The following is a 219,718-nucleotide window of genomic DNA, read 5'->3' as shown; positions in this document are numbered from 1 at the left end:
CGAAGCGGAACGAGAGGCGGTGAGCCTCGGGGAGATGCCGGTGGATGCCAAGGCCAGCGGTGGGCTGCGCGGCGTAAGCTTTTACGCCGACCCCACCAGGCATTCCTTCTCCTTCGTGGTGCCCCCACGGAACGAGCCGACGGGCCGAGGAGAGGAAGCACCATGAAGCTGCCGGAGCCCCGAGGTGAGGTGTCTGCCGCCCTGATCGGAGCGCTCGGCCGGAAACCGGGTCGGCGCAGGCTGCCGGACACGTCCCTGGTAGCGGGGGCCGACCCGTACAGCGACGACCTCCAGCTCGCCCTGTACCTCTGCTACGAGTTGCATTACCGCGGCTTCGACGGGGTGGACGGCGCCTGGGAGTGGGATCCGGAACTGCTCAGGGTGCGTGCCGCGCTGGAGCGCGGGTTCCTGGCCGCTCTGCGCGCTGACGTGCCGGTGGCCGACGATGTCGGCAGCGCGCTGGAGGAAGCCGTTCTGGAACCGGTGGACGCCGAAGGCGTCTCGTACTTTCTGCGGGACGAGGGCGAGCTGTGGCATCTGCGCGAGTACGCCGCCCACCGCTCGCTTTACCACCTCAAGGAGGCCGATCCGCACCTGTGGGTGATTCCACGCCTGACGGGCCGGGCCAAGGCTGGAATGGCCACAGTGGAGTACGACGAATTCGGAGCAGGACGCGCGGAACAGGTCCACTCGAAGCTGTTCGCCGATCTGATGGCGGACCTCCACCTGGACCCCTCGTATGGGCGCTACCTCGACGCCGGATCGCGGCAGATGCTCGCGACCGTCAACCTCATGTCGCTCTTCGGACTCCACCGCTCACACCGTGGTGCGTTGGTCGGTCACTTCGCCTCAGTGGAGATCACCTCATCACCAGGGTCCAGGCGCCTAGCTGAGGCATTGGAGCGAGCCGGTGCCGGGCCTGCAGCGGTCCATTTCTATGCGGAGCATGTGGAGGCCGACGCCGTGCATGAGCAACTCATGCGGCATGAGGTCGTCGCCGGTCTGCTCCAGGAGGAGCCGGATCTGGCATCGGACGTCGCCTTCGGCATCGCGGCCACCGGATGGGTGGAAGACCGGCTCGGGGAGCAGTTGCTCGGCGCCTGGCGGCACGGCGAGTCCTCACTCCGTGTGCCGCTCTGAGGCCGGCAATGGGGCTTTCGGCTTCTTACGGCCGCGGTGGCTGGTGTCGCACCAAGGCAAGATGCGGCTCCGTCGGCAGGTACACAGTGCAACAACAGGACGGTTCGAGCGAGCAATGGTGCCGTCCTCCTGGACCACTTCGACGGGCCCTTCCACGAGCATGGGTCCGCCCGGCTCCTGCATGACGCGCCGTGCAGCTGCCCGAGGTGTGGTCTCCGGTTCAGGATGGCTGTGCTGCACGGATCACCACCAGTTCCTCTTTCTCCTGGCCGGGCTCAATCAGGCCCTGCATCTCCAGCCAGTCGGCCCGTTCACGCAGGACAGGCCCGAAGGGGACGAACCGGCGGTCAATCACGGTGACGTCCAGTCCGGCTTCAGCCAGCCGCGCTACGGTCATCACTGGGCCGCTCAGCGCGGAGTGGACCGCCAGCAGCACACCCCCAGGGCGCAGCAGAGCGGGGACCTCGGCACAGAGTCGGTCGATCACCACCCGGCCGTCGATCCCCGCTTCCCAGGCGCGAGCAGTGCTGCGACGAGGCAATCGGACGTTCGCGGATGGTACGTACGGCGGGTTCGCCAGCACCAGGTCGAATCTCAGGCCGGTCACGGGCTCCGTCAGGTCACCGCGGCTGGCCCGGACAGCCCGCGCGTACCCGGACAGCAGTGCGTTCAGTCGTGTCGTGAGCACCGCCGCGGCCGACGTGTCGATGGCGATGACGTGGGCAGCGCCGTGGCGGGCGGCGGCGATCGCCACCGCGCCGGTACCGGTACCCACGTCGAGCACCTCCGCTCCGGGGGACAGACGTTCGCGCCGCAGAGCGGATATCAACATGGCTGTGTCTTCCTGTGGCGCGTAGACACCTGGAGGCTGGAGGAGCTTCAATGTCGCAACACCGGCTCTCAGAGATCACGTAGGGCGGGCAGCAGGGCCTTCTCCGCCCAGTCGAGGAAGGGCTGCTGACGGTCACCACCGACTTGAACCAGGGCGATCTCCGTGAAGCCCGCCTCGGCGTAGGGACGCACTGCCTCGACGAAGGTGCCGACGTCGTCACCGCACGGGATGGAATCCGCGATGTCGTCCGGGCGCACGAACTGGGAGGCTCCGACGAATCCGGCCGGCCCGGGCAGCTCTGCGTTGACCTTCCAAGTGCCGACCGACCAGCGGAACTGATCGTGCGCCCGTGCGACCGCCGCACCCCGGTCGGTGTCGTAGCAGATGGGCAGCTGGCCGACCCGCGGCTTGCCCGTACCGCCGTGCCGGTCGAAAGCGTCCAGCAGGTCACTCTTGGGCTCGGTGGCAATGACGAGATCGGCGAGCCGGCCGGCGATCTCGCACGACTGCTCCCCCGATACCGCGATCCCGATCGCAGGCAGCTCGTCGGGCAGGTCCCAGAGCTTGGCGTTCTCCACGTCGAAATGTGTGCCGTGATGGCTCACGTCAAGGCCGCCGAAGAGCGCGCGAATGATTTCCACGGCCTCTTCCAGCATCTCCATGCGAACGTGGGCGGCGGGCCAGCCCGCGCCTACCACATGCTCGTTCAGGTTCTCGCCGGAGCCCAGACCGAGCCGGAACCGCCCCTGGGAGAGCAGCTGCATCGTCGCAGCCTTCTGAGCAACCACCGCAGGGTGGTATCGCACGGTCGGGCACGTCACGTACGTCATCAACGGGATCCGCGACGTGGCCTGTGCGGCCGCGCCGAGCACGCTCCATGCGTAGGGGGCATGCCCCTGGGAGTCCAGCCGCGGAAAGAAGTGGTCCGAAGTGACGGAGAAGTCGAATCCGGCGCGCTCGGCGCCCACCACATGCTCAACAAGCTCACGCGGACCGGCCTGCTCGGTCATCGTCGTGTATCCGACCAGCACCATGGAACACTCCTTGCCGAGCCTTCCGCTCCGAACACGAAACTGTCCGACTCCGGGGCACCCGGGTCATGTGACGAGTCCGCTCGCCTCGGGCCCGAGGACTCACGAGACTGATTTCCGCCGTCCCCGCGACATCACATCGGCAGCTGGCATCACCGATCGGGTCCACCCGCATCGCGGCTCCTCAGGCTGGGTGGCGGCCCACGCGCGTGAGGTCGGCGACACCACTCGTAACCCCGAGTCGATACGGCGGCGCTTTCCTCAATGGGAGACATGAGGAACACAGGGTGGGGCAATCAGCCTCGGCGCCCCAGCGTTGCAATCGCCGGGGACCGCCGAACGTCAGCAAGCTTTCACCGAACGAAAGCCGGACGCTTGGTGCTGGCCGCGCGGCCAGCACCAAGCCGCGCCCCGGCGGCCGTGAAACCCGGATGCGATCGCCCCGGGTGCGCGGCCCACGATGCAGGTCCTACTGTCCGGACTTCTTCAGCCGCTCAGCCGCCTTTGCCGCGTCCTCCTGGGCCTTGCCTGCCAATTGCTCGCCACGACCCTCTGCCTGCATGTCCTTGTCGTCCATGGCATCGCCGACGGTTTCCTTCAGCTTGCCCTTGACCTGCTTGGCCTTCGCCTTTGCCTTACCCATGACGATCCTGTCCTTCACTGTGGGGGTGACGTATCCACCTTGCGTCGATCACCTTGAGGCCGCAATCGGTGAGGTGTCGCGCTCACGAGTAACCGGAAAGAGGGGCCGCGGGAGCCGTACTCTCCGGTCAGTCGGGCGGCTCGGGGACCGGGCGGGAACCGGGAACCGGCGCCGGGGGCGGCTCCGGGTTTGGCTGGGGCTCAGGTTCGCTGGGACCTGGTTCGGACGGCGGCTGCGGGTCGCGTGGCACCGGATCCGGCCGACTGGGGACTGGCCCGGGACCCTCGGGGGAAGGTTCTGTGGTCATTACTCTCGTCCTCTCTCGCATCGCTGCTTCGCACCCTCACAGCCGACCAACCGCAAGTTGAGTGAGGTCGCCTCGGAAATGGTCCTTGGCAACGGGGGCACGATCCTGCGCCGCAGTCGGCATCCCACACGGGGACAGAGACCGCACAAAGGAATTGTGCTATCTGCAAATCGGACGTGAGGCCCTCACATGGCCACGGTGCATCCCTCGCCCGCAGCGCGGCCGGGGGATGCACCGTGGCGAGGAACACCGGTGATGCCCCTGGGTGCTCGCCCCTTCGTCCTGCGCGGTGGCGGGGATGTCCCAGTGCGGCAGCGAGAGCAGGGCGCCGCGGTATTGCGTCACTTTGAAGGAGCTGCGCATCAACGACTGCATCCGTCGGTCTTCGTGACAGGCGTCGAACGCGCCCTCCCCCCGCCATGCTTCCACCGTGCCCCGAAGTTCGCCCGGCGCGCGTGGCTGTGGCCACTCATCAAGCTGCCGTCGGCAACCGCTACGGCGAACGCGTTACTGGCAGTGTCGTCACCGTTGGTCGCGGTCACCACTCCGTACCGAGCGGCGGGTTCGCCTCCCACCCCGCATTCGGGTCGGTGACCCCAGCGGGCAGGAGATCGCCCAGGGCGGCCGACGCCTCCACCGGTGACCAACAATGGGCTTGTCGCGCCGCACGCGTCGCGGACGAACCTCCGGACCGGATCGTCGGTGAACGCCCCCCATCGGACAGCACCACCGCGTCGTAGAGGACAGCGACGACCGTAGCAGCGCGTGGTCGACCTGAATGCTGTCTCCCTGACTGGTGCTGACCGTGCCGTCCTGCGGAGCGATCCGTCTCCCCGGTTGCTCTCGAAGCTCGAGGCGGGAGCGGCGTCGGAGTGGGAGTGTCGGCCGTGCCCGGCCTCGGTACGTGGTACGGGCAGCGTTCTCTCCGAAGCCTCTTATGCCTGCTCAGCGCGTGGGCGGAGGAAGAACCCAGTGGCTTCCCGCTTCGGCCGCCCGCTGTACGCTCGCCGCCGAAGGCGCTGAACATGCATGCTGGCAAAAAGGTCGTGTCCACCTCGAAGGCAACGCCATGGTTTCCACGCCCAGCTCGCCCCGGCCAAACAGACCACCGGCAGAGGTCACGGAACTGGCCAGCTGCACTGTCGGTGCCCCTTGCTGGGCGAACCTCGCCACGCCGGACCCCCGAGCCCCCGAGGACCTCTACGGCGCCGTAATCGGGTTGCAGGTGGCCCTGGACTGGACGCCCTACTTCTGTGTCACAAACACCGACGAAGCCACGGCCCGCATCGTGGAACGCACCGGCACCATCGCGGTGGGTCCGGTCCGCCTTCGCCTCGGTCGCGGGGTCTGCTTCCCCGCACCGAATGCCGACATAGCAGCGGAGACAGCCTCCCGGCACGGTGACGGAACCATCGGCCGGGCCGTAGCAGTTGATCACCGCAAGGCCCCGCACGGCGCGGTCTTCGGTGTCAGGTCTCCACGCAACTCCGTGATCATTGCCGCGGCGGTGGGCTCCGGCCTGGCGCAGCTCCCAATTGGTCCCCGCGGGCCGGTAGGCCTGGCGAGGTCGCACAGGCGCAAAAAATTCGGGGAACCCGCGACAGCAACCCGGGGACCGTTCCAACCCGAAAGGACCTGGGAATGTCTGATAACGACGTGAGTATACGGAAGGTGCTAGCAATCGTCACGAACTACGGCGTCGAGCAGGACGAACTCCTGGTGCCCCTCGAACACCTACGGGGCTGGGGCGCCGATGTGGACGTCGCTGCCGTGTCGGCGGACGACATTCAGACCCTGGTCGGCGACAAGGCTCCCGGAAAAACCATCCGCCCCGAACTTACTTTGAGCGACGTTGACCCGGCCGATTACGACCTACTGCTCGTGCCGGGCGGCACATTGAACTCCGATGCGCTGCGCCAGCAGGGTTCGACGACGGAGATCGTCCGCTCCTTCGCATCGTCCGGGCGCCCCATAGCGGCCATCTGCCACGGTCCCTGGGCCCTGGTCGAGGCGGGTGTCATCGACGGCAAGAGGCTCACCTCCTACCCCTCGTTGAGGACAGACCTCGGCAATGCCGGTGGTGAATGGGCCGACGAGCCGGTCATCAAGGATGACTCCCGCGGCTGGACCCTCATCACCTCGCGCAGTCCAGGTGATCTGGAGCCGTTCCTCCACGAGATCGATGCGGCGCTCGCCGTAAACTCTTACTGAAAGCGACCGGTCCATTACGTGGCTTCCGCCACGGCACAGCACTCCGTAGCTACTGAGGAGGTTTTCAGGGTGGGGTCGGTGTTGTGAGTGTCTGTCCAGCCCCGGCCAGGCATCCGTCGATGAGTTGGTGCTGGAGTTGGATGTGTCTGAGGCCTCGGCGGAGCGTTCGGGTGAGGTGGTCTGGGTCCTCGAAGGCGGTGTTCGCCGTCGGGCCGCGCCGAAGAAGTGACCAGACGCCCTCGACGGGGTTGAGGTCCGCAGCATACGAGGGCAGCTGGAAGACGGTGAGCCAGTCGTGTTCGGCCGCGTACCTCTTCATGTCGGCCGTGCGATGAGTTGAGGTTGTCCCAGACCACCACGATCGGGCCGCCGAGCCGGATGTGCGCGCGGACCAGCAGGTCGCGGTAGTCGGTTCAGGCAAAACTTTTGCGGGCTCCTTTGAACGGCAGGTGGAATCGGGGCCGGTCGATCAGGCGGCTCTTCTCGCCCGACTTGCCAAAAGCGACAAGCCCGCCGGTCTGCACTGGCTCGGCGATCAGTTCCGCGAGACCGGCGTGACGCTCAACCAGATCCGGATGGACCGCCAGCTCGAAGAAGCCCTCACCCGCGGACCAGACGCCCTCCACCTGGTCGCCGTCTTCGGCATCAGCGAGCGCGCCGCGATGCGCTACGCCAACGCCGCGAAGGCATTCCTCGAGTCCATACTCGAACAGAACCAGTAACCCCCGGGACCACGGCCGGGTCCCAGCATTCGGTACACGCCCACCCCCTTCACTCCGATCGACAGGTCACCGTCATGCACCCCCCTGCCCTCAGGAACTGATGGAGGGGCAGCGGGCGTGAGCGGCGGATCGCCGGCGAGGCCGGCGCGGGCACGGACACCCTATGGTCGCGGTCTCACGCAGCGGCCTTCCGGCGATGGATGCCACTCGCGACCTCCTGGGATCCGGAAGACGGGTTGTAATCGAGGACGCTGTACGCGATTACCATCGGCGCATGAGCGATCCGAATCCGATCATCTGGTTGCGGCGGGAAAGAGGGGCGCGCGGACCAGCTCCGACGTACAGCCGTGAGCGCATCGCCGAGGTGGCGATCGCGCTGGCGGACGGCGAGGGCATCGAGGCGGTGACGATGCGGCGCATCGCCAAGGAACTGGGTACCGGCGCGATGACGCTCTACCGGTACCTGCCGAACAAGGAAGACCTGTACGCCGTGGCGATCGACCAGGCCCTCGGCTTTGAACCGCAGGAGCCGACCGGGGACGCCCGTGCGGATCTGACCACGTTCGCCCGCCGGTACCGGGAGACGCTGCGCCGGCACCCCTGGCTTGCGCACGCCATGGCCGGCAGGCCGATCATGGGCCCCAACATGCTCCGCGCCAACGAGCGCGACCTCGCCCTCCTCGACGGCCGCGGACTGAGCATCGACGACATGATCCACGTCGTGAACCTGATCCGGCACTGGGTCACCGGTGCCAACCAGGCCGAGACGGCGGAACGGGAAGCGGACTCCCGTTCCGGGTCGGAACGCACGGCCTGGCAGGAGCGGATGGGGCCGTATGTGACCGAGCTGCTGGCCACCGGCCATTTTCCGTACCTGGAGCGGGTGGTCCGCGAGGCGCGGCACGGCGGCCGCGACGAGCAGTTCGAGACCGGCCTGGCCATGTTGCTGGACGGTGTCGAGGCCCGTTTCCCGGCCCTGTCCGGCGCCCCGGGGAACGAGCCGCCGGAGCGCCGCTGAGACCGGACGCCGCCGCGCCCGCGCTGCGCGCGAACGACGGGAGCTCCTCTTCGGCGACACCGTGCCGTGGTCGACGGCCGGGAGGGCCGCGGGTTCACAGTCCGGCGTGGGCGAAGCGTCGTACCGAAAGCGGGACGAAGACCGCCAGGAGCACCGCGGCCCACAGCAGGGTCGCGGTCAGCGGGTGGGTGAGCGGCCAGGACCCGTCCGCGGCGGGCACCCCGGGATTGCCGAACAGCTTCCGGGACGCGGCGACCGCGGCGCTGATCGGATTCCACTCGCAGATCGCCCGCAGCCAGGCCGGCATGCCGTCCGTCGGCACGAACGCGTTGGACAGCATGCTGAGGGGCAGGGTGAGGGGCGACAGCGAGTCGGCCGTCTGCTCCGACGGCATGAGCAGCCCCAGGTACGTACCGACCCAGGACATGGTGTACCGGAAGAGGAGCAGGACACCGATCGCGGCCAGGGCGCGGCCGAGGCCGTCGTGCACGCGCCAGCCGAAGGCCAGCCCGCAGGCCAGCAGAATGACCAGTCCGAACAGTCCCGTGACGGCGTCCGCGCCGGTCTGGCCGAAAGGCACCGCCATGCGGGAGGTGGGCATCGAGCGCAGCCGATCGGCCACCCCGCGGCTCTGGTCGGCGGCGACGTCCACCATCGCCGAGGACAGCGCGAACATCCCCGTCATCACGAACAGGCCGGGCATGAGGTACTCGCGGTAGTTGCCGCCGCCCGGCACCTGGATCGCGCTGCCGAAGACAAAGCCGAAGAGGACGACCATGACCACGGGCACCACCAGCATCGCGACGAGGGTGCCGGGCTGGTGCCGCAGTTGGAGAAGCTTGCGCTCGACCAGGGTGAGACTGTCCGCCAGGACGATCATGCTGCCGCCTCCTGCTTCTTCCGCTGCTCGCGCTGTTCGTCGCCCTGCTTCTCCGCGGACTCCGCCGCGGGGCGGCCGGTGAGAGTGAGGAATACGTCATCGAGGCTGGGCCTGCGGACTCCGACGTCCTGAATGGCCACCCCCGCCGCGTCGAGTTCGCGCACGATCTGCGGCACCGACGGTGCCCTGCCGTGTACGCCCGTGACGATGCGCAGGTCCTCGGCCCGCGGCTGCCCTCCGGTCATCCGCTCGAGGACGGCGATGGCCTCCGCGAGGTCGTCCTCGCTGCCCACCTCGACATCGATGTGACTGCCGGTCCGGGTCTTGAGCTGTGCCGGGGTGCCTTCGGCGATCACCTGCCCGCGGTCGATCACGGCCACGGCCGAGGCGAGTTGGTCGGCCTCCTCGAGGTACTGGGTGGTGAGCAGCACGGTCGCGCCGTCCGCGACCAGCTCGCGCACGATGGCCCAGATCTCCAGGCGGCTGCGCGGGTCGAGACCGGTGGTGGGCTCGTCCAGGAAGAGCACGGACGGCGCGCGCAGCAGGCTGGCGATCAGGTCGATGCGCCGCCGCATGCCGCCGGAGTACGTGCTGACCTGCCGGTCGGCGGCCTCGGTGAGCTCGAACCGCTCCAGCAGCTCGTCGGCGCGCCGCCGGGCGCCACGCCGGCCCAGTCGGGCCAGTTTGCCGAAGACCCGCAGGTTCTCACGGCCCGTCAGCTTCTCGTCGACGGCGGCGTGCTGCCCGGCGAGCCCAATGGCTTCGCGGACCTTGCCGGGATGTTCGGTCACGTCGAAGCCGGCGACGGTTGCCCGGCCGGCTGTGGGGCGGGTCAGCGTGCTGAGAATCCGGACGATGGTGCTCTTGCCCGCGCCGTTCGGCCCGAGCAATCCGTAGACGGTTCCGGGCGGCACGGCCAGGTCGAGGCCGGCCAGCGCTTCGAAGTCACCGAAGCGCTTCCGCAGGCCCTGGGCCGAAACGATGGGTGAGTCCACGTCTCCTCCACTTCGCCAAGTTAAGTGAGTACCTCGTACGCGGTATTACTGTACGTAAGCGAGTACGTTGTACGCAACTGGTTGTCGCGCAGCGGGCACCGCACGCCATCACCGTCCCCGCCGATGCGCCCGTGCCTCTGCCGCTGTCAACCACCGGGTGCTGACCCGCTACCACGACGCGCTGTATCAGATACGCCTCGGCTTCAGTGCGATGACGATCGCCGGCGCCGAACGGGCACTGCAGCAGTGGGATGCGATCTCCGACGGCCTCGCGGACGCACAGTTATCTGCACCATCTTCAGCTCGTTGATCACGGCGATGTTCGTCGCGATCAAGGAGTGGGAGATGAACCTTCGGCAGGAACTGATGGAGGAGCAGCGGGCTATCCCGCGCGTCGGGGAGGTCGTACAGACCGGACGGGCGCATCCGCCGTACGCAGTGGTGGATCCACTGGGGCGGGAAAACGAGCCGGTCAGCGCCTATCTGCGAGAGCTGGCGCTGGGCGACAGCAGTCCGCTGACGTGCCGAAGCTATGGGTACGGCCTGCCGCGGTGGTTCCGACCTGTTAACTGCACCATGTCTTGATCGTGAACCAGGCATATCGCTTGGTCTCTTCAGGAGCGTGGTGTTGATGGAAGACGTGAGCGAGTTGAGACTTCGAACACCTCACTCAACGGCCCGGGAGCCTCGTGCGTTGCGCGCACCGACACCGTCACCCGATCAGTGGCCACGCTGAAAAAGGCTCAATCACTGGGCCAGTTGTAGGGCAGAGACTTCCGGTCGAAGGTAATGACGCCCGAGGGGTTCGGGCCGCGAGCGGACCGGCCCGGCTGCCGGGGGCGGCTTCCTGGCCGGTCACTGTCTGCGACTCGTCGTTCAGGCGAGCGCCGGTGTGGCAGCGGGCAAGTAGGGGGTGATGTTGTGCCGGGCGCGCTCGATGTATTCCTCCTTCTCGCCGACCGGGGCGACATAGTGCAGCGCGCTTTCGGCGGCGTCATTGTCCTCGAGGCGGGCGATGATCCAGGCGGCGAGGTAGTGCGAGGCCAGGCAGCCGCCGGCGGTCGCAATGTTGTCCTTGGCGTAGAAGGGCTGGTTGAGTACCTCGACGCCAGCGGCGACGACCCAGGGCTTGGTGATCAAGTCGGTGCAAGCGGGGATGTCGTTGAGCAGGCCGAGCTTGGCCAGCACGAGCGCGCCGGAGCACTGTGCCGCGATGAGTTGGCGCGAGGGGTCCAGGCGACGCAGGACGCTCATGATCGCCGGGTCTTCGACGACCTCGCGGGTGGCGATGCCACTGCCGACGATGACGGCGTCAGCGGTGCACGCCTCCTCAAGAGTGGACATCTGCTCGATGACCACTCCGTTCATCGACGTCACCTTGGGGCTTGGGGTGGCGATGGTGACGCGCCAGTCGTCGGTCTTGATGCGGTTGAGCACACCGAGCGCGATCAGAGAGTCGAGCTCGTTGTAGCCCTCGAAGGTGAGGATGGCGATGTGCACGGCGGCTGTCCTTCCCGGTAGGTGGGTCTTGACCGTAAAGACCCACGAACAGGACAGTCGAAAAATTGTCATGCGTACAATCCGGTGCATGGCAGCTTCGCGGTACAAAACGCTGGTCGACGCGTTCGCATGCGACATCCGGACCGGGCGGCTCGCCGCGGGCGTGCGGCTGCCGACACACCGCGGGCTCGCCGCTCGTGAGGGCATCGCCGTGGTGACCGCGACCCGGGTGTACGCCGAGCTGGAATCGATGGGCCTGGTGAGCCGGGAACAGGGCCGCGGTACGTTCGTGCGTGACATCGCGGTTCCCGCCGGTCACGGCATCGATCAACAGGTCGTCGCCACGGATGTGGTCGACCTCAACTTCAACTATCCGTCGCTGCCTGGGCAAGCCGATCTCCTCCGGCAGGCACTGCGAGAGGTGGCCACCTCTGGTGATCTCGACTCGCTGCTGCGCTACCAGCCACATCGAGGGCGTCCCCAGGACAGAGCCTCGATCGCGCGGCACCTGAGGCGTCGAGGAATCACCACTGACGCGGATCGGATCCTCATCGCCAACGGTGCGCAGCACGGCCTGGCCATCACTGTCATGGCCGCGCTCAACGTCGGCGACGTCGTCGCGGTCGACGCACTCACCTACCCGGGTTTCAAGGTGCTCGCGCATGCCTTTCATCTCGACCTGGAACCCATACCCGTAACCGCCGACGGGCCGAATCTCGATGCCCTCGAGAAGCTGTGCGCAACGCGCCCTGTGCGCGCGATCTACACCATGCCCACCTTGCACAACCCTCTGGGCTGGGTCATGCCGCCACCTGACCGAACCCGCCTCATTGAGATCGCTCGACAGTACGGTCCGCTCCTCATCGAAGACGCCTCCTACGCTTACCTGGTGGAGGACTCGCCACCGCCCCTGGCTGCAATCGCGCCGGACATCACCGTCTACGTCTCGGGACTGTCCAAGAGCGTCGCCACCGGTCTCCGGGTCGGTTTCGTCGTTGCCCCGCCCTCTGCGGTGCCCTCGCTCGAACGCGCGATTCGGGCGACCACCTGGAACACCCCGGCCCTCACCACGGCGATCGTCTGCCGCTGGCTCGAGGACGGCACGGTGGACCACCTGGAAGCGCTGAAACGAGACGACGCCAGGACCCGCCAAGCGCTCGCCAGACAAGAGCTGGCTGGCCTACCCCTCATCAGCCACCCCTCGTCCTACTTCACATGGCTGCCGCTGCCCGACGACGCACGCGCCGACCGCCTGACCGCCACCCTCGCGCGTCAGCACATCTCGGTATCCACGGCCGAGCCGTTCACCACCTCGATGCACACACCGCAAGCGATCCGCCTCGCTCTAGGCTCGACCGATCTGGACAGTCTCCAGTCGACACTGCGTACAGTGCGACGAGTAGCCGTCGAGGACGCCTACGCTTGAACTCCCCTCGATCAGCCGATTCCTGCCCACCAGCGTCAGCGTGCGAAAGATCGTCGGCGCTGGAAGCCAGGGGAAAACCGGTAGGCATGCGACCCGAGACTGATGGGGAAATCACGGTTCTCAGACTGGTGACCGCTCGAGACGTTCACGAGCCGTACACCGCGGTGCCGCTCTTTTGGTGCGGACGAAGGTCAGGGCCAGGCCGATGCCCTCGCTCCAACCCACGAGCAGCCCGAGGTTCGCAACCGCTTCCCCGGATACGCCTTCGACGCGGTCAGCAGCGGCCAGATCTGGGAGAACGCCACACCAGACGTGCTGGCCGCCACACACCAGACCTGGCTACGCGATCCAGCCACCGGTAACTACCTACTCGATGTGTTCCGCGAACCCCACGACGGCAAGACCTGGATCTGCCGACACGACGAGACGATCCGGCTTCCCTACAGCGAGATCATCCACCACACCCCAGACGGCATCCCATACCTGGCGCCTGAACTGGTCCTGCTGTTCAAGGCCAAGCACGCACGCCCCAAGGATCAGGCAGACTTCGACGCAACCATCCAGCGCATGACTTCATCTCAGCGCACGACACTGGCCGAGCTCCTCGCCCGCGCGCACCCAGGACATCGCTGGCTCGAAAACCTGTAATCCCACCTCAGACAGCTTCCGGCTGCCGCGTACAAGTTCGAAGAGCCGGGAAACGTCGACGCCTCGCGCGTTCCACCTGATTCGTTGACGGCAGCCGCGACCGCCTGACTTGACTTGGTGCAGAGAAGGATGCTGTGGCTGCTGGACGTTGAGTGGGAGCGCGCGACGGAGGCCGAAGTGGCCGTGCTCGCCGGGTGGATGTGTACGGCGACGAACCCGCAGCGTGGCCGCCGCGCCGAGGCAACAGCGCCAGGGGCGGTGAATCTGCGCACAGGGAAGCCGTCGCTGCTCGCGGGATATGCGCCGCGGACCATCGTTCGCCTCGCCCGATTTCGGGGTGGTCGCCGAGATCGCGATCCGGCCCAGCGAAGGCGCGGACAGCTACGGGCGGCTGATGAACCTCGCCACACCGCACCAAGTACTCGTCTCCACGGCCGACTTCGAGGCCCGCATCGACCAGCGGGTCCGAGGCACCCAACCAGAACTCCCGCGCGGTCGGGTCCGGCCTCAGGTGCGTTTGAAGAACTCGACCTCCCCGACCGCGATCGGCCGCCCCTCGCCCTGGCCGGCGGCGGCCCTCAGCACCAGCCGGACGGAGACGACATCGCTGATGCCGGTCCGTACCGTCTGCTTGCCCGGTTTGTCGGTGAGCGTCACCGCCTTCTCGTGGACCTCTCCGTCCGCCGAGGTGACGATCAGGTCGGCCCGGGTGGGCCTGGCCCCCTGCCGGAATTCCTCGGGCTCCTTCGACACACCGGTGTGCACCACGATGCCGACCAGCCGGAACGGCTTGTCGAAGCCACATGTCAGTGACGCGCCGAGCGTGGGCGCTCCCCAGTACTTGTCGGTCAGTCCGTCGATGGCGTCGGACGCCGGATGGCCGGGAGCGTGGGCGCTCGCGGTGACCTCGGTCGGGCTGATCTCGGCCGTTCCGCCGAGCTTGTCCCGTACGTCCTCGAAGACGTATCGCCCGGCGGGCAGGAGCAGGAAGCCCGCGAACAGCAGCCCGACGACCGCCAGCACCAGCACGGTCCGCCGCAGCGCCCGGCCCGATCCGCTCCTCACCCGGCGGCGGAACGGCCACACCGTGCGCCACCACGGCAGCGGCGCCGGCTGCTCCCGGGTCTGCAACGGTGCCGCGCAGCGGCGGCAGAACCGGCGTCCCGGCAGGTTCGGGGTGCCGCATGCCGGGCACGGAGGCCCGTCCGGCTCCTCGTCCGCCGTCACGGGCCTCACGACGGGCCGCCGCGCGATCGGCCTGGCCGGCTGCACCGCGCCCACGGGCGCCTCCGGTTCCGGTGGTTCCGGCCTCACCGGGGCAGGCTGAGCCGGTGCTTCCGGCCGTACGGGGGCGGGTTGCGCCGGTCGCGGGGGCGGCTCCGGTGCCGGTGCGGGCTCTGCGGGCGGCGGCGCGGCAAGCTCCGGCGCACGCGACCGCGCCGGTTCGGTCGGCGGCTCGGGGCGCGGGGCGGGTGGGGCCCCGGCCGAGGGAGCCCCGGTCTCCGGGACGGTACCGGTCGCGGGCTCGGCCGGCGGGTCCGCCGGTTCCGCGGGGCCGACGGGTTCCGCGGTGGCGGGAGGGTTCCGCGGCGCCCGGGAGGACCAGCCCAGATAGGAACCGCAGTTCCCGCAGAATTCGTCGTCCTCGCGGTTGGCCGTACCGCACGCCGGACACGAGCGCATCGCGTCAGCCTCCTGTCTCGTCTGGCGGGCCCGGCAGGATCTCCACCCGGCACGTGAGGTGTACGGGGCACGAGGCGGCGACGACGTCCAGGACGCGGCTCGCGTCCACCGGTCCGCCGTGCAACGCCCAGACGCGCACCAGCAGTTCGCCGGTCGGCGGCGGAGGCAGCTCCGCGTTCGGTACGGACGACCACGCGGCGCCGCCGCCGTCCTGGATGTCGGCGTGCACGCCGAAGCAGAGCCGGAGGTGGTCGATCAGGCCGCGGCGGGTGCCGCGCCACCGGTGCAGCTCGACGGCGCGGGCGACGACGGCCCGCCGCAGCCCCTCGGGCCACGCCGGATCGACATCGGCCGCCACCCAGGACGACAGCCAGGGCAGGAAGTCGGCCGGGGCCAGCGCCGGGTCGAAGTAGGCGGGGAGGTTGTCCAGGGTGGACAGGACGGGCGCCAGTACGGTGTCGAGGCCCGCCGTGAACCGCTGGGCCAGGTCGTCGTCCGCGTACAGCGCGGGGAGCAGCCCGCCGATCGGGTAGCGGCTGGCGAGCCCGGGTACCGCGGCCCTGGTCATGAGCCGTCACCGGCCTCGCTCGCGATGACCTCGACCTGGTGCTGGTGCGAGAAGACCAGGGCGCCCGGGGCGACATCGATCCGCTCCACCGCCGCCCCGCGCCGGCCGGTGATCGGGTCCGCGGGGAACAGCCGCACCCCCTCCACCAGGCCCACCCCCGGCACGCCCTGGAGCACGGCGAAGATCTCGCCGTACTGCACCGGCCTGCCGAACGGCCAGCCGGTCCCCTCCGCGCCGCCCCGCAGCGGGTCGATGTGGCGGAACAGCGCCGCGACCGCGTCCGCACGGACCCGGTCCACGTCACCGCCACCGGCCGTCACCAGCCTGGCGACCACGGTGACGCCCTGGTACGCGGGCGGTTCCACCACCAGCCGGGTGCCGACCAGGCGTCGTTCGTCGAGCCGCGCCGCGACCGTCGAGAGCACGGAGTCCGACGGGATCAGCTGCTCGAAGCGCAGTTGGCCCCCCTCGTCGGCGACCGCGTCGGGCACCACCAGGACCCGTACCGCACCGGCCTCGCCCGCGACGGCCGGCAGGCACCGGACCCGGCGCAGGGAAGGTGCGGCCTCGCGGGCGACGGCCTCGTAGTCCCCGGCCGTGACCGCCCGTTCCTGCACCCGGAGGATGTTGGGCGCCCGGACCTTCGCGTTCTCCACGGTCTCGCCGTCGACCCCGCCCCGGGCCGCCTCGCGGTTGTCGACGCCCGCCACGTATGGCACCGAGCTGCGCAGCACGCAGATGGCGCCCCGGGCGACGTTCCCGGCCGCGCCGCCGCCCGTACGGTAGCGGGGGACCCGCAGCTGTGCGCCCTTCTCGGGCACCGCGCCGTAGGCGCGCATCGTCCCGTCCGGCTCGCGTACCTCCGGCGGGAACGCGAACTCGCCGGAGACGGCGTCGATCCGCACATGCCGGTCGTGCGGGGAGGAGGCGCCGAAGTGCTCCACGGCGGTCCAGACCTGCCAGCCCTCCGCGGAGGACACCTGGACGACCGGCGGCTCCCCGTCCAGCAGCAGCGGCGCCCTGCTCACGGAGAACCTCTGCCCGGCGACGCCTTCGGAGATGCCGAGCGGAACGTCGAGTACGGTCTCCGCGTGTTCGACGCCGGCGGTGCCGCCGACGGTGAACACCTCGGCCTCCCGGATCGTCGGCGACTCGGAGTAGAACGGCTGGCCCGGCTCTGGCGCGGTGACCCGGCAGCGCAGCCATCCCGCCCGGGTCCCCGCGGTCACCGACGCGGTGTGTCCGGCGGGGACGAACACGATCACCTCACCGGGCCTGTTCAGCCCGCCGGTGCTGTCGCTGCCGGTCTGGCAGGTGACCCAGCGGGCACCGTCCCACGCCTCCCACACCAGCGGCGGCTGCCGCGGGTCGACGCCCACGCCCTCCACCCGGCTGTCCAGGCGTACGGCGATGATGCACCGGGGCACGGCTGTGGGCAGCCCGAACAGCAGGGCGTCACCGGGCTCCGGCCGGGGCTGGAAGCACGGGATGTCCTTGCCCGCGCCGAGCGGTGCGGTGCGGTCGGTCTGGTCGCCCGACTCCGGCGCGGTGACCAGCCGGACCAGTGAACTCGGCACGATCGGCAGTTCGTCGGAGGTGGAGAACACCACTGCCTCCTCGGCCTCGCCGCGCGAGGTGGCGACCTCCGTGCCCGCCGGGAGCCGCACGGTCTCCGGCTGTGGCGCGGACAGCCAGAAGTCGACCTCCGCCCGCGCCACCGACGGCGGGAACAGCGTGACGCCCAGCAGGTCGAGGAAGGCCGAGTAGTTCTTGTCCGGTACCCGGTTCAGCCGGTACAGCAGCTGGTCGACCATGTACGCGAACGTCTCGATGAGTGTGACCCCGGGGTCCGACACGTTGTGGTCGGTCCACTCGGGAGAGCGCTGCTGGACGTACCGCTTGGCCTCGTCCACGAGTTGCTGGAAGCGCCGGTCGTCCAGGTTGGGTGCGGGCAGGGCCATCAGCGCACTCCCGATTCTTCGGAGCCCTCGGAGGACGGGATGGTGTAGAAGGGGAAGACGAGGTTGCGCAGGTCGTTCGTGGCCCGCACGGTGTAGTGCACGTCGATGTACAAGGTGCCCTCCTCGATGGCGTCGAACGCGATCACCACGTCGGTCACCTCGATGCGCGGCTCCCACCGCTCCAGCGAGGTGCGGACCTCGTGCGCGATGCGCCCGGCGGTGGCGCCGTCACCGGGTGCGAAGACATAGTCGTGAATACCGCAGCCGAACTCCGGGCGCATCGGCCGCTCGCCCGGCGCCGTGCCGAGCACCAGCCCGATCGCCTCCTCGATCTCCCGGTCCCGCTCGACCATGCCGATGCCGCCTGTGGCACCGACCCGCAGCGGGAAGCCCCAGCCGCGTCCGATGAATCCGCCGCCGCTCACATCGGGCCCCCGATCAGTACGTTCAGCGCACCACTGATGATGGGCGCGCCGCAGGTGGTGTTGTCCCGCATCCGGGCGGCGGGCAGCCCGCCGATCAGGACCTGACCGGTGACCGCGCCGGCCGGATTGGGCATGATCACGTTCCCCGGCCCGAGCGCGGCGTGCGGAGGGACGACGCACACGTGCAGGCTCCCGGTGACGGCCGCGGGCCGGCCGCCGATCAGCACGGTGGCGACGGCCACCGCACCCGGGGGCGGGGTGCCGATGAGGCCGCCGTGGGCGGTGCTGTCGCCCGTGCGGGCTGCGGGGGGCATGGTCGGGGTTCTCCTTGCTGGGAAAGGGACTTCTGGGGCATCGGTCGGGTGGCGGGGGCGTCAGTTGATCCTGATGAGCTTGGCCTTGAGCACGGCGAGCAGTCCGCCGTCGATCGTGACCCCTGTCTTGCCGTTGACGGTCACCGAGCTGCCCTTGATGTTCACGTCGCCCGTACCCGCGTCGAGGGTGATGCCCGACGCGGAGAGCGTCACGGAGCTCAGTGCCCGGGTGCCGCCGCGGGCGTACACCGTCAGCGCGATCTCGCCCCGCCGTTCGTCCAGCCTGACGTCGAGCCGCTTGTCGCCGGTGGCGATCCGTACGCCGGAGGGTCCGCGCGGAGCGTCCAGGAGCTCCAGCCGGTTGCCCGAACGGGACACCAGGGAACGGCGGTTGACCTTTCCGCTGGTCGGATCGACCAGCGGGACGTCGTGCGGCGACGGCTTGTCGACCCCGTTGTAGAGACCGCCGAGCACATACGGGCTGTCCAGCAGCCCCTGTTCGAACCCGACCAGCACCTCGTCGTTGACCTCGGGGCTGAACACCCCACCGCCGCCCTGGCCGCCCCACTGCACCGTACGGACCCAGTCGGTCACATAGGTGTCGTCGAGCCAGGGGAACTTCAGCCGGACCCAGCCCCGTTCGGTCTTGCCCTCGCGGATGTCGGTGACCACACCGATCGCGAGACCCGGCATGCGCGGGCCGCGCGAGGGCGCGTTGGAGCCGCTGGTCAGTCCCGCCAGCGAGCGGTCGGGGGCCGCGCTCACCATCACGGTCGTGCGGTAGCCGCCGTTCGGTTCGAGTACGTGGTGCGCGGCGGTCGCCGTGTAACGCCCGGCGAACGCGGGCCCGACGTTGCCGAGGGCCACCGGCTCGCCCGCCCGCAGCCGGGGATTGCCCTCGGCGACCGCCTCGATCTCGCCGAATCCGGAACTCACCGAGGCGGCCACCGAACCGGCCACGGCCCTGGCCTCGGCCTGGGTCCGGTACGGGGTGTCGGTGACCGTTATCCGGGCCTTCGGGCCGAACGCCCCGGCCGCCAGCGACGGGCTCATCCCGGGGGTCACCGTGTCGCTGCGGATGGACTGCTCGCGGGCCACCAGCCGGGTCTTGGTGTCGACGTTCCAGCCGCGCACCTCCACGCTGTCCGCCCCGTCCGCACCGGTCAGCACGGCCCGCAGGGCCAGCAGGTTGCGCCCGTACTCCAGGACCATCGGGTGGCGGGTGGCGGAGGTGGCGGGCGAGGGGGCGGAGGCGGCGGGCTTCGGCTTCACGAACTGCAACAGGCCCTTGTCGTCCACCCGTACGTGCGCACCGCTCTCCCCCGCGAGGTACTGAAGGAACTCCCAGTCCGAGACATTGGGCTGGGTCAGCTGCTTGTACGTGATCGGCGCGGCCTCGATCTTCCCGCACGACAGTCCGGCGCCCGCGGCGACCTTGCGGACGATGTCCGCGGTCTTCATGTTGCGGAACGCCACCACCTTCCGTCCGCGCTGGAGCCGGTGGGCCTTGGAGAAGGCGCGCACCACGGTGAACGAACCGGTGGTGTCGCTGTCCAGCTCGACCGCTGTCACCTCACCGGTGAAAAGCCGCTCGCGCACCCGCTCCTGCACGGTGACCACGGAGATCTTCAGCGGGGTGCCGATGGTGAGTCCGGTGGCGGTGAGCAGCTTGTGATCGGGGTCCCGGTACGTCAGTACGGCGGTGTCCGGCAGGCCGACGTTCTCGTCCACCACGCAGCTCACGAGCTGGGCCACCCAGGCCGGTGGCAGCTCACCGGGGGCCTCGACGATCGGATCCGCGGCGAAGGAGCGGCCGGGGGCGGTCATCGGTGGCCCTCCGGAGCGTGATCTTCCAGTCCGGGCACGACGAGCTCCCTGCCGGGGATCAACTGCATCGGGTCGTCCACGTCGTTGGCCTCCGCGATCGTGCGCCACGCGGTGGCATCGCCGTACTCCCGCCAGGCGAGGAGCGGCAGGCTGTCTCCGGCGACCACCCGGTGCGTGCGACGTGCCTCCCGCGAGCCCGAGGTGGGGTTCTGGCCGGCCGGATCCACGCTCGCCTCCTCGATCGACAGCGAGCAGGTGGCGCGCAACGGCTTCCCATCGACATCGAACAGGGTGTACGAGACGGAGAGGTTGGACATCACGCCGTCGAACGAGGTCGTCCTCGACGTGCCCCAGTCGAAGCGGACCCAGGGGCTGGCGGGTGTCTTACGGGCCAGGCTGCTCGGGGTGGGCACACAGGCCAGCATGAGCTGTTCCACCGCCTTCTCCACCGAGTTGTCATGGGTGGCGGTGGAGTCCAGGAAGACCTCCAGGGACAACGACCGGGGCCCGCTGCCCACGAATTCGGGCAGCGCGGACTGCCCGGCCATCCGGGACGGCGTACGCCGCCACTCGGTGCTCTTGCTCAGCGACAGCTTCGCGGGGTTGAACTGCAACGTGAGCCGGGCGAGGTTCCCGCCCGGTTTGGCACCGACGGTCGACGGCGGTTCCATGATGGTCAGCTGGGCGCGAGCACGGCTCGTACGGACAGCGGGTGACATTGCGCTCCTCCTTCCCGATCTTCTCTGCTACCTGTACCTGCTAAGGAATGTGACGGTCCATCAGGACGGCTCCAGGCCCTCGTGCGCAATCTCCAGCGTCTCGATCGCCGCCTGGGAGTTGGCGGGGTCGAAGGACGGTCCCTGCCAGCGGACCGGCACGATGCCGTGCACCTGCCAGCTGATGATGCGGCCGAGGTCCGGACGGAGCGCGACGATCTCGCCGTCCTTGGGCTCGACCCGCTGGATCGTCTCGTTCAGCCACCGTGCGATCTTCAGGGTGTCGGCGGTGACGGGGCGGGTCAGTGTGATGTTGGTCCAGGTGATCCGCCCCGGCAGCTGCCAGGTGAAACCGTTGTTGCCGCCCTCGGCGTACTGCTCCATCTCCACCTCGGCGCCCAGACCCGAGCAGGTGTGGAAGGCCCCCAGGTCGCTGCCTCCGATGACGAGCTTGAAGAACACACTCGTCGCGAAGATGTTGTCCGTCATGTGCTTCTCTTCTTCTCTGCTGTTTCCCAAGTACCGTGCTGTGTCCGGCCGTTCTGGCCATTCAGGCCGTTGTCAGCGGCGGCCGTCGTACAACCGTCCGGTACGCTCCCGCCCTCTGCGCATGTCCGCGCGGATCAGCCGGCTCACCGGGTCGAGCAGCCGACGGGCCAGCTCCTCGATGTCCGCCCCGGTGACCCGGTTCGCGGCCGGAGGGTCCGCGGTGTCCGAGGCGGCGGGTCCGGTCGATCCGGTCCTTCCCGATGGCGCGGCGGGCTTCACCGGGGCCGCCCGCACCGGGACACCGGTGATTCCGGCGTCGGCCGCCGCGCGCTGAAGTACCTCGGCCGTGGCCGCGGAGACGCCGGCTCCGGCGGCCGGAGCGGGTGCGCGTTGCGGAACCCGTACCGCAAGACTCGGTGGTCCGGCGGGAGGAGCGCCAAGTCCGGCCGTCGGTCCGGTGGTCGCTGGGGCGGCGGATTCGGGCACCACCGGCAACGCCGTCCGCTGTACGGGCACGGCGGCCGCTCCCGACAGGTCGGATGCGGGCGGATGCGGGCGCACGACCGGGACCGGGTGAGCGGCCGACGGCACGGACGGGACAGAAGGTGTGGTTCGTGGTGCCGGGGAGGGCGGTCCGGGACGGCGGTCGGGGCGTGGCGCCACGGGGCCCTGCTCCGGCGGGTGCGCGTCGGGCCGGGACGGCGATGTTGTCGCACCGCCGCGCAGCGAACGCTGCACGAGCCGCACGAGAGAGCCGCCGACCGCCGGCCCGCGACCCGCCCGATCGCCCCCGGCTCCCGCCCCAGCTCCGGCTCTCGCAACGCGACCGGGATCGCCGACGGGCGTCCGGCCCGAGGGCGTCCCGCTCCGGACGGTGCCCGGCGGCGGGCTCCCGGGCACGGGGCGTCGGACGGTGCCGCCGGGCGCAGGCCCCTCGGGCGCCGTCCCACTGGATGCCGGCCCACTGGACTCCGTCCTCTTGCGCACCGGCCCCGGGCCGGTCGCACGGGGCCGGTGCGGGGAAGCGGGTTCGGCGGGACGAGTGCGCGGCTGGGGAGTTGCCCGCCGGGGCGCGACATCCGTCGGCGTCCGGTGCTCCCCGGTCCGCGTGCTCCCGCGCTCCGGTGACGGGGCTTCAGACCCAGGCTGCTGTACATCACGACGCCAGGTGGCTGCCACGACCGGCCGAGCCGTGCTGCCCACCGTCGGCGCCGAAAAGCCTTCGCCGGCACCGGTGTTCACGTGCAGATCTCGGCCCGCGAGCAGGGCGCGCGACCGCTGGACGGCGGGCATCGGCCCCCCGGCGTCGACGGCAGGCGCTGATGCCCGTCCCTTCTCCCGCTCCGGGGTGATCCTCCGGACACGTACCGGCGCAGTGGGAGCAGAAGGGGAAGGGGAAGGCGTGGTGGGTGTGCTCGTACGCGTGGTGTCCGCCGGGCGCTGGACAGCCGCTGGTTCCGGTGCGGACGCATCGGGCCGAGCAGGTGCGGGGGACGAGCGCACCGGCAACTCGGAGGGCGCGTTCAGGGGCTTCGACGTCGGCGCGGCCGGTACGGAGGGCAGGGACGCCCCGGGCTCTCCCGCCGATGCCGTGGCCGGCCGAGCTCCCGTGTTTCCCGGCTGTGCCCGACCGCGGTCACCGAGCAGCGGTGCGTCGTTCCGGAGCCTGGCTGTCGACGGAAGCGAGGTGAGGGGGGCACCGATCCCGCCACGGGCACGTGCCTGCGAGCCGGTCCCGTCGGGCTGCGACGGCTGCGGGGACCGCCCCTCCGGGGAACCGGCTTCCCGGAACCGAGCCTCCGTGAACGGCGGCTGACGCACCGACGGTTTCGTCGCCTCCGGCGAAGGCGTGGTCACCGCAGGGGGTGCCGCGTCCGATGCCTGGCGTTGAAGCACGGGCATGCCCGCTGTCTGTTGCTCTGCCGGGGCGGACGGTACGACCCCGCTCCGCGCTGCCGGGCCGGAGGGCACGGCCCCGGTGGGCAGTTCCCGCAGGGGCTTGCCCAGGGCGGGGCGCACCGTCGCGGCGGCGGGACGGTCGGTGGTGCTGTCCGGTGTCGTTGCGGCGCCCGGCGGGGCGGGCACAGTTTGCGGCGCCGCGCCCTGCTGCAAGACGGTGGTGGCAGCGGTGGTGGTGACCGGAGTGGCCGGTGCGGAGGACGTGGCCGGCGGGATCCCGGCGATGTGCCGCAGCGCCATCGCCGGACGGCGGGCCACGATCAGGGGCGGGGCGGTCCGCCGCGGACGTACGGCGGCGGGCCGGGCCCGCTGGAGCGAAACCGGTGCCGGTGCGGTGTTCGCGGAATGCTGCGACGCCGACGCGGCGGCCGGTCCCGAAGCTGTGGTCGGCGCAGTGCTCTTCGCCGGGGCCGCCCCCGCCGTGGTGTCCGGAGCGGTTGCGCTGCCCCCGCCGGTCTGCCGCCCCGGTGCCCCGCTCCCGGAGGAGCGTGGGGACGAGGAGCGAGGTGACGTCGTACGGCTCGACCGCTGGACGGTCGCAGGGGCCGGCTTCCCGCCGGCCCTGGCACTGCCGGTCGCATTGCCCGCCGTGGCAGGTGCCGGGCCCGCCGCAGGTTCCGCTTCCCCGTCCGTACCGCTCCGGGCGGCACGCAGCAGCAGTGGTCCACCGGGAGCCGCGGATCGCGCGCCGCCCGGACGGGCGACGCCGTGGATGAGGCCCACCGGCGCGGACGGCAGTACGGCATGGCCGAGTTCGCCCGCGAACGCAAGGTTCTGCCACGAGGCGAGGCCGGACCTGAACCGCAGTCCGTCGCTCACCCCGATCGAGGACCGGGCGACGGTCACCGTCGGCGGCGCGACCTGCCGCCAGCCGCCGTCCCAACCGCCGTCGCGGCCGTCCCGCTGATCGGCCGCGCTGTCGCTCCGGTCGGCCTCCTGTTCCGGACTGCGCCCGGTGCCGGCTCCGGCCCCGCCCCCGGAAGGCGTTCCGGGCTGCTGCCGGTCCCCTCGGCGGAACCAGTTTCCGAAACCCACACGATCACCCGCCTTCGTTGACGCGGGTGTTGATCCGCGCTATCTCCCGCACCCACTCCTGACGCTCGCCATGGGTGAGGTCGAGAATGTCCTCTCGCTGCCAATGGAAGTGGTAGGCGACGTACGCGATCTCCTCCCGCAGTCGGGGAAGCGCGTACGTCACGATTCCCCCAGGCGCCCACCCGAGAGGTCCACCTCGAACGATCCGTGGCACAGCGGGCAGGTCACCGCGGCGTGCGTGTGGCCCTCGCTGTTGATCCGGCGGTAGAAGTCCTGGAGGAACGCCACGTCCGTGGCGTACATCCGCTCGACGACCCCGGCATGCACATCGGTGATGGTGCCGAGCTGGGTGATCACCTGGCTCAGCAGCACCACGGACAGGTACGCCGGGTTCTCCTTCACCCGCAGGTCGATCTGCGGGCGCAGCTCGTCCCGGGCAGTCGCGAGCCGCATCGAGCCGCGCCGGTGGACCTGGCCCTCGTCGTCGACGTAACCGCGCGGGAGCTCGAAGTCGAACTCCGTACGCAGATCCTGCTGGTCATGGTCCCGGTCCCGCGCCGGAGCCGGCGCGGGAGCCTCCTCGCGTGCGGCGGGCGGGTTGGACGCGAGGCTGTCGAGGACTTCGTCGAGCCCGCCCGACGTAACGGTCCTGCGCCTCATTCGACCACGATCTCCTCGAAGGTGATGGTCACCGTCTCGGTGGCGGCGCTGGATTCGCCGGCCTTCAGCGAGGGGCCCTCCCACTTGCTGGCCCAGCCCTGCATCAACTGGATGCGCCGGACCGTCTCACCCTTCGAGTCCTTGATCTCGATGGTCAGGTTCTGGCGCGCGGTGTCGACAGCCCCGTTGTTGAGCGTCTCCTTGATCCATTTGGTGAACTCACTGCTCTTGTCGAGTCCGCGGGTGATCGTCACCTCGCCCGCCTGACGTGCGCCGGGCTGCTTGCGGATGATCTGCTTGCCCTCGGCCGTCACCTGACGGACCTCGACGACTTCCTCCTCGACGGTCAGGCCGCTGATCTCTTGGATCGACTCGACGAGATAGCCGCCGAGCTGCACGCCGAAGACGTGGGTGGAAAGAGCGTCGCCCTCTGCCATGACTCTGTGTCACCTGTTCCGTTTGGGGACCCTGTCGGGTCACTCGTTGACGAGGCTCGTACTGTCGGAGAACTGCGCGAGGCGGAAGATCACGAACTCCGCGGGCTTCACCGGAGCCACGCCGATCTCGCACACGACCTGGCCGAGGTCGATCGACTCCTGCGGATTGTTGTCGCGGTCACACTTCACGTAGAACGCTTCCTCGGCCGTGCGGCCGAAGAGGGCGCCCCGGCGCCACTCCTCGGTGAGGAAGGCGGTGACGTTCCGCCGGATACTCGACCACAGGCGGTCGTCGTTCGGCTCGAACACCACCCACTGGGTGCCCAGGAGGATCGACTCCTCCAGGTAGTTGAAGAGGCGGCGTACGTTGAGGTAGCGCCAGGCCGGGTCGGACGAGAGAGTGCGCGCGCCCCAGATCCGGATGCCGCGCCCGGGGAAGGCGCGCACGCAGTTGACACCGATCGGGTTGAGCAGGTCCTGCTCGCCCTTGCTGAGGCGGATCTCCAGGTCCAGCGCACCGCGGATGACCTCGTTGGCGGGGGCCTTGTGCACCCCGCGCTCACCGTCGCTGCGCGCCCAGACACCGGCGACATGACCGCTCGGCGGCACCAGGGAGTTCTGGCCCGTCGCCGGGTCGAAGACCTTGACCCACGGGTAGTACAGGGTCGCGTAGCGCGAGTCGTATCCGGCGTCGTCGTTGCGCCAGGTACGGACGCGCTGGGCGTTCATGCCCGGCGGAGTGTCCAGGACGGCGACCCGGTCGCCCATCTGCTCGCAGTGCGAAATCACCGCCAGCTGGACGGCCTTGACGCCCTCGGCGTCGATGTCCCCGCGCTGGTAGGCGCTCATCAGGTCCGGAACGGCGACCATGGTGATCTCGTCGATCGCTTCGAGGCCCGCGAACCCCGTGCGGGCGGCGGCGTCGCCGACGTACTCGGCCGGGTCGATCCGTGCGACGCCGGCTCCGGGGGCGGCAGCGGTGGGCGCGAGGGAGAGGCTCTGGTTCTCGGGGCGGGTCTGCGTCGCGCCGGGCTGCTCGGTGACCTCGATGAGCTTGGACTGGCGGGCCTGGGTGACGAGGTAGCCCTTGACGTTCTTCCGGGTGGAGACGTCGTGGGTCTCCACCACCTTGCCGGCCTGCCGCACCAGCAGCCGGAACCGGTCCTCCGGAGGGTTCTCGCCCTCGGCGTCGGTGACCTCGACGGAGAGGTCTCCGCTCGTACCGGACCGCGCGGAGACCAGGAACCCTCCGATGGCGGCGGACGGGGCCGCCCCGGACGCGGACTTCTGTGCCGGGTCCTGCGCGGGGCCGCCGATGCGCACGATGTAGGCCGCGCCGCCGCCGTTGGCGAAGTAGCCGTAGACCGCGGGGGTCAGGTACGTGTCGGCGGTGAAGGTGCCGAAGGTCTGGACGTACTGGTCCCAGTTCGTCACCAGCGTCGGCTGGTGGAAGGGGCCGGACTCCGCGAAACCGACGAAGGCTGCGACCGCGGTGCCGACTCCCTCGATGGGCCGCGCTCCGGACTGCACCTCCTCCACGTAAACACCCGGGGTGAGGTACGACGGCATGCTCGCTCCTTCGCGTGGTCATTCGTTCGCCGCCGAGTCTTCCTCGGCGGCCGTGGCGGACAGTAGGTCTCAAAGTCCTGGACACGGGGCAAGGGTGCTGCCTTCCCAGGCACCCGTGGGGCAGGAAATGCTTCCCTTTGCGGACGGGGCTCGGTGGTCGCCGCATTTCCCGGTCCGGTCGCGTGACAGTGCTGTGAACTCCGGATTTCCGGAAGGCGTCCGCCGGCCGGAGGCTCGACGGGAATCAGCCAGAATTCGCAGGCACCGACTATCCGATCGGGATCCGGTGACCGAATCCGGCCTTGACCTGCCCACCCAGACCTTCCGGCGTTCCCCGAGAGGCCTGTGACCGGAAACTCCTCATCCACTGCCGGTGTCACGGGAACCCGGCCGACCTGGTCCACCTCTTGTGTGCACAGGAAAGAGAAACTGCCAGGGACCGGCGGGCCGGGTTTCCCTCGATCGGGATTTCTGCTGTTGTCTTCCCCGCGGGGGAAGCAGGAGGACGGACGCTTTGTTTCTACGGTGCGAGATCGCTCAGCACGCCGCTGACATTGAGTACCTGGTGGCATTCGGAAGCCTGGGTTCCGGTCGCCGGCGTGCCAGGTTTGGCGCAGGTGACGGACGCGGTGACCGTGTCGTTCTCCTGAATCTGGATGGGGGTGACCCAGTGGTAGTCCTGGTTGCGGAAGGTCTCCAGAGCGATGGTGGTGATCTTCCGCTTCCCGAACGAGATGGTCAGCACTCCTTCGTCGCCCTGGAAGTTCGCCACCACGATGTCCGTGATACCGAATACCTTCCCCTTCTCGACCCGGTACGTCCCCTTCTTCTCGGCCCCGGCCCCGGTCTGCACATCGATCGTCGCCGAGCTCTGCTGGGTGCCGCCGGTTCCCCCGCCCGTTCCCGAGCTGGAACCGCCCGAACCGGAGCCTCCGGACGCGTTCGGCTTGTCCTCACCGTCGCCCTGCCCCTTGTCGTCACCCTGGCCACCGGTCGGGTCGCCCGTGCCGCCCGTCGAATCCTTTTGCCCGCCGGGCCTCTTTTCCTGCGCGGCCTCGTGCGCCGCCTGCTTCGCGGTGCTCCGCACCGCGGGCCGGACCAGCGCGAACCATGCGAGCAGCAGGGCGAGCAGCGCGGCCAGGACGATCAGCAACCACCTGGGCAGCACCGGCAGTTGAGCGAACTCGCCGGGCAGCGGCTCGGACCGGCCGGACTGCTCACCGTCGGTGTCCCGTTCGGTGCTTTCGGCGGCCTCGACCTCGAACGGCCAGGTGACCGGCGTGCCGAACCAGATCAGTTTCCGGGCCCGTACCCGCAGGCCCACCTCGGCGGACTCGCCCGGTTCCAGACGCCGTTGGTCCGGGGTGAAGGCCAGCCGGAGTTCCTCCCCGGCCTGCTTGCCGGTGAGGGCGACATCGACCGCGGTGTTCCCCCTGTTCTGCACCGAGGTCCGGAAGCGGGCGCCCAGCCAGCCGGAGCGTCGCCGCGGGTCGAGCTCCGCCCGGAGCTCGTGAAAGGGCGCGACGACCACCGTGGCCTCGGGGACCGCCACCGACTCGGGGTGCTCCGTGGGCAGAACGCGGACACCCAGGGGTATCTCACCGGCCCGGACCTCGTGGGAGCGGGGCGGCGCGAGCCGTACGGTCACCACCTCGGAGGTGCCCGGGTAGAGGGACACGCGCGCCGGCTCGACGGTGCTCCAGGCGGCGCAGTCGCCGACCACTTCGAGCGTGTACGCCTCGACGATGTCGCCGTCGTTGCGCACGGTCAGGGTCGTCGTCGCTTCGGCACCGGGCGAAACCGTCACCGTGGGCGTTTCGAGTTCGGCAGATGTGGTCACGATGCGACGTTAGGCCGCCCCTGCGGCCGCGCGGCAGAGACGCGAGGGCAACGCTCGGGCACGGGTGGTGCCCCGGCGGCACAACGGCACGATGTCCCGACGAGCCCTCCCCGGGCCCGGTCACCCTGCCCGAGGCCGACGCGGTCGCGAGCGGAAACCGGCGTATCGGAACGGAAGCACCTGAGGAAGACGGGCACGCAGACGAATGACGACGACAGCAGACACGACGACCAGAGCAGCGGAGCGCGGCCAGTACCGCGGGCCCGCCGCATCGGAGCACTCCGCCGGGGACGTCGCCCATGAGACTCCCGGGGGCAGGATCTCCGTAGCGGTGTACGCGGAGGACCTGATCCTGCGGACCGGCGTGGTCCACCAATTACGCCCACGGCCCGAGATAGAGCTGATAGCGGAGTCCGAGGCAGACCGGGCCCAAGTCTCCTTGGTGGTGGTGGACATGGTGGGCGAGCCCACCGTCCAGCTCCTGCAACGTCTCCAGCGCAACACCGCGACCCGCACCGGACTCGTCGTCGGTTTCTTCGAGTCGGGCGCGCTCCAGACCATGATCGAGTGCGGCGTCGCCGCCGTGCTGAGGCGCGGTGAGGCCGACCAGGACAGTCTTCTCCACCTGGTGACGGCGATGGCGAACGGTGAAGGAGTGCTGCCGGGCGACCTGCTCGGAAAGCTCCTCACCCATGTCAGTAGCCTCCAGCGCACGGTCCTCGACCCCCGGGGACTCTCGCTCTCCACTCTCACCGCGCGGGAGGCGGAGATGATCAGGCTGGTGTCGGAGGGCTACGGCACCGCGGAGATCGCACAGAAGACCTCGTACTCCGAACGCACCGTCAAGAACGTCCTGCACGAGGTGTCGACACGGCTCGAACTGCGCAACCGGGCCCACGCCGTCGGTTACGCCATGCGGCACGGGCTCATCTGAGTCCTGCCACGGGCTCCCGTGCGGACGGCGTGCGGACGCCGCCGCGCGGGGGCCCGCCGGTGGTTCGGGGCAGGAACGGACGGGCGGGGGCCGGGAGGGCGCCGCAAAGGGCAACAGCCCCTTCCCCCGCTCCGGGTACTCCGGACCTGTCTTCGGACCCGCGCGGGCACGATGCTTGTCGTGGAGAGTCATCAACAGGACTGTGAGGTGGGCCGTGACCGGCACTGCTGGCCCGGTGAGGCGTACCCGGCTGGGCCGACTGACGGGCGCCGTACTGCTGTTGGCGCCATTACTGGTGGCGGGCTCCGCGTCCGCCCCTCACGGTGCGCCGAGGATCGCCGCGGTGGCGGACGACGACGGCCCGGCGGATGCCGGACGCATCACCTACGCCGGTACCGAACACCGCAGCCTCGGCCGGGTCTCCGACCCGGCCGCCACTGCCCCGCTGTTCGGCACCGGACCGGCCCACTACGACCAGGACCCGTTCGCACGCGGTGAGGTGCTGGTCTTCACCAGCCTGCGCGACGCGGTGCGACCGCAGGTGTACGTACGTGACGCGAACGGCGCGGTGCGCAAGCTCACCACCGGCCTGGACGCCGCACACCCCGAACTCTCCCCGGACGGACGGACCGTGGTGTTCGACTCCGCGGTGCGGGGGCCGGGCGATGTGGTCCAGCGTGAACTGTGGACCGTCGGCATCGACGGCTCCGGCCTGCGGCGGCTGACGGACACCCCCAACAACGAGACCTCCCCGACGTTCTCCCCGGACGGCTCGCGGATCGCGTACTCCTGTGACTCGGGTCCGGGGCGGACCGGGCTGATATACGAACGGGCCGTGGCCGGCGGCGCGGCGAGGGTGATCAGTGACGGCCCGGCCGGCGACGCGACCGAGCCGGAGTGGAACCCGGTGGACGACGACTCCCACCGCGCTCGCGTCGCGTACACCCTCACCACGGACAAGGAGACGGGGCCCCGGCTCCGGGTGACCGAGGGTGTCGGAACCGACCGTCCCCTGCTGGCCGGTGTCCAGGCCAACTGGCGCACCCGCTCGGCCGCCTGGCTGCCGGACGGAAACGGCCTGCTCTTCCTCAGTCCCGACACGACCTGCGGGTGCAAGGACTACGACCACGTCTACCGGACGACCGCCTTCGACGGGACCACCGAGCCGAGCCTGGAACTCGGTGAGGACCGCGCGGTCGAATCGCCCACCTGGCTCAAGTCCCCGGACTCCGGGGCCGTCGTCGTGACACGACGGACCCCCCGCGAGGCGAACGACGTGACGCTCCAGGACGTCAGACAGGACGGTTCGGACCCGCGGGACCTCGGGCTCCCCATCCTCAAGGAGGACCCGGAGGCCGATACGAACACCGATCCTGCCAAGGACCCGCTGTTCAACCCGGCGGCGGAGTACGACCCGTGGACCGAGCGGCAGAACTACACACCGGACGGCAGGCGCATCGTCCTGACCCGCTTCGAGGGCAAGGAGAAGGAGCGCGTCGAACAGATCTGGCTGGCCGACGCCGACGGAACCCACGAGGCAGCGATGCCGCTCGCCGGGCGCGGTCCCCGCGACTGGGACACCGACCCCACGTTCTCGCCCGACGGCACCAAGCTGGCGTTCACCAGGTCTTCGCCCGGCAGGGTCGACGGGCAGCCGGGGCCGAGCAGCATCCTCATCGCGGACGTCGCCACGGGAGAGATCGTCGGCAGAATCGTCCCGCCGGAAGGGCAGTTGGCAGGAGGTGACGCACAGCCCACCTGGTCGTCGGACGGAACCACCCTCGCCTTCACCCGCAACCACGTGATCCGGGGCCTGGGCGGCATCAAGCACGTCTGGACCGTGCCGGTGGCGGCGCTCGACCAGCAGCGGGACCTCAGCGTCACCATCTGCCCCGGTGAATGCAAGAAGATCGACGACAGTCCCGCCTTCTCCCCCGACGGCAGCAAGCTCGCCTTCAACCGCAAGGACGGCGGCGGCCGGGTCAACGAGCGCTCCGGCGTCGTCGTGACCTCGCTGACCGGCGACGAGTGCCAGGTCGTGCTTCCGTCCGTCCAGCGGGACAACCCCGATGCGTGCCATCAGAACATCCCCGACACCTCGCGGACCGGGCCGTTCCAGCCCCGCGACGTGGCCTGGTCGCCGGACTCCGGGCGGCTGGTGCTGAGTTCACGCAGAGCGCTCGCGCCGAACTCCCCGGAGCAGCTGTCCATGCTCGACCTCTCCTCCGGCACGCTGACGCCGTTCGGCGAAAGCCTCGCCGGGCGGCAGAAGGAGCCCGCCTTCCAGCAGTCGGTCGACCTGTCCCTGACCGCGCCGCCCACCGGACCCGCGGTGGAGGCCGGTTCCTCGGTATCGGTGACGGTCACCATCACCAACCGGGGCCCCGCGCCCTCGCCCGGCACCGTGTTCACCGCCGACGCCCCGCCCGGCGTGCGCCTGGAGGAGCTCACCACCCCGGCCGGACCCTGTGCCGCCGGGTCGCCCCAGTGCGACCTGGGCGTGCTCCCGCCAGGGACCAGTGTGGAGGTCACCGCCCGGCTGACCGGCGTGACGAAGGGGGACCAGCGGATCGGCTGGTCGGTCACCGGGGCCGTGGTCGACCCGAACCCCACGGACAACGCCACCGGGACGAGCGTCCCGGTCCAGGACGTGCCCGAGAAACCGACGCCCACCCCGACGCCCCGTCCCCCGGCCCCCCAGCCGCCCGAACCCGAGGCGGGGCCCGCGGTCTCCGTGCGGGCACAGCCCAGCCCCGGCTACGTCGGCGGCCGGGTGGTGGTGACATACACCGTGCGCAACGGCCGGAACGCGCTCGCCACCGGACTGCGGCTGAAGCTCGGACTGCCCGCGCGGATCCCGGCGGGTCCGCTTCCGGCGGGCTGCGCCGCCGGGGTGTGCACGCTGCCCGACCTGGCACCGGGCGCCTCCACGGTCGTCCGTGTCGTGCTCAAGCCGGACCGGGCTCTGACGACGAGCATCACCGGAAGGCTGACCACGACCGGTACGGACGCCGACCCCGGTGACAACGTGTCCAGGAAGCCGCTGCGCATCCTCCAGCCCCGGATCATCGCGGTGCCCGCCGTGGGCAAACCGGGGTTCGTCACCTCCGTACGGGGCAAGGACTTCCCGCCCGGAGCACCGGTGAAGCTCACCTGGAAGCCCGGGATCACCGCAGCCGCGGCGCCCACCTTCCCGCGCCGGGACCGTACGTTCATCGCGCAGTTGCTGATCCTGGCGAAGGACCGGACGGGACCGCGCACGATCACCGCCAAGGGGCCCGGGTTCAGACCGGTCACCACATCCTTCCTGGTGGTCGGCGGCACCATCGTCCCGCCGGACGAGGTGGGGCGACGGTGATCCACGAAGTGGACGAGGGGCTGCGGCTGTTGCTGGTCGACGCCGGCCTCCAGGAGAGCGGCGTGGACCTGGTCTTCGACGCACCGACGAAGGACTGGTCCGCCCGGCGCAACGCCCCCACGATCAGCGTCTTCCTCCACCGCATCCGTGAGGACGCGAGCCGCCGCCGTACCGGCGCGGCCGAGGAACACGACGACGAAGGAGTGGTCATCGGCCGGCGGACCCCGCCGCGCTGGTTCGAGCTGACCTATCTGGTGACTGCCTGGACCAATCGCCCGCAGGACGAACACCGCCTGCTCTCCGAGGTGTTGCGCTGCCTCGTACGGTCGGACGTCCTGCCCGCCCGTATGCACACCGGCAGCCTCGCCGAGCTCGGGCTGGCCGTGGAGATCGAGGCGGCTGGTCCGGGCACCGACGGGCCGTCCGCCTCGGACGTCTGGTCCGCGCTCGGCGGTGAGCTCAAGGCCGCGATCGACCTGCGGGTGTGGGCACCGCTGGCCGGTGAACGGACGTCCGCCGGCCCGCCGGTCACCGAAGGGCTGGTGGTGAGGACCGCGGCCGCACGGGACGGCGACCGTACGGAACCGGGGCGCCGGCTGCGCTACGACGGGGCGTCCGACCCCGGCGGGCAGGGCTTCGCCGCCGAGCGGCAACGGCAGTTGCCGCCCGGCCGGCGCAGGCGCGGGGGCGCGGCTCGATGACCACGACACCGGACACCCGTGCCGTCCACGAACCGGCCGGCGCCCCGACCGCGGTCATCGAGGACCTCTGGGAGCAGCTGATCCACGTCGAGCAGCGGGTCAGGAACGCGGTGGCGCTCCGGCGGGCCGCCGACCCGCAACCGGACGATCCGTACCGGGGGCAGTACCTCACCCCCGAGGCGGCTGGGCGGATCGTGGAGTCCCGCGACGCGTTCGCGCCCGTACCGGCGTACGGCTCCGAGCCTTCGCCGCAGTCCCCGCCCGGGAGCCGGGTCCGGCAGCTCGCCGAGAACTTCGGCCTGGTACCGCTGGACATGGACCTGCTGCTGGTCGTGATGGCCCCGGACATCGACAGCCGGTTCGAGCGGCTCTACGGCTACCTCAACGACGACCTCACCCGGCGAAGGCCGACCATCGGTCTGGCGCTCGAACTCTGCGGGCTGCCCGCCGCGGGCTCCGGCCGCTTCCGGTTCTCACCGTCCGCCCCGCTGGTCGCGGGCGGACTGCTGGAGGTACTGGAGGCCGACCGTCCGCTGCTCTCGCGGGTGCTGCGAGTGCCGGACCGGATCACCGCGTACCTGCTCGGCAACGACGAGATCGACGGGCGGCTGCGCGGCCTCGTCCGTGCGGTCGCGCCCGAGGCGGAGCCGGACACCCGACCGGAGGTCCTGCGGGTCGCGGCGGCACTGGGCACGGGCAGCGGTCTGGTGCATCTGCTCGACCGGGGAGGCGACCCCGGCGGACTGGCGGTCGAGGCGCTGCTCGCCGCGGGGCGCCGTCCGCTGGTGGTCGACATCGCGGATCTCGCCACCCTTCCCGAACCGGCGGAAGTCGTACGGACCCTGGCGGCCGAGGTCCGGCTGAGCGGCGGCGGGGTCGTCCTCGGTCCGCTCGAAGCGCTCGCCCCCGAGCGGCCCGCGGGGGCCCGGTTGCTCGGGAGCCTCTGCGCGGCGGTCAGCGGTGCTCCGCTGGTCGCGTACGGGAAGAAGAACTGGGATCCCCTGTGGACCGCGGAGAGTCCGGTTCCGGTCCACGTCCTGTCCCCCGGCCCCGCGGGCATGGCTCGGCAGTGGCGTCGGGCGCTCGCCGAGGCAGGCAGTTCTCTCGGGCTGCCTGCCGGGAGCGCGTCGGCCGGCGAGGAACTCATCGAGGCCACCGCCTCCTACCGGCTCGACTCCGAGCAGGTGCGCAAGGCCGCCGCTGTCGCCTCCCGGCTGGCCGTCCTGGCGGAGCGTCCGGTGGACGCGCAGGACCTGCGCACGGCGGTCCGGGCTCAGAACGGAGCGGGGCTCGAACGGCTCGCCCGTCGTATCGAGCCGGCGGTCGGCTGGGACGACCTCGTGCTGCCCGCCGCGACCCGCCGCGAGCTGTCCGAACTCGCCCTGCGCGCACGCCACCGCGAGCAGGTGCTCGGTCAGTGGCGGATGCGGCCGGGCGGCGGCCGGGGTCGCGGGATCATCGCGTTGTTCGCGGGTGAGTCCGGCACCGGCAAGACCATGTCCGCCGAGGTGGTGGCGTCGGAGCTCGGCATGGAGCTGTATGTCGTGGATCTGTCCACCGTGGTGGACAAGTACGTCGGTGAGACCGAGAAGAACCTCGAAAGGATCTTCGTCGAGGCGTCCGACGTCAACGGCATCCTGCTGTTCGACGAGGCGGACGCCATTTTCGGGAAGCGCTCGCAGGTCAAGGACGCGCACGACCGCCACGCCAACGTGGAGTCGGCCTATCTGCTGCAGCGGATGGAGTCCTTCGACGGGATCGCGGTGCTCACCACCAATCTGCGGGGCAATCTCGACGAGGCGTTCACCCGGCGCCTCGATGTGATCGCGGAGTTCCCCATGCCGGACGCCCGGCAGCGACTGGCCCTGTGGGACCGCTGCCTCGGGACGGCGATCCCCCGCGAGGCCGGACTCGATCTGGAATTCTGCGCGGGACGCTTCGAGCTGGCGGGAGGATCGATCCGTGCCTGCGCGGTGACCGCCGCCTATCTGGCAGCGGAATCGGGGCGACCGCTCGGTATGGAGCAGATCGTCACGGCCGTGATCCAGGAGTACCGCAAACTCGGCCGACTGGTCCGGGAGAGCGAGTTCGGCTCCTGGCTGGACCGTACCCAGGGAGGCGGCAGGGGGTAGCTGCTCCGGAAACCCCGGCCGCACTCCCCCGGGGCGGCCCGCTCAGCCGAGGATCAGCTCGGGCTCGTACAGGTCCAGCCACATGGCGAGGTCCAGGGCGCGTTCCAGGCTGCGGCGGGACGCCGAGGTGACCTGGGGCGCGTCGTGGTCGGCGGCCCTGCGGAGCCGTTCGCGGTCGACGAGGTCGAACACGCGGTGGTCGGGGCGGGCGAGCAGTTCACGGGCATGCGCCTGCAGGGCCATCGCGTACTTGGGGTCCTGGGTCGACGGATAGGGGCTCTTGGTCCTGTCGTACACCGACCGGGGCAGCACATCGGCGGTGGCCTCGCGCAGCAGGCTCTTCTCCCTGCCGTCGAAGGACTTGAGGGCCCAGGGCGTGTTGTAGACGTACTCGACGAGCCGGTGGTCGCAGAACGGCACCCTGACCTCCAGGCCGACCGCCATGCTCGCCCGGTCCTTGCGGTCGAGCAGGACGCGCACGAACCGGGTCAGGTGGAGATGGCAGATCCTGCGCATGCGGTACTCGAAGTCGCTCTCGCCGGTGAGCCGTTCGATGCCGGCGACCGCGGCTTCGTAACTGTCGCGGACGTATGCGTCCAGGTCGAGGGCCCGGACGAGGTCGTCGCGGAGCACGCCCGAGTCCTCGCCGAAGTGCTCGGCGAACCGCACCAGCCAGGGGAAGGTGTCGGCGCTGCGGGCCTGTTCGTCGAAGAACTGGAGGTAGCCGCCGAAGACCTCGTCGGCGGACTCTCCGGACAGCGCGACGGTCGAGTGTTCGCGGATGGCGCGGAAGAGCAGATAGAGCGAGGCGTCCATGTCACCGAGGCCCATGGGGATGTCCCGGGCCCGGATCATCCGGGCCCGTACCTCCGGGTCGGCGAGGGTGTCGGGGTCGAGCACGATGTCCCGGTGGAGGGTGCCCGCCCGCTGGGCCACGTCGTGCACGAACGGGGTGTCGGGGGTGGTGCGCAGCTCGTCGGCGACGAAGTTCTCGGTGCGTCCCACGAAGTCGACGGCGAAGGTGCGGACCTTCTCGCCGCTCTCGGCGAGCTGCCGGGCGGCGAGCGCGGTGACCGCCGATGAGTCGAGTCCACCGGAGAGCAGGATGCAGCGGGGTACGTCGGAGACCAGCTGGCGGCGCACGATGTCGTCGAGCAGCGACCGTACGGTGGCAATCGAGGTGTCCCGGTCGTCGGCGTGCGGGCGGGTCTCCAGCCGCCAGTAGACGTGTCGGCGCAGGCCGCCGCGGTCCACGGTGACGACCGTGCCGGGCTCCACCTCGTACATGCCGTCCCATACGGCGTGGCCCGGGGTCTTGACGACGGTGAAGAGCTCCCTCAGCCCGTCGAGGGTCACCCGGGGCCGGGCCAGCGGGTTGGCGAGGATGGCCTTGGGTTCCGAACCGAAGAGCACACCGTCGGGCGTCGGCCAGTAGTAGAAGGGCTTGACGCCCATCCGGTCGCGGATCATGACGAGCCGGTCGTGGCGGCCGTCCCAGAGCGCGAAGGCGTACATGCCGTTCAGCCGCTCGGCGAGGGCCTCGCCCCACTCCAGATAGCCGCGCAGTACGACCTCGGTGTCCGAGTCGGTGGTGAACCGGTGCCCGCGGGCGGTCAGTTCGCCGCGGAGTTCGGTGAAGTTGTACGCCTCACCGGAGTAGACGAGGGCGACCGGGCCTTCGGGTGTGCCGACGGTCATGGGCTGGCGCCCGCCGGGCAGGTCGATGATCGCGAGCCGCCGGTGTCCGAGCGAGGCGTGACCGTCGGTCCAGGTCCCCCGGTCGTCGGGGCCCCGGCAGGACATGGTCTCCGTCATCGCGTCCAGTTTCGCGACCTCCTCGGCTGCCCGTAGATCGCGGTCGAAGGAGACCCAGCCGGCGATGCCACACATATGCGCCCTCCAGAACCAGTTGCATCTAGCATCTATATGAGGAGCGTCTGCCTGCGATTGCGTACGGTCAACACGGTCGTCACCTGGACGGAGGCGTGCCCCTCATACTTTCGGCCGCGCTTTTCCGCTTCCTGTACGGAGTGCCGTCCGCCGGAGCCCCTGGGGGAACGGCCGGTGTGTCCGGCGGGGATACCGAATCGGCCATCGGCAAAGACTTGCCCAACATGCGTGGTGTCCGCGGCGGTGGGCGGGGCCCGGCCCGTGCCCAAGGCTTCCTAGGACTTCTCGCCGGTCATCTCGGCCGTGATGGCCCACCGCTCGTGGTCGCGCCAGGCCCCGTCGATGAAGAGGAAGTCCGGCGAGAACCCTTCGAGACGGAATCCGGCCCGTCGGACGAGGGCGAGCGAACTCCCATTGCCGGGCTGGACGTTGGCTTCGAGGCGGTGCAGACCGAGCGGCCCGAAGGCGTACCGCAGGACCAGGTCCAGCCCTTCGCCCATCAGGCCGCGTCCCGCCGCGTGGGCGAAGGCCCCGTATCCGAGTGCGCCGCAGCGGAACGCGCCGGTGACGATGTTGTTGATGTTGATGAACCCCGCGATCCCGTCGGCGGGCCCGCTCCCGCCGCGTTCGCAGACGAGGAAGCCCGCCCTCGCGGGGTCGTCGATCAGCCGGCCCGCGTAGGCGGCGTACGCGCGGGCGTCGCCGGGCGGGAAGAGCCAGGGGGCGTGCAGGTCCCGGCTCTCCCGCGCCCGGGCGGTGAACTCTTCGGCATCCGCCTGTGTGATGGGGCGGATCGCCGTGCGCCGTCCCTCGGCCAGATAGTCGCTTTCAGGCATCCGGCCAGCCTAAGGGCTGTCCCGTTTGGATCAGGCAGGACCGGGACCGGGCACCGGGACCCGGGCCACCGCGACCTCGCCGGTCGACGGATCGCCGTGGTTGTGGAGGACGGCGGTGCCGTCCGGCGTGAAGACCGGGTGGGGGTGGCGGGGGCGCCGGGCCCGGATCCGGTCCGGGATCTCCCGGGAAAGGCCCCTCGCGGGACCGGCGCCCTGCCGCGTCACTTCAGCCGGCCGCCGACCACCGGAAGCTCCAGCACACCGGTGTCCTCCGGGGCGCTGACCACCGTGACCGGCTTGATTCCACGGTTGCCCGAGTACGCGCTGTCACTCGCCGCGATCACGAATTCGAGCTGGTGGCCCGCCTCGTACCGGTGGACGATGCCCGGGAGCTGCACGGTGAACGAGCGGGTGACGTCCGGCACCCGCACCGGGGAGACCAGCCGGTTCACCAGCGTCTTGCTGCCGTCGGGGGCCACGTCGTAGACCTTGGCGAACAGGACGAGCTTGTCGGCGGCGTCGCCGCTGTTCTGGACCCGCTCCGTCTTCGGCGAGACGACCTTCAGGGTGGCCTTCGGCGCGCCGACGACATCGACAGGGGACGTCAGCGGGGCGCTGGTCCAGCCGAGGTAGGTGCCCTTGGTGTCATAGGGCTTGGGGTCGGGCAACCCGATGAGGCCGGCGAGCGAGTTCTCCGAATGGCTGGTGGGAACGAGCCAGTTGGCGTACTGGCGGCTGCCCCGGGTGACCTCGGACCGGTTGTCGACGAGCTTGCCGTCGCCGGACAGGTACACCTTCTGCGAGAGGGCCGGTACGGAGGCCGCGGTGCCGTAGCCGCTCTTCCAGTCACGGTAGTAGGCGAATTCGGGCCCGGTGTCGGTGTTCTTCCGGTGCTGGAGGTAGCGGTCGAACCAGGCGAGGACGCGCTGTCCGACGTAGCTGGTCTCCAGGTTGCCCTTGCCCAGGTCGAGTTCACCGGGCGCCTGTCCGCCGCTGTGCCCCCAGGCCTGCCAGATCATCTTTGCCGTGGTGCCCTGCGCCTTGAGGGTGTCGTACGTGGCGGTGGCCTCGTTCAGGTTGAACAGGCTGTCGGCCTGGCCCTGGACGAGCAGGGTGGGCGCCTTGACCTTGCCGAGGTAGTCGACGGGCGACACGCTGCGCGCGTAGTCGAGCATCGCGGCGGTCCGGGCGGCCGGGTAGCGGCCGGAGTTGAGCAGCCGGATGGTGTCGCAGGCCTGTGACGCGAAGTGGAGGCAGGTGAGGTTGTTGAACCGGGACGGGTCGAGGCTCGCGTTGAGGACCGTCTGCCCCTCCCCCATCAGATAGAAGCCGTTGGTCCACTGCCACTTGAAGACCCCGGCGGTGTCGGACGAAACGCCCTTTCGCGTACCGGCGTTGTTCGGGGCGAGCGCGTACGCCAGGTCGTTCCAGGTGATCAGCGGTACGAGGGCGTCGACGCGTCGGTCGACGGCCGCGGTGGCCATCTGGACGGCACCGCCGTACGAGCCGCCGATCATGCCGACCCTGGGGTCGCCCTTGCCGTCCCTGGTGACGTAGTCGGCCTTCGCGCCGTTGTCGGCGGCGCGGGTCCCGGCGAGGAAGTCGATGAGCCCGGCCGCCGCCCTGCCGTCGATGGCCGGGTCGTCGAGGGTGATGAGGCAGCCCGACTTGCCGAAGCCGAGGCCGGAGTAGACGAGGCCGACATAGCCGCGGGAGGCGAAGGCCTTGCCGATGGCGTCGGTCGAGCCGTCCGACTTGCTGCCGCCGAAGCCGTTGGTGGCGAGCACCGCGGGGACCGGGTGCTGTGCGTCGACCCCGGCGGGGCGGTACAGATCCGCGTCGACGGTGCAGGAGCGACCGCCCGCCTCAATGGTGAACTTCAGCGGGGTGACGGTGTATTGGGACGGTTCGGCGGCGGTCGCCCGCGTTGCACCGGTGAGGACCAGCGGTGCGGCGAGCGCGGCTCCGGCCACATACGCGACCGACTTCCGGGAGAGCGTCCGGTACCCGGACCGGGGGCGGGAAACAGCACGCGACACGAAGACCTCCACACCGAGGGCGACTTACCGACCGGTAAGTAATGAACCGCGCTCATGCTGTGACACGTGTCATAGTGATGTCAACGACCGGGACAGCGTTTCCTGAATGACGCTCAACTTCTTTGCGATTCGCCGCCGTTCAGCGCAGCGCCGGCACCTCGACGGTGAGCGTGGCGGGGCCGCCGTCGGCCGGGGCGTCCAGCACGGCGGGCACGCCGAGCGGAATCGTGAGCGCCGTCGGTCCGTGCCCGAAGCCCAGCTCCTCGACGACCGGTACGCCCAACGGGCCGAGCCGGTCGGCGAGCACGGCCCGCACCTGCTCGTACGGACCGCAGCCCGCCCAGGAACCGCAGGCAACCCCGGATATCCCGTCGAGCGCCCCGGCCCGCAGCAGTTGGGTGAGGATGCGGTCGATGCTGTACGGGTCCTCGGTGGTGTCCTCGATCACCAGCAGCCCGCCCCGGGCCGACGTCCGGGCGTGCGGGGTGCCGAGGTCGGCGGCGAGCAGGCTCACACAGCCGCCGTAGGTGATCCCGCGGGCCCGGCCGGGGACCAGCACCCGTGCCGTGGGCAGGCCGAGAGTCCGTACCGAATCGGGCTCGAACAGGGTGGCCCGCAGGGACTCCTGGGTGTCCGGGTCCTTGAGGAAGGTCTCGGTGCCGGCCATCGGGCCGTGCAGGGTGGCGAGCCCCATGCGCTGCGCGAACGCCTCATGGAGCACGGTGATGTCGCTGTAGCCGATGAACACCTTGGGCCCGGCCGCGCGCATCGCCGCCCAGTCGACCAGGTCGACCATCCGGTGCACGCCGTATCCGCCGCGGGCGCAGATCACCGCGTCCACGGCCGGATCGCACCAGGCCTCCTGGAGATCCCTGGCCCGCGCCTCGTCCGTGCCGCCGAGGTAGTCCAGCTCCGGGTGGACCTCGCGCACATGGGGTGCCTCGACGGGCTCCAGGCCCCAGCCGCGCAGTACGTCCAGGCCCGCCTCCAGCCGGTCGGCGGGCACCGGCCCGCTCGGTGACACGACGGCGACCCTGGCCCCCGGGCGCAGCCGGGCCGGGCGGGTCAGCGGTGCGAGAGTCACTTCTTCAGCTCCAGCCGCGGTACGTCGGTGCGGTCGATCCCGAAGGTCTGTGCGTACAGGGAGAGTTCGGCCTCCAGTGCGCGGATCATGGTGTCGGCGCGCCGGAACCCGTGTCCCTCGCCCTCGAAGGTGAGATACGCGTGCGGGATGCCCCGTCCGTCGAGCGCGGTGAGGAACCGCTCGCACTGGACGGGCGGGCAGATCGGGTCGTCCAGCCCCTGGAGCAGCAGGAAGGGGGTGGCCAGCCGGTCGGTGCGGCTGATCGGCGAGCGTTCGCGGTAGCGGTCCGGGACTTCGGCGAGCGGTCCCACCAGGGATTCCAGGTACCGCGACTCGAAGTCATGGGTCTCGTCGGTTCCCCAGCCGGTCAGGTCGAGGATGGGGTAGATGATCGTCCCGCAGGCGTAGACATCGGTGCCGGTCAGTGAGGCCGCGGTGGTCCAGCCGCCGGCGCTGCCGCCCCGGATGGCGAGCCGCCGCCGGTCGGCCGTGCCCTCGTCGGCCAGCGCCGCGGCGACGGCCGCGCAGTCCTCGACGTCGACGACGCCCCACTGTTCGCGCAGCCGGTTGCGGTAGGTCCGGCCGTAGCCGGTGGAGCCGCCGTAGTTCACCTCGGCGACGCCGATGCCGCGCGAGGTGAAGTAGGCGATCTCCAGGTCGAGCACGAGTGCGGCGTGGCCGGTGGGGCCGCCGTGCGCCCAGACCACGTAGGGCGGCCGTTCGTCCTCGGGGCCGGCCCGGTCGGGGCTGCGCGGCGGGTAGATGTGTGCGTGGATCTCGCGTCCTTCGGGCCCGGTGAAGGTGCGCTCCTCGGGCCGCGGGTAGTACGCGGGGTCGACGGGGTCCTTGTGCGGTGACCCGATGACGCGGGTGCGGCCGGTCGCGGTGTCCAGCTCCACCACTTCGTACGCGCTGTACGGGCTCGCCGCGACGCCGATGACCCGGCTGCCGTGCACGGCGAGCGTCTCGGCCCATTCGGTCCAGGGCCCGGCGACGTCGACCAGTTCGCCGGTCTGCGGGTCGAGGATGCCGAGCGTGGTGGTGCCCTTGCCGTGGATGGTGGCGATCAGGCCGTTGTCCAGCGGCCGGAACCAGCTGAGGCCGATCTTCCAGAGCGGTCCGGCGAACTCCTGCTGGCGGGGGCAGAGCGCGACCGCGCCCCGGTCCGGATCGGCCCGGTAGAGGTTCCACCAGCCGCTGTGGTCACTGGCGAAGAGGAGCTGCCCGTCGGTCCCCCACTCGATCTGCGGCACCGATTCCTCGGGGCCGCCGGCGAAGGACCGGGGTCGGTGGAAGGTGCCGTCCTCGGCGACATCCGCGAGCATCACCTCGGTGCCGTCCCACGGCATCCGGGGATGGTCCCAGGCGATCCAGGCCGCCTTCCGCCCGTCGGGCGAGAGCTTCGGTCCGGTGACGAACCGGCTGCTGTCGTCGGTGAGTTCACGTACCGCGGCGCGGTCGTCGGCGGCCGAGCCGTCCAGGGGCACCGCCGCGATCACCCGGCGCAGATCGGTGGGGCCCTCGCCGGTGAACTCCTCCAGGACGCACCACACTTCGCCCCGGTCGGGGTGGAGCTGCGGGTCGGCCCAGCGCAGCCCGCCGCCGACGGCCGAGACCGGGGTGAGCGGCCAGGGTTCGCCGGGCCCGTCGGGGGCGTATGCGTAGAGCCGCTGGTCGGCGAAGTGGACGAAGACGATCAGCGGGCCGCCCTCGGCGCGCCCGGTCCCGGCCCAGGGCCGTCCGCCGTACTCGATGACCCGGCTCCGTACGTTCCACGGGGCGGGCAGCACGCTGTCGGCGCTCCCATCCGCCCGGCGGCGGATCAGGGCGCGGCGGCCCGCCTCGGCGGGGCGGGGCTCCGTCCACCACACCTCGTCGCCGACGGTGCCGACGTACTCCGGTCGCCCGTCGTGGGAGGCGGCGAGCGCGGCGTCGATCGGCGAAGGCCAGGTTCCGTGAGCCCCGGTGGGCAGCATGTTCGATTCCCCCTGTTGCGGTCAGGCAGTACGCAGATAGTGGTCGAGGACGCGGACGCCGAAGTGCAGGGCCTCGACGGGGACGCGTTCGTCGACGCCGTGGAACAGCGCCTGGTAGTCGAAGCCGACGGGCAGTTTCAGCGGTGAGAAGCCGTAGCCGGTGATACCGAGCCGGGAGAACTGCTTGGCGTCCGTGCCGCCCGACATGCAGTACGGCACGACATGGCCGGCCGGGTCGAAGGCTTCGATCGCGGCGCGCAGCTTCGCGAACGTCGGCGAGTCGACCGGGGCCTGGAGCGGGACCTCGCGGTGGTGGAACTCCCAGTCGACTTCGGGGCCGGTCAGCCGGTCCAGGGTGGCGTGGAACTCGCCCTCGCCACCGGGCACCATCCGGCCGTCGATGAAGGCGGTGGCGTGGCCCGGGATCACATTGACCTTGTACCCGGCCTCCAGCATGGTCGGGTTGGAGCTGTTGCGGACGGTCGGCGCGACCAGGTCGGCGGCGGGGCCGAGCTTGCCGAGCAGTTCGTCGACGTCGAAGCCGGGGGCGTCCAGGTCGGGGTGGATGCCGTGCAGCGCGGCGATCTCGGTGAGCGCGGCGCGGACCGTCGGGGTGAGCCGGACGGGCCATTCGTGCCGGCCGATCCGGGCGACGGCCTCGGCGAGCGTGCTGACCGCGTTGTTCTTGTTGACCTTGGAACCGTGCCCGGCCTTGCCGTGTGCGGTGAGCTTCAGCCAGGCGGTGCCGCGCTCGCCCGCGGCGATGGGGTAGAGCGGCAGGTCCGGTCCGGCGTGGAAGGTGAAGGCACCGGATTCGCTGATGCCTTCCGTACAGCCTTCGAAGAGCTCGGCGTGCCGGTCGGCGAGGAAGCCGGAGCCGTCGTCGGCGCTGGCCTCCTCGTCGGCCGTGTACGCGATCACGATGTCGCGGCGGGGCCGGACCCCGGCCCGCGCCCAGGCGCGTACGACGGCCAGGACCATCGCGTCCATGTTCTTCATGTCGATGGCGCCGCGCCCCCAGACGACACCGTCGCGGACCTCGCCGGAGAAGGGGTGCACGGTCCAGTCGGCCGCCTCGGCCGGGACCACGTCGAGGTGGCCGTGGACGAGCAGGGCGTCGGCGGACGGGTCGGTGCCGGGAATCCGGGCGACCACATTGGTGCGTCCGGGGGTGCGTTCCAGCAGGGTGGGTTCCAGTCCGGCGGCGGCCAGCCGTTCGGCGACGTACTCGGCGGCAGGGCGCTCGCGGCAGTCGCCGCCGCCGCGGTTGGTGGTGTCGATCCGGATCAGTTCGGAGGTGAACGTCACCGATTCGTCCAGCGCCTGCTGGTCGATGCCCTCCTGGGGACCGGTCGCCTCAGCCATACTGCTCCTCCACGGCGGACGACACGATCGTCGTCACCGCCTTGAACGTGCGGATTCCTTCGTACATCGTCGCGCTGGTGTAGGCGACGCGTCGTTCGCCGCTGGGCGCCACGCCGGGGACGACGGTGGCCGCCTGGGCCAGGTGCTCGGCGTCGAACTCCAGCTCCACGGTGAAGGGTCCGCCCTCCACCGGTGTGTGCCGCACAGCGAGCGCGGTGGCGTCCTTCGCCGCTGCGCGGATGTCCGCCGCGGTACGGGCCGGGGTGCGGCACACCGCCGCGTACCGCGACACGTAGTCCTTGACGGCGACCTTGTGGGCCCGGGGGGCGTACCCCTCCGCGTCCACGCAGGTCAGGTCGTCGCCGGTGACAAGGACGACGGGCACCCCGTACTCGGCCACGACATGCGCGTTGAGCAGTCCCTCGCTCGCGCGGGCGCCGTTGAGCCAGACCCCGGTGATGGAGTTGGCGAGGTAGGTGTGGGCGAGGACCCCCTCCGCGCCGGCGCCCGTGTGGTAGCCGACGAAGGCGATGGCATCGACGTCGCCGTGCTGGATGCCCTCGACCATGGAGAGGGACTTGTGCCGGCCGGTAAGCATCTGGACCCGGTCGTCGAGCTGCTCCAGCAGGAGGTTGCGCATGGACCAGTGGGCCTCGTTGATGAGCACCTCGTCGGCGCCGCCGTCGTAGAAACCGAGCGCCGCCGCGTTCACGTCGGAGGTGAACATGGAACGGCACCGCTCCCACTGGGGGGTGCCCGGCAGCACATCGGCCGGCCAGGTCACACCGGTGGCGCCTTCCATGTCCGCGCTGATGAGGATCTTCATGCCGGGTCACGCTACGCGCCCGGGAACCGCCAGGCCAGAGCCACGGATACGTTCAATGGTCCAGTCCTCCGAAGAGAGTGCGACGCACACCCCGATCAGGTGCATCACGGACGTCCTCCCGGGGAGGCCACCCGGCGCGCCTTGACACATTCCATTACCCCAGACCATGATTCCATTAATTGACTAATGGATTTGAGGCGAAGTGCATGGCAGACGCATTCACTCCGGACGGCGCGTCCGGCGCATGGGCGCTGGAGGCCCGCGGCCTGGGTAAGCGCTACCGTCGCGGCTGGGCGCTGCAGGACATCTCGTTCCGGCTGCCGGCCGGCCGGATCTGCGGTCTCGTCGGCCCCAACGGGGCCGGGAAGAGCACCCTGTTGGGGATCGCGACCCGGCAGGTGCAGCCCACGGGAGGTGACCTCCGCGTCTTCGGTGTACCCGTGGACGACCCCGAGGTGATGCCCAAGTTCGCGTTCCTCGGGCAGGACAAGCCGCTGTTCAAGCGGTTCACCGTGGCGGAGACGCTGCGCATGGGCAGCGAGCTCAACCCCGGCTGGGACGCGGCCGCGGCGGAGCGGATCGTCCGGTCGGGACAGGTGCCGTTGGACGCCCGCGTCGGCGCGCTCTCCGGTGGTCAGCGCACCCGCGTCGCGTTCGCGCTGGCCTTCGGCAAGCGGCCCGACCTGCTGCTGCTCGACGAGCCGATGTCCGACCTCGACCCGCTGGCCCGCCATGACATGAGCACCCTGCTGATGTCGGAGGCCGTCGAGCGCGGGACCACGGTGGTGATGTCCTCCCACATGCTCACCGAGTTGGAGGACATGTGCGACTACCTGCTCGTACTCGCCGACGGCAGGGTCCGGATGGCGGGTGACGCGGACGCGCTCGTCCCGGCCCACGCACTGGTGACCGGGCTCGCCCAGGACGGGAACCCGGCCGCCGCGCTGGCACCCCACACCGTGATCGAGTGCCGCGTCCAGGGCCGGCAGTTCCACGCGCTGGTGCGGACGAACGGCCCCCTGTCGAGCGACTGGGTGGTCGCCGAACCGAGCCTGGAGGAGGTACTGCTGGCACATCTCCGCTCGCCGGACGCGCCCCCGTTGTTCACACCCGGTGCCCGTATCGAGGCCGAAGGGAGCCACACCTCATGAGCACCACCCTGACCGACTCCCCCCGGACCGGGCGCACCCCCGGGCCCCGCATGCTGCGCGGGCTGAGCTGGCTCGTCGTGCGCCAGCACCGGGCCACCCTGCTCAGTCTGCTCGCCGTGACGGTCCTCGGCTCGATCTGGCTCGTCTACGAGCGCACCCACATGAAGGACCTCCTGGACGCCGCGGGCTGGCCGGGGAAGGAACTGGCGCAGCCGACGATCGATTCGGACGGTGTGGGTCTCGTCATCGCCGCGCTGGGCGGGCTGCCGCTGATCCTCGCCGTCTTCGTCGGCGCCCCGCTGATCGCGGGAGACCAGGAACAGGGCACCGCACAGCTGGTCACCACCCAGTCGGTGTCCCGCCGCCGCTGGGTGGCGACGAAGTTCGCCTGGATCTACGCGGCGGTGCTCGTGACCACTGCGGTGCTCTCGGCGCTGTTCACCTGGTGGTGGAAGCCCTACCGTTCGGTGTTCTCCAGCCAGTGGTCGGACGGGTCGGTGTTCGACAGCACCGGTCCGGTGCTCCCCGCGCTCTGTCTCTTCATGACCGCCGCCGGCATCACCATCGGTGTGCTGGTCCGCCGCGTCCTCGCCGCCATGGCGATCACATTCGTCTTCGCCGCGGCCGTCGGGGTCTTCTGGGACGTGATGCTCGTCCACCTCGCCCCGACCCGCACGCTCGTCTATCCGCTCGACGCGGACATGCCCGCGCGGTTGAACGAGTCGCTCGAGGTGGACCGCTGGATCGGTTCCGCCGACGGCCATCTCTACGGCTGGGGCCTGTGCGCCAAGGAGACCGAGGCGGCCTCCGACGCGTGCGTCAAGGAGCACGGCATCGTCAACAATGTCTACGAGTACCTCGGCTTCGACCAGATGCCGGCCATGCAGTGGACCGGGGCGGGCATCCTGCTCGCGGGTACCGCCGTACTGACCGCGTTCGTCCTGTGGCGGGTGTCCCGTCGCCCCCTCTAGGACCTGCCGCCGCAGGTACGCAGGGTTTCGGCAGTCGAAGGGGAGGTGAAGGCAGTGGTCGTGTTCCGCATCGACCGGCGCAGCGGAGTGGCGACATACCTCCAGATCGTGCGACAGGTCGAACAGGCGCTGCGCATGGGCGCCCTGGAGGAGGGTGACCGGCTGCCCACGGCCGCTCAGGTCGCGGCCGATACCAAGGTCAACCCGAACACCACCCTCAAGGCGTACCGCGAGCTGGAGCGCGCGGGCCTCGCCGAGGTCCGGCAGGGGGCGGGCACCTTCATCACCCGCTCCCTCGTCCCGCCCCAGGCGGGCGCCGACTCCCCTTTGCGCACGTCGCTCGCCGAGTGGCTGAACGAGGCACGGTCGCAGGGACTCAGCGGCCAGGAGGTCGACGCCCTCTTCCGGTCGGCCTACGCGGCCGTGTATCCGGCTGAGGCGGATGCCGGCTGAGGCGCGGCACCGTCCGCCTCGTGGACGAGGAGTGCCCGGTCCCCCGGTGGGGGGCCGGGCACCGTCATTCCCGCGCGGGGTAGTCGCCCGTGGCGCCGTCGGTCCGCTCGCGCAACAGGTCCGCGTGACCGTTGTGGCGGGCGTACTCCTGGATCATCACCAGATACACCCAGCGGAGGCTGACGATCCGGCCGCGGGTTGCCGACACGAAGGTCTCGTCGAGCCCGCACCCCGCCACGGCGGCGTCGCACACCTCGATCTCGGCGCGGAAGGCGGCGAAGTCGCGCTCGGCGTGAGCGGCGTCGACGCCTTCGATCCCTTCGTCGCCGTCACCCGGCTCGGTGAAGACATCACCGATCGGCTCACCCGCGAAACTCCGGCGGAACCACCAGCGTTCGATCTCCGCCATGTGCCGCACCAGGCCGAGGAGGGTGAGGTCCGACGGCTCGACAGCGGTGCGCGCAAGCTGTGCCGGAGCGAGCCCGGCGCACTTGGTGAGCAGCGTCTCGCGGTGCCACTGGAGCCAGCCTTCCAGCATGGCCCGCTCGTCCGCGGTGCTCGGGACGTTCAGCTGGTCGCCGTCAGCTGTCGTACGTTCGATGCGAGGTGCCGTCCATGTCATGACGGCCATCCTCACACCGCCGCGCACACCACTCAGGTCAGTTCCCGCAGGAGCGGCTCCGGGTCCGCGAGCAGAAACAGGTGACCGCCGTCGGGGACGGTGCGCAGCTCGGCGCCCGGGATCTGCGCGTGCGCCCAGCGCGCCACCTCGATGGGGACGTTGCCGTCCGCCTCGCCGTGGAGGAAGAGGGTCGGCACGGAGACCGAGCCCAGCGGGTCCGGCAGCGGGCGGGAGTACCCGGCGAGGTCGGTGATGGCCGCGTCCACTCCCTGGCGCTGACCCTCGGACGTGTCCACGTCGGACAGCGCCCGGAAGGCGGGGGTGCTCATGATCAGCCGGTCGGAGCGGGGCCAGGCATCGAGGTTCGGCTCGTTCCTCGTCTTCTTGAAGATGCCCTTCCCCGCGAGCATCGGCCGGGCGATCGCCGGAGCCCGGACGACGATCCGGTTCAGCCACTTGACCAGCGGGATCCGGCGCGCGTACGCCTCGCGGGGAGCTCCGGGAACGGCGGCGCACGCGAGGATCAGTTTCGTCACCCGCCCGGGGTGCTTCTGGGCCGCCGAGAGCGCGTACCCGCCGCCGCCCGAGATCGCCACGAGCGCGGCCCGCTCGTGGCCGAGGTGGTCGAGCAGGGCCACGAAATCGTCGTTCCAGCGGTGGAAGCCGCGACCGGGTACGGGGTCGGTCTCGCCGTACCCCGGACGGTCCGGGAAGACCAGACGCAGGCCCGCGTCCGTCGCCGCCTGCCGCAGAGCGAGGCCCTCGTAGCGGCTGCCGGGGGTGCCGTGGAGCACGATCACGGGCGGGGCGGCGGGGTCGCCGTACGAGCAGTACGCGATACGGCGCCCGCTCGGGGCCGTCAGGCGGTGTGTCTCCGGCAGTTCCGTCTCCGGCAGGTCCGTCGGGGAGGGGGTCATCTCTGCTCCTCGTGGGATACGGGGGTTGCGGCAGCGGCGGCGATTCCGCCGATGACGAAGTCGAGGCCGAAGGAGAACCGGCGGCCGTAGTCGTGGTGATCCGCGAACACCGACGCGGCCCGGCGTTCCGGCGGGAGCTGGTGCAGTTCCAGATCACCGCGGCCGAGGCGGATCGCCACGTGGCCGGTGACGAAGTCGTGCAGGGTGCCGTACGCGTACGCGGCGGCCTCCTCGTCGAGCCCCGCGCTGCGCAGCGCCGCCACGACCCGGTACGCGACGTCGTCGGCGCCGGGCCCGACCAGCGGGGCGCGGCGGTGTGCCTCAAGGATGACGGGGTGCCGCATGAGCAGGTCGTGGAGCGTGTTCGCGAACAGCCGGACGGTGCCGCGCCAGTCGTCCGGCCAGTCCACCGACCGGGTCACCTCGCCGACGATCCGGGACACCAGCGCGTGCTGGAGCGCGTCGATGCCACCCGTCGTGCGGTGGATCGCCATCGGTGACACGCCCAGCCGGTCGGCCAGCGCGCGGAAGCTCACGGCATCGAGCCCCTGGTCGTCGGCCAGCTCGGTCGCCGTGCCCAGGATCGCTTCGAGCGTCACCGCCCGGGGACGACCGTTCTTCGGAGTGCTTGCCTTCTCGACCACCATGCCCGCACCATATCGATACGCGTAACGAAACTTCAATGGGAGCGCTCATGACGGAGTTGCACGACCTCACCGCTCTGGAGCTGGCCACCGCCTACGCATGCGGTGACACGAGTCCCACCGAAGTGGTGGATCATCTGCTGGACCGGATCGGGGGCGGCGACCGGGTGGGGGCGTTCACCACCGTGTCGGCCGACCGGGCCCGCGTCACGGCGGCCGAGGCCGAACGTGTCCTGCGGTCGGGGGATCGCACCGGGCTGCCGCGCCTGTTCGGCGTACCCACCGCGGTCAAGGACCTGGAAGCCACCGCGGGCGTACGCACCACGCTGGGTTCCGCGCTGTTCCGCGACTGGATTCCGGAGCACAACGACGAGATCGTCGACGTCATGGCCGACGCCGGGCTGATCAGCCTCGGCAAGACCACCGTTCCCGAGTTCGGGGCCGCCTGCTACACCGAGCCCGAGGTGTCCGCCCCGGCACGCAGCCCGTTCGACCTCCGCCGCAGCGCGGCGGGCAGCAGCGGCGGGGCGGCGGCCGCGGTCGGGGCCCGGCTGGTACCGATCGCACAGGGCAGTGACACCGCCGGTTCGGTGCGCTCCCCCGCGAGCGCCTGCGGCGTGGTCGGGCTCAAGCCCAGCCGCGGACTCGTCACCGCGGGCCCGGCCGGCAACGACGGGATGGGGCTCTCCGTGCGCGGCCCGCTGGCCCGCACGGTCCGCGACACCGCCGCGTTCCTGGACGCGCTGACCACCCGTACCGGGGCCGGCACCGTGCATCCGCCCCGGGTCGACAGCTACGAGCGCGCCTGCGACGCACCCGTGCCACGGCTGCGGATCGCGCTCGCCCAGGGGGCGGTCTCGGGCGCGCCCGTGGATCCCGAGGTCGCCGCCGCCGCGGAGCTCACCGCCCGTACGCTGGCCGGGCTCGGCCATGATGTGTTCGTCCGGGACCAGACGCCGGACGCCGAGCTCACCGAGGGCTTCCGGGTGATGTTCACGGCACTGGTGGGGTCCAGGACCATGACGTTCGACGAGTCGGCCCTGCGTCCGATCGTCCGCCATCTCCGTTCCCGTTCACTGGAGTTCACCGCGGCCGAGCTGGCCGCCTCGATCGGTGTGGTCCAGGCCCGCGCCCGCGCCTGGGCACTCGACTACGCGGACGCGGACGTGGTAATCACCCCGACCGTGACCACCCCGCCCACGCTCGTCGGCCAACTCCGCGACGACTCGGACCCGGCGGCGGAGCTGGCCGCGATGACCGCGTTCACGGGCAACACCGTCCTGGCGAACGCCACCGGCTTCCCGGCCATCAGCCTTCCGCTGGGCTGGAGTTCGCAGGGCCTGCCGCTCGGGGTCTCACTCACGGCCGGATGGGGCCGCGAGGATCTGCTGCTCTCCGTGTCGGCCGCACTGGAGGAGGCCCTGCCGTGGGCCCACCGCTACGGCGACCGGACTTAGACCGACCGGCAATTGGGGGGCGGCGTCGCGGGGCTGGGTGCGCGCATCTGCCGCGTTGTCGTCAATCACCATGGCTCCGCCATGCCTCAATCCTCCGCCTTGCAGCTGCACGCACCCAGCCCCGCTCCTTCTCCCACCCCCCCAATTGCCGGTCGGTCTTAGAGCCTGCCGCCTGGATCATGCCGACCGAGCCCGAGCAACGTCAGATTCGAGGGAGGAACGGCCGACACACCTCACGGCCAGGGTCTCGCGCTGGTACTGGAGGAATCCGCCCAGCGACGCACGCTCGTCGCCCACCTGCGGAGGTCTGTTTCTCGGGCCGTCATTCATCGCGTCATCATGCCAAGCGCGCCAACAGTGCGCCCGATCTTTCCGCCAGGGCGGAACGCCTCAGGATGCGCTGCTGCTTCTACGACTGCCGCTGCTCCTGCTCCTGCTCGGCCAGCAAAGGGAACAGTCTGGTGACCGCGGCCACGGCAACGGCGCCCGCCGGGCGCGTGCCGGGCCGCTGGTCCCGTTCGCGGTAGCCGGCCAGCAGAAGGCGGACGGAGGCGGCGAGTTCGGCCATCTCCGCCGGGGTGAGGTGGACCACGGCGCTGAAGGATTCGTCGTGCTGCCACTCGGCGGGCGCCTGGTCCCGATGGGCCGGCCGGTGCTGATAGCTCTCGTCCTCCAGCCCGCGTGCGAGCGCGTCGAGCTGTTCCGGCGCTGCCTGATCCGACTGGTCCGCGGACTCCCGACGGAGCCGCCACGGCCGGGCCCGCCCGCCCTTGTGCGGGACTTCCTCGATGAGGCCGTGCCGCGCGAGCTGACGCAGATGGAATGAGCAGAGGCCGGAGCTGTGGCAGGCCGGCCCTGGCCGCCGCGGCGCGGCGGCCAGGGCCCAACGCCTGACCCACGCCCAGGGCTTCAGCCGAGGCCGTCGGTCGCTGTCGGCCCAGGGGCCAGCACGAACCAGCGCGCGGGCAGCGCGACGCGCGCACCGTCGGGCAGGTACTCGGTCTGGGCCAGGGTGGTCGCGCCCTCGGCCAGTGTGGTGAGGCCGGCCTCCTGGAGCAGCCGCCGTACCTCCTCCTCCGTGGCGCTCGCCGGCTTGAGCCCGTGCCGCAGCACCCGGCGCAGTTTCTCCGGCGGGCCGTCCGGCCCCTGCGCCACCAGCTGGAGCACATCCTTGGAGGCCGGGGTCGGCTCGGTGACGAAGGCCCGTCCGCGCTCCCCCAGCAGCACCGCGACCGCCGCGGCGACGGCGGGCCTGGCCTCGGGCTCGCTCTGGTGGATCACCGCACGCATATACACATTGGTGTCGCCGATCCGCTTGTGCAGGGCCGCCACGGCCTCCGCGTCGACGAGGTCGAACTGGTCGAACTCGGCGACGCCCTCGCTGTCCGCGCGGCGGGCGTGCGCGATGGCCGCGTGCGCGAGGTCCACACCGATCGCGCGGGCGAAACGGGTGGCGAGATAGCGGGTCTGAGTACCGTTTCCGCAGCCGAGGTCGACGACGGGCAGCGAGGTGTCGGCGTGCGGCAGCAGAAGTTCGGTGTCGGGTACGGAGGTGAGGGACGGGTCGGAGTCCCAGATCGCCTCGCCGGGCAGGTCCGAGGTGGCGGCCCAGAAGCCCTCCCACGCCTCGCGGTAGTGCTGTGACACGTCCATGCGCGCTTCCTGGGTCCGTTCGTCGTGCGGCGTTCTGCTCAGGACCGGACTACCGTCCCGGGACGGGCCGCGGCAAGACCCCGCACAGCATCCACCCGCTCGTGGCGAGGACTTCACCAGGTGTGCGACCTGGGCCCCTGGATCCCGCTGAGCGCCTGTTCGAACCAGACGGTCTTGCCGTGCGCCGTGGTACTGGTGCCCCATTCGCGGGCCAGGCTGCTCACCAGGAGCAGGCCGCGCCCGGACTCGTCGTGGAAGGCCCCGGCCACGGGTCGGGGCCGGCCGGGGAAGCCGCCGGCCGGCCCGCCGTTCCTTCGGACGGTCAGTCCTCGTGCCCGAGTTGGAGGTCGCGTTCGGTGCGTCCGCCGCCCGCGACCTGGAGGACGGTGGCCACCGGCGGATAACCGGCCGCGATCACCGTGTACTCGCCGGTGGACAGGTCCACGAATCGGAAGGCCCCGTCGGGCCCCGTGGTCAGTGTGTCGACCACATTGCCCGCCGCGTCCAGGAGGGTGACCCGGGCGTCCTCGACGGGCCGGCCGCCGCTCGCCCGTACGATGCCGCGCAGCACCGCCCCGCCGGCGAGTTCGATGTCCTGCCGGGTCTCCCTGGCCGCCTGCACGCTCACCGGCAGCGCGGCGGGCCGGAAGGCGGGGGCGCTGGCGGCGAGGGTGTACTCCCCGGCCACCAACTCCGTGATCACATACCCGCCTTCGCGGCCGCTGCGGGTGGACGCGACGACCTCGCCGCGGACATCGGTGAGGGTGACGGCGGCATCGCGCACCGGGATGCCGTCGGCGGTGACGACGGTCCCGGCGAGACGCCCGGCTCCGCCGAGCACCACATCGAGCTCGACGGGCCGTTCGCCCACGGTGACGCTGACGGCCTGCGGCTGGTGTCCGCCGGCCGCGGCGATGAGGACGTACGAACCGGCGCCGGGCACACTCAGCGCGTACCGCCCGTCGTCGCCGCTCGCGCCCCGTCCGACCTGCTGGCCCTGGACGTCGATGAGAGTGAGGGCGGCGCGCGGCACCTTCGTACCGTCGGGGTGCTGGACGCTGCCGCACACCGGCACGCCGGACAGGTAGAAGGGTGGTGGCGGAGCGGCCTCGGTGGTCGTGGAAGTGGTGCGGGCGGCAGGAACGGTTGCGGACTCGGCGGCGTTTTCGGGGCTGTGGTGGGACACCAGCGGTTTCTCCTTGAGGAAGAAGGCGAAGAACAGGCCGAGCGCGAGCACCGGCACGAGGTAGAGGAAGATCCGCGGCATCGCGTCGGCGTACGCCTGGATATAGCTGTCGCGCAGCGCGGGCTCCATCGCATGGACCAGCTGCGGGGTGATCGACTCGGGGTCGGGGAGGTCCGCCCCGGACGGCAGGCGGACGGCGAGCGCGTCCGCGAGACGGCCCGCGAAGAGCGTCCCGAAGACGGCGGCGCCGACGCTGCCGCCGATCTGCCGGAAGTAGTTGTTGGCACTGGTGGCGGAGCCGATGTCGGCGGGCTCGACGGAGTTCTGCACGGCGAGCACCAGTACCGGCATGATCAGCCCGATCCCGATGCCGAGCACGGCCTGCGCGATGCTGCATTCGAGGCGTGGGGTATCGGTTTCGAGGCGGGAGAGCAGCCACATCCCGACCACCGAGATCGCGCCGCCGAGGATCGGGTGGATGCGGTAGCGGCCGGTGCGGGAGATCATCTGGCCGGAGACGACGGACGCGATGACGATGCCGCCCATCATCGGGAGCATCAGGAGCCCGGATTCGGTGGCCGTGGCGCCGTCGACCATCTGGAGGAAGGTCGGCAGATAGCTGGCGGCGCCGAACAGCCCCACTCCGACGACCGCCCCGACGAGCGCGGTGACATTGAAGATCGAGTCACGGAACAGCCGCAGCGGAATGATGGGTTCGGCTGCCCGGTGCTCGACGACCAGGAACAGCAGGGTCGTTCCGACGGCTCCGGCCCCCAGCCCGAGGATGGTGCGCGATCCCCACGCGTACTCCGTACCGCCCCAACTGGTCAGCAGCACCAGGCAGGTGGAGGCGGCCGCGAGCAGCAGCGCGCCGAGGACGTCGAGGCGGGGCCGGACGGTGGGCCTGGGGAGTTTCAGTACGACGGTGATGACGGCGAGCGTGACCAGGCCGAACGGGACGTTGATGTAGAAGCACCAGCGCCAGGAGGCGTGGTCGGTGAAGAATCCGCCGAGCAGCGGGCCCGCCACGGACGCGAGGCCGAACGCGGCACCGATGAGCCCCATGAACCGGCCGCGCTCCCGGGGCGGTACGACGTCCGCGATGATCGCCTGGACCCCGATCATCAACCCGCCACCGCCGATGCCCTGGACGGCGCGGAAGGCGATCAGCTCGTCCATGGTGCGGGACCAGCCGGCGAGCGCGGAGCCGATGACGAAGACGACGATGGCGAACTGGAAGACGCCCTTGCGGCCGAAGAGGTCGCCGAGCTTTCCGTAGATCGGCAGTCCGATCGTGGAGGCGAGCAGATACGCGGTGACGGCCCAGGACATCTTCTCCAGGCCGTGCAGCTCGCCGACGATCTTCGGCAGCGCCGTGGCGACGATCATCTGGTCGAGCGCCGCGAGCAGCAGCGTGAGCATCAGCCCGAGGAAGATCAGCCGGATGCGGCGGGGGCTGGTCTCCGGTACGCCGGACGGGGCGGGGGCCGCGGTCGGTTCCGCCGCGGCGGGAGGTGGCGGGGCCGGCCCGTCGGGCGGCGCGGCAGCCGTCTCGGCGGTCCCCGCGCCGCCCGGCTCCTCCTCCAACAGAGTGATCCCACCCACCACGTGCCGCTCCCCTCGTCGCGTCTGCGCCGCCCATTTCTGCCATTGGGCAACAAGGGAGGGCAAACGCGACGGAGGGGCGCCGACGGCGCGCTCGGGGGCTTAGTTCCCGGTGGGAGCCACTACGGCGCACAACCCACCGGCCGAGAAAACCACCCGAACCGGTGAGGCCGGTCAAGAGCGGGTCGGGCTACTTCTCGACCTCGGCGGCGAGGTTCTGCAGCAGCTCGTCGTAGATCCGCCCGAGCCCCTTGGGCGCGAAGGTCCTCTCGAAGAATCCGCCGATGCCGCCGGCACCGTTCCAGACGGCCGAGACGACGGCCTTCGACCTGCCCTCACCGGCCGGGGTGACGGTCCAGGTGGTGACCATCGAGGAGTTGCGGTCCTTCTCCACGAGCTGACCGTCGGTGGGCTCGGTGACCTCCAGCAGACAGTCGCGCACCCGCTTGCTGGTGGCCTGGAGCTTCCAGTGGACGAGGGTGCCCTCGCCGTCACCGCCCTCGCGCACCTCGTACTCGCTGAAGTGTCCGGGCAGCACCTTGCCCCGGACCTCCTTGTAGTCGGCCAGCGCGTCGAACACCGTCTCCGCGTCCGCCGCGATGACTCGCTCTGTCGTGGCCTCGACCTGCGCCATGGCTGTTCCTCCAGCACTCGGTTGTTCGGGGGTGTGCTGAGCCAACCACCTCCGGCACGCCGCTCAAAATCCGGTCCGGGACGAAGGGGAGAAAACGATCAAGGGAACACGTGTTCTATTCTCTGTCCAGTGCTACCGAGGAGGCGTCCATGCGCTGGGACAATCTGGTCGAGAACCCCGCCACGACCGGGAACAGCGCGCTCTTCACCGCCGACGCGGTGACCACGCGCACCTTTGACACCCCCGAATTCCGGGGGATCACCTTCCATGAGATCCGGGCCCGCTCGATCGTGAACCGGGTGCCGGGCGCATCGCGGATGCCGTTCGAATGGACCGTCAATCCGTACCGAGGCTGCTCGCACGCCTGTGTCTACTGTTTTGCCCGCAAGACCCACAGCTATCTGGATCTCGACACCGGCCTCGGCTTCGACTCCCAGATCGTCGTCAAGATCAACGCCCCCGAGCTGCTCCGCGGCCAGCTGGCGTCCAGCCGCTGGCACGGCGCGCACATCGCGATGGGCACCAATGTCGACTGCTACCAGCGCGCCGAGGGACGGTACCGATTGATGCCCGGCATCATCTCGACCCTGCGCGATCACGCGAACCCGTTCTCGATCCTGACCAAGGGAACGCTGATCCTGCGCGATCTGGAACTGCTGCGACAGGCGGCCGAGGTCACCGATGTCGGCATCTCCGTCTCGGTCGGCTTCGTCGACGACGCGCTGTGGCGCACCGTCGAGCCCGGCACCCCCTCCCCCGCGCGCCGTCTCGACGCCGTCCGCACCCTGAGCGAGAACGGCATCGACTGCGGCGTGCTGATGGCCCCCGTCATCCCGTTCCTCGGCGACCATCCGGACCAGCTGCGCGCCACGGTCCGCGCGATCGCCGCCGCCGGGGCGACCTCGGTGACCCCGCTCGTCCTCCATCTGCGGCCCGGCGCCCGGGAGTGGTACATGCAGTGGCTCGGGAACCACCACCCCCATCTGGTGCGGCGGTACGAGCGGCTGTACGCCGAGGGGGCCTACGCGCCCAAGTGGTACCAGCGCCGCATCACCCGGTACGTCCACGAGCTGGCCACCGAGTTCGGCATCGGGCCCTCGCACCGCGGCGCGGCCCGGCGACTTCCCGCGCGGAAGGAACAGCAGAGGGAACAGCGGTCACCGCTCGACAACCCCGGGCCCACGCAGCTGACCCTGCTCTGATCTGCCGGAACCAACGCGGGCAAACGGGTCAACTCTTGACGTAACAGGTCCCTCCTGGCGCGAATGCGGGGAGCATGCGGCGGGGGCTGCGCCACGCGCAGCCGTGTTTCCCCCACCACGGGAGGGCATATGACGAAACGTTCAGGAATTCTGTTCGCCGTCGGTGCGACGGTCGCCGGTCTGGTGACCGCCGCACCGTCCCCGGCGACCGCCGACAACGGTGCGCGGCCCGCCGCCGCACCGCTCGAATGGACCGACTGCGGCACCAAGTCGTATCCGCGGCTGCAGTGCTCATCGGTCAGTGCACCACTCGATCATGACGATCCGTCGGGCCGGCGGATCACGCTCGCCCTGTCCCGCATCCCGCACACCGCGAAGACCTTCCAGGGCCCGCTGCTCGTCAACCCGGGCGGCCCCGGGGGCAGCGGCCTGTCGATGGCCGGATTCGTGGCGTCCTCCCTGCCGAAGGCGGTCGCCGCCCAGTACGACGTGATCGGCTTCGACCCGCGCGGCGTCGGCAAGAGCAAGCCGGCGCTGGACTGCGTGCCGAAGTACTTCGATCCGCTGCGCCCCGACTCGATGCCGGACTCTCCGGGCGTCGAGCAGGCCAACCGGAACCGGGCCCGTTCGTTCGCCGAGGCGTGCGGGCGCAAGTACCCGGATCTGCTGCCTCATATGGACACGGTCAGCGCCGCGAAGGACCTCGACGTGATCCGGCGGGCCACCGGCTCCCGGCAGCTCAACTACTTCGGGTACTCGTACGGCACCTACCTCGGCGCGGTGTACGCCAAGCTGTTCCCGGAGCGGGTGCGACGTTTCGTCCTCGACTCGAACGTCGACCCGGACGGTGTCTGGTACGACGACAACATCAGCCAGGACTACGCCTTCGACGCCCGCCACAAGGCGTTCGCCGCCTGGGTGGCGAAGCACGACTCCGCGTACCGGCTCGGCACCGACCCGGCGAAGGTCGAGAGCACCTGGTACGCGATGCGCGATGCCGTCAAGGCACACCCCGCGGGCGGCAAGGTCGGCCCGAGCGAGCTGGAGGACACCTTCCTGCCGGGCGGCTACTACAACGGGTACTGGCCGTCCCTGGCCGAGGCGTTCGCCGCGTACGCGAACGACGGCGACCAGAACGCGCTCGTGAAGGCGTACAAGAAGTTCGGCGCGGTCGACGCCGAGGGCGACAACGGGTACTCGGTCTACTCGGCCGTGCAGTGCCGCGACGCCCAGTGGCCCCGGCAGTGGAACACCTGGCGCGGCGACAGCCAGCGGGTGCACGTCAAGGCACCCTTCTTCACCTGGAACAACAACTGGTACAACGCCCCGTGTGCCGACTGGCCGGTGGAGCCGCTGAATCCGGTACGCGTCTCCAACAGCGCCCTCCCGCCGGTGCTGCTCTTCCAGGCCACCGATGACGCGGCCACGCCGTACGAGGGCGGGGTCACCCTGCACCGCAGACTGCGCGGCTCCAGCCTGGTCGTCGAGCAGGGCGGCGGCAATCACGGCATCACGCTGAGCGGCAACGACTGTCTGGACACCTATCTGGCGGACTATCTCGCCAAGGGCATCGTCCCGCGCGGCGCGGGCAGCCGGGCCGACGCGGACGCGGTGTGCGCCAAGTCCCCCGACCCGCAGCCGCTGACCGGCGAGGCGTCGTCGAAGTCGGCGCGGCGGACGGATTCCGGCAGCAGGGGCAGCATCCTGCACGGGCTGCTCGGCTTCCGCGGCTGACGGCCCGCGGTCCGGATCGCGTACGGGCCGTCCTGGTGGATGCGTCAGGATGGCCCGTATGACGACACGGACCACGCCCGCCCCGCCGTCCGACGTACGGGTGCGGGACATGACCGTCGACGACTGCGAGGCGGTCACGCGGATCCGGGTACGCGGCTGGCAAGCGGCGTACCCGGGACTGATACCGCAGTCGTACCTGGACGACATGGACCTCTCCGTCGCCGAGGACGCCGAACGGCGCCGCGCGTCCTTCACCGGGGGCTGCACGATCGTGAACCTGGTGGCCGAGCGGCCGGGCCCAGGAGTGATCGGCTGGGCCTGCTACGGGCCGTACCGCGAGAAGGGCAGGCCGCTCGCGCGGGGCGAGCTGTACGCGCTCTATGTGGCGCCCGAGCAGATCGGGACCGGGGCGGGCCGCGCCCTGATGGCGGAGATACTCACCCGCACCGAGGCCGGCGGCTTCCCGGACCTTGCGCTGTGGGTACTGAAGGAGAACGCCCCGGCCCGCCGGTTCTACGAGCGCGCGGGCTTCCGTCCCGACGGCGCCGAGGAGTCCTTCGAGGCGGACGGTGTGCTGGTGCCCGAGGTGCGGTACGTACGCGCCCTCGGCGGCCCCGCCGCCTCCTGAGCCCGGCGCTTCCTCAGGCCCTGCCCAGGCGGCCGAGCGCGTCGCGTGCGGCGCCGCCCAGCCTCGGGTGCGGCAGTGCCGACTCCAGCAGCGGGCGGGCCTGCTCGTCCCCCAGCTGCCCGAGCCCCTCCACGCAGGCGAGCGCCACCCGCCAGTGCGGATCGTCCGGGGCGAGCAGCCGTTCCAGGGTGCGCATCAGCGCCGGCACGGACTCCGGGGCCCGCAGCGCGGTGAGCAGCCGCACCGGGTGCAGGGCGTACGCGGTGCGCAGGGTGTTGGTCGCCAGGGCCGCGGCGGCCCGGGGCGTGCGGGGGTCGCCGAGGCGCACCAGGGCGTGGGCGGCGGAGACGCAGCGCTCCGGGTCCCGGTGGTTGAGCAGCAGGACCAGCGCCTCGAAGGCCCGTCGGTCTCCGCCGCAGCCGAGCCGGAAGGCGGCGATCTCGCGGGCCCAGAGCGGGCGTTCGCGTTCCACCAGGACGCGGGCCAGCTCCTCCTCGTCCTCGGTGGCGAGCAGTCCGCGGTACGCCGCCGACTCCCCCGCCGCGTCCGCTTCGTCAGCAAGCCGGTCCGCCAGCGACCGGAACTCCTCGTCCATGACCGTCAGCGTATCGGCGGGGACTCTGCGTATCGAGGGGCGGGGGAAATGTGGCATGGCGCACAACGATCCAGGGCTGGCGCGCTCGTTACCCGGCAGTTAATCTCATGTGAGCGGGACACGATCCCCGCTTGCTCCGGTGGCCTGGTGACGCAGCCACCCGGAGTGCTTGTCGGTTCGGCTGCTTTGCGAGACGTGACTCCGGGACAGAGTCCGTCGCCCCTTCCGGGTCCGGGCGTGCTCATCGCGCCCCGGCCCCGAGTACCACGACACGCAATTCCCGCACGTGTCGCGCCGGTTCTCCTTCTCAGTGCGCGCCGTGCCTCCTCACAGTCGTCACTCATTCTCTGGAGTCCCGTGATGGACACCCCGCTCAGCACCATTGCCGTCGTCGGTCTCGGCACCATGGGCACCGGCATCGCCGAGGTCCTGGCCCGCGCCGGCCACGAGGTCATCGGCATCGACATCAGCGACGCGGCCGCCCGTCAGGCCGTCGCCGCCCTGGAAACCTCGACCGCCCGCGCCGTGCGGCGCGAGCGGATCACCGAGGAGGAGCGGACCGACGTCCTCGCCCGCTTCCGCACCTTCGCCGACCTCCGGGCCGCCGCGGAGGCGGAGCTGGTCATCGAGGTCGTGCCCGAGTCGTACGAGATCAAGCAGCAGGTCTTCCGGGAGCTCGACGCGATCGTCTCCCCCACCGCGATCCTGGCGACCGGCACCAACGCCCTGTCGGTGACCCGGCTGGCCGCCGAATCGCTGCGCCCCGAGCGCGTGCTCGGTCTGCACTTCTTCAACCCGGCGCCGGCGATGAAGCTGGTCGAGGTGGTCTCCTCGGTGCTGACCGCGCCGCCGGCCGTCGAGGCGGTCACCGCGCTCGCCCGCAGCCTGGGGAAGGAACCGGTCGCGGTCGGCGACCGGCCGGGCTTCGTCGCCGACGGGCTGCTGTTCGGCTACCTCAACCAGGCCGCCGCGATGTACGAGGCCAACTACGCCTCCCGGGAGGACATCGACGCGGCGATGAAGCTCGGCTGCGGTCTGCCGATGGGTCCGCTCGCCCTGCTCGACCTGATCGGGATCGACACCGCCCGTACCGTCCTGGAGGCGATGTACGCCGAGTCGCACGACCGGCTGCACGCCCCGGCGCCGGTGCTCAGGCAGCTGAGCGAGGCGGGGCTGACCGGCCGCAAGTCGGGCCGCGGCTTCTACACGTACGAGGAGACCGGCAGCCAGACCGTGGTGCCGGACGCGCTGACCCCGCGGGACAACGGCTCGGCGGTGGCCGGGCGCACGGTGCGTTCGGTGGGCGTCGCGGGTTCCGGGACGATGGCCTCGGGGATCGCCGAGGTCTTCGCCAAGGCCGGGTACGACGTGGTGCTCGCCGCCCGCGGCCAGGAGAAGGCGGACACGGCGAAGGGCCGGATCGCCAAGTCGCTGGAGCGTTCCGTCACCAAGGGGCGGCTGACGGCCGAGGCGCGGGACGGGGCCCTGGCCCGGATCACCGCGGCCGGTTCGCTGGACGCCTTCGCCGATGTCGATCTCGCGGTGGAGGCCGTCGCCGAGGACCTGGCGGTCAAGCAGCAGTTGTTCGGGACTATGGACAAGGTCTGCAAGCCGGGTGCCGTCCTCGCCACCACCACCTCGTCGCTGCCGGTCGTGGCGATCGCGCGGGCCACCTCGCGTCCGCAGGACGTGATCGGTATGCACTTCTTCAACCCGGCGCCGGCAATGAAGCTGGTCGAGGTGGTCCGTACGGTGCTCACCGCCGACGACGTCCATGCCACCGTCCGCGAGGTGTGCGGCAAGGTCCGCAAGCACCCGGTGGACTGCGGGGACCGGGCCGGTTTCATCGTGAACGCGCTGCTGTTCCCGTACCTCAACAACGCGATCAAGATGGTCGAGGAGCACTACGCGACCCTGGACGACATCGACGCCGCGATGAAGCTGGGCGGCGGCTACCCGATGGGCCCGTTCGAACTGCTCGACGTCGTCGGTCTCGATGTCTCGCTGGCCATCGAGAAGGTGCTGCACAGCGAGTTCCGCGACCCGGGCCTGGCTCCGGCGCCGCTGCTCGAACATCTGGTGGCCGCCGGCTGCCTCGGCCGCAAGACGGGGCGCGGCTTCCGCGAACATGCCCGGCGCTGAGATCGGAGCCGGGTGGGGAGGGCTGCTCGATCCGTCGGGCGGCCCGCCCCCACGGGCGCACTCTCCCGACCTGATGCAGTACGTTCACACCATGTCCCAGCCCGCCAGGTCCCCCCGTGTCTCCGCCGCGCCCGACACCCAGGAAAGTGCCGCAGGCACGCGCGCCGCCGCCCAACGGCTCAAAATGCGCCGTGAGCTGGCCGCCGCGGCGATGGAACTCTTCGCCACGAAGGGGTACGAGGCGACGACGGTCGACGAGATCGCGGGCGCCGCCGGAGTCGCCCGGCGGACCTTCTTCCGGCACTTCCGCTCCAAGGAAGAGGCGATCTTCCCGGACCACGACGACACCCTCGTCAGGGCCGAGGCCGTCCTCAATGCCGCACCGGCGCACGAGCACCCCCTCGACACCGTCTGCCGCGGCATCAAGGAAGTCATGAAGATGTACGCGGCGAAGCCCGCGGTCTCCGTGGCCCGTTACAAACTGACCCGCGAGGTCCCCACCCTGCGTGAGGCGGAGATCGCCTCGGTGGCCCGCTACGAGCGGCTGTTCACCCGCTATCTGCTGGGCCATTTCGACGAGCGCGACCACCATGTCGGCAATGACGACCCGCTGCTGGCGGAGGTCGCGGCGTCCGCCGTCGTCACCGCGCACAACCATGTGCTGCGCCGCTGGCTGCGGGCGGGCGGCGAGGGCGATGTGGAGGCACAGCTCGACCATGCCTTCGCGATCGTCCGCGACACCTTCGGGACCGGCATCGGGGCCGGCCGGACCGTCGGCGCCGAGCCCGCGAAGCAGCCGGCCGCCTCGGTGACGTCCCAGGGCGAGGTGCTGGTCGCCGTGGCACGGACCGACGCACCGCTCGACGAAGTGATGCGCACGATCCAGCAGGCGCTCAAGGACCGCTGAACGGGGGCGTGCCGCACCGGCACGCCCCTGCCCCCGCTTCCGTCCCCGTCCCGCACCGAAACCTGGTTGCCGCACCCGCGCGCCGGTGCTGTGGTGGGCGGATGAATCATGATCACGAAGCACTCCTGACCCTTTTCGACCGCGAGATGCGCGAGCACGCCCGCCCCGACGGCCCCGGCGTCCGGGTCGAGCGCACCGGCGACGTCGTACGGCAGGTCGGCGCGGCCGACGACTGGAACGGCGTCGTCTGGTCGGCCCCGGACCTGGATCCCGCGCGGACGGACGCGGTGATCGCGGCACAGGTGGCGCACTACGCGGCGCTCGGGCACGGCGAGTTCGAGTGGAAGCTGTACGCCCACGACCGGCCGGCCGATCTGGCCCAGAGGCTCCTGGCGGCCGGTTTCGAGGCGGAGGAGCCGGAGACCCTGCTGGTCGCCCCGGTCGAAGAGCTCTCGACGGCGGTGGAGCTCCCCGACGGCGTGCGGCTGCGCACCGTGAGCGACGCGGACGATGTGGAGCTGATGGCCCGCGCCCATGAGCGGGCGTTCGGCTCCGACTGGTCACGGCTGCGGCATCAGGTGCTGGCCCGGCTGTCCGAGGACCCGGACGGCTTCGTCGGAGTCCTCGCCATGGTGGGCGACGAGCCGGTGAGCTCGGCCCGGATGGAGCTGTACCCGGGCACGGGCTTCGCGGGGCTCTGGGGCGGCGGCACGGTCGAGGCGTGGCGCGGGAAGGGCATCTACCGGGCCCTGGTGGCCTTCCGCGCCCGGATCGCGGCGGAGCGCGGCTACGGCTACCTTCAGGTCGACGCCTCCGACATGAGCAGCCCGATCCTCCGGCGACTCGGATTCCTGGCCCTGAGCACCACGACGCCCTATGTGTACCGGTCGCACTGATCGATCATTCGCGGTCACTTACAGGGCATTCCCCCATGAAACCCCCCTCTCATTGCTCATACGTGCCCGGCGGGTGACAACTGAGAGAAAATGTTGGCACCGAGTGCCTTGCCAGGTGTCACGGAGTGCCATACGTTGAAGTTGTCCGGGCGGCCGGCGTGCTGAGATCTCGCGTACGCCGGCTGTCCCCGCAAGCGATTTGCCTGCGCGCCCGGACGCCTGCGTCACAGGCAAACCCTTCTGCTCCACAGAGCAAGCCGAAGCTTTGACAGCCGAACCGACGGCAGCACCTCCACACCACACCGCTCCCCCTCTTGCTCGCAGGGACTCGCAAGCGTTCCCTCAGCGCCCCCATCCGCCGGAGGCACACCGTGAAGGAAATCCTGGACGCGATCCAATCGCAGGACAGTACAGCCGCGGATTTCGCGGCCCTGTCCATCCCTGAGTCGTACCGCGCGGTGACCGTGCACAAGGACGAGACCGAGATGTTCCACGGGCTCGCCACTCGCGACAAGGACCCCCGCAAGTCGCTTCATCTCGACGAGGTCCCGGTGCCCGAACTCGGACCCGGCGAGGCCCTGGTCGCCGTCATGGCGAGCTCGGTGAACTACAACTCGGTCTGGACCTCGATCTTCGAGCCGATGGCCACCTTTGGCTTCCTCGAGCGCTACGGAAAGCTCAGCGAGCTCACCAGGCGTCACGACCTGCCGTACCACGTCATCGGCTCCGACCTGGCGGGCGTCGTCCTGCGCACCGGTCCCGGCGTCAACGCCTGGCACCCCGGCGACGAGGTCGTCGCACACTGCCTCTCGGTCGAACTGGAGTCCTCGGACGGCCACAACGACACGATGCTCGACCCCGAGCAGCGCATCTGGGGCTTCGAGACCAACTTCGGCGGCCTGGCGGAGATCGCACTCGTCAAGTCCAACCAGCTGATGCCGAAGCCGCAGCACCTCAGCTGGGAGGAGGCCGCGGCTCCGGGCCTGGTCAACTCCACCGCGTACCGCCAGCTCGTCTCGCGCAACGGCGCGGGCATGAAGCAGGGCGACAACGTGCTGATCTGGGGCGCCAGCGGCGGACTGGGCTCGTACGCCACGCAGTTCGCCCTGGCCGGCGGCGCCAACCCGATCTGTGTCGTCTCCAGCGAGCAGAAGGCGGACATCTGCCGGAAGATGGGCGCCGAGGCGATCATCGACCGCAACGCCGAGGGCTACAAGTTCTGGAAGGACGAGCACAACCAGGACCCGCGCGAGTGGAAGCGGTTCGGCAAGCGCATCCGTGAACTCACCGGCGGCGAGGACGTGGACATCGTCTTCGAGCACCCGGGCCGCGAGACCTTCGGCGCCTCGGTGTACGTGACCCGCAAGGGCGGCACGATCGTCACCTGCGCCTCCACGTCCGGCTACAACCACGAGTACGACAACCGCTACCTGTGGATGTCGCTGAAGAGGATCGTGGGCTCGCACTTCGCCAACTACCGCGAGGCGTGGGAGGCCAACCGGCTGGTCGCCAAGGGCAAGATCCACCCCACGCTGTCGAAGGTCTACTCCCTGGAGGAGACCGGGCAGGCCGCGTACGACGTCCACCGCAACCTCCACCAGGGCAAGGTCGGCGTGCTGGCGCTGGCGCCGCGCGAGGGGCTGGGCGTGCGCAACGAGGAGCTGCGCGAGCAGCACATCGACGCGATCAACCGTTTCAGGAACATCTGACATGAGTGGCCGTCAGAAGGACCGCCCGTGGCTCATGCGGACGTACGCCGGTCACTCGACCGCCGAGGCGTCCAACGAGCTCTACCGGCGCAACCTCGCCAAGGGCCAGACCGGCCTGTCGGTCGCCTTCGACCTGCCGACGCAGACCGGATACGACCCCGACCACATCCTCGCCCGCGGCGAGGTCGGCCGGGTCGGCGTGCCGGTGTCGCACCTCGGTGACATGCGCCGGCTGTTCCAGGACATCCCCCTGGAACAGATGAACACCTCGATGACGATCAACGCCACCGCGATGTGGCTGCTGGCGCTCTACCAGGTGGTCGCGGAGGAACAGGGCGCCGATCCCACCAAGCTCCAGGGCACCACGCAGAACGACATCGTCAAGGAGTACCTCTCGCGCGGGACGCACGTCTTCCCGCCCGGTCCCTCGCTGCGGCTGACCACCGACATGATCACGTACACGGTCAACCGCATCCCGAAGTGGAACCCGATCAACATCTGCAGCTACCACCTGCAGGAGGCGGGGGCCACTCCGGTCCAGGAGATCGCGTACGCCATGTCGACGGCGATCGCCGTGCTCGACGCGGTCCGTGAATCAGGGCAGGTGCCCGAGGAGAAATTCGGCGATGTCGTCGCCCGTATCTCCTTCTTCGTGAACGCGGGCGTCCGCTTCATCGAGGAGATGTGCAAGATGCGCGCCTTCGGCCGGATCTGGGACCAGGTCACCCGCGAGCGGTACGGCATCACCGACGCCAAGCAGCGCCGCTTCCGCTACGGCGTCCAGGTCAACTCGCTCGGCCTGACCGAGGCGCAGCCGGAGAACAATGTCCAGCGCATCGTCCTGGAGATGCTGGCCGTCACGCTCTCCAAGGACGCCCGCGCCCGCGCCGTCCAGCTGCCGGCCTGGAACGAGGCGCTGGGGCTCCCCCGGCCCTGGGACCAGCAGTGGTCGCTCCGTATCCAGCAGGTGCTCGCGCACGAGAGCGATCTGCTGGAGTACGAGGACATCTTCGCCGGGTCGCATGTGATCGAGGCCAAGGTGGACGAGCTGGTCACCGAGTCGCTCGCCGAGATCGACCGGATCGAGCGGATGGGCGGCGCCATGGCGGCCGTCGAATCCGGCTACCTGAAGTCCGAGCTGGTCTCCTCGCACGCCGCCCGCCGGGCCCGGATCGAGGGCGGCGAGGAGCGGATCGTCGGCGTCAACATCTACGAGACGACAGAACCGAACCCGCTCACCGCGGACCTCGACGGGGCGATCATGACGGTCGACCCCGCCAATGAGGCCAGGGTCGTCGCCGCCCTCCACGACTGGCGCGACAACCGCGACGAGGCCCGCGCGACCGAGGCGCTGGCCGCGCTGAAGAAGGCCGCCGCGGGCACCGAGAACATGATGGAAGCGACCGTGGAGTGCGCCCGCGCGGGTGTCACCACCGGCGAGTGGTCCTGGGCGCTACGCGATGTCTTCGGCGAGTTCCGGGCCCCGACGGGCGTCTCGTCCGCGCCGGTCGCGGTGACCGCCGAGGCGGGCACCCCGCTGGCCCTGGTCCGCGAGAAGGTCGCCCGCACCGCGGCCGACCTGGGCGCCGGACGGCTGCGGCTGCTGGTCGGCAAGCCGGGCCTGGACGGGCACTCCAACGGCGCCGAGCAGATCGCCGTACGGGCCCGTGACGCCGGTTTCGAGGTCGTCTACCAGGGGATCAGGCTGACCCCCGAGCAGATCGTCTCGGCCGCTCTCGCCGAGGACGTGCACTGCGTCGGTCTGTCGATCCTGTCCGGCTCGCACGCCGAGCTCGTACCGGACGTGCTCACCCGGCTGCGCGAGGCGGGCGCCGCCGACATCCCGGTCATCGCGGGCGGAATCATTCCGCCCGCCGACGCGTCGGCCCTGATCGGGGCCGGTGTCGCCGCCGTATTCACCCCGAAGGATTTCGGTATCACGGAGATCATCGGCCGTATCGTCGACGAGATCCGGAAAGCGAACAAGCTCGACCCTCTGGAGGTCCCCGCATGACTGCCGTCAACCGCCTGCGTCCGCGCCGTTCGTGTCTGGCAGTGCCCGGCTCGAACCCCCGGTTCCTGGAGAAGGCCCAGGGCCTCCCCGCCGACCAGGTCTTCCTCGACCTGGAGGACGCCTGCGCGCCGCTCGCCAAGGAGGGCGCCCGGCACACCATCGTCGACGCGCTGAACAACGGTGACTGGACGGGCAAGACCCGGGTCGTGCGGGTCAACGACTGGACCACGCACTGGACCTACCGTGACGTCATCACGGTCGTCGAGGGCGCCGGCCAGAACCTCGACTGCATCATGCTGCCCAAGGTCCAGGACGCCCAGCAGGTCGTCGCCCTCGACCTGCTGCTGACCCAGATCGAGAAGACGATGGGCTTCGAGGTCGGGAAGATCGGCATCGAGGCGCAGATCGAGAACGCCAAGGGCCTGGTGAACATCGACGACATCGCCGCCGCCTCGCCTCGTCTGGAGACACTGATCTTCGGCCCGGCCGACTTCATGGCGTCGATCAACATGAAGACCCTGGTCGTCGGTCAGCAGCCGCCCGGGTACGGCGCGGACGCGTACCACTACATCCTGATGCGCATTCTGATGGCGGCCCGTACGCACGACCTCCAGGCGATCGATGGTCCCTTCCTGCAGATCCGTGACGTGGACGCGTACCGCGAGGTCGCGGGTCGTGCGGCGGCGCTGGGCTTCGACGGCAAGTGGGTGCTGCACCCGGGTCAGGTCGATGCGGCCAACGAGGTGTTCTCGCCCTCGCAGGAGGACTACGACCACGCCGAGCTGATCCTCGACGCGTACGAGTGGTGCACCTCCGAGGAGGGCGGCAAGAAGGGATCGGCGATGCTCGGCGACGAGATGATCGACGAGGCGAGCCGCAAGATGGCCCTCGTCATCGCGGGCAAGGGCCGCGCGGCCGGGATGCAGCGCACCTCCAAGTTCGAAGCGCCGGAGGCCTGATCATGCAGTTCGGACGCACATACGAGGAGTTCGAGGTCGGTGCCGTCTACAAGCACTGGCCCGGGAAGACGGTCACCGAATACGACGACCACCTCTTCTGTCTGCTGACCATGAATCATCACCCGTTGCACATGGACAGCAACTACGCGGAGCGGACCACCGATTTCGGAAAGAACGTTGTCGTCGGCAACTACATCTACTCGCTACTGCTCGGCATGTCCGTTCCGGACGTCTCCGGAAAGGCGATCGCCAATCTGGAGGTCGAGTCGCTGAAGCATGTCGCACCGACCTTCCACGGCGACACGATCTACGGCGAGACGACCGTTCTCGACAAGACTCCGTCAAGGTCCAAGAGCGACCGCGGAATCGTTCACGTGGAGACCAAGGGGTACAAGCAGGACGGCACGCTGGTCTGCGTGTTCCGTCGCAAGGTGATGGTCCCCACCGAGACCTACATCAAGGAGCGCGGCGGCGAGCAGCCCGGCCGCCCCGAGCTGAACCAGCCTTCGCAGAAGAACGTGGAGAAGTAGCCATGACGCGACTCGCCCAGACCGCCGGTCTCAATGACGTCCAGCAGGAAATCCTCTCCACGGTCCGGGATTTCGTCGACAAGGAGATCATTCCGGTCGCGACCCAGCTGGAACACCGTGACGAGTACCCCACCGAGATCGTGGAGGGGCTCAAGGAACTCGGCCTGTTCGGGCTGATGATCCCCGAGGAGTACGGGGGGCTGGGTGAGTCGCTTCTCACATACGCGCTGTGCGTGGAGGAAATCGCCCGCGGCTGGATGAGCGTGTCGGGAATCATCAACACGCACTTCATCGTGGCGTACATGCTCAAGCAGCACGGCACCCAGGAGCAGAGGGACACGTTCCTGCCGCGCATGGCGCTGGGCGAGGTCCGGGGCGCGTTCTCGATGTCCGAGCCGGCGCTGGGCTCGGACGTCTCGGCGATCACCTCCAAGGGCATCAGGGACGGCGAGGAGTACGTCCTGAACGGCCAGAAGATGTGGCTGACGAACGGTGGCACGTCCTCGCTCGTCGCCGTCCTGTGCCGGAGTGACGAAGGCCACCCCGAGGGGACCGCCCCACACAAGTCGATGACCACATTCCTGGTGGAGAAGGAGCCCGGCTTCGGCGAGGTCCGGCCCGGACTCACCATCCCCGGCAAAATCGACAAAATGGGTTACAAGGGCGTCGACACGACCGAACTCATCATGGACGGGCTACGAATTCCGGCCAATCGGGTACTGGGCGGCACCACCGGCCGAGGGTTTTACCAAATGATGGACGGAGTCGAGGTCGGCCGGGTGAATGTGGCGGCACGTGGCTGTGGCGTCGCACAGCGTGCATTCGAGTTGGGTGTTTCCTACGCCCAGCAGCGTCAGACCTTCGGAAAGCCGATCGCCCAGCACCAGGCGATCCAGTTCAAGCTGGCCGAAATGGCCACCAAGGTCGAGGCCGCCCATGCGATGATGGTAAATGCGGCCCGCAAAAAGGACTCCGGGGAACGAAACGACCTGGAGGCAGGGATGGCGAAGTACCTCGCCTCCGAGTACTGCAAGGAAGTCGTCGAGGACGCCTTCCGTATCCACGGCGGTTACGGCTTCTCCAAGGAGTACGAGATCGAGCGCCTCTACCGGGAGGCCCCGATGCTGCTTATCGGTGAAGGTACCGCCGAGATCCAGAAAATGATCATCGGGCGCCGACTCCTCGAGGAGTACCGGTTCCAGGGGTGATTGTCCCTTTCGAGGCGATTTAGCCGCGAAGAAAATCACACCCTGTCACCCTCGGCCGGTGCCTTCCAACCGTCCGACTCGGCTGCTGGCTTGCCCAGTTGTTGCTCGCAACCGATAACATCGCCGGAAAAGCCGCCGTCCCCCGTTGCCAGCGCGGCATCATCCGCTACGAAGGTCATCCATGCCCGACAGCCAAACCTCTGCACCACGCGGCGGGGTCCGCCTTGCGCGCGGAGCTTCGCCGTGGCTCCTCCCGACCGTCGCCACCGCGGCACTCAGCCTCGCCCGGGCCCGCAAGTCCGGACGCTGGGCTGCGGTCGCCGTGCCCACCACCGCGCTCGCGGCGGGCATGCTGTGGTTCTTCCGCGACCCCGAGCGCGAGATCGCCCAGGGCCGGGTCATTTCGCCGGCCGACGGCGTGGTGCAGAGCATCATGCCGTGGAAGGACGGACGCACCCGCGTCGCGATCTTCATGAGCCCGCTGAATGTCCACGTCAACCGTGCGCCCCTGGCCGGCACGGTGACCTCGGTCGAGCACGTCCCCGGCGGGTTCGTTCCGGCGTTCAACAAGGAGAGCGAGAACAACGAGCGCGTTGTCTGGCACTTCGACACCGAGCTCGGCGACATCGAGATGGTGCAGATCGCGGGTGCGGTCGCCAGGCGCATCGTCCCGTACATCCCGCAGGGCACGAAGGTGGAGCAGGGCGAGCGCATCGGTCTGATCCGCTTCGGCTCGCGGGTCGACATCTACCTTCCGGAAGGTATCGATGTCGCGGTCGAGGTCGGCCAGGCCACCACCGCGGGGGTGACTCGAATTGACCGTGATTGATCCCGATACACAGGCGGGCTGGGTGCCCGAGGCGGAGTCCGAGGAGGACGCCGGCGAGGACATGCCGCTCTCTCTGCGGCTGTCGATAGCGGACACCCTCACTCTGGGTAACGCCACGTGCGGTTTCATGGCGGTGTACTTCACCACCACCGGAATCCTGATCCCGCACCTCACGGGCAGCGACGAGAGCGGCATGGCCCGGCACTCCGCGGCCACCGCCGTGATCCTCATGCTCCTGGCGGCGGTCTTCGACCTCTTCGACGGGCTCGTGGCACGCAAGCTGCGCTCCTCGCCGATGGGTGCCGAGCTGGACAACCTCTCGGACCTGATCAGCTTCGGGCTCGCCCCGGCGTACTTCGTCCTCGTGTACGGCATGGTCGCGGACGACGCACACCAGCGGGTGTCGGCTCTGGCGGCGATCGTGGTGCTGCTGGCGGTGGTGCTCAGACTTGCCAGATTCTCCTGCGTGACCATGAAGGACGGCATGTTCCAGGGCATGCCGAGCCCCTTCGGAGCGCTCACGGTCGTCTCGATCGTGCTCCTGGAGCTGCCCTTCGTGCCGACGCTGCTCGCGATCGTCGGCGTGGCGTGGCTGATGGTCAGCCGGGTCGAGTACCCGAAGCCGCGGGGCGTCCTCGCGGTGGCGATGCTCAGCTGGATCGTGGCCGCGATGGGGCTCCTCGCCGCGTGGGCGTTCGACGCCCCCGGCGGCCAGCTGCTCCTCCAGACCGGCTGTGCGCTGCAGGTGGTCCTGGGGGCGGTCATCCCGCTCTTCGCGACGGCGCGGCGGGTGAACACCTTCCGCGACAACCGGCGCGAGGCACGGACGGCGCAGCTGCCGTAGCGGCTCGCAAGCCTCATGCAGAAGGACCCGGGTGCTCCCCCAGCACCCGGGTCCTTCTGCATGAGGCGGGAGAGCGCGGGCAGCCGCCCTGCGAGGCCCCGTTCACACAGCGCGCTGCCTCACTTGACGGGCTTGGCGTACCCGCTGCAGGCGAGCCCCTCGCCCCGGCGGGTGTTCCGCGTGACGTAGCTGAACCCCTCCCGCACGGTGTCCGTTCCGAAGTGGACCGACTCGGGCGGCCGGACGCCGATGTTCGCGCTGGGGCTGAACGCCAGATAGAGCCCTATCGGCAGGAACAGCAGGGAGGCGGGTATCGCCAGGACCTGGAAGAGGATGTTGCCGTCGGAGAAGCCGATGATCCACAGGGTCGCGACCACGCCCAGCAGGACGGCGGCCGCGACCAGGGAACGTGCCACCGGGCCACGCCGGAGGCGCTTGGTCGTCTCCAGATCCTGGATGACGAAGACGCCCTCCCGGCCGTCACCGCCCGCACTCCAGGACGGCCCGCAGCTCACCGTGGTCGGGGCGCCGCACCACGCACATGGTCTCCCGCGCGTCGCCGCGCGTGAGGCCGGGTTCCTGCCTGATCTCCATCTGATGCAGCATCGTGAGCTTGATCTGCTCCGGCACGGTCCACGACACTAGGTGCTCCTCAGCCCGGTCCATGAGACAGCGCTGTCTGCAGACGTGACTGGGATCGCGTCCGCGGCCGGCTCCCGGTCGGCGGCTGCGGACCGACCGACCATGCGCCGATCCCTTTTCGAGGAGGGATCGTTTCACAGACTGCCGCACCGGACCAGGGTCCACCGCCCGTAACCAACTCGCCGACCGCGTACCGGCTTTGGACGGGCGGAGACCAAGACGAAGAAGGACTCGGAACCCCGATGACAGACAACTCGGACATGATCGACTTCGTTCGGGAACGCCTCGCCGAGGAGGAACGCATCGCGCAGGCGGCGGGCGGCGACGGCTGGCGGTGTCCGGCCGATGTGCCCGGTGAGGTCCACGACCGGTCCGGGGCCATCGCGTTCAGCGTGCGGAATCTCGGTTTCGACCAGCACATCGCCCTGCAGGACCCCGCGCGTACGATGCGCCGCATCGAGACGAGCCGGGTGCTTCTCAACGAGTACGCGGAGGTCGCCGACCTGGACACCGACCGGCCCGAACACGACTTCCGGTCCGGCCGGGCCGTGGGGCTGGGATTCGCCGTACGGCAACTGGCCGCGGAACACGCCGGCCACCCCGGGTACCGGGCCAGGTGGCTCCCCCGGTTCATCCAGTAGCGGCCCTGCGTGATCGGACCGCGCCAGGGGCTTCCGTTACGTGGTCGGTGCCCGCCCCGAGCGGGCACCGACCGCATCACTCAGTGCTGTGCGCCCCGGGAGGTGCCCCGCAGGCCGAACGCCGCGAGGGCGGCTCCCAGCAGGCAGAGGACGCCGGTGACGAGCACGGCGGTGTGCACGCCGTTCATGAATGCCTGGCCGCTGCCCTCCACGACCGCCGCCCGGAGCCGGGCGGGCATGTCGGGTGAGACGGGGGCGATACCCATGGCCACCGCGTCCCCGGCCTTCTCCAGCCCGGCCGCGACACCCGCGGGGACGCCCGCCCCGGTCAGCTCTCCGGTCAGCGTGGCGCCGACCCGGCTGCTGATCAGCGAGACCAGCACCGTGGTGCCGAGCGCGCCGCCGATCTGGAGGGCGGTGGCCTGGAGGCCGCCCGCCACACCGCCGTCCCGGACGGGTGCCTGGCCGACGATGGCGTCGGAGGAGGCCGCGAGCACCATGCCGACGCCCAGGCCGAGCGCGATGAACGGCGGCCACATCGTGGCGTAGGACGACTCGGTGTCCCAGCTGAGCATGCCGAAGGTCGCGGCGGCCTGGAGCAGCATGCCCAGTGGCATCGTGAGCCGGGGCCCGAAGCGGCCGGTCAGCGCCGCTCCGAGCGGGGAGGCCATCAGCGAGGCGAGGCTGAGCGGCAGGGTGCGCACACCGGCTTCCACGGGCGTGAAGCCGCGCACGTTCTGGAGGTAGAGCATCACGAAGAAGATCACGCCGAGCATCACGAAGAAGTTGAGCGCGGTGATGACGGTGCCGACGGTCAGCGCCCGGATGCGGAACAGTCGCATCGGCAGGAGGGGGTGCTCGATCCGGTTCTCGTACCAGCCGAAGACCACCAGGACGAGCACACCGGCGGCGATGGCGCCCAGGGTGCCGGCCGAGGTCCAGCCCCAGGTCTCGCCCTTGACGACGCCGAAGACCAGGCACAGCAGACCGAGTGCGAGCAGTACGACGCCGGGCACGTCGAAGCGGTGGCGGCCGGTCGAGTTCCTGCTCTGCGGCAGGACGGCGGTGCTGACCAGGAGTGCGATCACGCCGATCGGGGCGTTGATGTAGAAGACCGACTCCCAGTTGACGTGCTCGACCAGGAGCCCGCCGACGATGGGGCCGAGAGCCGTGGAGACGGCCGAGACCATGGCCCAGATCCCCACCGCCATGCCGAACCTGCGCGGCGGAAAGGTCTACTCGGCGGCGGGTGCGGGGCGCAGGTGGCGCGTGAGCGACGTCAGCGCACCGACGGCCGAACCGAGCGCGCCCTGCTCGCCCTCGGTGAGGGCCTGGAGGGCATGGGCGATGTGCGCGCCCTCCAGACGCTGCACCTCGGCGAGCTCACGCCGGGACCTGGAGGTCAGGTGCAGGTGGGCGATCCGCTTGTCGCCGGTGTCCTGACGGCGCTCCAGCAGTCCCTGCTCGGTGAGCTGGGAGACCAGGGCGCTGACGTTGTTCGGCCGCATCAGCAGAGCATGGGCGGCCTCGCGGACGGTGACACCCTCCTGCTGCGCGACGAAGCGCAGCAGTGCGAGCTGTCCCTCGGGCGGCTTGGGACGCCCGAAGTCCTGGGCGATCCTGCGGTCGAGAGCCCGGTTCAGCGCGGGCAGGCACTCCGCGAGCGCGGCGGCCACACGGTCGAGATCCTGGGCGGACGCGCGGGGAGCGGGCATGCCCGACAATAGATATGTAGCCATAGGTATGTCAAAAGATGCTCCGGCGGGACGGGGATGGCAAGTGTCGGCGGCCGACCGTGAGCCGCGGCCCTCCGTGTCCCGGCCACGGGCCCTCCCGCGAAGGACGGCAGGGGCTAAGGTTTCAGAAAGGACGCATCGGACCGCCCAGAGACGCCATGCACCGACACCACAGGGAATCGGACAACGCCCAGGAGCTCCTCCTCAACCTCGGGCGCCTCGTCGATCAGGCCCTGGAGAACATCAGGACCCAGCGCGCCCGGGCCGAGCTGGGTCTGGCCCTGCAGCGGCACATGCTCCCCGCCGAGCTGCCCGACTTTCCCGGCCTCCGGATCGAGGCCCGGTACTCGCCCTCGCAGGACGGCCTGGCCGTCGGCGGTGACTTCTACGACGCGTTCGCGATGCGGGACGGGGTGGCGGGGATCGCCATCGGCGATGTGCAGGGGCACGGGGTGGAGGCCGCCGCCTTCATGGGTGAGGCCCGCGCCAGCCTCAGGGCGCTCGCCAGCGTCACGGTCGACCCCGGCAAGGTACTGGCCTGCGCCAACGATCTACTGATCTCGCTGGGCGGCGACCTGTTCACGACGTGCTGTCTGCTGAGCGTCGTCCCGGAGCGCGGCGAACTGTCCGTGGCACGGGCCGGACACGTACCGATCGTATGGGGCACCGACGACGGCGAGTCCGGCATCTCCCTCGACGCGGGCGGGGTGCCCCTGGGCATCCTGCGCGGCCAGCAGTACCCCGTGACATGTCGGCGGCTGACGCAACCCGGGTATCTGGTCCTGCTGACCGACGGGGTCGTGGAAGGGCCGTCGTATCCGATCGACGAGGGGCTCGCCGCAGTGTCGGAACTGGTCGGCGCGGCGGACGGCGCCGATCCCGGCGAGCTGGCCGCGCGGGTGATCGAGGTGGCGGACCTGACCGGTCACGAGGACGACGCGGCCGTGCTCGTCGTCCGCTACGACGGTGCGCCGGGAGCGGCCTGCGGGGACGGGGCGTAACGCGTTTCGCCGGCCGCGTCGGCGGCGCGGGCGGCGGGACGTACCCCGTTCGCCGCCTTCATCGGTGCGATGTCGGCGCGCCCGCCCCGGCGGCACGCAGCGGTGTGGTGTCTGATGCTGCTGTGGTGGACAGCGCACGGTTCCGGCAACAGACGGTCAAGGTCCTGACGGTCCTCGCGATGGCTGCCTGCTACTACGCGACGGCCCGTCTGGGGCTGCTCCAGCAACTGGTGGGCGGCCAGGTCACCCCGCTGTGGCCGCCGACCGGGATCGCGGTCGCCGCGCTGCTGGTATTCGGACTGCGGATCTGGCCCGGAATCGCTCTCGGCGCCCTCGCCGTCAACATCACCATCGGGCCCTCCGTTGTGCCCGTGCTGGTCATCGCCGCCGGAAACACGGTCGCCCCGATCTGCTCCTACCTGCTGCTGCGGCGTGCGGAGTTCCGCAACGAACTCGACCGGCTGCGGGACGCGCTGGCGCTGGTCTTCCTGGGCGCGCTGGCAGGCATGCTCATCAGTGCCACCGCGGGCACCGGCTCCCTGGTCCTTTCGGGCGGGCTCCCGGCCGCCGACTTCTGGCCGACCTGGTCGGTCTGGTGGACGGGCGACGCCATGGGCGTCATGGTCGTGACACCGTTCCTGCTCGTTCTCCGCAGGGCCCACCTGCCGTACGGCATCGGCGCGGCCAGATGGGCGGAGGGCGCCGCGCTGGGGGTGTGCACCCTGTCCGTCACCCTGCTGGCGACCGAGGTCGGTACTTCGCTGCTCTTCCTCGTGTCCCCGTTCCTGATCTGGGCCGCCTTCCGCTTCGAGCGCGCCGGCGCCGCGTGCTGCGCACTGGGCGTGTCCACTCTCGCGATCCTCGCCGCCGGACGGATGACCGGTCCCTTCGCCGACCACAGCCTGCTCACCAACATGATCACGCTCCAGGGCTTCAACGGCTCCACCGCGCTCACCGCCCTGCTGCTGGCCGCGGTCGTCACCGAGCGGAACAGCACCTACCGCGAGATCAAGCGGCTCTGTGTGCAGCTCTCCGAGAAGGTGACCCGACAGGACCCATGAGTCACTCCATCGGTCCTGCGACGGGTGCGTGGACCTGCGATCCGCAGCAGGCTGAGGGGCGACGGCACCGCGACGAGGGCAACCGGACGCCGAAATTCGGGCGGACGGGCGCCGTAAGAGGTGGAGCCATGCCCCATGTGTCTGCGAATGTCCACGTGTCCCGCCCCGCCGACGAGATCTTCTCGTTCCTCCGGGATCCGCGGAACCTGGCCGAGTGGTCATCGAGCATAGACCGGGTGATCGAGGGCCCGATCGCCACCGCGCTGGGTGACGAGTACACCTGCAAGTTTCCGGGCAGACGACGGGCGCACCGCCTCCGGTGCACCGCGAGCACACCCGTCGAGTACCTGGCGTTCCGCGGTGCGGGCATGTGGACGCCACTGGGCCGGCACTCCCCGGAACTGGAGTTCCGGCTGAGCCCCGGCCGACAGGGCACGACGGTCACCGTTTCGGTCAAGCCCCATCTGGACGGCGGCATGATCATTCTCGCCCCGTTCGTAACAATGGCCTGGCGTCGGGACCTGCCCTTGGAGCTTCGGTGCCTCGCCGATCTGCTGAGCGGTGGGGACGGGGCGGGTGACGCGGGTGACGGTCAGGACGCGGCGCCCTCCGTGGGGTCGCCGGGGTGACCGGATGGGGCGGGTTCCGCTGCGCGGGGCCGTCCCCCACCCCCCTTCCCGGAACCGGGGGGCGTACCCCGGGGCCCCGGCGTGTCCTCATCGCCGGACGGGCTCGATTCCGATCTCCGGATGTCCGGCTACAGCAGGAAGTCGCGCGCGATCGCCTCGGACGCCCGTTCCAGCAGCGGTCCCGCCTGGGCCATGGAGACCGCGGGGTCCGGTTCCAGGTCCGCGAGGGCGTACGCGCGGCGGATGCCCGCCGCTGTCAGGGCCTCCGGCGGCAGGGCCAGGCGGCCGCAGACCGCCACGACCTCGATCCCCGCGGCGCGGGCTGCCGCCGCCACTCCCGCCGGGGCCTTGCCGTGGAGGGTCTGCTCGTCGAGCGAACCCTCCCCGGTGATCACCAGGGTGGCGCGCGCCAGCGCCGGGGCGAAGCCGAGGACGTCGAGCATGACCTCGATGCCGGGGCGGAACCGGGCGCCGAGCGCGACCAGCGCCCCGTAGCCGATGCCGCCGGCGGCTCCCGCTCCGGGCAGCCCGGCGTGGTCCGGGCCGAGGACGGACGCGTAGTGGGCGAGCGCCGCGTCGAGGGTCGCGATGTCCTGCTCGGTCGCGCCCTTCTGCCTGCCGTAGACCTCGGGGGCACCCTTCGGTCCCGTCAGCGGGTTGTCCACGTCGCTGGCGAGGATCAGGTCCACATCGGCCAGTCGCGGATCGAGTCCGGACAGGTCCGCCTCCGCGAGGTCGGCGAGGCCGCCGCCACCGGGGCCGACGGGCTTGCCGTCCGCGTCCAGGAAGCGGGCGCCCAGCGCGGCCAGCATGCCCGCGCCGCCGTCCGTGGTCGCGCTGCCGCCGACGCCGAACACGATCGTCCGGGCACCCGCGTCGAGCGCGGCGGCGAGCAGCTCGCCGGAGCCGTACGTCGTGGCCGTGAGCGGGGCGAACACCCCTGCGGGCAGGTGCTGTAGACCCGACGCCTCGGCCATCTCCACCACCGCCGTGGTGTCGCGCAGCGCGTACGCCGCGGTCACCGGGTCGCCGAGCGGTCCGGTCACCCGCGCCTCGCGGCGCTCGAATCCGGCGGCCACCGCGGCCGCCACCGTGCCGTCGCCGCCGTCCGCCACGGGCAGGGTCTCCACCCGCACGTCGGGGACGACCCGCCGCAGCCCGGCCGTCACCCGCTCCGCGACCTGTACGGCCGTGAGCGAGCCCTTGAACTTGTCCGCCGCGACGAGCACGCGTGCGGTCTCCATCACTGCTCCGTCCGCCACCTTGCATCCCTTGCTTTCGAACAGGCAGTCGCGCCGCCCCGACCCTATCCGCAGCGGATACCCGCTGCCCAGAGCCGTCTTCGTTCCGGGCTCCGCCCCTGCCATTACGCTGCCTCGCGTGACCACCACTGACTACACCTCCTACATCGCGGGGCTCCCCCGGGTGCTGGCCGCCGCGGCCACCGTTTTCCGGGACGACCGGGGGCGGGTGCTGCTCGTCGAGCCGAACTACCGGGACGGCTGGGCGCTGCCCGGCGGAACGATCGAGTCCGACGACGGCGAGAGTCCGCGGCAGGCCGCGCGGCGCGAGACGGCTGAGGAGATCGGTCTCGATCTGCGGCCGGGACGGCTGCTCGCCGTCGACTGGGCACGCGGCCCGCGACGGCCGCCGATCGCCGCGTATCTGTATGACGGCGGAGTGCTGGACGAGGAGCAGTTGAAGGCGATCCGGCTCCAGGAGGAGGAGCTCCTGTCCTGGAAGCTGGTCGAGCGCGAGGAGATCGACCGCTATCTGCTCGGCGCTCTCGCGCTGCGCGTGAGGGCGGCGCTGGACGTGCTCGAATCCGGTGGTGGCGCGGCGGAGCTGGAGGACGGCCACCCGGTGGGCGGCTGACGCGTGGGGCCGGCTCCGGCCCCACGTCCACCCATCGCCGGATACAGCCCGTATTCCCGTTGTGTCCCGTTGTGCTGACTGGTCGTCACCTGGTAGTCCGGTCGACGGCTGCCGGACTCGTGAGTTCATGTGCCATTGGTCCGCAGTGCACGCTCGACCGGCATCATCCGGACTCCACGACAGCGGAGGGATCATGCGTACGCACACGGGACACCTCGGCGGACTGCTGGCCACGATCGTCGCAGCGTTCGCCTGTACGGCAGTCGTCGCCACGGCATCGACGGCGCTCGCGGAACCGGCATCGGCCCCCGCCCCGGCCGCACACGGCGAACTGCCGCTGTCGGTCGACGGCGGCGCCTGGCGGTCCGGCCACGTCCAGGGCATGGCCATCGACCGCCGCAAGGGCTTCATGTACTTCTCGATGACCAACCTGCTGGTCAAGACCGACCTGAAGGGCAACCCGGTCGGCTCGGTCACCGGATTCACCGGCCACCTCGGCGATCTGGACTTCAACGAGAAGGACGGCCGGGTCTACGGCTCGCTGGAGTACAAGGAGGCGAAGTCCTTCTACATCGCGATCCTCGACGTCGACCGCATCACCCGGATGGACATGGACGCCCAGTCCACGGGTGTCGTCTCGACCGTCTACCTCAAGGAGGTCGTGAAGGACTTCACCGCCGACATGAACGGCGACGGGGTCTTCGACGGTGACACGGGCAACACGCCCGACCACCGCTACGGCTGCAGCGGCATCGACGGTGTCGCGTTCGGTCCGGCCTTCGGCGACCGGCGCGGCGAGCGCGCCGGGAAGAGGCTGACGGTTGCGTACGGCGTGTACGCCAACGCGGGCCGCACGGACAACGACCACCAGGTGCTGCTCCAGTACGACGTCACCAGGTGGAAGAAGTACGAGCGCCCGCTGACCGAGTCGGCCCCGCACACCAGCGGCCCCGCCCATGTCGACGGCAAGTTCTTCGTGTACACCGGAAACACCACGTACGGCGTGCAGAACCTGGAGTACGACGGGCACAGCGGCAACTGGCTGATGGCCGCCTACAAGGGCACCAAGCCGGGCTTCCCCAACTACTCGGTCTTCGCGCTGGACGGTGCACGGAAGCCGGTGCGCGGCATCGTGCGCGGGCAGCAGAGCCCCGAGCGCGGTCTGCTGCTCCCGCTGCTGCGCGAGGGCGCGCACGACACCACGACGGGTACGTACGGGTGGCCGGCGCCGGGACAGTACGGGCAGTACGGGCTGGTCTCGCTCGACGACGGACGGTTCTACGTCGCGCGCAGCGGCACGCTCCAGGACGGCGGCGTCACCAAGCAGACGGCCCGAGCCGTGCTGAACACCTGGACGGGCCTGACCCCGTCGCCGTTCAGCCCGGTCGGTCCCACGGCCTGACGTCCACCTCGCGCGGCGACTCGTCGCGCGCGGCCATCCGCGCCCCGGTGCGGTGGCCTCGCGCGACGAGTCGCGCACCACGAGGGGGAAATGGCCTCGCGGGCGGCGACCGGCGCTGCGTACGCTCGCGGCATGACTCTCGTCGCGATCCTCAGCGGCGCCGGCATCTCCACGGACTCCGGCATCCCCGACTACCGTGGTCCCAACGGGCTCTGGCGCAAGGACCCGGAGGCCGAGAAGCTCGTCACGTACGACTTCTACATGGCCGATCCGGAGATCCGCCGCCGCTCCTGGCAGATGCGCCGCACCAGCGCGACCTGGGCCGCGGAGCCGAACGCGGCGCACCGCGCAGTGGCGGATCTGGAGCGGTCCGGCGCCCCGGTGCGGGTGATCACGCAGAACGTCGACGGACTGCACCAGCTCGCCGGGCTCCCCGCCCGCAAGGTCCTGGAACTGCACGGGACCGCACGTGAGGTGGTCTGCACCCGCTGTCATGCCCGCTCCCCGATGGCCGAGGCGCTGACCCGGGTGGAGGCGGGCGAGGCCGACCCGTCGTGCACGGTCTGCGGTGGCATCCTGAAATCGGCCACCATCATGTTCGGTGAGCGGCTCGATCCGGTGGTGCTGGGGCAGGCGGTTTCGATCGCGAAGGCCTGCGAGGTGTTCATCGCGGTCGGTACGACGCTCCAGGTGCAGCCCGCCGCCTCGCTGGCCGGGATCGCGGTGGACAACGGGGCGCGGCTCATCGTGGTGAACGCGGAGCCGACGCCGTACGACGAACTGGCCGAGGCGACCATCCGTGAGCCCATCGGCACGGCGCTGCCCGCGCTGCTGGAGCGACTGGCCGCCGATTCGGGGCCGGGTGAGGGTTCCGGAACGGCCTCCGAGGGCTGAGGAACCGGCACGGCCGAAAAGCGCTCGGCCCTGCCGCTTCCCGCGCCGACCCGGCCGGGAAGTGTCGGTGGGGGACTGTACGGTCCCCCACATGACAGAACCCTCCTCCCTCGACACCACCCGTGCCTCGTACGACACCGTCGCCGTCGACTACGCCGTGCTGCTGGCCGGGATGATGCCGATGAAGCCGTACGACAACGCCATCCTGGCCGCCTTCGCGGACATTGTGACGGCGGGCGGCGGCGGCCGAGTGGGCGATCTGGGCTGCGGTCCCGGTCATGTGACGGCTCATCTGCGCGATCTCGGGCTGACCGCCTTCGGCATCGACCTCTCCCCCGGCATGATCGCGGTGGCCCGCGAGACCTACCCGGACCTCGTCTTCGACGAGGGGTCGATGACCGCGCTGGATCTGGCGGACGGCAGCCTGGCCGGCGCGCTCGCCTGGTACTCCCTGGTCCACACCCCGCCGGAGCAACTGCCCGGCGTCTTCGCCGAGTTCCATCGCGTCCTGGCGCCGGGCGGCCATCTGCTCATGGCCTTCAAGGTCGGCGACGAGTGCGTCCGCCTGGAGCAGGCGTACGGCCATGCGGTGACGCTCGACGTCCACCGGTTCGTGCCCGACGCCGTGGCCGACATGCTCGCCGAGGCCGGGTTCCGGGTTCAGACCCGGCTGGTCCGCGAGGCGGACGCGTGGGAGAAGACCCCGCAGGCCTTCTTCGTGACGGTGAAGCCCGCGGCACCGTAGCGGCCCCAGGCCGTGTCCGTAAGGTCCCGTCGTACGCCCGGAGAGCCAGACGGGACCTTACGGACACGGCCTAGTGGTCGAGTTCCTGCTGTATGCGGCGCGAGGGCCGGAACGTGTACAGGTCGAGGATCTCCGGCGGGTCCACCAGCCCCGGACCGCCCGCCTCGACCCAGGCGACGATGTCCGTCACGGCGTCCGGGTCGTTGACCAGGCCGAGCCAGACCGGGCGGCCGCCCGCACGGCGGCCCTCGGCCGATGGCTGCACGACGATGACATTGGCCTGCTCGCAGGCGTCCAGGCACTCCACGGCGCGTACCGTGGCGACCTCGCCGAGCGACCGGCGCAGCTCGGCGAGCTGGCCGGCATGGTCCACGGCCGGGATCTTGGGCGTCCCGCAGCAGCAGCCGCGGCAGACGCTGACGGTGGGCCGGGGCGTGCCCTGGGCGGGGGCTGCCCTTCGGGTGCGGCGGCTCATACGGGGACGCTTCCGGTGACTGCGCGGATGATCACCATGGGACTGTACCGATCTCCTCCAACGGGTCGAACATCTGATCTCCCCCATGAGCGGGTGGGGTACAGTTGATGGCTGCGAAGGGGAGTAGCCCCGCAAACCGGTCGTCGACACACTGGAACCCCCGGGTTCCCGGTGGCCGGGCTCGTGGATGTCCGCGGGCGGGCGAGACCTTCGGTCAGGTATGACACGCCCGCATCCGTGGGCGCTGACGTCATGCCGGGCCGAGTGGTCCTCCGGAAGCCCGAGTGGCGCTTCGCGAAGGCCCGGAGCCCGGCTCTCACAGAAGGCCACCCGGAATGCACCTCGACCCCCTGGCGATTCTCACCGCCTTCGGGCTGATCTTCCTTGCGGAGCTCCCCGACAAGACGATGTTCGCGTCGCTCGCCATGGGCACCCGCATGCGACCGCTGTACGTCTGGTTCGGTACGTCGTCCGCGTTCATCGTCCACGTCGCCATCGCCGTGGGGGCCGGCAGCCTGATCGGGCTGCTGCCCGACTGGATCGTGAAGCTCGTCTCGGCTTCCCTCTTCGCGTTCGGGGCTTTCATGCTGCTGCGCTCCGGCGGCGACGAGGACGACGAGGACGGCGGCACGAAGACGGTGACCGGTTTCTGGCCGGTCTACTCGACCGCGTTCATGGCCGTCTTCATCAGCGAGTGGGGCGACCTCACCCAGATCACCACGGCCAATCTGGCCGCGAGCAACGGCACCTGGTCCACGGCGATCGGGTCCGCGGCCGCCCTGATGTCCGTCTCGGCGCTGGCACTGCTCGCCGGGCGCTTCATCGCGAAGCGCGTGCCGCTGAAGACGGTGCAGCGGATCGGCGGGATCTGCATGCTGGGGCTGGCGATCTGGACCCTGGTGGAGATCTTCACCGGCTGACGGGGCGCCCGTACGGCACTCCCCGACGCGTGGACGGGCCCGGACCTGAGTGGTCCGGGCCCGTTTTCGCGTCCGTGGGCACGGGCGGCGTCAGAAGAGTGCCGGAGTGTCGTCCTCCGTACCGTTCTCGAAGGCCAGCAGCCGCTGCTTGCGGTCGAGTCCGCCGCCGTAGCCGGTGAGACCCCCCGAGGCGCCGATGACGCGGTGGCAAGGGACGATGATGCCCACCGGGTTCTTGCCGTTGGCCAGCCCCACCGCACGTGAGGCGCCCGGTTTGCCGAGGTTCTCGGCCAGTTCGCCGTACGAGCGGGTCTCGCCGTACGGAATCAGCCGGAGCTGCGCCCAGACGCTGCGCTGGAACGGGGTGCCGTCCAGGCGCAGCGGCAGATCGAAGGTGCGCAGTTCCCCGGCGAAGTAGGCGTCGAGTTGGCGGACGGCTTCCGTGAAGGGCCGCGGGTCGGGTTCACCGAAGGTCTCCTCGGGCGGGCGGTGCCGCTGGCCGGTCATGTAGAGGCCCGCGAGGACCCCGTCGGTGGCGACGAGGGTGAGCGGACCGTACGGGCTGTCGACGACCGTGTGCCGGCGGGTGGCCGTATGCGGATGCATCGCTGTCATGGCTGGACTTCCGACTTCCTCAGGTGGGCAGGTGGTTGATGGGGTGGTCGTCCACGGTCCACAAGTACTGGACCGCGTACGCCCGCCAGGGGCGCCAGGCGGCCGCGCGGGCGGTGAGCGCAGCCGGTGTCGAGGGGAGGCCGAGCTCCTCGGCCGCGCGCCGGATGCCGAGGTCGGTGGGGAGGAAGGCGTCCGGGTCGCCGAGCGCCCGCATCGCGATCACCTCGACGGTCCAGGGGCCGAAGCCGGGCAGGGCGGTCAGTTCGGCCCGCGCCTGCTCCCAGTCGGTGTCGGTGCCGAGCCGCAGCGATCCGTCGGCGAGTGCGCCGACGAGTGTGGTGAGGGTGGTGCGGCGGCTGCGCGGCAGGGCGAGTTGTTCGGGGTCGAGTCCGGCGAGCGCCCCGGGGTCCGGGAAGAGGTGGGTGAGGCCGCCCTCCGGGTCCTCGACGGGCAGGCCGTGCGCGGCGACCAGACGGGCCGCGTGGGTGCGGGCGGCGGCGGTCGAGACCTGCTGGCCGAGCACCGCCCGTACGGCGAACTCCGCGCCGTCGACGGTACGCGGCACCCGCCGGCCCGGCGCCTTGCCGACCAGCGGGGCGAGGAGCGGATCGGCGCACAGCTGCTCGTCGACGGCCACCGGGTCGGCGTCCAGGTCGAGCAGCCAGCGGCAGCGGCTGATCGCGAGGGTGAGATCGCGCGGATCGGTGAGGGAGAGGCGGCAGGCGATGTGGTCGGGGTGTGCGGTGAGCGCGACGACACCGTGTCCGTACCGCAGGGAGAGCGTGCGGCGGTAGGCGCCGTCGCGCCACTCCTCGACGCCGGGGACGGCGGTCGCGGCGAGGTGACCGAAGAGGTTGCTGGGGTTGAGCGGGGCCCGGTACGGCAGCCGCAGCACTATCACTCCCGGTGTGGCCGGGGGTGTCGCGGACCGGGCGGCGCGGCTGCGCAGCTCGCCCGGGGCGAGCGCGAAGACCTCGCGGACGGTGTCGTTGAAGGTACGGATCGAGGAGAACCCGGCGGCGAACGCCACTTCCGCCATGGGGAGTTCGGTCGTCTCGATGAGCAGCCTCGCGGTCTGGGCGCGTTGCGCGCGGGCCAGTGCGAGCGGACCGGCGCCGAGCTCGGCGAGCAGCTGGCGCTCGATCTGCCGGGCGGAGTAGCCGAGCCGGGCCGCGAGTCCGGGGACGCCCTCGCGGTCGACGACACCGTCCCGGATGAGTCGCATCGCGCGGGCTACGGAGTCGGCTCGGGCGTTCCACTCCGGGGAGCCGGGGCTGGTGTCGGGCCGGCACCTTTTGCAGGCCCGGAATCCGGCCTGCTGACAGGCTGCGGCGCTGGGGTAGAAGGTCATGTTCTCGACCTTCGGCGGAACGACCGGGCAGCTGGGGCGGCAGTAGATCCGGGTGGTCAGGACTGCCGTGAAGAACCAGCCGTCGAAGCGGGCGTCCTTGGACTGGACGGCCCGTACGCAGCGCTCGGTGTCGGTGTACATGGCTCAAGCATCCGCCACCCGGCGTCCGAGGGCTGGCGAGAATCCGACATCGACGTCGCGCTGCCAGGACTTCTTCGACCTCCTACGGAACGCCCCGGTGGGCCTGGGCCGATGTGGCCACCGGGGCTCCGCCGGGTCACACCGCCGGACGGACCGCGTACATCAACTCAACTGTCACCAGGATGACTTGGTGACCCCTGGCAGGAATCCGGCATGGGCCTGCTCGCGTGCGCGGACGCGGGACAGGCCGAACTTCCGCAGGTACCCACGGGGCCGCCCGTCCACGCTGTCCCGGTTGCGCACCCGGGTGACACTGGCGTCGCGCGGCTGGCGCCGGAGCTCTTCCACGGCGGCCCGGCGTTCGGCGTCCGTGGCGGACGGCCGACGGATGACCTCCTTCAACTCGGCGCGACGGGCGGCGTACCGCTCGACGGTCGCCCTGCGCTTCTCGTTCTGCGCGATCTTGCTCTTCTTGGCCATTCAGACCTTCACTCCCCTGGCACGGATGCGGGCGACGGCCGCCTCGATCCCGATGTTGTCGACGGTTTTGATCGCCCTGGCGCTGAGCGTCAGCCGGACGTGCCGGCCCTCGCTCGGCAGCCAGTACCTCTTGCGCTGGATGTTGGGGTCGAAGCGGCGCGAGGTGCGCCGGTGCGAGTGGGAGATGTTGTTGCCGAATCCGGGCCGGGCGCCGGTCAGTTGGCAGTGGGCGGACATGGCGTTACCCGCTTTCCACGGAGAACCGCTTGTTGGAAATGGAAATCATTGCCATATAGTAGCGCCATGGCTCGCAACGAAGTACGCCCGGTCGTCAAGCTCCGCTCCACCGCGGGGACCGGTTACACCTACGTCACCCGCAAGAACCGCCGGAACGACCCCGAGCGCATGGTCCTGCGCAAGTACGACCCGGTCGCCCGCAGGCACATCGAATTCCGCGAAGAACGCTGACCTCCCCCGCCCGACCCAGAAGGACACCGCCATGAAGCCCGGAATCCACCCCGCGTACGGCCCCGTCGTCTTCCGCGACAAGGCAGCCGGCTCCGCCTTCCTCACCCGTTCCACCGCGATCAGCGAGAAGACGATCGAATGGCAGGACGGCAACACCTACCCCGTCGTCGATGTCGAGATCTCCTCCGCGAGCCACCCCTTCTACACGGGCACCGCCCGTGTTCTGGACACCGCGGGCCGCGTCGAGCGGTTCGAGCGCCGCTACGGCCGACGCGGGGCGAACTGATGCGGGGCAGGGACCGGTTGCCCGTCGTGATCGTCGGCGGGCTCCACTCCGACGCGCGCAAGGAGGTCGTGGACCGGCTGCTGCGCACCGTCCCCGGCAGCATCGCGCTCCACCACGATCTGGCCACGGCCGCCGGGGGCACCGTACGGCGCCTCGTGCGGGACGCATCGGGTGTGCTGTCCCGCGGGGAGGCCCCGCTCGTCGACGACTGCGCCTGCTGCGCCTTGCGCGAGGACCTGGTCCCGGAGCTGGAGCGACTGGCCGCCGACGGGTCCACCCGGCTCGCGATCGTCGAACTGTGGGACTCCGTGGAGCCCAGGGCGATGGCCGAGGTCGTCGTCGCGCACGGCGGCGAAGCGCTCGAACTCACCAACGTGATGACCGCCGTCGACCCCGCTCTCGTACTGCCCTGCCTCGGGAACGGCGACGACCTGGCCGAGGCGGGTCTGGCGGCGGCAGCCACGGACCGGCGGACCATCGGCGACACCTGGGCGCGGCAGCTGGAGTACGCGCCCGTGCTCGCTCTCGTCGACAGCGGGGCGGCCGACGACGAGGACCGTGCGCTGCTCGCACAGCTCCACCCGACGGCGCGTCAGGTGTCGGCCGGTTCGGCCGAACTGGGCCGGCTCGCCTTCGTGGGCTTCGACGTGGAAGCGGCGGCGGCCGCCCAGCACCCCGCGTGCGCGCTGCTGCCGCAGGAGGCGGACGAGGCGGGGGTCGCCACGCTCGTGTGGCACCGTCGCCGCCCCTTCCACCCCGAGCGGCTCTTCGAGGCGCTGGAGGACCTGTGCTGTGCGGCCGCACGCAGCCGTGGCCGCTTCTGGCTCGCCGACCGCCCCGACACCCTGCTGGCCTGGGACGCCGCCGGTGGTGCGCTCTGCGTGGAGAGCGCGGGGCCGTGGCTGGCCTCCCTGCCGGACGCGGCCTGGGACATGGTGCCTCCCGTCCGCAGGGCGGCGGCCGCCCTCGACTGGCACCCCGAGCACGGCGACTGCTGCCAGCACCTCGTCTTCACCTCTCCCGGCCTCGACCGGGACGGGCTGGCCCGGCTCCTCGATTCCTGCCTGCTCACCGACAGCGAGTACGCCGCAGGACCCGAGGCGTGGAAACAGCTCCCGGCCCCCTTCGACTCGCTGCTCGACCCGGTCTCCTGACCCCTTCCGCCCCTTCCGCACCTCTCCGACCCTCTCCGACCCTCTCCGACCCTCTCCGACCACAAGGAACACACATGGCACGACGCGACGATCCCCACCGGCCGCAGAAGCCCCGCCCCAACCCGCTGGACGCGGCCGGAATCACCTGCATCGACTACAAGGACACCGAGCTGCTGCGGAAGTTCATCTCCGACCGTGGCAAGATCCGCAGCCGCCGGGTGACCCGGGTCACCGCTCAGCAGCAGCGTCGACTCGCCCGGGCCATCAGGAACGCCCGGGAGATGGCCCTGCTGCCCTACGCGCACAGGTAACGCGCACACCTGACGCACACGCCGCACGCACCCGCCGCGTGCGTTCGCCGGACCCCTCCCCGTCCGTCGGGCGCACGCGGCGCCCGCGGATCAGCCCCGCGCCGCCAGTACCTCTTCGAACTCCGCGTACGCATGCGCGTCGAACAGCACGAACCGCACTTCCTCCACGGGCGGCTCGGCCTCCTCCAGAACCGTACGGACGGCGATACGCGCGCCGTCGTCCATGGGCCAGCCGTAGATCCCGGTCGAGATGGCCGGGAAGGCGACGGAACGCGCCCCCAACTCCGCGGCGACGCGCAGCGATTCGCGGTAGCACGAGGCCAGGAGTGCGGAGCGGTCCTCGGAGCTGCTCCAGACCGGCCCGACTGTGTGGACCACCCAGCGCGCGTCGAGTCGTCCGGCCGTCGTGGCGACCGCCTGTCCGGTACGCAGACCCTTTCCGTACTGCGACGCGCGCAGCTCCCGGCACGCGGCGAGGATCTCCGGGCCGCCGCGCCGGTGGATCGCGCCGTCGACCCCGCCACCGCCGAGCAGGGAGGAGTTCGCCGCGTTGACGATGACATCGGCGGACTGCTGGGTGATGTCACCGCGGACCAGGGTGACGGTGACGCCCTCGGGTGTACGCATGGCGGACATCATGCCCTGTGCGGCCCTCAGGCCGCCCGCAGGCGCCGCCAGACCGCCTTCGCCGCGTGGTGGCCCGACATGCCGTGCACGCCGGGGCCGGGCGGAGTGGCCGAGGAGCACAGGAACACCGCCGGATGCGCCGTCGCGTACGGCACACGTGCGAGCTTGGGCCGGATCACCGTCTGGAAGCCGGAGAACGCGCCGCACGCGATGTCACCGCCGACGTAGTTGGCGTTGCGCGTCGCGAGCTCGGGCGGGCCCGCCACCGCGCGGGCGAGCACCATGTCTCGGAACCCGGGGGCGAAGCGCTCCAGTTGCCGTTCGATGACGTCGGTGGCGTCGCCCTCCCATCCCGACGGGACGTGTCCGTACACCCAGAAGACATGACGGCCCTCGGGCGCGCGGGACGGATCGATCAGGCTGGGCTGTGCGGTGATCAGGAACGGCACGCTGGGGTCGCGGCCGGTCACCGCGGCCGTCAGCGCGGCGTCGATCTCGCCGGCCGTGGGGCCGATGTGGACGGTGCCGGCCCGCCGGGCGTCCTCCGCGGTCCAGGGGACGGGGCCCGACAAGGCGTAATCGATCTTGAAGCAGGACGCGCCGTACCGGTAGCCGCGGTAGGCGTGGCCCAGCCCGGCGATGCGGGCGAGAGCGGTCGGCGAGGTGTCGAAGACATAGGCGCGGGCGGGCGGGAGCTCGTCGAGACGCTTGACCTCGGTGCCGGTACGGATCGTGCCGCCCTGTTCGCGTATGTACGAGGCGAGGGCGTCGGAGATGGCCTGCGATCCGCCGCGCGGCACGGGCCACCCCTTCTCGTGGGCCGCCAGCGCGAACAGCAGGGCGATCCCGCCGGTCGCCGGACCGCTGATGGGCGCGATGGCATGGGCGGCGAGCCCGGCGAACAGGCCGCGCGCCTTGGCACCACTGAAGCGGCGGGAGAGCAGCGACGCGGGCTGGAGCGCGTCGAGACCGAATCGCACCCAGCGGTAGGGGTCACGGGGCAGCCCGTCCCACGGGGTGCGCAGGAAGTCCTGGGCGAGGGTGTCCCAGTGGCCGAGGTAGGGGGCGACGAGCCTGCGGTACGCCCCCGCGTCCCGGGGCCCCAGCGACATGGCGCTCTCCCCCACCGAGCCGGTGAGCACGGCGGCCGTGCCGTCCGGGAACGGGTGGGCGAGCGCCAGCTCGGGCTGGAGCCACTCCAGGCCGTGCCGGGCCAGCGGCATCGCGTCGAACGCGGGTGAGCCGATGCCCAGGGGGTGGACGGCGGAACAGGGGTCGTGGCGGAATCCGGGGAGGGTGAGCTCCTCGGTGCGGGCGCCGCCCCCGACGGTCTCTTCCGCTTCGAAGACCTCCACGGCGAAGCCGCGGCGGGCCAGTTCGGCCGCGGCGGTCAGTCCGTTGGGGCCCGCCCCCACGACGACTGCATCGAGCATCGACGGCACCTTCGGACTCCTTCGTCAGCCGACGGCCAGGACACCCAGGATATTCCGAGGCACCGACAGCACGGTCGCGGGTATGGTCTCCGCGCGATGAACACACCGAACTCCCAGGCCGCGCCCCGGGCGGCCGGCGAACCAGCCGTGCCCGCCCATATTGCCGACATGGCCTCCCGGCTCACCGCACAGCCCGGCATCCGGGCCGTCGCACTGGGCGGCAGCCGGGCCCGTGGCACCCACCGTCCGGACTCCGACTGGGATCTGGGCGTGTACTACCGCGGCTCCCCCGACGTGGCCGCACTGACCGCGCTGGCGTCCGAGGTGCAGGGCTCCCCCGCCGAGGTCGCCGGTCCCGGCGGATGGGGGCCGTGGGTCGACGGCGGGGCCTGGCTGCGGGTGGACGGCGTCCCGGTGGACTGGATCCTGCGGGATCTGGACCGGGTGGAGGCGGTCTGGGCGGACTGCCGCGAGGGGCGCTTCGAAGTGGGCGTGCAGCCCGGGCACCCGCTCGGGTTCTGGTCCCCCGCGTACCCCGGCGAGGTGGCGCTGGGGCGCGTACTCGCCGATACCCAAGGGGAATTGACGGCGCTTCAGCAGGAGACCCGGAACTATCCGGAGCCACTGCGCACCGCGCTCGTCGAAGCGTCCTGGGAGGCGGACTTCTCGGTGGACGCCGCCCGCAAGTCGGCTCCCGGCGGTGACACGCTCCATGTCTCGCTGTGCCTGTCACGGGCGTTCGGCATCCTCACCCAGTCCCTCCATGCCCACCACCGCACCTGGTGCCTGAACGAGAAGGGCGCGTCGGCCGCGGCAGCCGCCCTGCCGGACACCCCCGCGCACTACACCGAACGGATCGGCGAGGCGCTGCGGGGCCTGGACCCGGAGGCGGTGGAGCGGGCGGCGGAGCTGGTGCGGGACGTTCGCTCGGTCCTTGCGGCGGGCGGCGGAGAAGGCTGAGACGGGGGCGGGGGGCCGGCCCTGTTCGCCGGGCGGCCCGTGTGCGGGTGCCCCGCGCCCCGACCGCTCAGTCCTGCCGGATGACCGTGACGCAGCGCGCGAGCAGGGCTCGCAGAGCGTCCCGTTCCTCCAGGGTGAACTCGTCGGCCAGCCGACGCTCGATCCGTACCGCCTGTTCGTCGGCGAGCCGGAGCGTTTCGCGGCCCGTTTCGGTGAGCCGGGTCTCCAGCATCTTCTGATGCCACTGGTGCACCGACCGGACGACCAGGCCGCGCTCTTCGAGGTGTTTCAGCACCGCCGCCATCGCCTGCGGTGTGACCAGGCATGTTCGCGCCAGCGCGGCGCCCGAGATCCCGGGGTTGTCGGCGAGGGCGAACAGCGCCGCGTACTGGGCGACGGTGAGACCCGCGTCCTTGAGAGCGGCGCTCTTGGCCGCCATGAGTGCCTGCTCCGCGCGCTTGATGTCCGCACCCAGGCGTTCGTCGGCGGTCATTCCCATGGCGGCGAGCGTACAGGCACGGTCATCGGTCAAGTCTGGATGTTGCATCAAGACCTTGATATAACTCAATCAATGGAGACTCACGCGATGGAGAACCGCGCCACCGGGACCCGTGCCGCAGGGGCCCGACCCGATTCCACCTTCGACAAGACCGTCCTGGTCACCGGTGCCACCCAGGGAATGGGCCGTCGGCTCGCACTCGACCTGGCCCGCCGGGGCGCGACGCTGCTGCTGCACGGCCGGGACCGGGCCCGGCTGGACGAAGCCGCCGCCGAAGTGCGTGCGGCCGGGTCCGGAGCGACTGTGTGCACCTATCTCGCGGACCTGGCCGACCTGGACCGTGTCCGGGCCATGGCCGCCGCGGTCCGCGAGCGGGAGCCCCGGCTCGATGTCCTGGTCAACAATGCCGTGGCGGGTGGCGGCGCCGCTCCGCTCCGGCGCGAGGTGAGCCGCCAGGGCCATGAACTCCGGTTCGCGGTGAACCACTTGGCGCCGTGCCTGCTGACCCGTGAGCTGTTGCCGCTGCTCACCGCGTCCGCGCCCGCCCGTGTGGTCAACGTGGCCTCGATCGGCCAGGCGCCCGTCGATTTCGACGACGTCATGATGGAGCGCGGCTACGAGGGGCTGGAGGCGTACTGCCGCAGCAAGCTCGCACTGATCATGTCGACCTTTGATCTGGCGGACCGGATCGCGGGCAGCGGGGTCACGGTCAACGCCCTGCACCCGGCGCATCTGATGGACACCCGGGGCGTGCGGGAGTACGGGCTCACGCCGGCCCTCCCGGTGGAGGAGGGCGTACGCCCCACCGTCCGGCTGATCACCGACCCGGCCCTGTCCGGTGTCACCGGCAGATACTTCGACCGGTTCACGGACACCCCCGCCCACGAGCAGGCGTACGATCCGCGGGCCCGAGCCCGGCTCGCGGCGCTGACCCGCGAACTCCTCGCCTGACCGGGGGTCCCGGTCAGGCTCCGTCGCGGAGCGCCTGGAGGACGCGTTCGACGGTCTCCTCGTCGCGGGCCGCAGTGAACGGCAGGGCGTTGCCGCCGGCGATGCGGAACGGCGCGCCCGAGAGGGTGGCCTGGGCGCCGCCCGCCTCAGTGACCAGCAGCAGGCCCGCCGCGTGGTCCCAGGCGTACTCCCAGTTGAAGGCGACCGCGTCCTGGTCGCCACGGGCGATGGCGAGGTACTCGAGGCCCGCCGAACCGCAGGGGCGTGCCTCGATCCCCTCGGTGCGCAGGCCGAGCAGGGCGCGCTTCTGGGCGTCGGTGGTGTAGTCGGGGTGCGACATCGCCACGTGCAGAACGGCCCCGGGGGCGGGTGAGCCGGAGCGTATCGGCTTGCCGTTGAGCGTGGCGCCGCGGCCGCGGACCGCGATGGCCATCTCGTCCAGGGCCGCGGCGTACGTCCATGAGGCCAGGAGTTCGCCGCGGTGGGCGAGGGCGACCAGGGTGCAGAAGCCCGGTTCGCCGCGGACGAACTGGCGGGTGCCGTCGACCGGGTCGACGATCCACACGGGTGCGTCGCCGCCCAGGGCGTCGTACACCTTCGGGTCGGCGTGGACCGCCTCCTCTCCGACGACGACCGAGCCGGGCAGAAGCCTGGTCAGGGATGCGGTGAGGTGTTCCTCGGCGAGACGGTCGGCGATGGTGACGAGGTCGTGCGGGCCGCTCTTCTCGACGATCTCGTGCGCGGCGAGCTGCCGGAAGCGGGGCATGATCTCGGCAGCGGCCGCTGCGCGTACCGCCGCCTCGACCTCGGTCAGGTCTCCGGCCAGGAATTCATCGATCATGCCCCCAGCCAATCACGTTGCGCCGGGATGCCGACGACCTGGTCATGTCGGGGAAGTGGCCGCTCAGCGTCCTACGGCGTACCCCTGCATGCCCCGCGGGTTGGCGGCCGCGGAGAGCACTCCGGTCTCCGGGTCGCGGGCCACGGCGCACATCCGGCCCTCGGACCATGGGTCGCCGACGGTGACGTCATGGCCGCGGCGGCGCAGTTCCTCGACGACCTCAGGGTCCATGCCCTCCTCGACGGTGACGCTGCCGGGACGCATCCCGCGCGGGTAGAAGGAGCCCGGGAAGCTGTCGTTGTGCCAGTTCGGGGCGTCGATGGCGCCCTGGAGGTCGAGTCCGCCGCGGACTCCGGCGCGCAGCGCGACGGCCAGGAAGAAGTGCACCTGCCACTGGTCCTGCTGGTCGCCGCCGGGCGTACCGAACGCCATCACCGGGACGCCGTCGCGCAGGGCGAGGGACGGGGTGAGGGTGGTGCGGGGGCGCCGGCCGGGGGTGAGGGAGTTCGGCAGGCCCTCGTCCAGCCAGGCCATCTGGAGCCGGGTGCCGAGCGGGAAGCCGAGCTCCGGCACGACGGGGTTGGACTGGAGCCAGCCGCCGCTGGGCGTGGCGGAGATCATGTTGCCCCAGCGGTCGACCACATCGACATGGCAGGTGTCGCCACGGGTCGTGCCGTCCTTGGCGACGGTCGGCTCGCCGACGCCCGCCGTCGGGATGCCCATGGCGAAGAAACCGGTCTCGCCGGAGGCGACCGCGTGGGCGTGGACGCTGAGCACGGGGGTGCGGCCGTCCGGGCTGCCGGGGCGCAGCTCGTGCGAGGCCTCGGCGGTGACGAGGGTACGGCGCTCGGCGTTGTACGGCTCCGAGAGCAGGGTGTCCAGGGGTACGTCGGCGGCGTCGCCGTACCAGGCCTCGCGGTCGGCCATGGCGAGCTTGCAGCCCTCGATGAGCAGGTGGACGTAGTCGGCGCTGCCGTACCGCGGCAGCTCGGCGGGGAGCAGGGCGAGCTGCTGGAGGAAGGCGGGTCCCTGGCTCCACCCCGCCGCCTTGGCGAGCGTCCAGCCGTTCCAGTCGTACGTGGCGGGCGCCTCGTAGGACGCGGACCAGCCGGCCAGGTCGGCGGCGGTGAGGGTGCCGGTGTGGCGGGAGCCGCTGGTGTCCATGGTGGGGCGGGCGGCCTGGCGGACCAGCGCCTCGGCGATGAAGCCCTCGCTCCAGATGGTGCGGGCGGCGTCGATCTGGGCGACCCGGTCCGCGCCGCCGGTCCCCTCCGCCTCGGCGATCAGCCGGCGCCAGGTCGCGGCGAGCGCGGGGTTGCGGAACAGTTCGCCCGGTCCGGGCGGCTTGCCGCCGGGCAGGTACACGTCGGCGGAGGACTGCCACTCGGTCTCGAAGAGTTCGCGGACGGTCTCCACGGTCTGGCCGACCCGCTCGACGGGTGCGTGGCCGTCCTCGGCGTAGCCGATCGCGTACCGCAGCACCTCGGCGACGGTCCGGGTGCCGTGGTCGCGCAGCAACAGCATCCAGGCGTCGAAGGCGCCCGGAACGGCCGCGGCGAGCGGTCCGGTGCCGGGGACCAGATCGAGGCCGAGGGAGCGGTAGTGGGCGACGGTCGCGCCCGCGGGGGCCGGGCCCTGGCCGCACAGCACCCGCACCTCGCCGTCCTTCGGCGCCAGGATCATCGGCACTTCGCCGGCCGGGCCGTTGAGGTGCGGTTCGACGACATGGAGTACGAAGCCGGCGGCGACGGCCGCGTCGTAGGCGTTGCCGCCGTCCTCCAGGACGGCCATCGCGGACTGCGAGGCGAGCCAGTGGGTGGAGGACACCATGCCGAAGGTGCCCTGGAGAGTGGGACGAGTGGTGAACATGCCCTGACTCCTTGTCACTTGAACGAATGCGGAGGCACGGATGACGCTCACCGACCGGCCCGGAGAGAATCCAGTCGGTTCAGAACCGCTCCTCCGCCGCCCCGACCATCGGGCAGACTATCGATCACCCGACGCCGCTTCGGGCCCGCCTCCGGCGAGGATCGCCGGGGCGAAGGGGCCTGCACACGGAAGGAACCACGAGGACGATCAGAACCACTCGTCGTGTGCGGGTGGTTCGCAGAGCTCGAAGACCACCTCGCCCGCATCCGCGTCGCCGCCCGCGACCGGGCGGACCCGGGCACCGGCCGCCACCAGGTGCGGTGCGGCGCCGACGACGCGGCAGCGGAACACGAAGCCCTCGGGGAGCCGGACGAGGGACTCGTTGCGCGCCGCTTCCGTGTAGCGGTGCACGACGCCGGACCTCACCACGACGCCCAGCCCGGCGCTGTGTTCGGGCTTCAGATCACTCGATGCGCACACCGGACACAGCAGCCTCCGGAAGGAGGCCGTGCCGCACCAGCGGCACCGGTGGTAGTGCAGGCCGGCTTCCTCATGCACCGTCTGCACGGTGCCACTTGACGAATGGGACATGTTCGACCCCCTGCGCTCGGCTCGGATGCGCCACACCTGCGCGTCGGCGCGTCCGCACCATAGGGCACTCAGTGCCGAAACGTAAAGACACTCAGTGCCAGATCAAGCCGGACCGAGTGGGCAGCCCCGCCCGATGGCCGACTCGATCTGCTGCACGACGCGCCACATCGGAGCGCCCTTCGCGGCGACCATCACCACCACATCACCGTCGGCCGAAGGCATGGGCGCATTCCCGGCCGCCGCACTCCCCCACACCTGGCGCACCATCCCGAGGGCGTGATCGACGGCCGCCTCCGCGTCGCCCTCACCGCCCGAACGCAGCCATGTCCGCAGCCCGTTGTTGTGCGCGGCGACCACGGACGCGGCGATCACCTCGGCGCGCAGCGCCCCGTCGCCCGATTCGCCGTACCTGCCGCGCAGATAGCCGGCCATCGTCTGCTCGTACCGCCGCACCACGGACAGTTCGTAGGTACGCAGCCCGGGGACCTCCCGGGTGAGCCGGTACCGCTGGACGGAGAACTCGGGGTTGGCGGAGTACATGCGCAGCACCAGCCTGGCCGCGTCGCTCACCACGTCCACCGGCTCGACGTCGCCGGCCTCCGCGAGGAACGCGGTCATGTCGGCGAGGCACCGCTCATGGTCCGGGAAGACCGCGTCCTCCTTGGACGGGAAGTACCGGAAGAACGACCGGCGCCCGACCCCGGCCCGCGCCACGATGTCGTCCACCGTGGTCCGTTCGAAGCCCCGCTCCAGGAAGAGCTGGAATGCCGCCTCGGCGAGCACCTCACGCATCGGGGTCTTCTTCGCCGGCCTGCTCGAGTCAGTCATGCCGGGAACGTAGCACCGGAACGCCCATTCTGGCACCGGGTTCCTTTACAGGGGGTACTGAGTGCCATATCGTCATCCTACGAACCACACCCAGGTAGGAGAGCCGGCGTGAGCTTGAGGATCGTTGTCTGTGTGAAGTACGTGCCCGACGCCACCGGTGACCGGCATTTCGCCGATGACCTGACGGTGGACCGTGAGGATGTGGACGGTCTGCTGTCGGAGCTGGACGAGTACGCGGTGGAGCAGGCGCTGCAGATCGCGGACGAGGCGGACGATGCGGAGATCACTGTGTTGACGGTGGGTCCGGAGGATGCCAAGGACGCGTTGCGCAAGGCGTTGTCGATGGGTGCGGACAAGGCTGTTCATGTCGAGGACGACGGTCTGCACGGCAGTGATGTGATGGGTACGTCGCTGGTGCTGGCGAAGGCGGTGGAGAAGGCCGGGTACGACCTGGTCATTTCCGGGATGGCGTCGACGGACGGCACGATGGGTGTGGTTCCGGCGTTGCTGGCGGAGCGGTTGGGTGTTCCGCAGGTGTCGTTGTTGTCCGAGGTGTCGGTCGAGGGTGGTGTGGTGCGGGGGCGTCGTGACGGTGACACGGCGTCCGAGCAGCTGGAGGCGTCGTTGCCGGCGGTGGTGTCGGTGACGGACCAGTCGGGTGAGGCGCGTTACCCGTCGTTCAAGGGGATCATGGCGGCGAAGAAGAAGCCGGTGGAGTCCTGGGATCTGGGGGATCTGGGGATCGGGGCGGACGAGGTGGGTCTGGCGGGTGCGTGGACGGTGGTCGATTCGGCTGCGGAGCGTCCGGCGCGGAGCGCGGGCACGATCGTGAAGGACGAGGGTGAGGGCGGGCGTCGGCTGGCCGAGTTCCTCGCGGGTCAGAAGTTCATCTGATCGGGTTCCGGTTCCGGTCCCTCTGTTCCTCTTCCCTTCTTTGCTACTCGCAGGAGATTGAAGTCCCATGGCTGAAGTTCTTGTTCTTGTCGATCACGTGGACGGTGCGGTCCGCAAGCCCACGCTGGAGCTTTTGACGCTGGCGCGTCGGGTCGGTGAGCCGGTCGCGCTCGCGGTGGGTGCCGGTGCTGCGGGTACGGCCGCGGTGCTGGCGGAGCACGGTGCGGTGAGGGTGCTGACGGTGGATGCTCCGGAGTTCGCGGAGTACCTGGTCGTGCCGAAGGTGGATGCGCTGCAGGCGGCGTACGCGGTGGTGTCGCCGGTGGCGGTGCTGGTGCCGTCGTCGGCGGAGGGCAAGGAGATCGCGGCGCGTCTCGCGGTGCGGATCGGTTCCGGTCTGATCACCGACGCGGTCGACATCGAGGCGGGTGAGGAGGGTCCGGTCGCGACGCAGTCCGCGTTCGCGGCGTCGTTCACGACGAGGTCCCGGGTCTCCCGGGGTACTCCGGTGATCACGGTGAAGCCGAACTCGGCTCCGGTGGAGGCGGCTGCGGCGGCGGGTGCGGCGGCGGGTGCGGTCGAGGCGCTGGAGGTGTCGTTCTCGGCGCAGGCGACGGGGACCAGGGTCACTTCGCGGACGCCGCGGGAGTCGACGGGCCGTCCGGAGCTGACCGAGGCCGCGATCGTCGTCTCCGGCGGGCGTGGTGTCAACGGTGCGGAGAACTTCCACCTCATCGAGTCGCTCGCCGACTCCCTCGGTGCGGCCGTCGGTGCCTCGCGGGCCGCGGTGGACGCCGGGTGGTACCCGCACTCCAGCCAGGTCGGGCAGACCGGCAAGTCCGTCTCGCCGCAGCTGTACATCGCGTCGGGCATCTCGGGCGCGATCCAGCACCGGGCGGGCATGCAGACGTCCAAGACGATCGTCGCGATCAACAAGGACGCCGAGGCCCCGATCTTCGACCTCGTCGACTACGGCGTCGTCGGCGACCTCTTCCAGGTCGTCCCCCAGCTCACCGAAGAGGTCAACTCCCGCAAGGGCTGACCCGCGGCCGAGCCGCAACCCTCTCGACGGTCCGGGGCCGTGTGGTGCGTGTGCACCACACGGCCCCGCACCGTTCCCGATCACCGCAGCACATGGTAAAAGCACGGCAAAACGCGCACGTCAAGCAGCTACCCGGTCCACCTGAGTGATCCTTTTCGGACTTTCCCGCCCACCGAGCCCTCGCGACTCCGGAACCCTCGTCGCCGGCCCTATGCTCTACACGTCTGTAGAGCACGGGAGCCGCCCCTGGCACTCCCGTGCTCGCCCGTACCCCTCGTACGCACGTAAGGGAGTGAACGCCTCAATGGTGTTCAAACGACTGCTCGGCTCGCTCGGCGTGGGCGGCCCCACCGTCGACACCGTCCTCACCACCGGGGCAGCCGCTCCCGGCGGTCCGCTGTCCGGCCAGGTCCATCTCCAGGGCGGCAGCGCCGACTTCGACATCGACCACATCGCGCTGGAACTCGTCGCGCGGGTGGAGGCCGAGCGCGAGGAGGGGGAGGAAGAGCACGTCGTGGTCTTCGAGCGCTTCACCGTCGGCGGCGGCTTCCGGCTGGCCGAGGGCGAGCAGCTCAGCGTGCCGTTCACGGTCGCGCTGCCATGGGAGACACCGATCACCGAGCTGTACGGGCAGAGCCTGGGCATCGTGCTCGGCGTACGCACAGAGCTGTCGGTCGCCGGGGCCAAGGACAAGGGCGACCTCGATCGGCTCGCGGTGGGCCCGCTGCCGGTGCAGGAGATGATCCTCGAAGCGTTCGGGCAGCTCGGCTTCGGCTTCGATTCCGCGGATCTGGAGTACGGCCGCATCGGCGGCACCGGCCAGCAACTCCCCTTCTACCAGGAGATCGAGCTGACCCCGTCGCCGCAGTACGCGCACGCGGTCAACGAGATCGAGGTGACCTTCCTCGCCACCGCGGGCGGCATGGAGGTGGTCCTGGAGGCCGACAGACGCGGTGGGCTCCACTCCGGCGGGCACGATGCGCTCACCCGGTTCACGGTCGCGCACGACGGAATCCACCATCAGGACTGGCGGGCGCTCGTCGACGGCTGGCTCCGGCAGCTGATCGAGCACCGCTCCGCGTACGCGGCGGGCTCGGCGTACGGACACGGCGATCCGTACGCCGAGCACCACGGTCACGAGCCCGGTCACGGCCACCACGAGGACCACCATCACGACGGCGGTCACCGCTCCGGTCCGGGCCTGGGCACGGCCGTCGCGGTGGGCGCGGCCGGGCTCGCGGTCGGCGTCGTCGTCGGAGGCATGGTCGCCGCCGAAGCCGTGGACGAGGTGGGGGACTTCTTCGAGGACGACAACGATGACGAGGGCGGTGACGACTGATGTTCGGAATCAGCGAGCTCGCGATCATCCTGATCGTGGTCGTACTCGTCCTGGGTGCCAAGCGGCTCCCCGACCTGGCCCGTTCCGCGGGCAAGTCGGCCCGCATCCTCAAGGCCGAGGCGAAGGCGATGAAGGAGACGCAGAGCCCCGAGGGGGACTCGGGGACGCCTCGTGTGATTCGCGGCGAGACCGTCGGCCGGCAGGATGCCGGGGACCCGAAGCCGGATACGGCGCAACAGCCTCGAGGCCGCACCTGAGAAGCGCCGGACCGGCCGGCGTCCACACCGTCAGGGAGTGCACGCCTCGGCGATCGACAGGCTGTTCTCGTACAGGTGGTGCCGGGTGATCCGGCCGTCCTCGACGGTGAGGCGCAGCGCGAAGGGGCCCTCGAAGGACTTTCCCGTCGCGCGGACGGTCCCCGAGAGGTGCCCCATCAGGACGGCGTCGGTTCCGTCGACGAGGAAGGTGTCGATGGACGCCCGGGAGTCCTCGGGCACGGTGTGCTCGGTCAACTCCGTGAACTGGACGGCGCATTCGGCGGCAGTGGAGCGGGGCCGGATCCAGGGGACCACGGGGTTCTCGGCGAGCAGCCAGTCGACGTCGTCGGCGAAGAGCGCCGTGAGCCCTTCGGTGTCCCCGGCGAGGCGGAGGTCGAGGAACTTCTGGACGGTGGCGCGGGTGGCGTCCGCGGTGGTGTTGGGCTTCATGTGGCCCAGCTTGCCGGGACGCTGACGGAGCGTCGATTACGTCGGAGGTAAGGGCGGGCGGAGGCCGGGGCCGCGCGGTGTGGCGGGCTCGCCACCACGTGCCGCCCGTCGGTCCAGAGGCCCGCGTCGCCCGCGCCGTCGACCCCCAACTCCCGAAGGAGGATGCCGGTGGTGAGGTCCCACAGCCGTGCCGGACCGCCCCCGCCGCACAGGCCGAGCCGCCCGTCGGGGGAGATCGCGACCATGCCCCTGGAGAAGACCCCCGGCAACGTCCGGATCAGTGTCGCTTCGCGGAGTCCGTCCGGTGCCGACGCCCGTGCTGCCCGATCGCCGGGGTTCTCCGCCCGCGGAACCGACTGCTCTTCGTCCACGATCCCCACCCCCGTGCCTTCAGCCGAACGATCGCGGCCCAGTGTGCCCGAACCGGCCGGCGCGTGGGGCCCATGCCTTGAGCCTGGCGGCGACCGTCCGGGGCTCCCTGCCCGGCGCCCCGCAGGGCCGGACAGCGCGTCCGTCACGGTGAGCGCGGGAACTAAACCGCACAGTGGTGGCGTTATGGGTGTTCGGTACCGATTCGTAGAGCGGTCGGGCGGATGTGGAGGCAAGGCTGTGCACGGTGAGTACAAGGTCCCCGGCGGCAAGCTCGTCGTGGTGGATCTCGATGTCGAGGGCGGGGCACTGCGCAACGTACGGGTCGCCGGGGACTTCTTCCTCGAACCCGACGAGGCGATCCTCGCGATCGACGCGGCGCTGGAGGGCGCACCGGCCAACACCGACACCGCCGGTCTCGCCGCCCGGATCGACGCGGCTCTTCCCGCCTCGACCGTGATGCTCGGCCTCACCTCCGAGGGCGTCGCCGTCGCCGTACGCCGGGCGCTCGCGCACGCCACCGAGTGGAGCGACTACGACTGGCAGCTCATCCACGAGGCGCCGCAGTCACCCGCGCTCCACATGGCCCTCGACGAGGTCATCACCGCCGAGGTCGCCGCGGGACGCCGCCCGCCCACGCTCCGGGTCTGGGAGTGGGACTCCCCCGCCGTGATCATCGGCAGCTTCCAGTCCCTGCGCAACGAGGTCGATCCGGAAGGCGCCGAACGCCACGGCGTCACGGTCGTGCGCCGGGTGTCCGGCGGTGGGGCCATGTTCGTGGAGCCGGGCAACACCATCACGTACTCGCTCTCGGTGCCGGACGCCCTCGTCTCCGGTCTTTCGTTCGCTGACAGCTACGCCTATCTCGACGACTGGGTGCTCGGTGCGCTCGGCGAGATGGGCATCAGGGCCTGGTACCAGCCGCTCAACGACATCGCCACGGACGCCGGGAAGATCGCGGGCGCCGCCCAGAAGCGGGTGGTCGGCGGGGAAGGTGCCGTCCTGCACCACGTGACCATGTCGTACGACATCGACGCCGACAAGATGCTGGAGGTGCTGCGGATCGGCAAGGAGAAGCTCTCCGACAAGGGCACCAAGAGCGCGAAGAAGCGCGTCGACCCGCTGCGCCGTCAGACGGGACTGGCGCGCGAGGCCGTCATCGAGCGGATGATCGACTCCTTCCGCACCCGGCACGGCCTCACCCGGGGCAAGGTGACGGACGAGGAGATGGCGCGGGCCGAGGATCTGGTGCGGACGAAATTCGGCACAGCGGAATGGACCGCCCGGGTGCCGTGAGACCGGTACGCGGTCAGTTCTTCCCCGGAAGGTCTCGGGTTCCCGTCGCCGGGAGTTCCTGCTCGGTCCAGATGATCTTTCCCTCGGCCGTGTAGCGGGTGCCCCAGCGGCGGGTGAGCTGGGCGACGAGGAAGAGGCCGCGGCCGCCCTCGTCCGTGGTACGGGCGTGCCTGAGCCGCGGCGAGGTGCTGCTGGTGTCGGAGACCTCGCAGATCAGGACGGACTGGCGCAGCAGCCGGACCCGGATCGGCCCGGTGGCGTAGCGCACCGCGTTGGTGACGAGCTCGCTGACGATCAGCTCGGTCGTCATCTCCAGTTCCTCCAGGCCCCAGGTGCTCAGCAGGCGTGCGGTCCGGGCCCGGACACCGGCGACGGCTGCCGGCTCGGTGGGGACCTCCCACGAGGCGACGTGGTCGGCGCTCAGCTCGTGGGTACGGGCGAGCAGCAGGGCGACATCGTCGGGCTGGGGCACCGGGACCAGTTGCTCCACAACTGTGGCGCACAGGGCGTCGAGCGGAAGTCCGCGCTGTGCCAGGGCACCGCCGAGGCGGGACATGCCGAGTTCGGGGTCCTGGTCCCTGCCTTCGATCAGGCCGTTGGTGTAGAGGCCGATCAGGCTCCCTTCCGGCAGCTCGGTCTCCGCCGTCTCGAAGGGCATGCCGCCCAGGCCCAGGGGCGGCCCCGCGGGCAGCTCGAGGAAGGTGACGCGGCCGTCCGGGGCGATGACGACGGGCGGCGGGTGGCCGGCGCGTGCCATGGTGCAGCGCTGGGTGACCGGGTCGTAGACGGCGTACAGGCAGGTGGCGCCGAGTACGGGTGTGCCCTGCTCCCCTCCCTCGGGTTCCTCGTCGCTCAGGCGGAGCACGAGGTCGTCGAGGTGGGCGAGGAGTTCGTCGGGCGGCAGGTCCATGTCGGCGAGGGTGTGCACCGCGGTGCGGAGCCGGCCCATGGTGGCCGCGGCGGCGATGCCGTGGCCCACGACGTCGCCCACGACGAGGGCGACCCGTGCGCCGGACAGCGGGATCACGTCGAACCAGTCGCCCCCGACACCGTCCTTGGCGTCGGCCGGGAGGTAGGAGGAGGCCACGTCCAGGGCCATTCCGCCGGGCAGGGTGTGAGGGAGCAGACTGCGCTGCAGGGTCAGCGCGGCGGTGTGCTCGTGGGTGTAGCGGCGGGCGTTGTCCACGCAGACGGCAGCCCGTGCCACCATTTCGCGGGCCGGAAACACGTCTTCCGGTTCGAAGGGGGCGGGGTTCAGCGACCGGATGAAGGTGGTCAGGCCGAGCACCGTGTCCCGGGCCCGCATGGGTACGGAGATGAGGGAGTGGAGTCCGTATTCGCGGATGTTCGCCGCCCTGGCGGGCTGTTCGACCGCCCACACGTGATTGTCGGGGTCGAGGACCGGAATGAGGACGGGTTCGCCCTCGATGAGGAAGCGGATGTCGTGGGGCGGGGGCACGAAGTCCACCGGGTCCCCGACCCGGCAGACCGCCTCCGGGCAGCCCTCGCGCACCGAGCTCATCCCGGCACGGCGCATCATCGGCCGGGAGGAGGCGGTGACGGCACCGGAACGGGCGAGTTCCGTACCGGACAGCCCCGTGCCCATCGGCCATGGACCGGGCGCGCCGGCGCTGGCGACCGGCTCCAGCAGGTCGACGATGACGAAGTCGGCGAACCGCGGCACCGCGAAGTCGGCCAGTTCCTGAGCCGTACGCATCACGTCCAGGGTGGAGCCGATGCTGGCTCCGGCATCGTTGACCAGGGCCAGGCGTTGCTGGGCGTTCCACCGGTCGGTGACGTCCAGCACCATGTAGCAGAGGCCGGTGACGTTGCCGTTGCTGTCGGTCAGCGGGAGGTACGACGTGGAGTAGGCGCGCCTGCGGCGCGGATCGGCCCAGGTCCAGCCCAGGTACTCGTAGTCGATGACGGGGATCCCGGTGTCGATCACGCGGCGCATCAGCGTCTCGATGGCCTCGGTCTCCAGCCCCGGGAGCACCTCGCTCAGCCGGTGGCCCACCCGGTGCTCGCGCGGAACGCCGCCGAAGCGTTCCAGGGTGTCGTTCATCCAGGTGTAGCGCAGGTCCGGGCTCATCACGGCCACGCCGATCGGTGACCCGGTCAGGAAGGCGTCCAGCACGGACTGCCCGACCGTCCACTCCGGCCGCCGTTCGCGTCCGGAGACCAGGAAGCACTCCCGGCCGTCCAGGTGGAACGAGGCCGAGACCCGGAGGTCCACCTCGATCCGGCTGCCGTCGCGCCTCCGTACGTCGGCGACGCCGCGCCATCCCACGCCCGCCCGGCAGCGCTCGGCGATCCCGGCCACCCGTACCGGATCCTCGGGCATGGCGAGCAGGAAGCCGGCGGGCCGCCCGACCACCTCCGCGGCGCGGTATCCCAGCAGGTCCTGTGCGCTGTGTGTCCAGCCGACGACCGTTCCGGTGCCGGCGACCACCACGGTCGCGTCGTTCGCCGTGTCGAAGGTGTGCCGGGAAGTGCTGGGCGGCGAAGGGTCGGCTCCGGGCGCCGACTGCGGACCTGCACACGCCATACTGGCCACCACCCATCCACTTCTTGTCCATGATCCCGCCTGGCGCGCTCGGGTGCGAGCGACCGCGGACGGGCGCGGGGTGGTCAGCGCCCGCCGGCCGGCCCGGACCGGACGGACGGGACCGGGGGCCGGTCCTCGTACCAGCGCCGGTCGGCCTCCAGCTGGGCGGCGAGGGAGATCAGCCGTTCCTCACTGCGGGACGGGCCGAGCAGCTGCGCCCCGACGGGCAGCCCGTCGGCGGTGAACCCGGCCGGCACGTTGATGCCGGGCCAGCCCAGGACGTTCCAGGGCCAGGCGTACGGGCAGGCCTCGGTCATCGCCAGATCGGTGCGCCAGGCGCTCAGCCCGTCGAAGCGGCCGATCGGGGGTGGCGGCAGCGCGGTCGTCGGGGTGAGCAGTACGTCGTACCCGGCACCGGCCCGGGACGCGTGGAAGAACGCGCCGATCCTGCGGTGCTGGCGCACCTCGCGTTCCCTGGCCGCCCGTACCACCCGGCCGCCCAGCCGGGTGCCGGTGCGCAGCGCGCTGCGGGTGCGGGGGTCGAGGAGGGCGGGGTCGGGGTGGCGGGCGGCGAGTTCGGCGATGCCGGCGGTGGCGCGGGGGACGAAGCCGAGGCCGATCAGCCCGTACCGGGGCCTGGCTTCCTCGACGTCGTGGCCCAGGCGGGCGAGGGCCTCGGCCAGTACGAGGACGGCCCGTCGCACATCGGGGTGGGGTGCGGAGCCGGTGAGGGTGAGCGGGGGGCGCCAGGCGAGGGCGATGCGCAGTCGGCCGGGGTCGCGGCGGGCGGCGGCCGCAGCGGCGACGGGGGGCGGCCGGTGCGGGTCGTCGGGGTGGGGTCCGGCGACCGCGTCGAGCAGGAGTGCGGCGTCGGCGACGGTCCTGGCGAGCGGTCCGTTGACGGTCAGGCCCTGGAAGGCGTCGATGTGCGGGTGGCCGGAGATCCGGCCGCGCTGGGGCTTGATGCCGACGAGATGGGTCCAGGCCGCCGGGATACGGACGGACCCCGCACCGTCCGAGCCGAGCGCGGCGGGCACCAGACCGGCCGCGACGGCCGCCGCGGAACCACCGGACGAGCCGCCGGGGGTGTGGCCGATGTGCCACGGGTTGCGGGTGGCGCCGAAGGCGGGGCCCTCGGTGAACGGCCACTGGCCGAGCTCGCAGGAGTTGGTCTTCCCGACGATCACGGCCCCGGCCGCCCTCAGCCTGCGTACGGCCTCGCTGTCCGCGGTCGCGGCGGGCAGATCGCCGTCGCAGCCGAAGTGGGTCGGCATCCCGACGACGTCCGTGTCGTCCTTGACGGCGACCGGCACGCCGAGCAGGGGCAGCCGCTCCCCCGCCGCGAGCCGGCGGTCGGCCTCGGCGGCCTCGGCGAGCGCGGCCTCGGCGCGCAGGTGCCTGAAGGCGTTGAGGGTGCCCTGGCTCGCTTCGATACGGCGCAGCGCGGCCGACACCTGCTCGGCCGAGGTGGTGCGGCCCTCGGCCAGCTCCCGTGCGCTGTCGGCCAGTCCCCTCGCGCCGGCCGGTTCGGTGGTTTCCACGGCTTCCGTTGAGGACATGGGCCGACCGCCTTCCTCGTATCGGAGGACACGTGCGCAGGACGTGTGCGCAGCGCGCCTGTTACGCCCGAACGAACTTACCGGAGGGTAAGGATTGGTGAGCGGTCCGCTCAACCGTTCGGTGGACAGTGGCCGAGGTGCGCCCGGGGCCCGTCCCGGGTGTGCCCGGGGAGTGTCAGTGCCGCTTGCTACGTTCTGTAGCGGAAGCGTACGGCGACGGAAGCACTGCTGGAGGGCGCGTGGAAGCGGAGTTCGAGGGCGAGTTCGAGACGCATCTGACGGTGCGTTTCGATCCCCGCGCCGGGGGCGGGACGGGGGACGGGGAGGAGTCCGCCCGTCTGGCGGGCTGGGCGGAGCGCAACGGTCTGAAGCTCACCCATATCGTCCTGGACCGCGGTGCCACGCCCGACCAGCCGATGCTGACCGAACGGGGCCGGGGCTCGCTCTCCCGGCAGCGGGCCGCCGCCGGGCTCCGGTCGGCCGAGCTGCGCGCGGCGGGCTTCCCCGTCGTACGCGTGAAGATCGAGGCCGCGCCGTGGAACGAGGACATACCCACCACGGCCGCCGAGGCCGCCGCGCTGTCTCCCGACTGCCACTTCGAGCACCACGTCAAGCTGCTGCTCTCCGGTGAGCCGCAGCTCGCCGTCGCACGGGCCGTGGCCGAGCGGCACGGCGCGCATCTGTCGCGCAACGCCCGCCGCACCACCGGCCCCGGACGCCACGAGCGGTTCGTCACGCAGCGCTGCCGCGCGGTGGGCCGTCCGGAGGCGCGCGCCGAACTCGACGCGCTCCTGGGCGGGCTGGACGCCGCCGGGCTCCAAGTGCTGGAGGTCGAGGAGGAGTTCGTGGTGCACGACGACCACCCGGCGGTGGACGCGGGCTGGATCGACGAGCGGGCCGGGGCGGCGCTGTGAGTACGGGCGACCGCCCCGTTCCCGGGGAGCCGGCGTTCGACGACCCGGCGCTCGCTCCGCGCTGGCGGGCCGCCCGGCGCGGTGTCCAGGACCATCTGCTGCGCGTGATCGCCGAGTCGTCCTGGGGCGACGGTCTGATCCTGCGCGGCAGCCTCCCGCTCCAGGCGTCGGTGGGCGCGGCGGCACGGGAGCCGGGCGATCTGGACTGGGTCATGTACGGGCCGGCGGCAGAGGACTTCGTCGACCGCATCGATCCCTACCCGTACGTCGCCGGGATCGATTTGGTCCAGCACTGGCCGGAGGCCGCGGACGGCGCGGCCGCGCCCGAGCTGTGGACGGACGAGGAGTCCCACGAGACCGCCGGTGCCCGGCCCGTGCTCGCACCGGAGGGGCTGCGCTGGATCGAACTCGAAGACCCCGAGGACATCGATCCGCCCTCCTCCCCCACCGAGGAGGTCGTCGCCGCCCTGACGGCTGGGCCGCTGCCGCCCGAGGGGATACGCATCGATCCGAGCCGGGTGGCATCGGACGGCGAGTGGATGTACCGGGAGTACGAGACGCCCGGCGTGCGCGTCGTCGTCCCCTGGCAGGCCGACGGGCTGCCGCCGGGCGAGCTGCGGATGGACTTCGCCCAGGACGAACGGCTGCTCGCGGCTCCGGTGTGGACGGCCTGCCCGCGCGGGGACGGCGGGCCCCCGACGCCGGTCCGCACCGCGAGCCCGGGACTCTCGCTCGCCTGGAAGCTGCTGTGGCTCGCCGAGGACCAGGAGGCGGAGGGCCGGTCGGGGGCCAAGGACCTGTACGACGCGGTGCTGCTCGCGGAGTACCCCGGGACGCGGCTCTCGCCCCGCCTGCTGCGCACCGTGCTGGGATCGCACGCGCAGGGCTTCACGCCCGGGGCGGTGCTGGACTGGCTGGTGGACTGGGCCGCGTTCCACGCCTCGCACCCGTGGGTGGACGGCGGTCCGGACCGGCTGCGGGAGCGGCTGGCGGCCGCGCTGCCCCGGCTGCTGGAGCGGAGCGTTCCGTAGCCATGACGGCCGGATCGAACCGGAGCAGACCGGTCCGGACCGGTCCGGCCACCGGGACACGGCGGCCGGACCGGCGGGCGCGCGGACGCGGACACGGACGCGCCCTACGGCTGGACGCTGATCTCCCCGATCCCGGTGCCGAGGGCGGAGCAATGCGCGGTGGACTGACCGGACTGCCCGGGGTTGAGTGTGACGTGCTCGCCGTCCACGTCCGGGGACCAGCCGCAGACCAGGTGCACCCAGAAGGTCTGCGTCGTGCTGCCGTTGTTGCGGCACAGCGCAAAGCCCGTGTAGTCGTCGATCTCGTGCTTTCCGGTGTCGCAGGACAGACCGGGCGGCGTCGCCACGGGTGCCACGGCGGTGGCGACGGTCGCGGGAACCGCGAGCACGGCGGCCGCCCCTGCCACGACGACGCCCCGGAGTACGGCCCTGGACACACTCCCCATCGACAGCTTCATGTCTCCCTGTTCCTCCTCGCTGGTGGTGAACTCGGTGCGCCGACAACCGTCCCCCACCATCCGTAACCAAAAACGGGGCAGGACATCACACTGTGTATGCGCTGTGGTCGATTTCCTCCGCCTCGCGACCGGACCGGCCCCGGCGTACGCTCAAAAGAATCGGATGGCACCTGAACAGGCCCGACGGGTTCTTCGCCCGACGGGTTCTACGAGGGAGGCGACGTGACCGGTCGACACAGCGGCACACGCCGGGCCGCCTGGGCGGCGGTCGTCGTGCTGGGACTCACCGGCGGCAGCGTCCTGGGCGGCGGTGCGGCACGGGCGGACGACGGCATCGACAAGCTCACCGCGCAGCAGATCGCGGACCGTTCGCGTGACGCCCTCCTGAGCGTCCGTTCCCTGCACCTCAGCACGCGCGGCAACCTCGGCGAGAACAGCCCGCGGATGACTCTGGAACTCACCCTGGACCGGGACGGGAACTGCAACGGATCGGTGGACCTCGGCCACAGCCAGGGGTCGGTCCGGATCGTGAAGCGCGGCGACGACGTCTGGGTCAAGCCGGACGCGAACTTCTGGAAGAACCAGGTTCCGGGCGGTGGTTCGGCCTTCGCCGCGATCCTCGGCGGCCGATACATGAAGGGCTCTGCCGACGACCCGCGGCTGCGCGGCCTGGCGAACGGCTGCGATCTGGACACCTTCCAGAAGCTGGTCAGCGACAACGCGAACAACGACCGCGGAACGCTGAACAAGGGCCACAAGACCACGCTCGACGGGGCTCCGGTGGTGCCACTGACCAGGATGCGGGACGGCCAGACGCTGACGATGTACGTCGCGGCCACGGGCAAGCCGTACCCCCTGAGGATCACCGCTCAGGGCGGCGGGACGGACGCGGTCGTGGGCTTCTCGGCCTTCGACAAGCCGGTGCCCACGACCACGCCGCCGCCGGACCAGACGTACGACATCAGTGCTCTGCTGGGCCGTACGCCCGCGCCGGTGTGATGCCGGACCGGCCGCTGAGCACCACGTACAGCAGCAGCGACGAGGCCAGCCCGACCGCCCAGCCGTAGTCCGCGAGCGGCTTGAGGAGCGGGATCAGACCGTCGGCCGGGAACGGGCCCGCCCCGGGGGCGGAGTGGGAGCCGCCGATCGCGAGGACGCCGCCGACGGCGAACGCGGCGACGGCCCGCCAGTTCCAGCCGTTCGTGTACCAGTAGCGGCCGCCGGGGCGGTAGAGGTCGGCCAGGTCGAGCACGGTGCGGCGGACGATCCAGTAGTCGGCGATCAGGATGCCCGCGACCGTTCCGAGCAGTCCGCCGACCAGCCCGAGCCAGGTGAAGATGTACAGCTCGGGGGTCTCGGTGAGCTTCCACGGCATGATGAGGACACCGACGAAGCCCGTGATCAGGGCACCCGTACGGAAGTTGATGAACCTGGGCGCGAGGTTCGCCAGGTCGTACGCGGGTGACACGACGTTCGCCGCGATGTTCACGGAGACCGTCGCGACCAGCACCGTCACCAGGGCGTAGAGCAGCCCGAAGACGCTGTCGGTCCTCGCCACGAGCTGGACCGGGTCCCAGATGGCTTCCCCGTACACGGCCTGCGATCCGGAGGTGACCAGGACCGAGAGCAGGGCGAAGAGCGTCATCGTGGTCGGCAGGCCGAGCGACTGGCCCCGGATCTGGGCGCGTTGGCCGGCCCCGAAGCGGGTGAAGTCGGGGATGTTCAGCGAGAGCGTGGCCCAGAACGCGATCATGCCCATCAGCGAGGGAAAGAAGACCGGCCAGAACTCCTTGCCCCAGCCGAGCTTCGAGGGCTGGTCGAGCAGTGGGCCGAAGCCGCCCGCCTTGACGGCGATCCAGACCAGCAGTACGACGGCGCCGACGATGACGAACGGTGCCGCCCAGTTCTCGAACCGTCGCAGGGCATCCATCCCCCGGTAGATGATGGCGAGTTCGAGCGCCCAGAAGAGGATGAAGCAGAGCCAGAGCGTCCACGGCTGCCCGCCGATCTCGGACGCATTCGCCCAGCCGCCGAAGATCTTCCCCAGCAGGGTGAAGATGCCGACGCCGCCGATCCAGGTCTGGATGCCGAACCAGGCGCACGCCACCGCGGCCCGGATCAGGGCGGGCAGGTTGGCGCCGCGCAGCCCGAAGGAGGCACGGGCCAGCACCGGGAAGGGGATGCCGTACTTCGGTCCGGCGTGCCCGGTGAGGAGCATGGGTCCGAGCACGATCAGGTTGGCCAGCGCGATGGTGAAGACGGCCTGTTTCCAGTCCATGCCGAGCGCCACCAGGCCGGAGGCGAGCAGCCAGGACGGGATGTTGTGGGCCATGCCCACCCAGAGCGCGGCGAAGTTGTACGTCGTCCAGCGGCGCCGTTCCAGCGGAACGGGCAACAGGTCCTCGTTGACGAACCGGTTGTCGGTGGGAACGGTGCCGGGGGCGAGTTCGATGCGGCCCGAGGAGTCGGGCACCGGGTCCTGCGGTGGAACCGGTGGGACGGTCGATGTCATGGCGGCTGGACCCTTCGCTCGGGAACGGTGCCGTGCGGGGCGGGGCGCGGGGCGCACGCCGGCAGGGGCTCCGGGGGCGCTGCCCTCGAGTGACGTGCTCCGGCAGATCCTTCCACGATGAGGCCGCACCGAACCCCTGTACCCCGTGACATCGGCGGTCCGGTCGCCCTGCTCCGCAGGCCGGTGATCACCCTGGACGATCTCCGCACATCTGCGCTGCAATGCCCACCATGACGGAGAGGGTTCGCTGGGGGATCCTGGCCACGGGCCAGATGGCCGCCGACTTCACCCGCGGCCTCCAACGCCTGGCCGACGCGCAGGTGGTGGCTGTCGGCTCGCGGTCCGCCGAGAAGGCGCGTGCGTTCGCCGATCGGCTCGATATCCCCCGGGCGTACGGGAGTTGGGGGGAGCTGGCCTCGGACGAGAGCATCGACGTCGTCCATGTCTCCACGCCGCACATAGCCCATCACAGGGCAGCGGCTCTCTGTATCGCTGCTGGACGTTCCGTACTCGTCGAGAAGCCGTTCGCCATCAACCGGAGCGAGTCGTACGACCTGATGGAACGCGCCCGGCGGCGCGGGGTCTTCGCGATGGAGGGCATGCGGCTTCGTAGTCGGACCAGAATCCCTGCAGGACGACCGCTGTTGAGCTCCCCGAAGCGGGCGGCCCGGCCCACCGGGCCGCCCGGCCCCCATCAGCACGTCATGCCGTGCGCACCGGCGTCCCGATTCAGTTCGTGTACTGGCCGATGCCCCGCGGCAAGTACATTCCGTGCCCCGGCGTCCCCACGTACGCGCGGTTGTCGACCACTGGAACCCCGCGCGACAGCACGGTCTCGACCCGCCCCGTTACGCGCTTGCCCTCGTAGGCCGAGTAGTCGACATTCATGTGATGCGTCTCGGCGGAGATGATCTGCTCGGCAGTCGGGTCGTAGATCACGATGTCGGCGTCCGCGCCCGGAGCGATCGTGCCCTTCTTCGGATACAGACCGAACATGCGAGCAGGCGCGGCGCAGGCGATCTCGATCCAGCGACGGCGGCTGATATGCCCGTCGACAACGGCCTGGTGCAGCAGGTCCATTCGGTTCTCGACACCCGGCATGCCGTTCGGGATCTTCGAGAAGTCCTCCCGCCCCATCTCCTTCTGCCCCTTGAAGCAGAACGGGCAATGGTCCGTGGACACCACCTGCAGATCGTTCGTCCGCAACCCACGCCACAGAGCCTCCTGGTGCTCCTTCGGCCGCAGCGGAGTGGAGCACACGTACTTCGCGCCTTCGAAGTCCGGCTCAGCAAGGTTGTCGGTCGACAGGAAGAGGTACTGCGGACACGTCTCACCGAACACGGGAAGCCCCTCGTCCCGGGCTCGCGCCAGTTCGGCAACGGCCTCCTGAGCCGAGACATGCACCACGTAGAGGGGGGAACCGGCCACTTGGCTCAGCTTGATGACCCGATGCGTCGCCTCCGCTTCGAGCAGCGCCTTGCGGACCTCCCCGTGGTGGCGCGGGTCCCTCTCACCGCGTGCCAGCGCCTGCTCCACGAGCACGTCGATCGCGAGACCGTTCTCCGCATGCGTCATCACGAGCCCACCGTTCGAACCGGCGCGCTGCATGGCTCGAAGGATCTGCCCATCGTCGGAGAGGAAGACTCCCGGGTACGCGGTGAAGAGCTTGAACGATGTGACGCCGGCCGAGACGAGCCCGTCCATCTCTCTGAGCGAGGACTCGTTCACATCGGACATGATCATGTGGAACGCGTAGTCGATCGCGCACTTTCCATCCGCCTTCTCGTGCCAGGCGTCGAGTCCTTCACCGAGAGACCCGCCCTTGGACTGGATCGCGAAATCGATGATGGTTGTCGTGCCGCCCCACGCCGCAGCCCGAGTACCGGTCTCGAAGGTATCGGAAGCGAACGTGCCGCCGAACGGCATCTCCATATGCGTGTGACCGTCGACCCCACCCGGAATCACATACTTCCCGGCAGCGTCGATGACATGGTCGGCCGCCCACCCGTGACTGTCATGGGTGGCAAGGGCCACGACGCGGCCACCGTCGACGAGCACATCGACGTGCAATTCGTCGGAGGCCGTGATCACCAGTCCGCCAGTAATGAGAGTGCGTGCCATTGCTTCTGCTCCATTCTCGTCGGATCGACGGCGTTCGCTCATGAACCGTTCTTGCTCGCCCGATGCGCCACTGCAGCTCGGTGTGTCAGCCGAAGGCCGGGATGATGTCGGAGCCGTACGCGTCGATGGTGGTCTCGCGGGCATCGTGCATCGCGTACACGGCGAACTGGTCGACGCCGAGCTCGCGGAGCTCCCGCAGTTTGGCGATGTGGGCCTCGGCGGGGCCGAGGAGGCAGAAGCGGTCGACGATCTCGTCGGGGACGAAGTCGGTGGACGGGTTGTCGGCGCGGCCGTGGTGGCTGTAGTCGTAGCCGTGCCGGTCCTTGATGTACGCGGTGAGCTCGTCCGGGACCATGGCGGAGTGGTCGCCGTACTTGGCGACCAGGTCGGCGACGTGGTTGCCGACCATGCCGCCGAACCACCGGCATTGCTCGCGGGCGTGCGCCAGGGCCTCGGCCGAGTCGTCGGCCGTGACGTAGGCCGGTGCGGCAACACAGATCCTGATCGCGGAAGGGTCGCGGCCGGCCTCGGTCGCGGCCTGTCGCACGGCCTTGACCATCCATTCGGTGAGGAACGGGTCGGCGAGCTGGAGGATGAAGCCGTCGGCCTTCTGCCCGGCGAGGGCGAGCGCCTTCGGACCGTATGCCGCCATCCACACCGGCAGCTTCCCGTTCTCGATCCAGGGGATCCGGATCGGGTTGCCGTCGACCACCGCTTCCCGGCCCTCGGCGAGGTCGCGGATGACGTCGATGGCCTCGCCGAGCCGGGCCAGGGTGTTGGGGCTGCGGCCCGCGACCCGCATGGCGGAGTCGCCGCGGCCGATGCCGCACACGGTCCGGTTGCCGTACATGTCGTTGAGGGTGGCGAAGGTGGAGGCCGTGACCTCCCATGTGCGGGTCCCGGGGTTGGTCACCATCGGGCCGACGTGGAGCGTGCTGGTGTGCTCCAGGATCTGGCTGTAGATGACGAAGGGCTCCTGCCAGAGGACGGCGGAGTCGAAGGTCCAGCCGTAGCGGAAGCCGTTGCGCTCCGCGCGGCGCATGAGTCCCACCACCTGTGACGCGGGCGGGTCGGTCTGCAGGACAAGTCCGAAGTCCACTCGTGACCTCCGAGTTCGATTGGGTGCGATGAGGTTCCGGGGTGGTTCAGCCCAGGTACTGGCAGGTGGAGCGCGGCACGAAGGTGTCACCGAAAGTGACGAGACCACCGTGGATGACGGTGCGGCTCATGTACCCCTCCTCACTGCGGCGGAATGGGTCTACGCACGTAGACAAGGTGCGTGATGAAGAACGTAGAAGCGAGTTACCCACTGTGGCAATACCGCCGCCGCCAACCGCTGAAGACGTTTCTGTTTCATCCGCCCGGCACTCCACCGGCCCACAGCGACGACGATGACCAGCACTGAATAACAGAATGATTACGGGTCTGGTCCAAATGTTGAGTACGGTTCACGCGCCCGTCCCATACGTGGCGTGGTCCGATCACCACCGACGGCGAGCCTCGGACACATCACCGGACGCCCCCGAGGTCCGGTGTCCACCGACCGATCCCGGAGGATCACGTACCTCACGGCCCTGAACACCGCCGACGCCCAGATCGGCCGGCTGCTCGACGCCGTGACCTCACGGCCGACGTACGCGAAGGAGGACTGGCTCGTCGTCGTCACCGCCGACCACGGCCACACCCCCACCGGCGGACACGGCGGCAACACCCCGCTGGAGCGCGGCACGTTCGTGATCGCCCAGGGCAGGGGCATTCAGCCCGGTTCGGTACGCGACGACGTCAGGATCACCGATATCGCGCCCACGGTCCTGCGCCACGAGGGCGTCGCCACCGACCCCGCCTGGAACCTCGACGGCACCTCGCTCGCCGAGCTGAAGCCGGACGCCTTCGACGCGCTGCGCCCCTCGCTGCAAGGACGGCTCGGTCCGCTTCAGGGCAACGGTGCGCCGGGGCGTCGCCGAGGCCACGCTGGCCGTCACCGATGTGCGCTACAAGCACCTCGCGTACTACGGCGAGCTCGACCCGGTTCACTCCCTGGACCTCACCCGCCCCACCGGCCACCGGGGCTGACCGAACGGCCAGGCCCCGGAACCACCGGCCGGGGCCCGGCCGCCGCTCGACCCACCGAACTCAGCCCACCGGACTCAGCCCACCGACCGGAGCGCCTCGGCCAGGATCTCCGCGCCCTCCTCCGCCTCCGGGATGGTCAGCGAGAGCGGTGGCGCGATCCGCAGCACGCTGGTGTTGTGGCCGCCGCCCTTGCCGATGAGCAGACCGCCCTCGCGGGCCGCTTCGAGTACGGCCGCTGCCGCCTCCGGGTTCGCCTCGTCGGTGCCGGGCTTCACCAGCTCGATGCCGATCATCAAACCCCGGCCGCGCACCTCCCGTACGCACTCCGAACCCGCGCCGATCGCACGGAGCCGCTCGATCAGCAGACCGCCGACGCGCCGGGCGTTGCCCTGCAGGTCGTGTTCGAGGAGGTAGGAGAGGTTGGCGAGACCGGCCGCCATGGTGACCGGGGAACCGCCGAACGTCGAAATGGAGTTGGCGTCCAGGCAGTTCATGACGCCGGCACGGGCCACGACACCGCCGATCGACATGCCGTTGCCGATGCCCTTGGCGAAGGTGAGGATGTCCGGCGGACCGTTCTCGCCGTGCGCCTGCCACCCCCAGAAGTGTTCGCCGGAGCGGCCCCAGCCGGTCTGTACCTCGTCGGAGATCCACAGGACGCCGTGCCTGTCCAGGACCCGGCGGAACGCCGCGTAGAGGCCGTCGGGCGGCGAGGTGAATCCCCCGACGCCCTGGATGGGTTCGGCGATCAGGGCGGCCGGTGCCCGGGTGTGCCCGAGCAGGTCCTCCAGATCGGCGACACACGCCTCGATGAACTCCGCGTCACTCAGGTGCGCGTACGGCCCCCGGGTACGGACGCCGCCGTGCACGTACAGCGTCTGCAACGGCGACAGATTGGTCGGCGACCAGGCGTTGTTGCCCGTGATGGCGACGGCGGAGAACGACCGGCCGTGGTAACTGTTGCGCATCGCGAGGATCTGGTTCGACCTGCAGTACGTGGTGGCGAGCAGCAGCGCCGTGTCGTTGGCCTCGGTACCGGAGGTGGTGAAGAAGACCCTGGCGTCCGGGATACCGGAGAGCGTGGCGATGCGTTCGGCCAGCTCGACCATCGGCCGGTTGAGGTAGAGCGTGGACGAGTGGATGATCCGGCCGGCCTGCTCGCTGACCGCCTTGGTCACCTCGGGCAGGGCGTGGGCGGTCATGGTGGTGAGGATGCCGCCGAAGAAGTCGAGGTAACGCCTCCCGTCGGCGTCCCAGACGTGGCGGCCCTCGCCGTGGGTGATCTCCAAGGGGTGCTTGTAATAGAGCGCCAGCCAGTCGGGGCTGACGGCGAGATGGCGATGGTGCAGGCTGCTCACGGCTCCACCAGTCCTTCGTACGCGTCGGGGCGGCGGTCCCGGTAGAACGCCCACTGCTGTCTGACCTCGTCGATGAGACCGAAGTCGAGGTCGCGCACGACGAGTTCCTCCTCCTTGTCGCTGGCGACCTCACCGACGAACTGGCCACGCGGGTCGACGAAGTAGCTGGTTCCGTAGAAGTCGTTGTCGCCGTACTCCTCCTGGCCGACGCGGTTGATCGCGGCGACGAAGTACTCGTTGGCGACAGCGGACGCGGGCTGTTCCAGCTGCCAGAGATAGCCGGAGAGACCGCGCGAGGTGGCAGACGGGTTGTAGACCAACTGGGCACCGTTGAGGCCGAGTTGACGCCACCCTTCGGGGAAGTGCCGGTCGTAGCAGATATAGACGCCGACCTTGCCGACGGCCGTGTCGAAGACCGGCCAGCCGACGTTGCCGGGCTTGAAGTAGTACTTCTCCCAGAACCCGTTGACCTGCGGGATGTGGTGCTTGCGGTACTTGCCGAGATAGGAGCCGTCGGCGTCGATCACGGCGGCGGTGTTGTAGTAAAGACCGGACTGCTCGACCTCGAAGACCGGCACGACGATCACCATGCCGGTCTCGCGGGCGAGTTCCTGCATCCGGCGGACGGTCGGCCCGTCCGGGACGGCCTCGGCCCAGCGGTAGTGCTCGGGATCCTGCACCTGGCAGAAGTAGGGGGCGTTGAACACCTCCTGGAAACCGATGATCTTCGCGCCCTGACGGGCGGCCTCGCGTGCATGCTCCTCATGCTTGGCGATCATGGATTCGGTGTCGCCGGTCCAGGTCGCCTGGACGAGTGCGGCGCGTACGACTTGGGACATGAGCTGCTCCTTCGACGCGGCGTCAGAGAGCCTCAACGCGTTTCTACGCCCGTAGACACGTGCGTAGAGGAGAACGTAAGCCCCGTCACACAGCGGGGCAAGACCATCGCCGTGAACCGGCGGAGTCGATCATGTTTCACACCCGTGCGGTCCACACGCCCAGCCGGTCAGGCGGTGGGCATGGTGGGGGCGGGGGTCAGGGGTTCGCCGTTCAGTTCATGGCTGTCCTTGGAGTCCCACCACAGCTCGCCGTCGGCGGTCAGGAAGGGCGCCCGGTATCCGCCGATCACACCGCCGCGCTCCAGCACGTCGGCGACCTCTTCGAGGTAGGCGGCCGGGGACGGCCATCCCTCGCCTTCAGGCGAGCGAGGCCAGCAGATCGGGCGGGAACCGCAGCCCCATCCTGACCTGCGCCTCCTCCACCGCGGCCGGGTCCGCGGGCGGTGCGAGCAGGTCGCAGGACTCCGGGGCGTGTGTGCGGAGCCAGGCGTCGATCCGGGCCCAGGCCGGCCGGCACCGAAGAACCGGGGAAGGAAGCCCGGTCTGTCATACCGGGGATCAAAGCACGCGGCACCGACAACGGGTCCGCGTGCTTTGATCCCGGTCCGGGCACCGGGCTCCGGGCTCCCGGGCCAATGGTCCTCCGCGCCGGTTTGTATTCTCGGCAGGCGCCCCCATCCGAGCGGCACCTGCGAGAGGAAACACCATGACCACCGAGCTGAGCCCCGACGCCCTGTCCGGGCTCCTCGACCGGGCCCGTCAGGACTACCAGGACCTGGCGGGACTCGGGCTCTCGCTCGACCTCACCCGGGGCAAGCCCGCCCCCGAGCAGCTCGACCTCTCCGAGGACCTGCTGAGCCTGCCCGGCGGGCGGCACACCTCCGCCGACGGCACGGACGTACGCAACTACGGCGGGCTGCAGGGACTGCCCGAGCTCCGGGAGATCTTCGCCGGGGTGCTCCAGGTGCCGGCCGGCCAGCTGCTCGCGGCCGGGAACTCCAGCCTTGAGCTGATGCACGACTGTCTGGTGCACGCCCTGCTGAGCGTGCTGCCCGGCGCCGAGTCGCGCTGGGTGGATCAGGAGCGGATCGCGTTCCTGTGTCCGGTACCCGGCTACGACCGGCACTTCGCGCTCTGCGAGCGGTTCGGGATCGACATGATCCCGGTGCCGATGACCGCCGAGGGTCCGGACATGGAGGTCGTGGAGCGGCTCGTCGCCGAGGACCCGGCGATCAAGGGCATCTGGTGTGTGCCGAAGTACAGCAACCCGGACGGCGTCTGCTACAGCGACGCGACCGTGGCCCGGCTCGCCTCCATGAGCACCGCCGCTCCCGACTTCCGGATCTTCTGGGACAACGCCTACGCCGCCCACCACCTCACCGACGAACCCGTCGAGATCGCCGATCTGCTCGGCGCCTGTGGCGAGGCCGGGAACCCGGACCGGGCGTTCGTGTTCGGCTCCACCTCGAAGATCACCGCGGCGGGCGCGGGCGTCGCGTTCTTCGGTTCGTCGACGGCGAACCTCCAGTGGCTGCTCGGCAACAACGCCAAGCGTTCGATCGGCCCGGACAAGGTGAACCAGCTGCGGCACGTCCTGTTCCTGCGGGACGCCGACGGGGTGCGGGGCCACATGGAGCGCCAGCGCGCCCTGCTGCAGCCCAAGTTCGAGGTGGTGGCCCGGATCCTGGACGCCGAGCTCGGCGGTACCGGGCTCGCGGCCTGGACCTCGCCCAAGGGCGGGTACTTCGTCACCCTGGAGGTGCCGGACGGCTGCGCCAAGGAGGTCGTGCGCCGTGCCGCCGAGGCGGGCATCGTGCTGACCCCGGCCGGCGCCACGCACCCGTACGGCGACGACCCGCGCGACGCGGTCATCCGGATCGCGCCCAGCTACCCGGGGCTCACGGAGCTGGAGCAGGCGATCGCGGGGCTCGCCGTCTGCGTCCGGCTCGTGGGGTACGAGCAGCAGGCACGGTAGCCACTCGTCAACTTCCTCCACTTTTCCTCCCGTTCGGGTGATGTGCGGCATACCGCGATGATCTCGGAGAGGTCTGGGCAGTCTCCAGGTGACCTGATTCCGGAAGGGGACGTGGTGGGACTGTCACGCGAGTACGGGCGCGCCATCAGCGAGGGGCCGACACCGGCCGACACCGCGGGCGCGCCCGCCCTGCCCTGTCCGAGCGGCTGGTCCGCGCTGGCGTTCTCCGAAGAGCTGCGGCCGGGCACCGTCCTCACCCGGCCGCTGGCGGGTGAGGACGTGGTGCTGTACCGGCTCGGCACGGGGGCGGTCCGCGCCATCCGTCCGTACTGCCCGCACCTGGGCGCCCATCTCGGGCTGGCGAAGGTCGACGGGGACGATCTCGTATGCCCCTTCCACTTCTTCGCGTTCGGCCCGGACGGCACGTGTGTGCGTACCGGCTACGACACGACGCCGCCGAGGTCGCCGTTGTCGCAGCTGCCGGTGCACGAGGTCAACGGAGCCGTGTTCGTCTGGCGGCACCACGACGGCCGGGCTCCGGACTGGTTCATCCCCACCTGGCACGAGATCGGTCACCGGCCCGCCCGCAGCGCCGCCTGGGAGTTGGCCGGCAATGTCCAGGAAGTCATCGAGAACTCGGTGGACCTCGGGCACTTCGCCACCCTGCACGGCTGGGACAAGGCCGAGATCGGCGGACCCGTGGTCTACGACGATGCCACGTTCCACGTGTCCATGCGGGCCCACGAGTCGGCGCCGCTGCTGGGCAGCTTCGTCGTGGACGTGGATGTGGACGGTTACGGACTCGGCTGTCTGCACGCCGACGTGCACACGCCCCGGCTGGGCCTGCGGATGTGCACGATGGTGATGCCGACGGCGATCGCGCCCAACCGGATGCAGTTCCGGCAGCGCAACCGCATCTCCTTCGCCGAGCCGGGCCGGCTGCCGGCCCCGCTCGCACGTGCGGTGAGCCGGACCGCGGCCAGGCTGCTGGACGGCGCCGTCTTCCGGTCCAGTTGTGAGTTCACCGCCGCGGACTTCCCGATCTGGCATCACAAGCAGTACCAGCAACCACCGCGACTCGCTCCCGGCGACGGCCCGATCGGTCCGTTCCGGCGCTGGGCCCGGCGGTTCTACCCACCACCGCCGGGAATGGACCCGGCGACGCGGCTCAACAATCACGTCGAGCGCCCATCCCACGATCCGGCCTGATCCGAACGAAGGGCAAGGGGCCTGTCCGCCCTGCTCCGACGGACAGGCCTCAGGGCGCGCCCGCGATGCCCGCCACCCGCAGGGCGTGCACGACATCCCGCTCCCTGGCCGGCGACATCGCTCGGGCCGCGGCCAGCACCTGCGGTACGAGATGGCGCGGATCGCCCGCCGCGACCCGCGCCGCGTCCTGCGGAGTCCGTACGCGGATGAAGGCGCCCAGCAGTGCCTGCGCCTGCGCCCTTTGCCCGGCTCGCTCCAGGGCCACCACCGCATCGGCGATCTCCCCGGCCGGCCTCGCCACGCCCTGGCGAAGCAGCTGCCCGCAGTCGTCGGGGCGCCCCGAGGCATCCAACGCGCCTGCCACCGCGGCCAGTTCGGCGGGCGGCAGCGAGGCCACCTCCCACAGCAGGGTGGCCCAGTCCGCATCGAGGCCCGCGCGATGCAGCTCGACGGCGAGTACCGGCAGCCGGTCCGCGGGCCAGCCTGCCGCCTCGCAGAGCACGACATGCGCCTCGCCACTGCGGCCTCCGGCCCGCAGCCGGAGCAGCCGTTCGACGACCCCCGCGGCGGCCCGGCGGACCTCCGGGTCCGGGGCGGCGGCGCGGGCAGGGGCCGCGGACGTGTCGTCGCCGGCCGGGGCGGCGGCGAAGCGGGCTCCGCGTGGCACGGCGGCGGTGGTCGGCGGGAGGGGCAGGACGGAGGCGGTCACGAACGGGGCATCGGCATCGTCGGCGACATCGAGGCCCGCGAACCGGGCACCGCGTGGCTTCCTGCGCCGGGGGGCAGGTGACCGGGGGGCGACGGAAGGCGGGAGATCCGGGCCGCGCACCGGTTCGGCCTCCCCGGCCCGGTCCGGCTCCTCCGTACGGACCGGGCCCTTCGGCACCGCCAGCGCCGCCAGGCGTCCGCGCAGCTCCGAGCAGCGGGCCGTGGCCCGTTCGTGGTCGTCCCTGGCCCAGGCGACCGCCTCCATGTCCGGGGGCGTCGCACCGCCCGCACCGGCGGCCCGGAGCCGCTGGGCAGCGTGCGCCCGCTCCCGCTGCATCAGCTCCAGCCGCTCGTCGAGCAGCTGCCGCCCGCCCGGGCGACGGTCGTGGGCGGCCACCGAGGCGGCGTACAGCCCGGCGGCCCGCACCGACTCGCGCTGCGCGAACGCCGTGCCGCGCATGGCCGCCAGATCGCGGAAGAGCGACTCCATCACGTCCCAGGGCGGAATCTCGGCGCCGTCGAGACAGGCGCGCATCCCGGCAGGATCACGCCGGCAGAAGAGTCCGTACCAGCCGCTGCCGGGGTCCAGCAGCGCCACGACATCCCGGAGGTACTGCGTGAACTCCCGTACTTCCCAAGCATATTGACGCTCAGTCATCTCTGCCCTCGCCGACGTCGACCGGAGCCTTCCAGTCCGCAGGCATTGGACATCAGCCGTGTTACGGCACGGCTACGCGCGCTTTTCGACCACGATGCGGTCGAAGCGCGGCGACGGGGAATGCAGTCAGACCCTACCCGGCCAGCGGCACCACGTCCGGCTCCGGGGCGCAGCGGGTGAGGATCTCGTCCATCGACAGTCCGAGCGCCCCGGCCAGCGCCGCGACCGTGAAGAAGGCGGGGGTGGGGGCGCGGCCCGTCTCGATCTTGCGCAGCGTCTCGGCGGAGATTCCGGCGCTCGCCGCGATCTCGACCATGCTGCGTCCGCCGCGCGCCTCACGGAGCAGCACTCCGAGGCGTTCGCCGCGACGGCGCTCTTCCGGGGTCAGGGGGGTTCGTACCATGCCGTCATTCTAATACCACTGAGACCGGTATAGTAATTGGCATGGTGCAGCTCAAGACAGACACATCCATCGAAGCCATGCGCGAGACCGGCCGGGTCGTGGCGCAACTTCTGACCGCCGTGCGGGAGGCCGCGAAGGTCGGCATCTCCCTGCGCGAACTGGACGAGGTGGCCCGCGGGGTCCTGCGTGACGCCGGCGCCGGGTCACCCTTCCTGAACTACCGGCCGCATTTCGCGCCCACCCCCTTCCCCGCCGTGATCTGCGCGTCGGTCAATGACGCGATCGTGCACGGCATCCCGACCGACCAGCGGCTGCGCGACGGCGATCTGGTGAGCATCGACGCGGGCGCGACGCTGGGCGGCTGGGCCGGCGACTCGGCGATCAGTTTCACCGTCGGCCGCGCCCGGCCCGCCGACACCCGCCTGGTCGAGACGGCCTTCGAGGCGCTGGCGGCGGGCATCGCTGCGGCGGTCGTCGGCAATCGGATCGGCGACATCGCGCATGCGATCGGCACGGTCTGCCGCAACGCGGGGTACGGCATTCCGGAAGGGTTCGGGGGCCACGGCGTGGGCCGGTCGATGCACGAGGACCCGGCCGTCCCCAACGAGGGACGACCGGGCCGCGGCATGCCGTTGCGGCACGGGATGGTGCTGGCGATCGAGCCGATGCTGATCGGCAGCGGCAAGGACGCCTTCCATCCGGACCGGGACGGCTGGACACTGCGCACGTCCGACGGCAGCCGTGCCGCGCACGCCGAGCACACGGTGGCGATCACCGACGACGGCCCGCGCATCCTGACCGCGCTGTGACGCCCTGGGGTCCGTCCGGCCCCAGGGTCTTTGGTTTGGATCAGGCCGGATCAGGGACCGGGGCACGCGAGCCCGGCATGAGCCGAACGAGCGGCCCTAGTTGTTCTGGATGAACTGCTTGGCGAGGGCGTCGCCGGCGGTGACGGCGGCACTGTGGCTCTCGATCGGCGACACCTTGGAGTTCTTGAACAGGATGTAGGTGACGCCGGATTCCGCGCCACCGGTCTCCGGATCGGGGTCGATACCGAGGGCCTCGGCGGTGGCGTACGAGGCCTCACCGATGATCCTGTTGGGGCCGGTATCGCCGACGACCGCGTACTCGACCTTGTTGTTGTAGATGACGGCGACGACGCCACCGCCCTTGATTCCGGCATCGCCGAAGTTCCAGATGCTGCTGACGCTCGGGACGACGACGTACGGCAGTTTCTCGGCGTTCAGGGGCTTTCCGGCGGAGGTCTCGAACGCCGTCCCGTTCTGGAACCACGGGTCGGTGTCCTCGTTGCAGGCGGTGGTGATCTCGCCGTCGCAGTCGATGTCCATGTCGGCCTTCCAGAACACGGCGCCGTTCTTGCCGCAGACCGGGATGGTTGCCGAAGTCTCCTCGTCCGTACGGTACTTGCCGTTGGATATCTGCGAACACGAGGTGACCTTGGCCAGCAGATCGGCCGCGCTGACGGAGCCCTCCTTGAGGTCCGCTCCGGCCCGGACCGGACCGGCGTGGGCGGCCGGGGTCAGGGTGACGGCCGCGAGCAGGGCGGCGCCGGAAGCGGCGGCGAGGGCGAGCGTTCTGGTACGCACAGTGGGGGTGCCCTTCCATTAGGAAACCTTCCTTACCGACGCGCACAACATGGCCCCGGGCGGATGCCTCCGTCAAGACCATGGGGCTGGTTCCTCGTTAATGAACACAAGGAACCAGCCCCGTACGGAACGCTATTGACGCATCGTCATCGATCGCGGCCGGAGGCCGCCCACCGTCACGGGCGGCCGCTCGGCGTCACGACCATCGCCGAGCCCCCGCCCCGGCGCACCTTCTCCGCGGCCGCCAGCCAACGCCCGTCCGGCAGTCGCTGCACACCCGTCGCCGCGCCGATCTCCGGGTTGAGCTTGAAGGCGTGCCCCAGCGACTCCAGTTCCGCCCGGACCGGGCTGTTCCACAGCCCCGGTTCGAGCTCCGTCGTCGCCGAGTTGCGCTGGCTGGCGCGCGGCGCCGCAATGGCGTCGACCAGCGGGAGCCCCCGGTCGACCGTGCCGATGAGCGACTGAAGCACGGTCGTGATGATCGTGGCACCACCGGGCGAGCCCAGGGCCAGCACCGGCTCGCCGTGCTTCAGCACGATCGTCGGCGAGATGGACGAGCGCGGGCGCTTGCCCGGACCGGGCAGGTTCGGGTCGTGGACCGCGGGGTTGGCGGGCGCGAACGAGAAGTCCGTCAGCTCGTTGTTGAGCAGGAAGCCACGCCCCGGCACGGTGATGCCGCTGCCGCCGGTCTGCTCGATCGTCAGGGTGTACGCGACGACGTTGCCCCACTTGTCGGCCGCGGTCAGATGGGTGGTGTTCTCCCCCTCGTACGTCGTGGGGGCGGCCGTTCCACCGGCCTCGCAGTCGGCCGGGTGCCTCGGGTCGCCCGGCGCCAGCGGGCTGGTCAGCACCGCGTCGTCCTTGATCAGGCATTCCCGCGCATCGGCGAACCGCTGACCGAGCAGCTCCCGCGTCGGCACGTCCTCGAACGCCGGGTCACCCACCCAACGCCCGCGGTCCGCAAAGGCGATCCGGCTCGCCTCGATGTAGCGGTGCAGATACCGCGCCTCGCTCGCCTTCGAAAGGTCCGTGGACTCAAGGATGTTGAGCGCCTCGCCGACGCTCGTGCCGCCGGACGAGGAGGGCGCCATGCCGTACACGTCGAGGCCGCGGTAGCGGGCCTTCGTGGGAGCCTGTCGCAGCGCCCGGTAGGACCGCAGGTCCTTCGCGGTGAGGTCGCCGGGCCGCACCACCCGGGTGGACTTCGGGTCGACGGGCGGATTGCGGACGGTCCGTACGACGTCGTCGGCCAGCTCGCCCCGGTACAACTCGTCGACGCCCTTGCGGCCCACCTGTTCGTAGGTGCGCGCAAGGTCGGGGTTCTTGAACACGGAGCCGACCACGGGCAGTTGACCGCCCGGCAGGAAGAGCTTTTTGGTCGCCGGGAAGTCGGCGAACCTGGCCTGGTTGCCCTCGGTCTGCGAGCGGAACGTGCTGTCGACGACGAAGCCGTCCGTGGCCAGCCGCTCGGCCGGTTTCAGCACCTGCCGCAGCGACTTGCTGCCCCAGGTGTCGAGCGCGGCGTCCCAGGTGGCCGGGGTGCCCGGCGTGCCCACGGCCAGTCCGCTGGTGACGGCCTCGTCGAAGGCGAGCGGTTTGCCGTTCTCCAGGAACAGCGAGGAGTCCGCGCTGCGCGGCGCGGTCTCCCGGCCGTCGATCGTCTCCACGGTATGCCTCTTGGCGTCGTAGTAGACGAAGTAGCCGCCTCCGCCGAGCCCTGCCGAGTAGGGCTCCGTCACACCGAGCGCCGCCGCGGTCGCCACCGCGGCGTCCACCGCGTTGCCGCCCCTGCGGAGCACCTCGATACCGGCGGCCGACGCGTCCGCGTCGACACTGGCGACCGCCCCTCCGTAGCCCACCGCGACAGGTGACTTGGGCAGCGCCGCCAACGGTGCCGCCGACGGTGGCGCGGACGAGGACGGGGCCGCCGCCCCGACCGTCACGACAGCGGCGAGAACAGCCGACAACGACACATTCCGCGCAACGGAACGTCGCATGCGCACCTCCAGTGCTGGATCGTCCGCGCAGGGTAACGCCGCGCCGCCCGCCCCGTCAGGTCCGCCGGGAAGCCGAGTCCGGATGCCCGCTAACATGCCCGCCCATGACTGACGACGTACGCAATATCGTGCTGGGCGTGATAGCCGCCGGCATCAGCGCCTCGCTGGGCTGGATCGCCCGCACCTGTCTCTGGCGCCGCAAGCTCCGCCGCAAGCAGGCGTTCTTCGGGCTGCCGGGCAATTCCGAGTGCCTTCTCGTCGTCAACCGCGACGCGAGCGGCGACGGCTCCGTCCACCGCCACGACGTCTTCGCCCTGCTGGAACTCTCCGCACTCATCAAGGACTGCTCGGCACACGCGCAGATCCTCTCCCACGACATCGCGCAGCAGGGGATCGGTGAGCGCACCGAGTTCTGTGTCGGCGGGCCGGTCTCCAACCGGCGGATGGCGGCCCATCTCCATTCGCTGCTGCCCGGTGTGAAGGTGAACACCGATCCCGAACCCGGTCCGGACCGCAACGCCTTCCAGATCGGTTCGGAGCGCTACCGGGTCGAGAAGGGGGTCGCCGAGTACGTGGTGCTCGCGCGGCTGACGACCGGTCAGGATGCCCGGCCGGTGTTCCTGTTCTGCGGGCAGCAGGCGATCACCAATCAGGCGGCCTCCCGCTACCTGGCCCGCAACCACGAGAAGCTGGCCCGCAAGCACGGCGACAGCACCTTCTGCCTGCTGCTGAAGGTGATCAACTCGCAGGCGTACGGCCCCGACGTGGTGGAGCTCGTCGCCGACGTGACCCGCGCCGCGCAGACCCCCGCACCGGCGCCGCGCAACTCGCACCGGGCGACGGGCTGAGTTCCCTGCCGCGCGGGGTCGGACAGGAGGCGGAGAACGGAACGCGCTCCGGTCACACGGAGCAGTGGGCCGGCCCGATGACACCGTCGGTGCCGGTCACCTTCACCGCCTCGCCCCGGTCCGCGGTGCGGGCCTGTGCGGCGGTGCAGATCAGCTGCTGGCGGGCGACCTCGGAGAGTGTGGTGACGGGTGCGTTCAGCCGGACCCAGACGCCGTTCGGGCCCACAGTGATGGTCAACTCGACGCGGAGGTACGGAAGTTCCGTGCGCAGATCGGTCGCGGCCTCGCTCTTGCTCGGCCCTTCGAAGAGCAGCGCGACCGCCCTGTCGGCCCCTCGCCACGCCACTTCCGTACCGCTGTCCGAGGAACTTCCCTCCAACGGCACCTCGTTGGGCCGTACGACGGGCATCAGCCGGCTCGCGGACGACGAGGACACGAAGTAGAGCAGCGTGCCCTGTTCGCGGCCCGGCGCCACCTCGACGGTCGCCGGGTCACCGACCTCGACGACATCCGTGGCCCGTATCCCGCACCCGGTTGCCAGCAGGACGAGGGGCAACAGGGCGCCGAGGGCACGTACGCCTCTCACGGTCCCTCCAGCGGCAGTTCCACGGTGAACACCGCGCCGCCCCCGGGCCCGCCCGCGGCGCGCACGGTGCCGCCGTGCAGCCGTACGTTCTCCTGGGTGATCGCCAGTCCGAGCCCGCTGCCGGCCGACCGGGTGCGGGCGGCGTCGGCCTTGTAGAAGCGGTCGAAGACATGGGGCAGCACGGCGGGGTCGATACCCGGACCGCTGTCCGCGACCTCGGTCACCAGCCGGTCCTCCGCCCCCCTCCGCTCGGTCCGCAGCCGTACCGTGACGGGCTCCGCTCCGTGCCGCAGGTGAGCGGACAGGTGGTGCCCGGCGGGTCACGCCCGCCGCAGCCGCCCACGCCCCGCCGCGATCACGGCGCCGACCTCCCGCAGCCGGAGCGGCCGGGCCAGCAGCGCCACCGTGAACAGGAGCACGAGGGAGCCCGCGCCCACCGCCGCGAAGTCCCCGAGCTCCGCGCAGCCGCGGGCGGCCAGGTACCCCAGCAGCCCGGCGGGCACGACCGCCGCCACCAGCCGGAGCTGCGCCCACAGCGTGGGCGAACGCACCGGTGAGGTCCCGGCGGCGCCGCCCCGGACGAGCCTGCGGTGCAGCACGTACGCGGTGGCCGCGAAGCCGGCGAACAGCGCCACGGAGTAGGCGCCGGCCATTCCCGTCACGGCCCAGCGGACCGGCAGCAGCAGATACGCGGCGACCGAGAGCCCGGCGTTGAGCGCCGCGATCACCAGATTGAGGAAGAACGGCGTGCGGGTGTCACTCATCGCGTAGAACGCGCGGGAGAGCACGTACTGCCCCGAGTAGGCGATGAGTCCGGGCGCGAACGCCATCATCATGCCCGCCATCACGGCGATGTCCGCGTCGTCCGTGAGCCCGTATCCGTACACCGCTCCCATCACCCACGGTGCCAGCGCGAACAGCAGGGCCACCGCGGGCACCACGACCGCGGCCGAGGTGCGCAGGGCGTACGAGACGTCGCGCCGCAGGCCCGGCAGGTCGTTGTCGGCCGCCGCCCGGCTCATCCGGGGCATCAGCGCGGTGACGAGCGAGACGGTCACGATGCCGTGCGGGACCACCCACAGCTGAAAGGCGTAGCTGTACGCGGTGTAGCCGGCGCCGCCCGCCAGTTCCATGTCCTCGGCGCGCTGGCCGATGGTGGTGGAGAGCCGGGTCACCACCCAGTAGGCGATCTGGTTGGTCAGCACGAGCGTGACCAGCCAGCCGGCCGCGCGCAGCGGCCGGGTGAGGCCGCTGCCCCGCCAGTCGAACCGGGGCCGCCAGCGGAACTTCGCGGCGCGCAGCGCGGGCACCAGGGCGAGCGTCTGGACGGCGATCCCGGCCGTAGTGCCCCAGCCGAGCCACTGGGCCTGCGCCTGGGTGAGCGTGCCGTCGGAGCCCGCCGCGATGCCGAGGTAGATCCCGAACACGGCGATGACGACCACGTTGTTGAGGACCGGGGTCCACATCATCGCGCCGAACCGGCCCCGGGCATTCAGTACTTGCCCGAGGAGGGTGAACAGTCCGTAGAAGAGGACCTGCGGCAGGCAGTAGCGGGCCAGGGCGACGGTGAGTTCGGCCTGTGCGTGGTGGTAGCCGGGGGCGTAGACCGAGACGATCCACGGGGCGGCGAGGACCGTGAGGCCGGTGAGGGCGAGGAGGCCGACGGTGCAGACAGTGAGCAGCCGGTCGGTGTACGCGGCTCCGCCGTCGGCGTGGTCCTTCGCCGCGCGCACCAGTTCGGGGACGAAGACGGCGTTGAGGGCGCCGCCGATGAGCAGTGTGTAGAGGATGTTGGGCACGGTGTTGGCGACGTTGTACCCGTCGGCCTGGAGTCCGGTGCCGAGCGCGGCGACGACGACCGCCGAGCGTATGAAGCCGGTCGCCCGGGAGACGATGGAGCCGGCCGCCATGACGGCGCCGTTGCGCAGCACCGAGCGGGGTTCGCGGTCCGCGACCTGTGTGGTGGTCGCTTCGGTGGCGGTCACCGGCGTGCCAGGTACGCCTGGAACGCCCGGTACAGCGTGTTGTTCGCGGCTCCGCCCACCGATGTCTCCCACTCTCCGAGCGTCTCGACGACCTGGCCGCCGGTGCCGAGCTTCCAGCGGAGCAGCCCGAAGGGGCGGTCGTCGGGGTCAAGGGTGGAGGGTACCCCGCGCATGTCATGCACATCGGCACCGAGCCCGTGGGCATCGAGCATCATCCGCCACTGCAGCGCGTTGCTGGGGCGGACCTCGCGGCGGTGGTCGGCGGAGGCTCCGGTCTGGTACCAGACCCGTCGGCCGGTGCTGATCATGGTGTGGGCTGCCAGGATCTCGCCCTGGTGGACGGCGAGGTAGAGCCTCATCCGGCCGGGCTGTTCGGCGTTGAGCACGGCGTACTGCCGCTGGTAGTAGGCGAGGGAGCGGCCGAGCCGGAAGCCGTCGCGTTCCTCGGTGATCCGCAGCAGCCGGTGGAACTCCGGGAGTTCGGACTCGCCGCCGATCACGATCCGTACCCCGGCCTTCTCGGCCCTGCGCACGTTGCGGCGCCATTCCTGATTGAGCCCGGACCACAGTTCGGCGGGCGTCCGTCCGGCGAGCGGCACGTGGAAGACATGGCGCGGCTGTGCGTCGGCGTCCTCTCCGTCGCCGCCGCAGCGGCGCCAGCCGCGGGCCCGGAGCCGTTCGGTGACGGCCGCGCCGAGCGGGTCCACCTCGCTCGCCAGCACGTCGGAGACCTTCCGGCCCGGCCCGGTGGCCGCCTTGAGACGGCCGGTGTCCCAGCGGCGGTACGCCGGTGAGGGACCGATCCGTACGGCGAAGGCACCGGCCCTGCGCAGATGCGCCATGAGCGGTCCGAGCCAGCCGTCGATGTCCGGGTCGGCCCAGTCGGCAACCGGGCCCTCGGGCAGATAGGCGAAGTATTTGCGGGTTCCCGGGAATTGCCGGTAGAGCACCAGGGCGGCTCCGGTCAGTTCACCGGACTCGCTGTGCCAGCCGACCGTCTCGGAGGTCCATCGGTCCTTCACCCCGGCCCAGGACGGATACTGCAGAAAGCTCGCCCCCGGGCGGGTGGCCAGGAACGCCCGGTGCTCGGCGGCGGTCAGGCCGTGTGTCCGTGGTTCCCGGCCATGGCGGCGGTCTCCGGTCGCGAGCAGCGCTGACATGTTCGTGGCCCTCCCTGGTCCGCCCCGCTGTCGGTTCTGCGGAGCCGCACAGGATGCTCACAGCGGTCCGTGACGGTGCCGAGCGGCGTATGTGACCGGACGATGACCGTTGTGCTGCGGTACATGTCACACAGGGCATTTCCCGGTTTTCGGCCGATTTGGGGAACCTATCGTCGGGTGAACGCCTCTCCATCGACGAGAAGCAATGCCTTGGAGGTTTTTCCGTTGATCGCTGCACGCCGGCCCGTACGCCGTACCGCTCCGCTCGGCCGCCCGGTCCGGCTCACCCTGGTCGCCGGTACCGCGGTGCTCGGTGCCATGCTCACCGCCTGTTCCGGCGCCACCGCGTCGGACTCGGATTCGGAATCGGGCAAGGGGCAGGCGGCCGCGCCGGCCTCCGACGCCAGGATCTCGGTGAACCTCCGGGGCAGCCAGGCCGCCCCGGGGACGCCGGTGAAGGTGACGCTCGGCACCGGGAAGCTGAAGGCGGTCACGGTGAGCGCGGACGGGGGCGAGGCGCTCACCGGCCGGATATCCGCCGACGGCAGGACGTGGACGTCGGACCGGCCGGCCGCGCCCGGCACCACGTACGGCGTCGAGGTGAGGACCACCGAGGGCGGCAGCGGCAAGGCCGGCTTCACCACCGCCACCGCCGACAAGGTCAACAAGCTGACCCTGGCCCCCGGCAAGAACACCACGGTCGGTGTCGCCCAGCCGCTGTCGATCGTCTTCGACAACCCGGTGAAGGACAAGGCGGCGGTCGAGAAGGCCCTGAAGGTCTCCACCTCGAACAACACCGAGGGCTCCTGGGGCTGGCTGCAGGACTACTCCGGCAAGGACCGCGTCGACTGGCGGCCCAAGGAGTACTGGAAGTCCGGTACGAAGGTCACCCTCGACGCCGATCTCAACGGCATCGACTCGGGCCCGTCCGGCGGCTGGTTCGTACGCGACTACCTGACCACCTTCACGATCGGCGCCGACCAGGTGGTCAAGGTCGACCTCGACCGCCACCGGCTGGCGCTGAAGCGGGACGGGAAGACCGTCATGGACGTGCCGATGTCGGCCGGCACCCCCGGCGGCGAGAAGGCGTCCTGGCGCGGCACCGCCGTGCTGATGGCCAAGGAGGGCACGATCAACATGCGCTCCGAGACGGTCGGCCTCGGCGACGCCTACGACAAGATGGTCGATTCGTCGATGCGGCTGACCTGGTCGGGGATGTACGCCCACGCGGCGCCGTGGAACGCGGCCTACTTCGGGGTGGCCAACCACAGTTCGGGCTGTGTCGGGATGAGCGACGCCAACGCCGGCGCGCTGTACCAGCAGGTGCGGGTCGGCGACCCGTTCGAGATCACCGGTGCGGACGCCAAGGGCACGGTCGCGGAGGGCAACGGGTACGGGGCGTGGAACGTGTCGTGGGCCGACTGGCAGGCGAAGAGCGCGCTGTAGCGGACGGGCGGCCCGGAGGCCCGTCGCCGGACGGGCGCGGCCAACAAGGAGAGCGGCACCTTCGTCACGTATCTCTACGACGAAGGGCCGCTCGGCCTCGGCAAGCTGGTCAGCAACGCCCCCTATACCTGGTGATCGACATCGTCGATCCGCTGTACACCGAGCACAACCCGACCGGATCGCAGCTGACCTTCTCCTCGCCCCCGGCGGACCCGTCGTACGTGTCCGTGCCGTTGTGCGAGAAGTGATCACCGGCTGCTGCCGGACGGGCACCGCTCTGCTGGGACCGCCTCGCGGCGGGCCCGGCTACTGCACTCCCGGCAGCAGCGTTCCTGGTTCGGCCGGTGCGATCTCCACGGCCTTCGTCTTCGGATTGCGCCGTTCCCGCTTGGCCACCCAGGTCGCGAACCAGGAGAGCAGCATGCACATCCCGATGTAGATCGGCGAGATCACCATCACCACAGGGATGAAGGGAAGATCGTAGTCGAGGTTGGACGCGATGAGCTTGCCCGCGTGGAGAAATTCCTCGTAGGTGATCAGATAGCCGAGCGAGGTGTCCTTCAGCGCCACGACCAGCTGGCTGATGATCGTGGGCAGCATGGCGCGCACCGCCTGCGGAGCCAGTACGAACGTGGTGACCTGCGTCTTGCGCAGCCCCAGGGCGTACGCGGCCTCGGACTGGCCGCGCTCCACCGAGACGATCCCGGTACGGAACACCTCGGCGAGCACCGAGCCGTTGTACAGGGTCAGCCCGGTGACCAGGGCGGGCAGCGGCTGCACCTTCAGCGCCACGAAGATGAAGAAGATCATCACCAGTACGGGCATGGCCCGGAAGAACTCCACGAGCAGCGTCGCGATCCAGCGCACGGCCCGGTGATCGGAGAGCCGGCCGACGGCGAGGACCGCGCCGAGCAGGAGGGAGAGCACCGCGGCGTACGCGAACGCCTTGAGGGTGTTGCCCAGTCCGCGCAGCAGCAGTTCCTGGATGCCCTTGTACGTGAAGGGGGTCCACTTGGCGCTGGTGAACTGATCGGTGTCGAAGAGCAGATAGACGACCCAGCCGAACAGCGCGAGGATCAGTGCCGTCGAGACGATCCCGTACAGGAGATGGCGCTTGCGGGTCGCCGGGCCCGGGATGTCGTAGAGCGCCGTGGCGGACGGCGCGGTGCGGGTGGTCATCGGGCGACTCCCCAGCGCTTCTCCATCACGTTGAAGAGCGCACTGATGGACAGGGTGATGATCAGGTAGCCGACGGCGATCCAGACGAAGGTCCAGATGATGCTGTAGCCCAGCTCGTTGAGGGTCTTGTAGGTGCCGAGCAGCTCGGTGACGCTGAACGCCCCGGCGATCGCGGAGTTCTTGGCGAGGGCGATGAGCGTGGAGCCGACCGGCGGGATCACCGACCGGAATGCCTGGGGCAGCACCACGGTGTTCAGCGTCTGGCCGAACGTCATGCCGAGGCTTCGGGCCGCCTCGCCCTGCCCCGTCGGCACGGTGTTGATGCCCGAGCGCAGCACCTCGCAGATGAACGCGGAGGTGTAGCAGCCGAGCGCGAGGACCGCGAAGACCTCGAAGGGGAGGACCAGGCCGAAGCGCGGCAGTCCGAGCAGGACCGCGAAGAAGAGCAGGGTCAGCGGGGTGTTGCGCAGCACCGTCACCCAGACCGTGCCGAGTACACGCAGCGAGCCGACGGGGGCCACCCGGCAGGAGGCCATGAAGAAGCCGAGGAGCAGGGCCAGGATCGAGGAGTAGACGGTCAGTTCGACCGTGCCCAGGAAACCTTTGCCGTAGAGCGAGAAATTCTCGGTGAGTACGTCCATGGTCGATGCCCGCCCTCTCAGGTCGCCGGGTAGCGGTCGATGGGCGGCGGCGTCGGCGCGGGCACTCCGGACAGACCGAGCGTGGCCTCGAACGCCTTCTTCCAGTTGCCGTTCTTCTCGTTCGCCTCCAGGGCGTCGTTCAGGGCGAACCGCAGCGCGTTGTCGCTGCGCGGGACGCCGATGCCGTACGGCTCCTCGGAGAACGGCTTGCCCACGACCTTCATCTCCTCGGGCGCCTTGGCCGCGAAGCCCAGCAGGATGGCGTCGTCGGTGGTGACGGCGTCGACCTGGTACGTCAGCAGGTTGTCGACGCAGATCGAGTACGTGTCGTAGGCGACCAGGATCGCCTTCGGGTAGTCGGCGGCGATGCGCTGGTACGGGGTCGACCCCGCGGCCGAGCAGACCGTCTTGCCGGCCAGGTCCTGCGGGCCGTTGATGTCGTGCTCGTCGGTGCGGACGAGCAGGCCCTGTCCGGCCATGTAGTAAGGACCGGCGAAGCCGACGAGCTTCTTGCGCATGTCGTTGATGGTGTAGGTGCCGACGTAGTAGTCGATCTGCCCGTTCTGCAGCGCCGTCTCGCGGTTGGCCGAGGCGATGGTCTTGAAGCGGATCGTCTTCGGGTCGAAGCCGAGCGAGGCCGACATCATCTTGGCGATCTCGATGTCGAAGCCGGAGTAGACACCGGTGGCCGGGTCCTTCTCGCCCAGATAGGGCTGGTCCTCCTTGGCCCCGACCCGGAGGTAGCCGCGCTTCTTCGCCTTCTTCCAGGTCGGCGAGTCGGGCAGCCGGAAAGCGGTGTCGACCTTGTACACCGGCAGCTGCTCGGGCTTCGGGCCCTTCACCGGCGGGCTGCCCTCCTTGCCGCACGCGGCGGCGAGCACGGCCAGCAGGAGACCGGCACAGGCGGCCAGAACTTTTCTCGTACGCAACACGGAGCCCCCCGTCAGTGCTTGAGGATCTTGGACAGGAAGTCCTTGGCGCGGTCGCTCTCCGGAGCGGTGAAGAACGCCTCGGGAGTGCGGTCCTCGACGATGCGTCCGTCGGCCATGAAGACCACGCGGTTGGCGGCGGAGCGGGCGAAGCCCATCTCGTGCGTGACGACGACCATGGTCATGCCGTCCCGGGCGAGCTGCTGCATGACCTCCAGCACCTCGTTGATCATCTCCGGGTCGAGCGCCGAGGTGGGCTCGTCGAAGAGCAGTGCCTTGGGATCCATGGCGAGGGCGCGGGCGATGGCCACGCGCTGCTGCTGACCGCCGGAGAGCTGGGCGGGGTACTTGTCGGCCTGCGAGGCCAGTCCGACCCGCTCCAGCAGTTCACGGGAGCGCCGGTCCGCCTCGTCCTTCTTCCGCTTGCGGACCTTGAGCTGGGCGAGCGAGACATTGGCCAGCACGGTCCGGTGCGCGAACAGGTTGAACGACTGGAAGACCATGCCCACTTCGGCCCGGAGCTGGGCCAGCCCCTTCCCCTCCTCGGGGAGGGGTCTGCCGTCGATCGCGATATGGCCGGACTCGATCGTCTCCAGCCGGTTGATGGTCCGGCAGAGCGTTGATTTACCGGATCCGGAGGGGCCGATGACCACCACCACCTCCCCGCGGCCGACGGTGAGATTGATGTCCTGCAGTACGTGCAACTGTCCGTAGAACTTGTTGACGTCCCGCAGCTCGATCAACGGATCGACGGCCATACGCTGCCCTACCCACTTTTCGCTGTGTCGAGGTCAGCGCAAACTATCCAGCCTGAAAAGGGACTTCGCCCCCGACACGCACAAATGGGGCATAAGGCTTCTTATCCGATTGCCATGAAAGCCCTACCCCTCGGCCGACTCCGAGTACACCTGCGAGAGCTCGGGGCTGCCCGCCATGGCCCAGTCCAGTCCGGCCTCGACCACGTCGATCTCCCGCCCGGAGGCGAGCCGCACCACGGGCTGCCCGCTCGGCCAGATGCTCCAGACCGCACCGGGGACGTTCCGCACCAGGACCGTCCCGAGGTACAGCCCCGCGTCGTTGCCCAGCCAGGGCAGTTCCTCGGGGTCGTCGCGCCAGCGCGGCGGCAACTGGTCGAGAGCCGCCAACGAGGCCGGGCTGTCGTCGAGTTCGAGCCCGCGCTGCCCCGCTCGGACACGTAGCAGCTCGCACTCGGCGAGGAGCTCGGCCACGCCATCGGGATCGGCCGCGACGGCGGCGGCGAGCCCCGCCCCCCGCGCACCGTCGTGACGCTTACGCCAGTTGTCCAAGAAAGGGATGTTCATGATCAGATCCCCTTGGGGGCGCAACCGCCGAACACAAGCCCCACCTGGGCGGCAGCCAGCCCGAACGAACGCAGATGGTTAGCTCTAGTTAGCTTCAGTTGGCTCACGTTCACCATGATCATCTCCCACTCGACTCCCACCGTTCCCCGCCAGGTCAACGTGGCGCAGTGCGACCATCAGCCCACCATGACACAAAACCGGCCCCGGGTCGCTGCACCTTGGGGGGTGTGGACTACGACCCGAGACCGGCAATGTGACCAACGATGGAGGGGGCCCCACGGTGATCACTCGTTCGTGTGAACATATGTTCGAGCAACGACAGTACATCCAGCCCTGCGGCATATGCCATGAAGCCGCAGGGCTGCCGCGTCGCCTCTCTGGCGAATCTCTCGATCAATCATGATCGAAAAATGCCGGAAAATAGCTGCTGACTTATGATCTTGCAGGTCAGAGCGTTTGTCGAGTGTCTGCCGACCTGCCGCCCTGGATCCTCGATCACCGCCGCACCCTCGGCGAACACATCCGCGACCGGCGCATGCACCAGAACCTCACCCAGGAGCAGCTCGCCCACTTGGTTGGGGTCTCCCGCGACACCGTCCAGCGCGTTGAGGGCGGCCAGAACGACGCGCGAATCAGCCACCTCTGGCGCATCGCCGCAGCTCTCGACACCACCGTCGCCGAACTCCTCGACGAATAGCAGCCGCTCTACTGGCAGCAGGGCCCGGCCCATACCTCAGCGTCCAGGACATGCGCGCCCTGCTGATCGCGGATGATGCCGACGCTGATCGCGCCAGCGGTCAGGGGTTGCTTGCACCAGATGCAGGCGCGGCCCTGCGCCTGCGCCCACGTCAGCCTCCCAGGATCGGGCAGCGGCCAGGACGCCCGCCGATCGGCCATGGCCGTCATAGCGCCTGCCCCTGTTCGCGGCATGCGCAGGCCGCGGCGTCCGAGCAGGCCCGCGGGAACCAGCTGTAGGCGGCACCCCCCTCGGGGCGGGCCCGCTGCTCGCCAAGGTCGGTGTCGGCGCCGACAGTGAGCGCTGTCCTGCACCAGACGCAGGACCATCCGCGCTGCTGCTGCTCCGTCAGGTCACTGACTGGCGGTAAGTCCCTCACGGTCATGGCGTCCCCGGCTCGTCGTTGATCAGGTACGAGACCAGCGTGACGGGCGCGAAGGGGCGCAACGCTCACAGATTCGTGAGCGTTGGCAGGTCAGGCCGTGAGCGCGACTACAGGCCGATCCAGGCGGCCATGTGTCCGAGGGTGTCCGGGGTGCGGCGCGAGATGTGCACCAGGCCCTTGATGGTCTCGCGGGCTCCCGGGTGGTACCGGGTCTGCTCCGGAGCGGCGTGCCGGGCGTCGACGATGCTGCTCAGTGCGGCCTCGGTCCGGCCGGTCTCCATTTCTGAGCGCGCCTTGTCGATGAGGAAATGTGCCCGCCGGGACGTGGCCAGGGCCATCGGCAGGGTGATCTGCCGGGCCTGGGTGAGGGCTTCGTCGTACTGGCGCATCTCGACCGCAGCCGACATCTTGTGGAGCGCGACGTTCGTCGGGCCGAAGCTGAGCCAGTGGACTTCGGAGGCATCCCCGGTCCGCTCTGCACAGTCGCGGGCTTCGGCGATGTGGGTGTCGACCATGGTCTGCTGGTCGGCGCGGGCGGCGATGACGGACGCTCCGAGGTGGAGTTGCCCGGTGACGGCCACTGCCTCCCGGGTCTGCTCGGCTGCACCGACGATGCTGTGGCCGGCGGCGACGAGGCGCTGCCCGATTGTGTACTCACCCTCCCGGAAATAGACCAGGGCGCGCATGTACTGCCGGATGGCAGCCAGACAGGGGTCGGAGGCGCGATGGGCTGCCCAGTCCATACGGTCCAGGGCGACTGAGCTGAGGTCGTAGTAGCCGAGCTTCACCGAGATGTCGTGTGCGGTGCGGTACGTCGAGGCAAGGGCCTGCCACAGCTCCGTCGACTGTGCCCGCCAGGCCGCGGTGGTGAGTTCCGCGATGGTGGCGGGCAGCAGGCGGGCCGCGTTCCGCAGATGCGTGGCCCTGACCTGGGCGCAGAGTTCTTCAGCGCTCGCGATCAGGTGCTCTGCTGGCTGGTCCGGGATGGCGTCGTCGGCCCCCAGGTCGTACAGGTCGAGCGCTTCCCGGATGGGACGCACGAGTTCGGCGAGGCGGTCCTGCTGCAGTTCGGTCACGTAGGGCTGTCCCGTCAGCACGGTGACGTCGATCCGCAAGGCCTGGGCCACAGCCGCGACGAAGTCGAGGTTGGCGGGCTTGGCGCCGCACTCGACTTGGTTGAGGAGGCTGTACGAGTACGGGATCCGGGCGGCCAACTGTCGCTGTGTCAGCCTGGCGAGTTTCCGTTGCTCTTTGATCCGGGCGCCTGTGTGGTCGTCGTCCAGTCTGGGCATACTGGTCTCCGTTCCTGACTCGTCATCCGGAACGGTACCCGCGCGTCCGCGCGCTGGATCCCGCATCGCCCCCGATTCCACCCGGTTCGGGGGCGGTTGCATGTGTGGTCGGATGGCGGCATGACGACTCTGTACCTGTTCGGCTCGGCCGCCCCGCCCGTCTTCGAGGTTGCCGAGATCATTGAGAACGCTCAGGCCCGCGGGTGGGATGTGTGCCTCGGGCTGACGCCGACGGCGGCCCGGTGGCTGGGCGAGCAGCTCCCGGAGCTGGAGCGGCTGACCGGGCATCCGGTGCGCTCCGAGTACAAACTGCCCGGGGAGCCGGATGTGTGGCCGCCGGCGGACGCGATCCTGCTCGCGCCAGCCACCTTCAATACGATCAACGCCTGGGCACTCGGACTGACGTCGTCATTCGTCGTCGGAGTGGTCGCCGAGGGGATCGGGAAGAAGATCCCGACCGTGGCAATGCCGTGCGTGAACGCGGCCTACGTGCAGCACCCCCAGTTCGACCGGTCGGTCGAGACCCTGCGCGGCGCCGGAGTGACGGTGCTCTACGGCGAAGGCGGTTTCGTACCGAACCGGCCGGGCGAACGCCGTCCCGAGGGCTTCCCCTGGCACCTTGCCCTCGACGCGGTCGGCGCGATTGTCAGTCCCGCCCCGTAGCCTGTTCCCATGCCGATCACCCCTTCGCCTGCCACCCCTGTGCGCTCCCCCGCCGCGGTGAACGCGGATATCCGCGCGCTGTGGGCGGCCGGCCCGCTGTCGCCGGAGGGTGAGGCGGAGTACCAGCGGTTGCTGGTGGAGTGGGAAGCCGCGGTCCGGGCGGATGTCGTAGCGGCTGCCTGACCTGCGCGGCTCCGTTCGATTGTCAGTGGCGCCGTTTACGATCCGGCCGTGGCAATCGATATCCCTGAAGATCTGATCATGCTGGAACGTTCCGCCGCTGAGGAACAGCGCAAGGCCCTTGCCGAGCCGTACACAGAGGAGGCATGGGCGCCGTGGCGTGAGGCGGCGGCGAAGTTCCAGGCCGCGGTAACCGCGCACGCCGAGGCGGCCGGGGTGTCCCGGTCCGCGCTGGAGATGGCCGTGAAGAAGGCCGTGCTACATCCGGAGCCTGAGGGCGACTGATGCACGTCCGCCCCTCCCCGGGCGCTGTTCCGGGTGAGGGGCGGTCTCGTAGCTGCGCCCAGCCATAGGCGCGAATGTGATGAGTCCACGGTACTGGGCCGGTATGACAACCGGGGCGGCCCGCCGTGACGGGGGTGACACGGCGGGCCACGGCCAGTGTGGCAGGGGCGGCCGAAGTTCGCAGAGGCCTCAGGAGAGTCTTAGAATCGAACTCATGTCCGATACTCCGTCGCGCCTGGTCATGCTGCGCTTTCTCAGGAGGGTTCAGGAGCAGCAGCTCGCCCAGACCGACCGCTGGATCGCCGACGAGGAACGCCGCGAAGCCGAACGACAGCAGGGCGTGGAGCGACGGCCACCGGCTCCGGACTGGGTGATGGAGCTCAGCATCGGCCTCGGCGCCCAACCCATCGAGGTGCACGCCGGGCACTGCTACGCCATCGGGAAACGCCACCGGCCCATCAGTCGAGAGCAGGCCCTCGCCGCGCTCGCCGAGGGGATCCGTGCGTGCGCTCACTGCCGGCCGGACACGGAGCTCGGGGTGCTGTGAGCAGCAGCCCGGCGCACCCTGGAGGGATGAGCGTCCCGATAGTCGTCCACGGCCTGTCCCGCACCGGCGGGCGGAGGGTCGCCATCAAGGGGAAGGTCGTCGGGCTCGCCCGCAACGACAGCGACCTCGTCGAATTCCTGAGGCGCGCCGGCCTCGACGACGCCTGGGAACTCGTCGACGACCCGCACTGGATTGAATGGCGCGGCGGGCGGGCGCATCGGTACGAAGCCGCGTGACGAACGCCCGACCGCACCGGACGTCAGCCCAGTTTTACGGGGACAGCCTGGGCGCCGACAGCGGGCCGCCCTCCGGCTTTGAGCTCGGGTACGTACTTATAGAGCGTGGTCCGGGAGATCCCGAGCAGCTTGGCGATGGACGTGACCGACGCCTCTGGGTTGGCGAGCATGGAGCGGGCGTGCAGGATCTGTTCCTCGCTCATGGCTGGCGGTCGGCCGATGCGCTCACCGCGGGCTCGCGCGGCGGCCAGTCCCTCGTGGGTGCCCTGGACGATGAGCTCACGGATGAACTCTGCGAGCGCCGCGAAGACGTGGAAGACCAGTCGTCCGCCCGGGGTCGTGGTGTCGAGTGACTCGTGGAGCGACTGGAAGCCGATGCCGCGCTTGCGCAGGCCGGCGACGATGGCGATGAGGTCCTGGATCGAGCGCCCGAGTCGGTCCAGCGAGGGAACGACGATGGTGTCGCCGGGTCGGGCGTAGTCGAGGGCGTTCCAGAGTTCGGGGCGCTCGGCGTTCTTGCCGGACTTCTTGTCCGTGAAGATCCGCGCGCAGCCGGCTCCTTCCAGGAGTGCGATCTGGCGGTCGAGGTTCTGGCCCTTGGTGGAGACGCGGGCGTAGCCGAGGAGTACTCCGCTGGCGTTCGCCGGGAACGCTGAGAGCGCGTCGTCGCCCTCGTCGGCCCACTGGGAGGGTGTCGTCATGCAACTACCGTACAGAAAAGGGCGGTTGAAGGTTATTGAACATTGAGACTTTCTGAACACTCTTTTTGGACATCAATCGGTGCCGATGCGGCACCCTGAAGGCTTCCTGGCCGCACGTCCAACAACCGATCGGTTGATGGACACCCCTGATCGTCAGCCGCACCGCACAAGGAAGCCCCCTCCCGCCGAAGCGGAAGGGGGCGATCTCACTCGGACTCGTCGTCGAGGGGCGGGATGTCGGGCTCGATGAACAGCCCGGCGTACCGCGGTGCTGGCGGCGGCCCGGCAGCGGCGCCCGTCCGCGGTTCCACGCTCCGCTGCATCTGACGGGTCGGGGCATCAGCCATTGAGTCTCCTGTACATCGAGGTTGCCGCCAGAGCGCCGAGGCCGAGGAGGCTGCGGGACTGGTCCGGCGTGGGAGTGGCGGCGCCGGTACGGCGGCACACCAGGGCATCCGGATCATCCGGCGGCACCTGGAGACTGTAGCCGTCCGGGCAGGTCTGACCGTTGACGCCGTCGCGGCCGTTCGTGCCGTCCTTCCCGTTCGTGCCGTCCTTCCCCGCAGGACCCGGCGGGCCCGCAGGCCCGGCCGGCCCCGGGACAGTGGAGTCAGCACCAGCCTGGCCAGTCGCACCGGACGGGCCGGGCACCGGAGTAGCAGCCGGTCCTGCCGGGCCGCGGTCGCCCTTCGCGCCGGACGGGCCCGGCGGGCCAGGGATCGGTACGGGCACCTCGGCGCGGGCAGGCAGATCGGCAACCGCGTCCCCAGGGTCCGGCGCGGCTGGCGTCTCGCCCTTCGCCTGGATCTGCAAGCGGAGCTTCCGCACATCCGTGGCCAGCGTGGTGACCGCGCCGCCGCGCCGGTCCGCCTCCACAGCCAGCTGGTCCGCGCGCGCCTCGGCCTTGTCGATCTGCAAGAACGCGATGGCGAGGCCGCCCCCGAGGAACAACAGCGCGGCCACTATCCAGAGGCCTCGGCGGCGTCGGTAGAACAGACGCTCTGTCCGCGTCACGGCGTGCCTCCCAACTGGGTGACCAGCAGTCGCAGACGCGCGGTCTCCGCCTTCTCCGCCGCCAAGTCACTGCGCAGTGTGGCCAGCTCGGAGCGCAGTTCTTTCCGTTCCTCTTGTAGCTGGTCGGTCAAGCTGTTGAAGCCTGTCAATGCTCCGCCCTCCCGGGTCGCCCTCGATGCGCCCCGGGAGCCGTACATGGCCGCTGCCGCTGCTACCGGCGAGGCCAGTAGTGCACCCAGCGCGGTCAGCATGGCAGCGTCCACACGGTCCTCCAGTGCGCTCGTGGCAGCTCAGACGCCCTTGGCGAGGCTGGCCGAGTTCGTGACGTCACGCCACCGGGCGAGCAGGCCCTTCAGCAGCGACCCCGCCGCGGCGACACCCGCCACCGCGGCGGCCTGCCACATCGCAAGGTCGAACGGGGCGGTGAGGACGAGACCGCCGACGAACGCCTGGAGGAACGTGGCCAGCACCCGCTCGGCAAGGTCGCGGGCGTAGGTCTTGGCGCCCTTGATAACGGTCTGCGTCGAGGGCAACGGGAACTCCGGCATGGTCAGGCCTCCTTCTTCAGAGCGGCGACGTCCGCGCGGAGCTGGCGGACTTCGTTGAGGATGTGGGCGAGGTAGTAGCCCGCACCGTGCTCGACGCGGCCCGACGGGGTGCCCTTGGCGGTGGTGCCGATCTCTCCGATGGAGAGCAGGTTGGTGTGCAGGGCCTTCACGCGGTCGTCCGTCGTCGACACGGGCGTCTCCTTCGGCGGGGTGGGGGTGGTCTTGCCGGGCGACCAGCTGGCGGGGTGCTTGAGGCGCTCGGCGACGTCGGAGCGCAGGGTGGTCATCGAGAAGCCGCGGGGGTCGACCTTGTCGCTCGACCACTCCAGATGGCCGATCACGGACTTCGCCGACCACTTGTGCGCCCGGCACAGCGCGGCTTGGACGCGGACGATCGCGTCGTACTGGGCGGCCGGCCAAGGGTCCTTGCCATCGCCGAGGTTCTGACACTCCCAGCCGTAGAACCGCGCGTTGCCGTCGACCCCGTCGCTGTTGCCGTGGGTGGGCGGAGTCGGCCGGGTGCCGTAGGACTCGGCTGTGACCTGGTCCAGCACCTTGGGGTCGCCGCCGCCGGCGTGGTTGGTGCGGCCCCAGCCGACCAGGTGGACGCGGCCGTCCTTCGCGATCATCCCGTGGCACAGCGGACCGGGCAGGCTGCTGTAGCCGTCGCGGACGATCCGCACCGTGGCCGCGGTCCCCTTGGTGACGGTGTGGTGCACGATGCTGCCGTTGATCGGGCCCCACGCACCCTTCTGGTTGCGGTTGTGGGTACGCCAGTTGCCGACCTCGACCACACGCACGTCCTCGGCGCGGAGTGCAGCGAGGACCGCGGCGGCGGACAGGGGGTTGGCCATGGGGCCTCCAGACATGCGAGGAGCCCCGGCCGTAGCGGCTCGGGGCTCGGGACGAAGAGGGGGTCAAGTGGCGCTGATGCTCGCGATGTTGATCAAACCGGTGGCGGCCGCGTTGTAATTGCGCCCGACGAACACCGACCACGGCACTCGGTAGGTGGAATCCGTGACTGTGGTGGTCAGTCCGGACACCTCGGGGACGGACAGCGTGATCTGCGTGGCCGTGATCACGCACCGCAGGGTGTAGACGGTGCCCGCCGCGAGGTCGGCCCCGGCCGTCGTGTTGGCCAGCTGGGTGGATGTGCCGGCCGCCTTGTCGTCCCGGTAGATCCGCAGGCTGCGGTTGTTGGAGACCTGGACGGTGTAGCCGTTGTGGCGGATGTCCGAGCTGGACAGGATCGTGGCGTCGTCGTCGGCGCCCAAGTGCAGGCTGAGCAGGCTCCATCCAGCGCTGCCCCCCGTCGGAACGCTGAACTTCACGTCAACCGTCGTGGTGGCGGGCGCGGGCGAGACTTCTCCGGCGAGGAGAACCTGAGCGTCGGCCGGGTCGGCAGAAGCGGGCGGCGGGAGAGGGATCCGGCCCTGAGCATCCAGGACCGGGCGGGCCGCGGCCGAGGGAACGTAGCCGGGGCCCCAGGTCCCCATACCGAACGTGCTGGCGGTGCGGCGCGGAACGGCCCCGCTGACGTAGGCGGGGTAGTCCGCGATGATGCCGCGACACCCGAGCGCCAGGGCCCGGTCTCGCTGGACGCGGCGGGCGAGGGTGTGGGCATAGACGCCGAGCGGGTAGTTCTGGGCTATCGCGGCGGTGATCTGTGCGTCCGTGCCCGCGATGTCGAGGTCCAGGAGGTCCGCGCCGCTGGCCTTGATTGTGGTCGGGTTGTCGCTCGCCATCTGCGAGGCAGACCGCCACAGGTGTGCGAGGCACCCGCTGCTTTTGATCGTGGCCATCACCGAGGGCGTGTTGCTGTTGATCAGCACCGAGCGCTCAAGCCGACGGGCCTTGATCATGGCAGCCAGTTTCGGGACGGACGCGGCATCCTTCGCCTCGATCGTCAGCACGTACCGGCCACCGAACTCGTTCAGCAGGTCTTCGACGGTCGGGATCGGCAAGTCGGGGTATCCGGCTGCGAACCACGTGCTCGGGTCCAGGCGTGCGGCGGCCAACTGCGCGGCCGTGATCTGTGCGGCGGTGCCGGACTTGTTGGTCACGCGGTCGATGGTCGCGTCGTGCATCGAGACGAGCGTGCCGTCGGCCAGGAGCCGGGCGTCGACGTCGAGAATCTGCGAGTACGCCCGTGCCGCGCGCAGCGCATCCACGCTGTTCTCCGGGGATTCTCCGGCGCCGCCTCGGTGGGCGTCGAAGACAACGGCCGGCAGATTATCGACGGTGGCGGCTTCGCCGAGCCGAGACTGTACGGCGGCGATGGCTGCGGCTGCGTCGGTCTGTGCCTGCTCGGCCGCGGTCTCTGCGGCCGCTGCCGCGCTGCTTGCTGTCGCTGCGGTCGCGGACGCGTTGCCAGCTGCGGTCAGGGCTGCTGCCGCGTCTCCTGCCGCGCTAGTCGCCAGTTGTCCGGCGGCCGTCGCCGCCTGCAGCGCCTCAGTGGCCACCTCCCTGCCAGAGGAGTACCAGCGCACCGTGCGCCCGCCGCTGGCGTTGTACTCGTACTCGATCTGCGGCCAATCGCACATCCACTCGCGTATCGCGCCCGGTGCGGCGGACGAGGTGGGATTGGACCGCAGTTGCCCGATCGGGGTCGTACCGTCCGCCTCGTAGAGGGCGGTGATCAGCTCCCCGCTCCCGGCGACGCGGACGTTGATCGGATAGTCGGGGATCACATCTCCGGTCGCGGTGGTCAGGACTTCGGCGGGGGTTCCGCCGTAGGTGTACAGGGGCATGGGTGCCTTTCAGTCGATCCAGTAACTGCCGGAGATGTCGACCCACGACGTGCCGACCGTGCCGCCGTCCTGCGCACCGTCCTGGCTCCAGAACGTCAGCGCCCGCGGCGTGGTTTCGTCGTCGGACCAGGCCTCGACCCGGCCCGCGCCGATCAACGGGTCGCCGGACATGGAGAAGAACGCGGTTGACGTTGCGACGTGCTGTGGCTTGCAGTCGGCCGGCACGGTGGCGATCTGGATTCCGTTGGTGCCGACGATGAGCCCGCCGTCCGTGCGGATGATGCGCCCGCGCATGTGGACACGGGTGCCGATCAGACGGATCTGCGGGGTGTTCTGACCGGCCTGGAAGCCGGACGCGAGCGACAGGGTGCGCCACGCAGGGGTCGGTTCCCAGATCGTGGCCCACGTGTTTGCGCTCGACGAAGTCTTGATCCACAGAGATCCGTTCGAGGCGGTCACCACGGTATGCAGTGGCGCCCCCGCGTACACCGAGTTGCGCTCGGCGAGATCCGCGACGTGCTGCATCAGGTGCGGGTCGATGGCCGTCGCCAGCTCGGCCAGGGCGGCGGGCCCGAGCGGGGCGTCCCCGCCCCCGGGGACAGGGAGTTGGGCGTATCCGATGGTCGCCATGAAGCTCCGATCAGGCTGAGAATTTGATGGTGATCGCACCGCCGGTGACGGCCATGTAGTCGGTGGACCCGCTGGCGTAGATCGCCAGTCCGCGGGCGCTCCCGGAGGCCAGGGCCGAGCGCCAGGCAGCCGGGAGAGTGGCGGTTCCCTTTCCCCCGGCAGACAGCGACAGCAGTTCCTCCGGACCGTTGGCCAGGTTGAGCTGGCCTGCTGGCGGTGACGTGTAGCCGTGCAGGTAGAGATGCAAGGGGCGCTTCGCGTTCGAGCCGGACCCGGCGCGACGGGTGAACGAAGCCGTCATCGACGAGACGGCCTTGCCTGCGCAGGCATCCGCTATGCCCGTGCCGTAGAACCACGCCCCCCGCCGGTTGCCGCCGCCGGTCCAGTCGCCCTGCATCGGGTTGGACGCGTAGTCGTCTCGGCGACCATTGCGCCAACTGTCGGCGGCTGTCGGGGAGATCGTCACCGTCTTCGGTGGCCGTGTCGCGGGCGGGGTAGGGGACGGTGCGGAGCTTCCGATCTGTGCGTACAGCTGGCCTACCCCGCGGGCGTCCTTGCGGGTCCACAGGGTGTTGACCTGCTCCCAGCCCGCTCCGGGGGTTGTCGTGCCCCACGTGTATGCGGAGATCGCGATCAGGTCGGAGGCGGCGTCGGTGGCGATCTCTCCGATGCTGGCCGCGTCCGTACCGCCAGGGTCCGGGCCGAGGCGCCACAGCACTACCGGCACGGCGCCGGGGCGGACGGCTACCCAGTCTCCTGCGGCCCGGCCTCGGTAGGAGTCCGGGCACGCCACGTCGAGAAGCAGCGTCCCCTGGTAGTCCAAGTTGACCCCGGCTGCGGTGACGTCCACGACCTGCGCGGACACTACCTGGGCACCCGAAGCGCCTGCTGCTGCCAGAGATTTTCCGAGGTCGTCCGCAGCGGTCACGTGAGCCTCCTTGACGTCGTGCGGGTCGTACAAGACATCGAGGACGCACCGAGGGTGTACGACAGGGAGTCGATCAGGTGCCGCTCCCACACGCCGGGCTCGGTTTCAACTTCCACCACGTCCCCTGGCTCGATCGCGGGATTGCAAGCTGAGGTGAAGCTGAGCGAGGACTGCACGCCGAGGCTGTCGGCGAGCCGCGCCCTCGCCACCTCCTCGGCCTGCCCTGCAGTAGTGATGAGGGCGGACGAGTACCTCTGGGTGCGGACACGGACCCATGTCAGGCCCAGGCGCTGCGGTGCCAGCGGATCGCCCACCGGGTCCGGGCCGGCGTAGGTGAGGCTTCCCGGGTCGTCGTCCCAGGCGTGTACGGGGCCGACCGCCGGAGCGCCGGAGCCCGCATCGCCGCTGACAGACCACAAGTTGGCGAGCCCCTCGGCGCTCTGCTCGGGCTGCGGTTCGATCAGAGCGCCGCCCATCCCTTGGGCGATCCGCCACACAATCGGGTCGGCCAGCGTCGGCACTGGGCCGGCTGTCACGATGCCTCGCGCGTCGACCCAGATCTCCCCGGCCAGTGACGCGGCGATCCCGGTCGCCGTGCCCGAGGTGTCCGTCCCGCCGGACAGCACCGACCATCGGTCCTCGTCCGCGACGATCTGCGGCACGGTCGAGTCCGGGTCGATTCCCTCGCGCCACGCCACTGGTACGCCCGGCAGTGCCTCTCCTACCAGGGTGGCCACTAGGGCGCGGGCTGAGTCCGGGCCCACCACCCGGGGCGACGGGAAAGCCGCGGCGCTGATCTCGTCCTCCAGGCCGTCGAGTTCCACCTGGATCCCGGTGCGGGTCACCTTGGGCCGGTTGACGGTGTACCGGCCGGCGGGAATCCATACCGTGTCGGTGCGGGCAGGCGTGATCCCCTGCCACAGGCGGACGTTCGTGCTGATCGGGTTGATGCCATCGCGCCCGAGCGACACACCGGTCAGGGTCGCCGATGCCGTGTAGCGGACAGTCTGAGTGCGTGACGCCTGAATCTGCGCCGACCCGGCGACGATGCCGCACGACTGCCACGTCTGCCCGCCGTCGACCGACCACTCCGCGCGGTACGGGCGCTGGCACGCCCCGGTGAGAGCGGCCAGTGCGGCAGCGGGGATGGGCAGCATCAGGTAACTCCGTTCGTGCTGAGCATCGCCCACGAGGAGTAGCTGGCGGCAACCGCGTCCCAGGTGGCGAAGCGGTTCGCAACTTCGTCCCAGGACCAGCCCGGCATGCGCAGCGGCTGCCCTGCCGTGTCCGGGCGGTCCACCTGGACCACACTCGCGCTGTACGTGCGTGAGAGGTTCGGTGTCGAGTTCACGCCCTGCTTCACGTCGCCGAGAAGAACGTACTGGTCTGCCCGGTAGTAGTCCGGCCGTGTCTGGATCAGCCGCACGCCGGGGGTGGCCAGTAGTGCTTCAAGGGCGGGGATCTGGTCCCCTTCGGCGTCGATGACGATCTCCGAGGACGGTGCCCCGTACACGTCCTGACTGGTCACCGGGTAGGCGCTGCCTTGCACGGCGGCCTGGTCGATGCGCGCAGCCCACGTCAGGTCCGGCCACGACGTGACCGTCACCCGGGCGGACAGCCCCGGTTCGTCGAGGGATTTGATCCACACGTCACGGGGACCGCGGTCCGGTACGGGCATCGTGACTGCCAGTGCCGACTCCGGGCCGGTGGACCCGTCCTCGTACACCGGTACCGCCGTGTAGATCACAGCTGCACCCAGCGGCGCCTCGGCGTCGTAGGCCGTGCCGACGCCTCCGATCGCCCATGCCGGGTCGGCGGACCGCACGGGGACAGGTGCGGCGGCACCCGGGTCTTGGCGCACGATGCGGACTTTCCGCACCGCAGATACATCTGCGAGGGCGGGCGGGGTGTTGCCGTTGTACGACAGCACCACCCCCGCCCACGGCTCGTCGACGATCGCCGCGAGGTACCCGTCCGGCGAGGTGACCCGCTCTGGCGGCTCGATCAGCGGAGCATTCGGATCCACAATCAGCGGCATCTGTCAGTTCCTCCCTATCGCGCGGCGGACCTGCGTCAGCCCTGCATCCACACGGCCGTCCGCGACATCGGAGACGTAGGCCCGGAGAGTGGGGCCGTCCTGGACCAGGAGCGTCACCGCCTGGCCGGCGGTAAGGCCCGCAGGGCCCTCGGAGGGCCTGGCGGCCATGGATGTAAGGGCGTTGGCCTGTTGCGTCGTGAAGACGGGCTCCGGCCTTCCCGTCCCGTTGTAGGCGAGGTTGAGGCCGGGCTGGAGGTAGCCGCCCGAGTCATAAGTGCCCTTGTAGGCGTAGTGGTGCGTGAACAGGCTGTCGTTCCACGCCCGCGCCCGACTGCCGATGACCACGCCGTCGCCACCACGGCTTTCGACGTTGACCCCGTTGAGCGTCCCGGCCGTGTGGCCCACGCCGGCATTGGTGATGCCGATCCGGTACGGGCTTGAGCCGTTGAGGACCCAGCCTGGAGGGGCTGTCTTCCCTGAGAAGGCGCCCGTGGCCCACCGGCGATGGGGCTTCTGCCCGCGGATCACGGATTCAACGGCGCTGACCAGACCGGAGCAGTCCCAGGAGGGGTTCCCGTTTCCGCCCCACTGGTATGCCTTGCCGTTCTGAGTACGGGCCCATTTCAGGCCGGCCTTGAAGCCTCCTCCCCCGATGCCTTCAGCTCCGAGCTTGGTGTCGGCCTTGCCTGAGAAGTCGATGATCGAGGTGATCATCTTCTTCGGGATTCCGGAGATCATGTCCCTGTATACGGAGGCAGACCCTGCGATCTTGTCGAGCAGGGGCTTCACCACGTGGTTGAGGCCGGCCTGCGCGGAGGCCTTCATGCCGTCCTTCAGCCACGACACCCCTGTGCTTGCCAGGTCGACCGTCTTCGAAGCGGCGCCCTTCACCCAGTCGAAGATGCCGCCTTTCGCGAAGCCCTGGAACTGGCTGAGGGACTTGCCGCGCATGGCCGCCGAGTTCACGGCGTGCAGGCGGGCCCGCTCATACGGGTCTCGCATCGCCTCGGACACGTACACCCCCTCGCCGCGGCGCATCGGGACGAGCTGGTCGTCGCCCTGCCGCCACGTCGACTGACCGGGCAGGATGCCGCCACGAGCGAACCCGTCAAGGGGTTGTTCTTTCAGTTTCGGGGCCCCGAACGCGCCCGCGATCTTGTTCCACGTCGGCACGATGCCGCCGTTGTAGATCTTCTCGATGATGAAGCGGACGGGCTTCTTCGCGATGTCCTGGACCTTGTCCCAGGCCTTCTTGATGAAGTCCTTCGCGTCGTTGAAGGAGTCGCCGACCGCTTTGACGCCCTTCTTCATGGCGTCGAACGCGGGCTTCAGTGCCTTGTCCCACAGCCACTTCGCCTTGTCGGCGATCCACCCGAAGACCGGCTTGGCGTAGGAGTTCCACAGTTCCTTGAGCTTCGCGCCGAGCAGGCCGATGCCGATCTTGAACAGCTCCCAGACCGGTTTGATCTTGTCGTTCCACAGCGCTATGGCCTTGTCCGCGATCCACCCGAGAACAGGCTTCGCGTACTTGTCCCACAGCTCCTTGAGCTTCGCGCCGAGGAGACCGATCCCGACCTTGAACAGCTCCCAGACCGGTTTGATCTTCTCCTGCCACAGCCAGACTGCCTTGTCCGCGATCCACCCGAAGACCGGGCCGAACACGTTCGTCCACAGCCACATGCCGACAGCCGCCAGCGCCTTGAAAGCGGTGATCAAGGGCGTGATCAGGACGGTCAGGACCACCGTTGCGAGGATCCGCGCCGCCGCACCGATGAACCCGAAAACCGGGCTGAGGATGGTGTTCCACAGCCACGACGCGGCCGTGCCGATCGCCTTCAGCCCGATCACGAAGGCGTCGAAGACCGGCTTGAGGATGTTGTTCCAGACGAACAGAGCGCCCGTCTTGAGAGCCTCCCAGACGGTGTTGACGACGTCCCGGAACCACGTGAAGTTCTTGTACGCGTAGACGACGGCCGCGACCAGCGCCACGATCCCGATGGTGATCAGCGTGATCGGGTTGGCGTTCATCACCAGGTTGAACGCGATCATCGCGAGGGTCCACAGCTTCGTCGCGACCCACACCGCGTAGAACAACTGGATCAGCCAGGGCAGATCCCGGGCAATGTCCGCGATCGCGCGCGCGACCGCGCCCAGAGCCGTCAGAACCGGGCCGGACAACGGGGCTGTCGCCCGTGCCATCTGGTAGAACGCAGAGCTGATGTCGCCGATCGCCCGTGCCAGTACCGGTCCCTGCGCCGACGCGTAAGACAGGAACCGCTCGAATTCCGGGCTGCCCTTCAGGCTGGTGCCCCACGTTGCGAACCGGCCCGTGATCCGCTGCATGGTCGACGAGATCGACTCCATGTGCGGCAGGAATGCCTGCACGACGCCGGCCATGCCCTTGAAAATCCGGCCGAAGGAAGCGCCCAGCCCGACGATTGCGGGCTCGACCGAGCCCGCGAGGTCCTGCTTGAAGGTCTGCCACCAGGGCGACTTGAAGCCGGCCGACACCCGGTCCTGCAGCGTTCCGATCGCGCGGGCCGCGGCCAGCACGAACGGTGTCAGACCCGGCAGGCTGTTCTTCAGCCCGATCAGGGCGCGCGTGAACAGCGGCATGACCTGCGGCTGCAACGACTCCGACCAGTCCGAGAACGCCGACTTCAGCGACACGAACGCGTTGAACGTGCCCCGCGCCGCCGGGGTCAGCTTCGCCAACTCGGCCTGGTACTTCGCCTGCGCCAGGGCAGCCTGATCCACGCCCCCGGCCGCCGACTGCGACGCGGAGGCAATCTGACGCTGGGCCGATGCCACGGCGTCCGCCGCGGACTGCTGGGCCACAGCCACGTTCGCGGTCGCCTCGGACACCCGCTCCTGCGCCTGGGCGACCTGCCGGGCCGTCTCCACCTGTGTCCGGGCGGCCTCGGCCTGCGCGTCGCGCACCCCGCGGGCACGGTCCGCCACCTGCTGCTGGGCCTTCGCCAGACGGTCCTGGGCCTGCGCAACGGTGTCCGAGCCCTCGACCCCAGCCCGGTTCGCGGCGGCCGTCTCGTCCTTGAGGCGCTTCGTCTCGGTGGTCTGCTCCTTGAGCCGCTGCACCGCCTGGTCGTAGGAAAGCTGTGCGCGGTCCTTGTCAAGCTGCGTCGACTTGGCGTCCGCCATCGTGCGGTTCAGGTCGGCCTGGGCCTCCTGCACGCCGAGTGTCGCGTCCCGCTGTGACAGCTGGGCGTCGGCCAGCCGGCTGTTGAGGTCCTCCAGCTCCAGCGCAGCCTGGCGCCGGGCGTCGGTCAGGTCCTCCTGGGCCTGCTTGGCATCCTTCTGCGACTGGGCGAGGGACCGCTCAGCGTCCTGGACCGCGCGGGCCGCCGCCGCGTTTCGCTGGGCGGCCTGGTCTGCAGCATCTGCCGCAGCCTGCCGGGCGTCCCGTACAGACTTCTGGGCCTGGGCGATCTGCCGGGCCCCGTTTCGCTCCGCCGTCGCCAAGGCCTGCTGCGCGCCGGCCATCTGCAGCGCCATTGACGCGCCCCGGCCGGACGCCTGGGCGCCCTTCAAGGACGAGGCTGTGGCAGCGTCCTGGGCCGCCTTCTGCGCCTGGAGGGCACCAGCAATTCCGACGATGGCGGGAGCCGCGACGGCGGCCAGGGCGCCGACGCCGACAGCAGCCGCCACGGCGGCCGAGCCGATGGAGCCGATACCCGCCGCGAGCACCGGAATGGCGGGGATGGCCGCCAGGCCGCCGATGGCCACGCCCAGCTGCAGAACCGCCGACAGGGCACCGGATGTGTCGACGTCGATGCGAGCACGCTTCCCGTCGACGCCGTCGATCGCCGCTCGCACCGCAGCCAGTTCACCGAGGGCCGTCGTAGTGTCGGCACGGACCTGGACGTTGGGGTGGCGGGCGCCGAGCCGGGTCAGCTCGGCTTCGATCAGCCTGATCTCGGCCTTGGCCGCTTCGGCGTCGATATCGATGCCGATCCGCTTGCCCGCCAGGGTCTCCATGCGGACCCGCAGCGCCTGAAGGTCGGCGTCGGCCTCGGTGGTGTCCGCGTCGATGTTGATTTTCGGGAGGGCACGGAACGCGGCTTCGAGCCGGGTCTTCAGCGCTCGGGAGAAAGCGCCACCGGTCTGGTCGCCCTGGCGGACGGCGGACGCACGCGCCGCCGCACCGCCCTGAGTGACTCCGTCGCGGAGAGCGCCGCGGATCTCGGCGACGATGCGGGCGGCGATCTGCTGACCGATCTGCTGCCCGATCCGGAGCCCGATGCTGCCGATCTCCGACTGCATCGCCGGACCGAAGGCGCGGCCGGCAGCGTTACCGGCGTCCTGGCCGGCGCGGGTCGCCGCCGGGACGAGCCCGTCGCGCAGGCGCTGGTAGATCCCCTGGGTGTTGGGGATGACATCGACCTCGACCGAGCCGACCTGGATCGCCACGGGAGCCTCCTCCCGTGCGCGTCAGGCCGCGCTGCCGCCGTTGATCAGTCTGAACAGGGTTTCCGCGCCGCGGTCAGTAAGACCGTCGGTCTTCTTCGGGGCCACGCCCGGCCGCCGCATCGGCTCCGGCCGCTTCGGTTTACGCCCCTTACCGTCGCCGTTCGTGACGACGAGGATGTACTCCAGCTGGTGCAGCGAGTCCGTGATCCCGGCGAGGAGTTGCTCGGTCATCGACCACTGGCCCTCTTCCGGCCGGCCCTTCCGTGCCTGCGCCTCGTACTCCTCGGGAGTCATGGCGTTCCGCAGGGCGGTCATTGTTGAGGACTCGGGCGGCAGATGCTGGATCAGTACCCGCACCTGCCGCCACGTCATCGCTCCACGGTGTACATCAAGGAGGTCCCGCTGGTAGAACCGCCAGAGATCGGCCTCTACCGCCTCCGCGTGCGCCTTGACGACCGATTGGGTCCACGCGATTTTCCCTGGGACTCACCGGAGAGGTCCCCGGCAGCCTCGATGAACAGGTTGATCTCATCGAGGGTCGGGTCGAGCTCCTCGTAGAGCTCGTAGTCATCCTCATGAAGCACGGCAGCCATGAACCCGTCGAAGTCTCCCTGGCGCAGGGCTCGCTGGGCGGACACGGGCCAGGCTCCGGCGGGCACGACACGCATCTCCTCGCCGCACAGAACGACAGTGATGTGCTTGCCGGCGGCCTCTGCCTCCTGAGCGTCGGCTGCGTCAAGTTCGTCGATGTCATCGACGGCTTCTCGGACGGGTGGTGCCAGCTCGCGCGGCGCTCGGGCAGGTCGCGATGCGGTGGTCTTGCGGGTGGATGTGGTGCGGCTGTTCGCGGCCATGGGCGCGGGCCTCCTCAATTAGGCGCGGGCAAGGAAAGGAAAGGAAAGGGCGGGCGGGCCTTGCCCGCGCCAACGAATTGGCCCGCCCACCCAGCTCAGGACGCCGGGTCGACCGGCGTCAGCGGCAGCTTGTCGACGTGGTAGACGGTGTTGCCTGCCTCGTCCGGGTACGTGGTGATCGTCCACTCGAAGCCGGACATCTCGTCCTGCTTGTACGTGACGTCGCTGCGGTCGGAGATCTCCCCCTGAGGGACGTAGAAGCCCCTCGCGCTCTCGCCGTCGAGGACGATGAACCAGAACGCGCGCCGGTCCGGGACGGGGCTTGCGGTCTCGGCGAACTTCGTGATGCCCTCGCCGTCCGGCGTCAGGGCCGCGGCGTCGAGCCGGTAGTGCAGGCTCATCACCGACGTGCGGGAGGTCTCCCACATCGTCGCCGAGAACGTGCGCACCGACTTGGTGATCTGAGTACGGAATGGGCTGGTGAGCCCCCAGGGGGTGAACTCCTGGCTGTCCTCGTCCCATCCGTTCACGAGACCGTCGTCGCTGATGGCGCCGAGCGCGGCCCACGGGTCGGCCGGCTGCTCCAGCGGGGACGTCAGAGCAGGCGTCCCGACCGGGGCCACCCAGGCCCCGCCGTTCGCGCCGACCATCGTGAGATCCGCAGCGCGGGTGATGTTGACCATGATTGTTCTCCAGACATGGAAGAGCCCGCGCACGGGCGGGGTACAGGGGTCCGGCGCGGGCCCAGGCCGGTCAGGTGACCGGGTGACTATGGATTTGGTAGGTGGCACCGACCCGGCGGAGCGCGGTGTTCTCATAGGGCCGGACAGCAGGGCGGGTCAGAGCTCGCACCGCCCCGAAGACCGCGGCGGTCGTGGACGATCCGCGCAGGTGCTCCAGGATCAGCCCGTGCACCGTGATGGCGAGGGCGATAGCCGTAGCCCTGGTGGCCGCGTAGGTACTGATGTCGACGAGCGCCCGATCGAGCCGGAACCCGTCGTCGTCGCCGCCCACCACCTCGACCTGCACGGTCGGCAACTCCTCAAGGAGGTGGTTGTCGAGCTCGTCGCGGACCACGACATCGGTGCCGAGACGGGACTGCAGCCAGCCGATAAGCTCCAGCTCGACATCGACCGAGCCGACCGCGGCCATCAGCCCCGGCCTCCGGCCTGCGCGGCCCGCAGCAGCACGTGGTGCGCCCGGACTCGCTCTGTCCCGTACTCCACCCACCGGGCGTAGTACGCGGTGTTCCGGACCGTGGCGGTCGCACGGTCGCGGCGCCGACCGCCACGGTCCGTGGACGACACCTCGAAGGATGCCTTGTAGTGGCCCGGATGCGGATCCCACGCCCCGCCGCCCACCGGGGCGATGGAGACCGCTACCGACTTGATGACTTCCGCGCGGCGCACCATCTCGGCCCGGACCACGGGTGACCTGAGGAGCTGACCGACACCCTTCTTGGACATCTTGAACTTCGCGGGCATCATGACCACCTCTACTCACTGGGGGCGGCATGGACGTCAAGGGCGTGCAGGGAACCATCAGCTTCGACGGCGAATGGATCACCATCACGAAGAAGGAAGTCGGCCAGCGGGAACGGCAGTTCCGTATCCATGCCGCCGAGGTCACCGGCACCCGGCTCAAGCCCGGCACCCGGTTGTTCCACGGGTACGTACAGTTCGTGCTGCCCGGCAGCGCGCCCGCTACCGAGTCGAAGAGTCTGCTCACCGGGGGCCGGCCGCCGCAGTCCGACCCGCACAGCCTTTCCATCCGGCACAGCGCCAACGACGCCGCGGCGAAACTCGTTGCCGCAGTCGAGCAGGCACGTCCTACCCAGTGACTCGGTCGGCGGCGAACTGCACCGGGCCGCGGCTGCCGGTGAACGGGGACTGATGCCAGTCGCCGGGCTCACCGGTCACCTCGCAGACCTGGCCGCGGATCCGGAACTGGTCCGTGGTCAACACGCTGGTGTCCGGCGGCGCATACACCGTGAATCCGACGATGACCGTGTCCCGGGCCTGCTGCTGATCCCCACCGACCTGCGGTGTCTCCGCGCGAGGCGCGACGACGCACCCGGCAACCGGGGTCTCTGTGAGCGGGCCGGGGATCGGCTGCCCACGAGGATCCCGGCCAGGGGACGGCCCACGCCTCAGCCGAACGACTGTCTCCCCGTAGGGGTACGGGGCCGGCACTACGCCCGCCCCCAGCCCGGTTCGTACTCCGCACCCGGGCCGTAGGTGTCGCCGATCGGCCACGTCGGCGACGGGTCGGCTGTGGCGGGTGTCGGGTCGACGGTGAACGCCCCGCCGCGGCCTGCCAGGGCCTTGAGCGCCGCCTTGTCCGCCTTGGTGAGGTACAAGCCACCCGAGCCCTGCGGGCGCTGCACGGACATGGGTCCGATCGCCTCGTAAGTGACCTGCTGAGGATTGACGTAGGCGCGACCGGCCACCGACAGGACCACCGCGGTCGCCTGATCGGGCAAGGGTTTGACGACCGTCTCGCACAGCGCGATCGCCTGCTGAATCAGCAGATCAGCGCGGTCGCCATCGATCTCAGGCAGCCCGAGATACAGCCCCAGCTGCTCGGCGGTTGGTGCCACGAACGCCACGGCTACCTCCCAGTTCCTCGATGGCTTCACACCAGGCAGTCAGCTCGGCCGTCGGATCGAGCGCCTTCGATCGGGCCTTGGCCCGCTTCGACGCCGCCCGCCACTCGGCCGGCTTCAGCAGCCGCTCCAGAGTCACCAGCCAGGCGTCGAGGTCATCCCGGTCGGCGAAGATCCCGGCCTCACCGAGCGACTCGCACAAGCCGGGCGTGGGATGAGCCGCCACAGGGATGCCCGACGCCATGGCTTCCACCCCCGTGCGACCCCACGACTCATACCGGGACGGCATCAGCAGCACCCGCGTCCGTGAGTACACCCGCTCAGCCATCTCATCGCCCGGCACGTGGTCGATGTACTCCAGGTTCGGCAGCGGCGCCGGCGGTTCCACCTGCACCCCGTAGGCGCCGCGCACGCCGAGGAACTTCTGGTGCGGCATGCGGGCCGCGATCCGCCAGAACAGATCACCGCCCTTGTCCTCGTTGCAGTTGATCAGGGTGACGCAGTCGCCGGGCGCGGCGAGATAGTCACCGGCGAAGACGGGCGGCCGCACGATCAGGCTCGACGCCGGACGGATCGCCTCGGGAACCTCAGCGAAATAGAGCTCGGCTTCGCGTTCCATCCAGTCCGAGTTGTAGACCGCGAGCGCAGTGCCGCCCGCCGCCATGTGCCGGAACGATGGCCGGTGCGTGTTGTGCACCACCGCCACGAACGGGCGGCTGAACCCCCGCGCGAGCGCGGACGTTGCCGGGACATTCTCCAGATGCGACACAAGCACGTTGGCCTTGCGTGCCGCCTCGCCGAAGTCGACCCGGGCCGCCATCGGCACGACACGGACGCCCTCGTAGTCATACACCTCGCGGTCGTCCGTGTACCTCGACAGCCACACGGACACGTCGTGACCGCGGTCCACCAGGGGACGCAGCATCGACACGAGCATGTGCTCCGCCCCCGCATTGTGCCGCGGGGGCATCGCGTGGACGCGGGCGACGATCCGGAGAGGCTTGGCCGCCCTGCCCGGCGCGGAGACCGGGCGGCCCGCCATCAGGAACCCGCCGGGGCGCCGACGAACTTGACGAACGCCTCCGGGTCTCCGAGCACGAAGCCGTAGTAGGCCTCCGCGAGCAGCAACACCAGGTTCTCCTGGAACGCCGAGTGGACGCCGCCGTCCTCGTCGATGTACGTCGCCTCACGGCTGATCTTCACCGTGATATCCATGCCGACGCCGAACGCCGTCTGCGACCAGTCGCCACCGATCGCCCGCAGACCCGTGTCCGTCGACGTCGACTGGCGGCGCACCTTGCCCGACACCGACCGCGAATACGCGATCGGCTCGCCGACCAGCGTGCCCGCCAGAGCCGCGCCAGTGCCCGGCACCGTGGTATCGACCAGGATCGGCCGGCCCGTGGTGTCAGTCGCGCCGAGAAGCTTCGGCTTCAGGCGATGGTCGGCGACGGTACCGGTGTAGTCCCAGTCGTCGTCGACGATCTGCTCCATGCCGTCGACGACGTCCTTCCAGATGCCGCCGGTGGCCTGCGAAGCTGTGCCGAGAGCAACCGACTTCGAGGTCATCGCCAGATAGTCCGCAAAGGGGCCGGTCGCACCCTTCATCGTCTTGCCATGGATCGTGGCCCGGTCGAATGCCCGGGAGAACGCCGTCGGGAGATCCTGCTGCAGCTGCGTCCAGAGACCAGCGGCATTCGACTGCACGACCTCCATCGCCACAGGGATGAGGACGGCGATCTTCTTGCCGGACATCTGCTTGATGTCGACACCGCCGGTACCCAGCGGCTTCCGGCCGGCCTGGTCGACCCAGTCGGCCGTCGGTACATCCAGCGGGACCGGCACTGCGGTGTTGGCGCTCATGGAGAGCGGCACCCGGCGGGCGAGGCTCATGACTGCGCTGGACTCGACCGACTTCTCAAAGATCGGTCCGGTCAGCGTGGGCGGGAGGAACGTCGCATCGACGTCACTCAGCTTGATGGGGGCTGTTGCAACCATGGAGGGCTACCTCTCTCAGTGGCCCTTCAGGGCCTGCTGCATGAGTCCGGCGAAGATGTCGCCGGGATCGGAAGATGTGCGATTGCCGTTGCCCGAGGAACCCTGCGTGCGGTCCGGCCGGGGCGAGCGCGGACCCTCGTCCGGTCGCGCCCAGTGCGGCTTCCGCTTCAGCAGGTCGACCAGATCGGCCTTGATGGCGTCGGTGTCGATGAGGCCGTCGTCGTCGGCGTAGGAGGCGAGATCAAGGGCGCCCGCGGCGTCCTCCGGATCGGCGAAGTCCTTCGCGGCCAGCGCCTCGACCTTCGAGGCGACTGCGGTCCGGACTGCCTTTACGGCCCGCTCCTGCGCAGCCGTGAGCTGCTCACCGAGCCGCTCGGTCTCCGACTTCTGCGCGTCCTCAAGCTCCTGCGCCCTCTTGGCGAGGGGCTCGAGCTCCTTGAGGCGCTTGCGGAGGTTCTCGTTCTCCGAGTTCTTCTTGCTGAGCGCCTTCTTGGCCCGAGCCTCGTCGAACGGCTCCTGCTGGGACTCCGTCGCCTCCGGGGCGGTCTCGGTCTCCGTCTGCTGCTCGACCTGCTCGGTCTCGTTCTCTTCGGGCATGACTTGGTCGCCCTCCTGGGGCTGAGAAAGGCCACCTCCAGGGCAGCCATGGGATTACAGAGCGGGCAGATGCCCGTGATCGGCGAGAGCCCTGCGAAAGAGCCGGAGCTGGTCGCCCGAGTGAGGCGCCGCGAACTCGCGGTACAGCCGCTCCCACTCACGTGCGTGATCGGACAGCTCGAACCGCTGCCCTTTGAACACCGGGACGACGCCGCAGTGGCAGCCGTCGTGCGACCGGAAGTTCGCCGTGTCCTGCTTGTAGACCGCGCCGCGGGTCGCCAGGAGCTTGCAAAACGCGCAGGCGCCGAGCGCTGCCGCACGAGCCCACGCGGTGGCCTGCCTGTCTCGACGGACCGCCTCCTGGACGGTGCCGCGTCCCTGGTCGGCCACCAGTTTCTGGGCAACCGCCTCAGCCTTTTTCGCGGCCTGGTCGAGGCGGACCTCGAGCGGCTCCCGCTGAGCGTCCGTGGTCGCCGGATCCTCAGGATCTCGATCCCAGATGTCTTTGGTCGCCCACCGCAGGCCGTTGTCGACCTGCTCGTCCGGTGGTGGATCCAGCAGCGGAACCGTGAACCGGCCCGTCACTGCAGCCGCCACACGCTCAGCCTCGTAGTAGTCGGCCGCCAGTGACGCCGACGCCGAACCGTACTGGTCGACCAGCGCCCGGACCGCGACGATCCAGTCCGGCACGGACGCCTGCAGGCGCGACGGAATAATCAGCTTGCGCAGACCGCGCATGTCCCGCGTGAGAAGCCGGGTCAGGCCCTGCTGCGCCCGCCGGTGGCCGTCCGCCGCAGCGCCGCCGTCAGATACCCGGGTTGCCATCGGTCGCCTCCGGGCCTTCCGCGGCCTCGGCGTCGGCGCCCACGGCAGTCAGGGACGCCAGCACCTGCCGTCCCTGCGCCCGGCGTCGCTCAGCCGCCACCCGTTTGCGCTGGTCTTCGGTCAGGCCGGCCATCTCCAGGGCCACATCGGAATCGGAAGGAAGCAGGCCGGCCTGGACCATCTTCACCGCGGCGTCCGTCTGCGCGGCCAGGGTCGGCGTTGCCGGGTTCCGCCACACCGCCTCGATGCGGCGGGACTTGTCCGGCGGGGTGCCGTCACGCACCCACAGTGCCAGCCGCATCGCCTCGCGGTGCGTCGCCCCGAAGCGCCGGATTCGCCGCTCGGCCTTCTTCACCAGCATCCCCTCCGAGCTGCGGATCGCGTCCGCGCTCGCCGGGTTGTCGCTGGTGTAGCCCAGCATGTGCGGCGGCAACCCCAGCTGTGTCGCCATGATTCGGGCGTACAGGTCGATGATTTTGGTCTGGCCGGACGGGTCGTGCGCGGTGAACTGCCCGACCGTCGGCACCTGGCCGTCCTCGTCCCGCTCCAGCGCAAGCACACGCCCGATATACGTCTCCCAAGCCGACTTGGCGTTGCCCTCGGCATCCTGGAACGCGGACTCGGAGGCGCCCAGGATGTACCGCTGCGGGGCGCCGAAGAACTCGGCCGCGACCTCCATGCCCATCAGCCGGCGGCATGCCGCATCCGTGATGGACATGACCTCGGGTGTGATCTCAGACTTCCCGATCCGGTCGGCGGTCCGCTGCCGGTTAGCCAGGCGCAGCACCGGCACCATGCCGAGCCTGTGCTCGTCCCGGTCGATAACGTCCCAGCCACCATCGGTCTCGACAGCCTGGATCGTCTGGTCAGGCAGATACAGCGTCACGAGGCGATCGTCCGGCGCGAGGCCGTAGTCCAACCGGTCAGCCTGGCACTCCCGCAAGGCAGACCGCGGCTCACGGCGGCGCGCGTCCCACTCAAGCGTCATGTCCAGCGGCGACTCGAACGTGACCAACGGCGGAGCGCCGGCATCATCCGCCGACCCGGCCGTCACGTACTCCCGGCCGTAGGTCAGCGCGTCAAGATGGGCAAGCGATGCCTCATCGAGCCAATCGTTCGCCTCCACGATCTCGTCCAGATCCGACGAATCCGAGCCGTCGGACCACCGGAACGCCTCCAGATCAAGCCGCTGCTCCAGCGCCTCGACGCCGATCCGCGGCCAGCCGATGACCGCGTGCAGGCCCTTCAGCTGCGGCGGGATCGAGATGCCCAGGTCGCGCACCAGCTGCTCGCCGTTGAAGTACGCGTCGAACAGTTCCAGCTTGAATCGCTGCGACAGCAGATCGGACCGCAGCATCGTCAGGATCTGCCGCTCATCGTCCGACAAGCCCAGCAGGGGCAAAGTGGGAGTCGTCATCGCAGCACCACCACCCGTCCCTTGCCTCGCGCCGTCGACCGCTTCGACCACGCCGTCGAGTTCATGACCATCCGTCGCAGCATGCGGGCGCCGATCGCACATATCGCGAGGTCGACCTTCCGGGCCGACTCACGGTGCTCCTTGCCGATCGTGTAGCCCCACGCGTTCGTGCGGCGTCGGGCGTTCGCGACGTGCTGCCGCAGCACCTTGTGGCCGTCGTGCGTCAATTGGCGCTCCAGGACATCCCGGTAGAGCCGGTCCACGGCCTCCGTGAACGTCTGCTGACGGCGCCGGTCGCGCATGTCCCACATCACCGCGTGCTGACCGTGGCCTGAGGCCACAGCCTTCAGCTTGAGGCGCTTGCCATATCGCTGCGCCCAGGCATCCACAAAGCCGTCCCAGTAGCGTTCGCCGTCCGCGTCGTCCTGGCCGGCGCCAGGGTCCGCGAAGAACGCGAGGGGCTTGAAGTCGGCGAACACCTGGTCCACCACCCCGTCCACCTGCTCGCGCGGCACACGCCACGGCGTCCCGTCCGGCCAGTTCGCCGGCCTCTGCCACACCCCGAAGGTATGGAGGTGGCCGTCCGCCATGCGGCACCCCACCAGGGCCGTCGCATCGTCCGACTTCGAGCCGTCGAAGAACAGCACGATCTCGTCGCCGAGCTCCAGCTCGATGCCCTCGTGCGGGCACGCGTCCCACTCGTAGGGCGCCAGGTAGGCGTCCTCTGCCGCGGTGATCTGGTTGAACCAGAACCGGCGAGACCGTGAGGGCGGGTTGCGGACGTCGAGGATCGACGCCTTCAGCCGCTCAATGTCCAGCCACGTCGAATCCCCGCGGACTGCCCGCAAGGTCGGCTCGATCCACGCCTCGGTCAGCTTGGCCTCGGCTGGGGCCTCCAGCGAGTCGTAGAACAGGCCGACGTCGGCCACCCGTCCCGAGGCCGCCGATTCGAAGGCCTCGCGTGTCCGCTCTGCCACCGAGTCCTCGCCGGGCTCGTAGGCGTTCGTATTCGCCAGGGTCCTCGACTGGCCGTCGGCGCTCTTCGTTGCGTTGCGCTCGATGACTGCGGCCATCTCGTGCCCGCCGTTGGACTCCACCCAGTGGTGCGTCTCGCCGAGGTTCACGTTCGTCGGCCGGCCGCCCTCAAGGGCACGAGGCGAGCTGGTGACGGCCTCGATCCGCGCCCGGCCCCGGTCGGCGTAGATGATCTCCTTGCCGAGGTCTATGCGGTACTCGTCAATCGCGCGCTTCGTCAGGATCGACGGGAACAGCGTCATCGTGTTCCGCGTCTGGTCCTGGCTCACGGCCGCAATCTGCACCCAGGCCGCCGGATGCTGCATCCCCAGTGGCTGCCCAGCAGGGACGCCCCACTCGTTGCCCTCATCGGCCACCTTGCCCGAAGGCCGGCAAGGGCCGACGAACTCGAAGGCCGACCAGGTCGCAATGAGCGGATCCTTGCCCCAGCCCTTCAGCCGCTGGATCACGCCGTCACGCCACACGAACCGGTTCGTCAGCGGGTCGACCGCGTACCACCACAAGGTCAACCGGGCCTGCTCCGGCGTGTATCGCCACGGCGCACCCACGTAGTGCTGCAGGTACGTCGCCGACCACGCCAGCGCATGCCAGCCGAGCGTGAACTCCGGCAGAACGAACCGGCTATCCGGGCCGCGGCGCCACGACGGACCGAGAGTGAACGGGGTAACGACCTCGGGGACTTCCTCGTCAGCCACCGATACGGGACTGGTAGTCGGCGATCGCCGTCACGGACGCCGGAGTCTGCTTCTCAGCGGGTTTCCGCTCCAGCTCGATGCGTGCCCGGCGCCGGTCGCCCTCCGTCGTCAACAGCCGCGCCATCACCGAGTCGAGCGCAGCCACAGCCTGCCCGTTCGGCATCTTGTCCTTGTCCGCCGACAGCAACCGCGACATCAGCTCAGCCGCATACCGGGCCATCGCCCAGTCCGACGGCTGATAGAAGACGGCCTGGCCAGACTCGCGCAGCGACAGGTACCAGTCGGTCGCGATGTCATGCCAGTGGCCGTCCGGCTCGGGCAGGCTCGGCAGATCGGGCGGCGGGCCCGACGGAGCCTGGGTGAGTTCGACGCCGTCGTCCTTGTTGCGGCGACGGCGCTCCTCGGAACGCTTCGGGATAGGACCGTGTGCGCCCATGTCGACCTCCAGGGTCAAGGCACGCCACCAGGGCGCGCGGGCTTCAAGGGGTGCGCCGGCCGGGCCGCCACCCGGGCGGACCTCGGTCACGGAGCGTGTTCGTGCAGGCCGGGGACCTAGGGAACCCGTACAGACAGTCAGGTGCTATACGGCCCCGATGGCTGTGATCACGGGGAAGGGGGTATCCCCCCGGGCTGGCTAGGCGGCGAGCCGCTGGAAGTCGATCTCTCGTGACTGCAGGGCGGCGCCAGCGAGCGCCCTGGCTCGCGGGTCGGTCGAAATGTTCGCGATCTCTGTGATCGCCTCGGTGAAGAGGTCATCCTCTAGCCCGTGAGCTCGCTCATAGTCCGCTACGACATCGGCTATCGCCTGCACGCGCTGCTGCACATCGGAGACATCCACGCCTGCCTCCCTCCGCGCCGGCCGTGGTCGCCCTCGTGGTCAGCCCTGAGGCTGCTCGCCATCGGACGCGTCGATGCGTGTGATGGTCGCGCCTGCGTGTGAGGGGACAGCGAGGCATACGCCGTGCTGGTCGTCGAGCACGGCCCAGCCTTGCGCGAGGCTGAGTTCCAGATGCTCATCTTCGACGAGGATGCCCTCGCCTTGTCCTTTGGGGTAGGTGATCAGGTAGCGGGGCATGGCCTACTCCTTGATCCCTGGGTGTTGTTCGGCCGGACGCTTGCGTGTGGGGTAGCCCTTGGCCTTCGCTGCGGCTGCACCTTCACGCGCGCTCTTCTGGTCGTGGCATGGACCGCATACCCCTTGGAGTCCGGTCTCGCTGTGGTCGTCGTGCATGGCGAGGATGTGGTCGCAGAAGGTTGACGGCCGGACGTCGCAGATCTTGCAGACGGGGTCGCGTTCGAGGATGCGGGCCCGGATCTTCCGCCACCCGGGCGGGAGCCGTTTGACCCGGCCGGAGTTCTTCCAGCCCCCGCTCACTTCAGGGCTGCCCGCACGTCGGCCTGGGCTCTGGCGACTTCGGCCAGGACCTGCTCGCGGAAGCCGGCGAGGTCAGGTTCAACGCGGATCCGGACGACGTTGCCGTCGGTCGCCTCGGTCAGCGTGACCTCGTTGGCGGGAATGTCGATGGTCTCGGGGGTGACGATCGCGGCGCGGGCACCGACCTTGTCGGCGATGTCCTGCCAGTAGTCACGCCACGGAGTGTCGACGCCGAGGGCGATGCGTTGCGGTGCGGTCTGGTCGATGACGAGCACAAACGGCGTCTCGTCTTCGCCGTGCTCTCGGTAGACGGTGGGAAGTTCGAGGATCTGGATGCGGGCCATGGCGCGGGCTCCTGAGTCAGTGTTCATGGACGATGCGGAGCACCCGGTTGTCCCATGTGCGGATCTCCGTGTCACTCCCCGTGCAGTCCTTCACGAGGCATACCGGGCGCGGACGAACGTCCCCTTCGGTCTCACCCACGCCGAGACCACCACCACACGCCGAGCGTCCCGCCGCGCATGGCTTCGACGGTGCCGCCGAGCGAGGCGAGCACGGCGTCCATGTCGCCTGCCTCCCACTGGTGGGCGTGAGCTTCGTGCGGGTTGCCGTCGACTTCGCCCTGCTCGGACTCGACGATCGGCACGGACACGAGGATGTGCCATGCCCCGGCCTGCTCGATGCGCTGCAGCAGGGCTACAGCATCTTCGCGGGGCATGTGCTCCAGGACGTCACCACAGATGACGAGGTCTCGTTGGAGCAGGTGCTCCTCGGAGTCGCGCGCGTCTTCGACGTGGATCTCGTCGTACATGCGCCGGGCCTTGGTCGACTTGAGCTTGTACTTGGTCACGTAGGGCTTGTGGATCTCAATGGCCGTCCACCACACGCCGGGCCCGTCCGAATCGTGCGGGCGGAACAGCTTGGCGTAGGTGCCCTCCCCTGGCCCGATGTCGCAAACCGTGCGAGGCAGGTGGCGCTGGAATCGTTCGAGGGACCAGTCCTTGCCCTCAGCGTCACTGGTGGGCATGGGGGATCTCCTCAAGTCAGGCCGCCTCGGCGACTTCGGGTAGCGGGGGCGCTTCTCCGGGGGTGATGAGTGCGCGCGTCCATTCGTCGCGGACGGCTTTGTTCAGCTCGAAGATGCTGTAGCGGACGTTGCCGCGGCCGGCTCCGTATCGGTGGATGCGGCCTTCATGTGCCCAGCGCCGGATGGTGACCCCGGGCCGGCCCGCGTAGTAGGCGGCGTCCTTCTCGCTGACGAGTCCACGAATGGCGGCCATGTTCACCTCCGCCGGGAATGACTGAGGGCCGCCTCGTCGGGCGGCCCTCAGCGACATGCGTGTCCAGTGAGGCAGACGATACGTTCGCCCACGTCATCACGTCAAGCTATCGCCGATTCGCCTGTGATAGGCCGCCGCTATCCATCAGACTGGCCGCATGCCGACGGTCTTCATGGTGCAGGCGGATTCCCAGGAGGAATGCGCCGCTGAACTGGTCCGCATGTGCACGGCTTTCGACCTGCGGCCACTCCTGCCTCCGACTCGCAGCACGGGCACAGAGCGATGGCTCGCGAGGGCGGCGTCAATCACCTACCGCCGCTCTCCGATTCAGGGCGGGGCCGACGAAGCATGACCATCAGGAACGCCGAGACCAGCAGCACCGACCCCAGCCCGGCACTCACGGCGCCGACCATCTCAACTGTTTTCCACAGCCCACTCTCTACGCGTCGGCAAGTCGGGTCACACTCCCACGAAATCGCCCCATCACTTGCCGCAGCAGCGATGGCAGCCAAGCCGAGCACGAAGAGCAGGATTCCGCACCAGACCATCCGGCGTGCGGCGAGCAGGTACCCGCGCGAGTGAGTGTCGGCCATGTGACCACAGTCCCAGCCACCCGGTCAGCAGGCAACGGTGCGGGATACGACAGAGCCCCGGACCTGAAGTCCGGGGCCGTGCTGGGCGCTAGCTGTGGTGTCTCAGGAGGTTGAGCCCACGGCCACCCGGAGGATGTCGGCGTGGTCGAACGCCAGCCGCTCGGGCACGTCGTCCAGGGGCCACCAGCGGGCGGTGCGAGCGTCGTCCCCGGCTTGGGCGACAGTGTCCGCGGGGACCATGACTGCGTAGGCGACAGTTACGTACCTGCCGCGCGGGTCGCGGCCGGGAGCGTCCCAGACGCCGATCTGACGCAGATCGCCGGGGTCCACGCGGACGCGGGTCTCCTCGAACAGCTCGCGAACGGCAGCCGGGCGGCTCTCTTCCCTGATGTCGATGTGTCCGCCAGGCAGCGCCCAGTGGCCTTCGTAGGGATCCCAGCCCCGCTCGATCAGCAGGACGTGGCCGTCCGGCGTCATGGCCACCACATCGGCGGTGTAGCGAATGGTCTCGTAGGTCTCGGTCTCGGTCATGGGCTTCTCCTGTCAGCGGGTCTGGTTGCGGGTGTTGGCGATGACGCCGCGGGTGGTGGTGTTGATGCTGCGCTGGTCCTGGTGGACGTCACCGTTGATGTGCTGGTGGATTACGGGCGGGGCGGCCTCGACGGTGTCCTTGACCCGTCCGGCGAGGCGGCCGATCGCTAGGACGAGCACGGCCGGGGCGCCGAGGACGACAGCGCACACGACAGGGTCGGCACTTCCGGACGCCAGCATCACGAGGGAGGTGCTACCGCCGACGAGGAGCGACGCGACTCCCCCGGACAGCATGAGGGCACTGGCGTCGGTGGCTCGCTGGCTCATGGGCGGCCGGCCGGGCTGGGGCACCGGGGGTGTGGGCCCGACGGTCGGGAGCGGGGTGTCGTCGCGGTGGAAGGTCTTCATTTCCTCGGCGAGCGCCTCCTCGACGGCGTTCGCGAGCTTCTGGACTTCGGCCCGGTCGGTGGGCTCAGGCTGGGCGGGCATTGGCTGGGTCTCCTTCCGGGCCAAGTGGCGCGGCGTATTGGGTGGTGGCGGCCCGCCGAGTGCGGGCCGCCGGGTAGGGGCTACTTGGAGGAGACGGAGTTCACGGTGTCGCTGGCGGCTCGGGCTCCGGTGCCGAGCATGCTCTGGACCTTGTCGACGGCGTCGGCGCCCCAGGGGGTGCCGACGGCGAGGATCCAGAACAGGGAGACGGCGAGGAACTCGCGCTTGCGGAAGCTGCTGTCCTTCTTGAACCAGATAGCGAGGCCGATGCAGGCGAGGAGGAAGAGGGCGCTGAGGGTGATGGTCATGGGTTTTTCTCCGTTTCGGTGTGGTTGGGGTTAGGCGTCGAGGCGTTCGGCGGTGTGCCAGTCGCGGTTGATCTGGGCGAGCTTGCCGAGTCGTTCCAGGCGGGCGGTGGCGCCCGCGACGTTGGCGGGCTTGAGGTCGGTGACCTCGGCGATCTGCTTGTTGCGGCGTGCGCCGCCATCGACCGCATGCCAGACGAGTTGCGAGCGGGTGGGCGGCACGAGTTCGTCCAGGTCGTCGTCCTCGACGTCCGCCGTCTCGACGGCGGCCGGGACGGTGGGCTTCATGTCGATGACGACCGCGCCCGAGCTTTTCTTGCTGGACTTGAGCAGGTCCGTCAGGAACGCCTCTTCCTCCGAGGCGTCCATGTGCCGGTACTCATCGCGGCGCAGGTAGGCGATACCGGCCGCTTCCTCCTCGCCGTCCGTGAGGGTCGTGCGGGGCAGCGTGCGGAATATTTTGACTGCGTTGTGGTGGTACATGACGCGGCTCTGCGTGTACTGGGCTGCGCCGTCGGCGATGTAGCACAGGCCTCCGGTGCCGGCCCCGTTCGGGAACGTCTCGGGGATCGTCTCCAGGCGGAACTCGGGGGTGCGCGCTCCCAGCGACATCGTGTCCACGTCGGTGCGCGCGGTGCGGAACAGCGCGATGTTGCCGGACTGGAGCATGTCGCGGACCGCGTTGGCGTCGGCGTTCGAGCCGATGGCGTCCAGGTTGGGCAGCTGCACGTGGGCGCGCGCCCCGATGCCGGCGGCGCGGGTCTGGCGTCCCAGGTGCGAGACGCCCTTGAGCACGGCGGTCGCGTTCTTGTCCCTGCTGCCCTCCTTGGCCATCTCGTTGAACTCGTCGAACGTGACCGACATGGGCGCGAACGGCTCGCCCGGCACGAAGAAGGACCGGCCCGTCTCCAGGTCGCCGTCCGCGTCACGCCACTGCATGCGCATCTGCACGGCGAACCGGTGCTTGCCGACCGCTGAGGCGCCCTGAGCCATCAGGGCGAACCCCAGGGGCGACTTGACCAGCCAGTCCAGGTCATGGACCCATGAGGCGTAGCCCACGCCGCCCTTGCCGTCGGCCACCCAGGAGACGAACCCGTTGACGGCCTGGGCGATCAGCAGGGCCTCTTCCAGGGAGGTCTTGCCCGCCCCCGTGGTGCCGGACGCGAACGAGTGCACGGCCGACATGCCCGGTGCGCCGGACAGGCCGAACTTTCCCGCGTTGGGGATCATCAGGCGCCACCGGACCGGCCGCCCGTAGATGTCACGGCCGGTCGACACGTACCCGTCGGCGTCCATGACCAGGGCGTCCAGGTCCAGGGGGACGCCGTCCTGCAGCGGGTTCGAGGACATTTCGTTGACCTCGATCCGCCGGGAGTCCAGCGCCCGCAGGTGCAGGCGAGAGACGGCCTCCTCGCCCGGCATGTCGAGCGCCTGGGCGATGACGCGGGGCTGCACGGCCGTGACCGGCGTGCCCTTGCGCGGCAGCAGGATCGTGAACTTCCGGCCGGTGTCGGTCTCCTCGACCCCGTACAGCTCGCTGCCCTCGTAGGGGTTGTACTCCTGCCAGACGTCCGGCAGCTCGTCCCCCACCCGCTCCGTAAGCGGCTTGAGCCGCACGGTCAGCTTGGCCCGGCTGGCAGCCATGTCATCAGGTCGGTAGACGTTCACCGCCCGCGGCGGTACCCCGAAAGCAATCGAGATCGAGTCCTGCTCGACACCCAGCGCCGGCTTCGCCGTCGTGGAGATGATGATCGCGGTCAGCTTGTCGCCGTCGAGGTCGATGCTGGTGAGCTTGGAAGCAGGCAGCGGACCGCGTTCGCAGGCAATCCACTCGGCCCAGCGGGCCACGTACCAGTCGATTCCCTCGGGGCCAGCCGTGTCGAGCGACGCGGGGGCAGGTCGGTGCCAGACCTGGGCGCCCCAGCCCGTGCTGACGGTAAGGACGGCGATGCGGCCCCACCAGGGCAGCTCGACGAAGCCGCTGGCCGGGATCACTGCGAGCGGACCGGCCCGCAGCGCCATCTCGGTGGGCGTGTACCTGCGCCACCAGCCGGAATTCCAGTCCGGGAGGGCCTGCGCCCACGCCTTGCGGAGGGCCGCGCAGCGCACACGGTGGGCTTCGGCGGTCGCCTGGCGGACCAGGGCGGCCCGGTCGTCCCGCTGACGCCAGCCGTCTGCGATCCCGACGACCGGTACGAGCAGCCCGTTGCTGCCGACGGCCGGGCTGTACGTGTGGTCCTGGGCAAGGCGGCTGCGCATCCGGCGCACCTTGCGCCGATAGCTGCGGCTGCTGCTACGGCACAGCCATTCCCACGGCTCGCCCTGTCCGGGCAGCCAGCGCCACGGGCCGGGCAGCATGCCGAGCGCCGCCCAGCTGGCCGCGATGGTTGTGGTTCCGGCGACCGTCAGCAGCAGTGGTTCGCCGGTGAGGTAGCCGGACGCGGCGCCCACGCCGGCGCCGAGGTACAGGCCGGGGTTGTGCGAGCCGTTGATGCGGGCGCGCAGTCCGGTCAGTTCCTGCTGCGGCGCTTCGTTCTTGGTTTCAGGCTTGGTTATGGTCGGCGTTGCCATCCGGTTTCCTCCAATTCTGTGGTGGTGAAGGGCGGGGCCGGGCTAGGGCCCCGCCCTTCGTGCTGGGCTCCTGGCGTCTACTGGCGCTCGATGAACGCCCGGTCGGCCATCTGCACGCTGTGGGTGCGGTTGGCGTCGGCCATCCGCCCGTGCTGGGCCCTCGTCTCGGACTCCAGCCCGTCGGCGGATACCGCCAAGGCGTCGGAGGCGGAGACGATCGAACCGACGTTCTCCGCCGCGGCGGTCCCGAGGGTCGAGACCTCCATGTAGGCGGTGGTGGTGGGCTCGTCGACGTCCAGCCTGGTCATGGCCTCGGACAGGTACTTCGCCGAGGCGGCCCGGTCCTCGTATCGAGTCTTCATGCGCTCAACAGCCGACTTGGTGCGTGCGGCCCGGATGCCGTAGGCGGCTGCCCTGGCCAGGACTGCGGCAACGGTGACTACTGTTCCGACGCTCTTCGATGCGCTCACAGTCAGGCCGCCTTCGTCTCGTAGATCTCGGTGTGTGCGGAGGCGTCTTCGGCGTCGACGGCGTCGGAGATGTACGCGTCGCGCTCGGCGACGTCTTCCATGTCCTTTGCGATGTCGGCGTAGACGCCCTGGCCTGCTTCCAGCAGGGCTTTGGCTTTCACCACGGCCTCGCCTTGGGCGATCGTGTTTGCCTGCAGGTCGTCGATCTGGCCGTAGATCACCTGGTAGTTCTCCTTGCAGCGGGCGACCCAGCCGATGACGGACTGGCCGAAGCCGGTGGCTTCCAGTGCGGCGATCAGAGCATCGCCGCGGCCGATCTCCCGCTCTGCTCGGGTGCGGATCCGGTCGTAGACGCGGACGTCGTCGTCGCACATGATCGAGAGTTCATCGCTCTCCTCCACGACGGACTCGTAGGTGACTTCTGCTGCCATGCGTCCAACTCCTTCTGGTGTGTCGGCGGGTTGCGGTGTGGGGGGCGGTGTCGTGCTGTCTTGGTCCGCTTCGGGCGTGGTGTCGACGTCAGGCTTGTCGGGGCTGACCGGCGTCTCCTCGGGTGCCTTCTTGAGGTCGACGGCCGGCTCCTTCGCCGAATCGTCATCACCCTTCTTCGGTGACTCCTCCGGCTCGGCCGGGACCGCGCTCTTGTCGCTGTCGACGCCGACCGTCGGGGGCACTGCTGGCATCGGCGGCACCAGCGGCGGCCGGTCGGGCGGCAGCGGAACCAGTACCGGGCCGGGATCGTCGTGGCCTGCGTCGCGGCGTCGCTTGCGGTAGGCCTGCCACGCGCCGCGGCCCGTGTCCTGCGCCCACGTCACGCCCTGCGCAGTCCACGTTCCGGCTCGGTGACCGATCGGCGTCCTGGTGTGCTCGGCAGAACGGCGGGTGCGGTATCCGGACCAGAAGGTCTCCGGGGTTGCGGCCTCCGCACCGCTGGCGGGCGCTTCCTTCCGCGGGGAGGCGTCATTCTCCGGCGGGGCTGTACCGCCGTGCTTCTCTGCGATCCGCTGAACGGCCTTCTCGTGTCGCGTCTGCTCACGCATAACGGCACGCTGCGCCGGAGACAATCCCAGCTTCGACTGCTCGCTCTGCGAGCCTGCCGCATAGGCGAGCATGCACGCGATGAGCAGGATCTCCATCAAATTCCCCTTACGTTGTGTGACTTGGTGGGGTGAACGACTGAATCGTGCGCGCACGTGCGCGCGTAGCACACGGAGGGTTCATCTGTCCCGGAGGTGAATGAACGAGTGAACGATCACCGTGAGTAGCGGTCGGTGATGCGCTGGAGGGCCTCGCCGATCTCGCCCCACGCGCGGTTGGCCACCACCGGATCGAGGTCGCGCAAGGTGCTGCGCAGTCGGTCCAGCCGGCGGGTCGCGCCTTCCTTGGGTGAGCGTTTGTCCGCCCGCTTGATCTCCTTGGGCCAGTACGTGGATCCGCTCACGTCCGTTGATCTCCTTTCGCTCGTGATGTCGAGTCAGGCGCGACCCTGTCCGGGTCTGCTCGCCGGGTCTGCGAGGGTTCCGCTCACCGGGTCACTCACCGGGTTGACCTGCGGTTTTGCTGTGCTGACTGCTTCCGGCAGTCGCAGCAAGGACCAGGGCGTTACGCACTGGGCCTCACTGGTGGTGCCGGACTGGCACTACGGGGTGACGGACTCTCGGGTCTCGATCTCGCCCCAGATGCGGCGGACACGGTGCTCGCCGCCTTGGAAGCCGGCTCGACGGAATGCTTCCTGCGCCTGCCGGTAGGAGCGGGGCGGCTCCATGCCGTAGCGAAGCCACCGCAGGACGACAGCGAGCTGCTCGTCCGAGAGCGTCACGCCCGGCTTCGGAAGGTCGACGCCGTCCACGGCGGCGAGTTCCTCGAGTGTCATGGCGCCCGCCGGGGCGGCCTGCGAGACGCCCTCATCTGCGTCCGTTTCGTCCATAGTCACGGGCGGCGGTGTCACGGTCTCGATTTCCGGCCTGGCCTGTGTGACACCCGTGACACCCGCAGGTGTCACGGCCGGGCGTGACACAAGGACGGCGAGGTCACGTCCGGCGAAGGCCAGGGCTGCCGCGCCGTGACTCTCATCGGACTCCTGCAGGCGCTTCTCTGCTTCGGAGCGGGCCTTGTTGATCCGCTTCTGGGCTTTGGTCAAGACGTCGGCGCGGGCGATCTGCCGGGTCATCTCCGCGAGGTGACCGGCGGTCTCCGTCAGTACGTCCGTGGTGGCCTCGGATCGAAGGTGCCGAGCGTCAGCCGCAGCCAGTGCTCGGGCGTTGCGGTCCTCGGCGGACTGTTCGGCGATTACCGCCGCTGTGGCAGGGTCGGCAAGGACGTTGTTCACGAACAGGCGGAGCCCCATGAACAGGGCTGCAGCGACCGGCACAAAGGCGAACACCTGGGCGTGGCCGAGGATGAGCAGCGTCATCGTGGAGACGCCGACCGCTGCGCTCGACAGACCGAGCATCACGCCCATGCCGATTCGGGACCGCTGCCGGATCGCCACCTCCGACATGCGAAGGGCGCCGATCCACAGGGCGTCGTAGACGAGAGCGATGGACCAACCGGCGACCGTCCCCGCGAGGCCGTGCAGGCCGAGCATCTGCCCGAGCTTCCCGCCGACCGTTACGGCAACCAGGACGAGTGCGGCGAGAGTGAGCAGCGTCTCGACGGTGGCGAAGATGTCCGGGCGGCGGTTGGCCCGAAGCTTGTTGATGTGGACGTGGGACTCCTCCTCGGCCGGGGTCGTGGCCTTGGAGGCGGTGCCGGTGATGCGGGACTTGCCGAACATGAGGCTCCTTCGAGTCAGGCGCGGGCTCAGAGCTGGTTGGGTTCGAGGGAGAAGAAAAGGATCATCATCTGGGTCTCGTACACGGCCTGCAGCTGGTCCAGGAGGTGCTTGAGGCACTCCGCCCGGGTGATACCGGGCGGGACGGCGAGGATTCCGCTGCGGGTATTCAGCACGGCTCCCGGCATCTGAATCGTGATGACGTAGTGGTAGTCGGTGGTCTGCGGGCTGGTCGTCATTCGAGTGGTGTCCTTCCGTGGTCGGTTGGTCAGGCGGCGAGGGCGAGAGCGGCGATGAGGAGTGCGGTGACATGCGCGGCCTGGTCGACGTGCGCCGCGCCGCCGTGCTTGACGAACTCGCTCTGCCCGGCGCCCTCCATCCAGCGGAGGACCAACCAGCGGCGGTCGATGATGCTGTGCGTCGCACCGATCCACAGCAGGGCGACCGCGACGGCCGGAACGGTCAGGGGCAGGTCCAGGACCAGGAATCCGACGGCCAGGGCGACGGCGGACACGAGGACATGCGTCCCGGCGTGCACGAGGTTTGCGCGCCACCCGGCTGCCGACTGCTCGGCCTTGCACCCTGCCTGGTGATCCGTCTGGAACGGGTAGTCGCTCAGAAGATGGGCGCCGTACAGCAGGACGAACAGGTCCGCGAACACGTGGATCTCCTTGGGGGTGAGTTCGAGTGGTGCGGGGAGTGCCCCGGGCCGGAGTCGATCCGGAGGCCTCACGCCGTGTTCCAGGGCTGTGGGGTCAGGTGGCTAGGCCGTCACTGGCCGTGGCTGCGCGCCACGTGGTTGTCGATCTTGATCTGGGCGTCCGAGCGCCTGGTCATCCAGGGGGTGGAGGCCCCGCACTCGCAGTGGCCTGTGTGGCCGATGCCGTTCTTGCTCTGCTCCACGGTCGTCTTCGGGGCGGCGTCGGTGGTCTTCTTGCCGAACATGTGGGTCTCCTTGGGTCAGGGTCCGGTTGGTCCGGGCCTCTCTGCCGTCACCAGCCGGGGGGCTGGGGGCGACAGGGCGGGCCGGGTCAGGTGGTCGGCTTCGGCAGCGCGCGGCACTTCTCGGCGTGCTCCTGCGCCCATGTGCGGGCGTCACTGTCAGCCCAGTTGCTGCCGTTGCTGTAGCGGTCGGTGCGGGCGCCCCACTCCACGTTGCGGAACGCCGCACAGCCTCCGCACCTGGCCACCGAGACGTTCGGCTCGGTGTCGGAGAGGTAGAGGGTGTCGTGTGTGAGGTCGACGGTGGCGCCGCCGACGGTGAGGTAGCGGGCGATGACGGCCTCGGGCCAGGTGGTGGTCTGCGTGGTCATGTCAGGTCCTTCCAGTGGGTGGTTGGGGTCCGGTTGGTCCGGGCCTCTCTGCCGTCACCAGCCGGGGGGCTGGGGGCGACAGGGCGGGCCGGGTCAGACCATGAGCCGGTACTCGCCGACCACGTCGTCGGCGTAGGCGAGGAGCTTGGTGGCGCGGCCCAGGAGGGCGGTGCGCTTGGTGTCGTCCGTGTTGCCGGCTGCGTCGGTGAGGTAGGTGGCGGCGGTCTCGAGGTCCTCGGCACCCTGGATGCCTGCGCTGTCGAGGCGTTCGGCGACGGTCTGCAGCTGGTCGATGAAGTCCTCGATGGTGGTGGCGGGCTGCTCCTCGGCGACGAACGCGATGTCGGCGGCGTAGCGGGCGAGGATGTTCTCGGCGGTGACGGGGGTGGTGGTGGTCATGGGTTGGTGTCCTCTCGGGGCGGAGTTCAGTTCTGGGCGTTCGGGGTGAGGTTCCAGTTGCCGTTCGTGGTGCCCCAGGCGGTCTCCTGGTCGGCGCGGGCCTGTGCGAGGAAGGGGCTGTCGAACGTGCCGCGGTCGTTGCCGTGCTCGTCGGTTGCCTGCGTCGGCTGGTACGCCTTCGGATCCATGTGTGACGTCCTCTCGGTGGTCGGGGTGGCCGGGTACTGGTGTTGGCGGCAGAGGCTTCGGAAGTTCAGGCGGCGGCGGGGGTGTTGATGCCGCGGATCTCGTCCATGAGGCGGGGCTCGCCCGGCGCGGCCTGGTCGAGCTCGATCGCGGCGACCATCACGTGCGACATCCGGTCGCGGTCACCGGCCGACCACGCGGCCCGGAACTCGTCGAGGATCGACACGGCCAGCCGGTCGGTGTCGACGACCCGGGCGGCAAGCGCCTCGGCCTGGGCGACGGTGGTGTTGGCCCGTCGGCGGGCGGCGAGGTCGGACACGGTGGCGAGGTCGGCGTTGGAAAGAGACATGGTGGTGCCCTTCTGGGTGGTTTGGGGTGTGGTGGAGAGCCGCGGTCGCGCAGGTACGGGGGCGGTCACCCCGCGACCGCGGGGGTAAGGGGGGTTAGCGCTGTGCGCGGGCCTGCTGCCGGGCTGCGGTGGCGCGGACATCGGCGCCGGCCTCGTAGTCACGGCGGCAGCTGGCGGGGGTCGCAGGCTCGGCCAGGATGCGGTTCTCGCGGGGAGCGGTCGGCTGGTCGGCCATGGCTACCAGTCCCCGAAGGTGCAGACCGGGCCGCAATCACCGCGGACATGGGGGCCGTTGGCGGCGAAGTGGGCGTCGATGGAGCGTCGCCGCTGCTCGTCGAGGCGGACCTCATGCCGGACGTTCCAGCTGACCGGTTCGGCGCCACCCTTGAGCTCGTCGCAGCGGGGACAGCCTTCGACCTTCTTGCCGAAGTTCGGCTTGTGCGAGTGCTTGGTGGTCACGACTTCACCGTCCGCTCAACGACGGGCCGGTGGATGTCCCGGTGCTGCACGGTCACCGCGTGGCCGGCGAGCTTAAGCCGGTCGCCGAGAGCGGCAGCAAAAGACGGTGCACGATGCCTGCCGCCTGCACAGCCGTCGGCAATGACGACCGGACCGGCACTGGGGCCAGCGGCGAAGGCGTCGACTGCGCGGGCCGTCGACTCGACGAGTTCCGCAATCCCCGCGGTGGCGAGTACGGCCCGGCGAACCGGCTCGTCCTCGGCGGTCATGTACCGAAGCGCCGGGTCGACGTGCGGGTCACGGAAATGCACCCGCAGATCGAGCGTGATGTGCGCGGCCGGGGGCTCGGCGTGCAGGTAGCCGAAGCTGATGATCTCGATAGCAGTCATGCCGCCACTGCCCGGATGCTCTTCGCCGCGAGGACCAGGCGGGCCGCGTACTTCCAGTGCTCGTCACCACTGCGGTGCATGGGCAGGGCCTCCCACACCGGGCGCAGCGCCACGGTGGACACCTGCGGGCCAGCCGCCCGGAGGACGGTCTCGACGAGGTGGGCGTGGGTGAGGATCTGCCGGGGCTGCTCCAGGAGCAGATCGGCGGTCGCCATGAGGAGCTCGGCCACGTCGACCGTGGGGGTGGGGAGCACGTAGGACGCGGCCTCATGGGCGGCGACGTCGGCCGGCGACATGGGCTCGACGAAGAACTGGATCATCTTGGGGCGGTTGAGGTCCATCGTCACGGCGTTCTGCTCGCGGCAGAAGTTGTAGGCGACGGTGCCGCTTCCGGTCTCGCCGACCTCGACGGGCTGACCCCACCAACCGGGGGCGATCTCGGTCTGCTTCATGATGCGGAAGCCAATGACCTGCTCCGCGAGGAGCTGGCGGCCGTGAGCTGTGTCGGCCGACGGCATGGCGGCCGGGGTGGCGATCGGCACAGCGGGGGCGCCGGTAGGCTGTACGGCATCCATCAGGGGTCCTCTCAAAGATCCTGGTGGTGAGGGCCGGTGCGTGCGCGATGTAGGAGTCGCAAGCGCCCGGCCCGTTTTGTTTGGTTGTCGTGCGGTCCGCGGACTGGGTCCGGTAGGAGTGGACAGCACCCCATTCCTCAAGCTGTGGCTTGAGAAGTGGTTACGAGGACGACAGTAGGCGTCTCGGCACGCGGAGTCAAGACGTGTCTTGAGAGAGTGTCGATTCACCTCTACTCTCAACCCATGACCGACTCCCTGGACGCCGCCTTCGCACCGCTGCACGCCCACCTCAGAGCCATCAGCGACTTCAGCGAGCGCTACCAGGCCATTCGGAACGCAGAGAACGAGTTCGAGAACCTCAAGCGGGCTCACCTCAAGGAAGTCGCCCAAGGGCTGCGCGCCGAGGGAAAGAAGTGGAAGGAAGTCGCCGAGATCATGGGCGGCGTCTCCTACCAACGGGCCTTCCAGTACGGCCAAGGCGAGTGAACGAGGGGTCGTCATGCCCTCAAGTCAAGCTGCGGCCTGCCTGCCGCGTGATGAGCCGACGGTGCAGCCACCGTGCATCTTGCCCGCCCGTCGTGCAGTAGCAGTGCAGCCTTGATGCAGGACCCCGCCGCCACAACTCCCGGAGCCGGATAGTGACAGTCGTAGAAACGTGGACCGGCCGCAGCGCATGCGCTCTGCAGGCGGCCCTCCGCATGACGAACGAGGGCTTCGCCGAGCATCTCGGGGTGGCGGTACGGACGGTCGCCGGGTGGCATCGAAGCCCAGACCTCGTCCCACGCCCGGAGATGCAACTGGCCCTCGACACCACCTACGAGAGGGCATCAGACCACGTGCATCGACGGTTCAGTCTCTTGTCCCGACCAGTCGAGGAACCAGCTCAGGCCCAGGCGCTGCGGGTGGCGATCGCTGTCGTCGTGAAGCACGAGGAAGTTCTCCTCGTGTGCCGCCGCGGGGATGACGCGCTCACCTGGCAGTTCCCCGCCGGGATGGTGAAGCCGGGCGGCTCACCGGAGACCGTAGCTGTACAGGAGACCCTCGCCGAGACCGGTATCCACTGCGCGGTCCGCCAACATCTCGGTGGCCGGCTGCACCCTTCGACTGGTGTCCTTGCCGAGTACTACCTCTGCGAGCACCTGACAGGCGAGGCGCGGAACCTCGACCCGCAGGAAAACGTGGACGTCACATGGGTGCCGACCAGCGCCCTTACCCGCTTCATTCCCGCAGACCGAATCTTCGAGCCGATCCTGAAAGCCCTGGAGGCCGCGTGACCGAGCAGACCGACAACCAGCCCCCCGTCTCCACGGCGATCATTGTCGATGGCGGCAAGGTCTTGATGATCCGACGCCGGGAGCGGGAGGGGAAGCTTCTGTGGGCGTTCCCTGGCGGCGGCATCGAGGCGGGCGAGTCCCCGGAGCAGGCCGCAGTCCGAGAGGTCGCCGAGGAGGTCGTGCTGGAGGTCAAAGCGGTCCGGGTGCTGGGTGACCGGGTACACCCGAACACGGGCGTACACATGACGTATGTCGCCTGCGAAGCGATCTCCGGCGAGGCGGTCGTAGGCGACGCAGAAGAGATCGCCGAGGTTGCCTGGCTCAGCCATGAAGAGATCCCGACCTACGTGCCCTACGGCCTTTTCGGGCCGGTGCAGGAGTACCTCGACGCCACCCTGGTCCGCCCCGCCTAGTCCTCGCCAAGCAGCAACAAAGCCCCACCCGCCGACGGGTGGGGCTTTTCTGTGGGTGCTTGGTGCACCGGAACTGCATCAGAGGCGCATCGACCTTGCCACACACCCGGACGATCATTCATGCGTCAACAGAAACGGCCGGATGGTCGCCACCGTCCGGCCGTGAAGTCCAGCGGGTCGCCACCCGCCAGTTAGAGATCCAACCCGGTCAAAGGAGCACCTCTGTGGACACTTTACTGCCCGAGCCCGCTGCCGTCCCCTCCCATTCGCCGCGCACATGGCTTCGGCAGATCCATTCGGGCGGCCAGATTTTTGAGACGTGCCCGGCCTGGTGCACGGACAACCACCGCAGCGACGACTCCGGGTTCCTGGATGACCTGTCGCACGGTGCCCACTTCAACGGCCCAGAGCTGCCCGTCTCCGACGCCGAGCACGGCTCACTGCCAATGCCGGTATTCGCCGGCCGGATCAACGTGGACCCGTACTCGGAGGACCCGCGGCGCAGTGTCCCGCACATCCACCTGGAGCCCTTCCAGGATGAGGTGATGGAGTGCCTTGACCCGCGGGAGTTCGCTGCGGTGATCGCCCAGGTACGAGCGCACTGCGACCGGCTCGACGAAGTGCACGCCCAGCTGGTGAAGGCGCGGGCCGAGTACCGCTGACCCTGGAAACATGACAGCGCCCCAGCCCGTGAGGACTGGGGCGCTTCGTCATGCCGCAATTCGCCGTTCGGCGAGCGGCAGGTCCATCAACTCGCTGTGCCCGTACTGCTCCCCACATCCGGGGCAGCGGCAGCCAGGGGTGTCGAGGGTGACGCGGAGGGTCTGGCCGCAGGGGCAGGCGACGGGCACGGTTCGCGGCCTCCGCTCGCCGGTGACCTGCTGCTCGCACTGCCGCGCGAGTTGGCTGACCTCCCGGCCGAATTCGTCAATGGCCGGGTGACTGGCCGCGGCCCACGGCAGGTTGGCCCGCAGGGCTTGGATGACTTCGTCGAGCTGCTGCTGCATGTCGCCGTTCCAGCGAGGGTGGCCCCAGCCGAGCCGGTCGTGCCAGTCGATCAGCCATGTCTGCAGGATGGTGACGACGCCGCCGCGGGCCATGAGGCTGAGCGGTTCCAGCCGGACAGGGAGCGGAGCCGACCGGCTGCCGGACACTGCGGGTCCGCCGCCGCCGCTGCCGGGTGCGAGCCGGCCGCCGAGCCGCGCGTACAGCCCATCCGGCCCGGCGAGGGCACGCAGTTGGCCGTCGACACGGTCGACACAGGGCCGGCAGGCGTACCGGCCGAGCTCGTCGGCGTACAGGCCGCGGTGGCAGATGAGGCATTCGGCGGACTCGTTCACGGCGGGCTCCTTGCGGGCGTGCGGTGGGACTGGGCGGGGCGGCCGGCCGGATGGGGTCCGGCCGGCCGGTGGTGCGCTGGGTCAGGCGGTCTTGCGGTCGCGGTGGGCGGCGGCGCGGTCGCGGTGGACGCGCCCCTCGGGGAGGCGGCTACCGCGGGTGTCGTAGCAGAGGGCGCCGGGGACGCTGCCGCAGCGGGGGCAGGTGACCACGAGGGCGGGGTTGTGGATGGTGGGCTCGCGACGGGGCATGGGTCTCCTCCGTGGGGCAGTTGGGCGGGTTAGGTGGTGGGGTGCTGCTCGTCGAGGGCGGCGCGGGCGGCGCTGATGGCGGACGACCAGCCGCGGTTGTAGTCGGCCTGGCCGGGGACGCCGTGGATCTGGATCTGCACCTGCGGGGTCCGCGGGAGTGCCTGCACGCGTGCGATGGCGGCCTCGGCCTTGGCGAGGGTGGTGCCGTCCTCGCGGTGCCAGCGGATCAGCTTGGTGGTCTCGGTCTCCAGCTCGGCCGTGCGGTCGGCCATGGCCGTGATCCCGTCGGCGAGTTGGTCGAGTTCGGCGTCGAAGATGCTGCCGCGTCGGGCGCGGTCGACGAGGTGCAGCAGCTGCTCGCGGTCGGTCACCGGCCCGGCTCCTCGGTGGCGTGGTCGGGGCAGAGGTCGCGGTCGGCGCGTCGGCGCCAGCCCTGCTTGCGGAGGTGGGCGCGGAGTTCACGGTGGTGGGCGACATCGACGGGCCAGAAGCGTTCGTTGCCGCACTGCTCGCCGTCGACTTCGGCGTCGCACCGAATCGTGTGAATCACCCCGGCGCTCATCGGCCCGGCTCCTCGGTGCCGGGGTCGGCCTCGGGGTGGGTGAAGCCGACGGGCTTGCCGAGCTGGCGGGCGTAGGCGATCTCGGCGCGGGTGCTGTCCCCGATGTAGTCGCCGACGACCAGGACCTCATCGGCGAGGCGGATCTTCGCCCGGTGCAGGTTGTCGAGCTGGACCTTGAGGGCGTCGGCTTCGACCGGATCCGCCCACAGCGGGTGCGACTCCTTCATGTTGCAGCCGGGCTTGACGACGATGTACCCAACCGCGGTGAGTTCACAGTCGGCGTCGACCATGGCGTCCATGAACCGGGTGGAGCCGCAGATCACGACGATCGTCGGAATCTTGAGCCGGGCCTTGGCGTCGGCGAGCTTCTCTTCCGGGGCGAGCGGATACGACATGTGGATCTCCTTCGGGGTGTGTGGTGGAGTGGTCCGGCACCCGCCCCGGCTATGACCCGGGGCGGGCGTCCGGCATGTCACGGGGTGGGGGCCAGGGCAGGGCAGGGTGCGCCGCTGTACTCGCCGTCGGCCTGGCGCTGGCAGGAGCAGGCCTGTTCCTCGCGGATGTGGGAGCAGCCCTCCACGCCGGGGTCGAGGTCGCCGTCCTCGGTGAAGTACTGCTCGCACTCGCGTTCCAGGCACTCGACAGTGCCGACCCATACAGTCACCTGCTGGTGATCGGCATCTGGGTTGGGGACAACACCGCGCTTAGGGCGGGCGTGTTCACGAACCCGGCAGTCCCTCCACGCGACCATCTCGCCGTCGTCGGCCGAGCAGTCGAGGCAGGCTTCACCGGCGGGCGCGTCAAGGCAGATGCGGCCGTCATCGCTGACCGGGTGCCGGTCGCTCCAGAGATCCCACGCTTCACCGTCGGTCTCGCTGACGGGCTCGGCGCCGTGCTTGCAGAAGTCGGTGTCGGCGTTCCAGTAGAACGGGCCGTGCTCGTGGGTCAGGTGTTCGGTCATCAGAGACTCCAAAGGGTCGGTTGCATGGGCCGTAATTCGATCTCGGTCTGTCCGGGCATCGGCGGGTCGGCGACGGGTGGGCTCGTGCGGGCGGCTGTGCGCCCGCGTGACGGCCTCGGAGGGGTGCCCGCGTCGCCCGAGCCATCGGCGGGGCTCACGCGGCCGGAGGCGGGCGCAGAAGCGGAGTTGGGACTCGATGCGCGCATCACGCCGCCTCCGCCATCGGCTTTCGCGGCTCCATGAGCGCGGCCAGGAGTGCCTGTCTGTTCGCCGCAGCCTGCGCCGGAGAGGTCTGCACTCGGGTCGGCTTGTCGCTCAGCACCCGTCCGGTCGGGGTCGCTTCGGCGTACAGCCGCCCCAGCCGGTCCGCGGGCGGGAGGCGCAGTGCCTGCCGGGCGCGGGCCACGGTGGCGGGGTCGCAGCCGAGGCGGTGAGCAATGGAGGCGTTGGTGTGGCCCTCGCGGATGAGGCCGGCGATGTCGGCTCGAACTTTCATGCGGCGCTCCTGTCGGCTTCGGTGTACCGCTGGTGGTGGACGGCGCCGTTGGCCAGCGCCCGGCCGCCGTTGTGGCAGGGGACGGTGGGCTCGACCTGGCAGGCGGGACAGCAGGCGACGGTGCGGGCTCGGAGGGCGAGGCGCTGCGGGTGAGGCTCGGCCAGCACCCGTCCGTTCGACGGGACTTGGCACGGCTTGTGGGCGCCGACCTTGCAGTGGGGGCACGGGAGGCTGCGGGCGGGGTGTTGGCCAGCCCGCATGAAGTGGCGGATGGAATCCGGCATCGAGGCGGGGGTTCCATATCGGCGGGTCATGACGCTTCCTCCTGGGCTTCGGTCTGGTTCTCGGAGAGGCGTTCAAGGGCGGCCAGGGAGGCGGCGCGGCGGCGCTCGATTTCCTCGGGTGTCTCGGTGGAGGCGGGTTCGCCTCGGGCGACTCGGCCGCGGGCGGTGTGCGGCTTCTTCAGCTCCCGAGGGCGCCGCTTGTCGCTGAAGCCATCCACCTTGCAGGGGCGCCCTATTGCCGCCTTGCATGTCGGGCAGGCGACGCCGAGCGGTCCGGGCCGGCGGATGGCGACGACCTCGGCCGCCGCCTCCTCCTCGCCGGGCTCGTCCGGAACGGTGCGGCCGATGAGGTCGGTGAGCGCCTTCACGTCGCGGGGCTTCCCGGAGGAAATCGCCAGCCGCTCGGGGGCAGCGGGGCGTTCACCATTCGCGGTGGCTTCCAGCTGGTTACGGAGCCGCCGGAGGTAGTGCGGGTCTTCGTCGCCGGGCGGCGGCTCGTAAACGAAGTCGGCCACCCGTTCGGCGCGGATCTTGCGGGCGATACCGATGATGTCCGGCGTCGTGACCCGGCGCCGCTGGTCGGGCTCCAGGCTGGCCATGTCCTTGGCGTAGAACCGAGTGAGGGCCTGCTCGGCTACCGGGTAGGTGACGTTCGCGGCGTTGAGGTCGGCGTGCCAGGCGAGGATGTCGGCGTCGCCGACGGTGCGCTGGTCGCGGGCTGCGGCGAGGCCAAGGAGCCTGCCCGCTTCTTCGAAGCTGATCACTGGTTCTCCTGGGTCTGTGCGTCGTGGATGGCCTGGAGGCGGCGACCGGCCTCAAGGGCCTGGTTCACGCGGGCGTCGGTGGTGGAGGGACGCTGGCCGGGGGTGAAGCGGAGAACGTTGCCCCCGAGTTCGGCGGGCAGCTGGCTGCCGGGCGGCGGAGGCACGGCCTCGGGCTCAAGGGACTCCCAGCCGGAGAGCCATGCGCTCGCGCTGCCTGGTGTGCCGCGGTAGCTGGCATTGCTGACTGCCATGGCAACCATGGGGCCGAGGCCGATGCGCTCGCAGACTTGGCGGGCTCGTTCGATCTGGGATGCCTGGAGGTTCCAGCTGACGCCGGTGATTCCGGCTGCGGCGATGGCGCGCTTCAGGTCGCCGAGGGTGTCCCAGGAGCGGATCTCGGGCTCGCCCCCGCGTGCTGCAGCTACAGGGGTACTTCCGGAGGAAGTACCCGGCAAAGGCGTGGCAGTGGCATGGGTATGTGTGACGCCGTCAGCGGGCGTGCGGTGTGACAGGTCCTCCTGACCTGCGGTGGAACCCGAAAAGTGGGTGTCATTCTGAACGTGATTTGAATCGGATCCGTCTCCATTTCGGTTCGCTTTTGGATCCGAATCGGTTTCATTTCCGGCTGCTTTTCGGTTCGCGCGGCTCTTCGCGGCGCGCTCTGCGGCGCCCTGCTTGTTGGCTTCGTGCTGTGCTCGGGTGGTGTTCCGGCCGCCCTCGAAGAAGTCGTGGATCATGTATCCGTCGGTGGGCTGCGGGCACTTCTTGCAGTCGTGCCCGGCCTCGTGCCACAGGCCGGCTTCGATCAGCTTCCGTACCTGGGCGGGTGTGCCCTTGAAGGGCTTCACGATGTCCTTGGGGACGAAGCCTTCGAGGAGGTGCTGGGCGGAGTAGGAGCCGCACCGCAGCCAGAGACCGAGCGCAGCGTTCCCGGCCCGGATGAACTTCGGGTGGGAGTGCGCTGAGTCATCGACCTTGAACCAGGGCATCGACAGCTTCTTTCAACAGCGTGGGCGGGTGGGGCGTCAGGACCGGATGGCGGTCATGCGGCGAGGCTCAGCGGCTCGTAGCGGGTGCCGAGGATGGCCTCGGCGACCATGGCGAACAGGTCGCGGGCGGCGGGCGGCGTCACGGCGTTCCCCGCCATTCGGACTCGCTCCCGCTTGTTGCCGAGCCAGATGTAGTTGCCGGGAAACTCCATGGCCGCGGCGTACTCGGCGGGTGCGAGCATCCGGAACCCGAGGTCGTCAACGTCCGTGACCTCACCGCCCGGAAGCAGCCCGTGGTGGTTACCGGACGCGCACACCGTGGCGAGGGGCTGCGAGGCGAGGCGGTGGGTGGACCCGCCGCCGCGGAGCTCGACGATGTACGGCGGGACCGCGAGCCCGGTTTCGTTGCGCGCGGTGCAGGTCCGCATCGGCAGGTTCGCCGACCGTGCGACCTTCCCCTCGCGCCCCTCGACGGGCACCAGGAGCGGGACACCGTAGGCGGTGAAGCCGTCACGGATCCGCTTCATCGTCTTCTCGGCGAGCGGCCGGATGCGGTCGCCGATCCGGGTGGCGGGCAGCGTCCAGTCGATGGCGTCGGTCGCCGGCCGGACTGCGGGGAACACTTCGGCGTGGCACCGGACGGTGGGGCACCGCCATACGTACTGGGTCTTGTACTTGCCGTAGGTACGGCGGGGGTTCTTCCATGCCTGGACGGCTCGCACGGTGCGGTCGCACTGGGTGCAGTGCGCCATGGGGCGCAGCCACTTGTCGAAGTCGGGCCGCGTCTCGCCGTTGCGCCACAGGACGACGTACATGCGGTCGCGGGACTGGGGAGCGCCGGGTCCGAGCGCGGTGGCGTGCATCGAGTTGAGGCACACGAGCTTGAACTGGTAGCCGAGGGCCTGCATGCCTGCGATCCAGGCGGGCCAGAGAATCCACTCGCGGGCGTCGACGACGTTCTCGACGATGATCGCCCGGTACTCGTGGAACTCGGCGAAGCGGACGACGTCCCACATGGTGGCTCGGGAGCGTTCCGCGGCGTCGTCGGGAAGGATCTCGCCGAACAGGTCGGGGGTGGCGTCTTGGTGGCGCTTCTTGCCCTGGGCGATTGAGTGGTTGGTGCAGGACGGGGAGAACCAGGCGAACGTGGTGGTCGGGTAGCGCCGCGGGTCGACCTGCGAGATGTCGGCGCAGTCGTGCGCGGTATCGGGGTGGTTGGCCTGGTGGACGTCGACGGCGAGGCGCCAGTGGTTGAGCGCGGTCCGGACGGTGATCCCGGCTTGCCGCGCCCCCTCGGACGAGCCACCCGCTCCGGCGAAGCCGTCGGTGGTGTCTCCATCGAGAGTGCGGAGATTCGTGAGAGCCATTAGGGGGTGCCCTTCGCGTGGCGTGTCTGGTGGATCGAGGCGCACGGAACCAGGCCCATGCGGTCGCCGGATTTCGCGTCGGCGGGCCTCTCGGCGTGGTTCGACTGTAGCGCAGGGTGTGTAGGCACTGTCAGTACACCCGAAGATGATTTCGGAGTCACAGGGTGTGTAGACAGAAGACGGTCAGCTACTCTGTCGACATGACGACGAAGGGGACGCCCGGCCGCATGGTCCGGATCGAAGAAGAGGTCTGGGCCGAGTACGGGCAGCTGTGCGACGAGGAGGGGACCTCTCGCGGCGACGACCTGCGCCGTCACGCCTATGCGCGAGTCAACGCCTGGCGCAAGGCTCAAGGCCTGCCAGCGAGGAAGCGCATCACGATCAAGCGCCGCAAGCCGGCCGCCGACTCGGACTGACGTCACGTCTCCTCCCTTCCTGCCCCGCGTCGCTGCGGGGCTTTGTCGTGCGTTCAGGCGGCCTGGGCCGTCTCGGGGTGGCGCTTGAGTTCTTGGTGGAGGTGCTGGCGGGTGACGCCGAGGCGCGCCGCGGCCTGTTCGTAGTCGCAGCCGAGGCGCATCAGCTCGCGGGCGTCGGTGGCGATGTCGATGCCGCGACTGGAGGCACTGGCGCGGGACGCCATGAGGGCAATCTGGAACTCGCCGCGCGGCAGGCCCCGATGCTCGGCCTTCCACTCGTCGTGGGCTGTCCGGCAGGGCTCACACATGGGGAGCTTCTGCAGGGTGTGCATCCACCAGCCGCGGTCCGTACCGCACGCCCCAGTCCAGTCCGCGACTGCTGCCGGGTCGTCGATCGTGTCGTCGTCCCAGGCGGCCGGGGGAGCCCAGCCTTCCCGTGCAGCCCTCTGTCGGGCCTTCTCGCTGGTGCCGGGGGTCCGTGACAGTTGGCTGTACACGGCGCGCACTCGGGCAGCGAAGGCGCCGTTGACCGTCTTGTACCGGCCGTTGACGACGTGGCTGACGGTGCTGTGGTTGATGTCGCTCATGCTGGAGATGGCCAACTGGCCGTGCCCGATGGCGTACAGGGCCTGAAGGCGGCGCGCCGAGGCCAGAACCGGCTGATCGGAGATGTCGTCCCGGGTGCCGGGCCGAACGGCAAGGATGCGCTCGCCCTTTGACCGCTGGCAGGAGCGGAGCTTGCCGTTGACGATGTAGCTGATTGTGGTCTGGGAGACGTCGGCGGCTCGACCGATGGCGCCCTGGCTCATGCCGCTCCTGGAGAGGGTGGCGATGTGGGCCGCGAGTACTTCAACTGGGATGAGGTTGCTTTGCCCGGCAAGGCGGACGCGTTCCCGGCGGATCCCGGCGAGCCGGTTGCCGCGGACACACACGGTGCAGCGGCATCCGGGGCGGAGCTGTGTCCCTTTGTACCGTCCTTCGCTGCCGTGCGGCGGCAGCGGCCGGGGTGCGGCGGTCATGCGGCGGCCCTCCCCTGCGCTCGGGCGGTCCGCTCGGCGGCAATAGCGCGCCCCTTGCCGGTGAGGGTCCAGACGGCCAGGCGGTGTCCGTGGGTGGCGGGCGAGGTGGAGGGGACGGACCGGCCGGTGTGGGTGATGATCCCGCCGGTGCGCAGCGAGTTGATGGCGGCGCCGAGGAAGCCGTGCCCCATCTCGGGGAGGACGTCGCGAAGCATGTTGCAGTCGAAGGTCTCGTTGGCGAGCCCGAACGCGAACACGGCCTGCTCGACGAGGAACTGGTCCCAGCTGGACCGGCCGACTATCTCCTCGAGGCGGAAGTCCTTCTCGGCGGCGGCGTGGCGCTCGGCGACGGTGAGGCGACGGGTCATGGTGTGGTCTCCTTCTGGTGGGGCCGCCCGCATTGCCCGCGGGCGGCCCCGACAGTGGGGTGGGTTACGGCTCGTCGACGAACTCGGCGTCGATGGGGCCTTCGTCGTAGTCCTGCTGCGGAGCAGGCGGTACGGCGGGCAGCGGCGCCAGTACGGGCGCGGCCTGTGCGGTGCGCGCAGCCTGGGCCTGGAGCGTCCGGTACTCGGCAGAGGTGGGCACGGTCTTGGCCAGCTCGCGCAGGACCGTCTTCTTCCACATTCGGTCGGGCCACTGGTTCCACGGCGAGGCACCGGACTTGGCGGTCTTGGAGACTGCGCGGACCTTCTCGATCTCGGCGCGGCTGCGGACGACGACGTCCGAGGTGGCGCCGTCCTTGAAGACGGCGTAGGCGTAGGCGCCGACCATGTCGCCGCGGTCGCCGAACCAGTTCGCCTTGTGCTGCGGGCGCTCGGTGATGCCGGGCTCCCACTGGAAGTCGTCGCCGGCGTAGACGACCTGGGAGATGACGGTGGAGATAGCGCCGCTGCGGTACATCAGCTCGACGAGGCCGGTGTAGTCGGTGATCCCAGTGATCTCGCCGCCCATGGGGACGAGGTGGTAGGTGTCACCGGGCTCCAGGCCGAGGCGGGCGCAGTCGAGCATGGCGGCGAGGAAGGAGCCGGGGTTGCGCTGCGCGGCCCTGGCGAGGTCCGGGTTGCGGCGGAGCAGTCCGGTGGCGACCCGAACCCACTGGTCGGGCTTGATGTGGGACGGGAGTACCTGGGTGAAGTCTGCCCGGTACTGCTGGACGAGGTTGCCTTCGTCGCGCTGGGCGATGGCGTTGCTGATCTGACTCATGCGTGGGTTCCCCTGTAGGGCTGGAGGGCGAGGGTGGTGCCGTCGTCCTTGACGGTTCGGTAGGCGATGCGGCGGTCGCCATGGACTGCGCGGTAGCCGGTGCCGATGGCGTCGAGGATCTGACCGCGGGCGCGGGTGAGTTCGGTGTCGGCGGCTCGGTAGGCCTGCTGGGCGATGTCGTAGTCCGCGGCGCACTCGGCGCTGATCTCGACGTCGACGTCTTCACGGCCGGTGGGCTGGACGCGGATGGTCTGGTAAGTGGCCTCAGTCCCGTCGATCGACGGGCGGTTGCCCTGGCGGACGTCGTTGAGGAACTCCTCGGCCGCGTCGCGCATGACCTTCGCGTCGGTCTCGTCGTACTCGATGACGTACTCGCGGTAGTCGTGGCCGGAGACCAGCAGCGCCACGTGGCAGACGTCCAGACCGAGGGTGTCGAGCTGCCACTGCACCTGACAGCGGTAGTAGATCGGGATCTCGTCGCTGCCAGCCGGACCCCATCCGTCGCCGAACGGGGACGTCTTGACCTCGACAAGCCGGTCCTGGGCGATGCGGTCCGGGGTGGCGCGCTGCCAGTCACGGTCGCGGTGCCGCCACGTACCGGTGGTGCGGAGCTCAAGCTCGGGGTGCTCGTCGGCGAACTTCTGGGCGACGGCGTCCTCGAGTCGGTTGCCCCACTCCACAGCCGGGTTGGTCTCGAACGGCGGGGTGGGCAGTCCGGCCTTCTTGTGCCAGAGGCTGAATCGGCTGGCCCACGGCGACAGGCCCGTGACCGCGGCGATCTCGGTGGCAGTGATGCACAGACCGGCGCGGGCCTCGTTCCAAGCTTTCGTTCCGGGGATGTAGCAGCCGAGGAGGACGCCAGTCGGTGGGTTGAAGGCAGTCATCAGAACGGCTCCTCGATGTACTGGCGGCGGTTGCGGAACCAGACCGGGATGGACCATGCGCGGAGCTGGTCGAGGCACAGGCACTCGTCCCAGTCGGCGCCGAAGCCGTGGGGCAGCCAGCCGCCACCGCTGCCAGAGCAGTCGGGGCAGTTCGGGTCGGGCTCCCGGGTGATGTGGATGGCGCGCTGGTGGAGTTCGATCTGCCAGCGGCCCATGCGGATGGCGGGCATGTCGTGCCTTTCGGATGTAGGGCCCGCCCCGTGCGGGGAGGTCGGGGCGGGCCCGGCGGCAGAGTTCGGGGCTCGACGCCGCGTCTGGTGGGATGGTCAGGCGGCGTTCTGCTTGGTGGCCCGCTTCTCGGCGAGCTTCTTGAGGTGCGCCTCGTAGTCGTCGGACCACTTCTGCGGGTCGTGTCCGGCCGCCTTGGCGATGTCCCACGCGTTCTCGCCGAAGTCGCCCGCGTCCAGTTCCTCACCCAGCTCGGCGACGGTCTGCGCGGCGAGCCGGGGATCGGCCTGGTGGAGGGCAGCGAGGAATCGGTACGCGGACCAGGCATTCACCCCGGCGGTGGCGTAGGAAGCGATAGCCCCGGCGTCCTTGCTGGGTGCGCCAAGCAGGTCGCTGGTCGACCGGAGTGTCTGCTGAAGCAGGGACTCCACCATGTCGGGGATGGTGGACGCGGCCTCGTAGCGGGGCTTCTCCTCGACGGGCATGTCCGCATCCATGTCGGCGACCTCATCGCTGTCCGCGAAGATGCTCGGCCAGAGCCCGAGCGCCTGCTCGAACGTCTCGTCTTCGCACGGGCCGACTCCCGTGTAGCGCTTCGGCGCCTGAGCTCCGATGAAGTCCTTGCCGAACACCATGAACGCCTTGAGGTCCGTGGTGACACGGACTCGAAGAGCGTCTCCGGCGTCAGCCCAGCGGGCGAGCATCCTGGAGTCCACGATGGGGAGCGCGTAGATGGTGGGGATATTCGCCGCCACGCCTCGCAGCAGACTCCGCCAGTCGGGGTACTCCAGGCTGTCGCTCACGGGAACCCGCATCTCGGCGTGCGGGGTGGCGAATACGAGCCGGCTGGTCTCGGTGCCGATCGTGACTGTGAGGTTCCCCTCCTGAGCGTCGAGCCACTCACGCAGCGGCTTCAGCCAGGAGGCCGGGATGGTGCGGGCGAACGCCTCACCGTTCTTGTCGTCGTCATTGAGCCGGTAGCGGGCAGCGGCGATGGTGAACCGGTCGGTGGCGACGGCGTGCAGATCGGTGGCGTCGACGTCGAGGCGGATGCCGTGCAGCACCTCGACGTACTCGTCGCCGATGTGGCCGCGGACCTTGTCGATGAGACGGCCGAGCTGATGGGCGTTGATGGTGACGGACATGCGTGTCTCCTGGGATGCTGGTGGGGTCCCCGCCGACTTGTCCTCGGCGGGGCTTCTGCGTTGGGCGCCGGGCCAGCCGGTCGGGTCACGGCCGGCCCGGCGGGTCAGGTGAGCGCCCCGGTCCATCCGGCGAGCTCGGCGGCCAACTCCTGCTGTTCGGCGAGGAGCTGGGCCCGGTCCTGGATGAGGTCGATCAGGGCGTCCCGGTGCTCGCGGCTGATACCGGGGGCGGCGGTGAGGCGGGTGATCTCCTCGAACCGCTCCGGGGGCATCACCAGCACCGGCCGATCTCGTGAAGGCCGTCGTTCTCGGCCGCGATCTCCTCGATCGACTCGTCGACCCAGGCGGCGGGCTGGATGGGCACGACGTGCTCGATGCCGTCCTCGACACAGGTGGAGATCCACCCGTTGCCCTTGCCGTCGACGTAGATCCGGCGCCGGTTGTCGTCCGCGTTCTCAGGGCGCTGCCCGTCGGCGGCTTGGCGGACGGCGGCCACCCACTCGGGTACGGGCAGCGGGTGCTCCCACCGGGTGGACTGTGCGGCCGTCTCGTCGCACAGCTCGTACACGGCGTTCAGGCACCGCTGGAGGTGGGCCGTCTCGTCGGCGATGGTCGGCTCCTTGCCGACGTACTTCGCTAGCTCCGCCTCCAACTCGGCAACGCGGTCGGTCGGCTCAGGCATTGCGGGCCCCCTTGAGGCTGTGGATGAAGGCGCGGAACCCGGTCTGCTCCATCGGGCTGGGTGCAAGGACCCGGCCGGGCGCCTGCGGGATGGTCTGGGTGGCGAGGCGCGCACCGAACGCGGCCGGTGTCTCGACGTACCTGGCCGCGACCGTGTCGGCGTAGTCCGGGTCGACCGCGGCCCGGTACTGGCCGGCCGTCGGGCGGGAGATCGGAATCAGGGGGCCGTGGTCGCGGTACACCGTCGGCAGCGGCTGGGCGGTCTGGCAGTCGGACCGGTCCGAACGGCACCGCAGCAGCGGCTCGCCATCCGCCCAGTCACCCGTCCAGATCCACTCGACACCGATGACATCGGCGTGCGGGATGTCCAGGTCGAAGGTGACGCCGTCGTGCGAGTAGGGGGTCATCGCGCCCTCCTGCGGGTCTTGTGGTGGTGGAGGTCGACGAGCGGCGGGACGGTGCTGCCGGGGTCGGCGTCGTAGAGGAGGTGCCGGTACTCGGCGGCCAGGCCGGCGGCCAGGCGCTCGGCCTTCAGCGCGGTCAGCTCGTCGGCGACGGCCGCCCAGTCGGTGGTCGGCACGTCCAGGCGGACCAGGTCGGTGGCGCTCATGACGTCACCTCGGTCCACTCGCTGGTCCGGACGGTGCGCTGGATGGTCGGCGTCGTCTCAAGGACGCGCGCCTCGGTCTCGGCGGGGAAGTGGCCCACGGGCCAGACGTTGCCGAGGGCATCACGGAAGGCGGTCTCCACGACCGGGGCCGGCAGGGCGGCCAGTTCGGCGCGGACACGGTCCAGTTCGCACCATGGGCACCCCCGAACGTCATCCAGGTCCCGCAGCCACACCGGGTGCTCAGCGTGCTCGCACTTCGCGGATACGCGCCCCTCGGCCGTGCCCAACTCCATTGCCCTGTACTGCTCCAGCTCGGCCGCCAGCGTCAGCGCGATTCCGTGGAGTGCCTTCTCCGTACCGTCGTTGTGCGTGGCAGTCGACCATGTCGACGTGCGCTCGCCGTACTGCCGCAGTCGGATCAGCGCAGCGTCCGGCGTCATCGGGGCGCTCATGCCGCCACCGCCTTCGGGGCGGCGTCGTACTGGGCGATGGCCCAACTGGCGGCGTGGCACTGGTAGGCGAAGTGGTAGCTGACCCTGTCGACGGACCACTCGCTGAGGTCGTCGAAGTCGAAGCCGGCCGTCTGCCGGATGTCGACGTCGTGGTCGTCACCCAGGTTGTGATCGATGGACCGCCACGTCAGCGCCGAGCCGTAGGAGTCCCGCTCGACCTTGGTGCCGCAGGTGCACTTCGCCTCGTACTTCACGCCGTGCTCGAACTCACTGACCAGCTGGAAGGCGGTGTCCCTGCTGCCGAGAAGATGGTTGTTGAGGATCTCGATGCGGACAGCGGCCTCTAGGCCGTCCGGCGCCCAGGCGTCTTCGACGGCCTCGGTGACCCGCTCCTTGATCTGGGCTTCCATGCGGTCGCGGTCGTACTCGCGCACCGAGTCGGCGCCGTTCACGAGCTTGCTCGCCCAACGGTCCGGATCTACGCGGATGCCGCGCAGCCAGGCGAACATGTCCTCGGTGTCGTCGCCGAACCGCTCGAAGTGGTACGAGCCGTGCGAGCCGGCGACCAGCAGGTTGTACGGCCAGGTCACCAGGATCAGGCGGCTCATGGTCTTCGGGGCGGCGAACTCGACGTGGCGGTACAGGCCGTCCTCGCGTCGCGACTTGATCGTGGCCTCGGCGAAGTCGGCCGCGAAGTGGGCGGCGGCGCGATCGGTGGGGCTGGTGTTGTTCGGGGCTGCGGATGGAATGATGGACATCGGTCCACCTCTCTGTTCTCGCGGATGGTGTGGTGGATCTGAGGTCGTCCCGGGCTTCGCGGTTACGGGGCGGCCTCTTTTGCTGCGGTCAGGCAGCGGCCTGGACCTGCGAGGTGGACCGAGCCGGCCGGGCCCTGCGGGTGCGGCGCTTGCTGCCCCGGTGCGCGGTGCCGCCCATACGGTTCGCGGCGTAGATCGCGTCCCGGTCGGCGCGGTTCGTGACGATGCGCCGGCCCTGCCGGGCATGCATCTTCGGGTGCTCCTTCAGGAACCTGCGGAGCCAGGACACCGAGCAGGACAGGACGTGAGCCGTCTCCTGGACGGTCATGTACTCCTGGTTCGGGTCCGCTGGGGGGATGGGGCGGCCGTACTTCTCGTACTTGTCGCCGGGCATGTCACTCCTTGGGTGTGTGGGTCCTCTGTGGGGCGAGGAGGGCTTCGGTGTCGGCGTTCAGCGCCTTGCAGAGGGCCGTGTATCGCCGGGGTCTCATGTGGGTGCGAGTGCCGTTTTCGAGGTGACTGAGGTAGCGCCGACTTATGTCCGCGCGTTCGGCCAGCTCGGACATTTCGAGGCCCATCTGCATGCGGCGGTGGCGGATTACCGCCCCGTCCACTTCGAAGGTGGGTTGGGGTTGGCGCATACCCAGAAAGTAGCCCTAGTTAGCCTTCATGTCCAGCCCTAGTTAGCCTCTAGCTAGACCTAGATCGACCACATGGGGGCGCGGGGGCACCAACCGGCGTGTTCCTGCACGTCACGCGCACGCCAGTGAATCGGCCGGACTGCGGCCCGGTCCTGGCTGGCCCCGCCTGGCCCTGCCAAGATGGGGTCATGCCGCCCCGCGACCTCACTCGCCTAGCGCAGGCCGTCAAGGCCCGCCGCCTCCAGCTCGGCCTTGCCCGCAAGAAGGCAGCCGACGAGGTCGGTATGTCCAAGGACACCTGGCAGCGCGTCGAAGAAGCCAAGCCCGTTCGCGCACTCAACTACGCAAAGATCGACCGCGTACTGGGCTGGGCCACGGGCACCTGTGAGGCCGTCGGCGATGGCGGCGACCCGGTGCCCGCCGAGGAGTCTGGCTCCGCCTCAGGGGTAACGATCGCCGACGCGACCGAGCGCGACCTCACCGTGCAGCGTGTGGTGGAGAGCGCATCGATCGGCGTGACGGATCTGTCCGCCTCCGAGATCCGCGCACTGAGCGCGCGCATTGTCGAGGACCTCAAGAAGGCCGGCGTCATCTGACGCAGGATTCACCCATTCGGCCTACAACCTTTTCGGGTTAAGGACTTTGTTGCGAAACTAAGCACAGTCACTCTGGTCCCACCTGGTCCCAAACGGCCCTGGCCGTGGCAAAGTCGTGCTCACACCTTGGGGGGTTCTCCCGTTCCCGGAAGGGGGAACCATGGTGATGCGCGGCGATCTTGTGATAGGCGACTACGGCCCGAACTTCCTCGGATGGGTCGGCCGTACAGCTGAGAGAATCGTCTGTGTAGCAGCGCCCCGGTTCGAGCACGATCCTGCAGTCAGGTCGGTCATGCGAGAGCTGGTTCAGCGCGAAGGAGGGGACTGTTCGAAATGCGGTAACTGCCTGATAGGCAAGCCGGATTGAAGAGCAGTCTGGCGTGAGGGTCCGGCAGCGGGGGCGCTAGCCGGGCATCACGCGCGTTCAGGGAGGCGTCATGCCGCATGTTGAGTGGCGCGGGGGCACGTGCCGGGTCAAGTGGTGGACAGGCGAGTACCTGGCCAACGGCCGCAAGCGCCACGAGTCCAAGGGCGGCTTCACTGACGAGGACGTAGCGCTCCAGTACGGCATGGACATGGAGTACGAGGTCCGGCACGGCGTCAACATCACGAACCGCGACGGGGCGATCCCCATGTCCGATTGGCTGGACGCCTGGTACGGATCGCTCGACCTGGCGCATCGCTCGATGGTCAACTATGAGTCCGTGATCCGCGTGCACATCAAGCCCTACTTCGCGCGGCGCACCGTCGGCGAGATCGGCATCATGGATCACCGGGCGTTCAAGAAGCACCTCAAGACTGTGTTGCCGAGCGAGAATAGCCGCAAGGCCGTACTGAACGTCTTCAGCATGGCGATGGACGACGCCGTCAACGCCGAACTCCGCAAGACATCACCGGTGGAACGCCACCGCCGCCGCGGGAAGTACACGAAGAAGAAGCGCGAGCGGAAGAAAGACATGACCCCCGCGGCCGTCGAAGCCCTCGCGCGGAACGCACACGCGGTGTTCGGGCCGGCCGGGTACGTCTTCATGTGGACGATGGCAGCGACGGGCATGCGGCCGGCGGAGCTGTACGGCCTCACCCGGGAGTACTGCTACCCGGCCTGGCCCGGGTCGGACCTGCGGGTCGATCCTGACGAGGCCGAACGCTACGCCGAGGACGTGGGGCGGTACGGCAAGGGCGAAGGACTGATGCCTGCCATACGGGTGGAGCGCCAAGTCCAGTACGAAGGCGGCGGGTTGCAGTTCTTCCCGCCGAAGTACGAGTCGCTCAGGACTCTGGTGGTGCCCCCGTTCCTCGCCGAGATGCTGGAGCGGCTCCTGAAGGAGCATGACTCCCGGTGGGTGTTCCCGTCGATCAGCGGGGGCAACTTGCGGTCGGCGAACTTCGACCACAAGTACTGGCGCCCGATCGCTGACGGGGCGAAGGCGGACGAGGGGCCGCGCTGGCCTGGTGAGCGGCTGGCCCTGCCGGAGGTTCCTGCGTTCACGGGGAAGCGTCTGTACCTGATCCGGCATGGGGCGAAGTCCTGGCTCGACGAGGACGGGCACAGCCGGTTCGCGGTCGAGTCGCGAATGGGGCACGAAGTCCCGGGCGTTGAGGGCGTGTACTCAAGCGTGACGGTTCCGATGGAGCGTGCCATCATGAAAACGCTGCAGGAGCGGTGGGAGTCGGTGCCCGGCCGCATGGGAGACGCAGCGTGGGGCTAACTCCCAGCCGTCTCCCACTCCCGGTGACACAACCCGGGTAACTGCAGGTCAGATGCCATCCCTGGAACGTTATTGGAACGTGAAAGGGATGTTCATACCACTCAGGGTCGCATCCCTCCTGTGGTGCGCACCACAGGGCGCGCGGCCTGTCGTTCGAGTGCTGAACCGGAGGCGGGCGCCCGCTCGCGCGCCGCAGCGTGCGCCGCGCACCACCGCCCCGGGACGGTTCCGGCGGGAAAAGGGGTGGAGGCGAGGCAATCCGGGCTGGTAGTTTCACGATCATGTCCAGCCCCGAGTCCGACAGAGGCTAGCCACCGGTCCGCCGGTGGCTGATCCGCCGTCGAACCGCTCCCGTGGTGCCGAGTACCGGCCCGGGTCGGTTCCCACCGGTTGCCGCCGCAGGACCCCCGCTGTGTGGGCTGCGCTCTCCCCTCCGCGCTCGTGAACCGCTCTCGATGCGGCCGTGCGTGGATTCCCTGGCTCCGGCGCCTGCCGCGCCGCCGGATCACGTCCATGAGCACCCCGGACGTTCTTCCGCGTTGCCGCCCGTCGCGACGGGCGGGCGCGGGCCCACACCCCCTGCCTGGTCCATCTTTCAGTCGTCCATGGGGTTCCTTCATGCCATTTGCCGTCTACGCGCTCGGGCTCGCCGTCTTCGCCCAGGGCACATCCGAATTCATGCTGTCCGGGCTGATCTCGGACATCGCCCATGACCTGCACGTCTCCATCCCTGCCGCAGGGCTGCTGACCTCGGCCTTCGCGATCGGAATGATCGTCGGCGCGCCGCTGATGGCGCTCTTCAGCCGGAACTGGCCGCGCCGCCGCGCCCTGGTGTTCTTCCTCTGTGTCTTCAGCGCCGTCCATGTCATCGGCGCACTCACGCCCGGCTACGGGCTGCTCCTCGCGACGCGGGTCGTCGGGGCACTGGCCAATGCGGGCTTCTGGGCGGTGGCCCTGGTGACCGCGGTCTCCATGGTCGGGCCCGAGGCCCGGGCACGTGCCACCTCGGTGGTCGTCGGGGGCGTCACCATCGCCTGTGTGGCCGGGGTGCCCGCCGGTGCGGCGCTGGGCGGGCACTGGGGATGGCGGTCGGCGTTCTGGGCCGTGGCCCTCGTCTCCGTCCCGGCCGTCTTCGTGATCGCCAGGACCGTTCCGGCGGGGCGGCCGGAGTCCACGCCCGCTCCCGCGAGCGTCGAGCTGCGGACCCTTGCCAGTCCGCGGCTGCTGCTGACCCTGCTGACCAGCGCCCTGGTGCAGGGGGCGACGTTCTGCGCGTTCTCGTACGTCGAACCGCTCGCCACCCATGTCACCGGGCTCACCGAGGCCTGGGTTCCCGGTCTGCTGGCGCTGTTCGGTCTTGGCTCGTTCATCGGCGTCACGGCCGCGGGCCGGCTCGTCGATGTGCGGCCGGTCGCCTTCACCGCCTTCGGTCTGGTGGCGCTGGTGGCCGGCTGGGCCGCGTTCGCACTGACCGCGGGCAGTCCGTTCGCGACGGTGGCGCTCGTCCTCGTCCAGGGGATGCTGGCGTTCGGCACCGGCACGGCGCTGATCTCGTGGGTGTTCCGGCTGGCGTCGGACGCACCGACCCTGTCCGGCTCGTTCGCCACGGCCGCGTTCAATGTGGGTGCCGCGCTCGGCCCCTGGCTGGGCGGGCTGGCGATCGGTGCGGGGTTCGGTTTCCGGTCGCCGCTCTGGGTGAGCGCCCTGCTGATGGTCCTGGCGCTGGGCACCGCCGGGGCGGCACTGGGGATGCGCCGTGCCACCGATCGCGCCCGGGACAGCGTCGCCGCGGTCTGACGGACAGCGGTGGATGGGGCCCCGCCCGGCGCTGAACGGGCGGGGCTGTCCTGGTCACAGCAAGCAGCCAGCAAGCGGGATAAGGACAGGAACCACGCTAGCGGCCACCACTGACAACGGGTCCTCAGATGCTGAGGTCCACGACCACCGGGGCGTGGTCGGACGCGCCCTTGCCCTTGCGCTCCTCGCGATCCACGTAGCTGTCCTCGACCGCCGCGACGAAGGGCGCGTTGCCGTAGACCAGGTCGATCCGCATGCCCTTGTTCTTCGGGAAGCGCAGCTCCCGGTAGTCCCAGAAGGTGTACGGGCGGTCGTACTTGAGCGGGCGCGGCATGACGTCCGACAGCCCTTCCTCGCGCAGCGCGGCGAGGGCGGCACGCTCGGCGGGGGTGACATGCGTGGCGCCCTCGAACAGCGCCGGATCCCAGACGTCCTCGTCGGTCGGGGCCACGTTGAAGTCACCCAGGACCGCAAACGGCCGCGAGCCCGCGGCGTCCGCGGCGACGGCCTTCTGCAGGGCCTCGAACCAGCGCAGCTTGTACGCGTAGTGCGCGTGCTTGACCTCGCGGCCGTTGGGCACGTAGACCGACCAGACCCGGACCGGGCCGCAGGTCGCGGAGATCGCCCGCGGCTCCTGCACCCCGTCGTAGTCCGGGCCGTCCGGCAGTCCCTCGACCACGTCGGACAGGCCGGCCCGGGAGACCAGCGCCACCCCGTTCCACCGGCCGGTGGCGTTGACCGCGGACTCGTAGCCGAGCTCGCGGAGCGCGTCCGCCGGGAACTGTTCGGCGGTGCACTTGGTCTCCTGGATGCACAGCACATCCGTGCCGGTGCTCTCCAGCCAGGCCAGCAGCCTCGGGAGCCGGGCGGTGATCGAATTGACGTTCCAGGTGGCGATGCGCATGTACGTAAACCTAGCGGCTGCCACTGACAGCCGCCGGACCGGCGCCGGTCACAGACCGGTCGAGTCCCCCGGGGCCAGTCGGCCGTGGTCGGCGCCGCCGAGGCTGCCGATCTGGTTGTCGTAGACCGGCCGGGCGAGATCGGCGAGCAGCGCGTCGTGGATGTCGATGGCGCGGCGCGGCTTGACCTCGCGTACGTAGTCGATGACCTCGGAGATCTTGTTCCAGGGGGCCATCACCGGGAGCAGCAGGGTGTCGACCGGCCGGTCGGGGACGGTGAGGGCGTCGCCCGGGTGGAAGAGCGAGCCGTCCACCAGGAAGCCGATGTTGGTGATCCTCGGGATGTCCGGGTGGATGACCGCGTGCAGCTCGCCGTGCACCTGTACGTCGAACCCGGCCGCGGAGAAGGTGTCGCCGTGGCCGACGGTGTGGACCCGGCCGGGGAAGGCCGCCGCGAGCTGGTCGGCGACGCTGCGCAGGGTCCAGATCTCGGCGGCCGGGTTGGCCTCCATACCGGCGCGCAGCCGTCCCTCGTCGAAGTGGTCGAAGTGCTCGTGCGTCACCAGCATCGCGTCGGCGCCCACGGCCGCGTCCTCCTCCGAGAGGCCGCCCGGGTCGATGACGAGCGTCCGCCCGTCCTTCTCCAGACGGATGCAGGAGTGCGTCTTCTTGGTCAGTGTCACGTGCATGGGATTCACGGCGTCCATGGCCCCCATCCTGCTACGGGCGGGGCCTCGTTTCTTCCTGAATCACGGTCCGGGCGACGGAGAAGGCGGCGCCGGCGGCGGGCACGCCGCAGTACACGGCGGTCTGCATCAGCACCTCCTTGATCTCGGCCGGGGTGAGCCCGTTGCGCAGGGCGGCCCGGACATGTACGGCGAGGCTCTCCAGATGGCCGGAGGCGACCAGCGCGGTGAGCGTGACACAGCTGCGGGTACGGCGGTCCAGGCCCTCCCGGGTCCACACCTCGCCCCACGCGTAGCGGGTGACCAGCTCCTGGAAGTCTTCGGTGAAGTCGTCGGAGGCGGCCAGGGCCCCGTCCACGTGGGCGTCGCCCAGCACCTCGCGGCGCACCTTCATGCCGGGCTCGTACGGGTCGGGGCGTCCGGTGGTCCCGGGGCCGGGCTGCGGTGTGGCAGCGGTGATCTCCGCAATGGGCAGCACGGGCGCGGAGAGCTGCGGGGTGGAGGGCGGGACGGGGATGGCGGCGAGGGTGTCCTGCCAGGCCGTGGAGAAGTGGGTGAGGAGCAGGTCGGTGACGGCTCCGGGCTGCTCGACCGGGGCGAGATGGGAGGCGCCGGGGACGAGGGCGAGCCGGGCATCCGGTATGCCCGCGACCAGGATGCGGGCGTCGCCCGGTCCGGTGACCCGGTCCTCGGCGCCGACCAGCACGAGGGTGGGGGCGGTGATGCGGCCGAGTTCGCCGCGGACGTCGAAGGCGGCGAGGGCCTCGCAGGCGGCGATGTAGCAGCCGGGGTCGGTGGTGCGGACCATCTGGACGGCCCAGTCGACGATGGCCGACTGGGCGGCGGCGAACCCGGGGGTGAACCAGCGCTCGGGTGCGGTGCGTGCCATCGGCTCCAGACCGTTGGTGCGCACGACCACCCCGCGCTGGCGGAATTCGTCGGCGCTGCCGAACCGGGGCGAGGCGGCGACCAAGGCCAGCGAGGCGACCCGCTGCGGGTGGCGCAGCGCGAGATCGGCGCCGATCGCGCCGCCGATGGAGCAGCCCGCGTACCCGAAGCGCTGGACGCCGACACCGTCGAGGGTGGCGAGCAGCCGGTCGGAGAGGTCACCGATGGCGGTGGCGGGGTGGGCGGGGGCGCCGCCGTGGCCCGGGAGGTCGTAGCGGAAGACCCTCCAGTGCTGGGTGAGCTCCGGTATCTGCCGGTCCCACATGAAGCTGGTAGTGCCGAGACTAGGGCCGAGTACCAGCCATGGGGCGCCTTCAGGGCCATCTACCTGGTATTTCATCGTCTGCGTCTCTGTGTCACTCACGCGCCTCACACTCCCACAGCTCACAAAATCTCACGCGCCCCACCCTCCGCCACGACCAGGCCACTCCAAGTCTGAGCGGCCCCCCGCAGGCCTTCGACGTCCAGCTTGACGTACCACTTCTTGTGCGCGGACTCGGCACAGCCTGACCGTCACCGGGGCAGCTTGGCTGTTCCTCAGGGGGCGACGATCACGTAGCGCGCATGACGCTTCCGATCTACAGAGCGATCATCTGCTGCGGGAACTCTGTACGAGCTGGTGATCTGGTGCGGTGAATCCATTAACGGACCGCCTGCTCCGTTCCGATGCATGCGACCTGGCCTGCATCGTCACACGATCCCAGGCCAGCAGGCCGTGCGCGGTCCTCGCGCTGCGATCCACTCATTCGGCCATCTCGGCCGGCGGGGGATCCGGGCAGCAGCCTGGAGCCCAGGGCCGTACGATGCAGGCGCGGGGGCCCGTGGATTTGGGTATACCTCTTCTTACAGGCAGTCCACATCGGAGGGTGACAGGCGCATGGCGGCGAACGCCGATCACCTGAAAGCTCTTGTGCGGGCGCACTCCGAGGCCAACGACGACCTCTTCTACAGCGTCGCTCTGCAGGTGGCGGCGAAGTCCGCCCGCCAGGGGCAGGGGAAGTTCGCGGTAGAGCTGCGTGAGCTGGTCGAGGCCGCCCAACAGAGGCAGGGGAAGCCGGACACCCAGCGTGCCGCTACCCCGGTGGTGCAGCCCCGTGGTGAGCTGACCAGTCTCCTGACGGCGGGCTACCCGGACACCCAGCTCGACGACATGACCCTGGACCCCGGACTGCGTGCGTCACTGGATCGTGTGTTGCACGAACAGCGACAGCGTGCACGGCTGGAGCGTTTCGGGTTTACCCCGGTGCACCGGATTCTGCTGTCGGGGCCTCCCGGGACGGGCAAGAGCATGACGGCAGCGGCCCTGGCCGGAGAGCTGAAGCTGCCCCTGTTCACCATTCGCCTGGACGGTCTGATCAGCCGGTTCATGGGCGAGACCGCCGCCAAGCTGCGTCTGGTCTTCGATGCCGTGGCTCAGACCCGAGCGGTCTACCTGTTCGATGAGTTCGACGCCCTGGGAGCCGAACGGGCGGCTGGCAACGACGTCGGCGAAGCCCGCAGGATCCTGAACTCATTCCTGCTGTTTCTTGATGAGGCGCCCTCTGAGAGCCTCGTGGTGGCCGGCACCAACCACCACCAGCTTCTGGACCAGGCTCTGTTCCGTCGCTTCGACATGATCGCCACCTATGGCCCTCCCACCGGGGAGGAAGCTGTACAGGTGCTGCAGCGACGTCTAGCCGGAATGGACACAAGCACACTACGGTGGGGCCTCGTGACAGAACGTGCATCGGGCCTGAGTCACGCCGAGCTGGTCAAAGCGGCGGAAGCAGCAGCCAAACGAGCCATCCTGGCTGACCGGGACGTGGTGGACGAACAGCTGCTGCTGGAAGCCCTGACCGAGCGGCACGCCTCCCACCATGCCTGAGCCCGACACTTCCGCACGGCTCAGTCCGCACCTGATCGTGCCCTGGGAGGCCGCCACCCTCACGCCGCGCTCCGAGCCTGCCGGCGGAAGCGGCCCGGACCTGGTCCAGCACACGGACCGGCAGGGGCACGCCGACACTTTGGTGGGCGGGCTGGAGAAGGCCCGCCGTGAGGCAACCCAGCTCCTGCAGCAGACGCTCGAGGACCGCCAGCCTGACGGTTTCGCGGTCCGCATCGAGGCGGCTCGCGACCACCCTCTGAGCCTGGAGCGCCTGGACGCATCCGGCCTGACACTCATGAGCAGCCACCCGCAGACCGAGAACAGTCAGCAGGACGCGCTGGTCTGGATCCCCTTCGACAAAGTCGCCTCGTTCACCCAGCGGATCGCCGACTTCACGGATGACACCCCCGGCGGTAACCCTAAACAGGCCCTGCTGGTGGCCAATATGGAGCAGGTCCAGCGGGCTCTGCTGGAGCACCTCTGGCAGGAGCGGCAGGATCTGCCGCCGCTGGACGAGGAGCGGTGGTGGGAGTTGTGGTTCGATCCGGGGATCTCGCCGACGGCGGTTGCCACCTTGCGTTCCCTGGCCGAAGAGCGTCGCTGGCGGGTCAGTGAGCGGGCGATCCATGTCGGGGAACGCCTTGTGGCGCACGTCGCGATGACCGGTAACGAGCTGGCGTTCCTGTTGGCTACGAACGCCTGTCCTGCTGAGATCCGCAGTCCTACCTTCGCCGAGGGCCTCTACACCGTCGACCGCGAGTTCCGCATGGACCTCGTCAAGGATCTCGCCGCGCGCATCGAGCCGGCCGCACCGGAGTCCCCGGCGGTATGCATCCTGGACACAGGGATAGCCCAGGAGCACGCCCTGCTGAAGCCCGCGTTGCACGAGCGCGCCTACAGCGTGCTCCCTGGCAGCACACCCGCCGACCGGATCGGGCACGGCACGCAGATGGCCGGGCTCGCCCTCTTCGGGGACTTCGCTGCAGCCCTTGAATCACAAGGTCCCGTCGTACTCGGTCACGGCCTTGAATCTGTGAAGATCCTCAACGACGCTCACACACCCGCAGCATCCCCGCGCACCTGTGCGGAGACGACCGCGAACGCGGTCGCGACCGCTGAGATCGGCAACGGAGGCCCCGCACCGTCCGGACGGGTCTTCTCGATGGCCGTCACCCGGGAGTCCGGGGAAGGGGAGAACGGCGTAGACGGCACCGCGACTCTGTGGTCGGCCACCCTGGACGCCTTGGCGGCAGGCACGGACGTCATCGTGCGGGACGACCGCATCGAGCTGATCGGAGCGCCTGATCCTGAAGCGTCGCGGCTGATCATCGTCAGCGCCGGCAACATCCGCGGTGCTGTTCCCCACCAGATGCGCGGCGACGACGGCACGCTGGATCCGCTGCTTCTGTCCGACCTGTCGCGCATCGAGGAACCCGCCCAGGCGCACAACGTGCTCACCGTCGGGGCGTGCACGCACATGGACGCCGTCCCCGATTCTGCCCTGTTCCGGGGGTATCGTGCGCTGGCGGTGCCGGGCGCCCTGTCCCCCTTCAGCCGGACCTCTGTGGCGCTGACCCACGCAGCCATCACCAAGCCCGACATCGTTCTGGAGGGCGGCAACATGCTCGTCGCCCCTGACGACAGCATCCTGGACGCCCACGAGCTGGTGAGCGTGGCGACCACCCACCACGACCCTGCGCGTCAGCTGACCTGGACGAACGCCACGAGCGCTGCCACGGCCCAGGCGGCTGCGCTCGCCGCCACTGCGATGAGCGCCTACCCCGGACTGCGACCGGAGACGGTCCGCGCCCTTCTCGTGCACGAAGCCCAGTGGACCCCGGCCATGGTCGAGCAGGGCCTGTTCAAGAAGACCGGCGCCCCCAAACTCGCCAAGGGCGACGTGATGCGACAGGTGATCCGCCGGTACGGATGGGGCATGCCCACCGCCGACTGTATCCGCAGCAGCGCCTCGAACGCCGTCACAATGATCATCCAGAACACCCTGGTGCCGTACAAGCAGGTCAAAGGCGGGCAGGTTCGCCTGGCCGAACTGAAGCTGCACGAGCTGCCCTGGCCCCTGGAACAACTGCGCGATCTGGCCGAAACCACCGTCGACCTCCGCGTAACGCTCGCCTACATGATCGAGCCCAATCCCGGCCGACGCGGCATGCTCGGCCGCTACAGCTACGCCTCGCACGGCCTTCGCTTCGCCATTAAAGGCTCCACCGAATCCAGCGACTCCTTCCAGAGGCGACTGGCCGAACAAGCCGAACTCGAGAGCGACGGCCTCGGCAACCCCAGGGCATTCGAGTCCAACAACAGGTGGCTGGTCGGCCCTCGGGCCCGCAACCTCGGCTCCCTGCACGCCGACATCTGGCGCGGATCAGCGGCCGAACTCGCCGACTGCGGCACGCTAGCCGTCTACCCCGTCGGAGGCTGGTGGAAGGCGAACAGGCACAGCGACCGCATCGGCCTGCCCGTCAGCTACGCCCTCCTGATCTCCCTGCGCACACCCGAGGTCTCCACCGACCTGTATACGCCCATCGCCAACCAGCTCGGCGTGTCGATCGGCGTGGCTCCACATGCCCAGACCGAAATCGTGGACGGCATCCCCATTCAGATGGATTTCGGCTGGTAGCTTCCCAGGCGGCTTCATCTGTGACACCGGGCCCTGCCCATCAGAGTAAGGCCCCGGCTCGACGCCGCAGCTATCGGAGGTGAGCTCTAAGCCGTTCTACGATCAATTTGCCGTAGTTCTCGGGAAGAACCACTCGATGCCCCCCGGCTGGGAAATGCTGCCCCAGGGCGTGAAGAACGAGCACTGGGCGGAGATCAAGATCGGCGAAACATACACCCCTAGGGGCTGTCCCGTAAGTGATCTTTACTTGAGGCGGTTGCAGTTGATCGTGGGGACACCTGTCCCTCTATCCTGCGAGGTTGATGTTGTGTAGGCGGGCGATGCCGAGCATGGCGTGGTGGACGCCGTCGCCCTTCAGTCGGCAGTCCCGCAGGATCGTCCACGTCTTCATCCGTGCGAAGGTGTGCTCGACGCGGGCGCGAACCTGTTTGTGCGAGCGGTTGTGCGCCTGCTTCCAGCCGGCCAGGTTCTCGCCGGCCTGGCGTCTGTGCGGCATCACGAGCCCGGTGCCCGGATAGCCGCCGTCGGCCATTGTCGTGGTCTTGCCAACGGCGGACTGGGCCCCGGATTCATCCCACGCCTTGCAGTCGTTACGGTTGCCCGGCAGCGGTCGGCCCACCACAACGACGAGCCGCGTGTCGGCGTCGATAACGACCTGGTGGTTGGTGGAGTACCGATAGTTCTTGGACTTTTCCGCGATCTTGTGGTCCCGGGTGGGCACCAAGGTGCCGTCCACGATGAGCACGGCATCCTTCGCGAAGCGCCGCCGAGGCTGGAGCGCCAGCAGCGGGCCCAGATGGTCGATGATCCGGTCAGCCGCCGACTTTGAGACCCCGAACAGCGGGCCAAGCTGGCGCAACGTCAAGTTCGTGCGCCAGTAGGCCACGACGAGCAGCACACGATCCTCCAGCGAGAGCCGCCAGGGCCGACCTCGGAGCGGCGCGTCGGCTCCCTCGCGGCGCAGCACGGTCACCAACTTGCCGAAAGCTCGTGGCGTCAGCCCGGTGAATGGAGCTATCCAGGACGACTGCGACGCCGTGATCACACCAACCATGCGGTAGATCATTTCAGTTGCTGGCACGCTCCCCACGACCGATCCTGAGCACCAGACAAACAAGGAGAACAGGATGGGGCTCGTGCTCTTCCCCGGAGACGACGATGTGACCAGCCCGGACATCTCCTGGTCCTACACCGGCTTCAACATGTTCCGGGAGTGGCTGGCCCAGGCTGAGGGGTTCACCCTCTCTGAGATGCACGGATTCGACGGAGACCGCCCGTGGAGCAGCGTCTCCACAACGCTGACACCACTACTCGACCATCCAGATGACGATGGCCCGGACCTCACGCCCGCTCAATGCGCGGCCATGCTGCCCCGGCTGGAGGCCATCATCGATGAACGGCACCACGATGGCAGCGACCCCGCTCTCGCACGACGCATCGATGACACCCGCCAACTGATCACCGTCATGAAGTTCTGCCTGGACAGGGACGTTGAGATCATCTTCGGCTGATCACCAAACCGCGGGCGTACAACTTACGGGACAGCCCTTAGCCTCGCGCTTTCATGAGCGTGCTCGTCCATGCCTTGATCAAATAAGCAGAGAGTGCTTCTGACCTGCAACGATGGGACTTGTCTAGGGTCCTGTTGGCTGCACGGAAAGAAGCACTCTCCAGGTGAGTAAGCGTATCGGGTTGTACCCACGTGTCCGCGTCGAGGGCGGCGGCAGAGGGGCGGTCTCGCAGGCCGGGGCGGTGCTGCTGGTCGAGACGGTCCGCACGTTGGGCCTGGACGATGCGATATCGGCGGCGCTGGCGCCCTGGCGCAAGCCGCGGACGATGCATGATCCGGGCAAGGTCCTGCTGGATATCGCACTCGCGACGGCTCTGGGCGGGGACTGCCTCGCTGATGTCGCCATGCTGCGGGCCGAGGCCGACGTGTTCGGTCCAGTGGCATCGGACCCCACGGTCTCCCGGCTCATCGACGCGCTCGCCGCGGCCGGGCCGAAGGCGCTCACCGCGATCCGCGCGGCACGAGCCGAAGTGCGCACGCGAGTATGGGAGTTGGCCGGTGAAGACAATCCGGCCGCCGGTGGCAGCGTGATCGTGGACATCGACGGCGTGCTGGTGCTTGCGCACTCCGAGAAGCAGGACGCCACCGCGACCTGGAAGAAGACCTTCGGTCACCATCCGCTCGTTGCGTTCGTCGACCACGGCCAGGCCGGTTCCGGGGAACCGGTGGCCGCGCTGCTGCGGCCTGGCAACGCAGGCTCCAACACCGCGAGCGATCACATCGAAACCACCCGCCTCGCCCTGGCCCAACTGCCCAAACACCTGCGGCGGGGACGGCAGACGCTGGTCCGCACCGACTCCGCTCGGCGGCACCCACGCCTTCCTCGACTGGCTCTCCCGCCGCGGCCGGTGGCTGTCCTACTCGGTCGGAATGACCATCACCGACGCCATCCACCAGGCTGTGCTGAAGATCCCGAAACGGGCCTGGACACCGGCCTACGACTCCGACGGCACCGAACGGCCCGGCGCCTGGGTCGCAGAGATCACCGACATGCCCGACCTGAGCACCTGGCCCAAGGGCATGCGGCTGATCGTCCGCAAGGAACGGCCACACCCCGGCGCCCAGTTGCGCTTCACCGACGTTGACGGGCTGCGACTGACCTGCTTCGCGACCAACACAAAGGGCGGCCAGCTCGCCGACCTCGAACTGCGTCACCGCAGGCGGGCCCGCTGCGAGGACCGCATCCGAAACGCCCGCGATACCGGCCTGCGCAACCTGCCCCTGCACGACACAGCCCAGAACCGGATCTGGCTGGAGATCGTCTCCATCGCGCTCGACCTCCTCGCCTGGATGCCGATGCTCGCCCTGACAGGCGAAACCCGCCGTTGGGAGCCGAAGCGCCTCCGCCTCCGCTTGTTTTCCGCCGCCGCCCAGCTCGTGAACACCGGCCGCCGCCGCTGGCTCCGCCTGGCCGCCCGATGGCCCTGGACATCCGTGATCACCAGCGCCATGGACCGGCTCCAGGCCCTACCGAACCCCGGCTGACCAGTAAATTCACCCGTCCCAACAACCTGCACGACCACCCCGGGAGTGGAACCCGGCGCCCACCCGACGCGACAACCGGGCCACCAACATGCCCTCGCACATCCGCAACAGCAAAACGGCCCGACGGAAGAACCGACGGACCGTCATGCAAGATCGAGGTTAGGAGGCGATCCTGGAGGTGCCTGGGCAGTTCGGCTTCGGCCTCGAGTCTGCGGACCTGAAGACTAGGCGTATCTGCGGCACCGGCCAGCAACTGCCCTTTTCAGACCGCCACCCCGTGGATACCCTCAATAGGCGTCGCCAAGGCCTACCTCTCCCCGCGTGTAGGGGACTTCGGACACGCCCAGGACACTTCCGCCAACATGCCCAAAATCGTTCGCGAAGAAAACAAATGCCAACCATGGACAGAACGTTGCGACAGAAATACCCGCTCCACGAATGGACTGCCGCGAACGAGGGAGATTCGGGCGCATTCGTTTATCACCTCACAGGAGAACAACGGCCCGAGTTCTATGCAAAAATCGCCCCGCGCACCCCTGAGAATTCCGCCTTCGACCTCGCCGGCGAGGCCGACCGGCTCACTTGGCTGACCGACCACGGCATCCCTGCTCCCCGCATCATCGAGCGCGGCGGAGACGACACCTGCACCTGGATCGTCACCGAGGCTGTACAGGGCGTCTCGGCCGCCGAGGAGTGGACGGAGCACCAACGCTTCGCCGTCGTCGAGGCGTTGGCTGGCCTCGCCCGCACGCTGCACGACCTGCCAGTGGACGAATGCCCCTTCAACGAGAGCCTCTCCGTGGCCGTCGCCAAGGCCCACCACAACGTGCGTGAGGCCTGGTCGACCTCGACGAGGAGCGCAAGGGCTGGTCCGTTGAGAGGCTCCTCGCCGAGCTCAACCGCACTCGACCGGCGAACGAGGACTTGATCGTCTGCCACGGAGACCTCTGCCCGAACAGCATTCTCCTGGACCCCGAGACCTGCGAAGTCACCGGAGTGATCGACGTGGGCAGGCTCGGCCGCGCGGACCGCCACGCCGACCTAGCCCTGGCCGCCCGCGAGTTGAAGAACCACGAGGACCCCTGGTTCGGCCCGGAATACGCCAAGCGGTTCCTCGAACGATACGGGGCCCGTCGCGTCGACAAGGACAAGATGGCCTTCTATCAGCTGCTCGACGAATTCTTCTAGCAGGGGCGTGGGGCGGAGTCCGTCCCACGCGGCAGCGATCCCGATCCCCGCAGTCCTCACCGCAGGGCCTCCATCCAGAGGAAGGGCCTGTCCCAGGTACCCCGAAAGGAATTCGCCCGCGTCACCATCGCCAACTGCAACCGAACTCCTGGTCGAGTGCGGCGTCAACCGGCTGAAGCGGAACCGGGCGGTGGCGACCCGGTTCGACAAGCTCGCGGTCCGTTTCGAGGCGCCCGTTCTCATCGCCGCGATCAACGAGTGGCTGTGACGTACCGGACCGACAATCAAGAAAATATTGCGGTACTATTTATTCATGACGTTACACGCAGACGCTGACACGAGACGTGGTCAGGTCGCCTCCGCGCTGATGAGCGTGGTCGCCGAACAGGGGCTGGCGCGGACCACCCTCGCTGACGTGGCGCGGACGGCGGGTGTGTCCGTGGGGCTCGTCCAGCGCTATTTCCGCTCGAAGGACGAACTGCTGAGGTTCGGGATCGCCTACGTCTACCGGCGGACCGAGGAGCGCATCGCGGCCATCCCCATCGAGCCGCCGGTCCGGGAGTTCGTCGTGCGGTTGATGGAGACGTCCCTGCCCCTGACGGCCGAGCGGCGTGCCGAGCTGCGGGTCTGGCTGAGCTTCGTGCAGGCGTCGCTCACCGACGCCGACATGGCTGCGATCCACCGGGACGCCACCGTGCGGCTCCTGCGGGGCGTCCAGGAGGCATTGCGCGGCGGGCAACGCGCCGGTGAACTCGCCGCGGACGTCGACACCGAGGAGGAAGCGGCGGCACTGGTCGCCTTCGTGGACGGGCTGTGCCTGCACCATGCGGCGACCGGTGACGAGTTCGGCGCGTCCCGCATCAGCGCCGCGTTGGCCGCCTACGTCGACCGGCTGTTCGACTGATGAGCGCGACGCTGACACTGGCGCTGGCCGGGCTTGCGCTGCTGGACAGCACAAGCTTCGGCACCTTACTGATCCCGATCTGGCTGTTGCTCACCCCGGGGCGGGTGCGCGCCGGCCGGATCGCCGTCTACCTGGCTACGGTTACGACGTTCTACTTCTGCGTCGGCGTCCTCCTAGTGCTGGGGGCCGATGCGCTGCTGCAAACCCTCCGGGCGGCCTTCACCGACGTCGCCCCGACGCACCTTCGGATCGGGCAGCTCGTCCTCGGTTTGATCGTCATCGTCTTGAGCTACCGGCTGGAGGCTCGCGTTCGTAGCCAGTCGGGCAGACCGGGCCGACTGCAGTGCTGGCGGACGGCGGCGATGTCGGGTGCCATGCCGGACGACGGAGTCCTGGACAGCCGGGACACGCGGGGCGGAGGCGTGCGCGGCCTGATGAGCCTCGCGTTGGTGGCCACGGCGCTGGAGGTCGTCACCATGGTGCCCTACCTGGCGGCCGTGGGCCTACTCGCGAACGCAGATCTGACCTGGCAGGTCATCGGCGGGGCGCTGGCCGGCTATTGCGTCGTGATGATCCTCCCGGCAGTCCTCCTCGGCGCCGTCCGGATCGGCGCGCACGACCGGGCCGAGCCAGTACTGCAACGGATCAACGACTGGTTCACCCGCAACAGCGCCAAGGCGCTCGGCTGGACCGTCGGGGGAATCGGCATCGGAATGGTCCTCAACGCCGTAATCGCCCTCGCTCCACCCGCCTGAACCCGCGTCAGGCCCCCAGCATCTCAACTGCACCTTTCAAAAAACGCCCACTGTCCGGCCGCCGGAAGGAAGACGGTTCTACTGGTCAGACAGCAACTCGCCGCCGGTCGCTCGGCGACGAGTTGTTGTCTGACTCGGAGCTCATCACCTGAGGCAAGTGACCTACGACCTCGATGTGAACGCCGATAGTCAGCGCAGATCGACGAGCCGGTGGGCGGTGCTCTCGACCTCGGCTGGCATGGACCATAGCGGGCAGATGGGGATGGTCGATCCGTCGCATTCGCTGCTGACGAGGGTGCGCTCAAGATGGTCGTAGGCGGCGCAACCCCCACCGCAGGCGGCGGCCTGGGGGCAGATTCGGCAGTTGTCCGAAATCTTGTTGACGAGGGTGAGCTCGCTGCCACCCTTCGGGAGGCGAGGAACGATCGCGCCATTCAGGAAGGTGCCATAGTGGAGATCCGTGTCGAAGAACGCAGAGCAGATATAGACCCTGTTGTCGGGAAAGATTGCGAGGCGTTCGAGATTGCGGGCCGTGCATCCACGGTAGCCCTGGGCCTGGATCTGCGGAAGCTGCTCGGGAGTGGCGAAAGCGGGCGGGTAGAACACCCGCACACGGCGGCCCGTGGCGTAGCTCCGTATCTCTTCACACAGCTTCATCCAGTCTGCGGGCGAGATCTGGAAGTGCGGCTTGTCCTTGCCCAACCCCGTGGGGGTGAAGTAGTGGAATGACAGCATCTCAAGACCCATGCGCTCGGCAAGGTCGATGGCGTCGAAGACCTCAGCGCGGTTGGCCGTCGTTATGGTGTAGATGGCCCGAGTCTGAAAGCCGGCTTCGATGGCCCGCTCCATGCTACGCAGCAGAGGTCGCCAGGTGTTGGGCCCCCGCATGCTTTCGTGAGTCTCACGGCTGGCGCCGTCCATGGAGAACGAGAAGGAGTCAAGCCGGTCGTCCAGATGCGGCCACACCTTGGGCGGGATAAGTCCATTGCTGGTAAGGACGGTCTTGTACCCCTGCTCCTTGCAGACCGTGAGGATCTCGTCGAACTGCGGGTGCGTTGTGGGCTCTCCTCCGAGCAGGTAGACCTTGTACTGGCCATAGGCCACTCGGAGGGTGGAGAGAATTTCCTCCACTTTGGCCGGGCTCATGCGAATTTCGTTGTCGAGCCGGTCACCCATGTAGCAGTGCTTACAACGCAGGGTGCACTTGTGGGTGATGTAGAGGAACAGGAAGGGTTCTTTGCTGCTGGTTGCGTGCGGGGCAGCTGATTCCAGAGTGTCGGTCATGACGCGGTCCTTCCGCTATCGCAAGGTGTGGAGGGAGTCGGCAGGGCGAGCACCCCAGGCTGAGACGGTCCACAGAATGCACAGTGGTGTGATCTGGCGATCGCAGGTGTACCAGCCCTCGTCGCCGTAGGCGGGAATCTGCGAGTAAGCCGGGCAACCGCCGCCACAGGTGCCCGTATTCGGGCAGCCTGTGCATACGGGGTCGGCAGTCATGTAAGCGTTGAGCTCGTTGTTCGGGGAGGGGTTGAGCACCAGGCGGCCATCTTCGAAGCGGGCGTAATGCCTATCGTCATCCATGAAGACGGGGCAGGCGTACACGGTCCCGTCCGGGTAGATATGCGGCCGGTCCAGCGTGCGGGCCGGGCAGCCGGGGTAGCCACGGTCGGCCCACTGCTCCTGGGTGTCCGCGGTCACGAACGTCGGGGGGTAGTACACGGCAAGGCGCGGCTCCGGAGGGTGGGCCTCGATGGCAGCGCAGAAGTCCATCCACTCCTGCGGATTGAGCGGCTGAAGGAACCGCCCACCATTTCCCGTCTTACCCAGGTTGTGGTATGAGAGCGTGTGCGCACCCAGATCGGCGAGGAACGGGATGAGATCCAGTGCTCCCGGAGCGTTGGTCTGGGAGACGGTGCACATGACCCGCACCTGATACCCGAGCTCGCGGGCCCGCCTGATGTTGTTGGTAACCTGCTCGAAGTTTTTCGGATTGCCGCGGATCTTGCGGTGGATGGTGGGGTCCGCGGATTCCAGGCTGAAGTTGAAAGAATCAAGCATGTCGGGCCCGATGCCGTCGAAGATGCTCTCTTCGAAATCACCGTTGCTCGAAATGGTGACCTTATATCCGCGGTCCCGAGCTTCACGAACAATTTGCGCAAGCTCCGGGTGCATGGTGGGTTCACCACCAAGGAGGTACAACTTGTCGTGACCACCGGTGACTTTGAAGTAGTCCATGATCTCGACGGCGCGCTCAACGCTCATGGTGTTGGCAGCATTCAAGCGAGTGTTCCCGACATAACAGGTTTTGCAGCGCAGACTGCACGCAGTAGTCGGATAGAGGAACACGAAGCGCTCGCGGGGCTGGGTATATATCGGCTTACGCTGGAGCGGCATGCCGAGTTCAACAGCAGTCAAGGTCCCTCCCAGGGATAAAAGCTAAGCATTGAGTGGCGAATGCTTGCCGAGCGTGGTCTTCGGTCAGAGGCAGGGGGCAGGACGATTTGCTCTCGGGTGCTGTCATCACTTGAGTTCCACCCGACAGACCTTGGGCACGACTTTGAAGGCTGCTGCCGAACCATCGCTCCAGCCCAATGCCGACCGGTGTATCGACCCAATCCGAAGTTCCCTCAAGCTGCCTCCAGGTAAGCGCTGCACGCTCCTGCTGACTTCCTGGAGGCAGTGCGAGATATTTCTTGAACTCCTGAACCCGAGGCATCGGCCAGCGTTCGAAATATCCGGCCGCACGCATCTCGAGGCCGGAAAGAAGCGAGGCGGGGTCAACGACGTGGATCTTCGGATCGGCCAGGAATTTGAAGACGACATCGCCTTTACGGAAGATCGACAAGGAACAGTCGGCCTTGTAGCAGGCAGCTTGCTGCAGGGCTGGCGCTGCGGTGAGCGCCTGTTCAGTGAAGGCCAACAGCGTTTCGATCGTGGCGACATCAAAGAGCTCACCACAATGGTCGAATTGCAGGCCGGCCTTCAGGTGCAGAGCCTGCAAGTCTTCGGCGAATTCACGCTCGGCACCGTGGTCACTACGGTGCAGGAGAACGAAAACATCGATGTCGCTGGTGGCACGGTTTGTACCACGGGCATAGGATCCACCAACGAATGCGAGAGCGAGGTTGTCCGCAAACCTTTCTTCGGCCAGGGCCACGGCTAGTGCTGCGACGGAATCGGTCAACGCGAGCTCCCGAGGACCGCCGGTGTCGGCGCCATGAGCACGTGATCGGCGGCCGCCAGGCCGGCGACGGAGGCCTGCAGGATTCCCTGGGCAAGCCCCGTGCAGTCACCCACGGCGTACAGGCCGGGGAGCGACGTCTCCATGCCGTCGCTCAGGGCGAGTTCATCCCAAAGATTCTCCAACTCCAGCCCGATGACGGCGATCTGCTCGCTTTGACGTCGGGTAAGCGGCTGTCCGAGGAAGGCAGCCATCAGCTCTTCGAAGACCTCGTGCAGAGCGGCGTGGACGTCGGCAGGGAGGATTGCAGCGAGGTTGGCCACCTGGTAGTCACGTAGCGACGCTTCATGGCCGGCACGCTGCGTGAAATCGTCGAGGTTGGTGCATGTCACCTGCCGATCACGGAAATCCGGGTACCACTGGAGGACCGGCTTGCCCGGCCGGTCGGAACGCAGAGCGCGATAGGGGACCAGGAGGTTGCGCTCAACCCACTCGGTGTCGCGAGGATGGCCCTCCTCGTCCCGCAGTTGGGCCAGAAGTGCAAAGTTCCCCGTAGCCGATGCGCCTTCCTCGGGGATGACGTGACCATCGAGCAGGGTGTGGTCACCGTAGTCGGTGAACTTGATGCGTCCCCCACCTGGGCCGGCGCAGAAGCAGAAGGTCTTTACCTTCACCCCGTGACGGACCATGGTCGTCTTGAAGTCATCATGCACGGCCGAGCCGGGGATCAGGAGATCTGTGGGCGCTTCGAAGCGCAGGCCAACCGACGGGGCCGGTGGTACGAAGCCGATCCCAAGTTCACGTATTTTCCCAGCCCACCAACGTTGTCCGCGTCGGCCTACAGCGGCGATCACGCGGCTTGCCGTGATCTGTTCCTCGGATCCGGATGATCCCAGGCGGGCAGTGAAACCTCCCTGCTCATCGGGCCGCAGATCCGTGATCTCTGTTGCCAGGCGCAAGGTCACGTGGGGATTGGCGGACAACCGCTCGTACAAACCATCGACGATGTCGTGCACTTGGGCGGAGGTGAGCGAGGCGACCGGATAGTCCTTCACATCGAAGGGAATGTCGCCGGGCTGGGCACCTCGGAACGTGGGGGGATTGGCTCCACAGAGGTACTCCAATGCTTCCTCGCTGAGCTGGTGAGATCGCTCGGCACCGAGCATTTCAGCCAGGCGCCTCCCACTGGGGAACTTCGACAATTTGACGCCGTCCCCGTAGTGGATGGATCCACCAAACCCTGAGATGACATTGCAAATTCCCCGGCAGCCGTGGCACGAACGGAGCCGGTCAACGGGGCAGACCCGGCGCGCGTGATGGCGTCCCGCGTCTACCAGCGTGACATCAACACCGTGTCGAGCAAGCCGGTCGGTGGCGAGGAGTCCAGCTGGGCCTGCGCCAATCACTAGAATCTCGGTTTCTTTGGTGTTCATGCGCACACCTCCGCGTGCTGGGCGACCCACTGTCTCGCCAACGTTGCCCGTTCGGTCATGTCCCGATTCGCTGCCTTTAGTGTGTGAAGGACGTCAGGGTCGTAGAGGTGGCGGTACCCGAGAGGCCTCTCGTCGAGGACTGGCACGCAACAGAGGTCGACGACTCCCCGCGAGAGCGGGGAACGGGTTGCATCGACAACCTGGCTTTGATAGTCGGCCGGAAGATTCGTCGTCGCGATGACCGTGTCGTGAGGCTGGCCGTCGAGGGCCCTCGCCAGACTTGGCGACCGAACCACGGTGACGGTGTCGAGACCGTCCATCATCCGGCGTAGCTTCCGTGGCCCTCGCGTCATCATGACAACACGGTCGTAGCCCGAGGGAGGTGCGGCGGCAATGGCCCGTGCGAGCATTCCGCCCCCGACAATCAGAAGCTTTCGTGCCTCGTTGTCACTGTGGCGGCCGAGCAGCAGCTGAGGCAGGTCGCTGTAGTCGACCTTGGCGTAGAGATCGAACTCCTGCCGGGCCCGCTCCGCCAGGAGCAGGGCGTCCGCCGCGAGCTGTGACAAGGGGTGATCCGGCCCGAGCCGGTTCGCGGCTTCGTGAACTTGTCGTTGGACGAATCGTTCGCCAAGGATCATGGAGCGAGTGCCGGCCGCGATCTGTGCGAGCCGGGTCAGGGCCTCGTGACGTCCCGTTGTCCGCAGTCGATTTTCGAGGATTCGGACAGGAGAATCGGAATTTCCCACTGCATACCACTCAACACGATGGCACGTATGCAGCAGCATGCCGTTAGCGGACGGAGCGAGATTCTCGGTGCAGAGCTCCTGATGGGTCTGCCCCAGTACGGCAAGTGAGTGAGTGGTGTCGTCAGCGAAGCTGTGAGTGATGGGCCGGTCCATGTCGGCCTCCCCTTCTGGGCGTAGCCCTCCGACTGCGGATCAATATTCTTAGCGATCCTTGAGTGGCATGGCTTTCGAGAGAGCGTCCCACAGGAAACAGGGGCAAAGAGCTCTGTCTCTGATGGCTAAGTAACCCTGCTTTGCGAGACGTATGAGGCACAAGAAGGAACGTCGCGAGGAAGGCAGTACCTTGGCCCGGGTAACTCCCGGAATGAACCGTGCAACGCCGTCCGGCTCACGAATTGCAACCAGGAAGCCTGAGCGCAATCAGCGCTTGGCCGCCATCTTGGCCAAGTCACGACGGCTGAAGCCGGCCAGCGCACGCAACTCCATGTCGGCTGCTGATGCACGAGCAGCGATGTGGTCGGGTGCGC

242 protein-coding genes and 10 pseudogenes (2 of these 252 running past the window's edge) are annotated in these 219,718 nt (G+C 69.7%); 84 read left to right on the top strand and 168 right to left on the bottom strand.

From position 1 onward, the window contains the following. Both OG978_RS34650 and OG978_RS34645 read left to right on the top strand, forming a co-directional pair. On the top strand, positions 1–166 hold the final stretch of the coding sequence (locus tag OG978_RS34650; RefSeq protein ID WP_326769003.1) for a VOC family protein. The gene continues 251 nt to the left of window position 1, outside the view; only the last 166 of its 417 coding nucleotides appear in the window; its start codon lies off the left edge, out of view; the stop codon is at positions 164–166. After that, positions 163–1,140 (top strand): iron-containing redox enzyme family protein, encoded by a 978-nt coding sequence (locus tag OG978_RS34645; RefSeq protein ID WP_326769002.1) that lies wholly within the window; start codon positions 163–165, stop codon positions 1,138–1,140. Before OG978_RS34650 ends, OG978_RS34645 begins: the two co-directional genes overlap by 4 nt. Here the strand turns inward: OG978_RS34645 and OG978_RS34640 are convergent. The 4 genes from OG978_RS34640 to OG978_RS34625 all read right to left on the bottom strand — a co-directional run bounded on the left by OG978_RS34640 (position 1,120) and on the right by OG978_RS34625 (position 3,646). Beyond that, positions 1,120–1,302 (bottom strand): CDGSH iron-sulfur domain-containing protein, encoded by a 183-nt coding sequence (locus OG978_RS34640; RefSeq protein WP_442817788.1) that lies wholly within the window; start codon positions 1,300–1,302, stop codon positions 1,120–1,122. The genes OG978_RS34645 and OG978_RS34640 overlap by 21 nt on opposite strands. 58 nt (positions 1,303–1,360) lie before the next feature. Then, complete coding sequence (locus OG978_RS34635; protein WP_326769000.1) at positions 1,361–2,023, bottom strand: HemK2/MTQ2 family protein methyltransferase; 663 nt, start codon at positions 2,021–2,023, stop codon at positions 1,361–1,363. Between the two features lie 17 nt (positions 2,024–2,040). Further along, a complete protein-coding gene (locus tag OG978_RS34630; RefSeq protein WP_326768999.1) occupies positions 2,041–3,006 on the bottom strand; it encodes an LLM class F420-dependent oxidoreductase in 966 nt (321 codons plus the stop codon). Positions 3,007–3,472: 466 nt separating this feature from the next. Continuing rightward, a complete protein-coding gene (locus OG978_RS34625; RefSeq protein WP_326768998.1) occupies positions 3,473–3,646 on the bottom strand; it encodes a CsbD family protein in 174 nt (57 codons plus the stop codon). Between the two features lie 1,948 nt (positions 3,647–5,594). On the opposite strand from OG978_RS34625, the gene OG978_RS34620 reads away from it, so the two are divergent. Then, positions 5,595–6,164, top strand: a complete 570-nt coding sequence (locus OG978_RS34620) for a type 1 glutamine amidotransferase domain-containing protein (protein ID WP_326768997.1) — start codon at positions 5,595–5,597, stop codon at positions 6,162–6,164. A gap of 64 nt (positions 6,165–6,228) precedes the next feature. On the opposite strand, the pseudogene OG978_RS34615 reads toward OG978_RS34620, so the two are convergent. After that, positions 6,229–6,658 (bottom strand): annotated as a pseudogene (locus OG978_RS34615) (transposase); the annotation flags it as partial. Here OG978_RS34615 and OG978_RS48410 point away from each other — a divergent pair. Both OG978_RS48410 and OG978_RS34610 read left to right on the top strand, forming a co-directional pair. Continuing rightward, on the top strand, positions 6,545–6,886 hold the full coding sequence (locus tag OG978_RS48410; protein WP_442817874.1) for a hypothetical protein: 342 nt from the start codon (positions 6,545–6,547) through the stop codon (positions 6,884–6,886). The pseudogene OG978_RS34615 and the gene OG978_RS48410 overlap by 114 nt on opposite strands. 274 nt (positions 6,887–7,160) lie before the next feature. Beyond that, the gene (locus OG978_RS34610; protein ID WP_326768996.1) at positions 7,161–7,904 is read left to right on the top strand and encodes a TetR/AcrR family transcriptional regulator; all 744 of its coding nucleotides are present in this window, start codon (positions 7,161–7,163) and stop codon (positions 7,902–7,904) included. A gap of 94 nt (positions 7,905–7,998) precedes the next feature. Here the strand turns inward: OG978_RS34610 and OG978_RS34605 are convergent, their stop codons facing one another. After that, positions 7,999–8,784 (bottom strand): ABC transporter permease, encoded by a 786-nt coding sequence (locus tag OG978_RS34605; RefSeq protein WP_326768995.1) that lies wholly within the window; start codon positions 8,782–8,784, stop codon positions 7,999–8,001. Further along, a complete protein-coding gene (locus OG978_RS34600) occupies positions 8,781–9,779 on the bottom strand; it encodes an ATP-binding cassette domain-containing protein (protein WP_326768994.1) in 999 nt (332 codons plus the stop codon). Before OG978_RS34600 ends, OG978_RS34605 begins: the two co-directional genes overlap by 4 nt. A gap of 157 nt (positions 9,780–9,936) precedes the next feature. Here OG978_RS34600 and OG978_RS34595 point away from each other — a divergent pair, with 157 nt between their 5' ends. Together OG978_RS34595 and OG978_RS34590 are read left to right on the top strand one after the other, a co-directional pair. Next, positions 9,937–10,089, top strand: a complete 153-nt coding sequence (locus OG978_RS34595) for a hypothetical protein (protein ID WP_326768993.1) — start codon at positions 9,937–9,939, stop codon at positions 10,087–10,089. Continuing rightward, positions 10,086–10,364: a hypothetical protein gene (locus OG978_RS34590; RefSeq protein ID WP_326768992.1), complete on the top strand. Its 279-nt coding sequence runs from the start codon at positions 10,086–10,088 to the stop codon at positions 10,362–10,364. Before OG978_RS34595 ends, OG978_RS34590 begins: the two co-directional genes overlap by 4 nt. A 291-nt stretch (positions 10,365–10,655) precedes the next feature. On the opposite strand, the gene OG978_RS34585 is transcribed toward OG978_RS34590, so the two are convergent. After that, the gene (locus tag OG978_RS34585; RefSeq protein ID WP_326768991.1) at positions 10,656–11,279 is read right to left on the bottom strand and encodes a DJ-1/PfpI family protein; all 624 of its coding nucleotides are present in this window, start codon (positions 11,277–11,279) and stop codon (positions 10,656–10,658) included. A gap of 88 nt (positions 11,280–11,367) precedes the next feature. On the opposite strand from OG978_RS34585, the gene OG978_RS34580 reads away from it, so the two are divergent. Further along, positions 11,368–12,705: an aminotransferase-like domain-containing protein gene (locus OG978_RS34580; protein ID WP_326768990.1), complete on the top strand. Its 1,338-nt coding sequence runs from the start codon at positions 11,368–11,370 to the stop codon at positions 12,703–12,705. A 225-nt stretch (positions 12,706–12,930) separates the two neighbouring features. Next, positions 12,931–13,353 (top strand): annotated as a pseudogene (locus OG978_RS34575) (hypothetical protein); the annotation flags it as partial. Positions 13,354–13,860: 507 nt separating this feature from the next. On the opposite strand, the gene OG978_RS34570 reads toward OG978_RS34575, so the two are convergent. The 10 genes and pseudogenes from OG978_RS34570 to OG978_RS34525 all read right to left on the bottom strand — a co-directional run bounded on the left by OG978_RS34570 (position 13,861) and on the right by OG978_RS34525 (position 21,897). Further along, a complete protein-coding gene (locus OG978_RS34570) occupies positions 13,861–14,634 on the bottom strand; it encodes a zinc ribbon domain-containing protein (protein ID WP_326770254.1) in 774 nt (257 codons plus the stop codon). A gap of 339 nt (positions 14,635–14,973) precedes the next feature. Next, positions 14,974–15,036: pseudogene (locus OG978_RS34565) on the bottom strand (zinc ribbon domain-containing protein); the annotation flags it as partial. 4 nt (positions 15,037–15,040) lie between these two features. After that, positions 15,041–15,604, bottom strand: coding sequence for a phage tail protein I (locus OG978_RS34560; protein WP_326768989.1), 564 nt, complete (start codon positions 15,602–15,604; stop codon positions 15,041–15,043). Beyond that, positions 15,601–17,565: a putative baseplate assembly protein gene (locus OG978_RS34555; protein WP_326768988.1), complete on the bottom strand. Its 1,965-nt coding sequence runs from the start codon at positions 17,563–17,565 to the stop codon at positions 15,601–15,603. Before OG978_RS34555 ends, OG978_RS34560 begins: the two co-directional genes overlap by 4 nt. Then, positions 17,565–17,990, bottom strand: coding sequence for a GPW/gp25 family protein (locus tag OG978_RS34550; protein ID WP_114242526.1), 426 nt, complete (start codon positions 17,988–17,990; stop codon positions 17,565–17,567). Before OG978_RS34550 ends, OG978_RS34555 begins: the two co-directional genes overlap by 1 nt. Further along, entirely contained in the window at positions 17,987–18,304 is a 318-nt protein-coding gene (locus OG978_RS34545; RefSeq protein ID WP_326768987.1) for a PAAR domain-containing protein, read from the bottom strand. Before OG978_RS34545 ends, OG978_RS34550 begins: the two co-directional genes overlap by 4 nt. 60 nt (positions 18,305–18,364) lie before the next feature. Next, on the bottom strand, positions 18,365–20,131 hold the full coding sequence (locus tag OG978_RS34540) for a VgrG-related protein (protein ID WP_326768986.1): 1,767 nt from the start codon (positions 20,129–20,131) through the stop codon (positions 18,365–18,367). Continuing rightward, positions 20,128–20,850, bottom strand: coding sequence for a CIS tube protein (locus OG978_RS34535; RefSeq protein WP_326768985.1), 723 nt, complete (start codon positions 20,848–20,850; stop codon positions 20,128–20,130). Before OG978_RS34535 ends, OG978_RS34540 begins: the two co-directional genes overlap by 4 nt. A 60-nt stretch (positions 20,851–20,910) precedes the next feature. Then, entirely contained in the window at positions 20,911–21,336 is a 426-nt protein-coding gene (locus OG978_RS34530) for a phage tail protein (protein ID WP_114242522.1), read from the bottom strand. A gap of 72 nt (positions 21,337–21,408) precedes the next feature. Next, positions 21,409–21,897, bottom strand: a complete 489-nt coding sequence (locus OG978_RS34525; protein WP_326768984.1) for a hypothetical protein — start codon at positions 21,895–21,897, stop codon at positions 21,409–21,411. A gap of 1,438 nt (positions 21,898–23,335) precedes the next feature. Between OG978_RS34525 and OG978_RS34520 the strand changes: the two genes are divergently transcribed. After that, the gene (locus tag OG978_RS34520) at positions 23,336–24,202 is read left to right on the top strand and encodes a hypothetical protein (protein WP_326768983.1); all 867 of its coding nucleotides are present in this window, start codon (positions 23,336–23,338) and stop codon (positions 24,200–24,202) included. Between the two features lie 132 nt (positions 24,203–24,334). On the opposite strand, the gene OG978_RS34515 is transcribed toward OG978_RS34520, so the two are convergent. The 5 genes from OG978_RS34515 to OG978_RS34495 all read right to left on the bottom strand — a co-directional run bounded on the left by OG978_RS34515 (position 24,335) and on the right by OG978_RS34495 (position 28,836). Then, positions 24,335–24,493, bottom strand: a complete 159-nt coding sequence (locus tag OG978_RS34515) for a DUF6760 family protein (RefSeq protein WP_266430796.1) — start codon at positions 24,491–24,493, stop codon at positions 24,335–24,337. Continuing rightward, positions 24,490–24,990 (bottom strand): hypothetical protein, encoded by a 501-nt coding sequence (locus OG978_RS34510; protein ID WP_326768982.1) that lies wholly within the window; start codon positions 24,988–24,990, stop codon positions 24,490–24,492. The genes OG978_RS34515 and OG978_RS34510 overlap by 4 nt, the downstream gene beginning before the upstream one ends. Beyond that, positions 24,987–25,427 (bottom strand): phage tail protein, encoded by a 441-nt coding sequence (locus OG978_RS34505; RefSeq protein ID WP_124720830.1) that lies wholly within the window; start codon positions 25,425–25,427, stop codon positions 24,987–24,989. Before OG978_RS34505 ends, OG978_RS34510 begins: the two co-directional genes overlap by 4 nt. A 39-nt stretch (positions 25,428–25,466) precedes the next feature. Then, positions 25,467–26,996 (bottom strand): phage tail sheath family protein, encoded by a 1,530-nt coding sequence (locus tag OG978_RS34500; protein ID WP_326768981.1) that lies wholly within the window; start codon positions 26,994–26,996, stop codon positions 25,467–25,469. 520 nt (positions 26,997–27,516) lie between these two features. Beyond that, complete coding sequence (locus OG978_RS34495) at positions 27,517–28,836, bottom strand: COG1470 family protein (protein WP_326768980.1); 1,320 nt, start codon at positions 28,834–28,836, stop codon at positions 27,517–27,519. Between the two features lie 205 nt (positions 28,837–29,041). Here OG978_RS34495 and OG978_RS34490 point away from each other — a divergent pair, with 205 nt between their 5' ends. The 4 genes from OG978_RS34490 (at position 29,042) to OG978_RS34475 (ending at position 35,961) form a co-directional block, all read left to right on the top strand. Further along, the gene (locus tag OG978_RS34490) at positions 29,042–29,770 is read left to right on the top strand and encodes a helix-turn-helix transcriptional regulator (protein ID WP_326768979.1); all 729 of its coding nucleotides are present in this window, start codon (positions 29,042–29,044) and stop codon (positions 29,768–29,770) included. Between the two features lie 214 nt (positions 29,771–29,984). After that, on the top strand, positions 29,985–33,128 hold the full coding sequence (locus OG978_RS34485) for a hypothetical protein (protein WP_326768978.1): 3,144 nt from the start codon (positions 29,985–29,987) through the stop codon (positions 33,126–33,128). Further along, positions 33,125–33,829: a DUF4255 domain-containing protein gene (locus OG978_RS34480; protein WP_326768977.1), complete on the top strand. Its 705-nt coding sequence runs from the start codon at positions 33,125–33,127 to the stop codon at positions 33,827–33,829. The genes OG978_RS34485 and OG978_RS34480 overlap by 4 nt, the downstream gene beginning before the upstream one ends. After that, entirely contained in the window at positions 33,826–35,961 is a 2,136-nt protein-coding gene (locus OG978_RS34475) for an AAA family ATPase (RefSeq protein WP_326768976.1), read from the top strand. Before OG978_RS34480 ends, OG978_RS34475 begins: the two co-directional genes overlap by 4 nt. Before the next feature lie 42 nt (positions 35,962–36,003). Here the strand turns inward: OG978_RS34475 and asnB are convergent, their stop codons facing one another. From asnB to OG978_RS34440, 7 genes are all read right to left on the bottom strand, one after another. After that, entirely contained in the window at positions 36,004–37,851 is a 1,848-nt protein-coding gene (gene asnB / locus OG978_RS34470) for an asparagine synthase (glutamine-hydrolyzing) (protein WP_326768975.1), read from the bottom strand. Positions 37,852–38,126: 275 nt separating this feature from the next. After that, positions 38,127–38,687 carry a GNAT family N-acetyltransferase gene (locus OG978_RS34465; RefSeq protein ID WP_326768974.1) on the bottom strand — a complete coding sequence of 187 codons (561 nt, stop codon included), beginning with the start codon at positions 38,685–38,687 and terminating at the stop codon, positions 38,127–38,129. A gap of 221 nt (positions 38,688–38,908) precedes the next feature. Next, positions 38,909–40,738 (bottom strand): CocE/NonD family hydrolase, encoded by a 1,830-nt coding sequence (locus tag OG978_RS34460; protein WP_442817787.1) that lies wholly within the window; start codon positions 40,736–40,738, stop codon positions 38,909–38,911. 127 nt (positions 40,739–40,865) lie between these two features. Continuing rightward, positions 40,866–41,810: a S66 peptidase family protein gene (locus OG978_RS34455; RefSeq protein WP_326768973.1), complete on the bottom strand. Its 945-nt coding sequence runs from the start codon at positions 41,808–41,810 to the stop codon at positions 40,866–40,868. Then, positions 41,807–43,786: a prolyl oligopeptidase family serine peptidase gene (locus tag OG978_RS34450; RefSeq protein ID WP_326768972.1), complete on the bottom strand. Its 1,980-nt coding sequence runs from the start codon at positions 43,784–43,786 to the stop codon at positions 41,807–41,809. The genes OG978_RS34455 and OG978_RS34450 overlap by 4 nt, the downstream gene beginning before the upstream one ends. 21 nt (positions 43,787–43,807) lie before the next feature. Continuing rightward, positions 43,808–45,151: a M20/M25/M40 family metallo-hydrolase gene (locus OG978_RS34445; RefSeq protein ID WP_326768971.1), complete on the bottom strand. Its 1,344-nt coding sequence runs from the start codon at positions 45,149–45,151 to the stop codon at positions 43,808–43,810. After that, on the bottom strand, positions 45,144–45,977 hold the full coding sequence (locus OG978_RS34440) for a M55 family metallopeptidase (protein ID WP_326768970.1): 834 nt from the start codon (positions 45,975–45,977) through the stop codon (positions 45,144–45,146). Before OG978_RS34440 ends, OG978_RS34445 begins: the two co-directional genes overlap by 8 nt. Before the next feature lie 206 nt (positions 45,978–46,183). Between OG978_RS34440 and OG978_RS34435 the strand changes: the two genes are divergently transcribed. The 3 genes from OG978_RS34435 to OG978_RS34425 are packed head-to-tail and all read left to right on the top strand — an operon-like array spanning position 46,184 to position 48,552. Next, entirely contained in the window at positions 46,184–47,128 is a 945-nt protein-coding gene (locus tag OG978_RS34435) for an ABC transporter ATP-binding protein (protein ID WP_326768969.1), read from the top strand. Further along, positions 47,125–48,099 (top strand): ABC transporter permease, encoded by a 975-nt coding sequence (locus OG978_RS34430; RefSeq protein WP_326768968.1) that lies wholly within the window; start codon positions 47,125–47,127, stop codon positions 48,097–48,099. Before OG978_RS34435 ends, OG978_RS34430 begins: the two co-directional genes overlap by 4 nt. Before the next feature lie 45 nt (positions 48,100–48,144). Next, complete coding sequence (locus tag OG978_RS34425; protein WP_326768967.1) at positions 48,145–48,552, top strand: GntR family transcriptional regulator; 408 nt, start codon at positions 48,145–48,147, stop codon at positions 48,550–48,552. Positions 48,553–48,616: 64 nt separating this feature from the next. Here the strand turns inward: OG978_RS34425 and OG978_RS34420 are convergent, their stop codons facing one another. From OG978_RS34420 to OG978_RS34410, 3 genes are read right to left on the bottom strand one after another with little or no spacing between them, the layout of a single operon-like run. Then, entirely contained in the window at positions 48,617–49,174 is a 558-nt protein-coding gene (locus OG978_RS34420) for a DinB family protein (RefSeq protein ID WP_326768966.1), read from the bottom strand. A gap of 32 nt (positions 49,175–49,206) precedes the next feature. Then, positions 49,207–50,091 carry an alpha/beta fold hydrolase gene (locus tag OG978_RS34415; protein ID WP_326768965.1) on the bottom strand — a complete coding sequence of 295 codons (885 nt, stop codon included), beginning with the start codon at positions 50,089–50,091 and terminating at the stop codon, positions 49,207–49,209. Further along, positions 50,088–50,738 carry a TetR/AcrR family transcriptional regulator gene (locus OG978_RS34410; RefSeq protein WP_326768964.1) on the bottom strand — a complete coding sequence of 217 codons (651 nt, stop codon included), beginning with the start codon at positions 50,736–50,738 and terminating at the stop codon, positions 50,088–50,090. The genes OG978_RS34415 and OG978_RS34410 overlap by 4 nt, the downstream gene beginning before the upstream one ends. A 47-nt stretch (positions 50,739–50,785) precedes the next feature. Here OG978_RS34410 and OG978_RS34405 point away from each other — a divergent pair, with 47 nt between their 5' ends. After that, positions 50,786–52,192: an amidase gene (locus OG978_RS34405; RefSeq protein WP_326768963.1), complete on the top strand. Its 1,407-nt coding sequence runs from the start codon at positions 50,786–50,788 to the stop codon at positions 52,190–52,192. 409 nt (positions 52,193–52,601) lie between these two features. Here OG978_RS34405 and OG978_RS34400 read toward each other — a convergent pair. From OG978_RS34400 to OG978_RS34380, 5 genes and pseudogenes are all read right to left on the bottom strand, one after another. Next, a pseudogene (locus OG978_RS34400) lies at positions 52,602–53,036 on the bottom strand (ArsR family transcriptional regulator); the annotation flags it as partial. Between the two features lie 65 nt (positions 53,037–53,101). Continuing rightward, positions 53,102–53,845 carry a class I SAM-dependent methyltransferase gene (locus OG978_RS34395; protein WP_326768962.1) on the bottom strand — a complete coding sequence of 248 codons (744 nt, stop codon included), beginning with the start codon at positions 53,843–53,845 and terminating at the stop codon, positions 53,102–53,104. A 113-nt stretch (positions 53,846–53,958) separates the two neighbouring features. Continuing rightward, the gene (locus OG978_RS34390; protein ID WP_326768961.1) at positions 53,959–54,114 is read right to left on the bottom strand and encodes an ATP-binding protein; all 156 of its coding nucleotides are present in this window, start codon (positions 54,112–54,114) and stop codon (positions 53,959–53,961) included. Between the two features lie 53 nt (positions 54,115–54,167). Next, complete coding sequence (locus tag OG978_RS34385; RefSeq protein ID WP_326768960.1) at positions 54,168–56,639, bottom strand: MFS transporter; 2,472 nt, start codon at positions 56,637–56,639, stop codon at positions 54,168–54,170. A gap of 187 nt (positions 56,640–56,826) precedes the next feature. Next, the gene (locus tag OG978_RS34380) at positions 56,827–57,270 is read right to left on the bottom strand and encodes an SRPBCC family protein (RefSeq protein ID WP_326768959.1); all 444 of its coding nucleotides are present in this window, start codon (positions 57,268–57,270) and stop codon (positions 56,827–56,829) included. A gap of 149 nt (positions 57,271–57,419) precedes the next feature. On the opposite strand from OG978_RS34380, the gene OG978_RS34375 reads away from it, so the two are divergent. The 3 genes from OG978_RS34375 (at position 57,420) to OG978_RS34365 (ending at position 60,834) form a co-directional block, all read left to right on the top strand. Beyond that, positions 57,420–58,472, top strand: a complete 1,053-nt coding sequence (locus OG978_RS34375) for an Rv2578c family radical SAM protein (RefSeq protein ID WP_326768958.1) — start codon at positions 57,420–57,422, stop codon at positions 58,470–58,472. A gap of 129 nt (positions 58,473–58,601) precedes the next feature. Next, entirely contained in the window at positions 58,602–60,206 is a 1,605-nt protein-coding gene (locus OG978_RS34370; RefSeq protein WP_326768957.1) for an alpha/beta hydrolase, read from the top strand. Positions 60,207–60,264: 58 nt separating this feature from the next. Then, entirely contained in the window at positions 60,265–60,834 is a 570-nt protein-coding gene (locus OG978_RS34365; protein WP_326768956.1) for a GNAT family N-acetyltransferase, read from the top strand. A 13-nt stretch (positions 60,835–60,847) separates the two neighbouring features. On the opposite strand, the gene OG978_RS34360 is transcribed toward OG978_RS34365, so the two are convergent. Beyond that, on the bottom strand, positions 60,848–61,429 hold the full coding sequence (locus OG978_RS34360; protein WP_326768955.1) for an adenylosuccinate lyase: 582 nt from the start codon (positions 61,427–61,429) through the stop codon (positions 60,848–60,850). Between the two features lie 360 nt (positions 61,430–61,789). Here OG978_RS34360 and OG978_RS34355 point away from each other — a divergent pair, with 360 nt between their 5' ends. From OG978_RS34355 to pssA, 10 genes are all read left to right on the top strand, one after another. After that, positions 61,790–63,571 (top strand): 3-hydroxyacyl-CoA dehydrogenase family protein, encoded by a 1,782-nt coding sequence (locus tag OG978_RS34355; protein WP_326768954.1) that lies wholly within the window; start codon positions 61,790–61,792, stop codon positions 63,569–63,571. Positions 63,572–63,662: 91 nt separating this feature from the next. Beyond that, positions 63,663–64,478 carry a TetR family transcriptional regulator gene (locus OG978_RS34350; protein WP_326768953.1) on the top strand — a complete coding sequence of 272 codons (816 nt, stop codon included), beginning with the start codon at positions 63,663–63,665 and terminating at the stop codon, positions 64,476–64,478. Positions 64,479–64,579: 101 nt separating this feature from the next. Continuing rightward, complete coding sequence (locus OG978_RS34345) at positions 64,580–65,374, top strand: GNAT family N-acetyltransferase (protein ID WP_326768952.1); 795 nt, start codon at positions 64,580–64,582, stop codon at positions 65,372–65,374. A 371-nt stretch (positions 65,375–65,745) separates the two neighbouring features. Beyond that, a complete protein-coding gene (gene ccrA, locus OG978_RS34340) occupies positions 65,746–67,083 on the top strand; it encodes a crotonyl-CoA carboxylase/reductase (protein WP_326768951.1) in 1,338 nt (445 codons plus the stop codon). Position 67,084: 1 nt separating this feature from the next. Beyond that, positions 67,085–69,097 (top strand): protein meaA, encoded by a 2,013-nt coding sequence (locus OG978_RS34335; protein WP_326768950.1) that lies wholly within the window; start codon positions 67,085–67,087, stop codon positions 69,095–69,097. Continuing rightward, positions 69,094–70,056 (top strand): HpcH/HpaI aldolase/citrate lyase family protein, encoded by a 963-nt coding sequence (locus tag OG978_RS34330; RefSeq protein ID WP_266728439.1) that lies wholly within the window; start codon positions 69,094–69,096, stop codon positions 70,054–70,056. The genes OG978_RS34335 and OG978_RS34330 overlap by 4 nt, the downstream gene beginning before the upstream one ends. Positions 70,057–70,058: 2 nt before the next feature. Continuing rightward, on the top strand, positions 70,059–70,586 hold the full coding sequence (locus tag OG978_RS34325; protein ID WP_326768949.1) for a MaoC family dehydratase: 528 nt from the start codon (positions 70,059–70,061) through the stop codon (positions 70,584–70,586). A gap of 2 nt (positions 70,587–70,588) precedes the next feature. Then, positions 70,589–71,794, top strand: a complete 1,206-nt coding sequence (locus tag OG978_RS34320; protein WP_326768948.1) for an acyl-CoA dehydrogenase family protein — start codon at positions 70,589–70,591, stop codon at positions 71,792–71,794. Between the two features lie 181 nt (positions 71,795–71,975). After that, positions 71,976–72,623 (top strand): phosphatidylserine decarboxylase, encoded by a 648-nt coding sequence (locus tag OG978_RS34315; protein WP_326768947.1) that lies wholly within the window; start codon positions 71,976–71,978, stop codon positions 72,621–72,623. 22 nt (positions 72,624–72,645) lie between these two features. Beyond that, a complete protein-coding gene (gene pssA / locus OG978_RS34310; RefSeq protein ID WP_371094961.1) occupies positions 72,646–73,467 on the top strand; it encodes a CDP-diacylglycerol--serine O-phosphatidyltransferase in 822 nt (273 codons plus the stop codon). 119 nt (positions 73,468–73,586) lie between these two features. Here the strand turns inward: pssA and OG978_RS34305 are convergent, their stop codons facing one another. Both OG978_RS34305 and OG978_RS34300 read right to left on the bottom strand, forming a co-directional pair. Further along, a complete protein-coding gene (locus OG978_RS34305) occupies positions 73,587–73,982 on the bottom strand; it encodes a hypothetical protein (RefSeq protein WP_326768946.1) in 396 nt (131 codons plus the stop codon). Next, positions 73,948–74,133: a hypothetical protein gene (locus OG978_RS34300; RefSeq protein ID WP_326768945.1), complete on the bottom strand. Its 186-nt coding sequence runs from the start codon at positions 74,131–74,133 to the stop codon at positions 73,948–73,950. Before OG978_RS34300 ends, OG978_RS34305 begins: the two co-directional genes overlap by 35 nt. A gap of 218 nt (positions 74,134–74,351) precedes the next feature. Between OG978_RS34300 and OG978_RS34295 the strand changes: the two genes are divergently transcribed. Next, positions 74,352–74,750, top strand: a complete 399-nt coding sequence (locus tag OG978_RS34295; protein ID WP_326768944.1) for a DUF6221 family protein — start codon at positions 74,352–74,354, stop codon at positions 74,748–74,750. 80 nt (positions 74,751–74,830) lie between these two features. On the opposite strand, the pseudogene OG978_RS34290 reads toward OG978_RS34295, so the two are convergent. Both OG978_RS34290 and OG978_RS34285 read right to left on the bottom strand, forming a co-directional pair. Further along, positions 74,831–75,982: pseudogene (locus OG978_RS34290) on the bottom strand (MFS transporter); the annotation flags it as partial. 3 nt (positions 75,983–75,985) lie between these two features. Then, positions 75,986–76,465, bottom strand: coding sequence for a MarR family winged helix-turn-helix transcriptional regulator (locus OG978_RS34285; protein WP_326768943.1), 480 nt, complete (start codon positions 76,463–76,465; stop codon positions 75,986–75,988). 179 nt (positions 76,466–76,644) lie between these two features. Between OG978_RS34285 and OG978_RS34280 the strand changes: the two genes are divergently transcribed. The 3 genes from OG978_RS34280 (at position 76,645) to OG978_RS34270 (ending at position 79,177) form a co-directional block, all read left to right on the top strand. Further along, positions 76,645–77,487 carry a PP2C family protein-serine/threonine phosphatase gene (locus OG978_RS34280; RefSeq protein ID WP_326768942.1) on the top strand — a complete coding sequence of 281 codons (843 nt, stop codon included), beginning with the start codon at positions 76,645–76,647 and terminating at the stop codon, positions 77,485–77,487. Positions 77,488–77,609: 122 nt separating this feature from the next. Further along, entirely contained in the window at positions 77,610–78,548 is a 939-nt protein-coding gene (locus OG978_RS34275; protein ID WP_442817786.1) for an MASE1 domain-containing protein, read from the top strand. Between the two features lie 128 nt (positions 78,549–78,676). Continuing rightward, positions 78,677–79,177, top strand: a complete 501-nt coding sequence (locus OG978_RS34270; protein WP_326768941.1) for an SRPBCC family protein — start codon at positions 78,677–78,679, stop codon at positions 79,175–79,177. 128 nt (positions 79,178–79,305) lie between these two features. Here the strand turns inward: OG978_RS34270 and OG978_RS34265 are convergent, their stop codons facing one another. After that, the gene (locus OG978_RS34265; protein WP_326768940.1) at positions 79,306–80,421 is read right to left on the bottom strand and encodes a glycerate kinase; all 1,116 of its coding nucleotides are present in this window, start codon (positions 80,419–80,421) and stop codon (positions 79,306–79,308) included. Between the two features lie 136 nt (positions 80,422–80,557). Between OG978_RS34265 and OG978_RS34260 the strand changes: the two genes are divergently transcribed. From OG978_RS34260 to OG978_RS34245, 4 genes are all read left to right on the top strand, one after another. After that, on the top strand, positions 80,558–81,052 hold the full coding sequence (locus OG978_RS34260; RefSeq protein WP_326768939.1) for an NUDIX hydrolase: 495 nt from the start codon (positions 80,558–80,560) through the stop codon (positions 81,050–81,052). A 193-nt stretch (positions 81,053–81,245) separates the two neighbouring features. Then, complete coding sequence (locus OG978_RS34255; RefSeq protein WP_326768938.1) at positions 81,246–82,454, top strand: hypothetical protein; 1,209 nt, start codon at positions 81,246–81,248, stop codon at positions 82,452–82,454. Positions 82,455–82,586: 132 nt separating this feature from the next. Then, on the top strand, positions 82,587–83,348 hold the full coding sequence (locus OG978_RS34250) for an SIR2 family NAD-dependent protein deacylase (protein WP_326768937.1): 762 nt from the start codon (positions 82,587–82,589) through the stop codon (positions 83,346–83,348). A 91-nt stretch (positions 83,349–83,439) separates the two neighbouring features. After that, entirely contained in the window at positions 83,440–84,093 is a 654-nt protein-coding gene (locus OG978_RS34245; protein WP_326768936.1) for a class I SAM-dependent methyltransferase, read from the top strand. Positions 84,094–84,163: 70 nt separating this feature from the next. On the opposite strand, the gene OG978_RS34240 is transcribed toward OG978_RS34245, so the two are convergent. Then, entirely contained in the window at positions 84,164–84,568 is a 405-nt protein-coding gene (locus tag OG978_RS34240; protein WP_326768935.1) for a (2Fe-2S) ferredoxin domain-containing protein, read from the bottom strand. A gap of 335 nt (positions 84,569–84,903) precedes the next feature. Here OG978_RS34240 and OG978_RS34235 point away from each other — a divergent pair, with 335 nt between their 5' ends. Beyond that, positions 84,904–85,488: a TMEM165/GDT1 family protein gene (locus OG978_RS34235; RefSeq protein WP_326768934.1), complete on the top strand. Its 585-nt coding sequence runs from the start codon at positions 84,904–84,906 to the stop codon at positions 85,486–85,488. A 90-nt stretch (positions 85,489–85,578) separates the two neighbouring features. Here the strand turns inward: OG978_RS34235 and OG978_RS34230 are convergent, their stop codons facing one another. The 4 genes from OG978_RS34230 to rpmB form a co-directional block, all read right to left on the bottom strand. Then, the gene (locus OG978_RS34230) at positions 85,579–86,103 is read right to left on the bottom strand and encodes a methylated-DNA--[protein]-cysteine S-methyltransferase (protein WP_442817785.1); all 525 of its coding nucleotides are present in this window, start codon (positions 86,101–86,103) and stop codon (positions 85,579–85,581) included. Between the two features lie 19 nt (positions 86,104–86,122). Further along, positions 86,123–87,595, bottom strand: coding sequence for an AlkA N-terminal domain-containing protein (locus OG978_RS34225; RefSeq protein ID WP_326768933.1), 1,473 nt, complete (start codon positions 87,593–87,595; stop codon positions 86,123–86,125). 174 nt (positions 87,596–87,769) lie between these two features. Next, a complete protein-coding gene (rpsN, locus tag OG978_RS34220; RefSeq protein WP_326768932.1) occupies positions 87,770–88,075 on the bottom strand; it encodes a 30S ribosomal protein S14 in 306 nt (101 codons plus the stop codon). Then, the gene (gene rpmB / locus OG978_RS34215) at positions 88,076–88,312 is read right to left on the bottom strand and encodes a 50S ribosomal protein L28 (RefSeq protein WP_326768931.1); all 237 of its coding nucleotides are present in this window, start codon (positions 88,310–88,312) and stop codon (positions 88,076–88,078) included. A gap of 66 nt (positions 88,313–88,378) precedes the next feature. Between rpmB and rpmG the strand changes: the two genes are divergently transcribed. From rpmG to rpsR, 4 genes are all read left to right on the top strand, one after another. Next, the gene (rpmG, locus tag OG978_RS34210) at positions 88,379–88,543 is read left to right on the top strand and encodes a 50S ribosomal protein L33 (RefSeq protein ID WP_326768930.1); all 165 of its coding nucleotides are present in this window, start codon (positions 88,379–88,381) and stop codon (positions 88,541–88,543) included. A 31-nt stretch (positions 88,544–88,574) separates the two neighbouring features. Next, positions 88,575–88,829, top strand: a complete 255-nt coding sequence (locus tag OG978_RS34205; RefSeq protein ID WP_326768929.1) for a type B 50S ribosomal protein L31 — start codon at positions 88,575–88,577, stop codon at positions 88,827–88,829. Next, positions 88,829–89,983, top strand: coding sequence for a CobW family GTP-binding protein (locus OG978_RS34200; protein WP_326768928.1), 1,155 nt, complete (start codon positions 88,829–88,831; stop codon positions 89,981–89,983). Before OG978_RS34205 ends, OG978_RS34200 begins: the two co-directional genes overlap by 1 nt. A 74-nt stretch (positions 89,984–90,057) precedes the next feature. Further along, the gene (rpsR, locus tag OG978_RS34195; RefSeq protein WP_326768927.1) at positions 90,058–90,294 is read left to right on the top strand and encodes a 30S ribosomal protein S18; all 237 of its coding nucleotides are present in this window, start codon (positions 90,058–90,060) and stop codon (positions 90,292–90,294) included. A 90-nt stretch (positions 90,295–90,384) separates the two neighbouring features. On the opposite strand, the gene OG978_RS34190 is transcribed toward rpsR, so the two are convergent. Further along, positions 90,385–90,921 (bottom strand): O-acetyl-ADP-ribose deacetylase, encoded by a 537-nt coding sequence (locus OG978_RS34190; RefSeq protein WP_326768926.1) that lies wholly within the window; start codon positions 90,919–90,921, stop codon positions 90,385–90,387. Between the two features lie 26 nt (positions 90,922–90,947). Next, positions 90,948–92,363: a phytoene desaturase family protein gene (locus OG978_RS34185; protein WP_326768925.1), complete on the bottom strand. Its 1,416-nt coding sequence runs from the start codon at positions 92,361–92,363 to the stop codon at positions 90,948–90,950. Between the two features lie 159 nt (positions 92,364–92,522). On the opposite strand from OG978_RS34185, the gene OG978_RS34180 reads away from it, so the two are divergent. Then, positions 92,523–93,314, top strand: a complete 792-nt coding sequence (locus tag OG978_RS34180) for a nucleotidyltransferase domain-containing protein (RefSeq protein WP_326770250.1) — start codon at positions 92,523–92,525, stop codon at positions 93,312–93,314. 67 nt (positions 93,315–93,381) lie between these two features. On the opposite strand, the gene OG978_RS34175 is transcribed toward OG978_RS34180, so the two are convergent. Then, the gene (locus OG978_RS34175) at positions 93,382–93,846 is read right to left on the bottom strand and encodes a MarR family winged helix-turn-helix transcriptional regulator (RefSeq protein WP_326768924.1); all 465 of its coding nucleotides are present in this window, start codon (positions 93,844–93,846) and stop codon (positions 93,382–93,384) included. 54 nt (positions 93,847–93,900) lie between these two features. Here OG978_RS34175 and OG978_RS34170 point away from each other — a divergent pair, with 54 nt between their 5' ends. Continuing rightward, complete coding sequence (locus OG978_RS34170) at positions 93,901–94,764, top strand: SDR family NAD(P)-dependent oxidoreductase (RefSeq protein WP_326770249.1); 864 nt, start codon at positions 93,901–93,903, stop codon at positions 94,762–94,764. 13 nt (positions 94,765–94,777) lie between these two features. Here OG978_RS34170 and OG978_RS34165 read toward each other — a convergent pair whose 3' ends face one another. From OG978_RS34165 to OG978_RS34150, 4 genes are all read right to left on the bottom strand, one after another. Next, a complete protein-coding gene (locus OG978_RS34165; RefSeq protein WP_326768923.1) occupies positions 94,778–95,605 on the bottom strand; it encodes an inositol monophosphatase family protein in 828 nt (275 codons plus the stop codon). Positions 95,606–95,668: 63 nt separating this feature from the next. Next, positions 95,669–97,474 (bottom strand): gamma-glutamyltransferase family protein, encoded by a 1,806-nt coding sequence (locus OG978_RS34160; RefSeq protein WP_326768922.1) that lies wholly within the window; start codon positions 97,472–97,474, stop codon positions 95,669–95,671. 207 nt (positions 97,475–97,681) lie between these two features. After that, positions 97,682–98,065, bottom strand: a complete 384-nt coding sequence (locus OG978_RS34155; RefSeq protein ID WP_326768921.1) for a Zn-ribbon domain-containing OB-fold protein — start codon at positions 98,063–98,065, stop codon at positions 97,682–97,684. 102 nt (positions 98,066–98,167) lie between these two features. Then, positions 98,168–98,857, bottom strand: a complete 690-nt coding sequence (locus tag OG978_RS34150) for a TetR family transcriptional regulator (RefSeq protein ID WP_326770248.1) — start codon at positions 98,855–98,857, stop codon at positions 98,168–98,170. Between the two features lie 144 nt (positions 98,858–99,001). Here OG978_RS34150 and OG978_RS34145 point away from each other — a divergent pair, with 144 nt between their 5' ends. The 4 genes from OG978_RS34145 (at position 99,002) to OG978_RS34130 (ending at position 102,425) form a co-directional block, all read left to right on the top strand. Then, the gene (locus OG978_RS34145; protein ID WP_326764081.1) at positions 99,002–99,787 is read left to right on the top strand and encodes an electron transfer flavoprotein subunit beta/FixA family protein; all 786 of its coding nucleotides are present in this window, start codon (positions 99,002–99,004) and stop codon (positions 99,785–99,787) included. A gap of 67 nt (positions 99,788–99,854) precedes the next feature. Then, positions 99,855–100,829 carry an electron transfer flavoprotein subunit alpha/FixB family protein gene (locus tag OG978_RS34140; RefSeq protein ID WP_326768920.1) on the top strand — a complete coding sequence of 325 codons (975 nt, stop codon included), beginning with the start codon at positions 99,855–99,857 and terminating at the stop codon, positions 100,827–100,829. A gap of 304 nt (positions 100,830–101,133) precedes the next feature. Continuing rightward, complete coding sequence (locus tag OG978_RS34135) at positions 101,134–102,168, top strand: sporulation protein (protein ID WP_326768919.1); 1,035 nt, start codon at positions 101,134–101,136, stop codon at positions 102,166–102,168. Continuing rightward, entirely contained in the window at positions 102,168–102,425 is a 258-nt protein-coding gene (locus OG978_RS34130) for a twin-arginine translocase TatA/TatE family subunit (RefSeq protein WP_326768918.1), read from the top strand. Before OG978_RS34135 ends, OG978_RS34130 begins: the two co-directional genes overlap by 1 nt. Positions 102,426–102,455: 30 nt before the next feature. Here OG978_RS34130 and OG978_RS34125 read toward each other — a convergent pair whose 3' ends face one another. Both OG978_RS34125 and OG978_RS34120 read right to left on the bottom strand, forming a co-directional pair. Further along, complete coding sequence (locus tag OG978_RS34125) at positions 102,456–102,875, bottom strand: nuclear transport factor 2 family protein (protein ID WP_326768917.1); 420 nt, start codon at positions 102,873–102,875, stop codon at positions 102,456–102,458. Next, positions 102,872–103,246, bottom strand: coding sequence for a hypothetical protein (locus OG978_RS34120; RefSeq protein WP_326768916.1), 375 nt, complete (start codon positions 103,244–103,246; stop codon positions 102,872–102,874). Before OG978_RS34120 ends, OG978_RS34125 begins: the two co-directional genes overlap by 4 nt. 238 nt (positions 103,247–103,484) lie before the next feature. On the opposite strand from OG978_RS34120, the gene OG978_RS34115 reads away from it, so the two are divergent. Then, a complete protein-coding gene (locus tag OG978_RS34115) occupies positions 103,485–104,540 on the top strand; it encodes a lipoate--protein ligase family protein (protein WP_326768915.1) in 1,056 nt (351 codons plus the stop codon). A gap of 13 nt (positions 104,541–104,553) precedes the next feature. Here the strand turns inward: OG978_RS34115 and OG978_RS34110 are convergent, their stop codons facing one another. Both OG978_RS34110 and OG978_RS34105 read right to left on the bottom strand, forming a co-directional pair. Further along, positions 104,554–107,088 carry a SpoIIE family protein phosphatase gene (locus tag OG978_RS34110; RefSeq protein ID WP_326770247.1) on the bottom strand — a complete coding sequence of 845 codons (2,535 nt, stop codon included), beginning with the start codon at positions 107,086–107,088 and terminating at the stop codon, positions 104,554–104,556. A gap of 83 nt (positions 107,089–107,171) precedes the next feature. Continuing rightward, a complete protein-coding gene (locus tag OG978_RS34105; protein WP_326768914.1) occupies positions 107,172–108,647 on the bottom strand; it encodes an amidase in 1,476 nt (491 codons plus the stop codon). A 239-nt stretch (positions 108,648–108,886) separates the two neighbouring features. On the opposite strand from OG978_RS34105, the gene OG978_RS34100 reads away from it, so the two are divergent. Next, positions 108,887–109,561 carry a hypothetical protein gene (locus OG978_RS34100; protein WP_326768913.1) on the top strand — a complete coding sequence of 225 codons (675 nt, stop codon included), beginning with the start codon at positions 108,887–108,889 and terminating at the stop codon, positions 109,559–109,561. Beyond that, positions 109,558–110,592 carry a nucleotidyl transferase AbiEii/AbiGii toxin family protein gene (locus tag OG978_RS34095; RefSeq protein WP_326768912.1) on the top strand — a complete coding sequence of 345 codons (1,035 nt, stop codon included), beginning with the start codon at positions 109,558–109,560 and terminating at the stop codon, positions 110,590–110,592. Before OG978_RS34100 ends, OG978_RS34095 begins: the two co-directional genes overlap by 4 nt. Positions 110,593–110,696: 104 nt before the next feature. Here the strand turns inward: OG978_RS34095 and OG978_RS34090 are convergent, their stop codons facing one another. Next, positions 110,697–111,050 (bottom strand): hypothetical protein, encoded by a 354-nt coding sequence (locus OG978_RS34090; protein WP_326768911.1) that lies wholly within the window; start codon positions 111,048–111,050, stop codon positions 110,697–110,699. 222 nt (positions 111,051–111,272) lie between these two features. Here OG978_RS34090 and OG978_RS34085 point away from each other — a divergent pair, with 222 nt between their 5' ends. Further along, a complete protein-coding gene (locus tag OG978_RS34085; protein WP_326768910.1) occupies positions 111,273–112,049 on the top strand; it encodes a hypothetical protein in 777 nt (258 codons plus the stop codon). On the opposite strand, the gene OG978_RS34080 is transcribed toward OG978_RS34085, so the two are convergent. Further along, the gene (locus OG978_RS34080) at positions 112,012–113,562 is read right to left on the bottom strand and encodes an NCS1 family nucleobase:cation symporter-1 (protein ID WP_326768909.1); all 1,551 of its coding nucleotides are present in this window, start codon (positions 113,560–113,562) and stop codon (positions 112,012–112,014) included. The two genes, OG978_RS34085 and OG978_RS34080, sit on opposite strands and share 38 nt — an antisense overlap. 221 nt (positions 113,563–113,783) lie before the next feature. Here OG978_RS34080 and OG978_RS34075 point away from each other — a divergent pair. Then, a pseudogene (locus tag OG978_RS34075) lies at positions 113,784–114,146 on the top strand (Gfo/Idh/MocA family protein); the annotation flags it as partial. A gap of 145 nt (positions 114,147–114,291) precedes the next feature. On the opposite strand, the gene hydA reads toward OG978_RS34075, so the two are convergent. Both hydA and OG978_RS34065 read right to left on the bottom strand, forming a co-directional pair. After that, a complete protein-coding gene (hydA, locus tag OG978_RS34070; protein ID WP_326770246.1) occupies positions 114,292–115,683 on the bottom strand; it encodes a dihydropyrimidinase in 1,392 nt (463 codons plus the stop codon). An 85-nt stretch (positions 115,684–115,768) separates the two neighbouring features. Next, a complete protein-coding gene (locus OG978_RS34065) occupies positions 115,769–116,782 on the bottom strand; it encodes a TIGR03842 family LLM class F420-dependent oxidoreductase (RefSeq protein ID WP_326768908.1) in 1,014 nt (337 codons plus the stop codon). 845 nt (positions 116,783–117,627) lie between these two features. Here OG978_RS34065 and OG978_RS34060 point away from each other — a divergent pair. Beyond that, complete coding sequence (locus OG978_RS34060) at positions 117,628–117,756, top strand: hypothetical protein (protein ID WP_326768907.1); 129 nt, start codon at positions 117,628–117,630, stop codon at positions 117,754–117,756. 74 nt (positions 117,757–117,830) lie between these two features. Here the strand turns inward: OG978_RS34060 and OG978_RS34055 are convergent, their stop codons facing one another. From OG978_RS34055 to OG978_RS34045, 3 genes are all read right to left on the bottom strand, one after another. Continuing rightward, a complete protein-coding gene (locus tag OG978_RS34055; protein ID WP_326768906.1) occupies positions 117,831–119,114 on the bottom strand; it encodes an aspartate aminotransferase family protein in 1,284 nt (427 codons plus the stop codon). Continuing rightward, positions 119,111–119,953, bottom strand: a complete 843-nt coding sequence (locus tag OG978_RS34050; protein WP_326768905.1) for a nitrilase-related carbon-nitrogen hydrolase — start codon at positions 119,951–119,953, stop codon at positions 119,111–119,113. Before OG978_RS34050 ends, OG978_RS34055 begins: the two co-directional genes overlap by 4 nt. Before the next feature lie 167 nt (positions 119,954–120,120). After that, positions 120,121–120,261 (bottom strand): hypothetical protein, encoded by a 141-nt coding sequence (locus OG978_RS34045; RefSeq protein ID WP_326768904.1) that lies wholly within the window; start codon positions 120,259–120,261, stop codon positions 120,121–120,123. A gap of 398 nt (positions 120,262–120,659) precedes the next feature. Here OG978_RS34045 and OG978_RS34040 point away from each other — a divergent pair, with 398 nt between their 5' ends. Further along, the gene (locus OG978_RS34040; RefSeq protein ID WP_326768903.1) at positions 120,660–121,928 is read left to right on the top strand and encodes an aminotransferase class I/II-fold pyridoxal phosphate-dependent enzyme; all 1,269 of its coding nucleotides are present in this window, start codon (positions 120,660–120,662) and stop codon (positions 121,926–121,928) included. A 114-nt stretch (positions 121,929–122,042) separates the two neighbouring features. After that, the gene (locus tag OG978_RS34035) at positions 122,043–123,137 is read left to right on the top strand and encodes a Rieske 2Fe-2S domain-containing protein (RefSeq protein WP_326768902.1); all 1,095 of its coding nucleotides are present in this window, start codon (positions 122,043–122,045) and stop codon (positions 123,135–123,137) included. A 49-nt stretch (positions 123,138–123,186) separates the two neighbouring features. On the opposite strand, the gene OG978_RS34030 is transcribed toward OG978_RS34035, so the two are convergent. Continuing rightward, on the bottom strand, positions 123,187–124,503 hold the full coding sequence (locus tag OG978_RS34030) for a hypothetical protein (RefSeq protein WP_326768901.1): 1,317 nt from the start codon (positions 124,501–124,503) through the stop codon (positions 123,187–123,189). Between the two features lie 133 nt (positions 124,504–124,636). After that, positions 124,637–124,906, bottom strand: coding sequence for a helix-turn-helix domain-containing protein (locus OG978_RS34025; protein ID WP_326768900.1), 270 nt, complete (start codon positions 124,904–124,906; stop codon positions 124,637–124,639). Positions 124,907–124,947: 41 nt separating this feature from the next. Here OG978_RS34025 and map point away from each other — a divergent pair, with 41 nt between their 5' ends. Continuing rightward, positions 124,948–125,715, top strand: coding sequence for a type I methionyl aminopeptidase (gene map / locus OG978_RS34020; RefSeq protein WP_326768899.1), 768 nt, complete (start codon positions 124,948–124,950; stop codon positions 125,713–125,715). 96 nt (positions 125,716–125,811) lie between these two features. Here the strand turns inward: map and OG978_RS34015 are convergent, their stop codons facing one another. Both OG978_RS34015 and ggt read right to left on the bottom strand, forming a co-directional pair. Beyond that, positions 125,812–126,513, bottom strand: a complete 702-nt coding sequence (locus tag OG978_RS34015) for a glycoside hydrolase family 75 protein (RefSeq protein WP_326768898.1) — start codon at positions 126,511–126,513, stop codon at positions 125,812–125,814. Positions 126,514–126,689: 176 nt separating this feature from the next. Beyond that, positions 126,690–128,510, bottom strand: a complete 1,821-nt coding sequence (gene ggt, locus OG978_RS34010) for a gamma-glutamyltransferase (RefSeq protein ID WP_326768897.1) — start codon at positions 128,508–128,510, stop codon at positions 126,690–126,692. A gap of 104 nt (positions 128,511–128,614) precedes the next feature. On the opposite strand from ggt, the gene OG978_RS34005 reads away from it, so the two are divergent. Further along, the gene (locus OG978_RS34005; RefSeq protein WP_326768896.1) at positions 128,615–129,358 is read left to right on the top strand and encodes a hypothetical protein; all 744 of its coding nucleotides are present in this window, start codon (positions 128,615–128,617) and stop codon (positions 129,356–129,358) included. Positions 129,359–129,410: 52 nt separating this feature from the next. On the opposite strand, the gene OG978_RS34000 is transcribed toward OG978_RS34005, so the two are convergent. The 4 genes and pseudogenes from OG978_RS34000 to OG978_RS33985 all read right to left on the bottom strand — a co-directional run bounded on the left by OG978_RS34000 (position 129,411) and on the right by OG978_RS33985 (position 133,089). Then, positions 129,411–129,944 carry a hypothetical protein gene (locus OG978_RS34000; protein ID WP_326768895.1) on the bottom strand — a complete coding sequence of 178 codons (534 nt, stop codon included), beginning with the start codon at positions 129,942–129,944 and terminating at the stop codon, positions 129,411–129,413. Next, positions 129,941–130,237 (bottom strand): annotated as a pseudogene (locus tag OG978_RS33995) (ATP-binding protein); the annotation flags it as partial. The gene OG978_RS34000 and the pseudogene OG978_RS33995, both read right to left, overlap by 4 nt. A gap of 27 nt (positions 130,238–130,264) precedes the next feature. Continuing rightward, positions 130,265–131,929 (bottom strand): murein biosynthesis integral membrane protein MurJ, encoded by a 1,665-nt coding sequence (gene murJ, locus OG978_RS33990; RefSeq protein ID WP_326768894.1) that lies wholly within the window; start codon positions 131,927–131,929, stop codon positions 130,265–130,267. Next, positions 131,926–133,089: a lipid II:glycine glycyltransferase FemX gene (locus OG978_RS33985; RefSeq protein ID WP_326768893.1), complete on the bottom strand. Its 1,164-nt coding sequence runs from the start codon at positions 133,087–133,089 to the stop codon at positions 131,926–131,928. Before OG978_RS33985 ends, murJ begins: the two co-directional genes overlap by 4 nt. Before the next feature lie 225 nt (positions 133,090–133,314). Here OG978_RS33985 and OG978_RS33980 point away from each other — a divergent pair, with 225 nt between their 5' ends. Together OG978_RS33980 and OG978_RS33975 are read left to right on the top strand one after the other, a co-directional pair. Beyond that, complete coding sequence (locus OG978_RS33980; protein ID WP_326768892.1) at positions 133,315–134,535, top strand: L,D-transpeptidase; 1,221 nt, start codon at positions 133,315–133,317, stop codon at positions 134,533–134,535. Next, a pseudogene (locus OG978_RS33975) lies at positions 134,536–134,783 on the top strand (acyl esterase); the annotation flags it as partial. Positions 134,784–134,841: 58 nt separating this feature from the next. Here OG978_RS33975 and OG978_RS33970 read toward each other — a convergent pair. The 5 genes from OG978_RS33970 to OG978_RS33950 all read right to left on the bottom strand — a co-directional run bounded on the left by OG978_RS33970 (position 134,842) and on the right by OG978_RS33950 (position 138,606). Further along, positions 134,842–135,714, bottom strand: coding sequence for an amino acid ABC transporter permease (locus OG978_RS33970; RefSeq protein ID WP_326768891.1), 873 nt, complete (start codon positions 135,712–135,714; stop codon positions 134,842–134,844). Then, positions 135,711–136,355 (bottom strand): amino acid ABC transporter permease, encoded by a 645-nt coding sequence (locus OG978_RS33965; RefSeq protein ID WP_326768890.1) that lies wholly within the window; start codon positions 136,353–136,355, stop codon positions 135,711–135,713. The genes OG978_RS33970 and OG978_RS33965 overlap by 4 nt, the downstream gene beginning before the upstream one ends. 17 nt (positions 136,356–136,372) lie before the next feature. Beyond that, positions 136,373–137,284 carry a glutamate ABC transporter substrate-binding protein gene (locus OG978_RS33960; RefSeq protein WP_326770245.1) on the bottom strand — a complete coding sequence of 304 codons (912 nt, stop codon included), beginning with the start codon at positions 137,282–137,284 and terminating at the stop codon, positions 136,373–136,375. 14 nt (positions 137,285–137,298) lie between these two features. Continuing rightward, complete coding sequence (locus tag OG978_RS33955) at positions 137,299–138,042, bottom strand: amino acid ABC transporter ATP-binding protein (protein ID WP_326768889.1); 744 nt, start codon at positions 138,040–138,042, stop codon at positions 137,299–137,301. 123 nt (positions 138,043–138,165) lie between these two features. Next, on the bottom strand, positions 138,166–138,606 hold the full coding sequence (locus OG978_RS33950; RefSeq protein ID WP_326768888.1) for a DUF6278 family protein: 441 nt from the start codon (positions 138,604–138,606) through the stop codon (positions 138,166–138,168). Between the two features lie 463 nt (positions 138,607–139,069). Here OG978_RS33950 and OG978_RS33945 point away from each other — a divergent pair, with 463 nt between their 5' ends. Next, positions 139,070–139,303 carry a helix-turn-helix domain-containing protein gene (locus OG978_RS33945; RefSeq protein WP_326768887.1) on the top strand — a complete coding sequence of 78 codons (234 nt, stop codon included), beginning with the start codon at positions 139,070–139,072 and terminating at the stop codon, positions 139,301–139,303. Between the two features lie 531 nt (positions 139,304–139,834). On the opposite strand, the gene OG978_RS33940 is transcribed toward OG978_RS33945, so the two are convergent. Then, complete coding sequence (locus OG978_RS33940) at positions 139,835–141,019, bottom strand: helix-turn-helix domain-containing protein (RefSeq protein WP_326768886.1); 1,185 nt, start codon at positions 141,017–141,019, stop codon at positions 139,835–139,837. A gap of 120 nt (positions 141,020–141,139) precedes the next feature. On the opposite strand from OG978_RS33940, the gene OG978_RS33935 reads away from it, so the two are divergent. From OG978_RS33935 to OG978_RS33915, 5 genes are all read left to right on the top strand, one after another. Beyond that, positions 141,140–141,682, top strand: coding sequence for a flavoprotein (locus tag OG978_RS33935; RefSeq protein ID WP_326768885.1), 543 nt, complete (start codon positions 141,140–141,142; stop codon positions 141,680–141,682). Between the two features lie 9 nt (positions 141,683–141,691). After that, on the top strand, positions 141,692–141,865 hold the full coding sequence (locus tag OG978_RS33930) for a hypothetical protein (protein ID WP_266356391.1): 174 nt from the start codon (positions 141,692–141,694) through the stop codon (positions 141,863–141,865). A 48-nt stretch (positions 141,866–141,913) separates the two neighbouring features. Beyond that, positions 141,914–142,147 carry a hypothetical protein gene (locus OG978_RS33925; RefSeq protein ID WP_326768884.1) on the top strand — a complete coding sequence of 78 codons (234 nt, stop codon included), beginning with the start codon at positions 141,914–141,916 and terminating at the stop codon, positions 142,145–142,147. 214 nt (positions 142,148–142,361) lie between these two features. Then, a complete protein-coding gene (locus OG978_RS33920; protein ID WP_326768883.1) occupies positions 142,362–142,694 on the top strand; it encodes a DUF6233 domain-containing protein in 333 nt (110 codons plus the stop codon). Between the two features lie 26 nt (positions 142,695–142,720). Beyond that, positions 142,721–142,930 carry a hypothetical protein gene (locus tag OG978_RS33915; protein WP_326768882.1) on the top strand — a complete coding sequence of 70 codons (210 nt, stop codon included), beginning with the start codon at positions 142,721–142,723 and terminating at the stop codon, positions 142,928–142,930. Positions 142,931–142,953: 23 nt separating this feature from the next. Here OG978_RS33915 and OG978_RS33910 read toward each other — a convergent pair whose 3' ends face one another. The 17 genes from OG978_RS33910 to OG978_RS33830 form a co-directional block, all read right to left on the bottom strand. Next, positions 142,954–143,631 (bottom strand): recombinase family protein, encoded by a 678-nt coding sequence (locus tag OG978_RS33910; protein WP_326768881.1) that lies wholly within the window; start codon positions 143,629–143,631, stop codon positions 142,954–142,956. Between the two features lie 206 nt (positions 143,632–143,837). Then, positions 143,838–143,978, bottom strand: coding sequence for a hypothetical protein (locus tag OG978_RS33905; protein WP_326768880.1), 141 nt, complete (start codon positions 143,976–143,978; stop codon positions 143,838–143,840). Beyond that, positions 143,971–144,645, bottom strand: a complete 675-nt coding sequence (locus tag OG978_RS33900) for a collagen-like protein (RefSeq protein WP_326768879.1) — start codon at positions 144,643–144,645, stop codon at positions 143,971–143,973. Before OG978_RS33900 ends, OG978_RS33905 begins: the two co-directional genes overlap by 8 nt. Further along, a complete protein-coding gene (locus tag OG978_RS33895) occupies positions 144,642–144,908 on the bottom strand; it encodes a hypothetical protein (protein ID WP_326768878.1) in 267 nt (88 codons plus the stop codon). Before OG978_RS33895 ends, OG978_RS33900 begins: the two co-directional genes overlap by 4 nt. Before the next feature lie 27 nt (positions 144,909–144,935). Then, positions 144,936–145,193 (bottom strand): hypothetical protein, encoded by a 258-nt coding sequence (locus OG978_RS33890; protein WP_326768877.1) that lies wholly within the window; start codon positions 145,191–145,193, stop codon positions 144,936–144,938. Between the two features lie 2 nt (positions 145,194–145,195). After that, on the bottom strand, positions 145,196–146,047 hold the full coding sequence (locus OG978_RS33885; RefSeq protein WP_326768876.1) for an N-acetylmuramoyl-L-alanine amidase: 852 nt from the start codon (positions 146,045–146,047) through the stop codon (positions 145,196–145,198). A 63-nt stretch (positions 146,048–146,110) separates the two neighbouring features. Next, positions 146,111–147,943, bottom strand: a complete 1,833-nt coding sequence (locus OG978_RS33880; protein ID WP_326768875.1) for a glycerophosphodiester phosphodiesterase — start codon at positions 147,941–147,943, stop codon at positions 146,111–146,113. 9 nt (positions 147,944–147,952) lie between these two features. Further along, complete coding sequence (locus OG978_RS33875) at positions 147,953–148,573, bottom strand: hypothetical protein (protein WP_326768874.1); 621 nt, start codon at positions 148,571–148,573, stop codon at positions 147,953–147,955. Between the two features lie 10 nt (positions 148,574–148,583). Further along, positions 148,584–149,501, bottom strand: coding sequence for a hypothetical protein (locus OG978_RS33870; protein WP_326768873.1), 918 nt, complete (start codon positions 149,499–149,501; stop codon positions 148,584–148,586). Then, on the bottom strand, positions 149,498–150,658 hold the full coding sequence (locus tag OG978_RS33865; protein WP_326768872.1) for a phage tail protein: 1,161 nt from the start codon (positions 150,656–150,658) through the stop codon (positions 149,498–149,500). The genes OG978_RS33870 and OG978_RS33865 overlap by 4 nt, the downstream gene beginning before the upstream one ends. Continuing rightward, positions 150,658–151,539: a hypothetical protein gene (locus tag OG978_RS33860; RefSeq protein ID WP_326768871.1), complete on the bottom strand. Its 882-nt coding sequence runs from the start codon at positions 151,537–151,539 to the stop codon at positions 150,658–150,660. The genes OG978_RS33865 and OG978_RS33860 overlap by 1 nt, the downstream gene beginning before the upstream one ends. Before the next feature lie 3 nt (positions 151,540–151,542). Beyond that, complete coding sequence (locus tag OG978_RS33855; RefSeq protein WP_326768870.1) at positions 151,543–155,967, bottom strand: hypothetical protein; 4,425 nt, start codon at positions 155,965–155,967, stop codon at positions 151,543–151,545. A gap of 21 nt (positions 155,968–155,988) precedes the next feature. After that, positions 155,989–156,339: a hypothetical protein gene (locus OG978_RS33850; RefSeq protein WP_326768869.1), complete on the bottom strand. Its 351-nt coding sequence runs from the start codon at positions 156,337–156,339 to the stop codon at positions 155,989–155,991. 56 nt (positions 156,340–156,395) lie between these two features. Next, positions 156,396–156,821, bottom strand: coding sequence for a hypothetical protein (locus OG978_RS33845; RefSeq protein WP_326768868.1), 426 nt, complete (start codon positions 156,819–156,821; stop codon positions 156,396–156,398). A gap of 95 nt (positions 156,822–156,916) precedes the next feature. Further along, positions 156,917–157,504: a phage tail tube protein gene (locus OG978_RS33840; protein WP_326768867.1), complete on the bottom strand. Its 588-nt coding sequence runs from the start codon at positions 157,502–157,504 to the stop codon at positions 156,917–156,919. A gap of 70 nt (positions 157,505–157,574) precedes the next feature. Then, complete coding sequence (locus OG978_RS33835; RefSeq protein ID WP_326768866.1) at positions 157,575–157,973, bottom strand: hypothetical protein; 399 nt, start codon at positions 157,971–157,973, stop codon at positions 157,575–157,577. Beyond that, the gene (locus tag OG978_RS33830) at positions 157,973–158,305 is read right to left on the bottom strand and encodes an HK97 gp10 family phage protein (RefSeq protein ID WP_326768865.1); all 333 of its coding nucleotides are present in this window, start codon (positions 158,303–158,305) and stop codon (positions 157,973–157,975) included. Before OG978_RS33830 ends, OG978_RS33835 begins: the two co-directional genes overlap by 1 nt. Before the next feature lie 29 nt (positions 158,306–158,334). Here OG978_RS33830 and OG978_RS33825 point away from each other — a divergent pair, with 29 nt between their 5' ends. Beyond that, positions 158,335–158,661 (top strand): DUF4429 domain-containing protein, encoded by a 327-nt coding sequence (locus OG978_RS33825; RefSeq protein ID WP_326768864.1) that lies wholly within the window; start codon positions 158,335–158,337, stop codon positions 158,659–158,661. Here OG978_RS33825 and OG978_RS33820 read toward each other — a convergent pair. The 35 genes from OG978_RS33820 to OG978_RS33650 form a co-directional block, all read right to left on the bottom strand. Further along, positions 158,651–158,782, bottom strand: a complete 132-nt coding sequence (locus tag OG978_RS33820) for a hypothetical protein (protein ID WP_326768863.1) — start codon at positions 158,780–158,782, stop codon at positions 158,651–158,653. The two genes, OG978_RS33825 and OG978_RS33820, sit on opposite strands and share 11 nt — an antisense overlap. Before the next feature lie 230 nt (positions 158,783–159,012). Beyond that, complete coding sequence (locus OG978_RS33815) at positions 159,013–159,429, bottom strand: hypothetical protein (protein ID WP_326768862.1); 417 nt, start codon at positions 159,427–159,429, stop codon at positions 159,013–159,015. Then, positions 159,374–160,363, bottom strand: coding sequence for a glycosyltransferase family 4 protein (locus OG978_RS33810; RefSeq protein WP_326768861.1), 990 nt, complete (start codon positions 160,361–160,363; stop codon positions 159,374–159,376). The genes OG978_RS33815 and OG978_RS33810 overlap by 56 nt, the downstream gene beginning before the upstream one ends. Positions 160,364–160,467: 104 nt before the next feature. Beyond that, on the bottom strand, positions 160,468–161,424 hold the full coding sequence (locus OG978_RS33805) for a phage major capsid protein (RefSeq protein ID WP_326768860.1): 957 nt from the start codon (positions 161,422–161,424) through the stop codon (positions 160,468–160,470). Positions 161,425–161,439: 15 nt separating this feature from the next. After that, positions 161,440–162,021, bottom strand: a complete 582-nt coding sequence (locus OG978_RS33800) for a hypothetical protein (protein WP_326768859.1) — start codon at positions 162,019–162,021, stop codon at positions 161,440–161,442. Positions 162,022–162,075: 54 nt separating this feature from the next. Beyond that, on the bottom strand, positions 162,076–162,846 hold the full coding sequence (locus OG978_RS33795) for a VG15 protein (RefSeq protein ID WP_326768858.1): 771 nt from the start codon (positions 162,844–162,846) through the stop codon (positions 162,076–162,078). After that, positions 162,827–164,263, bottom strand: a complete 1,437-nt coding sequence (locus OG978_RS33790; protein WP_326768857.1) for a phage portal protein — start codon at positions 164,261–164,263, stop codon at positions 162,827–162,829. Before OG978_RS33790 ends, OG978_RS33795 begins: the two co-directional genes overlap by 20 nt. Further along, entirely contained in the window at positions 164,260–165,993 is a 1,734-nt protein-coding gene (locus OG978_RS33785; RefSeq protein ID WP_326768856.1) for a terminase, read from the bottom strand. Before OG978_RS33785 ends, OG978_RS33790 begins: the two co-directional genes overlap by 4 nt. Further along, on the bottom strand, positions 165,986–166,519 hold the full coding sequence (locus tag OG978_RS33780) for a phage terminase small subunit (protein ID WP_326768855.1): 534 nt from the start codon (positions 166,517–166,519) through the stop codon (positions 165,986–165,988). The genes OG978_RS33785 and OG978_RS33780 overlap by 8 nt, the downstream gene beginning before the upstream one ends. A 108-nt stretch (positions 166,520–166,627) precedes the next feature. Then, complete coding sequence (locus tag OG978_RS33775; RefSeq protein WP_326768854.1) at positions 166,628–166,831, bottom strand: hypothetical protein; 204 nt, start codon at positions 166,829–166,831, stop codon at positions 166,628–166,630. A gap of 39 nt (positions 166,832–166,870) precedes the next feature. After that, positions 166,871–167,068 carry a hypothetical protein gene (locus OG978_RS33770; RefSeq protein ID WP_326768853.1) on the bottom strand — a complete coding sequence of 66 codons (198 nt, stop codon included), beginning with the start codon at positions 167,066–167,068 and terminating at the stop codon, positions 166,871–166,873. A gap of 3 nt (positions 167,069–167,071) precedes the next feature. Beyond that, entirely contained in the window at positions 167,072–167,368 is a 297-nt protein-coding gene (locus OG978_RS33765; RefSeq protein ID WP_326768852.1) for an HNH endonuclease, read from the bottom strand. Further along, the gene (locus OG978_RS33760) at positions 167,365–167,712 is read right to left on the bottom strand and encodes a hypothetical protein (RefSeq protein ID WP_326768851.1); all 348 of its coding nucleotides are present in this window, start codon (positions 167,710–167,712) and stop codon (positions 167,365–167,367) included. The genes OG978_RS33765 and OG978_RS33760 overlap by 4 nt, the downstream gene beginning before the upstream one ends. Before the next feature lie 131 nt (positions 167,713–167,843). Continuing rightward, on the bottom strand, positions 167,844–168,395 hold the full coding sequence (locus OG978_RS33755) for a class I SAM-dependent methyltransferase (protein WP_326768850.1): 552 nt from the start codon (positions 168,393–168,395) through the stop codon (positions 167,844–167,846). A gap of 16 nt (positions 168,396–168,411) precedes the next feature. Next, entirely contained in the window at positions 168,412–168,648 is a 237-nt protein-coding gene (locus OG978_RS33750) for a DNA-binding protein (protein ID WP_326768849.1), read from the bottom strand. Positions 168,649–168,953: 305 nt separating this feature from the next. Further along, positions 168,954–169,241 (bottom strand): hypothetical protein, encoded by a 288-nt coding sequence (locus tag OG978_RS33745; RefSeq protein WP_326768848.1) that lies wholly within the window; start codon positions 169,239–169,241, stop codon positions 168,954–168,956. Between the two features lie 102 nt (positions 169,242–169,343). Beyond that, the gene (locus OG978_RS33740) at positions 169,344–169,772 is read right to left on the bottom strand and encodes an NUDIX hydrolase (RefSeq protein WP_326768847.1); all 429 of its coding nucleotides are present in this window, start codon (positions 169,770–169,772) and stop codon (positions 169,344–169,346) included. 12 nt (positions 169,773–169,784) lie between these two features. Continuing rightward, the gene (locus OG978_RS33735) at positions 169,785–170,261 is read right to left on the bottom strand and encodes a hypothetical protein (RefSeq protein WP_326768846.1); all 477 of its coding nucleotides are present in this window, start codon (positions 170,259–170,261) and stop codon (positions 169,785–169,787) included. Positions 170,262–170,341: 80 nt separating this feature from the next. Next, positions 170,342–170,569 (bottom strand): hypothetical protein, encoded by a 228-nt coding sequence (locus OG978_RS33730; RefSeq protein WP_326768845.1) that lies wholly within the window; start codon positions 170,567–170,569, stop codon positions 170,342–170,344. Positions 170,570–170,599: 30 nt separating this feature from the next. Further along, positions 170,600–173,137 carry a hypothetical protein gene (locus OG978_RS33725; RefSeq protein WP_326768844.1) on the bottom strand — a complete coding sequence of 846 codons (2,538 nt, stop codon included), beginning with the start codon at positions 173,135–173,137 and terminating at the stop codon, positions 170,600–170,602. Positions 173,138–173,214: 77 nt separating this feature from the next. Continuing rightward, complete coding sequence (locus tag OG978_RS33720; RefSeq protein WP_326768843.1) at positions 173,215–173,607, bottom strand: hypothetical protein; 393 nt, start codon at positions 173,605–173,607, stop codon at positions 173,215–173,217. 2 nt (positions 173,608–173,609) lie between these two features. Beyond that, positions 173,610–174,743, bottom strand: a complete 1,134-nt coding sequence (locus tag OG978_RS33715) for a hypothetical protein (RefSeq protein WP_326768842.1) — start codon at positions 174,741–174,743, stop codon at positions 173,610–173,612. A gap of 116 nt (positions 174,744–174,859) precedes the next feature. Next, positions 174,860–175,048: a hypothetical protein gene (locus OG978_RS33710; RefSeq protein WP_326768841.1), complete on the bottom strand. Its 189-nt coding sequence runs from the start codon at positions 175,046–175,048 to the stop codon at positions 174,860–174,862. A gap of 198 nt (positions 175,049–175,246) precedes the next feature. After that, on the bottom strand, positions 175,247–176,383 hold the full coding sequence (locus OG978_RS33705) for a hypothetical protein (protein WP_326768840.1): 1,137 nt from the start codon (positions 176,381–176,383) through the stop codon (positions 175,247–175,249). A 26-nt stretch (positions 176,384–176,409) separates the two neighbouring features. Then, a complete protein-coding gene (locus OG978_RS33700; protein ID WP_326768839.1) occupies positions 176,410–176,619 on the bottom strand; it encodes a hypothetical protein in 210 nt (69 codons plus the stop codon). Positions 176,620–176,648: 29 nt separating this feature from the next. Next, on the bottom strand, positions 176,649–177,041 hold the full coding sequence (locus OG978_RS33695; RefSeq protein ID WP_326768838.1) for a DUF3307 domain-containing protein: 393 nt from the start codon (positions 177,039–177,041) through the stop codon (positions 176,649–176,651). 110 nt (positions 177,042–177,151) lie between these two features. Then, positions 177,152–177,325, bottom strand: a complete 174-nt coding sequence (locus OG978_RS33690; protein ID WP_326768837.1) for a hypothetical protein — start codon at positions 177,323–177,325, stop codon at positions 177,152–177,154. An 86-nt stretch (positions 177,326–177,411) separates the two neighbouring features. Further along, entirely contained in the window at positions 177,412–177,693 is a 282-nt protein-coding gene (locus OG978_RS33685; RefSeq protein ID WP_326768836.1) for a hypothetical protein, read from the bottom strand. 93 nt (positions 177,694–177,786) lie between these two features. After that, complete coding sequence (locus OG978_RS33680; protein WP_326768835.1) at positions 177,787–178,092, bottom strand: hypothetical protein; 306 nt, start codon at positions 178,090–178,092, stop codon at positions 177,787–177,789. A 26-nt stretch (positions 178,093–178,118) separates the two neighbouring features. Continuing rightward, positions 178,119–178,280: a hypothetical protein gene (locus OG978_RS33675; protein ID WP_326768834.1), complete on the bottom strand. Its 162-nt coding sequence runs from the start codon at positions 178,278–178,280 to the stop codon at positions 178,119–178,121. Between the two features lie 65 nt (positions 178,281–178,345). Next, a complete protein-coding gene (locus tag OG978_RS33670; RefSeq protein WP_326768833.1) occupies positions 178,346–178,627 on the bottom strand; it encodes a hypothetical protein in 282 nt (93 codons plus the stop codon). Between the two features lie 94 nt (positions 178,628–178,721). Next, positions 178,722–178,862 carry a hypothetical protein gene (locus OG978_RS33665; RefSeq protein ID WP_326768832.1) on the bottom strand — a complete coding sequence of 47 codons (141 nt, stop codon included), beginning with the start codon at positions 178,860–178,862 and terminating at the stop codon, positions 178,722–178,724. Positions 178,863–178,864: 2 nt separating this feature from the next. Continuing rightward, positions 178,865–179,086: a hypothetical protein gene (locus tag OG978_RS33660; RefSeq protein ID WP_326768831.1), complete on the bottom strand. Its 222-nt coding sequence runs from the start codon at positions 179,084–179,086 to the stop codon at positions 178,865–178,867. Next, entirely contained in the window at positions 179,083–179,475 is a 393-nt protein-coding gene (locus tag OG978_RS33655) for a RapZ C-terminal domain-containing protein (RefSeq protein WP_326768830.1), read from the bottom strand. The genes OG978_RS33660 and OG978_RS33655 overlap by 4 nt, the downstream gene beginning before the upstream one ends. After that, positions 179,472–180,050, bottom strand: coding sequence for a hypothetical protein (locus OG978_RS33650; RefSeq protein ID WP_326768829.1), 579 nt, complete (start codon positions 180,048–180,050; stop codon positions 179,472–179,474). Before OG978_RS33650 ends, OG978_RS33655 begins: the two co-directional genes overlap by 4 nt. Before the next feature lie 243 nt (positions 180,051–180,293). Here OG978_RS33650 and OG978_RS33645 point away from each other — a divergent pair, with 243 nt between their 5' ends. The 4 genes from OG978_RS33645 to OG978_RS33630 all read left to right on the top strand — a co-directional run bounded on the left by OG978_RS33645 (position 180,294) and on the right by OG978_RS33630 (position 182,399). Further along, positions 180,294–180,536 (top strand): hypothetical protein, encoded by a 243-nt coding sequence (locus tag OG978_RS33645; protein ID WP_326768828.1) that lies wholly within the window; start codon positions 180,294–180,296, stop codon positions 180,534–180,536. Between the two features lie 212 nt (positions 180,537–180,748). Further along, positions 180,749–181,324 carry an NUDIX hydrolase gene (locus OG978_RS33640; RefSeq protein WP_442817784.1) on the top strand — a complete coding sequence of 192 codons (576 nt, stop codon included), beginning with the start codon at positions 180,749–180,751 and terminating at the stop codon, positions 181,322–181,324. Next, a complete protein-coding gene (locus OG978_RS33635; RefSeq protein WP_326768826.1) occupies positions 181,321–181,737 on the top strand; it encodes an NUDIX hydrolase in 417 nt (138 codons plus the stop codon). The genes OG978_RS33640 and OG978_RS33635 overlap by 4 nt, the downstream gene beginning before the upstream one ends. A 224-nt stretch (positions 181,738–181,961) precedes the next feature. Continuing rightward, the gene (locus OG978_RS33630; RefSeq protein WP_326768825.1) at positions 181,962–182,399 is read left to right on the top strand and encodes a DUF6907 domain-containing protein; all 438 of its coding nucleotides are present in this window, start codon (positions 181,962–181,964) and stop codon (positions 182,397–182,399) included. A gap of 48 nt (positions 182,400–182,447) precedes the next feature. Here OG978_RS33630 and OG978_RS33625 read toward each other — a convergent pair whose 3' ends face one another. From OG978_RS33625 to OG978_RS33575, 11 genes are all read right to left on the bottom strand, one after another. Then, complete coding sequence (locus OG978_RS33625; RefSeq protein WP_326768824.1) at positions 182,448–183,077, bottom strand: hypothetical protein; 630 nt, start codon at positions 183,075–183,077, stop codon at positions 182,448–182,450. 81 nt (positions 183,078–183,158) lie between these two features. Continuing rightward, positions 183,159–183,326 (bottom strand): zinc finger domain-containing protein, encoded by a 168-nt coding sequence (locus OG978_RS33620; RefSeq protein ID WP_326768823.1) that lies wholly within the window; start codon positions 183,324–183,326, stop codon positions 183,159–183,161. 29 nt (positions 183,327–183,355) lie between these two features. Next, on the bottom strand, positions 183,356–183,697 hold the full coding sequence (locus OG978_RS33615; protein WP_326768822.1) for a hypothetical protein: 342 nt from the start codon (positions 183,695–183,697) through the stop codon (positions 183,356–183,358). Continuing rightward, complete coding sequence (locus OG978_RS33610) at positions 183,694–183,888, bottom strand: hypothetical protein (protein ID WP_326768821.1); 195 nt, start codon at positions 183,886–183,888, stop codon at positions 183,694–183,696. The genes OG978_RS33615 and OG978_RS33610 overlap by 4 nt, the downstream gene beginning before the upstream one ends. Then, complete coding sequence (locus OG978_RS33605) at positions 183,885–184,283, bottom strand: hypothetical protein (protein WP_326768820.1); 399 nt, start codon at positions 184,281–184,283, stop codon at positions 183,885–183,887. Before OG978_RS33605 ends, OG978_RS33610 begins: the two co-directional genes overlap by 4 nt. A gap of 77 nt (positions 184,284–184,360) precedes the next feature. After that, a complete protein-coding gene (locus tag OG978_RS33600) occupies positions 184,361–184,849 on the bottom strand; it encodes a hypothetical protein (protein WP_326768819.1) in 489 nt (162 codons plus the stop codon). Positions 184,850–185,054: 205 nt separating this feature from the next. Further along, entirely contained in the window at positions 185,055–185,345 is a 291-nt protein-coding gene (locus OG978_RS33595; protein WP_326768818.1) for a helix-turn-helix domain-containing protein, read from the bottom strand. After that, positions 185,342–185,659 (bottom strand): zinc finger domain-containing protein, encoded by a 318-nt coding sequence (locus OG978_RS33590; RefSeq protein WP_326768817.1) that lies wholly within the window; start codon positions 185,657–185,659, stop codon positions 185,342–185,344. The genes OG978_RS33595 and OG978_RS33590 overlap by 4 nt, the downstream gene beginning before the upstream one ends. Next, positions 185,656–186,393, bottom strand: coding sequence for a zinc finger domain-containing protein (locus OG978_RS33585; protein WP_326768816.1), 738 nt, complete (start codon positions 186,391–186,393; stop codon positions 185,656–185,658). The genes OG978_RS33590 and OG978_RS33585 overlap by 4 nt, the downstream gene beginning before the upstream one ends. Further along, complete coding sequence (locus OG978_RS33580) at positions 186,390–187,382, bottom strand: hypothetical protein (RefSeq protein WP_326768815.1); 993 nt, start codon at positions 187,380–187,382, stop codon at positions 186,390–186,392. Before OG978_RS33580 ends, OG978_RS33585 begins: the two co-directional genes overlap by 4 nt. A gap of 53 nt (positions 187,383–187,435) precedes the next feature. Continuing rightward, a complete protein-coding gene (locus tag OG978_RS33575; protein WP_326768814.1) occupies positions 187,436–188,749 on the bottom strand; it encodes a DNA cytosine methyltransferase in 1,314 nt (437 codons plus the stop codon). Positions 188,750–188,949: 200 nt separating this feature from the next. Here OG978_RS33575 and OG978_RS33570 point away from each other — a divergent pair, with 200 nt between their 5' ends. Beyond that, entirely contained in the window at positions 188,950–189,165 is a 216-nt protein-coding gene (locus tag OG978_RS33570; protein ID WP_326768813.1) for a hypothetical protein, read from the top strand. Between the two features lie 53 nt (positions 189,166–189,218). Here the strand turns inward: OG978_RS33570 and OG978_RS33565 are convergent, their stop codons facing one another. The 14 genes from OG978_RS33565 to OG978_RS33500 all read right to left on the bottom strand — a co-directional run bounded on the left by OG978_RS33565 (position 189,219) and on the right by OG978_RS33500 (position 196,789). Further along, positions 189,219–190,184, bottom strand: coding sequence for a hypothetical protein (locus OG978_RS33565; protein WP_326768812.1), 966 nt, complete (start codon positions 190,182–190,184; stop codon positions 189,219–189,221). Beyond that, positions 190,181–190,552, bottom strand: coding sequence for a hypothetical protein (locus OG978_RS33560; RefSeq protein WP_326768811.1), 372 nt, complete (start codon positions 190,550–190,552; stop codon positions 190,181–190,183). Before OG978_RS33560 ends, OG978_RS33565 begins: the two co-directional genes overlap by 4 nt. Before the next feature lie 64 nt (positions 190,553–190,616). Then, positions 190,617–191,390: a recombinase RecT gene (locus tag OG978_RS33555; protein WP_326768810.1), complete on the bottom strand. Its 774-nt coding sequence runs from the start codon at positions 191,388–191,390 to the stop codon at positions 190,617–190,619. Next, on the bottom strand, positions 191,387–192,274 hold the full coding sequence (locus OG978_RS33550; protein ID WP_326768809.1) for a YqaJ viral recombinase family nuclease: 888 nt from the start codon (positions 192,272–192,274) through the stop codon (positions 191,387–191,389). The genes OG978_RS33555 and OG978_RS33550 overlap by 4 nt, the downstream gene beginning before the upstream one ends. Continuing rightward, complete coding sequence (locus OG978_RS33545; protein WP_326768808.1) at positions 192,274–192,504, bottom strand: hypothetical protein; 231 nt, start codon at positions 192,502–192,504, stop codon at positions 192,274–192,276. Before OG978_RS33545 ends, OG978_RS33550 begins: the two co-directional genes overlap by 1 nt. 96 nt (positions 192,505–192,600) lie before the next feature. Then, positions 192,601–193,647: a DNA polymerase III subunit beta family protein gene (locus tag OG978_RS33540; protein ID WP_326768807.1), complete on the bottom strand. Its 1,047-nt coding sequence runs from the start codon at positions 193,645–193,647 to the stop codon at positions 192,601–192,603. A 104-nt stretch (positions 193,648–193,751) separates the two neighbouring features. Next, positions 193,752–193,928 (bottom strand): hypothetical protein, encoded by a 177-nt coding sequence (locus tag OG978_RS33535; RefSeq protein ID WP_326768806.1) that lies wholly within the window; start codon positions 193,926–193,928, stop codon positions 193,752–193,754. Then, positions 193,919–194,329, bottom strand: coding sequence for a hypothetical protein (locus tag OG978_RS33530; protein ID WP_326768805.1), 411 nt, complete (start codon positions 194,327–194,329; stop codon positions 193,919–193,921). The genes OG978_RS33535 and OG978_RS33530 overlap by 10 nt, the downstream gene beginning before the upstream one ends. After that, complete coding sequence (locus OG978_RS33525; protein WP_326768804.1) at positions 194,322–194,735, bottom strand: phiSA1p31-related protein; 414 nt, start codon at positions 194,733–194,735, stop codon at positions 194,322–194,324. The genes OG978_RS33530 and OG978_RS33525 overlap by 8 nt, the downstream gene beginning before the upstream one ends. Next, on the bottom strand, positions 194,732–194,938 hold the full coding sequence (locus OG978_RS33520) for a hypothetical protein (protein WP_326768803.1): 207 nt from the start codon (positions 194,936–194,938) through the stop codon (positions 194,732–194,734). The genes OG978_RS33525 and OG978_RS33520 overlap by 4 nt, the downstream gene beginning before the upstream one ends. Continuing rightward, positions 194,935–195,390 carry a hypothetical protein gene (locus tag OG978_RS33515; protein WP_326768802.1) on the bottom strand — a complete coding sequence of 152 codons (456 nt, stop codon included), beginning with the start codon at positions 195,388–195,390 and terminating at the stop codon, positions 194,935–194,937. Before OG978_RS33515 ends, OG978_RS33520 begins: the two co-directional genes overlap by 4 nt. Then, positions 195,387–196,148, bottom strand: a complete 762-nt coding sequence (locus tag OG978_RS33510) for a hypothetical protein (RefSeq protein ID WP_326768801.1) — start codon at positions 196,146–196,148, stop codon at positions 195,387–195,389. Before OG978_RS33510 ends, OG978_RS33515 begins: the two co-directional genes overlap by 4 nt. 88 nt (positions 196,149–196,236) lie before the next feature. Then, positions 196,237–196,542, bottom strand: a complete 306-nt coding sequence (locus tag OG978_RS33505) for a DNA-binding protein (RefSeq protein WP_326768800.1) — start codon at positions 196,540–196,542, stop codon at positions 196,237–196,239. Between the two features lies 1 nt (position 196,543). Continuing rightward, entirely contained in the window at positions 196,544–196,789 is a 246-nt protein-coding gene (locus tag OG978_RS33500; protein ID WP_326768799.1) for a helix-turn-helix domain-containing protein, read from the bottom strand. Between the two features lie 188 nt (positions 196,790–196,977). Here OG978_RS33500 and OG978_RS33495 point away from each other — a divergent pair, with 188 nt between their 5' ends. The 3 genes from OG978_RS33495 (at position 196,978) to OG978_RS33485 (ending at position 200,891) form a co-directional block, all read left to right on the top strand. Beyond that, positions 196,978–197,385, top strand: a complete 408-nt coding sequence (locus OG978_RS33495) for a helix-turn-helix domain-containing protein (protein ID WP_326768798.1) — start codon at positions 196,978–196,980, stop codon at positions 197,383–197,385. 437 nt (positions 197,386–197,822) lie between these two features. Continuing rightward, entirely contained in the window at positions 197,823–199,094 is a 1,272-nt protein-coding gene (locus tag OG978_RS33490) for a tyrosine-type recombinase/integrase (protein ID WP_326768797.1), read from the top strand. Positions 199,095–199,712: 618 nt separating this feature from the next. Then, positions 199,713–200,891 carry a Cmx/CmrA family chloramphenicol efflux MFS transporter gene (locus tag OG978_RS33485; protein WP_326768796.1) on the top strand — a complete coding sequence of 393 codons (1,179 nt, stop codon included), beginning with the start codon at positions 199,713–199,715 and terminating at the stop codon, positions 200,889–200,891. Positions 200,892–201,015: 124 nt separating this feature from the next. Here the strand turns inward: OG978_RS33485 and OG978_RS33480 are convergent, their stop codons facing one another. From OG978_RS33480 to pcaDC, 3 genes are read right to left on the bottom strand one after another with little or no spacing between them, the layout of a single operon-like run. Beyond that, a complete protein-coding gene (locus tag OG978_RS33480) occupies positions 201,016–201,795 on the bottom strand; it encodes an exodeoxyribonuclease III (protein WP_326768795.1) in 780 nt (259 codons plus the stop codon). Positions 201,796–201,843: 48 nt separating this feature from the next. Then, positions 201,844–202,500, bottom strand: coding sequence for an MBL fold metallo-hydrolase (locus OG978_RS33475; RefSeq protein ID WP_326768794.1), 657 nt, complete (start codon positions 202,498–202,500; stop codon positions 201,844–201,846). A 13-nt stretch (positions 202,501–202,513) separates the two neighbouring features. After that, positions 202,514–203,767, bottom strand: coding sequence for a bifunctional 3-oxoadipate enol-lactonase/4-carboxymuconolactone decarboxylase PcaDC (gene pcaDC / locus OG978_RS33470; RefSeq protein WP_442817857.1), 1,254 nt, complete (start codon positions 203,765–203,767; stop codon positions 202,514–202,516). Between the two features lie 537 nt (positions 203,768–204,304). On the opposite strand from pcaDC, the gene OG978_RS33465 reads away from it, so the two are divergent. Both OG978_RS33465 and OG978_RS33460 read left to right on the top strand, forming a co-directional pair. After that, positions 204,305–205,291 carry an AAA family ATPase gene (locus OG978_RS33465; RefSeq protein ID WP_326768792.1) on the top strand — a complete coding sequence of 329 codons (987 nt, stop codon included), beginning with the start codon at positions 204,305–204,307 and terminating at the stop codon, positions 205,289–205,291. Next, the gene (locus OG978_RS33460) at positions 205,284–207,929 is read left to right on the top strand and encodes a S8 family peptidase (RefSeq protein ID WP_326768791.1); all 2,646 of its coding nucleotides are present in this window, start codon (positions 205,284–205,286) and stop codon (positions 207,927–207,929) included. The genes OG978_RS33465 and OG978_RS33460 overlap by 8 nt, the downstream gene beginning before the upstream one ends. 286 nt (positions 207,930–208,215) lie before the next feature. Here OG978_RS33460 and OG978_RS33455 read toward each other — a convergent pair whose 3' ends face one another. Continuing rightward, on the bottom strand, positions 208,216–208,983 hold the full coding sequence (locus tag OG978_RS33455; RefSeq protein WP_326768790.1) for a transposase: 768 nt from the start codon (positions 208,981–208,983) through the stop codon (positions 208,216–208,218). Between the two features lie 73 nt (positions 208,984–209,056). Between OG978_RS33455 and OG978_RS33450 the strand changes: the two genes are divergently transcribed. The 5 genes and pseudogenes from OG978_RS33450 to OG978_RS33430 all read left to right on the top strand — a co-directional run bounded on the left by OG978_RS33450 (position 209,057) and on the right by OG978_RS33430 (position 213,831). Further along, positions 209,057–209,440, top strand: a complete 384-nt coding sequence (locus OG978_RS33450) for a hypothetical protein (protein ID WP_326768789.1) — start codon at positions 209,057–209,059, stop codon at positions 209,438–209,440. A gap of 163 nt (positions 209,441–209,603) precedes the next feature. Next, positions 209,604–210,984 (top strand): annotated as a pseudogene (locus tag OG978_RS33445) (IS1380 family transposase). A 391-nt stretch (positions 210,985–211,375) separates the two neighbouring features. Then, positions 211,376–212,172: pseudogene (locus OG978_RS33440) on the top strand (APH(3')-V family aminoglycoside O-phosphotransferase). A 313-nt stretch (positions 212,173–212,485) separates the two neighbouring features. Next, the gene (locus OG978_RS33435; protein ID WP_326768788.1) at positions 212,486–213,076 is read left to right on the top strand and encodes a TetR/AcrR family transcriptional regulator; all 591 of its coding nucleotides are present in this window, start codon (positions 212,486–212,488) and stop codon (positions 213,074–213,076) included. Continuing rightward, on the top strand, positions 213,076–213,831 hold the full coding sequence (locus OG978_RS33430) for a GAP family protein (RefSeq protein ID WP_326768787.1): 756 nt from the start codon (positions 213,076–213,078) through the stop codon (positions 213,829–213,831). Before OG978_RS33435 ends, OG978_RS33430 begins: the two co-directional genes overlap by 1 nt. Before the next feature lie 189 nt (positions 213,832–214,020). On the opposite strand, the gene OG978_RS33425 is transcribed toward OG978_RS33430, so the two are convergent. The 6 genes from OG978_RS33425 to OG978_RS33400 all read right to left on the bottom strand — a co-directional run. Next, positions 214,021–215,115 carry a radical SAM/SPASM domain-containing protein gene (locus OG978_RS33425; protein WP_326768786.1) on the bottom strand — a complete coding sequence of 365 codons (1,095 nt, stop codon included), beginning with the start codon at positions 215,113–215,115 and terminating at the stop codon, positions 214,021–214,023. 15 nt (positions 215,116–215,130) lie between these two features. Beyond that, on the bottom strand, positions 215,131–216,246 hold the full coding sequence (locus OG978_RS33420; protein ID WP_326768785.1) for a radical SAM/SPASM domain-containing protein: 1,116 nt from the start codon (positions 216,244–216,246) through the stop codon (positions 215,131–215,133). Then, positions 216,233–217,015, bottom strand: coding sequence for a nucleotidyltransferase domain-containing protein (locus tag OG978_RS33415; protein WP_326768784.1), 783 nt, complete (start codon positions 217,013–217,015; stop codon positions 216,233–216,235). The genes OG978_RS33420 and OG978_RS33415 overlap by 14 nt, the downstream gene beginning before the upstream one ends. Then, positions 217,012–218,445, bottom strand: a complete 1,434-nt coding sequence (locus OG978_RS33410; protein ID WP_326768783.1) for an FAD-dependent oxidoreductase — start codon at positions 218,443–218,445, stop codon at positions 217,012–217,014. The genes OG978_RS33415 and OG978_RS33410 overlap by 4 nt, the downstream gene beginning before the upstream one ends. Then, positions 218,442–219,344 (bottom strand): hypothetical protein, encoded by a 903-nt coding sequence (locus tag OG978_RS33405; protein ID WP_326768782.1) that lies wholly within the window; start codon positions 219,342–219,344, stop codon positions 218,442–218,444. The genes OG978_RS33410 and OG978_RS33405 overlap by 4 nt, the downstream gene beginning before the upstream one ends. A gap of 267 nt (positions 219,345–219,611) precedes the next feature. Then, positions 219,612–219,718 carry the 3' end of a DUF455 family protein gene (locus OG978_RS33400; RefSeq protein WP_326768781.1) on the bottom strand. Its footprint extends 1,357 nt past the window's final position, so only the last 107 of its 1,464 coding nucleotides appear in the window; its start codon lies off the right edge, out of view — the gene reads right to left on this strand; the stop codon is at positions 219,612–219,614.

The organism is Streptomyces sp. NBC_01591, from assembly GCF_035918155.1.
Lineage (GTDB): Bacteria > Actinomycetota > Actinomycetes > Streptomycetales > Streptomycetaceae > Streptomyces.
Note: the sequence above shows the minus strand (reverse complement) of the source record. Positions and strands in the feature narration are given on the sequence as shown.

Excerpts from the sequence above, each read along its gene's own strand:
- OG978_RS34645 (WP_326769002.1), top strand. The coding sequence starts at position 163 with ATGAAGCTGCCGGAGCCCCGAGGTGAGGTGTCTGCCGCCCTGATCGGA.
- OG978_RS34640 (WP_442817788.1), bottom strand. The coding sequence starts at position 1,302 with ATGCTCGTGGAAGGGCCCGTCGAAGTGGTCCAGGAGGACGGCACCATT.
- OG978_RS34630 (WP_326768999.1), bottom strand. The coding sequence starts at position 3,006 with ATGGTGCTGGTCGGATACACGACGATGACCGAGCAGGCCGGTCCGCGT.
- OG978_RS34625 (WP_326768998.1), bottom strand. The coding sequence starts at position 3,646 with ATGGGTAAGGCAAAGGCGAAGGCCAAGCAGGTCAAGGGCAAGCTGAAG.
- OG978_RS34620 (WP_326768997.1), top strand. The coding sequence starts at position 5,595 with ATGTCTGATAACGACGTGAGTATACGGAAGGTGCTAGCAATCGTCACG.
- OG978_RS34610 (WP_326768996.1), top strand. The coding sequence starts at position 7,161 with ATGAGCGATCCGAATCCGATCATCTGGTTGCGGCGGGAAAGAGGGGCG.
- OG978_RS34605 (WP_326768995.1), bottom strand. The coding sequence starts at position 8,784 with ATGATCGTCCTGGCGGACAGTCTCACCCTGGTCGAGCGCAAGCTTCTC.
- OG978_RS34580 (WP_326768990.1), top strand. The coding sequence starts at position 11,368 with ATGGCAGCTTCGCGGTACAAAACGCTGGTCGACGCGTTCGCATGCGAC.
- OG978_RS34560 (WP_326768989.1), bottom strand. The coding sequence starts at position 15,604 with ATGACCAGGGCCGCGGTACCCGGGCTCGCCAGCCGCTACCCGATCGGC.
- OG978_RS34555 (WP_326768988.1), bottom strand. The coding sequence starts at position 17,565 with ATGGCCCTGCCCGCACCCAACCTGGACGACCGGCGCTTCCAGCAACTC.
- OG978_RS34545 (WP_326768987.1), bottom strand. The coding sequence starts at position 18,304 with ATGCCCCCCGCAGCCCGCACGGGCGACAGCACCGCCCACGGCGGCCTC.
- OG978_RS34540 (WP_326768986.1), bottom strand. The coding sequence starts at position 20,131 with ATGACCGCCCCCGGCCGCTCCTTCGCCGCGGATCCGATCGTCGAGGCC.
- OG978_RS34535 (WP_326768985.1), bottom strand. The coding sequence starts at position 20,850 with ATGTCACCCGCTGTCCGTACGAGCCGTGCTCGCGCCCAGCTGACCATC.
- OG978_RS34530 (WP_114242522.1), bottom strand. The coding sequence starts at position 21,336 with ATGACGGACAACATCTTCGCGACGAGTGTGTTCTTCAAGCTCGTCATC.
- OG978_RS34510 (WP_326768982.1), bottom strand. The coding sequence starts at position 24,990 with ATGAGGCGCAGGACCGTTACGTCGGGCGGGCTCGACGAAGTCCTCGAC.
- OG978_RS34505 (WP_124720830.1), bottom strand. The coding sequence starts at position 25,427 with ATGGCAGAGGGCGACGCTCTTTCCACCCACGTCTTCGGCGTGCAGCTC.
- OG978_RS34500 (WP_326768981.1), bottom strand. The coding sequence starts at position 26,996 with ATGCCGTCGTACCTCACCCCGGGTGTTTACGTGGAGGAGGTGCAGTCC.
- OG978_RS34490 (WP_326768979.1), top strand. The coding sequence starts at position 29,042 with ATGACGACGACAGCAGACACGACGACCAGAGCAGCGGAGCGCGGCCAG.
- OG978_RS34475 (WP_326768976.1), top strand. The coding sequence starts at position 33,826 with ATGACCACGACACCGGACACCCGTGCCGTCCACGAACCGGCCGGCGCC.
- asnB (WP_326768975.1), bottom strand. The coding sequence starts at position 37,851 with ATGTGTGGCATCGCCGGCTGGGTCTCCTTCGACCGCGATCTACGGGCA.
- OG978_RS34465 (WP_326768974.1), bottom strand. The coding sequence starts at position 38,687 with ATGCCTGAAAGCGACTATCTGGCCGAGGGACGGCGCACGGCGATCCGC.
- OG978_RS34450 (WP_326768972.1), bottom strand. The coding sequence starts at position 43,786 with ATGCTGCCCACCGGGGCTCACGGAACCTGGCCTTCGCCGATCGACGCC.
- OG978_RS34445 (WP_326768971.1), bottom strand. The coding sequence starts at position 45,151 with ATGGCTGAGGCGACCGGTCCCCAGGAGGGCATCGACCAGCAGGCGCTG.
- OG978_RS34440 (WP_326768970.1), bottom strand. The coding sequence starts at position 45,977 with ATGAAGATCCTCATCAGCGCGGACATGGAAGGCGCCACCGGTGTGACC.
- OG978_RS34435 (WP_326768969.1), top strand. The coding sequence starts at position 46,184 with ATGGCAGACGCATTCACTCCGGACGGCGCGTCCGGCGCATGGGCGCTG.
- OG978_RS34430 (WP_326768968.1), top strand. The coding sequence starts at position 47,125 with ATGAGCACCACCCTGACCGACTCCCCCCGGACCGGGCGCACCCCCGGG.
- OG978_RS34420 (WP_326768966.1), bottom strand. The coding sequence starts at position 49,174 with ATGACATGGACGGCACCTCGCATCGAACGTACGACAGCTGACGGCGAC.
- OG978_RS34415 (WP_326768965.1), bottom strand. The coding sequence starts at position 50,091 with ATGACCCCCTCCCCGACGGACCTGCCGGAGACGGAACTGCCGGAGACA.
- OG978_RS34410 (WP_326768964.1), bottom strand. The coding sequence starts at position 50,738 with ATGGTGGTCGAGAAGGCAAGCACTCCGAAGAACGGTCGTCCCCGGGCG.
- OG978_RS34405 (WP_326768963.1), top strand. The coding sequence starts at position 50,786 with ATGACGGAGTTGCACGACCTCACCGCTCTGGAGCTGGCCACCGCCTAC.
- OG978_RS34395 (WP_326768962.1), bottom strand. The coding sequence starts at position 53,845 with ATGGACGTGTCACAGCACTACCGCGAGGCGTGGGAGGGCTTCTGGGCC.
- OG978_RS34380 (WP_326768959.1), bottom strand. The coding sequence starts at position 57,270 with ATGGCGCAGGTCGAGGCCACGACAGAGCGAGTCATCGCGGCGGACGCG.
- OG978_RS34375 (WP_326768958.1), top strand. The coding sequence starts at position 57,420 with ATGCGCTGGGACAATCTGGTCGAGAACCCCGCCACGACCGGGAACAGC.
- OG978_RS34370 (WP_326768957.1), top strand. The coding sequence starts at position 58,602 with ATGACGAAACGTTCAGGAATTCTGTTCGCCGTCGGTGCGACGGTCGCC.
- OG978_RS34365 (WP_326768956.1), top strand. The coding sequence starts at position 60,265 with ATGACGACACGGACCACGCCCGCCCCGCCGTCCGACGTACGGGTGCGG.
- OG978_RS34360 (WP_326768955.1), bottom strand. The coding sequence starts at position 61,429 with ATGGACGAGGAGTTCCGGTCGCTGGCGGACCGGCTTGCTGACGAAGCG.
- OG978_RS34355 (WP_326768954.1), top strand. The coding sequence starts at position 61,790 with ATGGACACCCCGCTCAGCACCATTGCCGTCGTCGGTCTCGGCACCATG.
- OG978_RS34350 (WP_326768953.1), top strand. The coding sequence starts at position 63,663 with ATGTCCCAGCCCGCCAGGTCCCCCCGTGTCTCCGCCGCGCCCGACACC.
- OG978_RS34345 (WP_326768952.1), top strand. The coding sequence starts at position 64,580 with ATGAATCATGATCACGAAGCACTCCTGACCCTTTTCGACCGCGAGATG.
- OG978_RS34335 (WP_326768950.1), top strand. The coding sequence starts at position 67,085 with ATGAGTGGCCGTCAGAAGGACCGCCCGTGGCTCATGCGGACGTACGCC.
- OG978_RS34330 (WP_266728439.1), top strand. The coding sequence starts at position 69,094 with ATGACTGCCGTCAACCGCCTGCGTCCGCGCCGTTCGTGTCTGGCAGTG.
- OG978_RS34325 (WP_326768949.1), top strand. The coding sequence starts at position 70,059 with ATGCAGTTCGGACGCACATACGAGGAGTTCGAGGTCGGTGCCGTCTAC.
- OG978_RS34320 (WP_326768948.1), top strand. The coding sequence starts at position 70,589 with ATGACGCGACTCGCCCAGACCGCCGGTCTCAATGACGTCCAGCAGGAA.
- OG978_RS34315 (WP_326768947.1), top strand. The coding sequence starts at position 71,976 with ATGCCCGACAGCCAAACCTCTGCACCACGCGGCGGGGTCCGCCTTGCG.
- OG978_RS34300 (WP_326768945.1), bottom strand. The coding sequence starts at position 74,133 with ATGGACCGGGCTGAGGAGCACCTAGTGTCGTGGACCGTGCCGGAGCAG.
- OG978_RS34295 (WP_326768944.1), top strand. The coding sequence starts at position 74,352 with ATGACAGACAACTCGGACATGATCGACTTCGTTCGGGAACGCCTCGCC.
- OG978_RS34285 (WP_326768943.1), bottom strand. The coding sequence starts at position 76,465 with ATGCCCGCTCCCCGCGCGTCCGCCCAGGATCTCGACCGTGTGGCCGCC.
- OG978_RS34280 (WP_326768942.1), top strand. The coding sequence starts at position 76,645 with ATGCACCGACACCACAGGGAATCGGACAACGCCCAGGAGCTCCTCCTC.
- OG978_RS34270 (WP_326768941.1), top strand. The coding sequence starts at position 78,677 with ATGCCCCATGTGTCTGCGAATGTCCACGTGTCCCGCCCCGCCGACGAG.
- OG978_RS34265 (WP_326768940.1), bottom strand. The coding sequence starts at position 80,421 with ATGGAGACCGCACGCGTGCTCGTCGCGGCGGACAAGTTCAAGGGCTCG.
- OG978_RS34255 (WP_326768938.1), top strand. The coding sequence starts at position 81,246 with ATGCGTACGCACACGGGACACCTCGGCGGACTGCTGGCCACGATCGTC.
- OG978_RS34250 (WP_326768937.1), top strand. The coding sequence starts at position 82,587 with ATGACTCTCGTCGCGATCCTCAGCGGCGCCGGCATCTCCACGGACTCC.
- OG978_RS34245 (WP_326768936.1), top strand. The coding sequence starts at position 83,440 with ATGACAGAACCCTCCTCCCTCGACACCACCCGTGCCTCGTACGACACC.
- OG978_RS34240 (WP_326768935.1), bottom strand. The coding sequence starts at position 84,568 with ATGAGCCGCCGCACCCGAAGGGCAGCCCCCGCCCAGGGCACGCCCCGG.
- OG978_RS34235 (WP_326768934.1), top strand. The coding sequence starts at position 84,904 with ATGCACCTCGACCCCCTGGCGATTCTCACCGCCTTCGGGCTGATCTTC.
- OG978_RS34230 (WP_442817785.1), bottom strand. The coding sequence starts at position 86,103 with ATGACAGCGATGCATCCGCATACGGCCACCCGCCGGCACACGGTCGTC.
- OG978_RS34225 (WP_326768933.1), bottom strand. The coding sequence starts at position 87,595 with ATGTACACCGACACCGAGCGCTGCGTACGGGCCGTCCAGTCCAAGGAC.
- rpsN (WP_326768932.1), bottom strand. The coding sequence starts at position 88,075 with ATGGCCAAGAAGAGCAAGATCGCGCAGAACGAGAAGCGCAGGGCGACC.
- rpmB (WP_326768931.1), bottom strand. The coding sequence starts at position 88,312 with ATGTCCGCCCACTGCCAACTGACCGGCGCCCGGCCCGGATTCGGCAAC.
- rpmG (WP_326768930.1), top strand. The coding sequence starts at position 88,379 with ATGGCTCGCAACGAAGTACGCCCGGTCGTCAAGCTCCGCTCCACCGCG.
- OG978_RS34205 (WP_326768929.1), top strand. The coding sequence starts at position 88,575 with ATGAAGCCCGGAATCCACCCCGCGTACGGCCCCGTCGTCTTCCGCGAC.
- OG978_RS34200 (WP_326768928.1), top strand. The coding sequence starts at position 88,829 with ATGCGGGGCAGGGACCGGTTGCCCGTCGTGATCGTCGGCGGGCTCCAC.
- rpsR (WP_326768927.1), top strand. The coding sequence starts at position 90,058 with ATGGCACGACGCGACGATCCCCACCGGCCGCAGAAGCCCCGCCCCAAC.
- OG978_RS34190 (WP_326768926.1), bottom strand. The coding sequence starts at position 90,921 with ATGCGTACACCCGAGGGCGTCACCGTCACCCTGGTCCGCGGTGACATC.
- OG978_RS34180 (WP_326770250.1), top strand. The coding sequence starts at position 92,523 with ATGGCCTCCCGGCTCACCGCACAGCCCGGCATCCGGGCCGTCGCACTG.
- OG978_RS34170 (WP_326770249.1), top strand. The coding sequence starts at position 93,901 with ATGGAGAACCGCGCCACCGGGACCCGTGCCGCAGGGGCCCGACCCGAT.
- OG978_RS34165 (WP_326768923.1), bottom strand. The coding sequence starts at position 95,605 with ATGATCGATGAATTCCTGGCCGGAGACCTGACCGAGGTCGAGGCGGCG.
- OG978_RS34160 (WP_326768922.1), bottom strand. The coding sequence starts at position 97,474 with ATGTTCACCACTCGTCCCACTCTCCAGGGCACCTTCGGCATGGTGTCC.
- OG978_RS34155 (WP_326768921.1), bottom strand. The coding sequence starts at position 98,065 with ATGTCCCATTCGTCAAGTGGCACCGTGCAGACGGTGCATGAGGAAGCC.
- OG978_RS34150 (WP_326770248.1), bottom strand. The coding sequence starts at position 98,857 with ATGCGTGAGGTGCTCGCCGAGGCGGCATTCCAGCTCTTCCTGGAGCGG.
- OG978_RS34140 (WP_326768920.1), top strand. The coding sequence starts at position 99,855 with ATGGCTGAAGTTCTTGTTCTTGTCGATCACGTGGACGGTGCGGTCCGC.
- OG978_RS34135 (WP_326768919.1), top strand. The coding sequence starts at position 101,134 with ATGGTGTTCAAACGACTGCTCGGCTCGCTCGGCGTGGGCGGCCCCACC.
- OG978_RS34130 (WP_326768918.1), top strand. The coding sequence starts at position 102,168 with ATGTTCGGAATCAGCGAGCTCGCGATCATCCTGATCGTGGTCGTACTC.
- OG978_RS34125 (WP_326768917.1), bottom strand. The coding sequence starts at position 102,875 with ATGAAGCCCAACACCACCGCGGACGCCACCCGCGCCACCGTCCAGAAG.
- OG978_RS34110 (WP_326770247.1), bottom strand. The coding sequence starts at position 107,088 with ATGGCGTGTGCAGGTCCGCAGTCGGCGCCCGGAGCCGACCCTTCGCCG.
- OG978_RS34105 (WP_326768914.1), bottom strand. The coding sequence starts at position 108,647 with ATGTCCTCAACGGAAGCCGTGGAAACCACCGAACCGGCCGGCGCGAGG.
- OG978_RS34090 (WP_326768911.1), bottom strand. The coding sequence starts at position 111,050 with ATGAAGCTGTCGATGGGGAGTGTGTCCAGGGCCGTACTCCGGGGCGTC.
- OG978_RS34080 (WP_326768909.1), bottom strand. The coding sequence starts at position 113,562 with ATGACATCGACCGTCCCACCGGTTCCACCGCAGGACCCGGTGCCCGAC.
- hydA (WP_326770246.1), bottom strand. The coding sequence starts at position 115,683 with ATGGCACGCACTCTCATTACTGGCGGACTGGTGATCACGGCCTCCGAC.
- OG978_RS34050 (WP_326768905.1), bottom strand. The coding sequence starts at position 119,953 with ATGTCCCAAGTCGTACGCGCCGCACTCGTCCAGGCGACCTGGACCGGC.
- OG978_RS34040 (WP_326768903.1), top strand. The coding sequence starts at position 120,660 with ATGACCACCGAGCTGAGCCCCGACGCCCTGTCCGGGCTCCTCGACCGG.
- OG978_RS34030 (WP_326768901.1), bottom strand. The coding sequence starts at position 124,503 with ATGACTGAGCGTCAATATGCTTGGGAAGTACGGGAGTTCACGCAGTAC.
- OG978_RS34025 (WP_326768900.1), bottom strand. The coding sequence starts at position 124,906 with ATGGTACGAACCCCCCTGACCCCGGAAGAGCGCCGTCGCGGCGAACGC.
- map (WP_326768899.1), top strand. The coding sequence starts at position 124,948 with ATGGTGCAGCTCAAGACAGACACATCCATCGAAGCCATGCGCGAGACC.
- ggt (WP_326768897.1), bottom strand. The coding sequence starts at position 128,510 with ATGCGACGTTCCGTTGCGCGGAATGTGTCGTTGTCGGCTGTTCTCGCC.
- OG978_RS34005 (WP_326768896.1), top strand. The coding sequence starts at position 128,615 with ATGACTGACGACGTACGCAATATCGTGCTGGGCGTGATAGCCGCCGGC.
- OG978_RS33985 (WP_326768893.1), bottom strand. The coding sequence starts at position 133,089 with ATGTCAGCGCTGCTCGCGACCGGAGACCGCCGCCATGGCCGGGAACCA.
- OG978_RS33970 (WP_326768891.1), bottom strand. The coding sequence starts at position 135,714 with ATGACCACCCGCACCGCGCCGTCCGCCACGGCGCTCTACGACATCCCG.
- OG978_RS33965 (WP_326768890.1), bottom strand. The coding sequence starts at position 136,355 with ATGGACGTACTCACCGAGAATTTCTCGCTCTACGGCAAAGGTTTCCTG.
- OG978_RS33955 (WP_326768889.1), bottom strand. The coding sequence starts at position 138,042 with ATGGCCGTCGATCCGTTGATCGAGCTGCGGGACGTCAACAAGTTCTAC.
- OG978_RS33950 (WP_326768888.1), bottom strand. The coding sequence starts at position 138,606 with ATGAACATCCCTTTCTTGGACAACTGGCGTAAGCGTCACGACGGTGCG.
- OG978_RS33940 (WP_326768886.1), bottom strand. The coding sequence starts at position 141,019 with ATGCCCAGACTGGACGACGACCACACAGGCGCCCGGATCAAAGAGCAA.
- OG978_RS33935 (WP_326768885.1), top strand. The coding sequence starts at position 141,140 with ATGACGACTCTGTACCTGTTCGGCTCGGCCGCCCCGCCCGTCTTCGAG.
- OG978_RS33930 (WP_266356391.1), top strand. The coding sequence starts at position 141,692 with ATGCCGATCACCCCTTCGCCTGCCACCCCTGTGCGCTCCCCCGCCGCG.
- OG978_RS33920 (WP_326768883.1), top strand. The coding sequence starts at position 142,362 with ATGTCCGATACTCCGTCGCGCCTGGTCATGCTGCGCTTTCTCAGGAGG.
- OG978_RS33915 (WP_326768882.1), top strand. The coding sequence starts at position 142,721 with ATGAGCGTCCCGATAGTCGTCCACGGCCTGTCCCGCACCGGCGGGCGG.
- OG978_RS33910 (WP_326768881.1), bottom strand. The coding sequence starts at position 143,631 with ATGACGACACCCTCCCAGTGGGCCGACGAGGGCGACGACGCGCTCTCA.
- OG978_RS33905 (WP_326768880.1), bottom strand. The coding sequence starts at position 143,978 with ATGGCTGATGCCCCGACCCGTCAGATGCAGCGGAGCGTGGAACCGCGG.
- OG978_RS33890 (WP_326768877.1), bottom strand. The coding sequence starts at position 145,193 with ATGCCGGAGTTCCCGTTGCCCTCGACGCAGACCGTTATCAAGGGCGCC.
- OG978_RS33885 (WP_326768876.1), bottom strand. The coding sequence starts at position 146,047 with ATGGCCAACCCCCTGTCCGCCGCCGCGGTCCTCGCTGCACTCCGCGCC.
- OG978_RS33880 (WP_326768875.1), bottom strand. The coding sequence starts at position 147,943 with ATGCCCCTGTACACCTACGGCGGAACCCCCGCCGAAGTCCTGACCACC.
- OG978_RS33875 (WP_326768874.1), bottom strand. The coding sequence starts at position 148,573 with ATGGCGACCATCGGATACGCCCAACTCCCTGTCCCCGGGGGCGGGGAC.
- OG978_RS33865 (WP_326768872.1), bottom strand. The coding sequence starts at position 150,658 with ATGCTGCCCATCCCCGCTGCCGCACTGGCCGCTCTCACCGGGGCGTGC.
- OG978_RS33860 (WP_326768871.1), bottom strand. The coding sequence starts at position 151,539 with ATGCCGCTGATTGTGGATCCGAATGCTCCGCTGATCGAGCCGCCAGAG.
- OG978_RS33850 (WP_326768869.1), bottom strand. The coding sequence starts at position 156,339 with ATGACGTGGCGGCAGGTGCGGGTACTGATCCAGCATCTGCCGCCCGAG.
- OG978_RS33845 (WP_326768868.1), bottom strand. The coding sequence starts at position 156,821 with ATGGCCGCGAACAGCCGCACCACATCCACCCGCAAGACCACCGCATCG.
- OG978_RS33840 (WP_326768867.1), bottom strand. The coding sequence starts at position 157,504 with ATGGTCAACATCACCCGCGCTGCGGATCTCACGATGGTCGGCGCGAAC.
- OG978_RS33835 (WP_326768866.1), bottom strand. The coding sequence starts at position 157,973 with ATGGCCGCGGTCGGCTCGGTCGATGTCGAGCTGGAGCTTATCGGCTGG.
- OG978_RS33830 (WP_326768865.1), bottom strand. The coding sequence starts at position 158,305 with ATGCCCGCGAAGTTCAAGATGTCCAAGAAGGGTGTCGGTCAGCTCCTC.
- OG978_RS33825 (WP_326768864.1), top strand. The coding sequence starts at position 158,335 with ATGGACGTCAAGGGCGTGCAGGGAACCATCAGCTTCGACGGCGAATGG.
- OG978_RS33810 (WP_326768861.1), bottom strand. The coding sequence starts at position 160,363 with ATGCTCGTGTCGATGCTGCGTCCCCTGGTGGACCGCGGTCACGACGTG.
- OG978_RS33805 (WP_326768860.1), bottom strand. The coding sequence starts at position 161,424 with ATGGTTGCAACAGCCCCCATCAAGCTGAGTGACGTCGATGCGACGTTC.
- OG978_RS33800 (WP_326768859.1), bottom strand. The coding sequence starts at position 162,021 with ATGCCCGAAGAGAACGAGACCGAGCAGGTCGAGCAGCAGACGGAGACC.
- OG978_RS33795 (WP_326768858.1), bottom strand. The coding sequence starts at position 162,846 with ATGGCAACCCGGGTATCTGACGGCGGCGCTGCGGCGGACGGCCACCGG.
- OG978_RS33790 (WP_326768857.1), bottom strand. The coding sequence starts at position 164,263 with ATGACGACTCCCACTTTGCCCCTGCTGGGCTTGTCGGACGATGAGCGG.
- OG978_RS33770 (WP_326768853.1), bottom strand. The coding sequence starts at position 167,068 with ATGCCCCGCTACCTGATCACCTACCCCAAAGGACAAGGCGAGGGCATC.
- OG978_RS33760 (WP_326768851.1), bottom strand. The coding sequence starts at position 167,712 with ATGGCCCGCATCCAGATCCTCGAACTTCCCACCGTCTACCGAGAGCAC.
- OG978_RS33755 (WP_326768850.1), bottom strand. The coding sequence starts at position 168,395 with ATGCCCACCAGTGACGCTGAGGGCAAGGACTGGTCCCTCGAACGATTC.
- OG978_RS33750 (WP_326768849.1), bottom strand. The coding sequence starts at position 168,648 with ATGGCCGCCATTCGTGGACTCGTCAGCGAGAAGGACGCCGCCTACTAC.
- OG978_RS33745 (WP_326768848.1), bottom strand. The coding sequence starts at position 169,241 with ATGGCCGACACTCACTCGCGCGGGTACCTGCTCGCCGCACGCCGGATG.
- OG978_RS33740 (WP_326768847.1), bottom strand. The coding sequence starts at position 169,772 with ATGACCGAGACCGAGACCTACGAGACCATTCGCTACACCGCCGATGTG.
- OG978_RS33735 (WP_326768846.1), bottom strand. The coding sequence starts at position 170,261 with ATGCCCGCCCAGCCTGAGCCCACCGACCGGGCCGAAGTCCAGAAGCTC.
- OG978_RS33730 (WP_326768845.1), bottom strand. The coding sequence starts at position 170,569 with ATGACCATCACCCTCAGCGCCCTCTTCCTCCTCGCCTGCATCGGCCTC.
- OG978_RS33725 (WP_326768844.1), bottom strand. The coding sequence starts at position 173,137 with ATGGCAACGCCGACCATAACCAAGCCTGAAACCAAGAACGAAGCGCCG.
- OG978_RS33715 (WP_326768842.1), bottom strand. The coding sequence starts at position 174,743 with ATGGAGATCCTGCTCATCGCGTGCATGCTCGCCTATGCGGCAGGCTCG.
- OG978_RS33705 (WP_326768840.1), bottom strand. The coding sequence starts at position 176,383 with ATGTTCGGCAAGTCCCGCATCACCGGCACCGCCTCCAAGGCCACGACC.
- OG978_RS33700 (WP_326768839.1), bottom strand. The coding sequence starts at position 176,619 with ATGACGACCAGCCCGCAGACCACCGACTACCACTACGTCATCACGATT.
- OG978_RS33690 (WP_326768837.1), bottom strand. The coding sequence starts at position 177,325 with ATGTTCGGCAAGAAGACCACCGACGCCGCCCCGAAGACGACCGTGGAG.
- OG978_RS33685 (WP_326768836.1), bottom strand. The coding sequence starts at position 177,693 with ATGACCACGCAGACCACCACCTGGCCCGAGGCCGTCATCGCCCGCTAC.
- OG978_RS33680 (WP_326768835.1), bottom strand. The coding sequence starts at position 178,092 with ATGACCACCACCACCCCCGTCACCGCCGAGAACATCCTCGCCCGCTAC.
- OG978_RS33675 (WP_326768834.1), bottom strand. The coding sequence starts at position 178,280 with ATGGATCCGAAGGCGTACCAGCCGACGCAGGCAACCGACGAGCACGGC.
- OG978_RS33670 (WP_326768833.1), bottom strand. The coding sequence starts at position 178,627 with ATGTCTCTTTCCAACGCCGACCTCGCCACCGTGTCCGACCTCGCCGCC.
- OG978_RS33665 (WP_326768832.1), bottom strand. The coding sequence starts at position 178,862 with ATGGCCGACCAGCCGACCGCTCCCCGCGAGAACCGCATCCTGGCCGAG.
- OG978_RS33655 (WP_326768830.1), bottom strand. The coding sequence starts at position 179,475 with ATGACTGCTATCGAGATCATCAGCTTCGGCTACCTGCACGCCGAGCCC.
- OG978_RS33650 (WP_326768829.1), bottom strand. The coding sequence starts at position 180,050 with ATGGATGCCGTACAGCCTACCGGCGCCCCCGCTGTGCCGATCGCCACC.
- OG978_RS33645 (WP_326768828.1), top strand. The coding sequence starts at position 180,294 with ATGACCGACTCCCTGGACGCCGCCTTCGCACCGCTGCACGCCCACCTC.
- OG978_RS33640 (WP_442817784.1), top strand. The coding sequence starts at position 180,749 with ATGACGAACGAGGGCTTCGCCGAGCATCTCGGGGTGGCGGTACGGACG.
- OG978_RS33620 (WP_326768823.1), bottom strand. The coding sequence starts at position 183,326 with ATGCCCCGTCGCGAGCCCACCATCCACAACCCCGCCCTCGTGGTCACC.
- OG978_RS33610 (WP_326768821.1), bottom strand. The coding sequence starts at position 183,888 with ATGAGCGCCGGGGTGATTCACACGATTCGGTGCGACGCCGAAGTCGAC.
- OG978_RS33605 (WP_326768820.1), bottom strand. The coding sequence starts at position 184,283 with ATGTCGTATCCGCTCGCCCCGGAAGAGAAGCTCGCCGACGCCAAGGCC.
- OG978_RS33600 (WP_326768819.1), bottom strand. The coding sequence starts at position 184,849 with ATGACCGAACACCTGACCCACGAGCACGGCCCGTTCTACTGGAACGCC.
- OG978_RS33595 (WP_326768818.1), bottom strand. The coding sequence starts at position 185,345 with ATGAAAGTTCGAGCCGACATCGCCGGCCTCATCCGCGAGGGCCACACC.
- OG978_RS33590 (WP_326768817.1), bottom strand. The coding sequence starts at position 185,659 with ATGACCCGCCGATATGGAACCCCCGCCTCGATGCCGGATTCCATCCGC.
- OG978_RS33580 (WP_326768815.1), bottom strand. The coding sequence starts at position 187,382 with ATGCCCTGGTTCAAGGTCGATGACTCAGCGCACTCCCACCCGAAGTTC.
- OG978_RS33575 (WP_326768814.1), bottom strand. The coding sequence starts at position 188,749 with ATGGCTCTCACGAATCTCCGCACTCTCGATGGAGACACCACCGACGGC.
- OG978_RS33570 (WP_326768813.1), top strand. The coding sequence starts at position 188,950 with ATGACGACGAAGGGGACGCCCGGCCGCATGGTCCGGATCGAAGAAGAG.
- OG978_RS33565 (WP_326768812.1), bottom strand. The coding sequence starts at position 190,184 with ATGACCGCCGCACCCCGGCCGCTGCCGCCGCACGGCAGCGAAGGACGG.
- OG978_RS33560 (WP_326768811.1), bottom strand. The coding sequence starts at position 190,552 with ATGACCCGTCGCCTCACCGTCGCCGAGCGCCACGCCGCCGCCGAGAAG.
- OG978_RS33555 (WP_326768810.1), bottom strand. The coding sequence starts at position 191,390 with ATGAGTCAGATCAGCAACGCCATCGCCCAGCGCGACGAAGGCAACCTC.
- OG978_RS33550 (WP_326768809.1), bottom strand. The coding sequence starts at position 192,274 with ATGACTGCCTTCAACCCACCGACTGGCGTCCTCCTCGGCTGCTACATC.
- OG978_RS33545 (WP_326768808.1), bottom strand. The coding sequence starts at position 192,504 with ATGCCCGCCATCCGCATGGGCCGCTGGCAGATCGAACTCCACCAGCGC.
- OG978_RS33540 (WP_326768807.1), bottom strand. The coding sequence starts at position 193,647 with ATGTCCGTCACCATCAACGCCCATCAGCTCGGCCGTCTCATCGACAAG.
- OG978_RS33530 (WP_326768805.1), bottom strand. The coding sequence starts at position 194,329 with ATGCCTGAGCCGACCGACCGCGTTGCCGAGTTGGAGGCGGAGCTAGCG.
- OG978_RS33525 (WP_326768804.1), bottom strand. The coding sequence starts at position 194,735 with ATGACCCCCTACTCGCACGACGGCGTCACCTTCGACCTGGACATCCCG.
- OG978_RS33520 (WP_326768803.1), bottom strand. The coding sequence starts at position 194,938 with ATGAGCGCCACCGACCTGGTCCGCCTGGACGTGCCGACCACCGACTGG.
- OG978_RS33515 (WP_326768802.1), bottom strand. The coding sequence starts at position 195,390 with ATGAGCGCCCCGATGACGCCGGACGCTGCGCTGATCCGACTGCGGCAG.
- OG978_RS33510 (WP_326768801.1), bottom strand. The coding sequence starts at position 196,148 with ATGTCCATCATTCCATCCGCAGCCCCGAACAACACCAGCCCCACCGAT.
- OG978_RS33505 (WP_326768800.1), bottom strand. The coding sequence starts at position 196,542 with ATGCCCGGCGACAAGTACGAGAAGTACGGCCGCCCCATCCCCCCAGCG.
- OG978_RS33500 (WP_326768799.1), bottom strand. The coding sequence starts at position 196,789 with ATGCGCCAACCCCAACCCACCTTCGAAGTGGACGGGGCGGTAATCCGC.
- OG978_RS33495 (WP_326768798.1), top strand. The coding sequence starts at position 196,978 with ATGCCGCCCCGCGACCTCACTCGCCTAGCGCAGGCCGTCAAGGCCCGC.
- OG978_RS33490 (WP_326768797.1), top strand. The coding sequence starts at position 197,823 with ATGCCGCATGTTGAGTGGCGCGGGGGCACGTGCCGGGTCAAGTGGTGG.
- OG978_RS33485 (WP_326768796.1), top strand. The coding sequence starts at position 199,713 with ATGCCATTTGCCGTCTACGCGCTCGGGCTCGCCGTCTTCGCCCAGGGC.
- OG978_RS33480 (WP_326768795.1), bottom strand. The coding sequence starts at position 201,795 with ATGCGCATCGCCACCTGGAACGTCAATTCGATCACCGCCCGGCTCCCG.
- OG978_RS33475 (WP_326768794.1), bottom strand. The coding sequence starts at position 202,500 with ATGGACGCCGTGAATCCCATGCACGTGACACTGACCAAGAAGACGCAC.
- pcaDC (WP_442817857.1), bottom strand. The coding sequence starts at position 203,767 with ATGAAATACCAGGTAGATGGCCCTGAAGGCGCCCCATGGCTGGTACTC.
- OG978_RS33465 (WP_326768792.1), top strand. The coding sequence starts at position 204,305 with ATGGCGGCGAACGCCGATCACCTGAAAGCTCTTGTGCGGGCGCACTCC.
- OG978_RS33460 (WP_326768791.1), top strand. The coding sequence starts at position 205,284 with ATGCCTGAGCCCGACACTTCCGCACGGCTCAGTCCGCACCTGATCGTG.
- OG978_RS33455 (WP_326768790.1), bottom strand. The coding sequence starts at position 208,983 with ATGGTTGGTGTGATCACGGCGTCGCAGTCGTCCTGGATAGCTCCATTC.
- OG978_RS33450 (WP_326768789.1), top strand. The coding sequence starts at position 209,057 with ATGGGGCTCGTGCTCTTCCCCGGAGACGACGATGTGACCAGCCCGGAC.
- OG978_RS33435 (WP_326768788.1), top strand. The coding sequence starts at position 212,486 with ATGACGTTACACGCAGACGCTGACACGAGACGTGGTCAGGTCGCCTCC.
- OG978_RS33430 (WP_326768787.1), top strand. The coding sequence starts at position 213,076 with ATGAGCGCGACGCTGACACTGGCGCTGGCCGGGCTTGCGCTGCTGGAC.
- OG978_RS33425 (WP_326768786.1), bottom strand. The coding sequence starts at position 215,115 with ATGACCGACACTCTGGAATCAGCTGCCCCGCACGCAACCAGCAGCAAA.
- OG978_RS33410 (WP_326768783.1), bottom strand. The coding sequence starts at position 218,445 with ATGAACACCAAAGAAACCGAGATTCTAGTGATTGGCGCAGGCCCAGCT.
- OG978_RS33405 (WP_326768782.1), bottom strand. The coding sequence starts at position 219,344 with ATGGACCGGCCCATCACTCACAGCTTCGCTGACGACACCACTCACTCA.